At 61.5% G+C, this 225,915-nt stretch carries 66 protein-coding genes (1 of these 66 cut by a window edge); 22 read left to right on the top strand and 44 right to left on the bottom strand.

Annotated elements, in window-relative coordinates:
• Window positions 1-675 precede the first annotated feature (675 nt).
• From J3U88_RS12955 to J3U88_RS12945, 3 genes are read right to left on the bottom strand one after another with little or no spacing between them, the layout of a single operon-like run.
• Window positions 676-1,122 carry a response regulator gene (locus tag J3U88_RS12955; protein ID WP_207859192.1) on the bottom strand — a complete coding sequence of 149 codons (447 nt, stop codon included), beginning with the start codon at window positions 1,120-1,122 and terminating at the stop codon, window positions 676-678.
• Window positions 1,103-2,998 (bottom strand): sensor histidine kinase, encoded by a 1,896-nt coding sequence (locus J3U88_RS12950; protein WP_207859191.1) that lies wholly within the window; start codon window positions 2,996-2,998, stop codon window positions 1,103-1,105. Before J3U88_RS12950 ends, J3U88_RS12955 begins: the two co-directional genes overlap by 20 nt.
• Window positions 2,995-4,248 (bottom strand): ABC transporter substrate-binding protein, encoded by a 1,254-nt coding sequence (locus J3U88_RS12945; protein WP_207859190.1) that lies wholly within the window; start codon window positions 4,246-4,248, stop codon window positions 2,995-2,997. The genes J3U88_RS12950 and J3U88_RS12945 overlap by 4 nt, the downstream gene beginning before the upstream one ends.
• A gap of 592 nt (window positions 4,249-4,840) precedes the next feature.
• On the opposite strand from J3U88_RS12945, the gene J3U88_RS12940 reads away from it, so the two are divergent.
• Window positions 4,841-7,630 (top strand): cyclic nucleotide-binding domain-containing protein, encoded by a 2,790-nt coding sequence (locus J3U88_RS12940; RefSeq protein ID WP_207859189.1) that lies wholly within the window; start codon window positions 4,841-4,843, stop codon window positions 7,628-7,630.
• A 31-nt stretch (window positions 7,631-7,661) separates the two neighbouring features.
• Window positions 7,662-10,001, top strand: coding sequence for a PhoX family protein (locus J3U88_RS12935; RefSeq protein ID WP_207859188.1), 2,340 nt, complete (start codon window positions 7,662-7,664; stop codon window positions 9,999-10,001).
• Between the two features lie 811 nt (window positions 10,002-10,812).
• Here J3U88_RS12935 and J3U88_RS12930 read toward each other — a convergent pair.
• Window positions 10,813-12,294 (bottom strand): right-handed parallel beta-helix repeat-containing protein, encoded by a 1,482-nt coding sequence (locus J3U88_RS12930; RefSeq protein WP_207859187.1) that lies wholly within the window; start codon window positions 12,292-12,294, stop codon window positions 10,813-10,815.
• 622 nt (window positions 12,295-12,916) lie between these two features.
• On the opposite strand from J3U88_RS12930, the gene J3U88_RS12925 reads away from it, so the two are divergent.
• On the top strand, window positions 12,917-14,521 hold the full coding sequence (locus J3U88_RS12925; RefSeq protein ID WP_207859186.1) for an AbgT family transporter: 1,605 nt from the start codon (window positions 12,917-12,919) through the stop codon (window positions 14,519-14,521).
• A gap of 252 nt (window positions 14,522-14,773) precedes the next feature.
• On the opposite strand, the gene J3U88_RS12920 is transcribed toward J3U88_RS12925, so the two are convergent.
• Both J3U88_RS12920 and J3U88_RS12915 read right to left on the bottom strand, forming a co-directional pair.
• A complete protein-coding gene (locus J3U88_RS12920; RefSeq protein WP_207859185.1) occupies window positions 14,774-15,229 on the bottom strand; it encodes a DCC1-like thiol-disulfide oxidoreductase family protein in 456 nt (151 codons plus the stop codon).
• Window positions 15,230-15,408: 179 nt separating this feature from the next.
• Window positions 15,409-15,726, bottom strand: coding sequence for a hypothetical protein (locus tag J3U88_RS12915; protein WP_207859184.1), 318 nt, complete (start codon window positions 15,724-15,726; stop codon window positions 15,409-15,411).
• Between the two features lie 271 nt (window positions 15,727-15,997).
• Here J3U88_RS12915 and J3U88_RS12910 point away from each other — a divergent pair, with 271 nt between their 5' ends.
• Together J3U88_RS12910 and J3U88_RS12905 are read left to right on the top strand one after the other, a co-directional pair.
• On the top strand, window positions 15,998-17,728 hold the full coding sequence (locus J3U88_RS12910) for a hypothetical protein (RefSeq protein ID WP_207859183.1): 1,731 nt from the start codon (window positions 15,998-16,000) through the stop codon (window positions 17,726-17,728).
• 123 nt (window positions 17,729-17,851) lie between these two features.
• Complete coding sequence (locus J3U88_RS12905; RefSeq protein WP_207859182.1) at window positions 17,852-18,295, top strand: RDD family protein; 444 nt, start codon at window positions 17,852-17,854, stop codon at window positions 18,293-18,295.
• A 216-nt stretch (window positions 18,296-18,511) separates the two neighbouring features.
• On the opposite strand, the gene J3U88_RS12900 is transcribed toward J3U88_RS12905, so the two are convergent.
• The 13 genes from J3U88_RS12900 to yghU form a co-directional block, all read right to left on the bottom strand.
• Entirely contained in the window at window positions 18,512-28,999 is a 10,488-nt protein-coding gene (locus J3U88_RS12900; RefSeq protein ID WP_207859181.1) for an SDR family NAD(P)-dependent oxidoreductase, read from the bottom strand.
• Between the two features lie 16 nt (window positions 29,000-29,015).
• Entirely contained in the window at window positions 29,016-29,750 is a 735-nt protein-coding gene (locus J3U88_RS12895) for an SDR family NAD(P)-dependent oxidoreductase (protein ID WP_207859180.1), read from the bottom strand.
• A 4-nt stretch (window positions 29,751-29,754) separates the two neighbouring features.
• On the bottom strand, window positions 29,755-31,203 hold the full coding sequence (locus tag J3U88_RS12890) for an ANL family adenylate-forming protein (protein WP_207859179.1): 1,449 nt from the start codon (window positions 31,201-31,203) through the stop codon (window positions 29,755-29,757).
• Window positions 31,200-31,487, bottom strand: a complete 288-nt coding sequence (locus J3U88_RS12885; protein WP_207859178.1) for a hypothetical protein — start codon at window positions 31,485-31,487, stop codon at window positions 31,200-31,202. Before J3U88_RS12885 ends, J3U88_RS12890 begins: the two co-directional genes overlap by 4 nt.
• A 15-nt stretch (window positions 31,488-31,502) precedes the next feature.
• Window positions 31,503-32,465, bottom strand: a complete 963-nt coding sequence (locus J3U88_RS12880) for an LnmK family bifunctional acyltransferase/decarboxylase (protein ID WP_207859177.1) — start codon at window positions 32,463-32,465, stop codon at window positions 31,503-31,505.
• Window positions 32,462-33,907, bottom strand: coding sequence for a CurL C-terminal domain-containing protein (locus J3U88_RS12875; RefSeq protein WP_207859176.1), 1,446 nt, complete (start codon window positions 33,905-33,907; stop codon window positions 32,462-32,464). The genes J3U88_RS12880 and J3U88_RS12875 overlap by 4 nt, the downstream gene beginning before the upstream one ends.
• A 282-nt stretch (window positions 33,908-34,189) precedes the next feature.
• Complete coding sequence (locus tag J3U88_RS12870) at window positions 34,190-35,809, bottom strand: alpha/beta fold hydrolase (protein ID WP_207859175.1); 1,620 nt, start codon at window positions 35,807-35,809, stop codon at window positions 34,190-34,192.
• Window positions 35,799-37,247: a patatin-like phospholipase family protein gene (locus J3U88_RS12865; protein ID WP_207859174.1), complete on the bottom strand. Its 1,449-nt coding sequence runs from the start codon at window positions 37,245-37,247 to the stop codon at window positions 35,799-35,801. Before J3U88_RS12865 ends, J3U88_RS12870 begins: the two co-directional genes overlap by 11 nt.
• Window positions 37,248-37,294: 47 nt before the next feature.
• A complete protein-coding gene (locus tag J3U88_RS12860; RefSeq protein ID WP_207859173.1) occupies window positions 37,295-38,920 on the bottom strand; it encodes a patatin-like phospholipase family protein in 1,626 nt (541 codons plus the stop codon).
• Window positions 38,917-44,421: an AAA family ATPase gene (locus tag J3U88_RS12855; RefSeq protein WP_207859172.1), complete on the bottom strand. Its 5,505-nt coding sequence runs from the start codon at window positions 44,419-44,421 to the stop codon at window positions 38,917-38,919. Before J3U88_RS12855 ends, J3U88_RS12860 begins: the two co-directional genes overlap by 4 nt.
• A gap of 158 nt (window positions 44,422-44,579) precedes the next feature.
• The gene (locus J3U88_RS12850; protein ID WP_207859171.1) at window positions 44,580-45,083 is read right to left on the bottom strand and encodes a hypothetical protein; all 504 of its coding nucleotides are present in this window, start codon (window positions 45,081-45,083) and stop codon (window positions 44,580-44,582) included.
• 254 nt (window positions 45,084-45,337) lie between these two features.
• Window positions 45,338-47,098, bottom strand: coding sequence for a SpoIIE family protein phosphatase (locus J3U88_RS12845; RefSeq protein WP_207859170.1), 1,761 nt, complete (start codon window positions 47,096-47,098; stop codon window positions 45,338-45,340).
• Between the two features lie 467 nt (window positions 47,099-47,565).
• Complete coding sequence (yghU, locus tag J3U88_RS12840; protein ID WP_207859169.1) at window positions 47,566-48,423, bottom strand: glutathione-dependent disulfide-bond oxidoreductase; 858 nt, start codon at window positions 48,421-48,423, stop codon at window positions 47,566-47,568.
• Between the two features lie 639 nt (window positions 48,424-49,062).
• Between yghU and J3U88_RS12835 the strand changes: the two genes are divergently transcribed.
• The gene (locus J3U88_RS12835) at window positions 49,063-50,337 is read left to right on the top strand and encodes an FAD-dependent oxidoreductase (protein ID WP_207859168.1); all 1,275 of its coding nucleotides are present in this window, start codon (window positions 49,063-49,065) and stop codon (window positions 50,335-50,337) included.
• Window positions 50,338-50,649: 312 nt separating this feature from the next.
• Here J3U88_RS12835 and J3U88_RS12830 read toward each other — a convergent pair whose 3' ends face one another.
• Window positions 50,650-50,964, bottom strand: a complete 315-nt coding sequence (locus tag J3U88_RS12830; RefSeq protein WP_207859167.1) for a hypothetical protein — start codon at window positions 50,962-50,964, stop codon at window positions 50,650-50,652.
• A gap of 827 nt (window positions 50,965-51,791) precedes the next feature.
• On the opposite strand from J3U88_RS12830, the gene J3U88_RS12825 reads away from it, so the two are divergent.
• From J3U88_RS12825 to J3U88_RS12805, 5 genes are all read left to right on the top strand, one after another.
• Window positions 51,792-55,730, top strand: a complete 3,939-nt coding sequence (locus J3U88_RS12825) for an AMP-binding protein (protein WP_207859166.1) — start codon at window positions 51,792-51,794, stop codon at window positions 55,728-55,730.
• A gap of 721 nt (window positions 55,731-56,451) precedes the next feature.
• Entirely contained in the window at window positions 56,452-57,015 is a 564-nt protein-coding gene (locus tag J3U88_RS12820) for a hypothetical protein (RefSeq protein ID WP_207859165.1), read from the top strand.
• A 19-nt stretch (window positions 57,016-57,034) separates the two neighbouring features.
• Entirely contained in the window at window positions 57,035-58,729 is a 1,695-nt protein-coding gene (locus J3U88_RS12815) for an OmpA family protein (RefSeq protein WP_207859164.1), read from the top strand.
• A 7-nt stretch (window positions 58,730-58,736) separates the two neighbouring features.
• Entirely contained in the window at window positions 58,737-59,231 is a 495-nt protein-coding gene (locus J3U88_RS12810; protein ID WP_207859163.1) for a Rab family GTPase, read from the top strand.
• Between the two features lie 3 nt (window positions 59,232-59,234).
• Window positions 59,235-60,701, top strand: a complete 1,467-nt coding sequence (locus J3U88_RS12805) for a sensor histidine kinase (protein WP_207859162.1) — start codon at window positions 59,235-59,237, stop codon at window positions 60,699-60,701.
• 87 nt (window positions 60,702-60,788) lie between these two features.
• Here the strand turns inward: J3U88_RS12805 and J3U88_RS12800 are convergent, their stop codons facing one another.
• Window positions 60,789-63,560, bottom strand: coding sequence for a lipoxygenase family protein (locus J3U88_RS12800; protein WP_207859161.1), 2,772 nt, complete (start codon window positions 63,558-63,560; stop codon window positions 60,789-60,791).
• Window positions 63,561-64,407: 847 nt separating this feature from the next.
• Here J3U88_RS12800 and J3U88_RS34990 point away from each other — a divergent pair.
• Window positions 64,408-65,949, top strand: a complete 1,542-nt coding sequence (locus tag J3U88_RS34990) for an ATP-binding protein (RefSeq protein ID WP_207859160.1) — start codon at window positions 64,408-64,410, stop codon at window positions 65,947-65,949.
• Window positions 65,950-65,981: 32 nt separating this feature from the next.
• Complete coding sequence (locus tag J3U88_RS34985; RefSeq protein ID WP_207859159.1) at window positions 65,982-66,689, top strand: response regulator; 708 nt, start codon at window positions 65,982-65,984, stop codon at window positions 66,687-66,689.
• A gap of 90 nt (window positions 66,690-66,779) precedes the next feature.
• Here the strand turns inward: J3U88_RS34985 and J3U88_RS12785 are convergent, their stop codons facing one another.
• The 3 genes from J3U88_RS12785 to J3U88_RS12775 all read right to left on the bottom strand — a co-directional run bounded on the left by J3U88_RS12785 (window position 66,780) and on the right by J3U88_RS12775 (window position 72,806).
• On the bottom strand, window positions 66,780-68,963 hold the full coding sequence (locus J3U88_RS12785; protein WP_207859158.1) for a lactonase family protein: 2,184 nt from the start codon (window positions 68,961-68,963) through the stop codon (window positions 66,780-66,782).
• A gap of 514 nt (window positions 68,964-69,477) precedes the next feature.
• Window positions 69,478-70,191: a hypothetical protein gene (locus J3U88_RS12780; RefSeq protein ID WP_207859157.1), complete on the bottom strand. Its 714-nt coding sequence runs from the start codon at window positions 70,189-70,191 to the stop codon at window positions 69,478-69,480.
• 482 nt (window positions 70,192-70,673) lie between these two features.
• Entirely contained in the window at window positions 70,674-72,806 is a 2,133-nt protein-coding gene (locus tag J3U88_RS12775) for a TonB-dependent receptor plug domain-containing protein (protein WP_207859156.1), read from the bottom strand.
• Window positions 72,807-73,141: 335 nt separating this feature from the next.
• Between J3U88_RS12775 and J3U88_RS12770 the strand changes: the two genes are divergently transcribed.
• Entirely contained in the window at window positions 73,142-74,008 is an 867-nt protein-coding gene (locus tag J3U88_RS12770) for a hypothetical protein (RefSeq protein ID WP_207859155.1), read from the top strand.
• Window positions 74,009-74,083: 75 nt separating this feature from the next.
• Here J3U88_RS12770 and J3U88_RS12765 read toward each other — a convergent pair whose 3' ends face one another.
• Complete coding sequence (locus J3U88_RS12765; RefSeq protein ID WP_207859154.1) at window positions 74,084-74,704, bottom strand: NAD(P)-dependent oxidoreductase; 621 nt, start codon at window positions 74,702-74,704, stop codon at window positions 74,084-74,086.
• Between the two features lie 372 nt (window positions 74,705-75,076).
• On the opposite strand from J3U88_RS12765, the gene J3U88_RS12760 reads away from it, so the two are divergent.
• On the top strand, window positions 75,077-76,108 hold the full coding sequence (locus tag J3U88_RS12760; protein WP_207859153.1) for a LysR family transcriptional regulator: 1,032 nt from the start codon (window positions 75,077-75,079) through the stop codon (window positions 76,106-76,108).
• Between the two features lie 289 nt (window positions 76,109-76,397).
• Here J3U88_RS12760 and J3U88_RS12755 read toward each other — a convergent pair whose 3' ends face one another.
• Complete coding sequence (locus J3U88_RS12755) at window positions 76,398-77,684, bottom strand: MltA domain-containing protein (RefSeq protein ID WP_207859152.1); 1,287 nt, start codon at window positions 77,682-77,684, stop codon at window positions 76,398-76,400.
• Between the two features lie 381 nt (window positions 77,685-78,065).
• On the opposite strand from J3U88_RS12755, the gene J3U88_RS12750 reads away from it, so the two are divergent.
• Window positions 78,066-79,004, top strand: a complete 939-nt coding sequence (locus J3U88_RS12750; protein WP_207859151.1) for a hypothetical protein — start codon at window positions 78,066-78,068, stop codon at window positions 79,002-79,004.
• Window positions 79,005-79,362: 358 nt separating this feature from the next.
• Window positions 79,363-81,456 (top strand): choice-of-anchor I family protein, encoded by a 2,094-nt coding sequence (locus J3U88_RS12745; protein ID WP_207859150.1) that lies wholly within the window; start codon window positions 79,363-79,365, stop codon window positions 81,454-81,456.
• Between the two features lie 688 nt (window positions 81,457-82,144).
• Here the strand turns inward: J3U88_RS12745 and J3U88_RS12740 are convergent.
• A complete protein-coding gene (locus J3U88_RS12740; RefSeq protein WP_207859149.1) occupies window positions 82,145-84,463 on the bottom strand; it encodes a glycosyl hydrolase family 18 protein in 2,319 nt (772 codons plus the stop codon).
• Between the two features lie 1,021 nt (window positions 84,464-85,484).
• On the opposite strand from J3U88_RS12740, the gene J3U88_RS12735 reads away from it, so the two are divergent.
• Both J3U88_RS12735 and J3U88_RS12730 read left to right on the top strand, forming a co-directional pair.
• The gene (locus J3U88_RS12735) at window positions 85,485-86,744 is read left to right on the top strand and encodes a trans-sulfuration enzyme family protein (RefSeq protein ID WP_207859148.1); all 1,260 of its coding nucleotides are present in this window, start codon (window positions 85,485-85,487) and stop codon (window positions 86,742-86,744) included.
• Window positions 86,719-88,209 carry a PLP-dependent transferase gene (locus J3U88_RS12730; protein ID WP_207859147.1) on the top strand — a complete coding sequence of 497 codons (1,491 nt, stop codon included), beginning with the start codon at window positions 86,719-86,721 and terminating at the stop codon, window positions 88,207-88,209. The genes J3U88_RS12735 and J3U88_RS12730 overlap by 26 nt, the downstream gene beginning before the upstream one ends.
• Before the next feature lie 71 nt (window positions 88,210-88,280).
• Here the strand turns inward: J3U88_RS12730 and J3U88_RS12725 are convergent, their stop codons facing one another.
• Window positions 88,281-89,024, bottom strand: a complete 744-nt coding sequence (locus J3U88_RS12725) for an SDR family oxidoreductase (RefSeq protein WP_207859146.1) — start codon at window positions 89,022-89,024, stop codon at window positions 88,281-88,283.
• A 447-nt stretch (window positions 89,025-89,471) separates the two neighbouring features.
• On the opposite strand from J3U88_RS12725, the gene J3U88_RS12720 reads away from it, so the two are divergent.
• A complete protein-coding gene (locus J3U88_RS12720) occupies window positions 89,472-90,161 on the top strand; it encodes an NUDIX hydrolase (protein ID WP_207859145.1) in 690 nt (229 codons plus the stop codon).
• Window positions 90,162-90,185: 24 nt separating this feature from the next.
• On the opposite strand, the gene J3U88_RS12715 is transcribed toward J3U88_RS12720, so the two are convergent.
• The gene (locus tag J3U88_RS12715; RefSeq protein WP_207859144.1) at window positions 90,186-90,890 is read right to left on the bottom strand and encodes an HAD family hydrolase; all 705 of its coding nucleotides are present in this window, start codon (window positions 90,888-90,890) and stop codon (window positions 90,186-90,188) included.
• Window positions 90,891-91,195: 305 nt separating this feature from the next.
• Here J3U88_RS12715 and J3U88_RS12710 point away from each other — a divergent pair, with 305 nt between their 5' ends.
• Entirely contained in the window at window positions 91,196-91,357 is a 162-nt protein-coding gene (locus J3U88_RS12710) for a hypothetical protein (protein WP_207859143.1), read from the top strand.
• Between the two features lie 93 nt (window positions 91,358-91,450).
• Here the strand turns inward: J3U88_RS12710 and J3U88_RS12705 are convergent, their stop codons facing one another.
• The 3 genes from J3U88_RS12705 to J3U88_RS12695 form a co-directional block, all read right to left on the bottom strand.
• On the bottom strand, window positions 91,451-93,646 hold the full coding sequence (locus tag J3U88_RS12705; RefSeq protein WP_207859142.1) for an ATP-binding protein: 2,196 nt from the start codon (window positions 93,644-93,646) through the stop codon (window positions 91,451-91,453).
• Window positions 93,647-93,695: 49 nt separating this feature from the next.
• Window positions 93,696-94,571: a response regulator gene (locus tag J3U88_RS12700; RefSeq protein ID WP_207859141.1), complete on the bottom strand. Its 876-nt coding sequence runs from the start codon at window positions 94,569-94,571 to the stop codon at window positions 93,696-93,698.
• A gap of 349 nt (window positions 94,572-94,920) precedes the next feature.
• Window positions 94,921-96,327, bottom strand: a complete 1,407-nt coding sequence (locus tag J3U88_RS12695) for a hypothetical protein (protein WP_207859140.1) — start codon at window positions 96,325-96,327, stop codon at window positions 94,921-94,923.
• A 634-nt stretch (window positions 96,328-96,961) separates the two neighbouring features.
• On the opposite strand from J3U88_RS12695, the gene J3U88_RS12690 reads away from it, so the two are divergent.
• Window positions 96,962-97,999 carry a DUF2169 family type VI secretion system accessory protein gene (locus tag J3U88_RS12690; protein ID WP_207859139.1) on the top strand — a complete coding sequence of 346 codons (1,038 nt, stop codon included), beginning with the start codon at window positions 96,962-96,964 and terminating at the stop codon, window positions 97,997-97,999.
• Window positions 98,000-98,067: 68 nt separating this feature from the next.
• Here J3U88_RS12690 and J3U88_RS12685 read toward each other — a convergent pair whose 3' ends face one another.
• From J3U88_RS12685 to J3U88_RS12630, 12 genes are all read right to left on the bottom strand, one after another.
• Window positions 98,068-100,023 (bottom strand): vWA domain-containing protein, encoded by a 1,956-nt coding sequence (locus J3U88_RS12685; RefSeq protein WP_207859138.1) that lies wholly within the window; start codon window positions 100,021-100,023, stop codon window positions 98,068-98,070.
• An 835-nt stretch (window positions 100,024-100,858) separates the two neighbouring features.
• Entirely contained in the window at window positions 100,859-101,821 is a 963-nt protein-coding gene (locus tag J3U88_RS12680) for a transposase (RefSeq protein WP_207859137.1), read from the bottom strand.
• 860 nt (window positions 101,822-102,681) lie between these two features.
• Window positions 102,682-103,860, bottom strand: coding sequence for an acetate and sugar kinases/Hsc70/actin family protein (locus tag J3U88_RS12675; protein WP_207859136.1), 1,179 nt, complete (start codon window positions 103,858-103,860; stop codon window positions 102,682-102,684).
• A 63-nt stretch (window positions 103,861-103,923) separates the two neighbouring features.
• Window positions 103,924-111,828, bottom strand: coding sequence for a non-ribosomal peptide synthetase (locus tag J3U88_RS12670; protein WP_207859135.1), 7,905 nt, complete (start codon window positions 111,826-111,828; stop codon window positions 103,924-103,926).
• Window positions 111,825-126,062: a non-ribosomal peptide synthetase gene (locus tag J3U88_RS12665; RefSeq protein WP_207859134.1), complete on the bottom strand. Its 14,238-nt coding sequence runs from the start codon at window positions 126,060-126,062 to the stop codon at window positions 111,825-111,827. Before J3U88_RS12665 ends, J3U88_RS12670 begins: the two co-directional genes overlap by 4 nt.
• 3 nt (window positions 126,063-126,065) lie before the next feature.
• Window positions 126,066-142,964, bottom strand: a complete 16,899-nt coding sequence (locus tag J3U88_RS12660; RefSeq protein ID WP_207859133.1) for an SDR family NAD(P)-dependent oxidoreductase — start codon at window positions 142,962-142,964, stop codon at window positions 126,066-126,068.
• 1 nt (window position 142,965) lies between these two features.
• Window positions 142,966-160,371 (bottom strand): SDR family NAD(P)-dependent oxidoreductase, encoded by a 17,406-nt coding sequence (locus J3U88_RS12655; protein WP_207859132.1) that lies wholly within the window; start codon window positions 160,369-160,371, stop codon window positions 142,966-142,968.
• Entirely contained in the window at window positions 160,368-184,880 is a 24,513-nt protein-coding gene (locus tag J3U88_RS12650; RefSeq protein WP_207859131.1) for an SDR family NAD(P)-dependent oxidoreductase, read from the bottom strand. The genes J3U88_RS12655 and J3U88_RS12650 overlap by 4 nt, the downstream gene beginning before the upstream one ends.
• Window positions 184,881-184,958: 78 nt before the next feature.
• Entirely contained in the window at window positions 184,959-186,113 is a 1,155-nt protein-coding gene (locus J3U88_RS12645; RefSeq protein ID WP_207859130.1) for a MupA/Atu3671 family FMN-dependent luciferase-like monooxygenase, read from the bottom strand.
• Window positions 186,114-186,123: 10 nt separating this feature from the next.
• On the bottom strand, window positions 186,124-199,824 hold the full coding sequence (locus J3U88_RS12640) for an amino acid adenylation domain-containing protein (RefSeq protein WP_207859129.1): 13,701 nt from the start codon (window positions 199,822-199,824) through the stop codon (window positions 186,124-186,126).
• Window positions 199,821-219,302 carry a non-ribosomal peptide synthetase gene (locus J3U88_RS12635; protein WP_207859128.1) on the bottom strand — a complete coding sequence of 6,494 codons (19,482 nt, stop codon included), beginning with the start codon at window positions 219,300-219,302 and terminating at the stop codon, window positions 199,821-199,823. Before J3U88_RS12635 ends, J3U88_RS12640 begins: the two co-directional genes overlap by 4 nt.
• A gap of 172 nt (window positions 219,303-219,474) precedes the next feature.
• On the bottom strand, window positions 219,475-225,915 hold the 3' portion of the coding sequence (locus tag J3U88_RS12630) for an amino acid adenylation domain-containing protein (RefSeq protein WP_207859127.1). The gene runs 5,268 nt beyond the window's last position; 6,441 of the gene's 11,709 nt are visible here — the last part of the coding sequence; its start codon lies beyond the right edge, outside the window; it ends in the stop codon at window positions 219,475-219,477.

Below are 225,915 nucleotides of genomic sequence, written 5' to 3'. Positions count from 1 at the left end.
AGCAAGGAACTCCCCGCGGCAAGTTAACCTCAGTCTCTAGTAGACCTCAATCCCAACAGCATTTTTTCTCCTCAAAAGCCTTTCACAAAAAGAAGGTTTTTGAGGAGAAAAAATGCCCCCGCTGAACACGGCCGCTTCATCGGCCGCTAGGCCGGGGTATGCCTGGCTCTAACAAAAACGGTGGAACCTGAGATTTCCCCTTGCACTCAAACCCACAACACACTATCTGGGCTACAACGTCCTGTGAGAATGCTCACCGCACCCATTGGGTGCGGTCGTGCGCGACCCCGGCCCGCCTTTTCCAAGCCATTTCGCTCCAGATCTTTAGCGAATATCCCACGCTCTTATCGCGCTTCTTAGGTGAAAATTTCCCAACGGATATTCTGGTGCATGCTTACGCCTAGTGTTCCCGACACAACGGCGGCGCCGTGGGAAAACGAGGACGGCGGAAGCGCAGAGGCGCCGTCGTAGCGTCCCCCGGGGTGGTACCGTCTCACCATTGTCGTCGAACCGTCCTTTTCGTCGTGCAACAGGTTGCTCGGTGTGGCTCGGTTTCCAGGTAACCTGGTGGTTCCACCGGCTTGATGCCGACCCATCGATGTGCGGCTACCCGCGGTCGGCGCCCAACCGGGTCACCCTGCCTTTTGGCGTCGTGTTTTGGGTTTCCAAAAGCGTTTATTCGGCCACGCTTAAGGGGTTGTTGAGACGGCCCCAGTAATTACAAACATCTTGGGCGAGTTTCATGAAATCGCCAAAATCCATCGGCTTGACCAGGTAGCTGTTCACATGGGATTCGTAGGCTTTGATTTTGTCTTTTTGGCTGGCCGAGGTGGTCAGCATCACCACGGGGATGGTTTTCAGGTTTTCCGAATTTTTGATGTAATCCAGCACTTCCAGGCCGTCCATTTTCGGGAGCTTGAGATCGAGCAAGATTAAGCTCGGTCGCTCCGCGTCTTCAAACGGCGCGCGCCGTTCGAGAAAAGCGACCGCCTCCTCACCGTCGGCGGCACGCCAGACCCGGGGTTTCTGGGCGGTTTCACACAAGGTGAACTGAATGAGTTCGGCGTGTTGGTCGTCGTCCTCAACAATCAAAATTTTAAATTTATTGCGTTGATCCTTCATGTGTCGCCCCGTCGTTACGTTGTGTTGCTGTTTCCCCATGACGTGGGAATTCGAGATGGAAGGTACAACCGTTGCCCTCGGATTCAATCCAGACTTTGCCATGGTGGGTTTTCATGATTTTTTTGACAATGGCCAAGCCAATACCGGTGCCTTCAACCGAAACATCCAAGCGTTGGAACAAACCGAAGACCCGGTCGTGGTGGCGCTTGGGAATGCCGTTTCCGTTGTCTTTCACATAATAGTGAACCGAGTCGGCATCCTGCTCGCCGCCCACCTCGATGATGGGGTTGGTGATCAGGGACGTGTACTTAAGGGCATTGCTCATTAGATTATCAAAAACTTGAGAAACGCGTATTTCGTTTCCACGGATTTCCGGTAAGTTTTTTTGGATAACGATCTCGGCCGGGTACATTTCGATCAAGCCCACTAAATTGGTTTGCACGTTTTGCAGCACCTCGTTCATGTCCAGGCGCTCCATGTCCGTCTCCGCGCGGCCCACGCGGCTTAAATCCAGCAGGTCGTTGATGAGCTCGCTCATGCGGCGGTTGGCTTTCTCAAGCGTTGGTAATTTTTGCAGTGCCTCTTCCGCTTTCCCTTGCGCCGCAAACACCTTCATCATGCCGATGAAACCCATGCTGGTGACCACCGGACTTTTCAGGTCGTGGGAAACGGTGTAAACGAACTGTTCCATTTCGTTGTTGGAACGCTCTAGTTCGCGTTTGTGTTGGTCCAGTTCCTGGGTAAGTTCTTGGGAGCGCGCCAACAGGTGTTCGGTTTCTTCGTTGCGTTTGGCAAAGACGCCCGCGGCCCGCGCCATGATGCCGATCTCATCCTTGCGATCCACGCCGGGGATGCTGGTTTTTTCGCCGCGGGACAGCTTGAGCAGGGTTACCGAAACCGCGCGAATCGGTTGGGTGATGCTTAGGCCGATAAACACCGAGAAGAACAAACCCAAGATCATGCAAGCCACCGAAAAAATCAGGTTAAACGACTGGGTTCGGTTGGTGTTGTTTTGAATTCTACTGATGACGGGGTTCATTTCATCCAAAATACTGTCGCGCAGGCCGGCGGAGACGTAGCTGAACTCCAATGCTTCACCGGCCATCACCACCCCGGTCAGGTACAAAAAGGAACGGGTTGCTTGCATGATGCGCAGGGAGAGGTTGGTGAGCCCGGAAATGGCCTGGCGCAAAAATACCGCATCTTGCCCCGGTTCCTTCGCCAGTTCGCGGTCCAGGGCTTCGATGGTGACGAGGCTTTGTTCAAGGGGATAGGCTTCAAGCTGGAGCAGGTAGTTGAACAGGTTTTCCTCGAGGGATTTGATTTCAAAGAACAGGCGCCGACCCAGGTCGCGGTTGTGGTTCTTGCCCGCGCGGTAGTTTTTCAACGCTTGTTCCAACTGGCGATGGGCCAGGGCAAGTTCTTCGTCCTCAAGCCTTTTGCGCAACCGCCGTTGTTCGACCGCATCGAGGAAGGTACCGCGGTATACCTTGAGGTGGCCTTCCATGCGTTTGAGCAATGCCAAGCTGTTGTTGTCGCGGTTCAGGCGTTTCAAGTCGGTCAGGCGCCCTTCGATTTCACCCACCACCACCAGCGTGCGGTCGGCAACGCTGTCGTGACCGGTATAACTGAAGACTTGCACGTAGCGCTGGACCTCGGAAACCTCGCGGTTCAATTCCAGCACCATGGTGGCGCGTTCGTTGAGGTTGCGGAAGGTGTTGAATTCGTTTTTAACCAAGTTAAAGCCGCTGTAGGAAACCCCGCTAATCAGCCCGATACCAAGGATTAGCAGAAGAAAGCCAAGCATGATCCGGGCGCGAATGCTGCCCCAAAAGGAGCCTGTTTCGGGAGCGGCGGTGATGGCGCGTTCGTTCATGAAAGCAAGAACTCCTTCCATTTAATCAAGCTGTACTCGTATTGCTGCATGACCGTGTTCCAGACGGCCACGTTGCTGAAGCGCTTGAGGTAGGAGCCGCCGCGGCGCGTTTCACCGGGTTGGACGGCGGGTTCTCCATGCGTGTTGTTGAGCACGGTGCCGGTGGGTTTTCCCGCGTACCAATAATTCCATTCGTCCTCGCTGAGGAAGGATTTTGAGAGGTGTGGGGTGGAAATATAGTAACCCTGGCGGGCGATAAAGGCGCCGGGCCAACCGGACAACCACCAGTTCATGTAGGCGTAGGCGGCGTCGGCCCGGGCGCCGGTGGTGGCACTGGAAAGGCACATCACCCCGTGCCACGCGCGGTAACCCTCGCGCGGTGCCGCGTACAAACAGGGAATGCCGCGACCACGTAGCGCGGCCACGCCGGGCGAGAACATGCTCTCCACCAAGACGCCGTCCCGGGCCATAAAGTCGACCGATTGGGGAACCGAGGTCCATACGCCGCGGAAGTGGCCTTTCATTTTGTAGTCGTTGAGGATGCTGAAGAGCTCGTCCAACTCGTTTCGGGTCATATTGGCGATGTCGGTGAAGGTCATTAAGCCCTTGGCGCTCGCGGCCAGGGCGAGATCGAACAGGCCGATCGTCGGTGCGTTGACGATGGCTACCTTGCCGCGAAAGCGATCATCCAACAACCATGCCCAACTTTCCTCGTCGTATTCGCTGCCCGGTGGAATTTCCGCCGAGTTATACCCAATGGAATCCACGTTGTGAACGTAGGGGAGGAACGAGATTTCCTCCGTGTTGTTTTCCGAAAGTGCGCCGTCGGGTTGGACGTGCAGCAAACGGTAGGGCGCATCGCCCGCGCCGAAACGTGCCTCGGGGGTGAGCTTGCCGGTTTTGGTTAAATCGTTGACCTCGTCCCATTTTTCGATGCGTTTCTTGTCGATGGGTTGGATCGCCCCCGCGCGCCACAATATATTGATGCTGTTGGACCATTGCTCGTAAAGGTCAAAGGATTCGGGGCGCGTCGATGCTTTGTGGAGTACCTGGGCGCTGCCGCCGGGTTCGAACTGGATGTCGATGCCGAGGTCGCGCATCGCCTGGGTGCGCAACTCTTCTTGCAGCGTGACGTGGGTGCCCAAAACCCGAATGGCAAACTTTTTGGGTACCCAGACCGCGGGAAAGGCGCTGTAGGTGCTCGCGACGGCGGCGCAGATTCCGGTTTTGAGGAACGAACGGCGTTTCATGCTGAGGTACCTTTTAGAAGCGACCCCAGGGGTCGACAGAATGCCTGAGCGCGGTTCAGCCCGTGAAAAAGCTAGGGTCCGCGAGGTTTTCGAAAGGCGATGATTTTTGACCTATCGTCAGACCCCGAGTTTTTCTTAAAATTCTAGCGGTATTTCAAGGAAAGTCTTGTACTGGTGCGGGGTTGTCGCTGCTCGCGTGCGAGAAACCGTGCTCTGTGCTTTAACCTAAGCGGCGCTGAAGCGAGGGGGGTTTAGCTAAAGATCTGGAGCGAAAGGGCCTGGAAAAAGCGGACCGGGGTCGCGCACGACCTGCACCCACCGGGTGCAGTGAGCCTTTTCACTGGCCGTTGCAGCCCAGAGGTTTAGCTATAACCACCGCGATTTATCGCGCTTCTTAGGTTTTACCATGCAAGTGATTGCGATATGCTAGCCTTATCGTTTTTTGTCGCCTTTCGTCGTGGGAAGCGGTTGGTGCGCCTGCCGGCTCGGACGGTTTCCGCCGGCCCGGTATTTCCTGCATAGCAAAGGGTGGACGGCTTCGAGGTAATAACCGTTCTTTCTGGTATTTTATTGATGCTGAAGGGCTTTCCCCATGAACGTTGATGATCAACTTGCGTTTTTTCAAAAAAATGTCGCTTTTTTCGACCGTTCCTCCGACCAGGTTTTATCTTCCGTCGTTCCTCACTTCAAGCCACGCGTGGTTGAAGCCGGCGAATATTTGCTGCGCCAAGGCGATTCCGGCCGCGAAGTTTTTGTGGTCAAGCAGGGCTTGTTCGAAATTTTATTGGAGGACCATCGCGGTCGCTCCCAGCGCATCGGCTGGGCCGAGTCCGGTGATTGGATTGGCGAAAGTGCCGTGCTTACCGACCGCCCGCGAACCTACACCGTGGTGGCCCGACGCGATTCGGTCGTTTACTTCACCGACGCCGATTCCTTTCGCAAGGCGTTTCGTCCCAACTGGTCGCTGCTGCGCCAAATCGCCGGCTTTTTGATGGAACAACGCGCCAAGTTGCGCAAACCCCGGCCCGGCTCGATTCTGATCGCGGCCAGTTGTTCGCGCGGCGGTGAATTAGGTGAGCTGGTCCGCAACAGTTTGCGCAAGGCGCTGGAGATTCGCGACGACGGAGCCTATCTCGAAAGTGAGCAATTTAAAGAGCAATTCCAAGTAGAGGATTTGAAACGACCCTCTCATGATCCGCGTCGCATTGCCGCCACCGAATGGCTTAACCTGGAGCAAAACGACCACCGGTTTGTGGTTTTGATGACCGACATGAAAAATTCGCCGTGGAATGCGTTTGTGTTGCGGCAGGCCGATTTGGTGTGCAGTTTTAACTCCGTCAAACGCGACCCCCAGCCCGTTTCCCGCGAAATGCAGATTTTTACCACCCGCATGAGTCGGCCCGCCGAACTCGTGCTGGTTAACCCGCTGGACAACCTGCGCGATGTCGACCCCGAGGCCTGGTCCGCGCCGCGCCACCTCGGCCGCGTGCATATTTTGTCCGCACCGCACGATGTCCAGGCCAGCCGCTTGCTCGATCAGTTGGTCGACAACATGGCTTGGCCGGAACGTTTGTCCGAGTTCGCGTTGTTCCAGGGTATTTCCCCGGAGCAGCGCGCGCTGATTTACGAGGAACTGCGGTGGACCTCTGTCGACGGCGGCCAAACCCTGATTAGTGCCGACGATCCTGCCCGCTACATCCATTTTGTCAGTACCGGGCGTTTTGTGGTGGAACCGGCCGAGGATCAGCCGGAACGTCGGCGCCGCTATTTGGGCCACGGCGAATCCTTCGGCTTGCGCGAGTTGATGGCCGGTGCCGGCCACCGCGAAACCGTGCGTGCCCTGCGTGACGGCAGCGTGGCGCGCATTCGCCGCGAACGTTTTTTGACCCTGATGGAAGATTTACCCAGTTTGAGCCGCAACGTCGCCACAAAAATGGCCGAATCCTCGTTGCGTGCCGGTGCCAGCGAACGCCAGCACGTCAGCAACATTGTGTTGTTGCCGATTACGCCGCACATGGATGTGAGCCCCATCGCCGACATGCTCGCGCAAGCCTCGCGCGCCTTCGGGCCGTCGAAACATTTGGAGTCGGCCATCGTCGAGGGTTACCTCGGCGCCGGCATGTCGCGCATTGGCCGCGGCGAGGCCGGCGACTCCAACCTCTTGGAATACTTCCACCGTTTGGAAGCCAATTACACCACCCTGGTTTACGCTTGTGATTCCGGCGACACGCCCTGGACCATGCGCTGCTTGCGCCAGGCCGACCGCCTCGTGTTGGTCGCCGAGGCCGACGGTAGCCCCGAGATCGCCGCGCTGGAACGGAAGATTATGGAAGTGCTCAAACGAACCGGCCACGCCCCGTGTCATCTGGTGCTGATCCAGCGCCCGGAGGCGATTGAAGGCAAAAACACCATCGCCTGGCTCAAACCCCGCGATTACCTCGCGGGCCACCACCACATTCGCAAGGGCAACCGGTCCGACCTCGAGGCGCTGGCGCGCAAGTTGACCAACCGCGCCGTGGGCGTGGCCTTTAGCGGGGCCACCATCGGCGGTGTCGCCCACCTTGGCGTTTTCCGCGCCTTGGTCGATCAGAACCTGCCGATGGATGTGGTGGCCGGCAGCAGTTCCGGTGCCGTCGCCGCCGGTTTGGTCGCCATGGGCTTGTCGCCCAGCGACGCTTTCAAACGGGGTAGCGGTGCCCAAGCGAGCCGCCACACCTTGTTTCCGCGCCAACCGCCCTACGTGTCCTTGACCACCGGTGAGGAGATGAACCGGCTTTACAAACAAACCTTTGGCGAAAGTCGGCTCGAGGACCAACTCATCAATTGCCTCTTTACCGCCGTGGATATCAACCGTCACCGCCTCGTTCGCCTGCGAACCGGACCCATCTGGCTGCTGGTACGGGCCTCGTCCTCGTTACCCGTTTTGTGGCCCCCCGTGTGGATCGATGATAACCTACTCGTCGATGGCGGCATGGTGTCCTACCTGCCGCTCGACGAGATTCGCGAGGATTGTGCCGAGGGGCTGGCCGTGGCGTCCGATTTGGATACCGGCACCGGCCAAGAACAATCCGCGTTTGGGAACTGCAAGCGATATCCCCAATCCATTTCCGGCTGGCGCGTCCTGCTGGAGCGCATGCTTTCGTTTCGTAAAGGCTTGCGTTATCCCAAGATGGGCGATATTTTGTTCCACTCGTTGTGTTACTCCAGTTTGCAGGCGCGTCGCAACGCCGCCGAATCCGAATCGCTGCTGGTCGTGCGGCCCGAATTGGGCGCCTTCGACCGCTTTCAGGCCGACGCCGCCGCCTTGATCGAACTGGAACGGTTAACCTACGAAACAACCAAAGCCAAGTTGGCCGGCAAGCGGTTCTCCTTCCTGGGGTAAGCGCCCGCCGCCTCCCCCAGGAGACACTGTCATGACCGAGTCGCGTTCTTCCGGTGAGATCAGTCGCCGTTCTTTTTTTCGATACATGGGTGCCGGCGCCGTGGCCGGCGGGTTACCGTTTTTTAACTGTACCTCGAGCAAGGTCGGCGAAACACCCGCCGGAAAAGCCGCCCAAACCGGCTGGGTCGCCGCCGACGGCAAACCCAACTGGACCGAACCCGCGCGACCCGTGCCCTCCGCCGCCGCGCCCAAGCAGGCGCCGCCCTCTGTTTTCACCGTCAGCGACGGGCTCGAACTGGCCGAGGGATTTTCCTACCGTATCATCGCCGGCTGGGGTGATCTGCTCGGCGCCGACGGCCACCAAATCCGCTTCGGCTACAACAATGATTACACCGGTTTGTTGCCCGTGCCCGGCTCGAAAACCGATTATTTCCTGTTCGTGAACCACGAGGACATTTCGGCGCGTCCGTGGTTGCAGGGCATGGCCAAGTTCCGCGAAACCGCCGCCTTCGATGTGGGGCTGGCGCCCGACCCCGCCGACCCCAAAAAACCGGTGACGCGCGTGGCCGGCACCACGGTTCCCGGCAATGCCATACCCCTGGCCCAAATAGCCGCCTTGCCGGAGCCGGCCAGAGCCGAGATCCACCGTCTGTGCGAAACGGCCCTCGACGATTTGGGGATTTCCATCGTGCGCGTGCGCCGTGACGATTCAGGCAGCTTCAGCGTGGTGCGCGATGCGACCGATCACCGCCGTTTCAGCGGGATTGCCCCCCACAATGTCAAAACCATGGCCGGCGAGGACGCATCCTCCTTCGACGGACCGGCCGCCTTCTTGTTCAACAGCGCGCCGCGTGGCACCTTCGGCAATTGCAGCGGCGCCACCACCCCCTGGGGCACCTTCCTCACCTGCGAGGAGAACATTCAGAACCACCTCAACCCCGGCGTGACGCCCGCCGGTGCCGAGCTGGAGACCGACCGCAAGGGCGTGATGTTCCAGGTGAGCCGCAAAGGGGACGGCACCGTCGACGGTTCGATTCCGGCCCCCAACTTCATCTATGGTTTCGGGTTCGGTTTGGAAAAGCCGCTCGATGGTCGCGAGTACGGCTGGGTCTGCGAGTTCGATCCGGCCACGGGCCAAATGAAGAAACACACCTGGCTGGGCCGCTTCCGCCACGAGAACCTGGCCCCGCGCGTGGTGGCGGGCAAGCAGATGGCGGCCTACATGGGCGACGACCGCCGCGGCGGCCACGTCTGGAAATTCGTGAGCAAACAAAAAGCCAAAGACGCGCGCGGCGAAACCAACCTGCTCAGCGACGGCACCTTGTATGCCGCCCGCTTCGAACCGGGTTTCAGTGGCGAATGGTTGCCCCTGGTGCCCGAGCAAAAGCTGGTCCGCCCGCAACCGGAACACTGTAGCCGCGGCCGCTTGACCCTACCGCGCCGACCCAGCGGCGGCGAGGTTCTGGTCGGCACCGAACCAGGCGAGGGCGTTTTGTCCGTCGACGCCTGGGTCGCCGAAATCGAAAACTATACCAACAAAGCGTTTGACGCATGCACCCTGGGCGACCTGGTGGAAGGCGCGGACCGCGACCAAAAGCAGGGTTTGCTGGTGCTGGATGCCTTCGTGATGGCCAACGCAATCGGCGCCACCCCGTCCTCGCGCCCGGAAGATCTCGAGGTGCACCCTGGCGACGGCAGCGTGTATATCGCCTTCACCGATCACACCGGCAGCGGTTCGGGTTCCCCGGACCAGCGCATTTTCGAGGACGCCGTCGGCGACGTCTCGCGTCGATACGGCGGCATCTACCGCTTGATCGAAGCGGAGGACGACCCCGCGGCGACACGGTTTAGCTGGGGCAAGTTCGTCAGTTCCGGCGACGTCTGCGACGCGGGCGGCGGTTTCGCCTGTCCCGACAACCTGGCTTTCGACCCACAAGGCAACCTGTGGCTGGTGACCGACGTTTCCTCGGGCACCCTCAACCGCGGCAACGCCTCGGATAAAAAAGCCTTCCAACCGGGCGGCAAACGCTATCCCGGCGTGTTTGGCAACAACGCCATGTACATGGTCCCGGCGGACGGCCCGTCACGGGGCGTGCCCCATTGCTTCGCGGTGGGTCCCTGCGAGTGCGAGCTAACCGGCCCCACCTTCGCGGCCGACGGCCGAACCTTGATTCTTTCGGTGCAGCATCCGGGCGAAATCTACGGCACCCGTACGAGGGCCGAGCCGGCGGGCAAAGAACGCTTCCGAATCCGCAACGGGGAAGGGCAGATCGTCGCCCAGGAGCGCGAGGTCCCCCGCGGCAGCAACTGGCCCTCAGACCAATTGGACACGCCACCCCGCCCCTGCGTCGTCGCCATCATCAAAGGGTAAAACTTAAAAAGCGCGAGGTATCGTGTTTTTTAGGTGAAATACAGAAATGGGGCCTCAAACGAGACCCCCCTTCGTTTAACGCGGTTTCACGGCGTTGCCCTGCGACCGGAAAGCATGCGAATGTCACGCCCTCGTCAAGGCGGTCATTGTGGGGTGGACAGTAGGCTACCTAGAAACAACGGGGCAAAACCGAAAATCTTAACCGGTTACCGCCCCGCACAAAGGGAACGCCGGCACCGATACCGTTGGCAAGGTAAATCCTTGCTGGATACCAACTCTGGGTTGGGTACGGGCGCGAAGCAGCCCACGACCAACCCAGGGTATCCCCCAGGTCTCCAGAGTGTTGCCGTGTCCATCAGTAAGCACGCGGATGTCCCTCCCTCGTCAGGGCAATCATTGTGAGGACGGTAAATAGCTACCCAGAATGGACCGGGGCATAACCGCCGATCTAAATCGGTTACCGCCTCGCAGAAGGGGGACGCCGGCACCGATACCGTTGGCAAGGTGAAGCCTTGCCGGATTTCAGCCCTGGGTTGGGTGCGGGTGCAAAGCAGCCCGCGACCAACCCAGGGTCACCAATTAGTTTTCACAATGTGCTCTGGAAGAGCACCGGTAGAAACTCAACAATCACAATATGTTGCGCAAAACCATCTCCGCGTATTTTGTTACTGATGCAAGAAAGCGGCACGCAACTGGGGCAATCCCTGTTGCGTACCGCGCTATTTAAACGGAGCCTTTGATTTTAGCGGGTGTGCTCGAAAACCGAACCCGTCTCCTCGAATCGATCAGGTTTCTGTTTTTTGTTTCCCGTTTACCAATGACAGGTACCGAACTTGAACGTCGAACCGTTTACCCCTGAAATGGTGCTGCCCGCGTCCAGTTTGTAACCCGGTACATTAATTTCTTGGAAATTCGTGCTTTCCAGCTCAATTGAGGTCGTTCCGAAAAACACAAAACCACCCTTGGTGCGGTTGATACAATCCGGGGCTACCAGGCTGTTGCCCGTCATTTTCGGGGCGGTGCAATTGGTGAGTGTTACATGGCCGTAGTTGCCCGAGCCGGCTTCGCCGAGGATTTGGTTATGGGAGATGACCGGCGCCTGCTGGGATTGGATGTTCATGGCTGAAAAACCAAAGGGGCGGCCGCCCTGATTGGAAAGTCGGTTGTAGATAAATTGGTTATTCGAGGTTGGACTCGCCGACCAGGCGACAATCGCCCAATCGCGACTGTCGTTGATTCGGTTGCTCATGACACGCACGTCGCGGTAGGTGCCGCCTTTTGTGTTTAAGATGATGCCGCTGCCGGTTTTGGTGATGGTGTTCCCGAGAACAAGGACACCTTCAATACCATGTCCCGCCGCGGGGTAGGCCACCAGTTCAATGCCACCCCCGTTCTCTGGGAAAATTTGGTTCCCTGAAATGCGGCTATCGCGTAAATAGTGCGATTTGATCGCGGCCGTTCCGTCACCATAAAACTCGTTGCCGGTAAGGACATGGTTACTGCCATTCACGCGGATACCGTTAATGGAATAACCGCTAAAGGAACTGTTGGTGACGGTCACGTTCCGCGTGTTGTTCAGCACGGAGGCATGATCGCCTTCCATGTAAATGCCGCCGCCGTATTCGATATTTTCAACATGCATGTTATCCACGAAGAGTCGCTGGGTATCGTTTTCATTGAGCCACAGGCCGATCCCCCAAATATTGGTGAAATGGCAATTCACCAGCTCGCCGCCGGTTCCAGAGGCAATACCCAAGGCGGTCCCGCTTGGTTTGTGTTTCTTTAGAATTGGGTTCCAACGCATGCGGCGTGCTAAACCGGAATTCAGGAAGTTGGTATTGCGAAATTCATAGGTGCCGTGGATATTAAGACCCATCAGTCCTTCTTGTGCGTCTCGAATGACACAGTTCTCGAGCTTCACCCGGGCGGCTCCGCGAAATACCACCAAGGTAGGGACTTCCTCGGCGGTTGTTGCGCCCTGAACCTCAATGCCGGTGAGTTCGATATCACCCGTTGCATGGATCACGAGACCGTTGGTTTCGATTATGGGTGCCGTTCCCGGCGCCGCGGCCAAACGCACGGAAGTTGTAGTGGTTTCCCAGGAATGGATGAAGATGGTTCGATCCAACAGGACGGTACCGGTTGGGCCGGCATCGCTGAGCGCGACATCAAGTGCGGCCCCCCAATCGCCATCGCCGGCAACATAGCCGTCATAGTCTTTTAAATGCACATCTTGAGCAAATGAGAAATAGCAAAAACCAATGAGCGCAAAAACACTCGCAACGTATTTCATAAAAAATCCTCAATTTAAAAAATAAAATCGGCTGCTTTCAGCCGACTACGAGGTAATTCCCCTTAGGAGGGAGAATCCGCCATTTTTCACAAAATAACTCAGCTAGATTTCTGTGGGGGGTCCCAAGCACAAGGGAATTGGTTTCTTCGTCGGCCGGCGATCAACGGAATCGGAGAGAAGGGCGGCCAAACGCGCGAACAGGTTTGTGCAACGGTTAGGCTTTATTTTGGATGGGCGGTTGTTCGACTTGAGTTCGGTTGTGGATGGTGGCAACGCGAGGATCGCTATCTGAAACAACGGTTGCGGAAACCGGTCCCCGCACGTTCCCGCGCTTTGCTGAATGCTGAAGGGGTGCTTTGATTGAATCGCGGACGTTTGTCTCTTGGTTCATCTTGGCGGCGCGTCGGTGAAAGGTGAACAATAACAATAGTTTGCGTGATCCTTTTTTCGGAGATTCAGAGATATCCGGGTCCATTTATAGGGCTTCGGTGATAAGCTTACGGTTTATTCATGAGGGCGACGCCGCAAGCTGTATGTGTATCCACTTCCCGTGCGGAACGAAAAGCCGTCAGGCTGGAATGCCCTCGCAACACCCTAAATTTCCAAAAGTGAGTACCTTATCATGTCTGATACCCCTTCATCTCAATCCAACGCCCCAGAGCACAAAGAGCAAGGCTGGTTCGGAAAGTTCCTGAACCTTGTTGAATGGCTCGGTAATTTATTGCCGCATCCCGTGATTCTTTTTGCCATGTTCGCTCTTGGTGTCATTTTGGTTAGCGGCATTGCCGGCTTGTTCGATCTTTCCGTTGTCGATCCTCGGCCCGAAGGCGCAAAGGGGCGAAGTGCAGACGGCATGATTTACGCCGTCTCCTTGATGAACGGGGAAGGCTTGCGGCTCATCGTCTCTGGTTTGGTTACCAATTTCACCAACTTTGTGCCCTTGGGAACGGTGCTTGTCGCCATGTTGGGGGTCGGCGTCGCCGAGCGTTCGGGGTTACTCACGGTCGCCATTCGGCTGCTGGTTCTCAAAGCGCCGCCTCGTTTCATCACGGCGGCTTTGGTTCTCGGCGGCGTGCTTTCCAACACGGCTTCAGAAATGGGTTATGTGGTTTTGGTGCCGATGGCGGGGTACATTTATCTTTCGCTCGGACGCCATCCTATTGCCGGCATGGCGGCGGCTTTTGCCGGCGTATCGGGTGGTTATAGCGCCAACTTATTGATTGGCACGGTCGATCCCTTGCTTTCGGGTATCACCCAGGAAGCAGCTCAGTTGATCGATCCCGCTTACCAGGTTCACGCCGCGGTGAATTATTACTTTATGGCGGGTTCTACCTTCCTGATTACCATCGTTGGGACCTTTGTGAGCCTTGTGATTGTCGAACCGCGCTTGGGTACCTATGACCCCAGTCTCGCCAGTGAAAAACTGGATACGTCCGATACGCTCAAGCCCGTCTCCGGTCTCGAAATTCGCGGCCTATGGATGGCGGCCTTTTCCGTATTGGTTTTAATGGGGATCGTTGGTTTTATGTTGCAATCAGGCGGCGCCTTGCGGAACCCCGAAACCGATGAAATCTTAAACTCACCCTTCCTAAAGGGCATCGTGGCCTTCATCTTCATCTTCTTCCTGGTCCCGTCCGTGGTTTACGGCAAAGTCGTCGGTACCATTAAAAAGGGCGACGACGTGGTCGATGGTATGGCGAAAGCGATGAGTACGCTTGGTCTTTACATTGTGCTGGTCTTCTTTGCCGCGCAGTTCGTCGCCTTTTTCAAATTGACCAACCTCGGTTCGATTTTAGCGGTGACGGGCGCTGATTTCCTCAAGGATATCGGCTTAACCAACGCACTGGTGTTCATCCCGTTTATTCTGATGTGCTGCTTTGTCAACCTCATGCTCGGTTCGGCCTCGGCGCAATGGGCTGTGACGGCGCCTATTTTTGTACCCATGTTGATGCTGGTGGGTTTCAGCCCGGAGGTGATTCAAGCCGCCTACCGCATTGGTGATTCCACCACCAATGTGATCACGCCGATGATGTCTTATTTCGGACTGATTCTGGCGTTCGCGATGCGTTTCGACAAAAAAATCGGAATCGGCACCATCGTTTCCACCATGCTGCCCTATTCGATGCTTTTCCTTTTTTGCTGGATCATTTTCTTTTACCTCTGGGTGTTTGGGTTGGGCCTTCCCATTGGCCCGGCAACCACGATTTATTACGCCCCAGGAGGCTAAAACAAGAAAAGGCCGTTCCCACACGGCCTTTTTCCTTACAGCTATTGCCCGCAAACCTGGGTGCGATCAGCTTGGACGCTACCCTTTGCCTAGTGCAAGGTGTTCGTGGCACTAACCGGTTTATCGTTCATGGGTGGTGCGACTACCCGGAGGAATGGCAACCCTTGCGTGATTGGGTTGGGCAAACCACTGCCTTGTTTGAAACCTTGCTGCCGGCGTGGACCCATGAAGATGTGGCGGGTCGCTAAATCCTTAGCTTGCTTCTGGTTTGGCGGGGTTTTGGTCGAGGATTTGGTCGTTTTCTCGGGCGCGGGTCGGCATGACCGCGCAGGCTTCATTGCAGCCGAACACCCGGCTGAGTAGGTGGCGGTTGCGGCTGACCCACATGTAGACCCGCTCGGCGATCCAAATGACGCCGGGGATCCATAGGAACAAGGCCACCGGGATGGTGGGTAACATGCGCATGCCGACAAAACGCAGGGCGCGGGCGCCGCGATGGATGCGGCCGGTGCGGGTGACGCAGTGGATCGCTTCCAGCAAATCGGCGCGTTCGATGTTTGGCGCCATTTCGCGGGCCTTGGGGTTGCTGACCGGTAGCAGCGATAGCACATTAAACCAATCCAGCCAGGTGAGGACTTTCATTTGGAAGCGGCACAGGGGGCAGTGATCGTCGTAAAGCAAAATGTGGGTGTCGGTGGTGGAAGACACGGGCGCTCCTCGCGATGGTTGATCGGATCGGTCAGGTCAAAACCTAAGAAACCCGATAAATCGCGGCGATTTTGGTTAAACCTCTGGGCTGCAACGGCCTGTAAAAATGCTCAGGGCCACTTTGTGCGCGTCGTGCGCGACCCCGGTCTGCTTTTTCCATACCATTTCGCTCCAGATTTTTAGCCAAAATCCTCGCGTTTATCGCGCTCCTTAGGTTCAAACGTTATTTCAGCACGGTTGTTGCGTCGCGGCAAGCGATGGTCGTTGCGATGGTTCGCGAATGCGCGTTCTGGGACCGGCGGCGCGGTGGCGGCGTGTGAAACCTTGGCTGAAAGTGGGGATTTCAGCCAGGATCGGGCACGGTTGAACGTAGGATGGGCGTCATCAAGCTCAATAAGGATAAACAGGTTGCCGGGGTGTGCTCGGTCCTGTTCCATGACGCCGGCGGTGCTCGATTTGGCTGCTTGAATCGCGCGGGGCGAACGCCTTGCCGGCATCTTGTCGGTGCTCCGTTCTGTTTAGCCAATGCTTCCTTGCGCACCCGACCCCCAGGGGTCGCTTCTTCCTCTGAACGGCCCGCGCCTAAAGGGAAAATTCGCGAATGAAGGCGCTTCTTTGCCCGCGCTCGGTCCATTTCGCTTGCAACCGGCACGCTCGCGGCCTTCCTGGTCGAGTGTGTTCGCGGTCGGAAGGTCCGCTCTCCGTGGCGAACCTGAGATTGATGCTTGGTTCACGCTGTTCTCGATTCATTTAGTAAGGACATTCATTATGAACCCCTTTGTAACGACCCGATTCGGGTTTCGTGCGACCCAGGTTGTCGCGCTCCTTTTTTTGCTCTTTGGTGCTTTTGACCTTACCGCCCAATCCTCAACCGACTTCGAGGCACGCAAAGCGGCCTTTCGCCAAACGGCCCTAGCCAATCTCAACAACAACGCATTACCCATTCAAGCCTTTGAAGGCCTGCCGCTGTCCGAAACCCATTTGGACGATTTGTTAAGCGGTTTGTTGGACCGCGAAACCTCGGACTTTGTCCTGGTCGTTCTGATGCGGGTCCTGTGCCTGACCGACGCCTACGACGAGCGCATCCTGCCCATCATTACCCAGCTTCCGTTTTGGTTGCGCGAAAACGAAGACCTGCGCGTGTATTGGTCGGAAAACCACATGATCATGTGGATGTCCTCCGATTGGCTGATGATGGAACGCTTCGACTGGTCCGTCGATGACGCTTTGCGCAAGCGTTTGATTCATTACCTCAACCTGAAAATTGAATATGGTTACTACGAATTCTTCTCTTCGACGTACTATCCCTATACGCTGAGCGGGCTGCTTAACCTCGCCGACTTTTCCCAAGACATGGAAATCGCGGCATTGGCGGCAAGCGCCGCGCAACGCCTGATGGCCGACGTGTTGCTCCTGGTGAATGAGCAAGGCGCCTTTTTCCCCGCGGCGGGCCGCAACTACGTGAGCAAATACCTCTCGGCGCTCAACCACAACCACGACAAGGTGAATTACCTGTTCACCGGTTTGGGGCCGGTGCCGACGGACGCCTCCCACGCGAGCGCTTTTGTGGCGACCTCCTCGGTGGACTTTGGTGCAGTGATCGATTCCTGGCGACCCCAGCTCAACCAATCGCTGACCCTGGGGCATCCGCTTTCCCAGGGCGATGTGCTCCACGCCGGTCAAAGCGACATCGACAGGATTATTTTCCAGTGGAGCGCGGGTGGTTACTTCCATCCCGACCTCGCCGAGGATACCTTGTGGTTGCTCGACGAACTCGATCTGTGGGAACACCACGATTTCAACGATTTCGCGGGTTTCGAAGGTTTTCCCGCCTGGGTGGCCTCAACCGGTTCCATCATCCTGGCCTCGATCACGCGGAGTTCGGTGTTAACCGGTGTAAATATTGCTATTTACAAGGACGGTCCGGTATCCTTGACGGCGACCCAAGGCTACTGGAGCGGCCGTTTGGGCTACCAACTATTTCCCTGGGTGGCCTCAACCGGGACCATCGCGGTTTGGACCCAATCCGGCGAGGTCAAAACCGAATGGCGTGACCGCGGCAGCATGAACGCTAACACCCATTTGCCCCACGTGACCCAAAACGACAACGTCGCCCTGGTCATGTATCAACCCAATGTGGATCTGCCGATCTTCGGCATCGACGACCTGGATGTGGCGCTTTATTGGCCGGAAGACCGCTTCGATGAGACCCGGGCCTTTGGGAACTGGGTCCTTGGTCGGGAAGGGGACGGTTATGTCGCGGTGTACAAACACTGTAACGCGGTGATTAACGGCCATTTCGCCTGCGATGACGAACGCGGCCAAACCTGGGCGGTGGTGGTCGGCAACAACCAAAGCCACGGTGATTTCGATGCCTTCGAAACGGTCATCCGCGCCGGTTCGGTACGCGAGCAATGGCGCTGGGACTGGCGCAAATTCACATTCAACTACGTGGCTCGGGTCCAGGTCGACGGCAAAACCATTGAAAAAACCTGGTAGCGGGGTGACGGCGACGCCTCATCGCGCGGTGAGGCGTCGCGTTTTTCTTGGCCCTTTCTTGTATTAACTTGCGCCTATTTGGGCCGATTCACAGGAATGCGCACCAGGAAAGGAACTCAGGAAATGGATTTGGAACTTTCGCCTATACAAGATGCGACACGGTCAAGTCGTGCCGTTGCCGCGTTTATTGATTTGATGATACTTTTCATCGTAACCCTCTCGGTCGTCGGGCTCTTCGAGCCGATGTGGCGAATGATGATGGACCCCGAGTTAAAGTGGCTTAACCGAATGATGGGTTTTGGTACCTGGAGCTTGCTCCATATCTATCTACTGGCCACCAAGGGGCAGACCATTGGTAAACACCTTTGCGATATTAAGGTCGTGCGTGCTGATGGCGAGAAAGCAAGTTTGGGCGCGTTGTTTTGGCGGCATGGTGTGGTGGCTCTGGTAGTGGGTATTCCCCTGATCGGACACTGGTTGGTGATCATCGATATGCTTTCAATTTTTCATGAAAACCAACGGATGTTGCACGATCATGCGGCGGGTACGCGGGTTGTCGTGGCCTAGCCCACCTTTCTCACAAAGAATTCTGCTACGAAGCCGAAGGTCTTGCGATTACGAGGGGGCGGCCTTCCGCGTTACTCGGTCGAGCCGCCTTCGCCTCAGCTGCTACGCCGATAGGTCGGACCCCTGTGCCGTCTCTCGGTCCTAATCTTTGTACTCACAAAGCTTTCTGCTTCTCGCGACGAATTCTTGTGAGAAAAGCGGGCTAGCCGTGACGCCTTAAGACGGCGCCTCGACGACGACGTGGCAGTTGGTGCCGTTGAAGCCGAAATTGTTGACGGCCGCGCGTTTGGGGCGTCCGGCGTGGGTTGGCCAGGGGGTGGCTTCGGTGGGAAAACGGAAGCCGGTTTCGCGTAGCGCGGGATTGACGGTTTGCACGCCGATGTTGGGCGGGATGAGGTTCCGTTCCATCGCCAGCAAGACCTTGGTGAGGGCGGCCAACCCCGATGCGGCTACGCCGTGGCCGATGTTGGGTTTCAAACAGCCCAAGGCCGGCGCGGTTCCGGTGTGGAAGTGCGTGGCCAGCGCGCCTACTTCCAGCGAATCGCCGAGCACGGTGCTGGGCCCCTGGACCTCGATGTAATCGAGATCGTGGGGATCGACGCCCGCCCGTTGGTAGACACGGCGTTGCAGCGCTGCTTGGGCCTCGGGTTTGAGGGCGAGCAGGCCGTTGCCGGTGCCGTTGCTGTTGGTGCCGGTCGCTTTGATGACGCCGCGAATGGTATCGCCGTCGGCGCGGGCACGGTCCAAGCGTTTGAGCAGCAATGCGCCGACACCTTCGCCCAAGACGACGCCGTCGGCGGCGGCGTCGAAGGTGCCGCACACGCCGCGGGCGGAGAGCAGGCCGAGCTCCGCGAGCATGATGTGGTTGTCGGCGGAGGCGGAGACATGAACGCCCGCGGCTAGGGCCGTGTCGCATTCGCCGTCGATGAGGGCGCGACAGGCGAGGTCGAGCGCGACCAGGGACGAGGCGCAGGCATTGTCGACGGCGATACAGGGTCCTTTGAGGTTGAGGTAGTAGGCGATGCGGGCGGCGGCTAACGAATGGGTGTTGCCGGTGAGGCGGCGCGCGCTCAGATCGCGGATGCGGTGGTGGTAATCACCGCCGACGACGCCTGCGAAAACGCCGCACCGCCCTTTGGCCAATTCGCGGGCGGCATACCCGGCGTTCTCCACGGCGCGCCAGGATTCCTCCAGCAGCAGACGGTGTTGGGGATCCATGAGCAGGGCCTCGGCCGGGGAAATGGAGAAGAACCGATGGTCGAAATATTCGGCGTTGGCCAGGTTGGCGCTCCAGCGTGCGCAGCGGGCGCCGTTTTCATCCACGCCCTTTTTTTGGAGGCTGTCGGGCGACCATTTGAAGGCAGGAACGGTTTCGATGAAGGCGCGACCGGCGATGAGGTTGTCGATGAAGCTGTCGGCGTCGGGTGAACCGGGATAGCGGGCGGCGATGCCGATCACGGCGACGTCGTGGCAGGGTTGCGGTGTGCGTCGGCCGGGCGGTGTGGGTTTGGGTTGGCTTGTCGCGGGTTGGGCTCGCGGGATCAGGACGATTTTGCCGGTGGTTTTGCGGGCGGCGAGCCGGTCGAGCGCGGTCGCGGCGTGGCTCACGGGAAACGTGGTTACGGCTGGGAAGTCGGGGGCGCCGGCGGCGAGGTATGCGCGCAAGGCGGCGAAAGAGGGGGCGACGGCGGGTGCGTTTTGGTCCAAAAGGCGGCGCACATCGAGCACGTGGAGCGACTGGTTGGCGACCAGGCGGGAGAGATCCAACCCGTGGGCTGCCCGCCAGGCGGTTAGCGCCAATTCCACGTAACGCCCGTTGGGAGCGAGGCAATCGAGGCCTGCCTGGATCATGGTTTCGCCGAGGCTGTTGACGACCAGATCGACACCGCGACCCGCGCGGGCGGCGCGCACCTGGTCGACAAAATCGGGGATTTGGGTTGGTATCACGGCGTCGACGCCCAGTTGCCGCAGGAAGGGTTCTTTTTCAGGTGAACCGGTGGTGCCGATGACGCGGGCGCCGGCGGCTTTGGCAAGCACGGCGGCGGTGGCGCCGACCCCGCCGGCGGCTGATTGGATCAAAACGGTTTCTCCCGCTTGAAGCTTGCCGAGCTGGAACAGGGCTTGGTGGGCGGTCAGGAAGGCGACGGGTACGGCGGCGGCGGTTGCGAACGCCAGGTGGTCGGGGATGGGGACGCTTTGCCTGGCGGGAACGTTGACGTGATCGGCGTGGCCGCCGAGTTGTGCGCCGGTTACGGCGGCGACGCGATCACCCACGGCGAATCCGGTGACGGAAGCGCCGACGGCGGTCACGGTCCCGGCGACCTCAGCGCCGGGGACGAAGGGGTAGGCGGGCATGTTGGGGTAAAGCCCCTGGAGGCACAGAAGGTCTTGGAAATTTACGCCCGAGGCGTGAACGGCCAAGCTGAGTTCATCCGGGGCGGGTTCCGCGATGGGGTGGTCTTGCCATTGGGCTTGTTCGGTGGGGATGACGCCTTGAAGCACCAAAGCCCGGGTTGTGCCGACGGCGGGTGGCGTCGTGCCGACGGCGGGTGGCGTTGCCCCGACGGCGGGTGGCGTTGCCCCGACAGGGGGTGGCGCCGTTTCTTCTGATGCTCGCACGGCTGCCTGGCGTGGTGCGGTTTTTAGGAAGACACACAGATCGGCCAAACAGGGGTGGTTGTAAACATCAATGGGGCGCAAGGACAAACCCAGTTGGGAACCGACGTCCGCGGCAAAAGCGCTGATGCGTTGGCTGGCCATGCCCATTTCAGCAAAGGGGGTTCGTTCGTTGATGTCCTCTGGCTGGAAGCCGAGCAGACGGCACAAAGCGGCGATGAGGACGGGACGCGGGTCCGGGTTTGTCGCGATAACGGGAAGCGCTTGGGCCGGATTTGGATGGGGTTTCGTGACAGCGCTTTCCGGTTGGTGCACCAATTCTTCCGGGTGGAACCAGCAGCGGCGAGGGTGGAGCACTACGCCGGGGATGGGCAGCGGTCGCGGCGGTGTCGGGTACAGGGCCTGCCAGTCGATGGGTTCGCCCGCGAGCCAGCGTGCGGCAAGGTCGTGGCGCGGTTGGTGCGCGTCGGTTGGCGGCACGGCGGGGCGCATGGCGCTAGGTGTTGGGTTCGCCAGGTAGGCCTTTAGTTGTCCGTGCAAAAGGTCTCGGTTTTCGGCGATGATCGCCACGCGCGCCGATTGGGGATCGCGGCCGACCTGGGCGGTGTAACAAAGCCGGGTCAGATCCAGGTCCGGCTGCTTTTCGAGCAACGCGCACCATCGGCGCACGGTGGTTTCCAAATCGGTGCTGTCGCGCGCGGACAGCACCAAAATGCGGTCGGCGATCACGCGCTCACTCGGGGTCGGCCGTGTCTCGCGCCACCCGTCCACGATGAGGTGGGCGTTGGAACCGCCCGCGCCGAAGGACGAAACGGCACCGCGACGGGGCCGCCCGTCGGCGGGTTCCGGCCAGGATGTGGTTTGGTTTTGAAGCCGGAAGGGGGAATCTTCCCAGTTGATGTCGGGATTGGGGGGATCGGCGTGGAGGGTCGGCCACAGGCGTTCGGACTCAAGTTGTAGCAGCATTTTGGTGAGTTGGGAGATGCCGGAAGCGGCCTCAAGATGGCCGATATTGGATTTCACGCTGCCGACGGAACAGAAGCCGCTTTTGTTGGTGAAGCGGCGGAAGGCGTCGCCGAGGGCGTCGAACTCGACGGCGTCGCCCAGCAGCGAACCGTTGGCGGCAAGGTCGACGGTGTCGATGGTTTCGGGGTTGATGTGGGCGCGGGTCAGCACATCGGCAATGAGCGCGCTTTGGCCGGCGCCGGAGGGCGTGTGAAAGCCATTGGTGCGACCGCCGTGGTTGACCCCGCTTGCCTTGATGACGCCAAAAATGCGGTCCCCGTCGGCCAAGGCGCGCGACAGGGGTTTGAGCAACACGGCGCCGACCCCTTCGCCGGGCAACATGCCGTCGCCCTGTCCCAAGCTGCGCGACCTGGGTCCCGAGCCGAGAAAGGCCAACTCGGTGAGGCCCGCGAACTTGGCGGCGTGGAGGCTGAGGTTCACGCCGCCGGCGAAGGCCATGGCACAGCGACCTTGTTGCAGGGCGTCACAGGCCAAATGGACGGCGGTGAGGGATGCGGAACAGGCGGTATCCACGGCGATACTGGGTCCGCGCAGGTCGAAGAAATGCGAGACGTGGTTGGCGACGGCGTTAAAGGCGTTGAGCGAGGCGGCGGCAAAAGCGGGTGATTCGGGGCGGGCGAGCTGGGCGTAATGGAGGTACATAGAACCGACAAAAACGCCGACGGGGCCGGCTTCCCGTTGAAACCGTTTGAGGCGGCCGGCGGGGTAAGCGGCTGATTCCGCGGTGCGCAGCACGATCTCCAAAAAGAGCCGGGCCTGTGGGTCGAGGGTACGCGCGTCCTTGGGGGCGATGCGGAAATACAGCGGATCGAACTGGTCGACCCCGTCGAGAAAGCCGCCCCAGGCGGCGGCGGGCAGGTTGCGGTCCGCGGGTGGCCGGGTAATGCAGTTGCGGCCTTGGGCCAAATTGTCGCGAAACTGTTCGAGATCGGCGGCCAAGGGATAACGACCGGCAAGGCCGATGACGGCAATGGGGTCGCGCTCCGCGGCGGACCGGCCGTGCGGTTTGAAGCCGGCCGGTTCGGCGGGGGATTGCAACGGTGGTTGGTCCGTTGCCGCGACGGATGGTGTCGGCCGGTTTGTTTGGAACCAGGCCGCCAGTTGGTTGAGCGTGCGATGGCGGAAAAGCAGCGTGGCCGGGAGTTCGCCGTAATCGGCGCGCAGGGATTCGACAATCTCCAGGGAAATCAACGAATCAATCCCGAACTCTTCAAAGTCGGCGTCGGGGTCAAGGTCGGTTTCACTGCAATTGAGCGCGGCAGCGAACACCTTGAGCAACAGCGGGCGCGGTTGCTCGGTGTCGGCTTGGGCCAAGGCGCTTGCTTCGATGGCTTCCGCCTGCGCCGAGGCGCTGCCGTCCTCCTCGCGGAGGTGGTTGTCCACGGCCTCGCCACGGTGTTCCAGCAACCAGTCGGTCACTTCGTTTATGGATCGGTTGCGGAACAGCAAGGTGGTGGGAAGTTCTCCGAACACCTGGCTGAGGCGGTCGACGACGTCTAGGGAGATCAGCGAATCAATCCCAAAGGCTTCAAAATCGGTTTCGGGATCGAGTTCGCCGGGCTGGGCGTCGACGGCGGCGGCAAAGGTCTGGATCAAAATGCTTTGACAGCGGGCACGGCGACCTTGGCCGGCCGCTGATTTGGGTCGTGTGACGGGTGCCGGCGGCGCTTGAGTGATAGGGGCACGCGGGGTAACCTGATTCGGTGATTCGTTGCTTGGTCGGGACACGGCGGTGCCCCGAACGATGCCGTCGCTGGTGCCGGTAATCAAACTATGTCCGGCGAACCCGCCGCCTTGGTCGCACAGATCGCGGCTATGAATGTCGGCAAACCCGCACCGCGTCAAAACCCCGGCCCAGCCGGCGGCATCCAACAGCGGCGAATCGGGCAAACGCAGGGCGCCGTCACGGAAGGCCCACCAACCGCTGGTTAAGCCGAAGGTCAGCGAATGGTAGAACTCGGTATGGGTCAGTTCGTTGAGGAGCACGGCGCCGCCCGGTTTAAGCAGGGACTTGATGTGCAGGAGGGCGCGTTCGACCTCGGCGGTGGCGTGGACGACGTTGGTGGCCAGCACCAAATCAAACGCGCCGGCTGTGAAACCCTGATCGCTTGGTGCTTTTTCCACGTTGAGGATTTGGGTGCGGACAAAAGGGTAATCGCCGGCAAAGCGCTGTTCGGCGCGGTGCAGAAAATGCGGTGAGATGTCGGTAAAGACGTAGGTGAGCGCGACTTGGGGCAACAGCGGCAACACGGCGGCGGCGGTGGCCCCGGTGCCGGCTCCCACTTCCAAAATGCGGAAGGGGCCGGCGGGGTGTTCCGCGACCAGGTCGGCGACGGCGCGGGCCACGATCTGATTGGCGGCCTGGGTGACGGGGTGGTCGCGGTAGACGGGCGCGACCAAATCGAACGAGCCGCCGGGAAACAACACGGCGCGATGATCGCGGCGGCCGGTTAGCACGGGTACAAAATCGGCGAGGCACGCGTCGCGCAAGGGCAGCAAGAACGCGATCTCGGCTAGGGTTTCGGGCGCGGATCGATGCGGCTGTTCGGCCCGTTGCCGCGCGGCCTGGATGTGGGGGAACAAGGCGCGGAAAAGTTTTTGGTAGGCGGGAACCACGCCGAGGGTGCGCGCGGCCGCCTCGGGATCGTCGGGGAGCGCGGCGATTTCCGGGAGGGCGGCGATGCGCGCCAAGGTCTGTTGATCGAGGGCCCGCGCGGCCTGGATAAAAGGAGCGATCCCGGCGTGCAAGCGGCCGTCACCGAAGCGGAGTTGCCGCGGCGGCAGGGTTTCGTCGCCGGCCGCGGTGAACTGCACGGGTTGGTTTTGGACGCCGAGTCGTTCGGTCAGGGGTGGACGCCCGCCGAACACAAAAACCTGTTGGATCGGCAGGGAACAGACGCGTTCGAGGGCGGCCATGCCGGTATGGCGATTAAGCGGTTGGTGGCCCTCGCGGCTCAAGCGCGCGGCGTTTTCCTCGCCGGCGACTGAACCGACGTCGCCCCAGTAACCCCAATTGATGATCCGTTTCACGGCGTCGCTGAAATAGGGCAGGGCGCGCACGTAGGCGTCCTGGTAGGCGCAGCCGGCGCTGTAATTGGCCTGGCCGGGGGGCGCGAGGCGGGCGTTAATCGAACTGTAAAAGAGGAGGTGACGCAGCGGTTGTTGTTGCAAGACGTCGCAGAAGACGCGGGTGCCCAGCGTTTTTACGCGGAAGGCGCGTGTAAATTGTTCGGGGGTCTGGTTGGCGAGCACGGCGTCGGCAAGGGTTAGCGCTGAAAAAATCGCGCCTTCAATGGGACCGAAACGGGCGACGGTTGCGGCGACGGCGGCGCTCATGGATTCGGAATCACACAGGTCGGCCTGCAGGTAAAACACCTGGCCGCCGCGGGTGCGGACGCGTTCCATTTGGTCGCGAATGGCCGCGTCCTCGGCGCGACGGCCGATCCAGGCGAGCCGGGCCTCGGCGCGTTCGGCCAAAAACACACTGGTTTCGAAGCCCAAGCCACCGGTGCCGCCCGCGATCAGCCAAACGCCGCCGCGGCTGAACGGTTGGGGCCGCGGCGTGCCACCCTCCAGCGGGTAGAGAGCGCGTTGCCAAGCGGCGCCGCGGCGCAGGTAAAGCGGTTCCGCGTCGGTGGGTTCGGCGTCGCGAAGGGTGGTGAGCAGGCTAGGGTCGGGATCTTCGCCGTTGATATCGAAACATTGGATCCGATGGCGCGGTTGCTCGCGGTGCAGCGAACGGGCCAAGGCGAAAAGCGCGGCGCCGTCGGGATGGACTTGGTCTTCGCCGAGGAGGTGTTCGGTTCGGTTGGTAACCAGGGTGAGCAGCACGGGCCGGGTGCGTGCGGCCAGGGCGCGAAACAGCGGCAACCCAATCAGTTCGCCGTTGTCCGGGATCAGGTCGCCGGCGGCGCCCAAGGCGAGGCACACAATGCGGTCCGCGCTTTGGACGCTCGGGTGGGCGGCGTCCTCGGTGGTGGTGACCGCGTCTCGGGGGAAGGTGGCGGCCAGGGCGGTGCAGAAGCGGGCGGCGCCCGCCGCGTCGGGGTTCAGGTTGACGAGGAGCACCTGCTCCGCGACGGGGTTCGCCCGCAACTTGACTTGGCGGCGTTCCCAGCGCGGTACGTGGAACAGGGTGGCCAAGGGGTCTCGGCCCGGCCGTCCCACATAATGGCGGATGGCGACGCAAACCTGCCCGGCGGGATCGGTGATGGTGACCGCGAACTGATGGTCGTTTAGGCGCCGGACCTGGGCGTAACATTCGGGCGGCGGTGGCGCGAAAAAGACGGCGTCTTCAAGGGAAAGCGGGAAAAAGGGGCGGCCCTCGGTTTGGCTGAGAAAAACACAGACTTGAAAGGCGGCGTCCAAAATACCGGGCGAGCAGGGTGACCAGTCGGCACACTGGTAGGCGGGCACGGAGATGCGGCCGAGCGCGCGCGCATCGTCCAGCCCCACGGCTTGCAGGCCTTGGAAGGTGGGGCCGTAGTTGAGACCGATGTCGTTGAGGTGCCGTTGGATCGCGGCTGCGTCGAGAATTTTGGGGTAATCTTCTAGGCGTGGCACGGCGGTGGACGGCGCGGCTTGCGCCCAGTCGGTTGTGAGCCGACCCGCGACGCTGCGACCGCCGCCGTCGTCCTCGAGGGCAAATGACCAGCCGTTTTCGGTCGGTGTGAGGATTAGAGCGATGTCGCGGTCGCCGGAATCACAGAACAGTGGACTGTGCCACTGGAGGTGACTGACGGCGAAGGGGCGGCGGTAACCCAAGTGTTGCAGGGCGGCGGCACAGGCGGAAAGATGAACGGCGCCGGCGACACAGGCGCGACCGCCGACGCGGTGGTCGTCGAGCCAAGCGTTTGTCGGGGAAAGGGTTGTGTGGAAAATCCGTTGTTCCCCGGTGTTTGGTGCCGGTTTGCCGAGCAGTGGATGGGCGGTGGCTGATGTCGGTTGCAGCAGCGGAAAGCGTTTGCCGCCAAAGCGGTAACTAGGCAGGGAAACGCGCCGCGGCGGGGTTGCGTACAGCCGCCGCCAATCCAGGTTCACGCCTTGACACCATTGGCCGGCGAGCGTCTGCAAATCGCGTTGCTCGAGTAATGTTTCGATCTCGGTGGTGAATTCGTTCGAGACGTTGTTGTCCGTGCCGGGCTCGGCAAGGGCGTCACGGAGTTCTGCGAGCGTGTGGGCGATCCAACAGCGGCGGTGGGCAAGCGGGGCGCGCCCGGTTTGCAGGGTGAAAGCGACCTCGGCCGGGTCAAGCGTTGGATGGTCGCCGAGGTAGGCGGCCAAGCTTTGAATCGCCCGCTCGAGGGCGGGTGCGTCGGCGGCCGAAAGCGGGAACACAAAAGGTCCCGCCGGTGGGGGGCCGGCGGGCGTGATGTGCTCTTCCAGGATGAAATGGGTGTTGCTACCGCCGGCACCGAAGGCGCTGAGCCCGGCGCGGCGCGGCGTCGCGCCTGATTCGTCTGGGGCGGGCCAAGGTTGGCAATCTTGCTGCACCCGGAAGGGGACTTGGTCGAATGGGATCTTGGGATTGAGGGTTTCGGCAAAAAGCGACGGTACCAAGGTGCGGTGTTTCATCTGCAACAGCACCTTGATTAAGCCGGGCAAGGCGGCGGCCGATTCCAAATGACCGATGTTGCCTTTGACGGAACCGAGGGCGACGGTGCCGGGTAGGCGATCCGATCCGGCGCGGGTGTAGGCCATATCGAGCCCGCGGATTTCAATGGGGTCACCCAGCGGGGTGCCGGTGCCGTGGGCTTCGACGTAGGAAATCGCGCTGGGCGGCACACCGGCGCGCTTGAGGGCTTCTTCGACCAAGTCGGCTTGAGCCAGCGGGTTGGGCGCGGTGAAACCGTTGGTTTTACCGTCCGAGTTGAGTGCCCAGCCGCGGATGATCCCGTAAATGGGGTCGCCGTCCGCGCGCGCTTGGGCCAGCGGTTTGAGCAGCACGGCGGCCACACCTTCGCTGAACAGGGTGCCGTCGGCGTCGGCACTGAACGGGCGGCAACGTCCGCTCGGCGACAGCATGCGCATGCCCGCGTACTGCACGAAGCGGCTGGGGTGCAGGAACAAATTCACGCCGCCGACGACCGCCGTGCCGCAGGTCCCGGCACGCAACATGTCACAGGCGAGGGCCAGGCAGGTGCCCGCCGAGGAACAGGCGCTGTCGAGGGCCAGGGACGGGCCGTTTAAGTTGAAGAAGTAACTGACGCGGTTGGCGACTTGGTAATAGTCCGCGTTGCGGTAGGCGCCGCGGCCTTGGAGCGCGGCCTGGTTGGCGAACATGCCGTAGTCGGCGGCGTTGAGTCCGACCAAAACGGCGGTGTCGCGCGGTACCTCGCGCGGGTTGATGCCGGCGTCCTCGAACAGGCCCCAAACGGTTTCCAAAAAAAGCCGCTGCTGGGGATCGGTGAGGGCCACTTCCTTGGGTGACATCTTAAAAAACGCGGCGTCGAAGCGGTCGAAGCCTTCGATGAAGCCACCGTGACGGCAATAGCCTTTGCCGTCGGCGCCGTCGGGGTCGAAGTAACGGGCCACGTCCCAGCGGTTGGGGGGAATGGTGGAAATGCTGCACACGCCGTCGCGCAGGTTGCGCCAAAACGTATCCAGGTCGCGGGCGCCCGGTAAATCGGCTTTGATGCCGATGACGGCCACGGCGTGGTCGGGTGGCTCGGTCGTGCTTGTGCCGACCGCGACGGTTGGGGCCGGTGTCGGTTCGGGCGATGGTTTGGCCGTTGTGGGTTCAGCTTCCCGCGTTGGCTCAGGGTTTATTTCGGCAGGTTCGGTTGGTTGCGGTTCTGTCGCGGCATCGCGCTGAAACACATCGGGATAGGTTTCGGCGAGGTACCGCGCCAACCCGCTCAGGTTGGGGTATTCAAACAGGAGCGACGGCGGCAGCGGGCCGAAGGACGCTTCCAAACCCAACACGATCTCTTGGTTGATCATGGAGTTGACGCCCATCAGGAAAAACGGCGTGTCGGGATCCAGGCTGTTCCCGTCCATGCCCAGCTTTGTGCCGATCAGTGTGCGCAACAGCGCCTCGGCCGATTGAAGCCAATCTGTCATCCCAGGACCCCTTTGTTCAGCAGGTAAGGCCGCCGTCGACGACCAAGACTTGACCGGTCATGAAGGCGGCGTCCTCCGACAACAAAAACCGCAGCAGGCCGAGCACGTCCTCGACCCGGCCGAGGCGGCCGAGCGGCGTGCGCCGTTCGATTTGGCGCCGTTGCTTTGGATCCAAACCCTCGGTCATATCGGTTTCGATGAAACCGGGGGCAATGCAGTTGACGCGAATGCCGCGGCTGCCGAGTTCGCGGGCCAAGGAGCGGGTAAACCCCTCCAGCGCGGCCTTGGTGGCGCTGTAAACGGCGGTGCCTTTGTAACCGCGCGAGCCGAGAATGGAACCAATATTAATAATGTTACCGGCGGAATGGGCCAGCATGTTGCGCGAAACCAACTGGGTGAGCACCATGCAGGCGGTGAGGTTGATGGTCAGGGTGCGTTCGACCGCCTCGGGTGAGGTGAGCGGGAACAGCTGCTCCAAGCTGACGGCCGCGTTGTTGACCAGGGCGTCGATGCGCCCGTGATCCGCGATCATGCGTTTGACAAAATGGGTGACGGCATCGGTATCGGTCGCGTCCAGCGCTTCCCATACGAGGCGTTCGCCGAACGCGTCGCCGAGGCGCTTGAGGTCGTCGGACGCGCGGCGGGAGAAGGTGATCACGCGGTGGCCGTGTTCCAGGCTGTCCGCCACCATGGCGGCACCCAGGCCGCGGCTGCCCCCGCTGATTAAGATGGTTTTCTGGTTTGCGAACATGGCGTTACCTCGCGACACTGCCGGTTTTTTTTAAGCGATCCCCCATCAAGCCCTCGCGGGCGATGTGAATCAGTAGGGGGACTTTGTAGGGTTCGAGGCGGTGACGGCAAAATTCGGCCACGCGCTGTTGGAGTTCGCGCCGGTCTTCCTGCTGTTGCAGTTCCAGGGTGGCGGCGACGATCCAACCGGTCACCGCGCTTTTTTTGCCCCAGACCAGGGCGTCGGAAACGTTGGGGATTTCGCGCAGGACCGACTCCACCTCAAACGGGTTCACCTTCTCGCCGGCCACGTTGATAATGCGGTTGCTGCGCCCTTTGATGCGCAACAACCCGTCGCGGCGCTCGACCAAGTCGCCGGTGTTGTACCAGCCGTCGGCGTCGAAGGGGTTGGGCGCGTTCAAATAACCGAGCATGGTGTCGTTGCGTTTGAGCCACAGGACGCCGTCCACGATTTTGAATTGGGTGCGACCGGTGATTTGGAACCAGGTTGAATCCGTGTCACCCGGCCGCGTTTCGAGCACGCCCAGTTCGGTCAAGCCGTATTTTTGGAGAAACCGCACGTTCGGCAAACGGCGGCGCGCCTGTTCCAGCAGGGCGGGCGGCATGGGTTCCGAGCCGTAGGCGATCAACCGCAGGCTGGAGAGATCGTGGTTGCGGTCGGCGCGGCTGATGAGGATCATGTTCAGAAAGGTCGCGGTGGTCGGCAGCAGTGTGACGCGGTGGGTTTCAATCAGCCGGCACACCGCCTCGGGGGTGCGCGGACAGCCCAAGATCAAGGTGCCGCCGCCGTGGAGCAGCCGAAACAAGGTATCCAAACCGCCGATGTGGTCCAGTTTGAGAAAGGCGGGTGTGCGCAAGCCGGGCCGTTGGTTGGTTCTGTCGCCGATAAGTTTGTCGCCGATGGGCTTGTCGCCGATGGGCTTATCGCCGATGGGCTTATCGCCGATGGGCTTATCGCCGATGGGCTTATCGCCGATGGGCTTATCGCCGTAACGATCCACCAAACGATCAAAACGGTGCAGCGCGGCTTTGACCTTACCGCCGGTTCCCGACGAAAATACGATTAATCCGGCCTGTCCCGTTTCCTGCAAATCTTTGATTAAGCTGGGTTTGTCACGGGGCGTAAGGCGCTGCAAACCCGCTTCGTCAGCACGGGTAAACAGCCAATCGGCACAGGCTTCGGTCAACCGTTCGGCCCGGGTTTCGCGGCCGTCGGCGGGTAAGGGCACGGCGATGTTGCCCCGCCGCAGCAAGGCCAACAGGAGCATCAAGGTGGCGGTGGTCTCCTCGCAAACCAAAGCAACCACGGCGTCGGGCGCAACGGCGCAACGCAGTAACAGCGCTTCCATCGCATCGACCCGCGCGCGTAGGTCGGCGTAGCCGGTTGTGCGCGCGGCTTCAATCAGACAATCGCCGCGCTCCAGGGCAAAGAGGCGTTGGAAAAAAGCGCTCATGGCGCCTGGCCCGCGGCCTTGTTACATGCATCTTGGTAAACGCGGTAGAGTTCGCCGACGGTGTGGACCTCTTGAAGGGACACACCGGCGGCGAAGGGATCGACGCCCAACTCGATTTCCAGGAGCGCGATGAGTTGGGCCACATCCAGCGAGGCAAAACCCAAATCGGCCATGACCTGGTGCCCTTCCTCAAGAGGAACCGGCGGTAAACCCCGTTGCTGCTGAATGCTTTGCAACACGGAATCGATGCGTTCACGGGTTTTGGAGGCGACGGACAGGCTCATGGTTTTCTCCTTGGTTCAGGGCAATGCGGCGGCGAGCAGGCGCCGACAATCATTGGCCAAATCGCGATGTGAGATGGGGAATGACCACAGTTTGCGGGTCTTGGCCAGCGCCAGCAAGGCGTGGTCGCTCACGCGCACCATTTCGAACTGGGTTTCCAGGCAGCAGACGGGGATTTGGGTCGTGGGCAAACCCTCGCCGGGGGGATCGGTGCGCCGGACTTTGAGCACCACGCGCAGTTGATCACCGGCGAAACAGTTGGCGTAATAGAAAATTTGCCGTTCCTGCAGTTTCAAATGGGCAAATGCGGCGGTTGGTATCCCTTGCCGCGGGATGCGCGCGAACAGGGTGCGTTCGGCGCGGTTCATCATTTCACCGAACTTGGCGAACATCATCGCTTGACCGGGCGCGGCGTCCACGTCGGGAATGACGGCGAGTTCCACCATTTCCTCGCGTTCCCGGCCCCCGTATTCGCCAAATCCTTCTAAACGAACCTGTTGGGCGCGGTTGATCGCCTCGGGTGGGCGCACGACCTTGGGCAGGGCGACGATGGTTTCCGGGTTGGGTGCTGAAACCGTGCCCTTGGCGGCGTCCACGACCATTAAATTGTTGCCCGCCATGCTCGGTAAGGCGCTCGTGTCCCAGTCGGCGGGATCGTCGGGGATTTGGCCCGGCGGGGCCAGCAGGTAACGGGATTCGAGCAGGGTTTCGCCGAAGCGCTGGATGTCGACGGCGACCTCGACCTTGTCCCACAGCTCGAAATCACTGAGATCGCATCCCGGCGGCACCACCAGATGGGTATGAAAATAGGCGGGGTACAGAATACGGCCTTGGCGATCCAGAATGGCGCTGGGTTTGTTGGCCAAACCCTCCGTGAGGGCCGTGCTGTGGGCGCTGCCGAAGAGCACCATCAGCGCGTATTCGTTGAGGGTGCCCAGGCCGACGTGGCTCATGGTGAGTTGCAGGGTTTGACGGTTCACGGCGCACCCCCGCTTGGCGCGGCGACACCCATGCGGGTCAGCTTGCGCGCCAAACTGTTCACGGTCGGTTCCTCAAACAGATGGTGGGGCGAAATGCCGGTGTCAAAGCGCTCGTACACTTCTTTGCTCAGTTGCAGCATGAACAGCGAGTCCGCGCCCAGGCGGGTGATGTTGTCGTGGGGATCGAGTTGGTCCAGCTTGAGCAAACGGCTGCAGATGGCGACGAGTCGGCGCTCCAGGTTTTCGAGGTCGGGGTCGTTGCCGCGGGCGGGCTGTGCTGCCGGCGTCGGCGTTGGTTCCTGTGCGGCCGGCGCGGTGACTTCCGGTGGCGGCTTTTGCTGCATGAGGGATAACAAAAATGCCGCCTCTGCTTCCGTCAGTTTGGCGAGGATGTTGTCCAGCATGGCGGTAGCCGTGGGTGCGCGCGGTGGCGGGGTTTCGGCCTCGGCGGGCGTTTGCCGCGCGGGCGGTTCGTCCTCAATCCAAAAGCGGTCGCCTTGAAAGGGATAAGCCGGCAGCGGCACGCGCCGGCGCGGTTGATCGTGCAAGCGGCGCCAATCCGGTTCAATGCCCGCGAGGTAGAGCTTGCCGAGCAGGGTGATCAGATGGTGGTCGATGTCGGTTACGGTGCCGGGGGTTGAGAAACAGGCAAGCGAGGTTGGTTTCACCGCGGTGCCGTTAAGCCGAGCGCGCGGCGCGGGATCGCCGAACACACAGCGAATCGCCGGGGTGTGAAAAAGGGGACCGGTCACCGTTTGTTCGCTGCTTTCGCGGGCCAGGTGCTGCCAAAAAGCCGGGTTACGGGCTTGGTCGGCTTCGACACGTTGGCCTTGGTAGCCCAGGTAAAGTGGTCGTTCCGGGGCATCCAACTGCAGGTCGACGGTTTGGCCCGCGGCCAGTTTGCCCGCGGTTTCTATGGAAAAGACGCCGCTCAAAATCCCCGCCGCCCAAACGCCTTCGCCATAACCCATCACCGCATCGGGTTCGAGACCCCAGTTGCGAAAACGGCGCGCGGTCACAATCGCCGCCCAGAGTTCGCGTCGATCAGGTTCGCGTGCTTCGGGTTCATCGGTCTCGGCCTGGATTAGTCGTCGCCAATCGGCGTCCGAGAGGGTCAGGGTCGGCGGGCAAACCCAATGCAGTTGCGGTCGTTGCGCGGGGGTCTCGGCAGTCAGCCAATTCGGTTCCGCTTTTTGCCGGTCGGAGGCGGTGGGATCGGCCGGCACCACGCGGAAGGCGCGGTGGTCAAAATGCTCACGGCCGACCTGAAGGGTAAAAGCTATATCGGCGGCTGCCTGGTTCGGATGGTTTTGACGATGCCGCCTCAGGTTGTGCTGCATGCGTTGCAATGCATCGCCGTCGGCCGCGGAAAGCACCCATAACTGGGGCGCTTCACGATTGGGGGGAGGTGGTTTGGGAGACGCGGTTTTCGGTTCGGTCATAGGTTCTTCCGCCATGGTGCCATAAAGGTTCGAGGGCCGGTTTCGGTTTTTAAGGAATCTTGTGAAAAACCATTAAAAAAAACACGGGAGGAATCGATTTATTTTTGATGCGATCGGGTGTCGGCAATCGTGTTGAATAACAGTGTAAGTTGTAAGCGTGGAATGGTTTGTATGCTATCAAAAGGGAGGGTGGGCGTCAACGCGTCCGGTCGCGGCGTGCGCCCCGGTCGCTGTTCGGCGCGGTGGTTTGGGGCCGCTTCCGGCGGCGCTGCTTGGTTTGGGTTACAGGGCCTCCAGTTGTTGCCGAACAACCGCGGCAACTTCATCAATATGGGGTGTTTCCATCATGCTCAGGTGATTCCCGGAGATGGGGTAGAACGCAACGGGTTCGGTGAAAATTTCGCGCCAGCCGTTGGGATTGACCCATTGATCGATCCATTGCTGGTCCGGCGTGGCCAGGACCGCGACGCGGCCGCCGCGAAAGGGTTGTGGCCGGTAACTTAGGATTGCGCTGATGTGGGCCAGGTAGACTTGTTGGGTCGGGTTGAAACCCTGTGTTTTTATCCTGATTCGTTCTTCGTAGGGTAGAAAGGATGTGATAAAGGTCTCGCGGTAGTCGACCAGGTACTTTTGTAAGTATTCCGGGCTCCAGACCTGACCGGCGAAATGCATCGAAATGGGGAGGGTGCCGCCGATCATCAACAGCATTTCGGTTTGTTCGCCCATGCCTTGTAACAGGCGGGCGATTTCCAGCGAGATCCAGGCGCCCAACGAATAACCCACCAGGCGATACGGGCCGCGGGCTTGTTTGGCTCGAATGTGTTTGAGGTAGAGGGCGGCGAGCGCCTCGATGTTGTCCAGCGGTTTTTCGCCGGTATCGAGGCCGCGCGCTTGGAGGGCGAAACAGGGTTGGTCCTCGGGCAACAGATTCGCCAGTTTATGGAATTGAAAGGCGGAACCGAGCAGCGCATGCACACAAAAAAGCGGGGGCCGGTTGCCCTCGGCGCGAAGGGTGATCAGTGGGGAATGGGGGGAATCGGGTCCGGGTTGAGGTTGTTGCCACGCGCCGCCGCCCGGGGTTTGGTTGCCCTCGGTGGGGTTCGCCCACGGCATGCCCGCCGCAAAGCCGGTTTGTTGGAAACGGTTGAGCAGTTGTTGCCAGTAGGCCAAAAAGGCGGCCGGCGCACCGGTGAAGGGCAAGCCGCCCATATCCGGGGTGGGCGGTGGTTGAAAACCGGGTGATCCAAACCAAGCGGAAAAGGGGTTGGCTTGCCCACCGGGAACATTTGGGAAAAACGGCATAGGAAAGGGGAAGGGTCCGTTTTGACCCTGCCAGGGTGTTGCACCAGGTGGTTGGAAACCCTGCATCCATTGGAAGGGATTAAAGCCGGACGGCGGCTGAACGCCTTGGGCGAAGGGATTGCCCTGGCTGATCCAGGATTGGAAGAGGTTGGGGTTGGTAAAAAACGACCAAGGCGGCGGTGGTTGGGAACCGTGGGGTGGCCGGCCTTGGTGTGGGTCGTGGCCGTGGGACCCGCCTTGGTGACCCTGGGAATTGCCTTGGTGGGTATGGGGTCCGGCTCCCTGGGTGGTGCGCCCGCTTTGGGCCCCGGGAGGCTCGGCCTGTTGTTGGGCCGAGGCGCGAGCATGTCCCGAGACCGGCTCGTTTGGCGGCGGGTTTTCCGACTTTTGTGTCGGTTCATCGGTTTTGGCGCCGGTCGCCGCCGGGCCGCCGAAAAACGAAGGGTCCTCGGTCGCATCCAAAAAAGCGCCCAAATCGCGGATGAGGGCGTCGCCCGGATTCTCCGCGCCGGAACCCGACAGAGACGCCTTGAGCCGTTTGCGCAACGCCTGGGCTAACTGATCCTTGGCTGATTTTTCGCGGTTGTCGTTATGACTCATGGGGCGCCTCGTTGTTGGCTTGTTGGTTTTGCGCGGTATGCATTAACTGGGCATCGTTCCAACCCCGTTCCAAGAGCCAGGTGACCGCGTTTTCGTAAACCTCGGGTGGGATCAGGCTGGATTGTTCCTCGATGGCGCGCAGGTAGAGTCGGCGACAAGAAGGGATGCGGGCCAAATAGGTGGCGGGAATCACCGGGGGTACGGGGAACCCGATGACCTCGGGATCCAGGCGGAAAAAGCGGTCGGCGTCGCCCAGCAGCCTGCCGGCGGTGGTGCTGATGTATTTGGTATTGGGATCGTACATGAGTTGCATGAACGGCGGGGTGAAAAAGGCTTGCAAGATGTTGGTGGGCAGCAGCGAAAAAGGGACGATGCCGTAGTTGTAATCGGCCGCGTGGTAGCCGGGTACCCGAGAGCCGACGCCGACGGAAAACAGCTCGATTTTGCGCAGCAAGTTCAAGCGGTCGTAGCGGTAGCGGGTGGTTTCGGCGATTTGGCTGATCAGGTGGAGGGTCTCATCGGAGGCGCTGCCCATGGTGTCGCTGTCGTCCTCGCTTCCGGGCGAATCGACCTTTTCGAGGAGTTGGCTCAGTTTGAGCAGCAGGTTCTGGTAATCGGTTGGGTCGTAGCCGGATTCGTAACCGGCTTCAAGCAGGTGTTGCCAACCTTTTAGCAGGGCCGGTACCTCCTTAATCACCTCATCCAAGGAGATCGTGCCCTCGTAATAATCTTTTAAAAGCGTGCGGGTCCGGTTGCGCAGCTTTTTGGCGGCGTCTTCCAGAGACACCAACTCCGGGGGCTTGTCCACAATTTCGGCCAAGGCGCTAATCGCGGGCGACATGGCGGTCATGCCGCCGTCGGTCAGGAATCCGCGAATCGGGCGCAGGGTCGAGGGGCTGACCGCGCCGTAGGCGACGTCGCGCACCAATTTATTCTCGTCGACAATCGTTATCTTATCCGACGGGAAGTTGCGCCAAATACGGGTTTCCCAGGTGTTGGGGCCCTTGTGCGCGCCCATCGCAAAGGTGGTGATCAGCACTCTTTGTTTGAGATCGCCCATGCGCATGTTGCCGAAATACTGGTCCATGATCTTGTCCATGTCGGCGCCGCCGGACCAGGCCGTCATGCCGTAAAGGCTCAGCATTCGGTTGAGGGGGTCCTGTTTGTTGGAATACAAATTCTCATTAAAGAAGAGGGCTTCCAGTTCACCCGACATAATGAAGCGGCGCGGCTCTTCTTCCTTGGCAAGCAGAAGTGAAATCAGCGCGCCGATGGAGGTGCCCGCGAAGATATCGGTGCAACCGCGCGCGAGAAAGTTGGGGAGGCGGTGGCATAAATTGCGCAGCATGATGGCCGTGCAGTAGCCGTAGATGCCGCCACCGTCAAAGGTCACCAGGCGGATGCGGTTGGCGGGGTTGAGTTTGATGCGTGGACTCATAAACAATCACCTGAAAAAGAAGGTCGGTCACGTGGACGGTTGTCGGTTTATGGATGGGGGAGTGGCTCGCACCAGTTGTGTGCCGTTAACCACTGAACCGCCGCTTGGATTTCCTCGGGTTTCACGCCGCTGTTGAACTGGTCCCGAATGGATTTGAGGTAATACTCTTTGAGGAAATCAAAACGCGCCATGTAGGTTGCCGGGATGACCGAGGGCACCGGGAAGCCGACCACCTGGGGATTGAGTCGGAAGTAGCGGTCGTCGGGGAGGAACAGGCTCGCCATGTAACTGATGTCGTTGGTGGTGGGGCTGTAAAGGAGGTTGAAGGTGGGCGGCGCGTAACATTTTTGGGTGATGTTGGTGGGGAGTGTCATGAAGGGCAGCCAGCCGAAATTAAAATTCTCGGTAAAGTACCCGGGGGTTTGCTGGCCGACACCCAAGGAAAACATCTCGATCCGGTTGAGGCGTTGAATGCCGGCCAACTCGGTTACTTGGCGGGCCATGTCGTTGATGTTGCCCTTGAGGGAGTGGGTTGCGTGGTGGAACAAATCGGGAATCAGGTTTTGGATGGTGGCCTCGAGATCATCCAGGGAAACCGTTTTGAGGCGTTTCAACAAATCAACCAATCGTGTCAGCCCTTGTTCCAGGCCGGTCATGGCGGTCTCTAGTTGTGTCAATTTCTCGGCGGGGAAATCGCGGTGCTTGGCCAAGGCGCGAATCAAGGCGAGCTCGTTTTCAAACTCCCGTTGCACCCGGGTCGCGTCGCTGCCCGACTTGCCCACGTTCTGTTCCATGACCGCCACCAACTCTTGGATTTGGACTAGGTCGGTTTTTTCGACCAGGTTTGCTTGATGGAGCTCCTCCAGGTGTTGGTTGTTGAGCTTGGGGGGGCTGCTGTTCACGCCTTTCATCAGATTGGCGATGGAAAAGTCCTTGGGCGGGTTGGCAAAAAGTTTGAGCAGCTCTTCCAAACGCGTGAGGCATTTTGCCACCGCCATGGTCACCTTGGCGCTGTTGCCGAGGGGGCTGTCGATGACCTGGGCCAAGGAAGAGAGGTCGGGCGACATGGCGGTCATGCCGCCGTCCGAGAGCCAATTCTGCACGGGCCGCAAGGTCGCCGGGCTGACCGCGCCGAAGGCCACATCTTTGACCAGCCAGTCGCTGTCGCCCACGTAATCGTGGGTTTCACTGGGGAAGTTGCGGAAAATGCGTTCAAACCACTGGTTTTCCCCGCTGCTGTTGCCGTAGCTAAAGGTGGTGATCAGCACGCGATTGTTGAGTTCGCCCAACTTCATGTCGCCAAAGTGCGCATCGAGGAATGCATTCATATCGGCTTGACCGGACCAGGCGGTGATGCCCCAAAAACTCAACCAGCCGTCAATGGGGTTGAGGCGGTTGCTGTAGAGCAACGAGTTATGAAAAATGTTCTCGAGTTCCCCGGACATAATCAGATCGCGGGGCGTCTCCTCTTTCGCCAAAAGAAAGGAGATCAGGGAGCCGATGGAGGTGCCCGCGAAGGCAGACACCGTTTGTTTGCCGAGAAAGCCGCTGTCTTTTTCACACAGTTGGCGCAGCATGATGGCGGTGAAGTAGCCGAGGATCCCCCCGCCGTCGAAACACATGAGTCGGATGTTCTGGTTGACCGGGAAGGGGGGCAGTTTGGTGGCGCTCATGACATACCTCGCTGAGCCGGCGCGTCCTGTGGCGTCGCGGCGGTTTGGGGTGACGCATCGTCGGGTTTCCATTGGGTCTTCACCGGCAGCAATACGCGAAACAGCGTTCTGCCCGGCTCGGATTCCAGTTCAATGCGGCCGTGGTGGTTGTTGACGATTTTGTGACAGATGGAGAGGCCGAGCCCCGTGCCGACGCCGCGTGGTTTGGTGGTGAAATAAGGCTCGAAAATGCGTTCGCGGATTTCTTGCGGGATACCGCCGCCTGAATCCTGAATTTCGACCGCAATCCAGTCCGCGTCGTGGCGGTGCAGGTTGATGGTCAGGTCGCCCTTGCCTTTCATGGCCTGCACCCCGTTGTAAATGATGTTGGTCCAAACCTGGTTGAGTTGTTCGGCATAACCGTGGGTGGTGGGAATCTCCTGATAACGGCGGTGGACCTGTACCTCGCGCATTTTGCCCTTGAGGATGACCAAGGTGTTTTCCAAATCCTCGCGGATGTTCATTTCGGAGAGGACCTCGGAGTCCAAACGGGAATAGGAGCGCAGGGCTTTGATCAGTTTGACGATGCGGTCGATGGACAGCTTGATGTCGCGCACGTGAATGTGGGTCATGCCCATCAGGAAGAAGGTGTGCACGATGCGGTCACTACTGGCGTGGCGCAGGAGCGGCAACAGGTGGGGGATGTCGCCCGTGTCCAAGCCGACCCCGGCCAGATCCTTGGCGAAGGCACGGGCGTTGTCGATTTCGTTCTTTTTTAGTTCTTTACGGATTTCGGTTGAGACCGCGCGCGTTTCCGCGGTAGCCCGTTCCTGGGTGCTGAACTTCATGACTTTGCGGCTGAGCGTAATCAGGTGCTCCTGTTCGGTTTCGTCGAGTTGCGGCAGGAACGCCATCATGTTTTCGAACCAGTCGGTGTTTTGTCGGCCGATTTCGTCGATGCCCGCGACAATGGCGCTGGCGGGCGTGTTGACCTGGTGGGCGATGCCCGCCACCAACTGACCGAGGGCCGCCATTTTCTCCGATTGAACCAATTGGACCTGGGTGTTTTTGAGGTCGGTCAGGGTGTTGCTGAGTTCGCGGTTGGCGGTTTCGAGTTCCGCCGTTCGTTCGCGCACTTTTTGTTCCATGTCCTGGTACATGGTGGCGTTCTCAAAGGAAATGGCCAGTTGGGAGGCAATGATTTTCAGGGTTTGCATGCGGTCCGGGGTGAAGGCGTCGGGAACCAGGTTGTTCTCCAGGTAAATCGCGGCCGTCAATTCGCCCAAATGGAAAACCGGGATACACAACAGTGATCGGATCTTCCGTTGCCGGATGTAGGCGTCCTTGGTGTACTCGCCGACGTTGATTGCGTCCGCCAAATTGACCAATTTCCCGGTTCTGACCACGAAGTTCACCAGGGTCTCGCAGAGTTCGTCGCCCGTGTCGATGGGCTGGGCGTCCACCATGTGGACCCCGTCTTCCACCGAACCCTTGGCCTGAATGAACATGCGTTGGCGTCGGTATACCAGGAACAGACCCCGTTGCGCGCCCGCGTTTTCCAGCACAAATTTCAAAAGGGTGGCCAGCAGTTTCTCAAGCACGATTTCCCCGCTCATGGCCTGGGAAATTTTGAGAATCGAGTGGACGTCTAAGGCGCCCGGTGAACCCGAGGAGGTCGAACCCTTGTGGTCGCCGATGCGGCCGTGCATGATGCCCGGGAAAGCTTCCTGGAGCAGGAGCGCTTTGCGGGAGGCGCCCCAGTGGAAATACCAGTTCACCGCCTCGCGGATGTAGGTGATGCTGATGGTGTCGCGTCCGTACGCACCGTGGAATCGTCCGGCCAACTCTTGGGCCAGCGCCGCGTGTTGGGGGAAGTTGTCCTTTTTGGCCGCGGCGATGGCTTTGTCGTAGCGATCCATCGCGGTGAGTTGATCGTCATTCACGCGCGCCGTTTCGGCTTCCACCAGAAACAACATCGCGCGGTAGTTGGCGGGGCTTTTTTCCGTCCAAACCCGCAACTTCTCGGTATGGTCCGCCAGTAAAGCGCGGTATTCGGCGCGGCGTTGTTCGTCCACTTGGTCGTAGTGGCCCGTGATCGCGAGCGCGTAATAAAAGCTGTGGTAGGTAATGATGAAAAACCCGGTGTTGGCGGCAAGCATGGTTTCGGAAGCCGCCGCCGTTTTGACGGCTTCCTCGTGGAACCCGTACAACAGGAGGAGTTGGGTTTTGAGGATGCAGTGCCAGCTAAGCGCGGGAATAAAGTTGGTTTCTTGGAAAAAGGCGAGTGCCTTTTTTTCGCTGTAACGCTCGTCGCTCAAGCCCGCCACCGTGAGGGTTCGCCCCTCCAGGTTGCGCAACACCTGACCTTGCATGATCAGGGTTTGCGCGATGTTTTCCATGTTGAACTTGTTCATCAGATCAATGAACTTTTTGAGGTTGCCGTCAATCGCATCAAAGGGCAACCCCAACAAATACTGGGAGAAAATCTGGTAAATCATCGCCCAGGCGCCCCAAATTAATTCACCGCTTTCGAAGTTGGCTTGAATGGCGATGTCGTAAATTTCCAGATTTCCTTTGAGCCGGTTGGTGTAGGGATTGACGATGTGCCCGAAAATGTTGTGGATTTTGCCCTGGAGCGCGCGCTGGGGGAATTGTTTGTTGAGCGCGATGGAAATGGCGCCCATTTCTTCAATTTGGCTGTAATCACCGGCCGCGCCCAAGCGCATGGCATAGGACATGTACGCGAAGCAGGTTGACGCGCAATTGCCGTGGTCAAGGGTGATTTCCATCATGATGAACAGGGTGTAATCCATCAGGGCGAAGTTGCCGGTGAGGTAACATCCCGTCCATAAATCAATCAGGAAACTGAAACAGGTTTTGAGGTTGTTGTCCTTGAGCTCCGCCGCGTTCAGAAGCTGTTCTCGGTTCGTTTCGCGGATCCGCCGCGCGATGGTCGCAAACCCGCGTTCGTTGGCTTCTGCCAATGAGGCGTCGTCGGGAACGGTGATCCCGTACAGCGCAATGGCCTGCTTGCCCAGGGCCACGCTTTGGGGATAGTTGCCGTTGGCGTAGTTGACACGTATTTGCACGGCAAAAAGAAACGCTTTCTCCGGGGTGGTGGTTACATTGCCAAACGCCTGCTGGAAGGTTTTCTCGGAGGCCTCGAACTCGCCGGTCAAGCCCTGACATTCGATGCAGCCTGCCGAGAGTTCAAACATCAGGTCGTGGTGACTGTGCCAGTGGGTATCGGACAACAGGGACAAACCCGCGACGAAGTATTCGCGGGCGGGTAGGTAGGCGGTTGCGTCCTTGGCTTTTTTGCCCGCTTCAAGGTTAAAGGTTGCCACACGGACCTTTTCCGCGTCCTCGGTGATTTGGTGGCGGCCTTGGTTGAAGTGGTTGACCAGGTCGAACAGCCGCGTGTTGTCACCGTCTGAGGCTTTGTACATCAGTCGCGCGATGCGCAGGTGAACCGCCGGTCGGGCTTCCTCCTCGATCAAGGAATAAGCGGCTTGTTGCACCCGGTCATGCAAAAACCGGTAGCGCTGTCCGATGGAAAGAATCAGGCCTTCTTCCAAGGCGGGCCACAAACGATCCAAGATCACCGGATGATCCAGTTCACAGATGACGGCCGTGAGCTCGAGGTTGATTTCGCTGTCCAAGCAGGCGGCCAGTTTTAGGGTTTCCCGGGTGGTTTCCGGCAAGCGCTTGATCTTGTCCACCATCAACTCCACCACATTGCTGGTAATGGCGACCTGGCGCAATTGGCGCGCTTCCCACAGCCAGCGGCCGGTTTCGTAGTCAAAATGGATCAGGTCGCGCTCGTGGAGGGTGCCCAATAGCTGGACCACAAAAAAGGGATTGCCGCGCGTTTTTTCCAACAAGACGTCGACCAGGGAGGCCGCATCCGCCGGGGTGCTGGAAAAACTGTCGGTAATCATGTAGGTCAAATCATGGCGTTCCAGCGGCTTGAGTTCGATTTCGCGAATTTGCGTGGTGGACACCTTTTTGATGTCGTTGAGGGTGACCACCAGGGGATGCGAGGGGCTGACCTCGTTGTCGCGATAGGTTCCGATCAGCAACAGGTGGTGGCTGGTGGGGTCGGTGGCGAAAAATTTCAGCAGTTTGAGCGTCGCCGTATCGGCCCATTGCAGGTCGTCCAGAAAAATCACCAGCGGGTGGCTTTCCTTGGGGAAAACAGCCGCGAAATTCTGAAAAACCAACTGGAAGCGGTTACCCGCCTCGGCCGGTGCCAGTTCGGCGACCTCGGGTTGTGGACCGATAATGAGTTCCAACATGGGGACCACGTCGACGATAATGCGCGCGTTGTTGCCCAGTGCCGCCAGAATTTGTTCGCGCCAGGCGTCAATGCGTTCGCGCGATTCGGTGAGGATTTGCTGAATCAATTCCTGAAAGGCGTTGATTAGCGCGGAAAAGGGGATGTCCCGCTGGAGTTGGTCGAACTTACCTTTGATGAAGTAGCCGTTTTTGAGCACGATGGGTTTGCGTACTTCGTTCACCAACACCGATTTACCGATGCCGGAGTACCCGCTGACCAGCACCAGCTCGGTACGACCCGCCGCCGCGTTTTCAAAACCCGCCAGCAGTTGGGCCGTCTCCGTTTCGCGACCGTACAGTTTTTGGGAGAGTTCGAACTTGTTGGAGACATCGCCCTCACCCAGGGTGAAATCCGGGATGGTACCCATGTCTTTGATTAAGTCGAGGCATTTTTTGAGGTCCAACCCCAGGCCAAATGCGCTGCGGTAACGGTCCTCCGCATTTTTCGCCATCAACTTGAGCACGATCTGTGACAATACCTTGGGCAAATGGGGATTGCGCTGATGGGGCGGCTCCGGTTCGTGGGCCAGGTGGCAATGGACCATGTGCGAGGGGTCGTCGGTTTCGAAGGGCAGGCGACGGGTGAACATTTCGTAGAGCGTGACCCCGAGCGAGTAAAGATCCGTGCGGTAGTCAATCATGCGGTTCATGCGGCCCGTTTGTTCCGGCGAGCAATAGGCAAGGGTGCTTTCGAGCTGGGTGGGCGCCTTGATTTCCTCGTGCTCGCGGGGCAGCTTGCTCGCCATGCCGAGATCGCAAATTTTGGTTTGACCCGTCTCGGGGTTGTGGAGCACGTTGGCGGGTTTTAGGTCCTTGTGGATGAGCCCTTTGCCGTGGATGCCCGCCAGCCCGCGCGCCATCTTGTAAGCGATTTCAAGCAGGAGCTGGAGCGGTTGGTCGTGGTTGTGGATGAACTGATCCAGCGGAACACCGCCGAAATCTTCCTTAACCAAGGCCGGCCGGTTTTCGACCTGCTCGAGGGCGTAGACTTTTTGAACGCTTTCCAGATCGAGTTCTTTTGAAAGCGCGAACTCGCGTCGGTAGCGTTCCGCTTCACTTTTATCCGGCAGCTCGGAACGGGGCATCTTCACGATCACCGGACGCCCTTCGTCTTGCCAGGCGCCCTGGTAAATCACCGTTTTCGCGCTTTCGAATACCTTCTTTTTTAATTCCAACCGCGGCACAAGATGCTCCAAAAAGAGGGATTGATCCAAAGGTGTGTGTGTTCCCTTGGTTTCGGGCCGGCGGGGTTCACCGACGGGTTTGGCACAAACCCCTCACGCCGCCCGGCCCCTGGCAAGCCAGTGGTTCCCGCGGGTGCGTTTGTTTCCGAGGTGGTCCCTTATGAGGGGGCGCACCATGCCTGGACGACCTTTTTTTGCCATGCGTTTTCGCCGTGGGTTTCACCGGATGTGTCGCTAATACGCCCGTCAAGAACCAGTTGGCGGCTGTTCCAATCGATGGTGACGGTTAAGTCGGGTGCGTACTGGACAGGTGGCGAGGGTTGTTGGGGCGCGGTAAATTTGAAGGTGGCAAGGGTTTGGCGCTGACTCAAGTGTTCCGTGGTGACCGAAAGATTTTTGCCGAGCGTCAGGGTGATGGTCGCCGTCTTTTTGGTGGGATCGATGTCCCAAGAAAGCAACGCGTCGGCGTTGCCGCCCAACAGTTGCAACTCACCGCGAAGGGTGCCCGGCCCGCGGTTCTGGTTGTAGCCCCAGGACCACTCCATGTTCATGAACCCGTAGGTGACCTTGGCCGAGTTGTTCTGAAAATTCCATTTCCAGGAGGAAAAGGGGAGGTTGATCGAACCCTGTTTGGGGGTATTTTTATTGCCGTACCACATCATCGGAAGCTCCTTCAAACGGGATGGAACAAGGCTTGATTTTTGAATAGCTGGATACTTCAGTATAGTATCTCACCGTGTGGGTTGCCACCTAAAAGCGGCGAGCTCGGGATTTACCAAACGCCGCGAAAGTGGATGATTTACGGGGTGGTTGTTGCCTGGTTTTTTCTTGGATCGCGGGTTTGTATTTTTTCTCAATGGGTCATGGAAATGCCGACAACCCATTGAGAAAAAAACGGATGAATCGCCCGAACGGGTCATAGGCGCACACCCACGACCGTGATGTCGTCTCGCTGTGGCAGTCGTTTTTGGAATTGTTTCAAGGCTTCTTCAAGCGCGGCATGCTGAGCCTCGGTGCTTAACCCGTGAATGTGTTCCAACAGCGCGCGAAATGATTTCAGACCCAATTTGCGGTAATCTTCCGCGCCGGCTTGGTCCGGGAAACCGTCGGTGAAGAGGTAAAAGGCGTCGCCTTCCATGTAGGGAATGATTTGTTCGGAAAAAGCGCGACGGCGGTTGCGTCGGCCGCCGATGGAGGTGCGGTTGCCTTGGTAGATGGTGATGGTTCCTTTGCCACACCCTTCGATGAAATAAAGCGGGCGTTTTGCGCCGCTGAAGTGGATTTTCTGGTGGCGGCGGTCAATCATGCACAGGCCCAACTCCATGTCGTCGCGAAGGGGTTTTTCCGCACCCTGGGTAAGTGCCCTGCAAAACTCGGAACGCAATCGCGAGAGGATTTGGGCCGGGGTCAGGTCGGCTTCGGTGGTCACGATTTTGTTCAGCAAGGTAATGCCGATCATCGAAATGAGTGCGCCCGGAACACCGTGCCCCGTGCAATCCACCACCGCCAAATAATCGCGATCACCGTGATGGTGAATCCAATAAAAATCACCCGAAACCAGATGCTTGGGTTGGTAAAAGACCAGCGCGCCGGGAAAGCGCTCCGCGAAATGGTCTTTTTTGGGCAGTTGTTTTCCTTGAATGACGCGCGCGTACTCAAGGCTGCTGGTGATCTGCTGGTTGTGTTGTTCCAGGGCTTTCATGATTTGCGCTTTTCCCAGTGCGCTCGTCATGTGGGTGCGGAAGCGGGCCAACTTCTCCACATCGTCTTCATCAAAGGCACGTGCTTCGCCCACGCCCAACAACAGCACCCCTTGAACACGGCCCTCGTGTTGGACCATCGCGGCCAGCAGACTGGTAACGGGGGGAAACGCCACCGCGGCCGTGGTTTCCCGGCTGGGTTCCGCAAAAAGGGTGATCTTCGGTTTGACCGCCTTGCCCCGTTCGAAAAATGTTTTTAACGCCGTGTGGGAGATGGGCGGTTTGTGCCCGGCACCGTGTTTGTCTGTTGGCAGGAACGGTAAAAAGGCGTCCCAGTCATGGTTGTGGTGAAGAAATACGGCGTGGTCGATGCGCGGGAACAGCACACGCGCTTGCTCTAACAGCGTGGTGAGCAGGTTTTCGAAATTAAAACGTTGGTTGATGGTGCGCACGATGTTGTCGAGCGATTCCAGCTCGGTGTTGCGCTCCTGAAGTTGGGCCGTGCGTTCTTCGACCATCTGTTCCAGTTCGGCGCTGTACTTTTCCAGCATGCGGTTTTTTTCATGGAGATCTTGAACCAAGAAATAGGCTTCAATCCCTTTTTCAATGGTGAGCAGTAAGTCTTCTTCTTCCCAGGGTTTGACAATGTAGCGGTACAGATCGGCGTTGTTAATGACATTGATGGCCGACTCCAAACTGGCCTGGCCGGTGAGCAGGATTTTTTTGATGTGCGGCTGTTCCTTATGGATCGCCGTTAATAATTCGTCGCCGGACATGTTTGGCATGATTTGGTCGCACAGAATCATTACCGGGATAAACCCGTCTTCTTCAAGTTCCTCTAGGAGTTCAAGGGCTTCATCGCCGCTTTCCACAAATTCGAGGTTGTAGGCGTCACCGAAACGGCGCCGAAGCTGCGTGGACAGGACATTTAAAACGCTTTGTTCATCGTCGACACAAATGATCGTGTGTTTTTTCATAAAAAGGTCTTTTGCAGCTTTGTTTCGAAAAAGTTGAACCAAGGAATTCGGATCAAAGCGGCGCATCACTCGTTTCCGTTACTTAGCGGAGGAGGTGAAAAACGAAACGTTTAACCGGCTTGCGTCGCGTTGTTCGGTAATCCGGCCTGGCGGCGGTTCTGCTCTTTCTGCTTGAACGCGGATTTTTCGGTGCTTGTGGAGTCCATCGACCAGTCTCCCATATTTATTAAGTTTGGCGGCGCATTTCGAAAAAGTTCCGTTCCCGTCCGTGGTCGTTTCAGTGAAAGAATAGGCAGAAGTTATCCTTGCTGACGATTGGCCCATGTGGCTTCCGTGGGACGGGTGCTGAATGGGGCGGGTGTCGCCGCGCGCATGGTTTTTTGTAAAAAATGAAAGCACCTGGTATGACCAAAAAATAAAAAGGGCACCCGCGGGCGTTTCCGCCCTGGTGGGCGCCCTGCCGTGGGTTAATCGGCGGTGTTCAGCCCGTCGAAGTCGCCGGCGTCGTGACGCTCGCGCAGTTGTTCGTTTTCCTCACCCCAGGAGCGGTTGACCAGGCGACCGCGCCGTACCGCGGGGCGTTCCCAGATTTCCTTCGCCCAGCGTTGCACGTGTTCGTAGCTCGCGAGGTCGAGAAACTCGGCCGCGTTGCCGTAGATCGTGCCTTGGGTCATCACGCCGTACCACGGCCAGGTTGCCATGTCGGCAATCGTGTAGGTGTCGCCGCCCAGGAAGCGGTTTTGGGCCAGTTCGCGGTCGAGCACATCAAACTGGCGTTTGGCTTCCATGGAGAAACGGTTGATCGCGTATTCAAATTTTTCGGGGGCGTAGTGGTAGAAGTGGCCGAAGCCGCCGCCCAGGTACGGGGCCGAACCCTGTAACCAGAACAGCCAGTTCATGACCTCGGTGCGGTGGGCGACGTCCTTGGGGAGGAAGTGCCCGAACTTTTCGGCGAGGTAGAGCAGAATGGAGCCGGACTCGAAGACGCGCACGCCGTTGGTGGTGTCCAACAGGGCCGGGATTTTCGAGTTGGGGTTGAGGGCGACAAAGCCGGAGGAAAACTGATCGCCCTCGCCGATGTTGATCAGGTAGGCGTCGTATTCGGCATCGCTGACACCCAGCGCCAGGAGCTCTTCCAGCATGATGGTGACCTTGACCCCGTTGGGTGTGGCCAGGGAGTGAAGTTGCAGCGGATGTTTGCCGCGCGGCAGGTCTTTTTCGTGGGTGGCACCCGCGATGGGGCGATTGAGCTTGGCGACGTCGGCGCCTGCTTTCTTTTCCCATACCCAGACCTTGGGTGGGGTGTAACCGGAAGCTTGGGTCATTTTGGTAACTCCTTGAAATAGGGTCGTTCCATGTGAATGTCATACGCAACAGCATAACACCCTGTTGCTATTCCCGGCGGGGTCAAGGTTTGTGAAAAAGGGGAGCGGGTGTGGCTGTTGTCCCGGGTGGGCATGAACCGTTGCGCTTGCTGTTAGCAAGGGTTGTTGTCGCGAATGTCGCCGACCAAATCGCGAAACCAGGGTTCCTTCATGGCGGGTTCGCGGGTGAGGGCCAGGTTAGCGCGAAGGTGGGTTCACCGGCGTCATGAATCGAGGGCGTGAACTTGGGAACGTCGCTCAATCGTTCATCGGTTTAATCGGCCCCTTGTGAGGTCTTGGTCAATGGCTTGATCCCAGTCCGAAAGTGTGATTGACTGAGCGCGCCCCTCCGTGTTTCCAACTCTTCAACCTAAGAAACGCGGTAACTCGCGGTGATTTTCGCTAAACCTCTGGGCTGCAACGGCCTGAAAAAATGCTCATCGCACCCAACGGGTGCGCCTCCGCTTTTGTCAAACCATTTCGCTCCAGATCTTTAGCGAAAATCCCTCGCTCCAGCGCTTCTTAGGTTTTAAGCCGACCGGCAACGGAACAACCGCCGCCGGCCGCGGCATCCATCCACTCCATTGAAACGAGGTTCCCGTGGCAAAAGAGAAACTGGTCCTTATTGGTAACGGCAATGCCGGTATGAAAGCGCTGCACGCGTTGTTTGACATCGCGCCCGAACAGTACGACATTCGCGTCTTCGGTGCCGAACCCCATCTTCCTTACGACCGCAACACCTTGTCTTCCGTATTGGCCGACGAGAAACAGGTCGACGATCTCCATCTCTACCAGCCCGAATGGTATGCCTCACACGGGATCCAAATGCACCTGGGCACCGAAATTACTCAGATTGATCGCGAACAACGCAAAGTGCACACCAAAACCGGTGAGGTGTTTGATTACGACCGGTTACTGATCGGTACCGGCTCCAAATCCAACGTGCTCCCGCTTCCCGGCAAAGATTTGCGCGGGGTGATGACCTTCCGGCAGATTGAAGACGTGAACAACCTGTTGGCCCGCGCCCAGGTGGCCCATCACGCGGTGGTGCTCGGCGGCGGCTTGCAAAGTCTCGAAATCGCCTGCGGCCTGCGGCGTCGCGGTTTGGATGTGACCGTGGTGTATCGGGGCGATACCCTGATGGAGGATCAACTCGACGCCGAGGGCGGGGTGATGTTGCAGCGCACCATGGAAGGACTCGGCATCAACTTCCTCGGTTCGGCCGAGGCGGTTTCACTCAACGACGACGGCCGCGGCAATGTGAACGGTGTGTCTCTCGATTACGGCCGCACCGTGGGTGCCGACCTGGTGGTGATGGCCGTCGGCATTCAGCCCAACATCGGCATTGCCCAAGCCTGCGGGCTTAAATGTGAACAGGGCGTGGTGGTCGACGACCGCCTGGTCACCTCCGACGACCATATATACGCCATTGGTGAATGCGCTCAGTATCCCAACCAAGGGGTCGGCCACATTGCGCCCATTATGGAAATCGCCCGGCTCTGGGCCCAGCACATGGCTGGTTCCGGCTGCGAACAGAAGCCGGTTTTGGCCGCCGCCCACGGTGAAACCCACTCCGAGCTGGGGGACATGGATCTGTATGCGATTGGGCACACCCACGATAATGAGGAAGTGACGCCGCTGGTCAGTCGCGACAGCGTGATGAACATATATAAAAAGTTGATGGTGCGCGACGGTTTCTTGGTGGGTGCCATCCTGTTGGGTGATACGACCGATGCAGACTGGTACCGGCATTTGGTGCGCGGCCACATCGATGTCTCGGCGATTATGGATAAATTACCGGGCGGTCAACAAGCTCTGCGCGATGCGGGTTTCGATGAATCCTCGCCTTATTTTCCCACCGCCGCGGTGAGTTAGGGCGTTTCGCCCACTCGGAATGGACGTGTCAATAAAAACAGGGTCACGCCGTGGAAGGACGGCGTGACCCTGTTTTTATGGACCGAATCGGTCAATCGCGTTCCCACTCTTTACCCTAAGAAGCGCTGACGCGGTGATTTTAGCTAAACCTCTGGGCTACAACGGCCCGTAAAAATGCTCACCGCACCCCGCGGGTGCGCGTCGTGCGCGACCCCGGCCCGCTTTTCCCAGACCATTTCGCTCCAGACCTTTAGCCAAAATCCCTCGCTCTTATCGCGCCTCTTAGGTTTAAGTACGAAAGAAATGCGAACCTTAAGCGCGGGCCGCCCCGTCTTTGACATCATGCTCGACGGGGACCTCGGCTTGGACGCGGATGCGGGCTTCTTCCGCGTGGGAGAGGATCAGCATCAAACCGCGGAACAAGGTGGCGGTCAGGAAAATGAAGATCAGTAAGGGGTTGAGTGTCTTTAAACTGTAGAAAGTCCAAATCAGGTCGCTACAAAAGCCGATCACCAAATAACCGCGGGTGGCTTCGTCCAAAGAACGACCTTTGAACAAGGGCGCGGCTTGGGGGAGGATGGTGGCTGCGCCGATTAATCCGGCAAATACGATAAGCATTTCAATCATAAGGGACCTTTCCTATTGTTCGCGGGTGCGGTGGTGACGCGGGGTCAAGTGGTTGAAGGACATGACGGCTTTATCGGTACGCCGCTTTTGATAGATGCATCATATTTTGAAAATGTGGTGGAAATGTGGAGTCGCAAATTTTCGGGGGCCGGTCGTGATCCTGATTGCCGATAAGTTGTGCTGGATCACACTATTTGCTTTGGGTCGGTCCGGTTGGATGCGCGAAGCCATGCCGCGAAAACACGGCAATTCCTGTTTGCGGCCATTGATAAGCCGGCAAAACCTGATCACAGTACCGGTACATCTTGTTTATTTTCATCCTTCTAACCCGGCGGAATTTTGGGAGGGGTGGTCGCGGGTTATCTTTGCTTGAAGCGGGTGTTTGGTGAGATTTAAGCCTGTAAATATGTGTAAATCGAGAAAATTTGGCGGATATTTCTGTTTTGTTAACTTGTGATACATATCACGGCGAAAAGTTAACTCATTTAAATCTAATTATTTGTTGTGATTGTGTGACGCCGCTGGGCGGAATTTTTGGGGACAATAGCGCACTTTTTGTTGGGCGGCGAAAATTTGAAAGTTTTCGGTTGCAATCATAGAGAACTCATCTTAAACTAGCTCCATTACATGACATATCTTTGATCTCTGCGTTTTATTACACCATTGCTTCATGGGGTCACATTTACCTGTTGGTTTGATTTTCACATCAGCCAGCCTTATTGAGTCCTGTCCTCGGGGGAAGGACGCCAATCCCGGCTTCTCTCTATTGGTGCGAAGCCCATTTCCGAATCTCGATTGTATGTGCTGCTGTGTCGAGGAGGTCGCGAATGGTGGCAGAGCTGTGGACGGAAACGTCCGCTGATGCAGGTGTGTGTTCCGATTGGTGGCGCGGTCGTTTGGCCCTGGTGCCCAATGGTTTTGACCCGGCCCGATTCATTCCGCGCGGGCGGCCGGGCTGTCGCGATTACCTTGGTCGCGGTGTGGCTTCCTGCCAGGGTGAAGTCCCGCTGCTTCAGCGCTTTTCCCGGTACGTTGCGAGTTTGGCCTTGTTGTGGTCCCGTCACAGCGGTTGCGCCGTGGTCGTGGTGCAAACCCCACCGCTGCAACAATCCCTTGCCGCGGCATGTGGTGTTTGCGCCGCTGAACCGGTGGTGCTCGTGCTTGAGATCGACAGCACCCTCACGGCCGTTGATTTTCTCGAATCCATTCAAACCCAAATTGAGACCGCCTACGGGCACAGCAACCGCGGCTTGGCCGCCCTGCTTCAAAAAGAAACCGGGCTGACGCCGCCGCGTTTGACGCCGCTCCTGGTGGTTTGTCCGCAACTCCATGGTGATCCGCGCATCGAACCCAATCTTTTGATTCAAATCGATCTCGACCACGACGACAGCATCGCGTACCACGCCAATTTACTCCAGGCCGATTACGACCTGAAGAGGCTCCACACCTATTGGTTGGCGGTGTACCGCGATCTCGTGGATGCGCATGTGCCGCCGGCCGGGCACCTCGCCCGTGCCGGCGCCGAACCGACCTGGCTGGGGTCTACCGACCCCGAAACGGCGTGCGACGATATTCGCCAGGATGGGTTGTTTACCTGGTTCCTTGATTTGGATGACCTTACCCAAGAACAACCCGGTGCACCCGCCTGTGCGCTGGACCCCAAGATCACAACCTATGCCGCCCTCAACGACGACGTCAAACGCCTCTCTTCCTACCTCCAATGTGAACTGGGTTTGGTGCCTGCCGACCCGGTTTTGATTTACATGAATCGTTCCCCCGAGGCCTTGGCCGCGATGTTGGCGGTGATTCACGCCGGCGGGGTGGTGATCCCCCTCGATCCCGCCCAGAACCAGGCGCGTGTCGCGGATGTTTTGGCCGAGGCCAAGCCGCGCTATGCGATGACCCTTGCCGGCGACGCCCTCGACCTGCGCGGTTTTCACGGCCACTACGTCCTGATGGATGTGGTGCTGCCGGAATTGCCCGAGGTGTTGACCAACGTTTTTCCCATCCTGCCCCAAGAACAGGCCGCCTTTGTGTTCTACGGCGCCGGCGAAAGTGATTACCCGCAAGGCGCGGTACTCAGTCGTGGTGCGCTTTACCAATATGTTCAATGGGCGAATGAACGGTATCGCCTCAAGGATGAAGCCTGTTCCTTTGCTTGGATCCATTCCTTTGCGACCCCTGCCGGTTTGACCGCCGTTTTCTGTACCTTGCTGCAGGGCGGCCAGTTAACCATCTTTCCCGAACATGTCACCGAAGCCGAGATGCCGGCCCAACTCCGCGGCGGGTTCTGTCCCGTGAATGCGATCAAGTTGAATCGTTGTCGTTTGGATTTGTTGCATCAACTCGAGCCGGAACCCACGCCCCTGCGGGTGGTGGTCCTCGACGCGGGCGAGGTGACCACGGCGGATGCCGCGCTCCTGCGCCGCTTTGCGCCCGACGCTCGCTACCTGCGCGAATACGGTTGTTGTGAAAGCGGCTTGGCCTTCGCCGCCTGTGACCTTGACGAGACCTCATCCGAGGGCGAGGGTTTGCCGCTTGGGCGACCGCTCCCCGGTAAACGGGTAACCATTGTCAATCAACTGGGTTTGCCGTGTCCGCAAGGTGTGGCCGGCGAAATTTGGGTGGCCGGGCACCAACTCGGCGCCGCCTATTTGGCGCGACCCGAATTAAGCAATGCCGCGTTTCACTTGGACGCGGTCGGCACACCCGTGTACCGATCCCGTGAGTGGGGTTATTGGCTGGAGGATGGTCAAGTGGTGCGTTTAGGAATGATGGGCCGACAATTTCAAATGGGGGATTTCCGCGTGCAACCGGGAGAAATCGAACGGGTTCTGGCTGACTTAGAAGGGGTGGAAGAAGCCCTGGTGGTGGTGCGGCAAATCTCCTCCCGCGAACCGCAAATGACCGCCTACGTGTTGGGTTACCATCTGGACGAAGCCGTTTTGTTCGACCAATTGGCGGAACGCTTGCCCGCGTTTCTCATTCCCAACTACATCGTTCCCATGGTGGCTTGGCCGCTGAATGCCAATGGGACCATTAGTTACGCCGATTTGCCCGAGCCGGAAATCAGTCATTCCGACCAGTACAGTCGCGCGTTTGCGCCGCAGACCTACCGTGAGGCCTTGCTGGCGGGTTTGTTCGCCAAGGCACTGGGTTTGCCCGAGGTCGGTGTGACCGACGACTTCTTCCAACTGGGCGGCGACGATCACGCCGCCATGGATTTGCTCAAAACCGCGCGCGCCCTCGACTTTTACTTCTCCTATTCCGATTTGATGCGCAGCCCCCGTGTACGCGCGTTGGCCAAGGTCCCGGACCGGGTCGGCGAGGATGTGGCGCAACAAACCGTCCACGGCGCACTGGCCTTGTTGCCGTCCCACGTGCGGTTCTTCGCGGCCAATCCCCAGGAGCCGGATGAAAATGTGGAAACCATGGTTTTGGAAGTACCCGAAGGGATTGACGCGCGCCCGCTGGAGTTGGCCGTCGAACGCTTGCTGACCATGCACGATGCCTTGCGGGCCCGTTTTGTCGGCGAGGGCGCGTCGCGTCGGGCCGAAATCATGCCGCCCGCGGAAACGCCCGCGTTCTCCGTGGAGAACCTGCACCGCTACGATGAGGATCGCCAAGAAACCCGTTTTGAAACCATCCACGAACAGGTTGCGGGCGGATTGTGCCTGGACTGGGGTTTGTTGTTCCATGTCTGCCTGTGCCGGATGGGCGGCGGCCTGTCCGACCGCTTGATTTTGGTGGTTCACCAGTTGGTCGTTGACGATGTTTCTTGGCGGGTGTTACTCAGCGATTTGGGTGAGTTGTACCGCTGTTTTTCTGCCAACCGCGATCCCTATCCCTTGGCCAAAACCGATTCACTGCGGGCTTGGTCGGCCGCGTTGCGTCAGGAGCTGCAAGAAGGGTCCTCCTTGTCGGAAAGCCGCCGTTGGTTGGAAGACAGCATGGCCGTGGAACCCGTGTTTTCGCCGCTTGAGGAACCCTACGAAATCGGCTACCGCGACGACCATCAACTGGTACTGGCCTTAGATCGGCCCACCAGTCAAACCTTGCTCATCGCCGGTCGCCGGGTTTTGGGGCAACGGCTTTATACGTTGCTCCTCGGCGGTTTGGCTTGTGCGCTGCGCGATTTTTCCGGGGGCGAGGCCGTGACCGTCCAGTTGGAGGGGCAGGGGCGCCGGGTGAACATTGGCGATTTGGATGTATCGCGCACGGTCGGTCACCTGACCAGTCATTTCCCCTTTTGTTTGGTGATGCCCCCCAAGGCCGATGAATTGGAAGTGTTGGCGTTAACCGGGCGGAACCTGCAAACCGTTGAACACGAAGGTTTGGGATACGACATGGTGCGTTACCTGGGTGAAGACGCGCCTGGTTCCGCGCTGTTCCAGCAATTACCGGAGGCCGAAATCGCCTTTTCCTACAGCGGGGTGATTGACGAGCAGCCTGTGCCGGGTTGGATGACCATGGAGCACCGCAAGTGGACCGAGGAGAACCTGCGTCGCCCGCTGATGATCGAAGGGTTCTTGCGCGAGGGTGTGTTGCAGTTCCAATTTGAGTGGGTACCGTCACGGTTGGAAGAAACGACCGTGATTAATTTGGCGATGTCCTTCCTCAAATACTTGGGCCGGCTGGGCGAAATTATTGGCGAGCGTGCCCAACCCAATACCCAAAAAAGTCCCAATTTCATGGCGGTCTCGGATCCGCACACCACCGCGGAGTTTTTCGCCGGCGGGATGAGCGACGAGGATTCGCCGATGTGACCCCTTTCGCCCGCGAGGATGCGTCGTCGCGGGCGAATTGGGTGAGGACAACAACCGAAGGGGGCCGACCCACCAGCATCGTGGTTAAGGCGAAAGCGGCCCCCGTCCGCGGTTTCCATCAAAGCGGAATTATTGAGAAATCGTCGGCTTAAAAGCGAAGGGTTGGCTTGGTATCCGTTATTTCTCAGGATCTTCGGATGGTTAGAGGATGGGCGGTAGGCAGGGAGCCGGTCCACGCGGAGGTAGCGCCTTGGATGGATGGGAAGCGTTGATGCACCTGTGCAGGATCAAGCTGAGTAGCGCCTTGTTGGAGTGCTTGGTTGTATTGGGCAATGTGGTGACAGGCATGCGTAAATGTATGCATTTATATAGGTTGTAGGGTGAGGTTGATGAGCATGTGGTGTTCAAGAAACGGAGTGACGGGCTTATCCGCATGCGTGTTCCCCCGTACAAGGGAAATCCTGCACCTCGCGATCCGCTAAACAGCGTGTGGGTCTATCCGCAAAACGCGGCGGGAGTGGTTGCCGGGACCGCCTCTTATCGATCCCATGTGCTTTCGTTTTGTAGTAGGGCGCCTTTCCCGGTATGCGGTTTCATCCTGGCTTCCCGGTCATCGATATGGCCAATACGATTTGGGGCGGATCTGCATTTTACGAGCGCTTAAGATTTTCGGTTTGGGGGCGATACGCTTAACAAACCACTACAACTTTTGGGGTGCTCCATGTCTGATCAGGATCAACCGCCGGCCGAGGGGAACATGGTGCCCGGTGGCAACTTAGACCAAATCCGGGACATTCTCTTTGGTGCCCAAACCAAGGAATTTGAACGCCGCTTTAGCGGACTTGAGAGTGCCGTGCAGACCGAACTGCGGCAAATGCGCGACGATCTCAAGAACCAAACCGACATGCTCGAGACCTTCTTTAAGGGCGAACTCAAGGAAGTGTCCGGCAAGCTTCGTAAGGAGCAGAGCAAAAGGGAAGGTGATACCGAGCGTTTGGAAACACGCCTCGCCGATCAGAAACGGGCCGTCGACCAGAAGGTCAACGCCCTGGAAGAACAGTTCGAGGAGCAGGTTGGCGAGTTACGCGAGAATTTACTGCACCAGGGACAACAACTCTCGGAATCCTTGCAAAAAGGCTTGGATGCCCTGCGTGAGGATGTTGAAGAACGGATGAGTCGGTTGGGGGCGTCCAAGGCGGACCGTCTGGCGCTTGCCGGCTTGTTTAGCGAGATGTCCATGCGCCTCAAAAATGAACTGGATCTCTCCAATCTGACCGAATCCTAATTCGGCATCGGCGGGTAGCATGGGTGATGCCGAGGAAAAGGAGGCGCTTGAGCGGCTGAGGCGCCTGTTGCTGAGCCCCGAGCAGGCGCGTCTGACCGAACTGGACGCCGATCTGAGCGAGCCGGCGCGGCTAGCCGCCCATTTGCGGAAAGCCCTGCCGCTTGCCGTCAAACAAAGCGCCGGCGCCGAGTCTCGGCTCGGCCAAGCGCTGGCGCCGATTCTTGAGGAAGTCATCCAAACCACCATTCGGCGCAACCCGCGCCTGATGGCCGAAATTCTGTACCCCGTGATCGGCCGCACGGTGCGCAAGGCGGTCTGGGAGGCATGGTCGCAATTGATCCAAACCGTGAACGGCGCCTTGGAAACGCGGATTTCGTTCAAAAGTCTGAAGTGGCGCTGGATCGCCTGGCGCACCGGCCGCACCTTTGCCGAGATTGTGTTGGCGCAAACCTTCGTGTACCGGGTGGACCAGGTGTTGCTGATTCATCGGGAGTCCGGGCTGTTGTTGGGTCATGAAACACGCGCGACCGAGGTCGCCAAGGACAAAGAACTGGTGTCGGCGATGCTTACCGCGATTCAGGATTTTGTGCGCGATTCATTTGATATTGCTGAGGAAACACCGCTCGGCGCCCTGGAAGTGGGTGGCCTCAAGGTCTGGATTGAGCAGGGACCCAAGGCTTATCTGGCCGCGGTCATCCGCGGCAATCCGCCCGCGGAACTGCACGCGGTGCTGCGCGATACCTTGGAACAGGTTCATTTCGAATTTGAGCCCGTTTTGCAGGATTACCGCGGTGAATCAGAAGATTTCGCCACGGTCGGTCAGTTCCTGTTGGGGGCCATGCGTTACGAACGCCAGGTGGGTGAAGAGGGAAGCGGGCCTTGGTATGCGTTGGCCTTGGGTTTGGTGCCTTTGTTTTTGGTGAGCTGGTTTGGGTTTTACAGCTTTCAAACGCGGCATCGCTTGGCCGTGATCCAAGGTGTATTGGACGCCACGCCCGGGTACCACATCGTGGCGGTTCGCGACCGCGGCAATTACCTGAAGTTGGAGGGCTTTCGCGATCCGTTGGCATCGCCCCCGGGCGTGGTGCTCGGGCCGCTTGCCGACCGATACCAATGGTTGGAGGCGGAACTCACCCCGTATATCGCGCTGCATCCGAGCCTGGTGCTGAAACGGGCGCGGCGGAGTTTGGCGCCGCCGTTGTCGGTTCGTTTAACCCTCAACCGACAGGGCCGCTTGAGCGCGGCCGGCGGCGCGGATGCCGCGTGGCTGGCGCGTTTCGAAGCGGGCGCCCCGCTGCTGGCGGGTGTGACCGCCGTTGACGCACGCGACGTGGTGGTCTTGAAAACCCGGAGCGAGTTGTTGGTCGCGGAGCTCACCGCTTGGGAACTCCGCTTTGAGGTGGATCAAGCCGAATTATCCGAGGAACAAACGGCCGAGATCGCGATGGTGGCCGCAAAGGTTGCGGAATTGAATAGCATCTCCCGCGCGCAAAATGAGATACTTGTGGTCGAAATCCAAGGATTTACAGATGCTTCGGGCAGCCGAACGCACAACCAAGAACTGGCGTTGCGACGGGCTGAGTCGGTGCGCGCCGCTTTTGTAACGCGCGGCATTCCCCCGGATGTTTTCCGGGTAAAAGGGTTCATCAATGCGGTCGCCGGCGGGGACCGAGACCGTCGTATCCTGTTAGCCATTCAGTTCCAACAACCTTGAGGGCCGTATGCTTCAAAAGAAAGTATGTTTATTGGGGAGCTTTTCTGTCGGGAAAACGAGCCTGATCGCCCAATTTGTCCACGGCATTTTTGGGGAAAAATACCTGACCACCATCGGGGTGAAAATCGACAAGCGGCGGGTGACGACTGAGAAAGGGGAGACCACCCTGGTGATTTGGGACCTCAATGGTCAGGACGACTTGCAAAAGGTTCGCCTCGCCAATTTACGCGGCAGTTCCGGGTTTCTATTTGTAGTCGACGGCACGCGTCCCGCGACCTTGAATGTGGTGTTGGAACTCGACGCCCTGGTCCAACGCGAAATGGGGGCGCTGCCGCGCTTGTTGCTGCTCAACAAATGTGATTTACAAGATGAATGGCTGCTCGAGGCGTCGCGCGTGGAAGAACTCCGCGCCGCCGGTTGGCACGTCAAAAGAACCAGCGCCAAAACGGGCGAACAGGTTGCCGAGGCCTTTGGCGCGTTGGCCGAGATGATGGTGAGGTGACCCATGCGCGTTGATGAGCCTTCCGAGAATCAGGGGATGATCGTCCTGCAGCAACAAATGGCGTTGTTCGACACCTGGGTTTGCGAGGTGACCGACCAAGATGCCTTGGTGTGGGACGCCGATGTGGCCCCGGCTTGGTGCGCGCGCCACCTACAACCCTCGCCCGGCACGACCGCCGACCTGATCCAGTTGTTACCCTACCTCGAATATTTTTTAACCGATGCCGCCGCATTTTGGAACGGTGCGGAAGGCGCCACCTGTCAGTCCGGCGCTTTTGTGGCGACGGATGGGCACGACCGCGCCAACGAATGGTTGTTACAGGCGACGGCCACGCGGCTGGGAAGGCGCCGCTTGTTGTATATCGGGCCTTATCGCGCGGGGACCGAGGAACACCGCGAGGTGATGCAGAAGTCGCGGGAATTAATGCTTGCGCACGAAGCGTTGCAACAGAAAGAGGCGGAACTCAGCTTGAGCGAAGCGCGTTTGCGCGGCATCTTGAAGGTTTTGCCGGACCAAGTCTTCGTGTTGCGTATGGACGGAGAAGTGTTGGCCCACGCGGGCGGACCGGACCAAGCGGATCTTACCGGCCTGGTGATTGATACGGTTGTCCCCGAGTTGGAATTTATCGGGGACACGCTCAAGCTCTGTTTGGCGGAAGGCAGCATTCACACCTTGACCTTTGAGCGTTGGATTGGTTCGGCGGCGCATTACTACGAGGCGCGTTTTGCGCCGATGAGCGTGGATCAAGTGCTGATGGTGGTGCGCGATTGTACCCGCGCCAAAACCATCGAACGGGTCAAAGAGGAATTTTTGGCCATTGCCTGTAACGAGTTGCGTGCGCCGATTTCCGGGATCGTCGGGGTTTTGGAAATGGCGCGGGAAGAAGGGCTTAGCGAGGAGAGCGCCCATTGGGTGGGTTTGGGCTTGGAAAGTGCCAATCGGGGTTTGAACCTGATTCACCGGTTGTTGGATCTCAAACGCATCGAAAGCGGCGCGCAGAAGTTTTCGCGGCATCGCATTGCCGCCGACAAGTTGGTGATGGAGGGTTTGGCCCAGTGTTGTGCCGTTGCGGAAAAGGCGGGACGCGTCATCAAGCGCGGGGTTTTCGAGAGCGGCTTGATGGTGCTGGCCGATCCCGACGCGGTGCGCCAGGTGCTGGTGATGCTTGTGACCAATGCGCTGAAGTTCACCCCGGAGGACGAACCCATCGTGGTGGAAACCCGTCGGTGGGAGGGATTCGCCCGCGTTTCCATCTGTGATCGGGGACCGGGTGTGCGCAAAAAAGATCAAGCACGCCTGTTTGAAAAGTTTGCGCAATTGGAAGACGGCCGTTCCCGCGAGGAGGGCGCGGGTTTGGGGCTGAGTATCGCGCGGGCTATTGTCGAACGCCACCAGGGCCGCATCGGCGTAGAAGCCGACCCGGACAAAGCACCGGGCTCCACCTTTTGGTTTGCGTTCCCGCTGTTGTGACATGCTGCGCAACCGCGGAGGATGAACCCCAATCTGAGGACCGCGGTGTCGGAATAGGGATCCCAACACCGCGGCGAAGAAAGCTCCTTAAATATTGATTCGCGACCGGAAGGCGTCGATGCTGTAATTCACCGCTTGGAAGGCTTCCGCCTCGTCTTCCAGCATGCGGATCAAACGCGCGGGGATGTCGCCGTCCTCATTGCGGGTGACGAACCCGTGGCGCACCGAAACCAAGCTGTGGGTGACCAACAGTTGCCGTGACGCATCGATGCCGTCGTAGTGCAGGGCCAGCCGCGCATAGTCGATCTCGCCGCCGAAGTTGACCTGGTTGTCGTTGCGCCAGCAATGCCAGAGCGTGGCGTGGAAGATGACATACACGCAGAGCTGTTTGAGGTTGTCCCAATCGGCTTCCGTGGGATTGGCCGCTGTGTTGGTGACCTGGCTCAGCGCTTTGCCGTTGTCGCCAGGGTCGCTGATCTCGCCGTCGTCGTACCAGGACTCGCCGTCCGGGAGCGGCGTCGCGCGGTAGGCCACGCCGCGCGCCACCAAGTTTTGCGAGAAGTGGTAGATCTCGTCCCAGTTGGCGGCAATCGCCGAGGCATTTTCGGCAAAAAAGTCCGCCACGTAGTCGTCCAAAAGGTCCCACCAGAGTTCGCCGACCGCACCGTAGCGGTGGAACTTACCCAAGGACGCCCGTGGTTTCCAACCCTTCCAGTTACAGGCGCCCAGGTCGTCTTCCATGTACTTGATCACCGAATCCGCGACCAGGGGTGACTGTTGGGCCAGGATGCCGGTTTTGCCGAAAATTATGCCGTTGCCTTTGTCGTTAATCGCGGTAACCCCTTTGAGGTGGGGGTGCAGTAAGGTGTAGATAGGGCTGTGTTGGATATTTCGGTAGAAGGCAATCGCGTACTGACCCACGTTCAAGTGCCCGCGACCCAAGTGCCCCAGTGCCTGGCCTTGAATAAATTCGGCGATGCGGAAATAGGCCTTGGCTGTTTCCCAATGGTCGTCGCCAGGTTTGGAAAGCACCGCCGGGGCAAACGAAAGTGCCTCGGGTTGAATTGCTTCTTTGTGGCGTAGCCGGTATTCAATGCTGAGTGGGACCAGGCCGTCCGGTCGGGCTTCCATGGTCAAGTGCACGTTGGGTGCGGTGCGTTTTCCGTCGAATTCGTAATCGTCGAAGTTGTAACGCACGTGGAGCAAACCATCGCCGTCGCGGCTGAAAAAAGCCGGGTTAAACCCGTTGAGAACCGCGTAGGCGAAGAAGTGATCGCCGCGGGAACCGCCCGGGGTTTCTTCCTCGAGACGTTCCGTTAAGTTTTTACCTAGGGCGCTGTCGTAATCCTGTTGCACTTGTGGGACGGGTGTGTCCTCGGCGTGGTCTGCCTGGATCAGCGCCAATTTGGCGGAAGCCATCATTAAAGCGTTTAATTGGGCGGGGACAAACGGCTGGGGTGAAGCGATCAGGTCATTGCGCAAAATTTGCGGCAGGGTGCTATTTACCTGATATTCCCAATAGGGGAAGGCGACAAACCCAAAATCGTAGTTGGGCGGGGCCGGCTGCTGGTGGACCGCGGCGGGATGGTCACTGGTATCGTTGCGGATCACTTTGATAAAGATCGGCGGGCGATCAGACCACATTGGATCGCTAAAGTTCACGGCGTGTTTGAAGCGACCGCTTTGGTTGGTGCGGGTCGTGGCCATCAGGCGTGGGGTCACCGGATCGGCGCGCCAAATTTCGATCAGGGTATCGCGGAGCGGGGTTTGGTCCAGGTGGAACACCATCCCGGTGACGGCGTTGTTGAGGTTGGCCAAACCCGCGGGCAACGGACGCCCCTGGCGAACAGCGGCGGAGAAGTCGTAAACAAGCGAACGCAGGTGGTTTATCGAGGCTGTTTCAAACGGGGTGCGGGCGAGGATCAGGCCAAGCGCCTCGGGGGCGTTGCCGACATTAAAGGCGATCGATGCGTCCTCGGCGGGTGAAAGCATTTGGTTGAGGCTGATGGTGCCGACTTCGAGGAACGGCGCTTCCGCCTCGGTCCAATCAACCGTGCAATCGCGGGCGATTTCGTTGTAAATTTCGTCCTCGCTTTCGGGTTTGAGCTGGACTTCCATCAGGTAGCTAACCCCGCCGTTGGTGACTTGCTCTGTGAATTCGGCGCGCAGGTAATCCTTGGGGCGGGTATCGCTTGTGGGGCGATCCACATAATCCTTGGGCAGGGTGATTTCCTCAATGGGAATTTCGCCGCTGTCGCAGGAGCCGTCGGCGTTGCGGAAGCGGTAGCGCATGTGGTAGCGCTTGCCGTCATGGTCGATGAACCGGGTGGTGGTTTCGGAGTAGTAGTAAACCTTGGTGAAGGAATCGGGGTTTTTGACGATTTTGTGGAAGATTGGCAGGATCTTGGGAAATTCGGCCACCAGCGCGGCGCGGGTTTCCATATCGCCGGCGACCCAGCGGCCGAAATCCACCGCGTTGTTCATAAAGAAGCGGGAACCGGTGCTGGAAAGTACATCGAGGACCGTGGGTTGGAGATCGAGATCTTCGCTGTCGGCATCGCCTTCGAACAGGCGCAGGGACAGGCCGCGACCGTCGCGAATCGCATCGTCGTCAAAACCTTTGATCGAGGCATGGCGCACCACGACGGGGAAGGTCCGTCCCGGGGTAAACACCGCGTGGGCGGGCAGGTTGTCGCCGCTAACGGTGAAGGTACCGCGCGCGGTGACACCGACGGTATGGGTGGCGCGCCCCTTTTTGTGTTGGGCAAGCATGCGAAAAGCACTGGCGATAGTGTAGATTAACCCGCCAAAAAGCGGGTCAACATTTAGGCGAGGGTCATTGGCCCGCGCGGATGACATGGGGGTTCCTCCTGGCTGCCCGCGGGGCGGGCGCAAAGCATGGTAGCGAAAGTCCGAAACCACCGACGTGGCGGGTAAGGAACCACGGCGGGTGAGAGAAGGCTGATCGTTGAAAAGCTGGTTGCGAAAATTCTAGCAAGAATAAGATCTCTCGAGGGAATTTACTTGGAGGCGAGGAATTTGGCGGCAGTTGGGCTGTTATTTAGGGGGAACCTATTTCTCGGCCGTCTCTTGGACCCCAATTGAATGTGATGCACCGGCCTTCGCCAGGACCCACCCGGCAAACCGGGACCGTCTCGTTGAGCACCTTACTCAGTGGGCGGCATCATTTGCCGACTGGGTTGGCGGGTATGGCGAATCTCAAAGGGCGGTGTGTAGCCGCCACCAAACCGGCCTGACTTTCCCTAGCCCGGATTTCTCACAAGGATTCGTCGCGAGAAGCTGAAAGCCTTGTGCGTACGAAGATGACGACCAAGCCGCGGCACAGGGGGCCGACCTTTCGCGGGTCCGACCTTTCGCGGGTGCAGGGCTGGGCCGAAGTCGGCTCGGCCGAGTAACGCGGATGGCCGCCCCGCGGATGGCCGCCCCGCGGAAGGCCGCCCCGCGGAAGGCCGCTCCCTCGTCATCGCATGGCTTTCGGCTTCGTAGCAGAATTCCTTGTGAGAAATACGGGCTAGCTCTTGGTTGAGAATCTTTTGGATTCACAGTATCTTGGGAGAGGTTTCACAACACCCGGGTTGATTTGGCCCGCGGCGAAAAGCTTTGGTTGTGCGGCGTTCGGCCGTTTTTTCCTGAAACCCCAGGTCCTTGCTGTTTCACAATTCCCTCTAAAAGTGAGAGCCGGCTCGTGCAAGCTAAAAAAGTGAAGTTCCGACTCAAAATGTTTACCAAGCTGTTTTTGGCGCTGATGCTGAGCAGTGGGGCGATTTTGGTGTCGATGGGGGTTTTCCTGCACTGGAGCCTCGGCCATTCCTTCTCCGAGTTTTTGGACGGAGAGGAAATCCAGGCGCGCCAGGTCCTTATCGAACGGCTGCAAAATGAATTTGCGGTCTATGGTTGGGAACGATTGCGCGACAACCCCAAGTTGTGGCACGAACTGCGCCGCGGCACGGTCGACGGCGGTCCCGCCGGCCCGCGTCCTTCCGATCCCTTCAGCAGCGAACGCGGCAGCGAAAACGAAGCCTGGCGCGCGATGGTGGACGAAAAAACGCCGCCTGAAGGGCAACCCAAAGCGCCCGACGGCCCACCGCCCGGAGGCGGTCCCCCCGGTATCGCGCGGCTGGTTGTGCTCGATGCCGACAAACGCGCGGTGATGGGACCCCCGATGATGGATCGCGAACTGATCATGGCGCCGATTCTTGCCCAGGGTCGGACCATCGGCTACCTCGGCATTAACCCGGCGCGTAATCCCCTGGACAATGCCGGTTATACCTTTGTCAGCCGCCTTTACCAACGTTTTTACCTGGCCTCGGCGGTGATGCTGGTGCTGGCGGCGGTGGTGGCCTTCTTCCTCGCCACCCACTTTTCCCGACCGATCAAAGATCTGGCCAAAGCGGTTCACGCCATCGCCTCCGGGAATTACGACCGTCGCGTTTCGGTGGCCCGCGGCGACGAGTTGGGTCAGTTGGCCCACGATTTCAACTTTCTCGCCACCACCCTCGAACAGAACCAGCGCGCCCGCGAGCGCTGGATCGCCGATATTTCCCACGAGCTGCGCACGCCGCTGGCGGTGATGCGCGGCGAATTAGAAGCGATTCAGGACGGCGTGCGGCGGCCCGACTTGGACAGTGTCAACTCGCTCCACCACGAGGTGCTGGTGCTGGCCAAAATCGTCAACGACCTGTACGAACTCTCGCTTTCCGACATGGGCGCGCTTAACTACAAAAAAGAAACCCTGCACCCCAACGAGGTGCTCGATGCGGTGGTTCATCTGTTCCAACCACGGGTGGCCCAGCGCGACCTGACCTTGGAACACGTCGACAAGTTGCCCCAGGATATCGGCATCTCGGGCGACCGCCAAAGGCTGACGCAGTTGTTCTCGAACCTGCTGGAGAACAGTTGCCGCTACACCAACGCGGGCGGGGTGGTGCGGGTTACCGCGGAGATGGGCGAGGACAAGGTGGTGATTACGCTGGAGGATTCGCCGCCCGGCGTGGCGCCCGAAATGTTGCCGCGCCTGTTTGACCGCATGTTCCGCGCGGAAATTTCGCGCTCGCGCAAACACGGCGGCGCCGGCTTGGGTCTGGCCATTTGCAAAAACATCGTCGAGGCCCACGAGGGGCATTTGGCGGCCAAAGCCTCCCAGCTCGGTGGTTTGGCGGTTGCGATTTCGTTTCCCGTCGAACAATGGACATGGACCCATCACGGAGAAAACGAAATTGTGCGATGATCTTAGGACTTGAAGTGAGTGAGGAGTAACCTGTGAGCGAAGATCAAAACAAAGGGCCGTTAATTGTGGTTGCCGAGGACGAGCCGAAAATTGCGAAATTGTTGACGGATTACCTCAGTGCCCACGGTTACGAAACCAAGTGGATTGAGAACGGCGCCGAGGTGGTGCCTTTTATCAAAAAAGAATCGCCTAGCTGTCTGTTGCTCGACATTATGTTGCCGGGCAAAGACGGGATGACGATCTGCCGTGAGTTGCGGTCTTTTACCCAGATGCCGATTTTAATGTTGACCGCGCGCGTGGAAGAAATAGACCGCGTGTTGGGTTTGGAACTGGGTGCCGACGATTATATTTGTAAGCCGTTCAGTCCGCGTGAGGTGGTTGCACGGGTGAAAACGGTGTTGCGCCGGTTTAAACCCGCCGCGGCGGGCGCGGAGGCGGCCGAGGGCGAGGACAATCCCTTTAGGGTGGATGAGGAACGCCGTGAGATTCACGTCAAGGGTAAGCTGTTGAGTTTGACGCCCAACGAATACACCATTCTGTTGGTGTTGTTAAAATCGCCGGGTCGCGTTTTTTCCCGTGATCAATTGGTCGACCAACTTTACGATGATTTCCGAGCCGTGACCGACCGCACCATCGACAGCCACGTTAAGAACTTGCGCAAAAAAATCGCGGCCTGCATGCCGGATGTGGAAGTGATCCGCTCGGTGTACGGGGTGGGTTACAAGATGCAACTGCCTTAGACGAACCATCGTTTCAGGACGGATGACGGTTTTTCGCCGGTCCCAACGAAAAAAGAACCGGCAACCCGTCCTTGGGTTGCCGGTTCTTTTTTATTCGTTTGCCGCGTCGCTCAGGACGGTATCCAGGAAAAAACTCACGGTTTGGTCTTCTTGGGCCGGAACAAAAACCGTGGGTTCCGTGGGATGCCAAGCCATGGCGGTGATGCCTTGCAAGCGAATGCCCCGACGGCGAACGTCCGTTACGCTTTGGGTGGGGGTCCAGGTACCGTCGCGGCGTTCCACCGCGGTGATGGTATTCAGCCTGCTGTTGGCGATCAGTGCGTGGTTTTCCCCGATCAGTACCGGGCCGTCGCTGCCGAAGCGGTAGGTGGCGTTGTCCGCGAGCAAGGTGTTTTCGATGAGGCTGCTTTGAGCCGAAACCCAATCGTAGAGGGCGATGCCGTCCTTGCCGCGAATCCAGAGTTGCCCGCGGCGGTCGTCGAAGGCGAGTGCCGTGGCCAAAAAGTCGGGTGCTGTTTCGAACAAAGCTTGTTGTGTCCAACGTCCAGAAGCGTCTCGGGGGAAAACGGATACGGTTCCGTCTTCAGCGAGCACGAAGAGGGTATCGTCGCGGTTGAGCGCGGCGGCATGTGCGCCGGCCAAAGGCCCGCTGCCGCTAGCGGTTCCTTGATTTTGCTCGGTGAGGGTACCGTCCTCAGCACGGGCAAAGATGCGCAAGTCGCCGTGATGGTCGATGCTGAGCAGCGCGTCCTCGTTTTGGGTTAAGAACATGGACGCGCCGGGCACGTGCGTCGCTTGGGGGTCGCCAATCATGTGGGTGGCAAGCAAGGCGAGTTCGCCGTTCGCGGGGTTACGGCTTAAGTGGCGGATGGTGGCGCTGTTTTGCACGTACATCGCGCGGCCGTCGGCGCTGATCAACAGCCGTTCAAAGATGTGGGCCGATGCGGTTTGATCGCACTGGATATTGGCGCGGAACTGGAACCAACCGCCGGCGGGATTGTGTTGAAAGTGGGTCAAGCCGTGTTCGCCGTTGCTCACGTACATATCGGTTCCGTTGGGGGCGATGGCGATGTGGCGCGGGTTCCTAAAGCCTTGCCAGCCGAAGCCGCCGCTGAAGTCGAGCAGTTGCCGCGCGGCCGTCGGCTCGTTGCGGTTGTTCCAAACCTGGAGGTTTTGTCGTTCGGGGAAGGTGACCAATTGTTGGTCCAACCACAAGAAGGAAGCGGCGTTGCCCGCGCCGGGTTCGTCGCTTTGTGCCGCGACGATTCGCGTGGGGCCGTGTGGAAAGGCGGTTTCTACCGCCGTCATGTAGGGGCCGTGGAAGGCGAAATAGCGGTCTGCATCTTCATCAAAGGCGACTTTTTGCACGAGGTTGCCCTCGAGGTCGTCGCCAACAGGCAGGCTGGTGCGACGGAAGTCGGCGACCGTTGCCCGGTCTAAATCGAGCCACAGTTCGTAAAGGGTTGGGTGTTGCTTGCCGGTTAACAGCACATGGCGTCCGTCGCGGCTGAACCGTGCAAACTGGAGGGCGTTGCCTTCCTCAATGAAGCGGCGGTCCAAGGTGATGGTTGTGGCGGTGATTGGTGCGAACTGTTCACCCAGTTGGATGATGCTCAATGCCGCGTCGTCGCGATGGTAGGCGATCAGGCGGTCCCGTTCCGGCAGCAGATGGATTTGATGGATGGTCGGCAAGGTAGGCATGCCGACGGGTTGGTCGTAGTAGTTGCGGTAACGTTGTACGGTTGTGAAACGACCGCTAATGCGCTCCCTCTTGGCGATGCCCGCCACGTCGCCGACCAAAAACAGCATGAAGTCGTCGTCAACAAAATGAATCTGGTCGTAGCCCGAATGGTACTCGTGGAAGCTTAAGCGGAGCTTGCCGGTTTCTTTATCAACCACATAAATGGTGAGACCGCCGCTTAAGCTTGTGGGCGTGCCTAAAGCGTAGAGATGGTAGCCGTCGGGGCTGAGAATCAAGTCGAACATGCGGCTGACAAAGCCGTTCCCGTCCAGCACCTGGACGAGTTCGGGTTGTTGGTCGGGGCCGTTGTATTTTAGAACGTTGAGCGCCAACCGGTTGCGTTGGGAATCTTGGCCCAGAATGTAGAGGAAGCGACCGTCGTCGCTGCCGACCGCGTCAACAACGGAACCGAGTTGGATGTCGCCTTGGCCGAAATAACGGCTGTCCCATTGGATAAGGTCGGCTTGGAGTGGCGGGAAGCAGGAAAATAACAACGCGGCGAATAGCCAGGCGGTAGAACGAAAAGAAAACATGATGAACCTCGTGGTTGGGGCCTTTGGTGAAATTCGGCAAGGATCGCGTTTGGGTTGGGTGTTACCGACCTAAATGCCGTTTAAAGCGCTGAACCACCCGAGAAAAGAATCGTTGGAGCCCGCATTGCTCATGGTTGCGCCGACGCGTGCGAACATGCCGCGCCATGCACCCATCAGCATTACGTGATCCCGCGCCCCCATTGTTCTCTCAGGGGTTTCTGCCGCGTGGCAGCCTTTGGGTGAATGCGGGCGATGGCGGGTGGGTTTTAGGATTGGTTACCGCGCTTGATACGAATGAGCTATAGAAATAGGAGCCGAATATGGCTCAAGGTATGGAACCCGTGTATGGGCGATTTGTTGTAGAGCAGGAAGGATGCCAAGCGTTTTGCGCTGCATTCCGGGTGCCGCCGGACGGCCGAAATTTCGGTATACTTGAGGTAAAGTTTGTAAATAAGCATGTTATGAAGGCTGCTGTTTTGTGATAATTACAGCGTCTCTTGCTGGGGTGACAGTCTCATGCCGTCGGCGAATCGGCTTTCTGATTGAACTGAGCCCGTTGCGAAGTGGAAATCTGTGCCTTGGGACGGTGTTCGAGGATGAAGCGGTGGGCTTCCTCGGCATGGGCAAACCAGCCCAATTCGCGAAAGGCGAGGGCGCACCAGGTGGCGCTGCGACCGTGGCCTTGGGCGCAGTGGACGAGGACTCGGGTGCCGGGTCCGATGTTGAGGCGATGCAGTTCCTGTTCGTCGGGTGGATGGGTCAGGGCGACGGCGTCCAGGTTGGGGATGGCGAAATAGTTGCCGTCGCGGACCGAGGCGCGGGGAAATTCGGCGGTGAGATCAATCAAGACATCGAACTGATCGCCGGGGTAGCGACGGCCCGGGTAACAGCCAACGGCCCAGCCGGTCGTGCCCAGATTACTAAGGGCGGGTTCGCGACTGAACCGTTGCTGTAACCACCAAATGACCCAACTAAACAAAAGCCAGGGCAGATTGACCGCGAGCAGTAGGGGGTTGATCCGACCCGCGCGGGTTTTGCCGAGGATGAGACGGGGGCGATTGAGCCAATAGGCGAGGCTCATCAAGTTGGTATTGAGACAGAGCCAGGCCCACAGGATTTGCCGCGTTTCGGATGGTGTTGCCAAGGCTTGCCAAAAACACACGGCGGTCAGCAAGCTGAAAAAACTCGCGACCATGAAACGCGATTGATGCAAACGAAACCACGCCATTGCCACCCCCTTATCGCGTGGCAAAGATGGTACCACGGGGGCGGGCGGTTCAGGCTTAACGGCTTTGTTTGCCAAAAAGCCTGAAACCACTGGGCAAGCGTTGCCCTGCCGGTCGACCGTGGGAACGGCATAACTTCGTTTAGCCCGCAGTTCTCACGAGGATTCGTCGCGAGAAGCAGAAAGCCTTGTGAGTACGAAGATTGCGACCGAGAGACGACATAGGGGTCCGACCTTTCGCGGGTCCGACCTTTCGCGGGTCCGACCTTTCGCGGGGCCGACCATTCGCGGGGCCGACCATTCGCGGGGCCGACCATTCGGCGTAGCAGCTGAGGCGAAGGCGGCTCGACCGAGAAATGCGGATGGCCGCCCCGCGGAAGGCCGCCCCGCGGAAGGCCGCCCCGCGGAAGGCCGCCCCGCGGAAGGCCGCCTCCTCGTAATCGCCTGGGTTGCCCCGTAGCAGAATTCCTTGTGAGAAATGCGGGTTAGAAGCGCAGGTTGAAACCGCCGAGGACTTGGCGACCGATGCGGTCGGTGTAGAGGAACTCGCGCGCGTCGTCGTCATTGAGGTTGCGGATGTTGAGGAAGACTTCGCCCCTTTTGCCGAAGGTGTAGGTCAGTTTGGTGTTGGCAATGATTTTGGATTCCAGATCGATCTGTTCAATCACCTGTTTCATGACGCCGCCGTCGTAGGTGTACAGGTTAAGGTTGAAGTGCCATTTGTTGAAGCGCTGATCGAAGATGATGCCGCCGTAAAATTCGGGTGTTGCGCCTTCGTTGAGATCGATCAATTCACGGGGCGGTAAACCGGGTGGCGGTGGGGGTGGGCCGCCGTCGCCGTCGGGTGGCGGGCCGTCACCACCCGGCGGTGTGTCCGGTGGTTTGATGTGGTCGTTGATGCGGGTGTCGGTGAGGGTGACGAAGGCGCGTACATAAGATGTTTCGGTGATGGAGCGGGTCAAGCTGAGGGTGGCCCCGGTCAGTTCCGGTTCGACGGGTAAGTTGTCGAAGACACCGGTGGTGCGAAAGAATTCCCCGTCGGGACCGGCGAAAATCAAATTCACGTCGCTGTAGTTCTCATTGCGCGCATAAAAGGCTTCCACCTCGAATTGCGCTTTGGCGGAGGGTTGGTAGCGCCAGCCGATCTCCAGGGATTCACTGGTGAGTGGGTCCAAATCGCGGTTGCCGCGCAATTCGAACAGCAACCCGGTAGGCGTGGTGAAGGCGGTGTCTTGGAAGGTGTCGATGATAAAGGGTGCGCGGTTGGATTTCCCGTAGGTGAAGCGCAGGTTCTGTTTTTCGTCGGGGCTGTAGCTGACCGCCAGTTGGGTGGAGACCTCGGTGGTGTCCGGCGTGTCGTATTGGTCGGCGCGCACCGCGGCAATGACGCGCATGGTTTCGCTGGGGTTCCACTCGGCGCGCAAGGAGGCGGCGACGGTGGTCATGTCCTGCTCGCCCGCGATAAAAACACCGTCGTAGGTGGCTTTGCGGTAGCTGAGTCCGGGTCGGATCGAGAATTGGTCGTTGACGCTGTGATCGTATTCAAGGACGGCGTCCAGTGTATCGAACTCCCAGGCCCAGCCGGCGACACCCAGGGCCTCTTGATCGCCTTGTAACCAAGCGACGTGGGCGCGGAAGCCGCCTTTCTCCGCTCTGAAATCGACAAAACGGGTTTCCGAGGTGGCGGTGTTTAACGGGGTCAGGCCGTTTTCAAAGTAGGCCTTTTGAACCTCGCTTTCTTCAAAACCAAAACCGAGGTCATAGCGCCATTCGTTGTTGGGGGTAAACTGGAACAGCATGGTGGCGGCTTGGTTGTCCTGGGCCAAGGCCTGATCGGGGAAACGGATCGGGGCGAGGGGAGAGGGTTGGCGGGTATCGAATTCGACCAAGTCCAGCGCGGAGGCGACGTCGCGACCTTCGACCAAGCTGTAGTAGGTGCTGTCGGTGCGTTCGCGGCCCTCGTGGCGGGCGGTGAGTTGCCATTGGAAGCGCTCAGTCCGATAGCTGCTCCGCAGGGATGCCAGCTGGGTCTGATCCTGGCCGCCTTCGACGTGGATTGAGCTGTGCCAACCGTCGGCCTCCGACTTTTTGGTGATGATGTGAATGACACCGGCGGCGGCGTTGGGACCGTAGAGCGGGGAGGCGGGCCCGCGGACGACTTCAATCGCTTTGACATCCTGGAGTCCCACGGGTAGGGTCTCCCAAAAAGTGCCCCCGGCAAAGTAGTTGTAGACAATGCGGTTATCGATCATGACCAGGGTCAGGGTGTTGGCCAAAAACGGTAATTGCGAGTCGGGGGGTACGTTGTCGAAACCGCGTACGTGCACATCAAAATTACCCGAGGCTTGCTCACGCACGATCAGACCGGGTAACAAACGCAGGGCTTCACCCCAGGAGGTGGCCCCGGCCCGCTGAATTTCATCGCCGGTTAAGGTGGAAATCGCCAAAGGTGCCTGGAGCAGGCGTTCCTCCTTCTTGGAAGCACTGACAACCGTCACTTGAAGCAAGTCTTCGAGACTCATGTCGAGAAAATCTTGATCGAGTGCGGCATCAATGGCGGCAACGGGCAGAAAAACAAAAAAGGCGGTAAGGCTGAAGACAAAGGACCGAGCGGTCATGAGATAACTCCTGAATGCGCTGACGTGCGGCACCTGAAGCGGTGTCACGGGTCGAGGAAGGTTAGATGGCGAGATGCTTTGAGTTATCCTTCGGTTGCGTGAGCTGTTGTAGTTAATTTCTTGGCTAAAGAATTAACGGTTTTGTGTGAGGTGTAGTGTTGGAGGTGTTTTCCGAATGCTTCTGAGTCGGCTCCCGGCTTAAGGTGATGGCATGTTTGGCCCGACAGGACCCTTTGGATTTGTCTTTCAACCAAAATAGCTGAATGGATTCTCCCATGTGGTCGATAGATCATCTTTAGCCGGTAGTGCGGTCATCCTAAAACAGAGGTTTTGCCATGAACGAACCAAACCCATCGCAACCACCCGCGGGGAGACGCGAGGCATCGCCCTATGAGGGACCGGAGACAGCGGCGCCGATGGAGACCGGAAAAAAACCACGGGCGCTTTTTTCTCTATTCGTCGACGGGCTCTTGGTACTAACCGCGAGTTTCTTTGTGTTTATCTACCTAGCGGGCCATTTTGTTGAGGTGATGCAAACACACCCCGGCGCTTTTGGCTACGGGTACTTTGTGGGATCGCTGATTTTGCCGGTGACGGCGTTAGTGTTTCTGCGCACGGTGAAGGGGTGCAGCGTGCGCGCCCTGTCTTTTGTGATCATTGCCTTTGTGTTTTTTTTGTTTTTAATGGAAGTGGTCAAAAACGTCCAGGAACAAGCCCAGGCGGCGGTTGGGAGGGAAAAGGGAGAGATCGAACAGGTTTATGTTTTGAATCGGGCATATCAAACGGTGGTTCCCGACGGTTGGCGTCAAGATGCTTCGATTCGGCCGAGTGCCGATGTCACCATGGTTGATCATCAATTGGGTGCGGCTTGTAGTATTTCCGGGCAGGCACGGTCCGATCTTCCCGCTGGATTAACGCTCGAGCAGCATGTTGAACGCTTGCGAAAAGCCTTTGTAGAAGATGAAGTGGAGACAAGCGTTTCCGAGGTGGACGCACGGCAGGTCGGTGGTATGCCCGCGCTGGGGTTTCGGGCAACTGAAAAAACCACGGAACACACGATCACCTACTGGGTGGTGGTGGTTGAAACCCCGGACTATTTTATTGAATTTTTTATGTGGGCTGAAATGGACATTTTTGTCATGGTTGAAGAACGGTTCAAAAACATCCTTCACTATTTTGAGCGCACCCCCGATTCGCCTTAAAGGTTGATCCTGCCGTTCAAGCGGCAAGCGGGGATTCTGGTTTTCAAGTGAAGGCGCCCCGCTTGCCGGCGCTGCTTAATAGGCAACGGAAAAAAGTTGGCGTGGATGGGCGGGTTGCTCGACCTCGTTCATCAGGGCGACGGCGTAGTCCTCGGCGCTGATGCGGCTTTGACCCTGGTCGTCGACCAAAAAGGTGCGCCCACCGGTGCGAAATTGGTTGGTACGCGTGCCGGGTGCGATTTCCGCGGCCGGTGCGAGGACGGTGTAGTTTACCGTGCTCGCCGCGATTTTTTCGAAGGCGGCGCGCATGCCTTTGGCCTCGGCGGTGTAGGGTTCGGGCACCACGTTGGCGACTGGGGTTCCGTCCGGCAGGTTCAGGGAACCCGCGCCGCCGACCAAAACCAAACGGGTGGTGCCGACCCCGGCGATGAGGGCGTCCGCGTAGGCGAGGGCTTCGGTTTCGGGGTTACCGGTGTTGCGGGGGCTGACGGCTGCAACGACCACATCGGCCCTGGCGGCCAGTTCTTGGAAGCGCGGCGCGTCGGCGAGGTCAAACGCCGTGGGCGCCACCTGTTGGTGGGGCGTGACGCGCTCGGGGTTCCGTACCGCGGCGGTGACGGCGTGACCGCGCTGTTTGGCTTCCTCCAAAATACGTGAACCAATCATACCGGTGGCACCAATTAACAAGATGTTCATCACAGACTCCTTGGGTGGCCCGCACTGCTCACGAGGAATTCAGCTTCTCGCGACGAATCCCCATGCGCAATGCGGGTCAGCCCGCAATTCTCACAAGGAATTCTGCTACGAAGCCGAAAGCCATGCGATTACTTCGCTTTCTCGGTCGAGCCGCCTTCGCCGTAGCGCTGCTACGCCTGTGCCGTCTCTCCGTCGTAATCTTCGTACTCACAAGGCTTTCAGCTTCTCGCGACGAATCCTTGTGAGAATTGCGGGCTAGTTTTTGGCGGCGGGTTCGCTGACCCGTGCCTTGCTTGACCCTCAATCTACGCTTGAATCCGTGTCAAAAAAAGAGATACATTGGAAATACACTGTCAACTAGAAGGTGACGATATGGCCCATCAACGCGCCAACCTCAACCGTTTGCCGTATTTTGCCGCGGTGGCTGAAACGGGGACGATCACCGCCGCGGCGGCGCGCTTGGCTGTTTCCAAGGCGGTGGTCAGCAAACAGATCCAGCAGCTTGAGGCCGAATTGGGCGTGACCCTGTTGGTGCGCACAACCCGGCGGTTGCATTTAACCGAGGCGGGCAGGGCCTTGGCGGGGCGGGCGCGGCTGATCCTGAACGAGGTGGCGGCGGCCTATGAGGAAGTGGCCGCCGGGGCGGAAGAACCGCGCGGCACCTTGCGGGTGACGGCGCCGTTGGGATTTGGCATGCAGGTGGTGGTGGGTGCGGTGGCGGCGTTTCGCACGCGTTACCCCAAGGTTCGCATCGCCCTCACGCTCAGCGATACCACGCTGGACGTGGTTGAAACGCAGCTGGATTTAGCGGTCCGGGTGGGTTGGTTACGTGAAAGCAGCCACAAGGCACGCAAGCTCTGCGATTTCAGGGAAATTCCCTTCGCGAGTCCGGCTTTTTTGGCGGAGCATGGACCGATTGAAACGCCGGCGGATTTGGCGGCATTGCCGTTCATCGAAAACCGCGTCCTGCCGCATCCCACCCGTTGGACCTTTTATGACAAGGCGGAACAAAGCCACCAGGTCACCTGCGAAGCGGCACTGAGTTTTGATGCGACCCCGGCGATTCGCTCGGTTGTCGCGACGGGTGTCGGCTTCGGTATTTTGCCGGACTTCGCGGTTTTGCCGGCGATAGCCGGCGGGGAATTGGTACGCCTGCTTCCCGATTACCACTTGCGTCAAGGCGGTGTGTACTTGGTGTTCCCCAATCAGCGTTTCCGGTCGGCGGCTTTGGTGAAGTTTTGCGAGCTCCTAACCACCCATGTCAACGAAACAAACGGTAGTACGCCTCGTCAAGCAGCGTACAGACCGCCAAAAGAAGCAACGGCCGAAACAATCACGGAAGCATCAAAAACAGAGGAAGCAACGGCCCAATCAACGTCGGGAATCGGCAAAAAAGGGTCGTAGACCAGGGCCGCATCCTGCCCCAGCCCAGAAGGGAGCAAAGCCGGGATACCAACAGCAGCCAACCCGAAACGACAAAGCCGTATCTTCAAACCATCCTGCAAAAAAAAAGCCGGTGGATCTGAAAACCACCGGCAAGTTAACGCGAATGCGTTAGGAGTTTACAAGCTCCCTTCAAAATGCTCTACCACTGATACACTCACCAAAAAGCCACGAACCGTCCGCAAAAAAATCAAAAAAGTTTGAAAGAAATGCTAACACGCATAAAGCAAGTGGTTTGGCGTGTTGGGGGTTATTCCGCCGAGGCGCTGATTTTGGGTTTGAGGATCAAAAAGTAGACGTGGCCTTGTTTGTCCTTCAAAAAACCGGCGTCGCGCAGGGCTTCGTCGCCCGCGCCCATAAACACATCGACATGGTTTTCGCGAATGGCGCCGCCGGTGTCCTGGTCAATGGCAAACCGGCCGAAAGGCTCGCGGTCCGCCGTGCTTCGCTCGATGGTTCCCTGCACAAATGCCAGCATGCCGCCGCCAAAGTACTTCTTGTCGAAGGCCAGCGAGCGTTTGGTGGTGACCGGGAATCCAAGTGAACCGTGGGGGAAGAGGTCCGGCTGTAAATCGGGATAGGTGCGGCCGTCGGATTGGTAAAAGACGTAGCTTGGATTTTGGAAGCACCAGCGTGCCACCTCGTCGGGGTTGGCGGCGAAATAATCGCTGAGTGCCTGCATCGACATGTTTTCGCGGGTGATGTGGCCGGCTTCAATCAGTAACTTGCCAACGGAGACGTAGGGCAGCCCGTTTTTGCCTGCGTAGTTGAGTTTGACGTATCGATCATTTTCCAAGCGTACGAAGCCGCCGCCCTGAACATGGAACGAAAATAGGTGCCAGTAATCCTTGAGGTACACCAATTCCAAACCGCGGCCGGCGAGTTTGCCCGCGCCGTCAATCGCCGCGCGGTCGTGGTAGGGCACCACGTTGCGGCCCTCCAGGCGGGCCATGACCGCGGTGCCGCGCAGGCTGGAGCCAGGCTGAAGGAAACGGGGTTCGAACTGGTCGACGCGGATTGTGAGTAAATCCTTGGGGCGTTGGTACAGGGGGAAGCGGTATTCGGTGTCCGCGCGATGTCGGCCGTCGAGGACCGGGGCGAAATATCCGGTTAACAAAATGTCGGGTGTCCCGTTGTAGGTCCATTGGTACAGGTCGAACTCGGCCTGGAGCGCGTTCTGCAGTGCCTCGGGTTGTTCCTTGTGGGCCAGCCAGATGTCGCGGAAACGGAGCAGGGTATCGCGGAGCCGATCCCGTTCGACCCGATGGGGTCCCACCGTGCAGGTCCAATCCGCGGGCTTGCGTGCCAGCCAGGCCGCTTGTCGGTCGAGGGCACGGACCATGGCGTCGTGATCCGCGTCGTCGCGCAGGAGCGGCCAGTTGTCCACCAAAACGAATTGGTGTCCTTGCGGCGGTAGCGGTGGTTCCGGTGCCTCGGGTTCAACCTTGGGTTGGGGTGGTTTGCCGCAGTGGAGGAGCAGCAAGACGGCGAGCGCCGCGAGGGTTCGGGTGATCGGAACCAGAGCACGGAGATTCATGGGGATCCTTCATATTAAATAGAGTGGCAACGCGGGTGATGGACAATGGAGCCGACCATAACACGAACTTATCAAAAACTTCTCATCCTGTGCGTACGTAGCAAATTTACGCGAAGCGTTTAATATTCTGCGATCTTTTACACTTCCTTTTGGCGGAATTTCTGTAAGAATGCGCTTTAGGTTATAAGGCCCTCCTACCTGAACTGAGCCGGCACTACGGTGAAGCCCAAAGCCCTTTGGGGGTAATACCGCGTCCTCCCCTCGCGAGATCGGACCCAGCCGAGCAGCTTAGATCAGGTTCCATAACATGCCCACCCAACACCGCCGCGCGGTGTTCGGCAGACCCAGAGCAACAACGCCGGGTGGGTTGATTGAGGCACCATGCAGCGAACCCCTTATCAACTCAGCGGTCGAATCGGCCCTTTGTATCCTGTTTGTTTGTTCTTCGCCCTGCTTGCGGCCGGCGCGGGTGGTTACCTGCACGGCTTCGCCACGGTTCATAATCCGGTGTTCGGATTGGGTTCCCTGGTGCTTGCCTTGCTGTTGGGGTACGGGGTGGGCTGGGCCACGGCGCTCGCCGGTTGGTGGGGCCGCTGTCGCAACCGCATGATTCCTTTTGTGATGGGTGGCTTTCTCGCCACCCTGGCCCTTTACATTTCATGGGCGACGGCGTTGTTGATCAGTCACAACGGGCTGAATACGGTGTCCCCTCTACCGGTTGCGGTGCTGATCCAACAACCCGAGTATTGGTTTGTGATGATGCTGGATGTTGCCCAAAACGGATGGCCCTCCCATTTCCACCACCGTCCCCAAAGTGCCTACCTCTGGTTGTTCTGGTTGGTGGAATGGGTGGCCGTTGTGTTGCCCGCGGGGATGCGGGCGGTCGGTTGCCGCCGCGTGTTCTGTGAATCATGCCGCGTTTGGTTGCCGGAACCACGGCGGTTTTATCTTGCCGCCGCCAAGGAAGACGAGGTCGATCTCGAAGCACTGGCCGAGCCGCGTTGGTCTTATTTGACCAGGCTGCATCCCGCCATCAACCGCGCCTTGCAATCCCATGTCCTGCTCACCCTTTTCCGCTGTCCCCGCTGTCGCGAACGCGGTGCGTTTGGGGTGCATTTGGGGCTGGCTTGCAACCATCCGAAAAGCGGGGTTGAAATTGATTACCGGCCGATGACCCGTCTGACCACGCTCCAGGCGGAAGATTTGGGACCGATGACCCAACTCGAAGACCAGCACAGCCCGGAACAAACTGGTGGCAAGGTTGAACCCTTGTCGTGGTTGGGGGACCGGCGCTTGGGGATACACTCTCTGTTCCATTAGCGCGGGCTAGGTGCCCTGCATGGGACCACGCTGTCGCGATCTACAGGGTTGATCACGGTACCCTCATGAAATTTTCACGGTGGGGCTGGATACTTGGCTGTTTTTTCGGGTACCCCACCAACTTCTGAGGATTGGCTTGTTTTATTGCAGGCATTCCTCGGAAAGGTTTGGGTCGCCGGCTCGGTTATTCGCCGAGCCGGATTCGTACGGGCCGTCTTCCGGCCGCGCCACCCGCTTTTATGTGGCATCACCCACCGGGGGGTCACCAACCCGGTCGTTCCTCGCCGATCAGGAATCAAGCGGGGAACCCCTAGTATTTCAAGACACCCAATCGCTTCATCCACTGGAGATTCGTTCTATGAAAAATGTCTGTCTCTTGTTGTTCAGCCTTATGGCTTTTTTGTGTTTCGTCAGTGCCGGCACGCCGATTAGCCTGTCGGTCAAGGGCACGTACGCTACCGGGATTTTTGACGATAGCGCCGCGGAAATTGTCGCCTTCGATGCCGCCACCGACCGTTTGTTTGTGGTAAACGGCGCCAGTGGCGCGGTTGACGTCCTCAATATCAGTGATCCTGCCAACCCCACCCTTGCTTTTACCATCGATATTTCCAGTTACGGGGATCAAGCCAACAGCGTCGCCGTTCACAACGGCACGGTTGCGGTTGCCGTGGCCGCGGATCCCAAAACCGACAACGGTGTGGTGGTGTTTTTTAACACCGGCGGCACCTTCCAAAGCCAAGTGACCGTGGGTGCGTTGCCCGACATGCTGACCTTCACGCCCGACGGCGGCAAGGTGTTGGTGGCCAATGAGGGGGAACCCAGTGACGACATCACCACGGATCCCGAGGGGTCTATCAGCATTATCGACCTCTCCGGCGGCGTGGCGTCCCTGACCCAGGGCAATGTGACCACCGCGGGATTTACCGCGTTTAACGGTCAAACCTTGGATGCGAGCATTCGCATTTTCACCCCCGGCGCGACCGTGGCTCAAGATTTGGAACCCGAGTACATCGCGGTTTCCGCCGATTCCGCGACCGCCTGGGTCGCGCTCCAGGAAAACAACGCGGTGGCCGTGGTTGATGTCAACGCCGGTACCGTGACCAGTCTGATCGGTCTGGGTTTTAAAGACCACAGCGTGGCCGGCAACGGTATCGACGCCTCCAACCGCGACGATGCGATTAACATCGCCAACTATCCGGTTTTCGGCATGTTCCAACCCGACGCCATGGTTGCTTTTGAGAGCGGTGGCCAAACCTATCTGTTTACCGCCAACGAAGGCGATAGCCGTGACTACGGCGGTTTTAGCGAGGAAGAACGCGTCGGCGATTTGACGTTGGACCCCACCGCGTTTCCCAACGCCGCTACCCTGCAGGAAAACGAAAACCTGGGTCGTTTGAAAATCACCACCACCTTGGGTGACACTGATAACGACATGGACTACGACGAACTTTACGCCTACGGTGCCCGTTCCTTCTCCGTTTGGAACGGCGCTACCGGTGCCTTGGTCTATGATTCCGGCGATGATTTGGAAGTTTTGACCTCGACCCAATTGGCGAACAACTTCAACAGCAACAACGACGACAACGATTCATTCGATTCGCGCTCCGACGACAAAGGTCCCGAACCCGAGGGCGTGGCCGTGGGTCAAATCGCCGGTGTCAACTACGGTTTTGTGGGCCTGGAACGGGTGGGCGGCATCGCGATGTACAACCTGGCCACGCCAACGGCGCCCGCTTTTGTTACCTACATCAACAACCGCGATTTCAGTGCCGACGCTGAAACGGCCGCGGCCGGTGATCTCGGCCCCGAGGGCTTGACCTTCATCTCCGCCGCCGACAGCCCCACCTTGATCCCGATGTTGGCGGTTGGCAACGAGGTCAGCGGTACCACCACCTTGTTCGAGGTTGGCTTGGCTTGCGCCACGCCCACGGTTGACCTGGCCCCGGTTGGTCAAAACGGCATCACCATTAACGGCAGCTACGATTGCGCCTACGACGTGTTGATCACCCAGCCGGGTGGCGCCAGTTCGATCCAACGGGTGTTGGTCGGTGCGGGCGGTACGGCCACCATCGACATGATGATCACCGACGGCCTTCAGGTTGAGGCGGGTGCGCCCGGTAGCCTGTGTGCCGAACCGCGCATTAGCAACCTGGGTGCGATCGGCACCACCGGGCTGACTGTTTCCGGCACCGCCGGTTGTTCCTACGATGTACGCATTACCAACGCGGACGGTACCGTGACCGTTGAGCGCGTGACCATCGGCGATAACGGCACGGCTGAATTAAATGTGTTGATTCAACCCGATGCTTTGTACGAGGTTGGTCAAGCCGGTGCCGGTAACTTCGGCGGCGCGGTGCAAACGGTGCCTACCTTGGGCGAATGGGCGTTGATCGCAATGGTCCTGTTGATGATGGGAAGTGTGATCTACTTTCGTCGCCGTCACGCTGCTTAAGACCAAACCAAAACCGTAAACAAGGAAGGCCGCGTAGGGACGCGGCCTTTTTTAATGAAAGAAGGGCAAAGAAGTGAGGCCGCGTAGGGACGCGGCCTTTTTTAATGAAAGAAGGGCAAAGAAGTGAGGCCGCGTCGGACCGCGGCCTTTTTTAATGAAAGAAGGGCAAAGAAGTGAGGCCGCGTCGGACCGCGGCCTTTTTTAATGAAAGCAGGGCAAAGAAGTGAGGCCGCGTAAGACCGCGGCCTATTTTAATGAAAGAAAGGCAAAAAAGTGAGGCCGCGTCGGACCGCGGCCTTTCATATATTATGTGGTGCGACCACGCGGGGAGGCGGCCGCACCAGGTTCGTTCACCGGCAGCGGCTGATGGTGCCGATTTGGGTGGCAAACGCACCAACCGTCTGGCGGCTGGGTCCGCGGAAGGCGGCCTGGTCGGGTCCTTGAAACGCGGGGTCGTCGTCCAAGATGTTTGTCCCTATCGGTTAGGGCGGCACTGATCAGGGAGCGCAGCAGGCCGGCGCTATCGGTTTTGTCGAAAAGGGCGTTGATCTCCAGCAGTACCTGGCAAAGTCTCGCGACCGCGGGGGACACCCCAAAAAGAAAAAAGGGTTACCGAGCTTGCGTTCGGTAACCCTTTTGGTTTGTGGCTTAGCCCTGGCTACCCGTGGCGGCGGGTAGCAGCGCGGTTTTAGGGATTCAACCCTTTGTGGATGGTATCGGTCAGGGAGTCGGGGCCGAAGCTACGGTCGTCCGCCGAGATTTCCCAGAACATGATGCCGCCCAAGCCGCGACGTTTCAGGTAGTCCAGCTTGAGGTTGAGGGATTCCTTGTCCTCGTAGCTGATGAAGTGACCGCCGTGTTGGCTGGGGCTGTACAGGTAAGGCGCCTTGGCGACGTCGTCCCAGTAGCGGGTGTAGTTGCCGCTTGCCGCGAATTCCGCGATTTGCCAGTAGTCGTTGACGCCGGTGGCGCCGGAGGCCCAGTCGTCCCAGGTGCCCGGCGGTACGCCGTCGCCTTCCTGGAACAAGCCGCCGTCCGTGGCCGGCACACCTTTCCAGGCGCGACCGTAGAAGGGGATACCGATCACGAGTTTGTCGGCGGGTGCGCCGCCGCGCAGGTACTCGTTAATCGCCGCGTGGGTGTTGTACTTGGCGCGGATTTCGGGGTTGGGGTTGGGATCGTTGGGGTTGGCGTACAGCGGGGAATGGTGGTTGGCCGTGTTTTCCCAGGCGCCGTGGAAGTCGTAGGTCATCACGTTGATGAAATCGAGGATGTCGGCCATGGCGGCCACTTCCAGGTTGGCGACTTTGTCGTAACCGGCGCCGACCGCTACCGTCAGCAAGTAGTCTTTGCCGGTTTCGGCTTCCAGACCGTCGAGTTGGCGGCGCAGTTCGGCCAGCAACAAGGTGTAGTTACGCTTGTCTTCCGGGCGGTAGACGTTGCTGGGTAAACCGCCGCCGACTGGATATTCCCAGTCGAGGTCGACACCGTCGAATTGGTAGGTGCGGATGAAGTCAATGCAGGAGGCCGCGAATTTGGCGCGCGAGGCGTCGGTCAGGGCCGCATCGGAAAAACGTCCCGACCAGGTCCAACCGCCGACCGAGATCAGCGTTTTGAGGTGGGGGTAGCGTTCCTTGAGTTTGATGAGCTGGTTGAAGTTGCCGCGGATCGGTTGATCCCAGGTGTCGCCGGGATAGGATTTTTCCACGTCGGCCCAACTGTCGCCGATTTGGATGACGTTGTCGCTGGAGATGTTGGCGAAGGCATAGTTGATGTGGGTGATTTTGTCGCCGGGGATGTCGGCTACTTGGAAGTTGCGGCCGTAGATGCTCCAGGCGGTGTAGTACGCAACCACACGTCGTCCGTAATCGCCGCCGCCGTCGCCGCCATCGGAACCGTCGCCGCCGTCGCCGCCGTCGGAACCGTCGCCGCCGTCGGTGCCGTCGGAACCGTCACCACCATCGGTACCGTCAGAGCCGTCGCCACCATCGGAGCCGTCGCCACCGTCACCACCATCGGTGCCGTCGGAACCGTCACCACCATCGGTGCCGTCAGAGCCGTCGCCACCGTCACCACCATCGGTGCCGTCAGAGCCGTCGCCACCATCGGAGCCGTCGCCACCGTCGCCGCCGTCAGAACCGTCGCAGCCGGTTTGGCCGACCAACCGCATCGCGCGGGGTTGGGGAACCTCACGGCCTGTATAGGTGCCGTTGAAACCGACCGTGGCCGTGGCGCCTGGGGCCAGGGTGTTGTTCCAGGAAGTGGGACGTACCTCATAACCCTCGGGGCCCATGGTCACCGTGCCGTTCCAGTGAGAACCAATCTGGACATCATGGTCGACGACCAGGGTCCAGTCGGTCAAGGTTTGGTTGGAGTCGTTGACAACCACATATTCGCCGCCGAATCCGCCGCTCCATGAGGAGGAGACATTAAAGCGTGTGGTCACGCAGGAACCACCGTCGCCGCCGTCGGAACCATCGCCGCCGTCGCCACCGTCGGAACCGTCGGAACCATCGGAACCGTCGGAACCATCGGAACCATCGGAACCGTCGGAACCATCGGAACCGTCGGAGCCGTCGCCGCCGTCACCACCATCACCGCCGTCACCACCACCGGGGGCTTGGCCGTTGAGACGGTAGTTGGTGGGTGTGCCGCGTACATCGCCGGGGCTGCCGTTCCAGCCTACGCTGACCGAGGCACCGGGTGCGATGGTGGAACCCCAGCTGGGTCCGGTTAGGGTGTAGCTATTGGCGCCGTCACTGCTGAGTGACGCGTTCCATGCACTGTCGATCCGGTAATCGAAATCAAAACTGAGTTCCCAGTTGTTGATGGCGTCCCGGCCGGTGTTGGTGATGGTCAATTGACCGGTATGGCCGCTACCCCAGTCCGAGGCAACGTTAAAATCTACTTTATATTCGATGCTTTGAGCATTTAAGGAAGCCGTGACCAACAGCAGGCACAGCAATCCCGTCAGCCGACCGTGAAGGCGGCGAAAAGGAACCAACATGTTTCTCTCCTCAAAGAAAGGCAATTGGAGACCGCGTCGAAGCGCGGTCGGCGGTGCGTTGTTCTCCCAAAGAAACCCAGGGGGTGGGTGTTCCTAGGAACATTGTGAAACGAAAGGCACCGCGGAGATGTTTTTTGTTAAGCAACAGAACGAAAGGACAACCCCGTGAGATGGTCGGCTGAAAGCGAAGGACCAAGCGAGAAAGGGCGGCATTCGGCAGTTGTTGCTACCGCTTTACAATCGCTTTTTTAGGGCGGGAAATCTGTGATTGCGGCCACGTTCGGCCTGACCTGGCGAGAGTTTGTTTAATTAAATAACAAAAAAGACAAAGGTCAAGCGTAAATTTCACCTTGAGGTAGGGATAACTCGGGCAAGGAACCGATTTTGGGGTCATTATCAAAGCCCATTTTGGTCGATTCTTTGGTGTTAAATGTCATATAAGCCAGAGTTTATGTGTGGGTTTGTGATTTCTGCTGTTTGTTCCTTAGCTTTACAAAAAAAAGTTTTTGCGTTTGCCGCTTCCCATTCCCGTGGGCCGCTTTTTTTGTTCAGCCACGAAAAACCGAGATGTTCGGCGACTTGGGGTTGTTCCCTCGCGTTCCTTTCGTTATACTGCGAGCCATTATGTTAAGGAGTCGGGCCGTGGTACAGGTTGTTCTCATTCGCCAATCCCTATTTTTTCCCACCTGCTACCCATCTTTTGTGATGTGATGCCCGCGTTTGCCGGCCTCTTCCCGCTTTACCCACCCCGACCCTCACCCTAACCTTCGAAACACCGCATCCTTCCCCCAATCGATGGGGTGTTTCATCCGAGAACCATTCCCCAATGCGTGTGTCTGTTTCCAGGACCAAACCCTGACCCGTCGCCGACACCCCGCCGGTGACCGTACCCGATACATCCATCGTTGTTTGCCGTCTGTTCCCCCAAGCGTTCGGCATGAAAGACGTTCCCTGTGACCCGTTCCGCCGACGGGGCCACCTGCGAGCGGCGGCCTTCGTTGTATCCCTGTCGAGGACGAACATGAGCACTGAATTCGACGCCCTTTTCCCCGAGAGCGACGTACCCTTTCCGTATCGCTGCAGCAACATCGACCCCAACCGCAAGCGCGAACCCGAAGGTTTTGCGACCCGGTCCATTCACAACGGCGGCGATTACCGCGACCAAACCGGCGCCGTGACCCCACCCATCTACGCCACGTCCACTTTTGAATACGGCAACGCCGGCGGTTTTGACTACACCCGCAGCGGCAATCCCAACTTCCGCAACCTTGAAAGTGTGCTGCAGTCCCTGGAGAAAGCCGAATATGCGACCGTCTTTTCCAGCGGCGTGGCCGCGATTACCGCGGTGGTTTCCACGCTTCAGTCCGGCGATACCGTGCTTGCCGAGGAAAACGTTTACGGCTGTACCTTCCGCCTGTTTGACCGTGTCTTTAAAAAATTCGGCGTTGACGTAACTTATATGGATTTCACCGACGAGGCCAATTTTGAGGCGATTGAACGGCTGCGTCCGCGCCTGGTTTGGTTGGAATCACCCACCAATCCCTTGCTTAAAATTATCGATATCGAACGCGCCGCCGTTCATTGTCATCGCGCCGGCGCCACCCTGTTGGTCGACAACACCTTTGCCAGCGGTTTCACGCAGCAGCCGCTTCAGCTTGGTGCGCACCTGTCGCTTTCCAGCACCACCAAATACATCAATGGGCACTCCGACTGCCTGGGCGGTGTGGTTTGTACCAACGATCCCAAGTGGGCGGAGGAGTTGGTGTTCGCCCAAAAAGCACTGGGCCTCAATCCTTCACCCTTCGACACCTGGCTGATTGCCCGCGGCGTGAAAACCCTGGCGCTGCGGATGAAACAGCACCAGGCAAACGCGCGCGGTTTGGCGGAATGGCTCGAGAAGAAGCCGGGGGTGAAGTGGGTGCGTTATCCCGGCATTCCTTCGCACCCTGACTATATGCTGGCGTGTCGCCAGATGCGCGGTGGCGGCTCGGGTGTGGTTGTCGCGGATTTGGGCTTGCCCCTGGAGCAGACCCGCGCCTTTTTGCAGCAGTTGCGATTCTTTAAAATGGCCGAAAGTCTCGGCGGCGTCGAGTCGCTGATTTGCCACCCGGCCTCCATGACCCATGCCTCGGTACCGCGCGAGGTGCGTGAAAAGGTCGGCATCACCGACGCCGTTGTGCGTTTTAGTGTCGGTATTGAAGAATTGGATGATTTGTTAGCGGACCTTGAAGCTGGATTTGAAAGGGTAGGAGCTTATGCGCGATCTTATCACCTCACCTAATTGGCGAGATTCCGACCTGGGGCTGCCGTTGCCGGATTCCGGTCACGCGGTTTCGGTTGCCATGCCGCGCTGGCGCGATGTGGTTGATTACGAGGAAGGCGAGGCGCGTGTTTTAAGCGCGCTGAGTTGCGGTTACCCGCGATTCGTGATTCACCCTTTGGTTGCGCGCCTCAATCACCACATCGCTCAAGAGCAGGCGACCTCGACCGAGGTCGTTTTCTCCTTTCCCTCGGCCGGCGTGGCCCGGCGGGCACGCCTGTATTTGAAACGCCGTGACGGGGCTGAATCCCGTGTGGTTGAAACCGGGTTCGGGGAAATCCACGCCTTGATTTGTGAGGCCGATCATTTTGACACTGTCAAAAGTTACTGGCAGCACAGCGGTGAAATTGTTAGCTCGCGCTGCGCCGAGCAGGCCTTGACCGATGAACCCGTGCCCCGTGCCGCGGGTTTGCAGGCCAAAAACGCCCTGCGCACCCAGATCGCCGCGTTGGCCGGGGTTGACGCCGGTGATGTGTTGTTGTTTCCCACCGGCATGGCCGCGATCACCTTCGCGCACCGCGTAACCGGCGCGCTTTTGCCGGGGGTTGCATCCTGTCAACTCGGTTTCCCCTACGTGGATACCCTGAAGGTCCAGGAGAAGCTCGGGCAAGGTGTGGTTTTTCTTCCCCGTGGTGATGCGTCCGATATGCAGGCCTTGGCTGATGCGCTTGGGAAAGGTGAGGTTGCTTCTGTTTTTACCGAATGCCCGGCCAATCCTTTGTTGACCACCGTTGATTTAGAGCGGGTCGCCGTCATGTGCCGCACGCGGCGCGCGCCCTTGGTGGTTGACGTGACCTTGGATTGTTTTGCCAACCTCAATCCATTCCCCCACGCGGACATCGCCGTGGTGAGTTTGACCAAATACTTTAGCGGTGTCGGTGATGTGATGGGCGGTGCGCTGGTACTCAATCCGCAAAGTGACCTGTACCGCGTGTTGCGCGGTCATTGTGACCATTTCTTTGAAGATTTGCTTTATGCCGGTGATGCGGTCGTGCTCCAGCAGTACGGGGCGGATTTTTCCGAACGTTTTGCCCGGGTTAATGAAACCGCCGCGCGGTTGTGCGCGCGCTTGGTCGCTCATGAAAAAGTGGCTGCCGTTCATTATCCCGCGCTGACCTGTCGTGAAACCTACACGCGTTTTTGTCGCCGTCCCAATCCGGGTTACGGTGGTTTGTTTTCGATTGAACTGGTCGACGGCGCGGAAAATGCCCCGCTGTTTTACGACCGCCTCGAGGTTTGCAAGGGGCCGAGTTTGGGCACCAACTTCACCTTGGCTTGTCCTTATACCTTGTTGGCCCATTACCACGAGCTCGATTGGGCCGCGACCTGTGGGGTGAATGCCCACCTGATTCGGGTTTCGGTGGGTTTGGAGTCCTTTGATGCATTGTGGGCTCGGTTCGAGGCGGCGCTGGCCACGCTCCCGTAAAAAAACGGCGCCGGTTGTGGAGACCGGCGCCTGAAATACGGAGGCAGGGTTGAGGATGGTTTTTGGGGGAATTATTCGCCGGAGAAGTCGGCGTCGATGACGTTTTCGGCGAAACTTTGGTAGGCCGCGCCCACCTGTTTGGCCATGGTGTCGGGGAATACGTGGAAGTCGCCGTTTTTGAACGCTTGTAGGGTCGCCTCGGTAACCAGGGTGGGCGGCTCGGCGACCTCGGTAAAGCCGGCGCTGCTCGCCATGTCGGTGGCGATGGGGCCGGGGTGAACGCTTACCACGATCGTGCCTTGTTCTTTAAGGGTGTCGCGCAGGCCTTGGGTGATGGAATAGGCCGCCGATTTGGATGCCGCGTAAGTGGCAAAGGCCGCGAAATTTTTCAGGGAAGCAACCGAGTTGAGGTTGGCCAAGGCGCCGCCGCCGTTTTTGGCGAGGATGGGGGCAAAGGCTTGAGCGACACGCAGCAGGCCCGCCACGTTGACGTTGATTTCCTCGCTCAGGGTGTCCAGCGCTTTTTCTTCCAGCGGGTTGGCGGTGCGCAGGATGCCGGCATTGTTGATGACGACGTCCACGTCGCTTGCCTCTTGTGCGGCGGCTTTTACGGTGGCGTTGTCGGCAACATCAAGGCGGACGGGAACCACCCTGTCACCGTATTTGGCAACCAGGGGTTGCGCGCTGTCCAGATTGCGGACTGCGGCGTAAACTTTGGCCGCGCCGTGCTCCAGGAAGGTTTCTACGTATTGTTTGCCGATGCCGCGGTTGGCGCCGGTGACCAGTGCTACTTTGCCTTGAATGTCAAAACTCATGTTGGGGCTCCTTGTGGGTGGGTTCCGTTTGACCGATTGGTCTAATTTAGATTTTATTAACGGTCAGCGCAAGCAAAAGTTTTCACTTTTTTAGACCATATTCTTCGCAGAATCATCAGCAACCAGGATGTGACTTTGATTCTCTTTAGATCACTCGCTTGTTTGAACAACAAAAAATGAATCACAAATAGTTGAAAAAGAGTTGTTTAAGTTGGGTTTAATGAGTGAGGGACGGTTGCATGAAAGCAAATTGAGGTTGAGTAGACCGGTTGGTTTAATATTTTCTTGAAATTGTCACTGGAATAGTTCCATCTGAGAAGTAAGACGATTCCTGGTTTTTAACATGAGAACCTTCCTTAAGGTCGCGACGCTTTTCCGGTTGGTCCTTTGTTCGCGTTACTGTAGGATTTACACTCAGAAGGAAAACAAGCAACGAAACGAGGACCCATGACCTATACCTATGAATTCCCCCGTCCATCCGTCACCGTCGATTGCGTGGTGTTTGGCTTTGATGAAGGCGACCTAAAGATCTTGTTGGTGAAAAGGCTGCTGCCCCCGTTTCAAGGTCAGTGGGCCCTGCCGGGTGGATTTGTACGCATGGATGAATCCCTGGAGGAAGCGGCGCGACGCGAGTTGGAGGAGGAGACCGGCCTCTCCGATCTTTTTTTAGAGCAACTGTACACCTTTGGCGCGGTGGAACGGGATCCGCGTACCCGGGTTATCTCGGTTGCTTATTTCGCGCTGGTCAAGTTGCAGGGCAAAAATTTGCGTGCCTCCGGTGATGCCGAGGCCACCGATTGGTTTTCCTTACGCGACCATCCCGAATTGGCTTTTGACCACCGCGACATCCTGGATACCGCCATCACCCGTTTGAAAGGCAAAGTCCGCTACCAGCCGATTGGTTTCGAGTTACTGCCTACCCGCTTTAAGCTCTCGCAACTGCAACACCTATACGAGGTGGTATTGGAAAAGCAGTTGGATAAACGGAACTTCCGCAAAAAAATCCAGAGCATGGGTTTGCTCATCGACACCGGTGAAACCGAAAAGCAGGTTGCCCACCGCGCGGCCAAACTCTATGAGTTTGACCGCGGCAAATACGAGGCCCTGGTGGAGCGCGGTTTCAACTTCGAGTTATAAGACCGACCATCGCCAAAAGTCCCCTTAACCGGCCCACTCGGTGATGAGGCCGGGCAGGTTGCGAATGTCGTCGAGCACCGGGAAGCGGTATTTTTTGAGGGTTTCCTCGTCGGCTTGTTCGTGAGCCCAGGTGCTTTGGTAGGGGACGTGGACCGCGTGCGCCCCGCAATCAAGCACCGGTAAAATATCGGAACGCACCGAGTTACCCACCATCAATACGCGCGATGCTTCAAGATCGTAGCGGGCAAATACCGCGCGGTAGGTGGAGACGTCTTTTTGGCTGACCACCTCGACCATCTGAAAATGCGGGCCAAGCCCGCTGCGCGCCAATTTGGATTCCTGGTCGAAGAGGTCGCCCTTGGTGATTAACATCAGTGGGTAATCGGCCGCGAGCGAACTAACAACCGGTTCGACGTTGGGGAGTGGTTCGACCGGCGCCGAAAGCATGCGTTTCGCTTCATCCAACAGATTTTTGAGTTCACCACCGCTGATGCGCCCTTCCGTAAGCTCAATCGCCGTTTCGATCATGGAAAGGGTGAAACCCTTGACGCCGTAGCCGTAGTAGGCCAAGTTGCGGATCTCGGTTTCGTAGAGCTTTCGGCGGATCCAGGCCTCGTCGTGGTAGGGTGCCAGCAGTTGGGCGAACTTGTCTTGGGTCATGGTGAACAGGGTCTCGTTGTGCCAGAGGGTATCGTCGGCGTCGAAGGCGATCACATCGAAAGCAGGCATGGCGTCTCCAAAAAAGGTCGGTATTTTTTTGATGAAGGTTGAGGAAGGCCGACGCACATCCTAGCGAAACGGGGTGCGAAGGACAAGCGGGTCGTGATCTGGATGGTTCGCACCGGAAATTTTGGGTTATGCGGAATCAACTAATTCACTGGGCTTATCGTCTATTGTTTGTCAAATCTGGAGTATTTGCGGTTGCCGTTGGTTCATCTTGTGACATGCCATGGTAAGCAACGTACGCATCACTCGCCGGATAAACGAACATTGCCTGACGCCCGATGGGGAAAGCATCGCGGAGGAGGGTTAAGATGTGTCTCAGCCTTGATCGCGCGATTTTGCCGCGTTTTGTTCTAGGATGTCATTTTGGCAAGCGTCTGCCCAACGCCGATTTTATGGTGCCCACGGCCCTGATGCATCGCGGCGAGCTTAGCCCGGATACCGCCTTAGTTCGCCGTGTCGCCGGCTTATAACCTGGGTGACCGATCACGGGGACCTTTCTCTCACGCGGGCGCCGTGTTTCCCGAGGCGCTCCGCTGAGCGGTTTGTTTGAAAGGTCGCGCTGTTCAGTTAGCAATTGGCTGTCCCTCGCGCAAGTCCCTGCCGTGGTTGGCGTGAATAAAGCGCAAATCGTCGACCAGCCGATGGGCGGCCTGCAACACCGAGGGCAAGGGGGCGTGGGTTTTGAGATGGTTCTCCAGGGTTTTGGCGTCTTCGCTGACCACCGGATAACCAAAGCTGGCGCCGTTACCGTGGTAGCGATGCGATAAGTCCAGCAACCTGCCGCGGTCTTTTTCCCGAATGGCGGTATCCAGTTGGTTGGCCGCGCCCGCCATCGCGTTCACGTAATCGGCAATTATGTATTTCAGTTTCGGGTGCTCCCACAGGGGTGAGGGATCGATTTTGAGGTTTTCGGACATTTCGGGTTCCGCCACCGCGGTTTCCTGCAACCGCTGTACCTTGGCCACGCAATAGTCGTGCACCGTTTTGACCAATCGTTCCGGTGCGACCGGTTTGGCCAGGTAGTCGTCGCAGCCCGCATCCAGGCACTTGGCGCGATCATCGACCATCGCCTGCGCGGTCAGCGCCACAATCGGGGTGGAAATTCCTTGGGTGCGCAGCGTTCGGGTTGCCGCGTATCCGTCCATTCCCGGCATCAACATATCCATTAAAATCAGATCAAAAGGCGTCGCCGCGGTTCTGACCTGTTTCACCGCGCGGCGGCCGTTTTCGGCGCAGCACACCTCCGCGCCGGCTTCTTTGAGGAAGTAGGTTAAGATGCGGCGGTTGTCCTCGCCGTCGTCCACCAGCAGCACGCGTTTGCCCGCCAAGGCACGGGCCGGTACCGGGCCCGGGGTATGGGTTGGCGCGCTTTTGGGTTGTTCCTTGCACGCCGCCAAGTTCCCCACGCACAGCGGCAAACGGATTGAAAAAACGCTGCCCCGGCCTGGCCGACTGCGTACGGCGATGTCGCCTTCCATTAACCCGAGCAATTGTTTGACGATGCTGAGGCCCAGGCCGGTGCCCTCGCGGTAGCCGCGTCCGTCTGCTTGTGAGAACGGGGAAAAAATTCGGGGAAGGTCGGAGTGAACAATGCCAATGCCGGTATCGGCCACGGAAATCGTGAGTTGATCGGGATGGCTCAAATCGCGGCGAATGGAAACCGTCACGTGGCCGCGGTCCGTGTACTTCACCGCGTTGCCGATTAAGTTGATCAGGATTTGCCGTAGCCGCAATTCGTCGGTATGCATGGATTCGGGCACGTCCTCCTCGATAATGCAAAACAAGTCGAGCAGTTTCTCATTGGCCTGCACCCGCATCAGGTCGATCACTTCGCCCACCAGCGCACGGATGTTGTGGGTGCTTTGTTTTAATTGGATGTGGCCCGCTTCGATTTTGGAGAGGTCGAGGATATCGTTGATCAGTGACAAAAGATGTTGGGCGTTGCGGCTGATGTTGGCGCCGATATCTTCTACTTCTTGCTCGTCCAAATTACCGCGCGTCAGCATTTGCGTGTAGCCGACAATCGCGCTCATCGGGCTGCGAATTTCGTGGCTCATGCGCGCCAGAAAATCACTTTTGGAGCGGTTGGCGCGCTCTGCCAAGGCCGCCGCTTCCATCAAACGGCGCGCCGCGACTTGGCGTTCTTGATCCCGTGCCACCCGTTCCAGCGCACGCGCGTACTGTTCCCCCAGTTGGCGCACCAAGGAACTGTCGGTGTTGCACCAGGGCGAAAGCCCCTGGCGGTGCTCGAAACCAAGAATGCCGTGGATCTCACCAAAAATCGAAATGGGAAACAGCAGCAGTGGTTCGAGGCCGTGCGCACGCAAATCGGCGGCGATTACCGGGTTCGTTTGAAGGATGTCTTGAGACGCTTCAACCCTTTCGCGTTTCAGGAAATTGGTGATCGCTGTTTGGAAATGGCGTTGTTGGTTGCGTCGATCACTGTTCGGATCCTCGTCCTGGTGCCACCACACCGCCCGACGCACCCAATCGCTATTCCGTTTGAGCGGCAGGACAAACCCGGTTTCGGCATTCAAAAAATCCCCGACGCATTTCAGCTTCTCGCGAATACCGATCTCCGGCTCCTCGCGACCACTAAAGAAGGTGGCGATCTGACCCAATAATTCGTGCATGTTGCTCAGCCGTAACAATCGCTGTTGGTCTGCGCGGCGGCCGGCAAGCTCTTGTTTCAGACTGCCGAGCTCAATTTGCGCGCGGGCCAGGTCGGCGGGGCAGGTGTTTGGGCTTTGTTCCGTCAAGGGGGTGCTCCTCTTCATTACTCGCTCTGGGTTTCAGGTTGGTGATGCGTTAAACAGCTTGGCTGGTGAAGCGTTCCACCGCGGTGACCACCCCGCGTTCCTCGCGTTGCGCGGATTGCTGTACCGTGTTTTCGAGGTATCGGGTCAGCGTGGGCAAGCTCGGTTTCGCGGCAAGGCGGGTTAAGGCCTCTAAGCTAATGCCGCCATAGCGGCTGAGGCGGCCCGCTTTGAGTTCGACCGCGATACAGTGTTGGAGCATGTCGAGCCGCTTGAGGACGCGCTGGGCGCGGGCGTTGACTTGGGCCGCACCGCCGTTGTTCTCCACATAAAGTAATAAGGCGGACCGTTTATCGGTTTTTTTGATGGAACAGCGCGGCCCGTATTCTTCCCGTAAGATCTGGCAGGTGTTTTCCAGGGCGATGGCCAGGTTAGCCTCATGTTTGGGGCCTTCCAAGGCCCGCGGCAACTTGAAAAGCATCGCCATGGCCATGCCGTGCGCTACCACCGGCTTTTCCTGGTGGACGCTTTTGGCGGCAAGCTGTTCGGGATCGCGGGAAAGAAGGCGCTGCAGCATCACGTGGAGGTTTTGCGGCGTAATCGGTTTGGAAAGGACCATGTCGGCGCCGACCCGTCGGGCAAGTGGCGCGTATTTGTCGCGGTCGGCGGCGGAAAGAATGGCAATTTTGGGCGGGGTCTTATTAATAAAGGTGTCGGTCTTAAAGGTGCGACAGGTGGAAAGGCCGTCGTTGTGCATGCGGATGTCGAGTACGACCAGCGAGGGTTTGATACGCGATTTGCGAAAGGTTTTTAAGGCTTCCGTCCCGTTGGAAGCCTCGGCGACGTGCCAGCCCAAGCTCCGCAGAAACAGGGCGAACACGCCGCGCAGGTGTGTGTCGTCATCGGCAAGTAAAACAGATTGGTTCATGGCCGCCTCCTGGTGTGTTGTGACACCCAGCAGCCTGGAGCAATCGCGATACCAACTTGGTAGTATGTGTAAGTGTGTGTAAATGTTTGGGTTATGTTGTTTGCTTTTGTGTCACACCATGTGTCACGTCTCATGTGAGACAGGTGTGACACAGCGCGAAACAAAAAATGAAACAGGTTGTGTCGCATTCACCGTTTTTGTTTTGGCAAAATCTCGATTGGGTGATGGGTCTTTTTTGCCTAAGAAGGGCTGAAGCGGGGGCTTTTGGCTAAAGATCTGGAGCGAAATGGTTTGGAACAGCGGGCCGGGGTCGCTCCAGACGCGTGCGACCTATTGCGCTGCTTCGGTTTTATGCCTCGGGATCCGACGCGCCATTGAGGCGCTCTTTGAGGATCGCGAGGTAATGGTATTGGTGTTGGCTCCACCAATCCGGTTCAAATGCCATGCCCGGCCCAAAACCTTTGCAGCGCGCCAGTTCCCATAGGGCGCGGCGGCGCTCGCGCAAGCAGCCGTGTTCCGAACCCAACTGGCTCAGCAGCACGTCGGCATGAAGTGGGCGACCAAAGCGATAACGGGTCTCCGAATCAAACCGGTCTTGGTGATCCAGCCACCAATGGTGCCAGCGCATCGGGTCGATGCTGGGTTGCGGCGGCTCCTCCGCCGTATGCATTTCAAGGGAATCCTCGCCGTCGAGGCTTTCCATGTCCAAACTGTCGAGGGATTCCTCGTCGAACGCTTCCGCGTCTTCCAGATCTTCGGTGATAACCTCGGCATCGGCAAGGGCCGTGTCGTCCCGGTGCCACAGTGGCGCGGCGGTAATTTGATACAGTGCATCGGCCACGGCCGCGCTTTTGTCGGGATGTTCCGACAGCGCGTCGATCAGCATCGGCACCGCTTGTGGGAAACCCCAGGCAGCCAAGATGTGGCGACAGAATTTGGGCTGTTCCGGGTTGGCCGCCATTTGGTGAAAAAACACCTCGTCCTCCATGCGGCCGTCAATCGCCATCAACATCGCCAGCCGGTTGGAGATCGGTTCCTGGGCTTGCAGACAGGCGCGGGCGTGAAGCCCGGGAAGGGGCGAGCCGAGCAGGTGCAGGGCCAAGGCGAGATGGTCGCGACCGGCTAGGTCGCCGGTGCGGTAACGTTCGCGCATGCTGTTTTCCAGGCGGGGGCGTAGTTCAATCACGCCCAGTTTGCCCGCGGTGATGGCGGCCTCCGCGGCGACCGCTTCGTCGTCATCCTCAATTAGGGTTAGCAGCAGCATGGGAATGTTGAGGCGACGGTAACCCAGGTAGGCGGCTGCAAAGGTGCGGCGTACCGGGTCTTTAGCGCGGGCTAAAATGTAAATGAGCGGCAGGGTTTTTTCCCCCGCCACGCTTTCCAAGCCGCGGCCAAGGGCTTTGAGAAAGGCCGCTGTTTCGGGTTCGTCCAAATCATCCGTGTTCTCAAGTACGGTGCCGATCTGTTCGATGCCTTGGTCCATGAGGGCTGACAACCAAATGCCCGCGCGCACCAGGCGTGTGTCTCGTGAGGACGTCATTTCACGAATGAAATCAGCATAGATTTCGGGTTGGGCCAAAATCTCGCCACCGCATTCCCAGATGCGTTGTTCCATCGCGGCGAGTGGGGACCAAGCGGCGAAGGGGTCGTTTAAAAAGTCCTCGCGGCGGTCAAGGGCCGAAATGAAACGGTCCATCGCGTGTTGTGCCTCGACGGGGAGGGAACCCTGTAAAGAATCATTTTGGATGTCAAACATAACGAACCTCAACAAAAAAACAATCCGTGACCTTGCCTTCAAGGCGGACGATGAATCGGGGCGACCCGCTTTCACTAAGTTTGGTGGCCTGTCAGGGAGGGAAGGTGCTCTGTAGGAATGACGCAACCGTGGGAAAACACGGGCGGGGTAGGTGAAAAGGAGAGTCGGCGTTACGATGGCTGTCTGCCAATAAGGTCCACCATCCTACGGTTTTAGACCCTGCTCCATCGGCCGGGGCAGCCTACCGATTCACTAAACCCTATCATTACCCGCGCAAACTCGGGCCTGAAGCGGTGATCGGAGCGAGCCTTTTGTGATACCAGATACACAGTCCCCGCTGTTTTACCGGTCTTTTGCATTGACCTCGGTGCATTAGCTGTATAACAGTTTTGGAATTAACCCGCCGTGTTGAAATCTCTCGGCGTTTCCCATTCTTATGATTCATTTTTTGACGGAAAACGACGCTTCCTGGGGATGTTTTCTGAACGGCGCGTCGTTGGCTTACTTTCTTGTACCGTCCTTGCCGCCCTTTTTTGAGGTTTCGCGTCATCATCTCCGTTGGTTCTTCTGATGTGACCGCCTCTTTTCGATCTGCTCCCCGCCGGTCGGCATTTCTTTTGAGGGAAAATCATCCATGAAGTTCGTTCACAATCCGACCCCCTTTTCGCTGGACTACTTTGTTACCGGCGACGCCCGCGGCGGCCAACACCTGACCGCCGTGCTCAGTGCTACTTTTTTACTTCCAGCCGCCGGCGCTTATCCCCACGGGCCGCTTCAGCCCGCGGCGCGCCAAAAATCGGTCTCGCGCGGTGAACGGTTCACCGCTGGTCCCGAGTCGAGTTTGTTGGCCGATCAGCAAGCCGTCCTTTTTCGTCCCGGCTGCGATATCGCCCTTTATGGCAAGGCACGCACACCCGGTGCTGTGCCGCTGACCGAAATGGAAACCCATCTCAAGGTGGGCAGTGTCGAGAAACGGGTGCGTGTTTACGGGGATCGTGTTTGGAAACGCCGTTTGGTGGGGTTAACCCCGTCCGCGCCCGAGGCTTTTGCGGAAATGCCGTTGGTTTACGAACGTGCATACGGCGGACGCAGCCGTTACCCGCGCGGGCAAAGTGGCGGGCTTGACACACGCAACCCCGTGGGGATCGGCTATTACGAAAGCAAACGCGCCGCCGCGGGACAACCCTTGCCAAATTTGGAAAACCCCGGTGCCCTGATTCAGCGTTATACGGATCGACCCTTCGCCGCCGGTTATGGGTTGATTTCACCCTCGTGGCCCTCACGCGCGCGATATGCAGGCACTTTTGATTCATTTTGGTTGGCCGAACGCGCACCGCGATACCCGCGTGACATTCAGCCCCGTTTTTTCCAGGCCGCCCATCCCGATTTACAAACCCTGAACCCCTTGCGCGGTGACGAAAAAGTTTGTTTAACCGGCTTTTCACACGAGGGCACCATTCAGTTTAATCTCCCCGGTCTTGAGTTTTTGTGCCGGTGTGTGTTCCGTTCACGCCGAGATGCGGGCGCCATGGCTTTAGACGGATTGTATTTCGATACTGAAGCGGGGACCGTTGAACTCGTGTACCGTGCCTCATTCGCCACCCAAGGCAACACCCAAGAATTTTTAGGGTTGCATGTCGTTCATTCGGCCGACGCCGAGTCGGTCGCCTAACGCAGGGCGTAACACAAAAACCCGCGATGTTTGAGGACGCCGCGGGTTTTTTAATGTGCGACCGGGTATTACTCGACCGTGATCGCCTTTTTGGCAAGGACGGCCCCTGCGCGTTCGTTGTTGTAACGGATTTCGTAGGTGCCCGCTTCATTCGGTGCGGTCAAAGTCGCCGGTGAGCCATCGCGCGTGTAGCGGTAGTCGCCGTAAGACGCCGCGGCAGCGCCGACTTTGACGATTGTAATGTAATCGGAGGCACCGTCGGGACCTTGCCATTTGATCTCAATGGGCGCGCCGGTTTTGACTTTATCCGGTGCATCCAGCGTGATTTTGGCCGGCGTCAAGGTAAGCGGCCGACGTGCCAACAGTTTGTCCCCTGAGCCCACCATGTATCGCAGCTCATAGGCGCCGGGTTTGACCGGCAGGTCGATTGCGAGTGCTTTGCCGTCTTTGGTGTAGGCGTAACCGCTGTAGGCCGTATCGTTGCTACCCGCCTCGGCTACCGAAATATAATCGCCCGGCCCGTTGGGGCCTTGCCAGGAGACCGTGACTTTTCCGCCTGCCATGGCGCTTTGCGGGGCTTCGAGGTCGGCCGTGGCACCTTGGATCACAACCCTGGTGCTTGCCAGGACTTTGTTCTCACCACTGACGTAACGCACCTCGTAATCGCCTGCCTCAGGCTTCGCAAGTAATTGTGACGGCGAACCCTTTTTTGTGTATTGGTAGCTTTCATAAGCGCCGGGCGCACTGCCCGCCGGCACAATGGTGATGAAGTCACCTGGATTGTCCGGCCCGGTCCAGAATGCCTCAAAGTAATTACCGCCTGGCAAGTTCGCTGCGACGTCGAGGCTGATTTCGGGTTTGGTGGCGGTCACCTCGGCGCGCGCCAGTACGATTTCGCCGCCCATCGGTTGCGTGGCGACCAGACGTGCTTCCATGGGCCCAACTTCCCCTGGCAAGTAAATGGTTACTTGGCCTTTGCCGTCGGGCGCGTATTTCCAGTCGCGGTAAGCACCGTCGCTTTGCTCGGGGGTGACAATGGTGATCCAGGGTTCTCCGCCCGTGGGTGCGCCCTCGTAGAAAACGGTAACCGCTGAACCTGCTACCGCTTCTTTGACCGAGACACGGAGGGAGGCATCGCTTTCGGGTGCCAGTTCGAAGCTGAATTCGTTTTTTTGGTCGGCGTTGACGGCAATACCGCTGAACACTTTGGGGCCGCTGTGGACGTCGTCTACCGCGATATCGAAGGAGCCGGGGGGCGTGCTCAGTTGGTAGCGGCCTTGACTAAGGGAGAAGGTGTCTTGGGTGGCTTTGACCGGATCTACCAGCATGACTTTGGCATCGGTGACCGCTTTGCCCTTGCGGGTGAGTCGTACCGTAACCGGTAGTTGCTTGCGTTCCAGGGTAACCTGTTCCTCAACCGCGGCGGAAAGTACCTTGCTGAGCGAGGCCGCGTCGGCGACATTTTCTAGGGTTGCGTAGCGGGAAAAAACCGCAACCGCTTGGTCGTCTAGGTCCAGGCCGATGATGCGCAGATCAACATCGACGCCGGCTTCTTTGAGTTTGGCGACGGCGGCTTCCACATCGCCACCGCAAGATTCGAGCCCGTCGGTAACCAGGATGATCGACTTTTTGCCCTGGATGCCGCTGAAATCCGCGGCCGCGGCCGTTAGGGATTTTGCGATGGGTGTTGCACCTAAGGCGCGTGCCTTGCGAATGGTTTTGAGGAGTTGGTCCCGATCCACGCCGGACATGGGAACGAATAGGGCCGTGTCGTCACAGGCGCCGTTTTCCTTATGGCTGACGCGTGAGCCGTAGATGCGAAGACCGACTTGCAGACCGGCGTTTTCAGCGGGGAGGCTGTTGACTACTTGTTGAAGCACGTCTTTGGCGGTGGTTATGCGATAGCGCCCGTCTTCGAACTTGTTCCACATTGAGCCGGAGGCATCCAAGATGAGCTGAATATGGGTGTCTGCTGCGAGTAGGGGCGTCAGGCAAAGCAACCATAAACCAAACCAGGTTTTCATAGGGTAATTCCTTCCAAGGAGGGTTGTTGGTGTAAGAGATGGTATCCCTATAGCATAGTGCGTTTCGGCGGAGGAAGGTTGCGGAAATTCTCGGCAGGGGACAGGCAAGCGAAAGTCCTCGGCAGGGGACAGGCAAGCGAAAGTAATTGGTTTAAATAGGGATAAAACGTACAGCGGTAGAAACCTTGTCATCAGAAGCAGTGAGGTGGATTGTCCGGAAGGTGACTGCTGAGTGCCTGTAAGTTTCGGAAGGTAATTGGAAAATTGTCTCGGGTTGTGACAGGCGGGGGAAAGTTTCGGAGTCCCCCCGAAAGGGGGTCAGGCAAGTGAAAGTGATTGGTTTAAATGGGGATAAGGCGAAAGGCCGAAAGGGGGTCAGGCAAGTGAAAGTGATTGGTTTAAATGGGGATAAGGCGTAATTAGGTAGAGGCCTTGTCACAGGGGGGTAATGACTTGGAGAGTTTGTGGGGGAAGGAGAGGTTCATTTATGCGAAAGAGCGGGGACTCAGCAGCCCGTTTTTCAAGAATCTCCTCGCTAACCTGCAATTCTCACGAGGAATTCTGCCACGGGGCACCCATGCGATTGCGAGTGGCGGCCTTGCGCATTACTCGGTCGAGCCGCCTTTGCCTCAGCTGCTACGCCGATAGGTCGGACCCCGAATGGTCGGCCCCGCGAAAAGTCGAACCCCTGTGGCGTCTCTCGGTCGCAATCTTCGTACTCAACAAGACTTTCAGCTTCTTGCGCCGAATCTTTGTGAGAAATGCGGGCTAACTGCCTGCGAGTTGACACACCTTTGGCGTTAATACAAGATAGCTTTCTTTTAAGTATTTGTATTTATTTGCCTTGTGGTTTTGTGCTGTTATTTTGTGTGGGCCGTTCCTCAGAACGGAAGCGCCTTCGCTTAACCCCCTCTTGGCGGACTTTTGTCATCTTTTGCCCCTTGGTTTGTTCCTTCAGGGCTATCTGGTGGTGGAATTCTTCTGATCCAAATGCTTGGTTTGACCAATCCTCAGGTGCTCTGGTTGCAAACGCATTCCGCCACTCATCGAGCTCGGCATCGGTTAGGGGTAATTCGAATGATTCATCGCCCATTTCGCGTTTTGAGTGCGGGCCGTAGAGTCTCAGCGCTAATTCGTCAACGAACTGGACATAGGTACGAGCGCGACATTTGCGGGGTATCCTTCTTAGAAAATCGATTGCGGGGAAATCAATCTTTTTCCTTTGAGCAAGCTCAAGCTTCAGACGGCCTGCAGAGCACCAAGGGTAAGCCGATGATTTTCTGCATATACCTGCCTTTACTGGATTATGCTCGATATAGCACATGACTTTTAGGAGACCAGATTCATCCTCAATGACCTTGCTGTTGTATCTGGCGCCCCACAAATGACCTTTTGTTTTTCGGGCGTGATTGAACGCAATCGCTGTCCGCATATTAATGGATTTCATGAATTCGGATAGATCGGTGAAGCGCTTATAGCAGGCATGTGCCAGTTCTGGTTGCCATCGCCTTTTGCTTTCATTGATTTCCTGGAGACGTTCAAATCGAATTCTGAGATCTTCGGGATCCTTTGGCGGTTTCTGAACCTCAAGGCAAAGATGATAATGGTTGTCCATAATCACCCATGCGAGAATGTTCACGTAAAAAACGGATGCTACCTCTTGGAATTTGTCCAGCATAACTTGCTTGAAGCCTGGGACATGGCCATCGCCAAAGTAAAATTCCTGTTGCGCAGTTCGGTTCATCACGTGATAGTAGGCAATGGGTTTTTCGAGTTTGATTCGGGGGCGGCGACTCATGTTGTGCCTCCCCCGATTGGTCGACCAACCGGATTGCCGTTGTGTTTGCGAAACCCTCGGACGCTACCTGTCTTTTGGCAAATAAAAATCCTTCCGGCGATTAAAACCTCATCAAACTGACAGGTGGGGACCGTCGTTTCACAGGTTCGCAGGTTGGTAGTGCCAAGAAGCCGGTTGACGTGTTCTTGAGCTAAATTAGGTCGGGCGTTCTGAACAAATCCCTTTATCGAATCTTTCCAGAGGAACCCGTGTCGGTGGTGCGTATTTTTACGCATGAAGTTGTTTTTCATGAATCTCCATGCGAGGTTTGGCAAATGTGATTCTAGCAGCAGTCGGCAAAGTTGAGCGTTAGAAAATTACAAGGCGAAAAAGATTTAATCAGTGGTTTATTTGAAATGTTGAATGGTTTCTAGTCGGTTGATCTTGTTGGTATGTGGGTGCTGTTTGGGGGCAATGGAAAAAAAGAATGCAAGTGGCAGGTGTTTTGGCTTGCCCGTCCCCGTGCGGAACCGCCGGTGTGCACCCAAAGAAAAATAGAAATCCAAATATAAGAGGAGTTTAGACTTGCCTGTCCCCATGCAGTGCGGCGTCCCACTTAACGATGAGGCGTTGCGACGCCGTGGTCCTGTTAAGGATTGGTCTAAATGAAGGCTGGAAGTGGTTTTGGTTGGTGTGGACCTGTTTGCGGTTAAAGGCTAAAGCCTTTCTGTTACCACGCGATGCGCTGGTTGAACTGAAAAAAGGGGGAACCCTGTGACTAGGTGTAGAGGGGGAGCATAAAGCAAATAAATCAAAATAGTTAAGGGGGTCTGTCCCCCTTCGGAGGGAAAAACCGGGGCAGCGTCGTGCCCCGGGCTGGGTTAGGATTTTGGCTTTTTGCCTGCCTTGTATTCGGCCGGTTCGTTGCCCAGGTTGGTGTCGATCACCGCACCTAAGGTCCAGCTACCGTCGTTGGGCAGGATCTTTGCCCCGCGATCTTCAAAGCCGTAACCCTCTTTAATCAAGGTGTGGAAGTAGGCCGCGTTGTAGCAGAAGGTTTTGAGGAAAAACGGGTGAATTCCTGAGTATTGCTCCTTGAGCGCGTCCCAATCCATCGCACAGTATTCACGGCCTTTTTCGGCCAACGTGTTTAGATCCACGTCCGGGGTCAGACCAAAGAATTCAAAGGTCTCCTTGAAGGCCGGCACGGCAAAATAAGAGATGTTCGCTCGGGATTTAACCGGATTCATGAAGATGCAGTGGGGACCGCGGCTGTGCTCCATATTCTCGCAGATGGAATTAAATCGCTCCATAATCTCGTTGGAACAATCGTCGAAATCACCGGTACCGAAACCGAAATCCATGGGATACTTTTTCGGGTAACACGGTGAATCAACCGACAGCTTCATGGCTTCCACCTGGCCCATAAACAAGTAACTACGGGCGTAAACATTGTACTCCTTGCCGCGGAAGGTCCGGCCGATGTGGTGCCGTTTGAAGGCTTTTTTGCGGTGGAAAGCGATTTGTGTGGATGCGCCGCCCATCTCCAAAATGCCCTCGCGCGCTTGGGCCGGGTCGAATTGGTCGTTGCTATAATTGAGCGCGATCCAACTATACAGCGCTTCGTAAGAACCGGCCAAAATCACCCCGCCTTTGTAGGCGAAGGACCCGTCCGCGCTGAAGAACCCGTTGACATCGTTCATAATTTGGTCGCGCTCTTTTTTGATGGGCATGCGCATGCCGGCGGTGGCCATCAGGCGCAACGGGGTCGTTTTCTGTGCGTCGGCGGGTACCTTCTCTTTCGCGAAGTCGACGAGGGTCTGTAGGTTGGCTTTGGCCGCCGCGGGATCTTCGTTCCAATCGGAAATGCCGGGATTGACGGAAGAACTATCGACATAAGTTACCGCCGGCAGCTCGTCGTGTTGGTTGGGCTGGACTTTGTAAATGTAGATGCGTGAACCGCTGCTGCCCGCATCAATCACGAGCGAATACTGGTCGGCGGCGGTTAATGGAGCGATCAAACATAGGGCAATCAAACAAAAGGCCGTAAAACGTTTCATTCTTTTTCTCCAAGTTGGTTTGTAGACGGCGCCGTTTGATGACGGCACCGAGGTGTGAAGGGGCTAGCGAGGATCGGTCAACTGAGCCGTGCCTCGGATCGCGGCGGCGATCTCGCACACAACAGGCTCCTGCATGACGCCCTCATGGTTACTTTCGAGCAGGACAAATTGGGTAGTTTCAGGGTTGAGGTACCGGCACCAGAGACGACGCGTTTCGTCTTGGATCAGGTCGCGCAACGCGGCGTCGGCAACGGCACCCTGTGCTTCGCCGTGTCCCAAGTTGCGGTGCGCGGCCTGGAAATAATAGGTTCCGCCGTTAAATACCTGATCGGGTCGGTGACGGCGCAGGGCCTCGTGGTTGGCACAGCGAACCGCGAGTAAACGGCGGATCGCTTCTGGTTCCATGCCGATCACCCGACGCGGGTCCTCACGACCGATCATTTCATCCACGCTTTCCCCGTCATTTACCGGCAAACCGAATTCACAGAGCATGTTGCGACATAACGCCGCCTCGTCGGTGCAATCCATGTTCGGAAGATGTGCGGTAGGCAAATCCCGTTCTTCCAAGAGTTGGGTATAGCGGTCGAAATGTTCGGCCAAATAGCTATCCACCAGGAAAAGCCGGGTCACTTGCCGACCTTTATCTGTCAACTTACAGGCGACGGCTTGGGCGATCACGCCGCCCAGACTCCAGCCGCCAAGCTGAATCGGGCCGGCTGGATGATGGGCTTGGATGGTTTTCACATAGGTTTCGGCCAAGGCGTCGACCGTGAAACACGGTTCCTCGCCGCGCGCCAAACCCGGCGGTTCGAAGCCGTAAAGCGGCTGTCTGTCGCGAAGCGCGCGGCTGAGCGGTAGGTAGTTGAGGCTTTGCCCGCTCAAGCCGTGAACGAAGTAAAGCGGCGGCGCGTCACCCTTGGTTTGCAATGGGATCAGTCTGGCACCCGCTGAAATCTCGGCCTGTTCCTGATCGATCAGGGCGGCCAGAAGCATGGGTTGTCGTGTTTGGAACAGCGCGCTCATGGTTAGGCGAACGCCGGTTGTTGCCTCAATACGCGAGAGCAGCCGGATCGCGGTCATGGAGTGGCCGCCCAGTTCGAAAAAGTCATCGTTGATGCCGATAGGTTCCACGCCAAGCACCTCACCAAAGAGCGCGACCAGTTGGTGTTCGCGGGTGTTACGTGGGGCATGGTAAGCCCGTGTCGACTGAAGCGTAACGGGGACGGCCTCAAGCGCGCGGCGGTCGATTTTGCCGTTGGGCGAAAGCGGCATGTCGGGCAAAGCACAAAATACGGTAGGAACCATGAACGAGGGTAAATCGCCCAACAGCGCCTCGCGCAAGGCGTTCGGGTCCTGTTCTGTATTGCCCTGCGCCACATAAAACGCGACCAGTTGTTGCTCACCCTTGATGGATCGCACCTGGACCACGGCGTGGTGAATCCCTTCCCGGCGCAGCAAGGCGGCTTCGATTTCACCCAATTCGATGCGCATGCCGCGAATTTTGACCTGGTGGTCGATGCGACCCAGGTATTCAATCGCACCGTCGTCACGGCGTCGTACAAGATCGCCGGTGCGGTAAAAGCGTTTGCCCGTTGCGGCGGCGGTGAACCGTTCGGCGGTGAGTTCCGGCCGATTCAGGTAGCCGCGTGCCAAGCCGACACCACCGAGCCACAGCTCACCCGGCACACCGCGCGGCACCGGCAAGCCGGCCCGGTTACACACGACCAGTTCACTATTCGCGATGGGTTTGCCGATAGGCACGCTGGTTTCCTCGGCGCGGCATGCGTGAAAGCTGACATCGATGGCGGCCTCGGTAGGGCCGTAAAGATTGTGGAGTTCTTGGCCTGGCAAACGTTCGAAAAAACGGTTTTTGAGACCAACTTCCAAGGCCTCGCCGCTGCAAAAAACCTTGCGCAAACCTGTACAGTCGCCGACCTCCTCCGCCTCCAAAAAGGCCTTGAGCATGGAGGGCACAAAGTGCATCACCGTAATCTTCCGATCGCGAACGGCGTTGCATAACCAAACAGGATCCTTGTGTTTTTCCGGCGGCGCGATGACCAGGGAAGCCCCCACCATAAGCGGCCAGTGGAATTCCCAACCGGAAACGTCGAAACTAAAGGGCGTTTTTTGCAGAATGCGATCCTCGTGGCCTAAACCATAGGTTTCCTGCATCCAAAGAATGCGGTTGACCAGCGCGCGGTGTTCCAGCATCACGCCTTTCGGCCGGCCGGTGCTACCCGAGGTGTAGAGTACGTAAACCAAGTTGTCGGGCCTCACCGAACAGACAAGAGACCGTGCATCCGCGTTGCCCGCTGTGTCGCGGACCTGGTCGAGAAACAACAGCGGGGCGGTGTGTTCCGGCAGGCGCGCGGCGAGTTCGGAAACGGTGAGGATCAAAGCGGGTGCGGCGTCCTCGACCAAATAAGTGAGTCGGTTGCGCGGGTAATCGGGATCCAGCGGCACGTAGGCCCCACCCGCGCGCAGGATGCCCAGCAAGGCGACCACCATTTCGAAAGAGCGTTCCAGACAGACGCCGACGCGCACCTCGGGGCCAACCCCGCGTTCCTGAAGGTGTCCGGCTAAGTCGCGGCTGCGCTGTTCCAACTCGGCATAAGTCATGGTGCGCGCTTCAAAAACCAACGCGGTCGCTTCCGGTGTGGCCGCGGCTTGGCGTTCGAACAAGGTATGCATGCATTGGTCGCCGTCCGTGTATGGGCGGGCGGTGTCGTTCCACGTTCGGTTCAGCAAACGGGTTTCCGCTTCTGAAAGCAGGTTGATGCGCGCAATCGGCTGTTCTGGATTGTCAAGCACCGCGTGTAACATGGTCCGCAGGTGGCCGAGTAAGCGGACGATGGTTTCCTCGGCAAATCGGGCGGCGTTGTAGTTGAGGTCCCATGCGAAACCGTCGCGATGGTCGTAAACCTGCATGTCCAGATCATAGCCGCCTTGCTGGTGAAGCCCTTCCACCAAGGTCCATGGTGCATCACCCTTCGCTGTCCCCGCGCGGTTCCCAGTCGCAAAGTTCTGATAGGCATAAGCTACCTGAAAAATGGGCGGCTGATCGGCGGCCTTGACTTCCAGCGCACGCACGAGCGTCGGGAACGGCAAACTGCCAGCCATGCTGTCGACCAAGGTTACCTGGCAACGTTTTAAAATCTCGGAAAAACGAAGCTGTCCCAGCGCCCGACTTCGGATGGGAACCATATTAATGTAGTACCCGATGTTGCCCTGATCCTCGGGGCCCCGTTCGTTCACGGGCATGCCCACGATGATGTCGTTCTGACCGCTGTACACGTGCAACAGGGCCTTGAACAGGCTCAGGAAGAACGAGGAAAGGTAAACGGCTTGGCTTTCGGCAAAGACGCGGATCCGGCGGCTTTCTGCCTCGGAAAGCCGCAACGTGCGGGTGGCCCCGACAGGCGCGCGATTTTTTGAGCGTGGCCGATCCGCGGGCAATTCAAGATGCGGCGGCATGGCCTCCAGCTGCCGTTGCCACCAAACCCGTCGCCGCTGCCCAACCGCGCCATTCAACTGCTGCTGCTGCGCCAGTACGTAATCCGCGTAGGTCCGTTGCGGCGGCGTGACGGCGACAGGCCGCCCCGCCGCGGGCTCGATGTAAAACTGTCTTAAGCTGTTTAACAGCAGGGCGAAGGAACTGCCGTCAAAGATCAGATGATGGATGTTGATGAGAACGACCGTTTCATCGCCAACCGGAAACAGGGTCACGCGGAACAGGTTCTGCGCCATGTCAAAGGGTTGGGCGATCTGTTCGCGCAACTTCGCAATCAGGTCCGCTTCGGAGACGGGCGGCGCGTGGTGCAAGGCGAGGGGGGCGTTCGGCCGTTCTGTTTGATACGGCCTCCCGTCTTGATCCTCACCACAGACGGTGGTGAGGATTGGGAAACGTTGCAACACAAGCCGGCAGGCGGTCTCCAATTGGCTGGGGTCGATGGTCCCCCGGAAGCACAGGGTGCAGTTATAGGCGCTTAGACCGGGGTCGGCCTTTTGCAGGAACCACAGACCGCTTTGACCCTCGGAGAGCGGTAGCCCTGCCGGGTTTGGATCGAGGTTTGACGGTGATTCGACCGCGTTCGGCGCGGCTGACGCGGGTCCGGCGCGGCGGACCTGAAGCGCGCGCAGCCGTGTTTCGTGTTGGTCGACGAGCCAATCGGCAAAGGCCGCAAGGGTGGCGTATTCAAACACCAGGCCCGGCGATAGGTCGGTGGCCAACAGGTGCGAAACGGCTTGCACCAAGGCCACGAGCGCGCGTGAACCCAGGCCTGCTTCCAAAAAGCCCGATTCAATGGGGATCTCATCAAAAGACAGCCCGGTATGTTGCGAAACCAACTGCCGCAAAAGCTGCCGCGCTTTCTGCTTCGGTTCGGGACCGCCCGCGTCGGCCACCCTCGGATCGACGGGTTCGAAACACCAATCGGTTTCTGCCGAGGTCGCGACGGGTGGCGCAGCACGCGGTTTTTCTGCTTTTACCGGCGGCAACGGTGAAGGTGCGGGTTTGTTGGCCAGGGCGGGATGGAGATAGGGATCGGTGCGGAAGGGATAGGTAGGCAAGCTGATGCGGCGCGGCGCGGCGGCGCCGTGGAAACGCGACCAGTCCAGCGCAAAACCGCGCACCCACAGGCCGAGCAAGTGTTGGTAGCGGCCCCGTTGGTACCAACCCGCGACGAGCGCATCCATTTCTTCATCGTCCGCGAACAGGGCCAATGTTTCTTGATGGCGTTCCGTGTGTTCGTGGAACAAGTTGGGATGGTTCGTTCCGGCGAGGTAATCGTCGAGCCGTTGGCAGACCGCGTCCAAGGAGTCGGCGACCAAGGCGAGGCGTTGCGGCAGTTCGAGGCGTCCGACTTGGAGCGTGTAGGCCAAATCGTGTAAGTCCAAACCATTTGGCGTTGATTCCCTCGGCGTTTCGGCCCGGTCCGCGAGTTGGGCGGCAATGCGGGCCGGGGTGTTTTGCTCGAGAAAGGTGCCCGGTTTAAGCGTTACCCCAAAGCCGGACAGGCGTTCCGCGAGCACCGGGAAGGCTACGGGTTCGAGGCCCAGCTCGGCCAAACCGACGTCGCTATCGATATCGCTTATGTCTACCTGCAAAAGTTCGCCAAGGACGCGCATTACCTTAGCTTCCCACGTTTTATGGTTTGCCTGGTTCGGCTCGGTTGGGACGGCGGCCTGCGCATTCATCCGAATGAAGTCGTGTAACCGCTTGGCCGAAACCCGCAACGCCGCTTCGTCCGCGGCGGAAAGCACCACCAGCGCGGGCACCTCGGCTTGAGGAACCGGCTTCGTCTCGGCCGGCGGGGTGTATTCTTCCAACACCACGTGGGCGTATGCACCAGAGTAACCGAAGGCCGAGACGCCGGCACGGCGCGGGCCGTTTTCGGTGTGCCAAGGTTGACGCGTGTCACCGAGGACCACCGGCGCATCGTCGAGGCGCAGGTAACTGCTCGTTTGACGCAGCGAAGCCATTCCCAGTAAACGGCGGTGTTTCATTTGCAGGATGACCTTGAGCATCCCGGCCATGCCGGAAGCGCCCTCGGTGTGGCCTAGGTGGGTTTTCACGGTGCCGACGCGGCAGAACCCCCGTTGGTTCGTATGGCGGCCGAATGCTTTTTTGAGCGCGGCGATTTCGATGGAATCGCCCAGCTTGGTGCCGGTCCCATGGGCTTCGATGTAACTGAGCGTGGCGGGGTCGATGCCCGCATCCGCCCAGGCCTGAAGCAATACCTGTTCCTGTCCGCTGACGCTTGGGGCGGTGAAGGAAGGGGTGTAACCCGCGTGCAATGCGGCCGAACCTTTAATCACGGCGTGAATGCGGTCGCGGTCGGCAATGGCTTGGGCCAGCGGTTTGAGCAACAAGGTACCCACGCATTCGCCCGGTACATAACCGTCGGCGGCTTCGTCGAAGCTCAGGCAACGCCCTTGTTTAGAGAGCGATCCCAGCGCGGAAAAGGCGCGGTAATGCTGCGAACTCAATACCAGGTTGGCGCCGGCCACAAAGGCCATGCCGCATTCGCCGTTTTTCAGCGCTTGTCGGGCGGCATGGAGCGCGAACAAGGCGGAAGAACAGGCGGTGTTAAACAGGATGCTCGGCCCCTTGAGATCGAAATGGAAGGACACGCGGTTGGCGGCGGCCTCGGGGCCGGCGGTGCGGGAATAAGGCGAAATGGGCAAGCCGGCCGCGGCCAGTTCATCGGCATAATCTGAAAAACAAATCCCCGCGAACACACCGGTATTGGAACCGCGCAGGTTTTTGACCACACCCGCGTCCTCGGCGGCGGCGTGCACGTTTTGTAACAGCAGCCGCACCTGGGGATCCATCCACCGCGCCTCGCGCTCGGAGAGGTTGAAAAAGGCGCGGTCAAAACCGTGAACGTTGCTGATAAAACTGCCGGTGCGGCAATAAGTGCGGTCCTCGACGCCCGGTTCGGGATGGTACCAAGGGTCGATGTCCCAATGATCGGTGGGCACCTCCGTGATCACATCGCGATCCTCATTGAGGTTGTGCCAGAAGGCGTCGAGGTTGTCGGCGCCCCCGACCCTACCGGCCATGCCGATCACGGCGATGTCGTCGACGCGAACCGGTGTCGGTTCCGTCTCACCTTCTGTCGAGATGGATGCGACGGTAAGGAGGGGTTCGGGTTGCGGATCCGGTGGGGGTAAGGGTGCGACGGGTGCCGCCGAAGCGGATTTCGAGGAGGAAGCCGGTTCGGATTTGGTGCGCGGATCCGCGTCCGTTTCCAAGAACCGTGTGAAGGCGGCGCGGTGTTGCGTGGCGAAGTAGTCGGTTAATTCGCGCAAGTTGGGGTATTCAAAAAACAAGGTGGGGTCTAGCTCGATCCCCAATTCCCGTTCGAGCGTCGCGGCCAAATCGACGAGCTGGACCGAGGCCAAACCGCCGTCCATCAGGTTGGCGTCAAACGAGATCGAACGCGGGGACGCGCCCACGGCGGCGGCCAGCTTTGCGCGGATGTGCGCGCCAATCCGCGTTGCCAGGTCGCCCTTGGCCTGAACCGGTGGCGGCGCGGGCCGCGACGCGGGTCGCGGGGGAGCCGGCACGGCCGGCCGCGTTCCCGGCAGACGCAGCCGTTTAATCGAACAGCCCGCGTAGCGCGCCACCAGGCGTTGTTGTGCGTCGATGAGGTCCACGTCAAACAGGATCATTTCACCGGAGTTTTTCACGAGCCGAACCAACAGATAACAGGTCTGCAAGGGTTCGGTTCGAACCAACTGCAGCGATTTTATTCCGAACGGCAGAAAGGCGCCGCCCAGCCCTTTTTGCAGGAGCGGAATCAACGCGGTGAAGGCACTGTAGGTGATCAAGGGGTCGAGCACGTAAGAGTGATCGCCCGGTGCCAATGCCAAGGTGGCCAAGGCGGTTGTTTCCCCAACGGCCAATTCCCGAATCACGCGGAAGCTGGGACCGACGCCGAACACCGGTTCGCCCGCCTCGTAAAGCCGCGTGACTTCGGGATAGCGCGAGAGACCGGCGCGCAACGCGGCCACATCCACCGCCTCAGCCGTGAAGGAACTCGCTTCCAGGCGACCTTGGGCGGTGCGTCGCCACGGCGCATCGGCGCGGGTGCGGTAGCGGGCGCTCATCGCCAAACCCGCGTCGGCCGCTTGGGTTTCAATTCGCACCTCGGCGCGTTGACCCGGCCCGACCTCAATCGGTTCGGTGAAACTCAGCCGTTGCAGATGGACCGCGGACGATTCCGGGTTTTGCTGGAACCAGGCGTTAATCGCCAGCGCGGCGTGGGTCACACCCACAAGAATCTGTTTGCCGTCGATGGTGTGGTCCCGCAAAAAGGGTTCGTTGTAGACGTAGGTTTCCGTCAGCGCGACAGGCACGCGCGTCGCCGGTTGTTGGTTTTTCAGCCGTTTCATGTGGCGTGCGAAATCGTGGGGTTCCATTTTTCCGTCTTGAACCAGTTGGTACAGCGCGTTTAATTTCATGGGTTCATCTCCGCCACGAGTTGGTCGAATTGTTCAGGGGACAGTTCGCCACTGGTGATTTTTTCCGCGATCTCCAGGAAAAAGTCCAAATCGGGATCCACGGCGCTATGGCGAAACACCTGGCCGTGATCGAGGAGGGTGGCGGGTAGCATCGGCAGGCCGTGTTTGGGGATGCCCCGGTACAAGGGGCTCAGGTCTTGGCTTTCACCGGCGACGAAGGCGGCGGCGACGGCATGGAGTTCAGAAGCGTCCATGCCCTCGTGAACCGCGGGCAGTGCTGTCACCGGCGCCGCTTGGCCCGACACAAAAACGGCCGCATCTGGGTGATGGGTCCCCCGCGCGGCGAGGTCGAGCTTGCCGCGCAGATCGGCGACGGTGTCCGCCACAACCGCGAGCCGGTGTGGGTGGCCGTGGTCCCGTTGGGCCAGCGCCGCGGCCAAGGCGGCTGCATCGATTTCGGGCCGAATCGCCAAAAAGTCACTGAACCGGTCTAGCCAGGCCGCCAAACCCGCTTCCGTGGCCGCGCTGAACAGGAACAGCCGCGCGCGCTGCGCGGGGTGCAGCATCACCGGTTTGGGTTGGTATTCTTCGATGACCAAATTGTTGTAACTGCCGCCCGCGCCAAAGGAGTTGATCATGGCACGGCGGGGCAGGGTTTGCCCGGTCTGGGGATCGGTTTCGGGGTGCCAGGCACGCGTATCTTGTTGTAAATAAAAGGCTGAATCGTTGAAGGAGATTTTGGGGTTCAAGGGTTCCGCGTTAATCGTGGGTACCAGCGTTTGGTGACGTAGCTGCAAAAGGACCTTGGCCAGTTGGGACATACCGGAGGCGGCTTCCAAATGGCCGAGGTTGGATTTAACCGTGCCCAAGGCGCAGAAGCCGCGGCGGTCGGTGGCCGCCGCGAAGGCTTTTTTGAGCGCCAACACCTCAAGGGGATCGCCCAGATCGGAGCCGTTGGCGGCCGACTCAACGTAACCGATGGTGGATGGATCGATGCCGGAGCGCTGCAGCGCGGTGGTGATCAGGCGGGTTTGCTGTTTGGGATCGGGCGCGGTGTACATTTGCCGCCCGCCGCCGTGGTTGGCGAAACTCGCGCGAATCACGGCGTGGATGCGGTCCCCGTCGGCCACGGCTTGGGCGAGCGGTTTCAGCAGCACCGTGCCCACGCCTTCGCCGGGGATGTAGCCGGAACCGGTGCCGAAACCGCGGCTGCGGTCGCCGCGATCCAACATCCGCGATTTTTCCAGCAAATCGTATTTGGAGGGATCGAGGGTGAGGTTGACCCCGCCCGCAATCGCCATGGAACAGTTGCCCTGGCGCAGGCTGTCGCAGGCGGTGTGGATGGCGCTGAGCGAGCTGGAGCAGGCCGAGTTAATCGCCATGCTGGGTCCGGTCAGATTGAAGAAGTGCGAGGTGCGGTTGGGAATGTGCCATTCGCTGACATTGGCGCTGAGCAGCGCGGTGCGTGGGTTGGGAATGGTCCAAGCGTATTGGTGGTACATAATGCCGGCAAAAACGCCGACCCCGGTTTCGTGGTTTTGTTGGAACCGATGGAGGGCGGCACGGGAATAACCCGCGTCCTCAAACGTCAGCCAGGTAGTTTCCAGGAACAACCGCAACTCGGGGGAGAGGTTGAGCACCTGTTCCTCCGGGATGCCGAACAGGTGGTGGTCGAAGCGGTCGGTGTCGTCCAGGAACCCGCCGTAGCGGGGCGTGGTGTCCTCGGGTTCGCCCAGGTAGGTGCTGAGCGAGGGATGACGGCGGGTTGCGTCGGCGCGGGTGATGCAGTTGTCGCCGGCGAGTAGGTGTTGCCAGAGGGCGTCCAAATCGGGTGATTGCGGGAACCGGCCGCTGATACCAATGATGGCGATGCCGTCGTCCGCCTTCGGTTGGGGCGCGGCTTCATGGGGCGTGGCGCTCGGCTGCACGCGGAACGGACGCAACGCTGTCGGCGCGCTCGGCGCCGGTGAATCGGCGACGGGTTCGGCGGGGCCCGGCGCGTCGGGTTGCGGTTCGGGTTCGCGCGCCGCACCAAAGGATTGGTGCAGGCTTTGGCCGTATTCGGCGAGCAGATGGTCGACCAGTTCGCCCACATCGGGGTACTCGAACAACAAGGTTTTGGGCAATTCGCCGGTGGTTTTTTCCAAAGCCTCGATGACGCTCATTTGCATGATGGAATCGACGCCCAATTGTTCAAACGCGGTATCGCGGCGAATTTTGGCGGGATCGTCGCGGGTGATGTCGGCCAGAATGCCGCGCACCCAAGCGAGCGTCGCCGCGCGAACAACGTCGTTTGGCGCGGCGGTTGCCGGCTCAGCCGGGACCGGTTGCTTGGTTTCTTCACGAACCAGGGTTCGCGGTTTCATAAAGGCGCGAATGCGCTCGGCGACGCCGTCCAACACCATCACTTGCGCGCTCGGCATCGCGACCGCCGCGTAAAAAGCGGCGAGCCCGTCCTTCAGCGACATGGGCTGTAAGCCGACATTTTCTTCCATGGCGCGTTGGCGCGCTTCGGTTACCTGCATACCGCCGTCACGCCAGAGGGGCCAGGCCACCGAAAGCGTGGTTCGTTGCGGGCGTTGGGTTCTCCGTTCTTCCGCGAAGGCGTTCAGGAAGGCGTTGGCGGCGGCATAATCGGCCTGGCCGGGACCGCCCAAGACGCCGACCCCGGAGGAGAACAGCACGAACAGGCCGGGATCCAGCGCGCGGGTGGCCTTGTCCAGCAGCAGGGTGCCGGCGACCTTGGGCGCCAGCACGGCACGAAAGGATTCGGCCGATTTTTTCAGGATAAATCCGTCGTCCAAAACGCCGGCGGCGTGGAGCACCCCGTCGAGGCGGCCCTGTTCGGCGGCGATCGCGTCGACCAGGGTTTGAACCTCGGCGGCTTGGCACACATCCGCCGCGCGGTAGATCACCGAGGCGCCCAGTTCTTCAATTCGAGCGAGGCGTGCCCGCGTTTCGTCGGAAAGGCTGGAGCGACCCATTAAATAAAGAACCGCCTGTTCCGTTTGTTCGGCGATTTCCTCGGCGAACAACAAACCCACCCCGCCGGCACCACCGGTGATCAGGTAAACGCCGCCGTCGACCCAAACCGGTTTGATCGCTTCGGGGCGGTCTTGCTCCTGCCAATCAAGCACCTCGCGGCTGCCGTCGCGGTACCGTACGACGGTGTCTTCCGGGCGCAAACCGTTGTCGGCCAAATAACCGGCCAGTTGTTCCGGCGTTTCATCACCCTCCAACAGCAAAAGCTGGCCGATGAACTTGGGTTGTTCCGCGTGGGCCGATTTAAGCACCGCGGCGAGACCGGCGGCGACGGGCGTGGGGACCAGGAGTTGCACGAAGGTATACCCCTCGCGACGGCTCGCCAACAAGCTGCGGATCTCCTCAAACAGGCGCACGGCTAAATCGCTGTAGCGGGTTTCAACGCGTCCGCTGCGCAGGGTCATCACCAAGGCTTCGGCGTGGTTGCGCAGGGCTTCCTGTTCGTGGGTGGGATCGCAGTGGAGCACAATATGGCGTGTGCCCGCGGGGAAAGGGGAGGTGGTTTCGGCGAGCGCGCGCGCGGCCCATCGCGGGCTGAACAACAAGGGGCGTTGCTTGGGTTCGGTCGCCTGGGGCGTGCGCAAGGGTTCGCCGCCGTCCACCACCCGCGTGGAGAAACCGCGCATGGCCAGGGCGACACGGCCCTCGCCGTCGCACAGGTCGATGTCCAATTTGCGCATGCGGTCGTCGGCGCTGCTTCCCTCGGCGTGGCGGATCCAGACGTACGCCGCGTCTGGGAGTGGGGCGTGGACCCTCAATTCCTGGAGCGCAAAAGGTAACGAAAACCGAATCGGTGCGCCTTCCGCCGCGGCTTGATCGCCGCCGGGTTTGAGTTTGAGGCCGATGCATGCCTGCAAGGCGGCGTCCAGCATGCCGGGCTCGAGAAGGAAATCCGCTTCCGCCGCCGCGTCACCCTGTAATTGGGCCAAGACTTCACGGTCACCGCCGTGTAACGCCTGAATCAAACGGAAGGCGGGGCCGTAGTGGACGCCCACGGCACGGAAGGTGGCGTAGCAACGGTCACCGTCGATTTGGTGGCGGTTGCAGCGGTCGCGAATCGGCGCTAAATCGAGGGGTTCGCGCGGGCCGGACGGGGCGATTTCGGCGATGCCGCGACAGTGGACCGGGGGCTCGCCGGTTTCGCTTTCGCCGCGAATCTCAAAACGAATGCCGTCCCCTTGTTCGGTGGGTTCCAGCGCAATGTGGATTGGGTTCTCGTCCGAAGCGGCGGCAAAGGGCCTGAGCCAGACGATGTTGCGCAGGCGCACGTCGGTTTCGGCCAGATCGCCATAGGCGCGCACCGCGGCGGCGCGCGCCATCTCCAGATAGGCGACCCCGGGCAGCAACTTCTCGCCGCGCACCACGTGCTCGGCAAGGAAAAATTCGCCGCCGTCAAAACGCGAACGATAGGCCTGTTGGTGCAGGGTCGAGACATTTTCATGCACCAGCGGGTGCAGTTGGTGCAGCGCCTTTTTGACCGGCCGTTTCGCCATAAAGCGTTCGCGGGCGAAGGGATAGGTCGGCAGGCTGATGCGCCGGGGCCTTTGGCTGGTGAGCCGGGACCAAGCGACGGCCCCGCCTTGCAACCACAAAGCGACCAGCTTGTCCCATTGCTTGGTGCGCACCCATTTTTCCTGCATTTCGGCCAGATCTTCCGCGGAAAAAACCGAGCTGCCGGCGCCGACCGTTCCCCGTTGCCAGGGGCCGGGTTCATCGGCGAGGAAGGCCTCAAGCCCGAGCAGCATTTCGCGACGGTCGGCTACCACCAGGGCCAAACGTTCCTGCATGGCGACGCGGCCGACTTGCAGGGTATAGGCGACATCCGCCATGGGACATTGGTCGGGGACCAGGGCGAAGCGGTGTAGGTTGGCCGCCGCCTCGCGCAGGCGTTCCTCGTTGCGCGCCGAAAGCACGATCAGGTAAGGTGCATCGCTCGCGGGCGTTGTTTGTTCCGCCGGCCGCAACCTGGGTTCTTCAAACAAAGCGTGGACGTTGGTGCCGCCGATGCCAAAGGAACTGAGCCCGGCACGGCGCGGTGTCTCGCCCCGTTGCCATGGCGTGAGTTCGTCGACCACGTAAAACGGCGAGGTGGCGAAATCCACGGCGGGGTTGGGGTTGCGGTAATGCAGTGAGGGCGGCAATTCGCCGTGGTAGAGTGAAAGCGCGACCTTAATGCATCCGGCCAGCCCGGAAGCGGTATCCAAATGGCCGATGTTGGTTTTGACCGAACCCAAACCGCAAAACTGGTTTTTGTCGGTGGTGCGCCGGTAGACCTCGCCCAAGGCGGCGACTTCAATCGGATCGCCTAACTTGGTTCCGGTCCCATGCGCCTCGATGTAACCGACGCTTTCGGGATCGATCCCGGTGGTTTGCAGCACCTTGTCAATTACGGCGGCTTGCCCGCGCACGGAAGGCGCGTAGTAACCGGCCTTGTCGGCGCCGTCGTTGTTGACGGCAATCCCGCGCAGCACGGCGTAAATGGTATCGCCGTCGGCGACGGCGGCGCGCGCCTGTTTCAGCAGGACCACCGCCACGCCTTCGCCACCCACCATGCCGTCGGCCTTCTCATCAAAGGTTTTACAACGGCCGTCACCGGAGAAATTCAAGCCTGGCTGGTACATGTAACCGGGCGCGGCCACGGGCGGCACGGTCGCCCCGCCGACCAGCGCATAGGTGGCGTCGCCGTTGCGGATGCTCTGGAAGGCGGCGTGTAAACCGGTCAGGGAAGACGAGCAATTGGTATGCACGAACATGCTCGGCCCGGTCAGCCCCAGGTAGTGGGAGATGCGCGTGGGAATGGTGCCGCCCTGGGCCAAAATCCAGGAAACATAACGGTCCTGCATACCGACCTCGCCGGCGTTGTGCAGCATGGTTTGGTACAGCGTGGTGCTGGCCGACATGTACACGGCGGTATCGCGAATGGCGTCGGGCACATAACCCGCGTCCTCCACCGCCTGCCACGAATGCTGCAACAACAGGCGGAATTGCGGATCCATCAGCAGCGCGTCCCGTGAGGACAGGTTAAAAAACTCGGGATCGAACAGGTCGCGATCCTCAATCGCCATTTGCAGCGGGACGAAGTTGGGATGGTTGATCAGCGCCTCGGGGACGCGTTTTTCGCGCAAGGCGTTTTGGTTGTGAAAAACGCCGGCGTCGCTTCCCAAACGCAGGTTGGTCCAAAATTCGTGATGGTTGCGGGCGCCGGGGAACAGGCAGGAGATGCCGATAATCGCCACGCCGTCGTCCTCGGGAAGCGCCGGCTTTTGGTTTTGGGGTTGGGGCGGGGTTTCCATCCGCGTTGGCGGTTCAGAGGTGGTGGTAACCGATGGGGCCGGTTCCGCTGCCGCGGGTGGCGCCGGTTCCGCTGCCGCCTGCTCGCTTTGTTCGGGCGGCGCGGGCGCTTCCTCGGCACCGACGCGCTTCGCCAGCACCGTCGCCATGTCGTCCACGGTGGGGAAATGCATCACGTCGGTTGTGGTGAAGGCACAGCCCAGCACCTTTTGGATGCGTTCCGCGAGCAACACGGCGTTGAGGGAATCACCGCCGGCCTCGAAGAAGGCGTCTCCCGGCGCGATGTTTTGAACCTGCAGCACCGCGCGCCAGATGTCCAGCACCGTTGATGCGATTTGGTCGCGGGTTTTGGGCGTCGCTGTCGGTTTTGCCTTGGGCTTGGGAGGTTCGCGACGGTCCAGCACGATTTCGCGCGCGGCCAAATCCTTGCGGTTAACCTTGCCGCTGGAAGAAAGCGGAATCTCATCCAAGGCCACAAAAAATGCGGGAACCATGTAATCCGGCAGCACGGCGCCGAGATGGTCGCGCAGCGTTTGGGCGTCGGGTACCTGTTGCCGGTCGTTGGGCAGGAAATACGCGACCAGTTGGCCGGTTTCTCGGCGGGCCACCACGACGCTTTCACCCACCAACGCGTGGCGATCCAGTTGGGTTTCGATTTCGCCCAGTTCAACGCGGAACCCGCGCACCTTGACCTGGTGGTCGATGCGGCCCATGTACTCGACGTTACCGTCCGCCAGCCGGCGCGTCAAGTCGCCGGTGCGGTAGAGACGGCGGTAATCCGGGTCGTCCTCGAAGGGATTGATCACGAACTTTTCCCGCGTTAAGGCGGGCCGGTTCAGGTAACCCCGCGCGATGCCTTTGCCGGCCAAACACAATTCGCCGGGTACGCCGATGGGCACGGGCTGCATCTGTTCATCGACGATGATCAGGTGGGTGTTGGCAACGGGTCGCCCGATGGGCAGGTTGGCGCTGTGGATGCGGGCGCCGGAACAGGAGAAATACGAACCGTAAATGGCGGCCTCGGTGGGGCCGTAAATGTTTTCCACACGGGCGCGCGGGAAGGCGGCCACGCTTTCGGCAACCAAATCCTTGGGAAAGGCTTCACCCGCCACCATCAACACCTTGAGGGCGTTGGTCGCCAAAAAGTCGGGACGGTTTTGTGCGGCGCGCAGGAAGGCGTTGAGCGCCGAAGGCGCGAAGTTGAGGTGGGTGATCGCGTGGCGTGCCAGAACCTTGATCAGGCGTTGCGGGTCTTTTTCAGCGCCCGGCGGCAGGATTACCAAACGTCCGCGACCGAAGACCCAGCCGAACAACTCGGAAAGCGAGACATCAAAGGTGGTGTTGGTCTTGAGTAGGTAGGCGTCGTTTTCGGCGAGTGGGTAACGCGCGGCGAGGAACTGCAGCGTGTTGCGGATCTGGCGGTGTTCGATCATCACGCCCTTGGGTTTGCCGGTACTGCCGGAGGTGTAGATGACGTAGGCCAAATTTTCGGGGGTGACCGTGCCGCGTTGCGCGGGTCCGGCGGCCTGGATTGCCTCCTGATCACGGTCCAGGGCGATGGTTGTCACGCCCGCCGCGGCGACGCGCTCAACCAGTTCGGCCGAGGTCAGCACCAAGCGGGCATCGGTATCCTCGACCAGGAAACGCAGCCTTTCGGCCGGGTGATCCGGGTCCATCGGCACGAAGGCGCCGCCCGCGCGCAACACGCCGAGCATGGCGACCACCATGTCAAAGGAACGGCGGAAACAGATGGGTACCAATTGTTCGGGGCCGATGCCGCGACTTTGCAGAAAGCCGGCGAGGGCCTCGACGCGCCGGTCCAACGCGGCAAAGGTCAGCGTTTCCGACCCTTGGTCGTGCACCCTTTCCAGCGCGATCTGTTGTGGGCGTTGCCGGACTTCCCGCGCAAAACGATCGTGCAGGCACAGGTCGGGTCCGAAATCCTCACGGCTGTTGTTCCAGGCGACCAACACCTTCTCTTTTTCAGCCGGCCCCAGGAAAGCGTAAGCCCCGATGGGTTGGTTGGGGTCGTCCGAGACCGCGTCGACCAGGTGGTTGAAGTGTTCCGCGAAACGTTCGATGGTTTCGGCATCAAACAGTTCCGGGTTGTAACCAAAACTCAGGGCGAACCCGTCGCGGCCCTCCAGCACGTGCAGCGACAGATCGTCCTCGCCTTCCTGCTTGACCCCATGCACGGATGACCAGCCGGGGAATTGAGCGGCAAAGGCGTCTTGTTCCTTCACGGAGAAGAAGTTTTGCAGCAGGAAGGTGGTTTGGTAGACGGGCGCGTGGGCGCCGGGTTTGACGCCGAGCGCGGCAACCAAACGTGGGAAGGGCAGGGATGCGTGATCCAAGGCGTCGGCCACCTGCCACTTGAGCCTGTTCAACAGCTCGCGAAACGGCCACGCGGCGTTGAGCCGGCTACGTACCGCGATGGTGTTGATGAAGTAACCGATGGTCTGTTCGAAGCGGGGTTGCGGCCGGCCCGAGGTCGGTGTGCCGACCACGATGTCTTGCTGATGGGTGTGGCGGAACAACAGCACCTTGTAAATCGCCAGCATGGCCACGAAGGTACTGACCCCGTGCTGCTTGGCAAGGGCGCGCACCCGGTCGCCGCGCGCTTGGGAAAGGTGAGAAAACAGCGAAGCGCCCTCGAAGGTGCGCTGCCGGGTGCGGGGCCGGTCGGTATTGAGCGCGAGCACCGGCAGGGGGCCGGCCAAATGGTCGCGCCACCAAGCGCTGAGCTGATCGCCCTGTTCGGCCAGGTGGTTTTGTTCCCAGGCCACAAAATCCGCGTAACCACCGTCCGCTTGGGGCGCCGTTTGCGGTTCGCGCCCGTCGCACAAGGCCGTGTAGGTGGTGAGCAAGTCCGCGATGAAGGTTTTCATCGAGGTCCCGTCGAAAATAATGTGGTGCAGGGTGACCAGCAAAACGTGGTCGTGTTCGCCCGCGCTGAACAGATGGACCCGCATCAAGGGATCGCCGTCGAGTCGGAACGGTTGTTTGAAGGTGGTTTTTAACAGGGCGATGCGTTCTGGTTCGCCGGCGGGCAACACGCCTTGTTCGAAGAACAGGGGTTTGTCCACGTCGTGCACCTGGCGCGGTTTGCCGGTATCGCTGCTCAGGAAGCTGGTTTGCAAAACCGGGTGTTTGACCAACAGCAGGCGGCAAGCCTCGCGCAGCTTGGGCACGTCGACCGCTTGCCGAGTGGCCAGCGTGATCGGCACGTTGTAGGCGGTCATGCGAGGGTCGGCTTTTTGCAGCAACCACAGGCCGAGTTGGCCCTCGGCAAGGGGGAAGGGTTCTGTCGCCGGGCCTGGGTTGGCCTGCTGCCGGCTCGGGGTCGGCACCGGTACCGGCTCGGCCCCTTTTCGCGTGAGCAGGTCCACCAACTTGACCACGGTATCCTGTTCCAAGAGTTCGCGGTTTCCGAGCGCGACGCCGAATCCTTCTTGCAAGCGGCGACCCATTTCCAGGGTTAGCACCGAATCCCAGCCCAGGTAATGCAACGGCCGGTCCCGTTCGATACGTTCCGGGTCCAAATCCACCAACTCGGCGATGATGGCCGTCACCCGCGTTTCGAGGGAAAGGTCGGTGGTCGGCGCGACCGGGGCGACGGGTTCTGTTTTTTGGGTTGGGGTCGCCGCGGGTGCGGCCGGTTGTGGCCCATCCACCCAATACCGAGCCAAATCAAAGTAATGACCTGGCAACGGAATGCGGCGAACGGCCCTGTCGCGGTAGGCGGCGGCCCACGGCAGCGCGATGCCGCCGATCCACAGCTGCGCGAGCGCGTCCCAGTCGCGGCGCGCGAAGGATGCTTCGATTTGTTGCGGGCCGACCATGTTGCGGATGTGGCGCGGTAACCGGTCGGCGCCTTTGGGACCGGCGTCGCCCAGGTAGATGCGCTGTTGTCGGCGGTTGTCCGCGTCGGCCACGCCGGCCAACTTGGTGACCGCGTCCGCGCGGGAATCCGCCACCAAAGCCAGGCGGTGGTCTCTTGCCTCGCGACCGAGTTGCAGGGTGTAACACAGGTTGGTCATGTCGACCTGGTGGTGTTCCAGGTGCTCGCGCAGCTTTGCGGCGAGGGTGAATAATTGGGCTTGGCTCGGCGCGGAAAGCACCAGCAGGAAGGGCCCCTCCGAGCCGTCCCGTTGTGGGTGCGGTTGTTCACCTGCTTCCAAAAGCACGTGGGCGTTGACGCCGCCAAAACCGTAACTGTTGAGGCCGGCGCGGCGCGGGACCGGTTTACCTGAAGCGTCGAAGCGGTTGGGCCAGGGCCGGTTGTCTTTTTCAATGAGGAAGGGACTGCCTTCCAGGGAAACGTGTTCATGGCGCTCGCCCAAATGCGGCAATCCTGGCAGCACCCCGTGGTTCATGGCTTGGATGACCTTGATCAGCGCCGCCATGCCGGACACGATTTCGCTGTGCCCGATAATGGGTTTTAGGCTGCTGATGCGGCAGGGGGGTGGGATCGTCGCGCCGGCTTCGAAATCACCGGCGATTTCACGGTAACCCGCTTTGAGCGCTTCGATTTCGATGCCGTCGCCCAGCGGGGTGGCGGTGCCGTGGGCTTCGATCAAGGCGACCTCGCGCGGATCCACGCCCGCCGCGCGCCAAGCCTGCATCATGGCCGTTTTCATGCCGGTCTCGCTGGGGGCCGTGAGTGAAAGACCGCGACCGCCGTGGGCCACGCCGGTGCCGCGGACCCAGGCGTGAATGCTGTTGTCGTCGCGCGCTTTTTCGCCGGCGCGCAGGATCAAGACGCCGACACCCTCGGCCCGGGCAAAACCGGCCGCGTCTTTTTGGAAGGGTCGCGAACGGCCGTCGGGGGAGAGGTAACCCATAGCGGCCACGCTGTTGAACTGCATTGGCGACAACAGCAAGTGGACGCCGCCGACAATCGCCTGTTCGCATTCGCCCCGTTCAATGGATTGCACCGCGTGGTGGAGCGCGGTAAACACCGAGGCGCAAACGGTTTCGGTGCATTCGCTCGGGCCTTTGAGGTTGAAGGTGTAGGAAATGCGGTTGGGAATGACGGAAGGTGCCATCGCGGTCAGGCCGAGCGGGCCTGCCGCGGCGGAGGCGGCGATACGCGCGTAATCGCCGGGTGCGGCGGCGATAAAAACCCCGGTGCGGTCCTGTTGTAGGTCGGCCGCGGTTAAGCCGGCGTGGTCGAGCGCTTTTTGGGTGTAAAGCAGGAGCAGCCGTTGCTGCGGATCCATGAAACGCGCTTCCTTGGGGGCGATGCCGAAGAAGAGCGGATCGAAGAGGGCGATGTCCTCGATGAACCCGCCGTAGCGAATGCCGCGTGTTTCCTCGCGACCGTCGTCGTAATCGCGCCAGTCCCAGCGGTCGGCGGGGATTTCGGTGATGCAATCGCGGCCGTCGCGGATGTTCTGCCAAAATTGGTCGATGTTTTCGGCCATGGGGAAACGCCCGGCCATGCCGACCACGGCCACGCCGCGTTGGCCGCGGGGTTCGCGGCAGGATGGCGCGGGTTGCGATGCAACGGTGGGTTTGGGGACGGTCGTTTGCTGCTTTGGAACTTGGCTTTTGGGTTCGGCGGCCACCGCCTTGGGAGCGGGTTTCGGTTGGGTGATCGCTTGGGCCGGCGCGGGTGTGGGCGCCGCCGGTGCCGGGGTGGTTCCGGCCACCTCGCCCGCCACATAAGCCGCGAAGTCAACCAGGGTGGCGTGGTCGTAGATTTTGGTGGCCGAGAGATCCAGCGCGTAGTGCGCGTTGATGCGGCGAATCCAGGTAACCCCGGTGATCGAATCCAAACCCATGTCGGTGAGCAGCGCGTGATCCTCGACCAGATCGTCGTCCATGCACAGTTCCTCGGCGAGCATCGACCGCAAGGTGTCGCGCACGCTTTCCGAAAGGTTGGGGTCGGCGGATACCGCTACCGGTGGGGACGCGGTTTCTGGAGCAGACGCGGGTTGGTCGGCCTGAATGGCTGTTTTGGGTTGATGGGGGATTTCGGCCGCCACGGCTTCCGCGAAGGTTTTGAGGTTGGCGAAATCGTAGATGCGCGTGGCGGGGATGTCCAGGTCGAAGTGGGCGTTAATGCGGCGGACCCAGGTGACCCCGGTAATCGAGTCCAGCCCCAATTCCGTGAGCAACATGTACTCGTCGACCAGGTCGGTCTCCATGCACAGTTCCTCGGCCAACATGGACCGCAGCGTTTCCAGCACATCCTCGCCCAGGGCTTCGGCGGCTTGTTGCGCGGGTTGGGGTGCGGGTGGAACGGGAACCTTGGCCGCCGGTCCAGCCGCGTATTCGTTTTCAATACGGCGCAGGGTCTCCGCGCTGCCGACAAAGGTTTGCTCGTGCATCACCAGCTCGCGTTCGACCACCGCGTCGAGCCGGCTGAGCAGGATCTGAGCGCGCTTCGCTTTTTCGCGGACCCGTTCGGCGCGGGTTGCCGTCGCCATCTGAGCGGCCAGTGCCAAGGCCTGCGCCAACACCGCCCGGCGCGGAACCACGTTGAGGAAGGGGGCGCGGCGTTTGAGTTGGTGGCCTTTGATGTCCGCCGCGGTGAACAGCAACTCACGGCCCAAGTCGTGGCCGAAACGGTGCGGGAAAATCAGCGTGGAGCCAAAGCCGGGTGTGAACCCGTAACGCATGAAGCGGCTGGAATACACGCTTTCCTCGGCGTAAACCTGAACATCACAGTACAATCCCATCGCCAAACCCGCGCCCACCGCGTGGCCCTGCATGGCCGCGATCACGGGCACCGGACACGCCAACAACATGTGGTAAATAGGGGCGTCGGCGTAACGGGTTGCGCCCTGCTGGATGGCGATCAGACCGTCGCGGGTGCCGCCCGAGGCGAACAGGTGGTCGTACCCGGTCAGCACCATGACCTTGTAGGCGTCCGATGCGCGCAGCTTGTCGAACACCTCGAACAAACCGGCGGCGATGCCTGGCGAAAAGGCGTTTTTGCTGTCGCGATCACACAGGGTGACCAGCACCACGCCGTTGGGGTAAACCGCCATCTCAACCACGTCCGCGGCGAGTGCCACCTTTTCCGGGGCGCCCGGCGTGGCAACCGCCGCCGTGGTTAATGGGTACCCTGTGCGTTCCGGCTCCGGGAACAGATCGGTTTGGGCCAGGTGCTTTTTGAGCAGGTTTGCGGCTTTGGGTGAAGCGACCTTAAAGGCGTGGGCCAATTGCAGCGCTTGGTGTTCGACATCCGCCGCGGGGAACACCGCGCCGTCGCACCCGGCCTGTTGGAGGGCGTCGCCGGTCACGGCTCGGTCGCCGCACAACAGGTTGGCGATGGTCGAACCGAAGCGAAAAGCCAAAAAGGCGCGTTCCTCGGCGGAGCAACTTCCCGCGTGGTAACGCCCTTCCGCGGACCACAGCACCAAATCACAGCGTGCCGCCCGGCACAAAGCCGCGCCCTGGACATCGCCGTTGAATACCGCGATCACGGGAACGGGAATCTCCGCGGTCGGGATGGCCCAGCCCGCGCCCATCTGAACCAAAACACGGGGTTCGGCCGCGGCGCGAAGCGTGGCCACGACCGCGCGTGCATCGAGGCCGTCCGCGGCGGCAGCCCGCAACACCCAAACGCCGTCGCCCAAATAGTGCAGGCTGTAGCTTGCTTGGACCGCCGCTGGCGTGACCGGATCGAGCGGGGCGAGGGTGTAAACCGGACGGGCCGGGCCGGCCGGATAACGGGTCGGCAGCGAGGCCGGGTCGCTCAGGGCGATGCCGCTTGGTTTGGGCAAAACGGGGGGCGGCGAGACCGCGGCGGGCGACGACACGGGTGTCGCGGTCGGGTCCGTCGCGGGATCGGTGCCCGCCTGGATCCGGCGCAACAGGGTCATGGCCTCGGCCTTGGTCAATTCTTTGGCGGCGACTTTGCGGTAAATCTGTTCAATGGCTTTGTTCATGGCTTATTCCCCTCTCACGTTTGCAAGGGCGGTTTCCAGGTCGATCTCTTCGTTGATGAGGCGGTCGAGCAAGGCGTCGTGGAACGGTTCAAATGCATCCGCTTCTTTTTGCGGGGTGGCGGACGGTTCCGACGCCGTGGTTTGGTTGGGTTGATCCACCCACAAGCGCCGACCCGCGAAGGGATAGGTCGGTAGGCTGATGCGGTAGGGTTGTTCCCGCCATAGCGCGGCCCAATCCACATCCATGCCGCGACACCATCGCGCGAGCAGATCCTCGAAACGGCCCGCTTCAATGGCGGCGCGTTGCTGGGCGTCAAGGTCTTCCCAGGCCGGCGCCTCGCGATCACGGCGGTAGGCGCCGCGAACCAGACCTTCGACCTGACCGGACAGGAACGCGCGTAGCTTTGCCGCCACCTCGTCCAAACCGGCGGCGGTAAAGGCCAGCCGTTCCGTCAGTGCCTCGCGGCCTACCTGAAGCGTGAAGGCCACGTCGGCCGCTTCTTGATCCGGGTGTTCTTCCAGGAACCGCAGCAGGTTGGCCGCCGAAGCCTGGAGCCGGTCCGTGTTTTTAGCCGAAAGCACATATGCATAAGGTCCGGCCTGGCGGGCGACCTTGGCGCCCTGGTATTCCTCGACCAGCAGGTGGGCGTTGGCCCCGCCCGCGCCGAAGGAGGAAAGCCCGGCCAAACGCGGCAGAGTGTGACCGTCGATCACCGGCCGTTCCCAGGCACAGATCTCTTGGTTCACCGTGAACGGCGTTTCACCGAAGTTGATGTTGGGGTTGAGCACCCGCGCGTGCAGCGACGGTACCAGTTCACCGTTTTTGAGCTGCAACAGCACCTTGGTGAGACCCGCGATGCCCGCCGCCGCCTCGCAATGGCCGATGTTCGATTTGACCGAACCGATGCGGCAAAACCCCGTGTCGGCGGTGTGTTCGCGGAAGGCACGGGTGAGGCCGGTGATTTCGATGGGATCGCCCAGGCGGGTGCCGGTGCCGTGGGCCTCGATGTAACTGACATGGCGCGGATTGACGCCCGCGTTGTTGAGCGCGGCACTGACCGCCCGTTGCTGCGCCCGCGGGTTGGGCACGCTGTAGCCGTTGGTGCGTCCGCCGTGGTTGATCGCGCTGCCGCGAATCACGCCGTAGATATGGTCGCGGTCCCGTTCGGCGTCGGCCAAGCGTTTCAGGATCGCCACGCCCACGCCTTCGCCGGGAATGTAGCCGTCGCCGCCTTCGCCAAAGGCCTCACAACGGCCGCGGCTGGAAATGAACTGGCCGCTGCTGAGCATAAGGTACTTGTTGGGATGCACGCTCAAGTTCACCCCGCCCGCGACAGCCATGTCCGTGACACCCAGACGCAAGTCCTGACAGGCAAGATGGATAGCGGTTAAGGAACTGGAGCACATGGTTTCCACCGTCATGCTGGGACCGTGGAGGTCAAACAGATAGGAAACGCGGTTGGCGATGCCGGCGAGCGTGCCCGCGAAACCCATGCGCGCGCCGCGCATGCTGGCCTCAACGCCGAAAAACTGATATTCGCTGTACATCACGCCCGCGTACACGCCCACCTGGGCCCCACGCAGGGTTTTGCGGTTGTAGCCCGCGTCTTCCAACGCCGACCAGGTTTGTTCTAGGAACAGCCGCTCTTGCGGATCCAGGAAGCGCGCTTCCTTTGGCGAGATGTTGAAGAACAGCGAATCGAAGGTAGCGGCGTCCTCAATAAAGCCGCCGTATCGGCTGTAATGGGCGCCTGGCACCTCGCGGTTTTCGCTGTAGTATTCGCGCCAGTCCCAGCGGTCCTTGGGCACCTCGACGATGCAGTCGCGCCCGTCGCGTAGGTTGGCCCAAAAAGCATCGAGATCGCGGGCGAGCGGATAGCGACCGGCCAAGCCGACCACGGCAATCGCCGCGTCGCTTTCGCGGGGGTTGGGATGCGCGGTCGGCACGGTTTGTTCGAACCGCAATCGGTCGGCTTTCGGCGCGGTTGGTTGCGGGGCCTGAGCTGGTGGGTGGAGCACCCGCGCCACTTCCCCCGCGTGGTGTTCCAACAAGTAGTCAGTGATTTCGTTTAAGTTACCGCACTCGAAAAACAGCGTTTTGGGCAGGGAACCCACCTCGTTTTCCAGCAGGGTAGTCAGTTTGACCGCCTGAATCGAGTCGATGCCGAAGTGTTCAAAGGGTTCATCGCTTAACAAACGGGTGGCGGGGATTTTGAGACCCGCGGCGAGTGTGTCGCGCAACCAATCGCGCGCCGCCACGCGGGAAACGGCTTCGCTTGATGGCGCGGATGCGGTTGGTTCCGCCGCCGGCCCGAGCACGCGGCGCAGCCGTTGGTTATCGCCCGCGAGCACCATGACCTGGGTTTCGTCGGTCATCAGGGCGCGTTCCAAGGCGCGAATCCCCGTTGCCGAGGCCATCGCGGCCATGCCGGTCTCGCGCCACAGCCGTTGCTCCGTTTGTGGATCGGGGCGCATGCCGCCCGCTTCCCACAACGGCCAATTCACCGAAAGCGTGCGACCCACGCGCTGTTCCCGGTGCAAACGGGCGTTGCGCGAAGCCGCGTAGCGATCCATAAACCCATTGGCCGCGGCGTAATCGGCTTGGCCGATGCTGCCCGCCGCGCCGGCGCTTGAGGAAAACAACACAAAAAGTTCGGGGTTGAGGTGGCGGGTGGCCGTGTCCAGGTTCACCGTGCCTTGCACCTTGGGTGCGAAGACGGCGTCAAACTCGGCCGCGGTTTTGTGGATCAGGAATTGGTCGCGGGTTAACCCGGCGCTGTGCAACACCCCGTCGAGGCGACCCTGGTCCCGTTCGATTTCGCCCACAAGCGCGACCACCGCATCTTTTTGCGAAACATCCACCTGCCTGTAGATCACACGGGCGCCCTGTTGCTCCAGACGCGCGAGTTTGCTTGGATCGGCGGGCGAACGGCCGATCAAAACAAGGGTTGATGTTTGGGTTTGGGTGGCGATGTGGTTCGCGAAAAGTAAACCGAGCCCACCGAGGCCACCGGTGATCAGGTACACACCGCCCTCCCGCCAGGGTGCCGGCGCCGGTTCGGCCGGGATTTCCTCCCAAAAGCCAAGCGCGCGGGAACCGTCGCCGTAACGGATGTCGGTTTCCTCTGGAACGCGGCTGCACGCGTGCACTTTTTGGGCAAGATTCGTCGTGTCCGCGGGTACCTCGATGATTTGAACGCACAAACGGGGTTGTTCGAGCCGCGCCGTCTTCAGCATGGCGCCGAGCCCGCCGAGCTGTTGCCCCGCCTCCGTCGCCGGGTGAATCAGTTGCACCAGGAGCCTGCCGGTTTTTTGTTCGCTAAGGAAGGCGCGCAAGCTTGCGAACACCTGGTCGGCCGCGGCACGGTACGCCGTCGCCGGGTCCTCATTCGCCGAGATCAAGGCCACGAACCGATAAGCGGGATCGGGTTCAAGCTGCAAGGGTGCGGCAAGCAAGACCAGATGGGCTGCAAAAGGTTGAGGGTGGCCCTCTGTCGCCGGTCGGGTTTGCCAGGCGCGGCGGCAGATCAGGGCCTCCGCATCAGCCTTTTTGGGCGGTGGCTTGGGTGCACTGGGCTTGGAAGCATAACCCTTCAAACACACACAGGGCTTGCCGTCCGCGTCCAGCAGGTCCACATCCAGGCGATTCAGGCCGCCCTGTTGCGACGCGAGCCGCACATAGGCTTGGGTGGGTTTGGTTTTGGACCAAATGCGAACTTCGTCCAAGGCGAACGGCAGACCGGCACGCGCGTCGGGCTCACCGCTTTCGCCCAGGTACAAACCGACGGCGGCCTGTAAGGCGGCATCGAGCAAGCTGGGATGCAGGGTGTACGCGGCCGCGTCGCCGGCGACCACCGCCGGCAAGGCCAGGTCCGCCCAAACCCCACGCGCATCACCGGTGAGCCGGGTAAGGGCGCGGCAGGCGGGACCGTAATGGACCCCGAGTGTGGCAAACAGTTGGTAACAAGCGGACCCCGCGGTGGTGGTCAGGCCGGCCGCCATGGGCCGTTGCGGCACCGCGCCGACCCCGGCGTCGCCGCGGCCGAGCACCACGCGGCCTTGGCTGTAAACAACGGGTTCGCCGTTCTGTTCCGCAAAAATTTCGAAGCCCAGATCGGGCCCGGTATCGCGTGGGAACAAGCGCGTTTTTACGTCATGGGGTTCGTTGACGATCAGGGGCCGTAACCACAGGATGTTGGCCAGGTGGAAGGCGTCGTGGCCGAGCGTTTGTTCCGCCGCCGCGCGCGCCATCTCCAGGTGGGCCGCTCCTGGCAAGACCCGTGCCTCGGGTGCGCCCTCAAAACGAAGGACGTGATCGGTCAGCAGCCATTCGCGCCCGGTGAAATGCGTGGTGAACCATGGTTCTCCCTGGTTCGTGGTTTGTTCGTGAAGCAGCGGGTGCAGGACACCGGCCCGGCTAGGTTGCGCGGCCGGCGTGGCTGGGACGGGTGCGGCGGTTTCTTCAGCACCGGCCCAGTAGCGTTCGCGGGCGAATGGATAGGTGGGCAGGCTCAGCGGACGGGATCGCGGTCCCGTGGTCAAGCGGTTCCAATCGAAACCCGCGCCGCGGGCCCAGTAGCCGGCCAAGCGCGCCAAATCACGACGTGCCAGGCGAAGTTCGATCATGTCCTGCAGGTCGTCCGGCGAATCAAGACCCGCGCTAAGCGCGCCGTAATCGCGAACCGAACCCCGCCAAGTCCGCTGCCGCGCATCCGTGGTGCCGCCGCGGGCGATAAAGGCCTCGAGCTGCAACGCCAATTCCTCGGTGGAGCCGGCCACAAAGGCGACCCGTTCTTCCATGGCGTCGCGGCCGAATTGCAGGGTATGGGCTAAGTCGGTGAGTGGCAAGGATTGCGGGCGCCGTGGCGGCAAGGCACCTGACGCCGTCGCCGGTTGCGCCTTCGAGCGCGTCACCGCGGCCGGCAACAGCGCGGCGACAATGGCGCGCACGCTGTCCTGTTGCATGAAAACGCGGCCGTCCAGCTCAAGCCCGAGGGTTTGTTCCAGCATCTCGCGCAGGCGCGCCTGGTGCAGCGGCTCAACCCCGTATTCGATGAAGTCCTGCTCGCTGTCGATGTCGGCGGCGTTCAGGTTGAGGATGTCCGCGAGCAGGGCCACGACCCGCGCGGTAAGTTCGCCGGCGTCGGCTTGCGGGGGTTGGGGAGCCGCCGCGCCGTCGCCCTCGGCGCGCAGGTAGTGCAGCAGCCGTTGCGCGCACTCCAGCAGGCGTTCGCCGTCTTTGGCGGAAAGTGGGATCAGCGTCTCGCCCTCGGGCGCGGTCACTCGGGCCGGTTGGCGGTATTCCTCCACCACCAAGTGGGCGTTGGTGCCGCTGAAGCCAAAGGAACTGACCGCCGCGCGACGCGGGTTTTTCCCCTGTTCCCAGCTTTTGGTTTCGGTGTTGACGTAAAACGGCGAGCGCGCCAGGTTGAGGTGGCTGTTGGCCTCGCGGAAATGCAGGCTGGGCACCAGGGTTCGTTGCTGCAAGCAGTGAACCACCTTGTGCAGCGAGGCCACGCCCGCCGCGGCCGAGGTGTGGCCCAGGTTGGATTTGACCGATCCGACGGCGCAGGGGCCGGTCGCGCCATGTTCGCGGAACACGGTGGTCAGCGCCTCGATTTCGATGGGATCGCCCAGTTTGGTGCCGGTCCCGTGGGTTTCCACGTAGCCGATACTGTCGGCGGCGATGCCGTTGCGGCGGTAAACCTCGCGTTCCAAGGCCGCCTGACTCGTCGAACTCGGCGCGGTGATGCCGTTGGTTTTGCCGTCCTGGTTGATGCCCGAGCCGATGATGACGGCCTCAATGCGGTCGCCGTCCGCCTCGGCGTCGGCCAGCCGTTTGAGCACGACCGCGCCGACCCCTTCGCCGGGAACAAAGCCGTCGGCGCGGTTGTCAAAGGTTTTGCAGCGACCGTCGGCGGAAAGCATGCCGGAGGCGCACAGGCCCAGGTAGGGTTCGGGGCCGAGGTACAGGCTGACGCCGCCGACGAGCGCGGTATCAATTTCGCGGTTGTTCAGCGCCTGGCAAGCCAAATGGGCGGCGACCAGCGAGGAGGAGCAGGCGGTATCAATGGGGATCGCCGGACCTTTCAGGTTCAGGTAATAAGCGATGCGGGCCGCCGCGATGGCGAAACTGTTGCCGCTGACCGATACCTCGTCCGGGTTTTTGGAAACCAGGTAGGCGTATTCATTGCTCATGATGCCCAGATAGACGCCGCAACGGGTGTTGCTGAGCGTGTCGCGGTTGAGGCCCGCGTCTTCAAAGGCCCGCCAAGCTTCCTCCAAGAACAGGCGGTGCTGGGGGTCGATGCCCTCGGCCTCGGCCGGCGAGATCATGAAAAACAATGGATCAAAACAGGCGACATCATCGAGCAATCCCAACCACTTACAGTTGATCTTTCCCGGTGCGCCGGGGTTTGCGTCGTAGTAATCGGCGGCGTTCCAGCGCGATCTGGGAATTTCCACCACCGAGTCGACGCCCTCGGTCAGGTTCTGCCAATACTGGTCGAGATCGGCGGCGCCGGGATAACGGCCGGACATGCCGATGATGGCGATGGGTTCCTGGGGGCCGGCTTCGCGGTTTGCCGCGCCGGTTGCCGAGGCGACGGCTCGGACGGGTTGCTCGGGTTCTCGTGGTTTGGGTTGTGGTGTTGTTTCGGCCGCGACGGTCGCTTCTGCCGGCGCGGGTACCGTAACCGGCGGCTCAGGTTGGGCAGCCGCGGCAACGGGCGGTTGCACTTTGACCGGCGATCCTGACGGCTTCAACGGCGTGGGAGGCGCGGCGGGCAAAGGTGCTTCCTTCTGAAGGAAGGTCGCGAATTCGCGCACGGTGGGGTGATCGTATATTTTGGTGGCTTGTAGGTCCAAACCGTAGCGTTCGTTTAGGGTTTGAATCCATTCGACGCCGATAATGGAATCCAGGCCCATGGCGATAAAGGGTCGGTCCAAATCGACCTCGTCCGGCTGCATGAACAGGGCGTCGGCAAGGGTGGCGCGGACTTCGGCGCGCAGTGTCTCCAGCGAACGCAATCGCGGCGCGACGGGTGGCGCGGCTTCAACCACCGGCGCTGCCGGGGTCGGCGCGGGTTGTGGCGCGACCGCACCTTCCGCGACGCTGTTGGTTGCCACTGCCGCCTTAGGTGCCGCCGAGGCGACCGGTTCCATCGCCGGCAAGCTGATGCTTGGCTTGGGTAGAACATCCGGTTTTGTCGTCGATCCCGTGGTGGCGGGCATGGCCCGGCCGGTCAGGGTTTGGTGCAGGAAGGCGGTGAATTCGCGAATGTTGGGGGTCTCGTACAGTTGGGTTGCCTGCAGGTCGAGCCCGTAGCTTTGGTTGACGGCCTGAATCCACTCAACCCCGATGATCGAGTCCAAACCCATGTCGGTGAACGCTTTGTCCGGGTTGATGTCGGCGACCTGCATAAACAAGGCCTCGGCCAAGCCCTGCATCAGCGCCTGGTGCAGCGTTTCCCGCGAGGGTCCCGATGTGGGTGCGGTTTGGGCCGGCGCCGCGGTCGGGGTGCCGATGGGTAAAATCTCTTCCAAGGGCGTCAACCGCACCAGGCCGTCCGGTTTGGCAGCGGGCGCGGTGTATCGCGGTGCCGCGATTGGGCCAGGTTTGGTGCGAACGGGTTCGGGCACCGGTTGGGGCGCCGCTACCGTCGTTTCAGTTTGCGCCGCCGCCGGGGCTGAAGGCGCCGCTGTCTTGTTCTGCCAAACACCCAGGTTCACCCCGCGCGGACCCATGCTAGAACCTTCTTCTTCGATGGCCGGCACCCAGGCGTCTCCCTCCATCCAGTAACGATCGCGGGCGAAGGGATAGGTGGGCAGGTGGATGCGCCGGGGCCGGGGTTGGTCGTCGCGGTAGAGCCGGCGCCAATCAAAGGCAAGCCCCTGCACCCACACATCCAGCAGGCGCGCAAATTTCCCCCGTTCAATCCACTTATCAACGGCCTCTTGCAATTCCTCGTCGGCGGCGAACACGGACAGGGCGTTCACCGCCGGACCTTGCGCACCCGATGCGACCGTGCCGCGGAACAGGTCCTCGACTTCTTCAGGCTCGCCGGCGGCCCATTGATCCAGCAAGGTTTTGAGTTTGTTTTCCAGCTCTGGCGCGGTGCGGGCGATCAGCGCCAGCCGTTCTTCCATCGCCTCGCGGCCGACCTGAAGCGTGTAGGCCAGATTCGTCATCGAAACCGCTTCGTCCGCGGCCGCGGCCTCGGCGAGGAAGCGATGGAGGTTGGCGACCATCTGTTCGAGTTGGGCCGGTTTGCGCGCCGACAACATTATTAAATGATCGCGATCCAATTCATGGTCAGCCGCAAGCGCCGGGGCCTCTTCCAAAATGAGATGGGCGTTGGCACCGCCCGCGCCGAAGGAGGACAAGCCGGCGCGACGGGGCACGGGTTGCGGCTTGCCGTTCACGGTGACTTTTGGACGCCATTCCGTCGCCTCGTGGGGCACGCTGAACGGGGTGCTGTCGAAATCGATGTGGGGATTGGGCGGGTCGGCGTGCAGCGACGGTGCCAGCTTGCCGTGTTTCATTTGCAGCAGGATTTTGGTCAAACCCGCGATGCCGGCCGCGCTTTCGCAGTGGCCCACGTTGGCTTTCACCGAACCCACCGCGCAGGTTTTCTCGCCGGCTCGGTAGTTGGGGCTTTCTTTGAAGGCGCGGGTCAGCGCCGAGATTTCAATCGGATCACCCAAGGAGGTTCCGGTGCCGTGGGCCTCTACATAACTAATCGTGCGCGGGTCGACCTCGCCGCGTGCGACCGCGTCGGCAATCAAACGGTATTGCGCGTTGGGGTTGGGCACGGTGTAGCCGTTGGTTTTGCCACCCGCGTTGATCATGCTGCCGCGAATGATACCGTAAATCGGGTCTTTATCGGCCAAAGCCTGAGCCAGTGGTTTTAGCAGCACCGCGCCGGTGCCTTCGCCGGGAACGAAGCCGTCCGCGCCTTCGCCAAAGGTTTTACAGCGCCCGTCCGGGCTCAGCATGCGCACCTCGCACAGGCCTTGGTAGTGGATCGGGTGCAGGTTGAGGTGGACGCCGCCGGCAATGGCCGCGTCGCAGGTGCCCGCGTTGATGCTTTCCACCGCTAGGTGGATCGCTGTCAGCGAGGAGGAACAGGCCGTGTCCAGCGTCATGCTCGGCCCGTGGAAATCAAACACGTAGGAGATGCGGTTGGAGATGGTGGCGAAGTTGGGTTGCGGCGCATAGGTACTGTTCATTACGCCGGCGTAAACACCGACGCGGCGCCGGTCGTCGGCCAGCGTGGCCGGCGTGTAACCCGCGTCTTCGATACAGGCGTGGGCCGTTTCCAAGAAAATGCGCTCCTGCGGATCCATCAACCGCGCCTCGCGTGGCGAGATCTGGAAAAACAGCGGATCGAAGCGGTCGTGATGGTCGATAAACCCGCCCCAGCGGCTGTAAATTTTGCCGTGAACGCCGGGTTTGTCACTGTGGTAGCGTTTCCAGTCCCAGCGGTCGGCGGGCACCTCGCTGATGCAGTTGGCGCCCTGAATCAGGCGCTGCCAAAATTCGGCGACGTCGGCGGCCATGGGATAACGCCCGCTCAAACCAATCATCGCCACCTGACCCGCGTGGGCGGCGGGTTTGGTTTCTGCTGGGCGCGCCGTGACGGCCGGGCGTTCCGGTTCAGCTGGTTTGGCGGCAAAACGACGGCGCGCTTGGGTCGTGCTTTTGGCGAGGGGTTGGGACGGTGCCGGCTGCTTGTTGGGTGCCGCTGCTTTGGCCGGTTTTGCCTTCGCCTTTGGACCAACCTGCTTGGCCAGCGTTTCTTCCTGGGTTTCCAGCAGGTGATCGACCAAGGCGTCGATGGTTTGTACCTCGAAAAACAGGGTGCTGGTGATGCCGTCGAAGTGTTGGCGCATGGCGTTGGTGAGATGCACCACCAGGATCGAATCCAGGCCGTACATTTCCAAGGGCTGCGCCGTGTCCAGTTGGCGGCTGGACATGCGCAGGGTGGCCGCCACGATGCGTTTGATGTACGCCGCGGCCCGTTCCCGCAAGGAATCGCCCGTGTGTTCCAACGCGTCCGCGTCGGCCTCGGTCGCGCCGGTCACCGCCGCCGCAACCGGTACCTCGGCCTCGGCGCGATCCTGGCGGACAAATCCGTCGGAGGGCGCCACCATGACCTGTTGACCCAGTTCGCGCACGGCTTCGGCCGGGAACAAAACCGGCGCAAATCCCTCGCTTTCCAACAGCGCGCCCCAGGTTTCCGGGTACAGACCGGGACAGCCGGGAATGCGCAGCTCGCTGTCCTCGTACAACCACCAACCCTCCAACAGGCCGAAGGTCAGGTGGGCGAAAAGTGAATTGCTGCACAGTTCGTTGAGGATCAGCAGGCCGTTGCGGTGCAGCGCGGCCTTGGCGTTGCGCAGGGTTTGGCGGATGTCCGCGGTGGCGTGCAACACGTTGGTGGCAATCACCAAATCGTAGCGGTCCGGCGCGATGTTCTGACCCGCCAAAGGCAAGCCCACGTCAAACATGGCCGTGGTCAGGAACGGGTTTTCGGCCGCGTAGTTGGTTTCGGCGTGGAGCAGGAACGCCCGCGAAATGTCGGTAAAACAATACTCGTGAATGTGGCTGTGGAACGGTTTCAGCCGCGGCAAGAGGCCCGCGGTGGTGCCGCCGGTGCCGGCGCCGATCTCCAAAATTCGGATTTCGGCGTTGGGGTCCAAGCAGCGTTCTTCCAGGTAGGCGACCACCGTTTCTTCCAACACCTCGTTAAACAGATCGGCGGCGACATTGCCCTTGTGAATGCCCTCCACCAATTCCATCGAGGCGTTGGGGAACAACACATCGGTGGCCTGGCGTCGGCCGCGCAGGATGTCGGGTAGGGCGCGCAGGCAGGCTTCCACCAGGATGATTTGTGCCTTTTGGTTTTCCGCCTGCATCCAGGAGGGGCGGCCGCGTTCCCATTCCGCCCAGCGCTCCGTCAGGTTGAGACGTTCGGAGACGCGCCAGGCGCCGGCTTCGCCGCAGAGGTGGCCGTGCTGTTGCAGCAGGTTGATGCTTTCGGCGAACCAGCGTTCGTACAGCTTGGGGAGCGCCGGCGGGTTGGCGCCGAACAGGTCCAGCGAGGCCAAGGTCGCCCCCAAAAGTTCCAGGTACAGCCGGTTCATCGCTTCCAGGTCGGGACCCATGGCCGCGTGAATCGCCTGAATGTCGTCGTTGCGTTGCGGCAGGCGTTTGGGGAATGCCGCGAAACAGTCGGGAATGCTGGGCGGGTAAAGCTGCACCCGTTCCGGGACGCACATCGCGTTGACCACATCGGGTACCAGGGTTTTGAGCAGAATCAATTGTTCCGCCTCGCCGCGCAGCAGGTGATCGACCGCGGCCATGCCCTCGGCCGGTTCAATCGAACCCAGCCCGCCCTCGGCCATGCGTTTTTGGTAGGCCGCGTCGGTGACAATGCCGACCGTGCCCCAGTAACCCCAGTTCATTACGCGAATGCGCGGGCTGTTTTCCCCCGGCCAAGCGTCGGCGAGGGCCAGGGCGTAGGCGTCTTTGAAGGTGCAGCCGGCGGCGTAGTTGGCTTGGCCGGCGCCGCGGGTGAAGGATTGCAGCGAGGAGAAAAAGAGCACGAAATCCAGTTGTTCGTCGCCGAAGACCTGAGCCAGCCGCACGCTGACGTCGACCTTGGCGCTCAAGCCTGCGCGGAACCGGGTCTCGTCCATGCGCGCCAGACTCTTGTCCAGCAGGACAATGGCCGAGTGCACCACGCCGTGGATGCGCGGGTGTTTTTGTTTGATGCGGGCCGCGGCCTGTTCCAGCGCGGCTCGGTCGCCCGCGTCGGCCTGGATGTATTCGGTGTTGCGGCAGGCGGCCAGCCGTTCGCGGATACGCGCGTCTTCGGAGCGGCGACCCAGCCAGTAAACATGGGCGTCGTGGTCGTTGACGACCTGCTGGGTCCACACTTCGCCGATCCCGCCCGCGCCGCCGATCACGACGTAAACGCCGCCCTTGCGATAGCCGGGGGTGTCCGAGGTCCAGGCGGCGGTAACGGGCGCCAAGCCGCGCGTGTAACAACTCTCGGCGCGCAGGACCTGGGCGTCGCCCTCGGGGTGGGCGGGCAGTTGGAAGATGCGTTGCGCCGACGGACTTTGCGCGGCGGCCACATCTACCAGGCGCACCTGCCAGTGGGGGTACTCTTTGGCCAGCGAGCCGACCAGGCCGTGCACCGCGGCGTGGGTTGGGTCCACCGCTTCGTTGGCCGTCACCGCCAGGGTTTGCCGGGTGATCAGCGTCCAGTGGAGATCCCGTTCGCCGTAACCCGCGGCCAGCAACGCTTTAACCAGGCGGAAGACCTGAATCACTCCGCCGTTTTGATCGGCAATCAACCGCTCGGCGGCCAGGTCGTCGGCTTGAGGCGCTGGGGCCGTCCAAACCAAATGATCCAAATCGCCGAAGGTGCGCAGTTCGCTTGTTAAAGCTTCGACCGATTCACCACCGGCAAGCGAAAGCAGGCGGGCCTTGGGGTAAAGGTCGCGGATTGCTTGGGTTAGGGCTGTTTCGCCGCCGATCACCAACATCCGCTGGTCCGTATCAAGCGGCGCGGGTTCGGGGCGGGTCAGGTTCCACACCGGGCTCATCGTGATCAAGCCGACGCGGTCATCCTGGGTCGCGCCCGCGGCGGGGATGGCGCCTTCCAGGGTTCGTGAGGAAAAGCGTTTCATGCGCACGCACACCTTGCCGTCCCCATCGCACACATCAATGTCCAGCTTTTGCACACGGTCGTAGAAGGAAGCGTTCTCGGAAGGCCGCGTCCACACCCAGCTTTGGTCCGGGATCGGCGCGAAAACCTCCAGCGCTTCCAGGGCAAAGGGAAGACTGGGTTTCATGGCGTTCTCACCGCGGCCGCTGTCCAACATAAACCCAATCGAGGCCTGCAAGGCCGCGTCCATCAAACCGGGGTGCAAGGTGTAGGGGTGGTCCTCGAACCCGGCGGGTAGGTCGAGCCGCGCCACGATCTGGGGTTCGGTGGTGTCGCCGCGCCCGAAGGTGTCAAAGCGCAGTTCGGACAATCCGCGATGGCCCGGCCCGTAATCAATGCCCATTTGGTGGAAGGCGTCGTAAAGGGTTTCGGCGTCCATGGTTTCGCGGTTCACCGCGGCGCGTAAGGCGTCCAAATCGTGGACGATGGTTTGCGCGGGCTCCTGAACCGCCAAACCCTCGGCGTGGACCACGTCGGTTTGGATCTGGAACCGAATCTCCTCGTTGCCGTGACGGTCTTGGCTCGGCTCCAGCTGGATGTGCACATCCAAGGCCGCGTCGTCGATGCGAATCGGCCGCGTCCAAACGACATCTTTGAGGGTGATGCGGGCGTCGCCCAAATCCTCACCCAGCGCATCCACCACGGCGGTTCGCGCCAGTTCCAAATAAGCGACCCCCGGCAACACCCGCGCGCCGTGCACGCGGTGGTCGGCGAAGAAAAATTCGTCGCCGCTAAAGGTGGCGCTGTATCGCTGGACCTTCAAGGTCGAGGTGTTGCGCTGACACAGTGGGTGCAACAGGGCGGAACCCGGCGCGCGCTTCAAATCGGCGGTGCTCGTTTTGTGGGGCGCGTCAAAATGTTCGCGGGCGAAGGGATAGCCGGGCAGGCTGATGCGGCGCGCGTCGCCGTTGGGGATCAAATCCCAGTCCACGACCACCCCTTGCACCCAAAGGTCGGCCAGTTTGTCCAATTTCCCTTTCGCGGTCCAGGCGGCGATCAGCGCGCGGCTGTCCTCGTCGCCGCCGGCCAACAGTTGCGAGTGCTTGCCTTTGCCGCTCACCCGTCCCTGGCGGCCTGTCACCTTGCCGGTGGCGACGAAACTTTTGAGGTGTGTTTTGAGCTCGGCCAGCTCACGCACCTGGAAGATGATCCGTTCGGCCATGGCCTCGCGGCCCACTTGCAGCGTGTACGCCAAATCGCACAAACGCGGCGCCGCGGCGGCACGCTCCAGGAAGGCGAGCAAGTTCGCGGCGACTTCGTTTAAGCGATCCCGGTCAAACGCGGAAAGCGGTACCAGCTGGGGTTGGCCCGGGTCCGGCGTCGCGGCCGGTTGCCTGGGTTCGGCCACCACCAGGTGGACGTTGGTGCCGCTGTGCCCGAAGGAATTGAGCGCGGCGGTCAACGGCGCCCCGTCAGCGACCCACTCGGCCGGTTGCGCATCGATGAAAAAGGGCGAATCCGCAAAGTCGATCTGGGGATTTAGTTGATTAAAGTGTAACAATCCTGGCAACTTACGGTGTTTGAGGGACAACAGGATTTTGATCAGGCCGATCACGCCGGCCGCGGCGGAGGTGTGGCCGATGTGGGCCTTGGCGCTGCCGACCCGGCAGAAATGGGTGCGCGCCGTTTTGCCGCGGAACGCCCGCACCAGGGCGTTACCCTCGACCGGATCGCCCAGGTTGGTGCCGGTCCCGTGGGCTTCCATGTAGCTGATGTGGTCGGCGTTGATGTGGAAGCGATCCTGAACATCGCGAATCAGCGATTCCTGGGCCAGACCGTTGGGGGCGGTGATGCCGTTGCTGGTACCGTCTTGGTTCATGCCGGAACCGAGGATCACGCCGTAAATGGGATCGCCGTCAGCGACGGCCTCGGCGTGCCGTTTCAAGACCACCATGCCGACACCCTCGGACAGAACCGTGCCGTTGCCGGTGGCGTCGAAGGTGTGGCAGGCCCCGGTAGGCGACAACATGCCCGCCTCGGCGAGGGTGTTGAGCCCGCTTTGTTTCATCACCGCGGAAACGCCGCCGGCGAGGGCGAGGGCGGATTCGCCGGAACGCAGGCTTTCACAGGCGAGGTGGATCGCCACCGCCGAGGAGGAACAGCCGGTGTTGACGACCAGGGCCGGGCCGCGCAGGTTGAGATGGTACGACAGCCGCGAGGCGACGATGGCTTCCGAGGCGCCGGTGAAGGATTCATAAAAGTATTCGGTGGGTTCGGCGCCCACGAAGATGCCGACCTGGGAACCGTCCAGCGCGCGTGGGTTGCGGCCCGCGTCTTCCAGCGCTTTCCAGCTCTCTTGCAGGATCAAACGCTGGTGGGGGTTCATGGATTCGGCTTCGCGGGGGGCGATGTTGAAAAAGAGCGGGTCGAAATGGTTGCGGTGTTCGAGCACGCCGCCCCATTGGTAATAGAGGTTGCCCTCGGCGTCGCGGCCGACGAGTCGGTCCAGGTCGCGGTAGGCCTCGGGCAATGGTTGGATGCCGTCGCGGCCTTCGATCAGGTTGCGCCAAAAGGTCTCCGGGTCGGGTGCGCTCGGGAACTGCCCGGACAAACCGATGACCGCAATCACGTCGGGTTGCGCGGCGGGGCCGGCTTGCGGGGCCGATGCGACGATGGGTTGGACGCTTGGTATCGGGGTTGGTGCAACGGGGGGCGCGGGTGCCGTTTGCGCCGGCATGGTTGGGGCCGGGTTGGCTTGCTGCGCGGCCGTTTCGGGGCGGCGGATGCGGTCGGCATAGGTTTCGCTGAGGTAATCGGCGAGGCGTTCGACGGTGGTGTAGTCGAACAAGATGGCGGTGTGCAGCGAGAGGCCCAGCGATGCGTTGATGTGGTCGACAAAACCCACGCCGAGAATGGAATCGATCCCGTAATCCGAGAAGGGAATGTCGCACTGCACCGCTTCGTCCAGCTTCAGCGAATCGGTTAAGGCGCGGCTGACGGCTTCGCCGACGTGGGTGCGCACATCGACGGTGGGTACGGCGGCCGGTGTCGGCGCGGTTGCCTCGGTTGGTTTGGCGGCGGTGACGGCCGGTGCCGGCTGGGTGTGTGCTTCGGCCTCGACCGTGGGCAAAGCCTTGGTGTGGCGCACCATGCCGTCGCTTTCACCGACCACGATTTGCTGGCCCAAGCCGGCGGTGGTTTCCGGCGGGAGCGGGCGGTAACGGTAGCCTTCCCAGGCCAGGACCCGGCGCCAGGTGCGGGTTTCCAGGAGCGGGGAGCCGGGAATGCGTAACTTGGGATCCTCGAATCGCCACCATCCGTCCAGCAACCCGAAGGTCAGGCTGTTGAGCGTGGTTTTTTGGACGCCCTCGTTGAGGATCAAGCGGCCGCCCGATTTGAGCGCGGTCTTGACGTGGCGCAGGCTCTCGCGAATGTTGCGGGTGGCGTGGAGCACGTTGGTGGCAATCGCCAGATCAAAGGAACCGGCCTCGATGTGCGCGGGCAGGGGTTGCTCGACATTCCAAAGCATGGGTTGGACAAAAGGGAACTCGGGCAAGAAATGGGTTTTGGCGTGGATCAGGAAGGCTTGCGAAATGTCGGTGTAAACATAGCCGTCGATGTGGTCTTGGAAGGGACGGAGCGCGGGCAGGACCACCGCGCTGGTGCCGCCGGTGCCGGCGCCGATTTCGATCAGGCGTAGGCGGGCGTTGGGATCGGTGGCCAAGCGTTGTTGGAGGTGGTCGACCGCCGCGTCGGCCACCAGGCCGTTGAGGTAATCGGCCAAGGTGTTGCGCCGGTAAATGTTTTCCACGCGGGACATGGCGGCGCGGGGGAACAAGACGTCCGTGGCGGCCAGGGTACCCCGCAGGATGTCGGGCAGACGGCGCAGGCAGGCGTCGACCAGTTGCACCGCGGCGCCCATTTCCGGTTCCTGCAAAAAGGCTTGCAGGCGCGGTTCCCAAGCGGCCCACACCGCGGCGGGTTCGTCCGCGGCGGGCGGGGGCAGCTGCCCGTTGCGTTGCAAAATCTCCAGCGCGCAGGTGCACCACCAAGGTGCGTATTTCTCCTGCACGCCGAGCGCGCGCCAGGCCTCGGCCGGCGCTTGGTCGCCCTTGAAGGCACCCATGCACCGCAGTTGCGCGCCCAGCAGGCGGCTCATCCAAGATTCGAGTTCGTCCCAAAGAGGGTTCTGGACCAGACGGTCGATGGCTTCTCGCTTCATGTTATATCCCGATTGAGTTGGAAGATTCGTAGATGGAAATGATTTCGTCGTCGTTGCAGTGCATGAGTCGACGCACGGCGTCGTGCGGACCCAGACACAGGAATTGCTTCACGCCTTGGCTGAGCAGGGCGGTGGCTTTTTCGAAGTAGCGGAACCCGGTTTCGTCCTCGATGAAGGCGAAGTGGGCGGCAAGCTGCGCCTCCAGCGGGGTGCCGCGCACCGAGGCGGCCCAGTAACCCCAGTTAACGATGCCGATGGGGAAAGGCGCGTCGTCGAGGGAGCGGGCGAAGGTGTCGGCGAAGGTGATGCCGGTGGCATAGGCCGAGCTGTCGCGGGCGGCGAGGAACGAAAAGGCTTGGATCGAGGAGAACCAAAGCATGAAGTCCAGGCGCAGATCGCGGAAGGCGTTGTAGAAGTTGAGACTGCCCTGGGTTTTCACATCGAGCACGGCGCGGAAGGCGGTTTCGTCAGTTTGGGTGACGGAATTTTCGCGGTCAAACACCAAACCGGAAAACACGGCGCCGTGGATTGCGCCGAACTGGGCGTGGACGGCGTTGACCGCGACCTGCACCGCCTCGGCGTCGGTGACGTCGGCCTGCACGTAGTGCGGCGTGGCCATGCCGAAGGCGGCCAAACGTTCGCGCAGGGCCGGTGACGCGGCTGGTTTTCGCCCGATCCAAACCACCTTGGCCGCGTATTCCGCGATCAGGTAACGGGTGATGATGCGCCCGACCACGCCGCTCCCGCCGAGGATCACGTAGACCCCGCCTTGGCGCAGCGCCGAGCCGGTACCCTGGGTGTCGAGGCGCACGAAGTGGCGTCGGCGGCGCAGGCCGTATTGCAGGCGGACCACGTCGCCGCGGTCGGCCGCCGGTTCGGCCAGGATGAGCGCCGGTAATTCGGCGCGGTCCGCGTCGTCCGCCATTTCCTCGCGGGTCAGGTCCAGGTTGCGCACGCGCATGCGGAAATCGCCCTGGGCGACGGCGCAGGCCAAACCGGAAAGGCCGGCGCCGTGGGGGTTGGGCGGTTCCAGGTCGGCATGGTTGTCGACGGTGAGCAGGTAACAGTCGAGCGTGTCGCTTGGCTGCAAACGGGTTTGCAGGTATTTCACGAACCGCAGTACTTGGATTTCGTTACCGCAAATACTTTGTTCCAAGGCCGCCGCTTCCAAAATCGCGCCGCGTTCCTGGAAGGGCGCGATGAAAAACAGCGCGTCGGGAACGGGTATGGCGTCGAGACACAATGCAGGCCCGTCTGGATCGCTCACATCGCAAAGCCAAGAATCCGTGTCAACCTGGCGCGTTTGATCGGCCAAACGGATGCGGATCACGCGGGTACCCGGATGGTTGCGTTCATAGTAAGCCGCCAGATCGTTTTCGAAGCGGAAAGATTCGCCGTTAAACACCAGCACCACCCGTTGGTGCGAGGCCGTTTCCGGCGGGTCGAGCGGCCGCGCGGCGACTTCTTCCCAGCGAGGCAGGTAACCAAAGTGATCGTCCGCGACGGCTTCCAAGTTTGATGTGGTCGGCGCCGTTTCCGCCGCAAGCGAGGTTGCGGCGGGGCGTGCCGGGGCCGCCTCGGGCCGGCGCGGCGTGTAGCGGTTGCGCGCAAACGGATAGGGCGGCAGGTTGATGCGGCGGGGTTGGGGACCGGTTTCGTAGAGGCGTTCCCAGTCGAGCGGCAGGCCGCGCACCCAGAGTTCCAACAGGCGTTGGTAGGATCGCCGTGCGATCCAGGCGTCGAGGGTGGGCGTCATGTCGGCATCGCCGGTGAAGAGGCTGATCATCTCGCGGTTGGGCCGAACTTGGCCGCGCAGCCACGCGTCCGTTTTCCCCTTGGCGCCGGCGAGGAAGGCGTCGATTCGTTCGGTTAATTCGCGGTGGCTGTGCACCAAAAACGCCAGCCGTTCCTCCATGGCGTCGCGGCCGACTTGCAGCGTGTAAGCCAGATCGGCGAGCTTGGGTTCTTCCTCGCGCACGAAGGCCGCCAGCCGTTCGGCCGCTTCCCGCAGCCGCGGTTCATCACGCGCGGACAGCACCACCAAGAAAGGTCCGGTCGGGTTGCTCGCGATGACGGGCGCGATGGGTTCGCGCACCACCAGGTGGGCGTTGGTGCCGCTGTGGCCGAAGGAATTGAGCGCGGCCGTGCGCGCTTGGCCGGGGCGCGCCTGCCACGACGTGGTTTGCGCGGGGATGCTGAAGGGCGAACCGTCGAATTCAATCAGCGGGTTCAGTTCCTTGAAATGGAGCATGGCGGGCAGTTGCCGGTGTTTCATGGAAAGCAGGATTTTGATCAACCCGATCACACCCGCCGCGGCCGAGGTGTGGCCGATGAAGGACTTGGCGCTGCCCAGCACACAGCCCGGGTGGTGTTTGGCGAATTGTTCGAAGGCGCGTTTTACCGCGTTGGCTTCTACCGGATCGCCGAGGCGGGTGCCGGTCCCGTGGGCTTCGAAGTAACTGATATCGGCGGGGTTGATGTTGAAGCGTTGGTAGACCTCGGTCATCAACCGTTCCTGGGCCGCGCCGTTGGGGGCGGTGATGCCGTTGCTGGCGCCGTCTTGGTTGACGCCGGACCCGGTGATTACGCCGTGGATCGGGTCGCCGTCGGCGCGGGCGTCGGCCAGACGTTTGAGGGCGACCATGCCGACACCCTCGGAGAGCACCGTGCCGTTGGCGCTGCTGTCGAAGGTGTGGCACTCGCCGGTGGGCGAAAGCATTTCGATTTCGGCCAAGGTACCGAGTCCGTCGGCGACCATGGCGGCAAACACCCCGCCGGCGAGGGCCAGGTCGCTTTCGCCGCTTCTCAGGCTTTCGCAGGCAAGGTGCAGCGCGACGCCGGAGGAAGAACAGCCGGTGTTGACCACCATCGCCGGGCCTTTGAGGTTGAGATGGTAGGCGAGGCGGGCGGCGATGATGGCGTCGGAGGAGCCGGTCAGCGAGGCGTTGATTTGGCCGCTGGGTTCGGCGCCGATGTAAATGCCGGTGCGGGAATCGGCCAGGACGCGCGGGTTGATGCCCGCATCTTCGAGGGCTTTCCAGCTTTCCTCCAGCACCAAGCGCTGGTGGACGTTCATCACCTCGGCTTCCTTGGGCGCGATGTGGAAGAAGAGGGGATCGAAGCAGTGGCGATCCTCGAGCATGCCGCCCCAGCGGTAGGAACCGTCGCGGCTGTATTCGGGGGTGAGTTCGCCGATGCCGCTCCGGCCCGCGGCTAGGTTCGCCCAGAATTCGGCCGGGTTTTTGGCGCCGGGGAATTGGCCCGCCATGCCGATCACCGCGATCTCGGCCGCGTGCTCCGCGTGCCGCGTGCCGCGTTCACACGGTTCGGTTTGCGTTGCCTGTGGTTCTTCGCCGACATCTTCTTCTACCTCTTCTTCTACCGTGATGGTTTCGCTGCCGTCCGGGGTGTGGATTTGATTGCCGTGGTTCTTGAGGATGTGGGCGCTCAGCGCGTCGACCGTGGTTTGATCGAACAGAATGGTGGTGTTCATGGTGATGCCCAGAGCCTCGTTGATCTGGTCGATGAAGGTCACGCCGAGGATGGAGTCGATGCCGTAGTCGGAGAAGGGCACGCGGCCTTCGATGTCGGCCGCGGCCAAGTTCAGCGTGTGGGAGAGGGCGGCGCGCACGCTTGCGTTAATGCGCTGATCCAGGTCGCGGGCCGGTGCCGCGACGGTTTTCACCACCTTGCGGGTGCGTTTGCGCTTGGGCTTTGGCTTTGGCGCGGCGACCGCGGTTTTGGCGTGTTCCGCCGTGACCACGACCAAACCATTGCTTTGCGCGGCAATGATCTGCTGCCCGAGGGCGTCGGCGGCGTCGCGGGCGGGCAACACCGCGGACCAACCTAATTCCGTGAGCACCTGTTGCCAGCCCTCGGGGCTCAGCAGCGGACAACCGGGGATGCGCAGCTCGGCGTCCTCGTAAAGCCACCAGCCGTCGAGCAGGCCGAAGGTTAAGGTGCCCAGCGTGGTTTTGGTGATGTTTTCGTTGAGCACCAACAGGCCTTGGTGATTCAGCACGGCGGCGACGTTTTGCAGGGTGGCGCGGATGTCGCGGGTGGCGTGGAGCACGTTGGTGGCAATGGCAATGTCAAAAACCCGATCAACCCCTTGCGCGGCCGCGGGCTGTTCCACGTTCCAAAGCTGTTGGCTCAGGAAAGGCGCGTCCACCGCGTAGTTTTTGGCGGCATGCATCAGGAAGGCCTTGGAGACGTCGGTGTAACAGTATTCCTCGATGTGGGCGGCCCAGGGTTGCAGGGCGGGCAGGACCAGCGCGGTGGTGCCGCCGGTGCCCGCGCCGATCTCGATGATGCGCAGGCGCGCCTCGGGATCGGCGGCGACGCGGGCCTGTACCGTGCGCACCACCAAATCGGCGACCATGCTGTTGAAGAAGTCGGAGAGCACGTTGCGCTGGTACATGTCCGCGACGTTTTCCATGGAGGCACGGGGGAAGATGACCTCGGTTGCCGGCCGTTGGCCGCGCAAGATCTCGGGCAAGGCGCGCAGGCAGGTTTCCACCAGCGCCACGGCGCTTTTCAAGTCGGGGTTGTCGCGATAGTTTTTGCGGTATTCGGCCCATTCCGCCCAAAGCCCGTCGTTTAAGGCCAGACCGGCGGCGGTGGCGGTGATCTGTTCGCCGTCGTGGCGCAACAAGCCGGCCGTTTCCAAAATGCCGAGACAGCATTCGTTCCACCAGCGTGTGTAGGTGTCGATCACGCCGGCCTGGGCGCGCAGATCGTTGTTGTGGTGGGGCGTGGCGTCGCCGAAGATGCCGAGCGTGCGCAACTGCACGAAGAGCAGGCGCGCCATCCAGGCGTTGAGTTCCGGCCAGGGATCGTTTTTGAGGAAGTGGGTGAAGGGTCGGTCGTTTTGGTAATGGCGCAGCTCCTCGATCACCGCCGGACCCGCGGCGGGGGCGAGTTGGATGTGTTGCGTTTCGGGGCAGGCCATCAGGTGGCGCACCGCCGGCGAGGTGCCGACGTACAGCGCACGGTGCAGGCGTCCGGCGCGCAGGGCGCCGCAGAAACGCGCGAAGAAGGCGAAGCCGTCCCCATCGCTAATGGTTTCAAAATGGTGCTGAATGCGCTCGGCGAGCGGCGTGCCCGCCACCGAGGTGTGCCAGTAACCCCAGTTGATGGAACCCATGGGGAAGCGGGCTTCGGCGCGCAGGCACCGCACCAAGGCGTCGGCGGCGGTGATGCCCGCCGCGTAACCCGCGCTGTCGGCTGCTGACAGGAAAGAAAAAGCCTGAACCGAGGAGAACCAGCACATGAAATCGAGGGGTTCGGCGGCCAAGGCGCGGTAAAAATTGCGGCTACCTTGGATTTTAACCTGGATCATTTCGCCGAATGCGGCGGGATCCATGGCGATGCTGTTGTCGGCATGGTAAACCAGCCCGGCGAAAACGGCGCCGTGCAGGTCGGGGTAGCTTTGTTTGATCTGTTGCACCGCGCGGATCATCGCGTCAGGATCGGTGACGTCGGCTTGCAGGTACAACGCCGGTTGGACGCCGCCCGTTGCCGCCACCGCCCGCGCGTCGCGGCGGCCGAGCCAGATCACGGTCGCGTCGTATTGCTTTTGCAATTGTGCGGTGATCACGCGGCCGAGGGCGCCGCTTCCGCCCGCGATCACATAGACCCCGTTGCGGCGCAGGCCGGATTCGGGCAGGTGGGTCGTTGCCAATTTAAGGAAACGGCGGCGGGTGCGGCGGCCGTTGTGAAGGCGGAAGACCTCGCCCCGTTCGGAAGCGGGTTCGCGCATGATGTGTTCGACCAGGGTCGCATCGACCGGCCCCGCGATGTCGAGATTGCGCACGCGCAGGCGGCTGCCTTGGGCCGCGGCACATGCCAGGCCGGTCAGGCCCGCGCCGCGGGTGACGCCGCCGTCGGGGGCCGTGGTGAATAGGTCGGGTGTGAGCACAAACAGGTCCAGGTCGTCGCCGTTGCGGCGCAGGTGTTGGATGAGGTGCAGCAGCGCGCGCTCATCCTGACCCAAACCCGATTCAGCCCCGCCGCGCACCGCGAAAAACACGGTATCAAACAGCCTATTGCCGAGACATTCCGCGAGGGCCTCGGGTTCGGCCGTGCACAGCCATTCGTGTTCGGCGAGGCGGCGCGTGCTTTGGCCAAGCCGAACGCGGTGCACCTCGGTGTCGGCTTGTTCGCGGTTGGTCCGCACCAAGGCGGCGACCAGATCGGCGCAATCGCCCGCGGTGACGATGAGCACCGAACGGCCGCGGTGTGCCGTCGCCGCGGCGGGCAGCGGCTGTTCGGACCATTGCGGCAGGAACGTGAAACCGTCCCAATTCGCGGCCGTCTGCTCGGATTTTTCCGGCAGATCGGCTGCCGCGGCTTCTACGCTTCCGCCACCCAGCGGGATGCGTTCCCGTTTGAAGGGATAGGTCGGCAGACTGATCAGACGCGATTCGCCGGTGGTCAGGCGCAGCCAGTCGATGGCGAGCCCTTGCGTCCACAGGCGCAGTAACCGGTCCAATTTGCCCCGTTGAATCCACTTCTCGGTTGCCTCGCACAGTTCCTCGTCCGAGTCGAACAGGGCGAGCGCGTCGTTGCGCTGGACGTGATCGCGGAACAGGGTGTTGGTGGTTTGGTTGTCGGCCAACCAGGCGGTGAGCTGGTTGACCGCATCGCGGTGGTCGGCCGCGATCAAAGCCAGCCGTTCGGCCATGGCGTCGCGCCCCACTTGCAGCGTAAAGGCCACATCCGCCAAATCGGCCTCGGGATGGGTTTTGAGCCAAGCAACCAGGTTTTGGGCCTGCTCGCGCAGACGATCCTCGGCGCGGGCCGACAGCACCAACAGGTGGTTGCCGCCGTGTTTCGCCGAAGGCGTGGTTGGCTCGGGATCGGAAAGCAGCATGTGCGCGTTGGTGCCGCTGTAGCCGAAGGAACTGACCACGCCGAGCCGGTGCCCCGTGGCGCCGGGTTGCCAGGTTTTCAGTTCGGTATTGACGTAAACCGGGCTGTTCTTGAAATCGATGTGTTCGTTTTCGCGGGTGAAGTTAATCGAAGGTGGCATTTGGCGGTGTTTGAGGCTCAGCAGCAATTTAATCGCGCTGAGCACCCCGGCCGCCGCCGCGGTGTGGCCGATGTTGGCCTTCAGCGAACCGATGGCGCAGAACTGTTTCTTCGGGGTGAATTGCGCGAAGCTGTGGGTCAGGCCGTGGACCTCGATGGGATCGCCCAACTTGGTCGCGGTGCCGTGGGCCTCGACGTATTGAATGTCGCCGGCGCTGATGCCGGCACCGCGGTAAACCGAGGCTTCCAATTCGCTTTGCGCCAAAAAGCCGGGTACGGTGATGCCGGAGGTGCGCCCGTCTTGGTTGGTGCCGCTGCCGCGAATCACCCCGTAGCCATCGCGACGGCGATTCAGGGCGTCGCTTTGCCGTTGCAGGATGACGATGCCGACGCCGTCGCCGACGACAATGCCGTCGGCGTCGTTGTCGAATGGCCGACAGGTCCCGGTGGGTGAAATCATGCCCGCGTTGTTCATGGAGGCGTAGGTACCGACCTGACCGGAAATGGTGATGCCGCCGGCAATGGCCAGATCGATTTCACCTTGTTGCAAGGCGCGGTAAGCCAAATCCATGGCAACCAGGGAAGAGGAACAGGCCGTGTTCACGGCGAGGGCCGGACCTTTGAGGTCGAGGAAAAAGGCGATGCGCGCGGCGAGGATGCTCGCGTCCGCGCCGAGGATGGCCAGGTGCGAGTTTTGCGACACCGCCCGTTGCTCGCCCGTCACGCCGATGTAGGTGCCCACCCGTTGTTTCTTTAGCGAGCCGGGCGCAATCCCCGCGTCTTCCAACGCCTTGTAACATTCTTCCAGCAGAATGCGCTGCGCGTAGTCCATCATCTCCGCTTCCTTGGGGGAGATATGGAAAAACAGCGGATCGAAGTGGTCGGGGTTGCGCATCATGCCGTAGCGCAGCACCGCGTGTTGGTCGGAACCCGCTTCAAAATCATGGACGCAATGGGGATCGATAACCCGTTGCAGTTGGTCGCGGCCTTCGCTAATCAGTTGCCAGAAGGCCTGTTGGTCGTCGGCGCCCGCGCAGCGGCAGGCCAGACCGACCACCGCGATGTCTTCGATTTCACGGAAGCGGGGTCGAGCGAACGGTGAGGCGACCGCGGCCGGCATTGGTTCAGGCTGTACGACGCGCGGCGCGGTTTCGGGTTTGGGTTGCGGCGCGGGCCGATGCGGTTCTGCTTGTGGCGCGGCTTGTTCGGGCAGGGAATCGCGGACAAACCGGCCAAAGCTGTCCAGGTCGTTGCATTCGAAAACGATGCTGGTGGGCAGGACCAGGTCGTAGTGGGTGTTAATCGCTTCCAACAGTTCCACCGCGTTGATGGAACTGATACCCAGCGCTTCAAAGGAATCGTTTTCTTCGATTTCCCGTTGGGTGAAACCCAACACCTTGGCGAAGATGCGGGTGACCGCGGCGCGAATGGTGCCCAGGTCGGGTTTGACCCCGCGCGGCGCGTCCGCGGCCGGCGGCGCCGGTGTCGCGGCTGCAACCCGCGCGACGGGGACCTGTTCATCGGCCGGGGTGACCGGGTAGGGGATGTGCCCGCTTCGGTGCATGGCGCGCACCGCCTCGGGGTAGGGTGTTTGGTTGTCGATCATCCGTTGGTTGTGCTGGTAAAGGGCGGCCTCGTCCAGGTGTTCCTCTTTTTCGAACTTCATTAAACAGTAGGTAATCCAACCGCGCTCCAACGCCGTGGCTTGGTTGGCGTGGTTGAGCCACAGGTTTTGCGTGACTTGCGGCTGACCTTTGATGTTTTCGCGACATTCCGGGTCGTAGAGGAAGTTGGCGACCTGGGGCGAGACATCGATGATTTCACTGACGCGCAAGCCGTGACGGGCCAACAGATCGAGCCAGTTTTGCCGGGTTAGGATGGTCACTTCGACATCGTGGTCGACGATGGGCCCGCGCAGGTTGGCGATGTAGTCCATCAGCAACACGCGCCCGCCGGATTTGAGCCCGGCGGCGATTTTGCGGAACAAGGCTTCTTTGTCGCGGATGTGGAAGCTGACCTCGATGCCGATGATCAAGTCGTACAAGCCGGGGAAGGGGTCCACCGCGCTGTCCTTGTGGAAGATGCGCGCGCGCGGCGCCAAGTTGCGACTGGCGATGCGGCGGTTGCCCAGCTCGGCCTGAACCTTGGTGATGGTGAAGCCGTGGGTGGTGATGTGGGGGAAGTGTTCGGCCACCTGAATGACGTCGGTGCCGCGACCGCAACCGAAATCGAGCATGTGCTCGATGCGCTGGAAATCTTCGCGACAAAACAAAACTTGGCGCATCTCGCGCTGCTTGCTTTTCATCAGCGCGTAATCCTCGGGGTTTCCTAGTGGATCGAGCCAAATACGCGAGGAGGAGAATCCGGGAATTTTTTCCTCGAAGGGGGCGAAGGTGAGGTATTCCTCCTGGAAATTTTCATCGGCGCCCCGCGTGGCGTGGGCGTAGAATTCGGCGGCTGGGTTTTCGTATTCGTCTTGGATGGGATGCTCCTTCTCGGCGGGAAGCGACGGGGTGGAGGAGGGCGGATCGCTTGCTTCGGTAATAGAATCGATGTGGCCGTCGTGGCCTTCGATGCGGCCGTCGTGGCCTTTGATGCGGCCGTCGTGGCCTTTGATGCGGCCGTCGTGGCCGCCGATACGGCCGTCGTGGCCGCCGAGTCGGCCGCCGAGTCGGCCGTCGTGGCCTTCGATGCGGCAAATTTTGCGGGCAAAGGGATAGCAGGGCAGGCCGGAGACGCGGGGCAACCCGCTTTGGTATTCGCCCCAAGGAACCCCGTGGCCGGCCACCCAAAGTTGGGCGAGTTGTTCCAGGTCGTTGTGCGCCATCGCCTGTTTGACCGCGGTGTGGTCGGTGCGTTGGCCTTTGGCGACCTGACCCGCAAAGCGGGGCTGTGCCAACCCACGCGCGAAGCCGGCCAAATCGTCCGCGATGACCGCGACGCGATGAGCCATGGGTTCGCGGCCGACGCGCAGCGTGTGGGCGACCGCCGCCGCATCCAGCTCGGGTTGGCCCGCCAAGAACGCCAGCCAGTCGGCGATGATGCATTCCAGCCGTTCGCGGTTGCGCGCGGAGAGGATGAACAGGAAGGGTCCCGCAACCCCGGTTGCGGCCGCAATCGCCGGGGCTTCCTCCACGATCAGGTGCGCGTTGACGCCGCCCGCGCTGCTGTTGGTAATGCCGGCGCGACGGGGTAGGGTCACGCCGTTTAGCTGGAGCGCTTGCCACGGCGTGGTTTCGCGGACCAGCTGGAACGGCAGTTTTTCGAACGGGATATCGCGGTTCAAACTGCCGTGAATCAGGGTTGGCGGCAGGGTTTTGCGGCGCAGCGCGACCAGCACGCGGCTGAGCTGGGAGATGCCCGAGGCCGATTCTCCGTGACCGATGCTCGGTTTAATCGAACCCAGGTGGTATCCGGGACGGGGACCGCCCTTGCCAAACACGTCCAGCAGCGCCGTCATTTCGATGGCGTCGCCCATGGCCGACCCGTTGGCGGCGGCTTCAATGTAGCTGATCGTGTCGGCTTCGACGCCGCCGGCGGCCAAGGCGTCGCGGATCGCCGCCGCCTGCTGGTTGGGGTTGGGGATGGTGAAGCCGTTGGTGCGCCCGCCGTGGTTGACGGCGCTGCCGCGAATCACGCCGAGGATGCTGTCGCGATCCGCCACGGCCTGCCGATAAGGTTTCAGCACCACGGCGCCCACCGCCTCACCTGGCACAAAACCGTCGCCCTCGGCGCAGAAGGCGGCGCAGTGGGGGCCGCGCGCCAGGATTTGCCCGATGGTGAGCGCCTGGTAGGTGGCGGGGTGCAGGTAGAGGTTGACCCCACCCGCGACAGCCATGGCGCCCTCGCCGCGGCGCAGGTAGGCGCAGGCCGCGTGCAACGCGGTCAGCGAGGAGGCGCACATGGTGTCGACGGGCATGCTGGGTCCCTGTAGGTTGAGTTGGTAGGAAACGCGGTTGACCATCGCGGCCAAGGAGGTGGTGGGGAAGGCGTCGGCGATGGTGTCGCCGGTGCGGTCAAACCCCTGTTTGGTCATGCCGGCAAAGACCCCGAAGCGCTGCCGCAAGGCCGGCGGCATGTGGGCCGGTGCATAACCCGCGTCTTCCAGCGCGTGCCAGGCCGTTTGCAGGAACAGCCGTTCCTGTGGGTCGATGTTGGCCGCCTCGCGCGGGGTCATTTTGAAGAACAGCGGATCGAAGGCGTAGGCGTCCTCGAGGAAGGCGCCGAAACGGGAGGAGGCCCCGGCTTGTTGCGCGGCGTCGGCGTCCCAGCGGTCGGCGGGGATCTCGCCCACGGCTTCGCGACCCTTGAGCAGGTTTTGCCAAAAGGTTTCCAGGTCCTCGGCGCCGGGATGGCGCGCGCTGAGGCCGATGATCGCCACCGCGTCGCGGTAAGGATCTTCTGGTTCGGCTTGGGGTTGCTCGGGTGAGGGGGCGGTTGGCCGCGGCGCCTCGGTTACCCTTGCCGCGGCCTGTGTTTGGGCGGTTGCCGGGGATGAGGCTGTTGGTTCGATCCAATTCCGGCAGGTCGCAGCGTGGTTTTCCAGCAGAAAATCACCCAAATCGGCGAGGTTCAAATATTGGTAAAACAAGGTTTTGGACAAAGCCCCGAAGACCCGTTCCAAGGCGTCGGTGAGTTCCATGGTCAGCACCGAATCGATGCCGTAACTGTCGAGCGCCTCGTCGGGATCGATCTCGGCGGGGTCCATTCCGATGGTTTGGCCCAGCAACGCGCACAGCCGATCCTGTAAGGGTTCGCGCAAGGCCGCGGGGTCGACCCGGTCGACCCGGTCGACTCGGTCGACTCGGTCGACTCGGTCGACTCTGGCAACCCTGGCGACTGAGTCGCCGGTGGCTTGGTTTTGGGATTTTGGCGACGTCGTTTGGGTCAGGTTCTCGCGAATCACCGCGGCGTCGCCCTCCACGACCATCAGCCGCTGCATCCCCTGTGCGAGGCTGTGGCGCAGGGCAAACACGCCGTTTTCTGTTTGTAGCGGCGCCGCACCGGTGCGGCGTCGCATCAACCGTTCCGAGGCGGCGTCCATGCGCATGCCACCCTCGCGCCACAACGGCCAATTAATGGCGATGAACCGACCGCCCTCGCGCGCGGCAAGCGCGTCCATAAACCCATTGGCGGCGGCGTAATCGGCCTGGCCGACGTTGCCGAAGGCGCCCGCGCCCGACGAGAACAGCGCAATAAAGTCGAGGTCCCAATCGCGGGTAAGCCGCGCCAGGTGGGCGGTGCCCGCGACCTTGGGGGCGAGCACGGCGCGAAAATCCTCGGTGGTTTTGTTCAAAATAAACCCATCGCGAATCAGACCCGCGCAATGCACCATCCCATTCAAACGCCCTTTCCAGGGGTGAAGCAAGGCGGCGACCGCTTCCGCACGGGCCATGTCAACCCGGTGGTAGCTGACCCGAGCGCCCAGGGCTTCCAGGGCCTGCATCTGGGCACGGCGTTTTTGGCTCAACCGCGAACGGCCGGTCAGGATCAAGGTGACGGCTTGGGTGGTTGTCGCGATGTCGCGCGCAACCGTCAAACCGAGCGCGCCCAAGCCGCCGGTGATCAGGTAGGCGCCGCCGGTTTTCCACGGTGGGGCGGCGGCTTCAGCGTCCGCGGCAAACCCGGCCTGTTCGCGCCAAACCGGACGTTCCAGGCGACCCTCGCGCAAGCGAACATGGGCTTCGGTCATATGGAGGCTTGCCGCGTCAAGGAATTCCGCACATGTTTTCGGCGTCGCTTCAATCAACTGGCACAGAAGGTCCGGGTTCTCCTGGCGCGCGGTGCGCAGCAGCCCGCTTAATCCGGCGTAGCAGGCCGCGCTTCCAAGGGGAACCACCACCTGGACCCGTGTTTTCCCGACCCGCGCTTCAAACAAACGGCGAAGCTGTTCAAACAGCGCAACGGCGATTTCGGCATAAGCTTCTTCCGGCGTCGCTCCTTCGGGTTTCGACAGGTGAACCACGCCCTCCCTTTCCCAGGTGGGCAGGTCACAGGCAAAGATGACGCGTTTGAGATCGTCTCGTGCCACGCCTTTTTCTTCGATTGCTTCCCAAACCGGTGCCCAGGCTAACATCTCGGTCGCCTGGGGTTCCGCGCGCTCGCTTTGGGCAGGCGCCGACACAACCCGGTCCGGTTTGGCCTCGGTTTGGGTCGTTTGCATGCGGTAGACGTCCCCGGCGAACGGGTAACCCGGCAGGCTCACCCGGCGCCGGCCGCGACCGGCGTGTCGCTCGCGCCAATTGACCGCGCCACCGGCAACCCAAAAGGCCGTAAGCTGTTCAAGTGATTCGCCGCATGACTGATTGGGCGGTTCCCCGTCGACCTGACCGCGCAACCTTGTTTTGCCGTCGAACGGACCGTTCGGGGCTGCCACCAAAGCGCGCAGGTGATCCGCCAATTCGGCAAAATCCGCGGCGATGCAGGCAAAACGATGCTTCATCGCGCGGCGGCCGACCTGAAGCGTGTAGGCCAAATCAGCCAGCGCTGTTTGTCCTAAGCAGGGACAAGTCTCGTGGTTTGCGCGTGCCACTGCTTCGGCTAGTTCGGCGAGGTCGCGGAAGGCGCCAAGGTCGGACCAGTCCAAGTGAGGGAACGCCGCGTTCACTCGGGCACGCAGAGCTTCCCGTTGCATTGGCGGGACCCGGTCATCATCGCAGGGTTCGCCGGCTTGGATTTCTTCCGGGGCGGCGTCCATCACCTCCGCGAGCATGGCGCGCAACTGACCCAAACAGGCCTGACGTTGTTCGCAAGCCGTCGGCGCCGCCACGGAAAACCGCGCTTCAACATGGGCCAAAAGCTGTTCGGCCTGTTGCTGCAGACCTTCAGCATCTCGCGCTGAAAGCAGGACGGCGACCGCTTCCTTCGCCACGCTGGGATTCTCCGCCGGCGCCGCGTACGCTTCCAACACCACATGGGCGTTGCCGCCGCCGGCGCCGAAGGACGAAACACAGGCGATGCGGTTGATCGGGTTGCCCTCCGCGTCGCTTGGGTTCCAAGGTTCCAGATCCTGCTGCACGTAAAACGGGGTGCTCGGAAAATCGATTTGGCGGTTGCGGGTGGCCGCGTGCAGCGAAGGCACCAAGGTGCCGTGTTTCATTTGCAGCAATATCTTGCAAATGCCGGAGATGCCCGCCGCGGCTTCAAGATGGCCGATGTTGCTTTTAACCGAGCCGAGGCTGCAAAAGGCGGTGTCGCCCGTGTCGGGCGCAAATGCGCGGGTCAGGCCGCGCACCTCAATCGGATCGCCCAGCGCCGTGCCCGTCCCGTGGGCTTCCACGTAACTGACCTCGCGCGCGGAAACCCCGGCGCGGTCCAAGGCCTCGCGGATCAGCGCGCGGTGGGCCTCGGGGTTGGGCACGGTGAAGCCGTTGGTGCGGCCGCCGTGGTTGATGGCCGATCCGCGGATCACGGCCACAATCGCGTCGCCGTCGGCCTCCGCGCGGGACAACGGCTTGAGCAGCAGCGTGCCCACGCCTTCACCTGGCACCATGCCGTTGGCGCCGTCGCCGAAGGAACGGCAGCGGCCGTCCGGTGACAGGAACTGACCGGCCGCCAGCACCGCGAAGTGCGAGGGATCCACATAGGCGTTGACGCCGCCGGCCAGAGCCACGCTGCACTCGCCGTCGCGCAGATGGCGGCAGGCCTCGTGGACCGCGACCAGCGAGGACGAGCACATGGTGTCGATGGGGAAGCTGGGGCCGTTGAAATCAAAGCTGTAGGAAATGCGGTTGGCCATGGATGCGAAGGTGCCGGGGTAGGGATCGTAGCCGGCTTTGGTTACGCCGATAAAGACGCCGACCCTTTCGTCGGCGAGGCTTTCGGGTGTGTAACCCGCGTCTTCCATCGCGTGCCACGCGTTTTGGAGCAGGATGCGTTCCTTCGGATTCATCAACACCGCTTCGCGCGGCGCGATGCCGAAAAAGCGCGCGTCGAAACGGTACAAATCTTTGATGAAGCCGCCCCAGCGGCCGTAGCTGCGCCCTGACGCAACCGCGGCCTTGGGATCGGGCTCGAAAAATTCGTCGGACCAACGTTCGGCCGGAACCTCGTCGATGCAATCGCGGCCGGCGCGTAGGTTTTCCCAAAAACCGTCCAGGTCGGGGGCGTGGGGGAAGGACCCGGCCACGCCGATGACGGCGATGGGTTCATCGACCCGCGAAGGTTGAATCCTTTTTGTCCGGCTCGGTTTGTCCGCCGCGACGCCGCCCTGTTGTTGCGCCAAAAAGGCGACCAGTTTGCGCGGTGTGGTGAACTCAAAGAACTGTGAAGGTTCGACCTGGAGCCCGTGGCGGCGGTTCAGGGTTTCCGCGAGCTGCATCACCAGCAGCGAGTCAAAACCCAGATCGCCGAAAGCCGTGTCGAGGTTGATCGCGGCCGCTTCGATTTTCAACTGGGCCGCCAGCAGACCGCGCACCAGGTGTTCGGCTTGCTCGCGCGTTTGGGCTGCGGCCGAGGACGAGACCTCGGCTTGATGCGTCTCGGCGTCGAACCAACAATCGATGCGTTGGAAGGGGTGTCCCGGCAGGTGCAGGCGAGGCGCATCAGATTGAGGCCATTGAACTTGCTCCCCGTTGACCCAGGCTTGGGCCAGGACCGAGGGATCGTTTGGATTCGTGGTGGAAGCGGGTTCTGGCTGTTTTACAAAAACGCCGTCGGGAACCTTGCCGTTACACCAAGCCGCCGCCCGTTCGCGCCAGGCCGCAAAGGTGCGCGCCGTGAAGGCGACGCGGTGGGCCATGGCGTCGCGGCCGAATTGCAGGGTGCGCGCCACCGAGGCGAGCGGTTGCTGTTCCGCCGCGGCCAGAATGCGCTCCAGCTTGGCGCGACAGCCCGCGGCTGAATCGGCCGAAATCGGCAGGACCAGCGTGGTTTCCGCCGCCGGCATCGGTGTTTTGCCCCGGTATTCCTCAATCAAGAGGTGGGCGTTGCTGCCGCCGGCGCCGTAGCTGTGCAGGCCGGCCAAACGGGGTCGTGTGCCCGCGGGCCAGGCGCTTTGTCCCTGCGCGGCGCGGCAGGGTTGACCCGCATCTTCCAAATCCGCGCTGAGCCCTTCAAACCCAAGGATGCCGGGAATCTGTTCGCCGCGCAGGGCGCCGATGATTTTGAAGAGCGCGCCCAAGGCCGAGGCCGCGTGCATGTGCCCGCAAAAGGGTTTTAAGGTGCTGATCCGGCAGTTTCCGGGTGCGAGGGTGACGCCGCGTTCCTCGGCCAAGATGCGCAAGGCTTGGTTACAGGCTTCCCATTCGGCGATATCCGCCACCGGGTTGCCCATGCCTTGCGCCTCGATGTAACCCAGCTCGCGTGGGTCGATGCCGGCGCGGCGGTAACAATCCGCGATCAGCGCGGCGTGGGTGGCGATGTTCGGCGCGGCAATCGAAACCCCGCCGCGGCCGTTGTAGTTGACCGCGCTGCCGCGAATCAAGGCGTACACCGCGTCGCCGTCGCGTTCGGCACGGGACAGGGGTTTGAGTAGCACGCTGCCGACCCCTTCCGCGCGCAGAAACCCTTTGGCCGCTGGGCCGAAGGAACGCACCGTGGGTTCCGGGCTCATTTGGCCCGAGCGCGAGAGCGCGATAAAAGGTTCGGGCCGCAGGATCAGGTTGGCGGCGCCGACCACGGCCTGTTCCGCCTCACCGGCGCGCAGCGCTTGCACCGCGCGGTGGAGGGCCGCCGCGCCGCTGGAACACAGCGTGTTGATCCATTCGCTCGGCCCGTGGAAATCGAAATGGTGCGAGAGCGTGTTGGCCAAAAACGCCGTTGGGGTGTAGGTTACGTCGTCGGGGAGGCCGTGCGCCAACAAACAGCCGTGGTATTCGTCGTTTTCCAGGCCGAGGAACAGGCCCACTTTGCGGCCCTTCAGCGCGGCCGGCGCGTGGCCCGCGTCTTCGAGCGTGTGGTAGATCGACATCAACAGCAGGCGTGTGCGGGGATCCAGGAAATCGGCATGGCGCGGTAAGGTCTCAAAAAATGCCGGATCGTAACCGCGCACGTTGGGAATGAAACCACCCCAGCGGGTGGCCGAGCGGTCGGGATCTTTTCCGCTGGGATCGTAAAAATTGCTTTGGTCAAAACGGTCCGCCGGGATTTCGCGAATCAGCGAATGGCCCGCCGCCAAGGCGCGCCAAAAGGCCTGCACCGAATCGCAGCTTGGCAACATGCCGGACAACCCGACGATGGCGATGGGTTCGAGCCGCGTGTCGGCCTCGGGTTGGCCGGGCGTCTGCTTGTCCGCCGCGGCTTTCATGGCGCGCAGTTTGGCGGCCAGTTTTTGGCCCGCCGTTTGGTCGCATGCCGCTTCTCCCGTTTTGGAAGCCGACCCTTTTCCGAGCTCGCGCAAGCGGGCGGCGATGCGGTTGCGTTGTTCCTGACTCATGACGTCACACTCCGTCCGGTTTGGGCGCCGACCTGCTCAACCAGGAAGGTGGCGAAGGCGTCTACCGTGGGATGGTCGATTAACCATTGGGGTTGGATTTCCCGTTTGAGGCGTTTTTGGAGCCGGGTGGCCAACTGCATCGCCCCGACCGAGTCCATGCCGTAGATGGAAAAGTTGGTGGTGGGGTCGATCTCGGCAACGCGCATCACTTGGGAAAAGGTTTCGCGCACCAGGTCGACCATCTGTTGTTGGGCGTCGGCCGTTTGGCTCGGTCCGGCCGTGGCGCCGATATCGCCGGCGTCGGCAAACAGCAGCGCCTCAATGCGGTTCACCCATGTGGCGGGCAGGTTCTCCAAATCCTCCGGGGCCAACGCCTCGGCAATGTCACTGCTCACGTCTTCACCGGCCGCTTGGCGGTGTTCCCAGCGTTTGATTTTGGCGAGGAGTGGGTCGACCGGGGCCGGCGCGGCTGAAGGCGCGGGACCTTCTTCCTCCGGGAAGGCATTGAGGCAAATGCCGAATTCGCGCGCCACCCGTTCGCGGTCCTGCACGCCCATCAGGCCGATGACCGGATCGGCTTCGGTCGCGCGGCGTGAGGCCAGCCCCGATTCAATCGCGGCGAAGCCGGCGTCGACGCCGATCAAGCTGTACCCCGCGTCTTGTAGTTGGGCACGGGTTTCGGGAAACAGCCTGTCTTGCAGCCAGGGTCCCCAGGCTTGGGTCAGCGAAACCCCGGAGCGGCGGCCCAGCGCCACCAGCTTTTGCCGGTAGCGGGCGAAGGCGTTTTGGAAGGCGGTGGCGTAGGCGTAATCGGCGGAGCCGGCGACGCCGAAGGCGCCCAGCGAGGAAAACGACAGGAAAAAGTCGAGCGGTTCGTCGCGGGTCAGTTCATCGAGGAGCAGGGTGCCTTGGACCTTGGTTTGGATGACCCGTGCGAAGGAGGCCCAGTCCTTCATGGCGATCATGCGGTCCTCGTGGGTGCGGGCCAGGTTGGCCACGCCGTGGATCGGGCCCAGTTGTTGGATGGTGGACCAAGCGGTGGAGAGGGCCGCGCGGTCGGTGATGTCGACGGAGATCGGGTGGACCTCGGCGCCCAGGGTTTCCAGTTCACGGTGGAAATCGGCCGATTCGGCGACGGGTCGGCGCGAGAGCAGAATCAAACGCGCCTGGTAGCGGCGTGCCAGCTCGCGGCAGAAGCGGCCACCGATGTAGCCGGCGGCCCCGGCCACGACATAGGTCGCCTTGGGTTTGAACACCGACGTTTTCGCGGGCGGCGGGGCGGTGGCTTCGCTCAGGCGGCGCACCGCGCGGTGTTCGCCTTGGTAACGGATCTCCAGGTTTTGGCGGGACCCGGTCAGCACCGCCTCGCTGAGCAGCCATTCGCGCAGGAGGACCTGGGCCGCGGTGAGCGTGGGTTCCCCGTCGTAATAACGAATCAGTTTCCAGGTGTGGCCCGCGTTTTCCAGCATGGCGGCGCGCAGGAAGCCGGACAAGGCTTCACAATCCAGGCGTGGGTTTAAACTGTTGCCCTGGTAGAGGAAATAGATTTGGACCTTGTCTTCCCAGCCCTGTTGCATGAGGGTGCGCGCGAGGTTGAACAGTTGGTTGACGTCGCGGGCGGCCGGGTCGGTGATCCGCGTGGTTTTTGGGAGGGCGGTCGGGAAAAGGACCACGTCGGGGACCACGGCGAAAAGATGGGTGGTCAGTTGGTCGACGTGCAGGGTTTGCAGCGGCAAGGAGGGAATGCCAACCGCGTGCGCGACCTTGTTGAGCAACGCGGTGAAGGCGGTGCGTTCGCCGTCGTCGGAGTACACCAACAGGATGTTTTGGTCCTGGTACCGCTTGAGCGCGCTGCCCCAGTCGAAATGGTTGGGCATCGGACGGGGGACCCATTCCTCTTTGAAATACAACCATTCCTTGGGGGCGGCGATTTCGGTGTTCGCCGCGGGCAAGGTCGCCGGCACCGCGGTCTCGGGAGCGGCGATGGTTTTTTGTTCGGCTGCATCCGGCCAATAGCGTTCTTTGGCGAAAGGATAAACCGGCAGCGATAGGCGACCGTGGCCCGCCGCGAACAAGGTTTCATAAGCCAGGCGGTAGCCCTGCAAGTACAGTTCCCCGATCGCTTCCAGGTGTTCCACATAGGTGGCGGCGTCGCCCGCGCGGCACTGTTCCAGACAATGGTTGCCGTAGTCGCGCAGCGTGGCTTTTTCGCGGTGGCCGGTGGCCGGCAGGGTCGCCGTTTGTACCCGAGCCGCCGCGCCTTGTTCCTGCCAGGTGCTGAGTTGGCCGACCAGTTCCGCGCCTGTTGTCACCGTGCAGACCAGGCGATGGGCCTGGTGTTTGCGGCCGACGAACAAGGTGAAACTCAGGTTGCCCAGATCAAATCCCGCGTGCTCGCGGCACCAGGTGACTTGGTTGGCAACCAGTTCGCGAAGTTGCGCCTCGGTGCGGGCGCTAAACACCACCAGGTAGGCCGGGTTGACGGGGTGGACCCGCTGGAGCGGCGGTGCCTCGCGCAGGACCAGGTGCGCGTTGGTGCCGCTGAACCCGAAGCCGCTGATCGCCGCGCGTCGCGGTATATTTGGCGCGGTGGTCCAGGGTCGCGTTTCGGTATTGACGTAAAAAGGGGTTCCGTCAAAGTGAATGTTGGGGTTGCCCTCTTGGAAGTGGAGCGAAGGCGGGATGTGGCGATGGCGCATCGCCAGCAGGATTTTGAGGATTCCGGCCATGCCCGCGCCGGTGGCCACGTGGCCGATGTTGGTTTTGACCGAACCCAGCGCGCAAAAAGCCGTGTCGTCGGTAAAGCGACGGAAGGCGTTGGTCAGTGCTTCGTATTCGATGGGGTCGCCGAGGATGGTGCCGGTCCCGTGGGCTTCGACCATGTGGATATCGCGTGGGTCGATGCCGAACCGTTGGTAGACCATGGTTTCCAGGCGTTCCTGCGACAGCGCGCTCGGCGCGGTAATGCCGTTGGAGGTGCCGTCTTGGTTGACGCCGCTGCCGTCGATGACGCCGTGGATGGGATCGCCGTCCGCGATAGCGTCCGCCAAACGTTTCAGCACGATCACCCCGCAACCCTCGCCCGGAACAAATCCGTCGGCGCGGCTGTCGAAGGTGTGGCAGCGGCCGGTGGGCGAGAGCATGCCCGCGCGGGTTGCCATCAATTGGAATTCGGGGGTGCTCTGCACAAAAACGCCGCCGGCAAGGGCCATGTCCGTTTCACCCAACCACAAGCCCTGACAGGCGAGGTGGGTCGCCACCAGCGAACTGGAACAGGCGGTGTCGACCGTGATCGCCGGGCCTTGTAGGTCGAGGTGGTAGGCGATGCGCGCCGGGGTAATCGAGTTGGCGTTGCCCCAGAAACCCTGCGCCGGGATGTCACCCTTGAACAGGTCGAGGTAATCGGATTCGCCGCAGGCCATGTAGACCCCGCAGGCCGAACCGGCCAGGCCCGAACCGGCGTAACCCGCGTCTTCCAGCGCCTTCCAAGCTTCTTCTAGGAAGAGGCGTTGCTGGGGATCGGTGTACAGGGCTTCCGTGCCGGAGATTTTGAAAAAGAGCGGATCAAACGAGGCCACGTCCTCCAAAAAGCCGCCGTGCAAGCAGACCGGGTGGCCTTCCTGATCCGGGGTTTTGGAAAGATCCCAGCGCGTGATTTTTGAAACCAGGTCGTCGCCGTTTTTGAGGTGTTCCCAAAAGGCGTCGAGGTTGGGTGATTGGGCGAACCGCCCGCTCATGCCGATGATCGCGATGGGTTGGCGCGTGCCCGCTTCGCTTGGCGCCGTGATGCCGGCCGCGGCCGGGGTTGTGGCTGCCGGCGAGGGGGTTGAAGCGACGGGAGGCCGTGGCACGGGTGGTGTCTTTTGGGGGACGCTGATCTGGTTGCCGAAGCGGGCGACAATGTGATCGGCCATCAACTGCACCGAGTTGTAGTCGAACAAACGGGTGGTGCTGAGCGCGATGCCCAGGTCGTCGTTGATGTCGGCAATCAGGTTGGAACCAGTGATGGAATCGACGCCGTAATCGGCGAACGAATCCTCGTGGTTGATGCGCGTTGGTTCCATGCCCAGCGCTTCGCCGAGACGATCCAGGAGCACGGCCAACACGCGATCTGCTACCGCGCCGGGACGCGGGGCGGCCGGTTGCGCCGATGCGCTTGGTTCGGCCGGTTGCATCCGTGCCGCGAAACGCTTGAGAATAAAGGCCGTCATTCTCGCGACCGAGTTGTGGTCGAACAGGCTGGTGGTGTTGAGGTCGATGCCCAGATCCGCGTTGATATCCGCGATCAGGTTGGCGCCGGTGATGGAGTCGACGCCGTAATCCGCAAAAGAAGCTTCCTCATCAATGCGCGCCGCGGCCAAGTCCAATGCCGCGCTAAGGTGTTTTTTCAGGGTCTCGCGAACCCGTGCCTCGGCGCCGGCCACCACGGCGGAGGTGACCTGGTTTTCGGGAGTCGTAAGCCGGCTTTCGGCGCCGGCGACCTCGGCGTTTGCCCGCTGAAGCGGTGGCGGGCCGCCGCGGGTCGGGCGCGGCACGGTGCAGCGTTCCGCCACAATAATCTGCTGGCCGGTGATCTCCGCGGAAGGTACGGGGAACAACACCGGCCCCACTTCCTCACCCAGCACCTGTTGCCAACGTTCCGTCGGCAGCAACGGCGAGCCTGGCAGCCGCAGGTCGGCGTCCTCGTAGTACGACCAGCCGTCAAACAGGCCGAAAACCAATGTGTTAAAGATGGTTTTTTCAATACCCTCGTTGAGAATCACAATGCCGCCCCGTTTCAGTGCCGCGGCGGTGTGGCGCAAGGTGCGGCGAATGTCCTGGGTGGCGTGCAACACGTTGGCGGCGATGGCGATGTCGTAGGTGCCCGTTTCAAAACCCTGTTCCGCCAACGGCTTTTCGATGTTGCAAATGCGGTATTCCAGGTACGGCGCATCCGGGCCATAGTGCTTTTCCGCGTGTTTCAAAAACGCCTTGGACAGATCCGTATAGCAGTAGCTTGCGATGTGCTCGGCCACCGGTTTCAGGTGCGGCAATACAATGGCGGTGGTGCCGCCGGTGCCCGCGCCGATCTCGATGATGCGAATCCGCGCGTTGGGGTCCTGGCGCCGTTTTTCCTCGATGAAGGTTTTGGCGGCCTCGGCCGCGATGCGGTTGAGCGTGTCCGGCACCTCGTTGTTTTTGTACAGCCCCTCCATCTTTTCCATCGAGGCCTTGGGGAACAAGACGTCGGTGACCAGAACCGCGCCGGTCAGGATCTCGGGCAAACGGCGCATGCAATCACCGGTCAAAACCACCGCGGTTTGGAGCTCGGGCACGCGGTTAAAGGTTTGGGCCAAATCGGACCAGCGTTGCCACAGCACCGCATCCGCTTCCAGCGCCTCGGCCTGGGCCGTGGGGCGAATCCCGGCGGCGTCGCCTTCCAGGTAACCGGTTTCCGTCAATACGCCCACCGCCTCTTGCCACCAGCGGTCGAACTTGTCCAGAATCCCCGCCTCCCGGCGCATGGCCGTGGGGTCCATCGCGACAGCAGAGCGGAAGGCGCCGCGCGCGCGCAGTTGCACGAACAACAGCTTGACCAGCCATTGGTTAAAGGTCTCGATGATTTCGGGATCGCGGGTTTGTAACACGGCTTCGAGTTTGGCCTCGTAGGGACCCATGTTGCGCGTCAAACGCGCGAGCATCAGGCCGTTGGTAGGCGCGACGGGTTCCACCGCCGGCTGGGCCGCGTCCGGTTGGGGCGCCGGCGGGCCGTCAAACCAGGCCACCGGGCAGGGTTCCTTCGCAAAGGGATAGCCGGGCAGCGCGAGCCGTTGGGGTTGTCGACCGCGAACCAGAAGTTGCCAATCGAAATCGGCGCCCTGTACCCAGAGTTCGGCCAAGGTTTGGCGACGTCCCTCGGCCAACCAGCGGTCAACGAGTTCGGGTGCCTGCTGCAGATCGAGCGTTTGGCGGTTTTTACCGGCGCGGCCCGAGAACAGGCCGGGATGGTGTTCATCTCGGCCGAAGGCTGCCAGAGCGGCCAAAAGTTCCTCGCAGGTTTCGGCAACCACGGCCAGCCGTTGGTCCATGGCTTCACGGCCGACTTGGAGCGTGTACGCCAAATCCCGCGGCGAAAGCGCGTGTGCAACGACCGGCGTTGCGGCGGTGTCGCCAAGGCCCGCTTCGGCCAACAGCCCCGCCGCGGCGGCCAGGGTTTCCGCCGCCAGGAAATCGCGCGTTGAGAGCGACAGGGCGAAGTGGTCCTGTACACGTTCCATCAACACAATGCGGTGGATCGGTTCAATCCCGGCCTCTTGAAAGCGCTGGTCATCGCCAAAGCCCTCGGGCAACCCACAAATGAGGTCGAGTTGTTCGCGGAGTTGTTGGACCAACGCCGGATCGGCGAGGGTCCGCGGCGCGGTTGGCGCGGCTTGGGTGAGCCGAGCGGCCACAAAGTCGTGCAAATTGGCCGCGGCGGCTTTGAGCCGGCTTTGGTCGCGGGCCGACACCACAAAGACGTGTGGTTCGGGGTGGTCGGCGGCGGATACCGGCTGATTGTAGCCTTCCAACAGCAGGTGGGCGTTGGTGCCGCTGTACCCGAAGGAACTGACCGCGGCGAGGCGGGTCCCGCGGCGGTTGGCCGGCCAATCCTGCAGCACGGTGTTCACGTAAACCGGGCTTTTGTCGAAGTCGATGTGTTGGTTTTCGCGGTCAAAATGAATCGTTGGCGGCAGTTGGCGGTGTTTCAGCGCCTGCAACACCTTGATCACACTCAAGACCCCGGCCGCCGCTGCCGTGTGGCCGATGTTGCCTTTCACCGAGCCAATGGCGCAGAAGCGTTTTTGTTCGGTGACCGAAAAACTGTCGGTCAGGCCGTGGATCTCCACCGGATCGCCCAGGCGGGTGCCGGTCCCGTGGGCTTCGATCAAACCGATCTCTTCCACGTTGATGCCGGCCTGTTGGTAAACGTCGCGTTGCAAGCGGCTTTGGGCCAAATAACCCGGAACCGTGATGCCGGAGGTGAGCCCGTCTTGGTTGGTGTCCGAGGCGCGAATGATCGCGTGGATCGGGTTGCCGTCCCGTTGTGCGTCGGACAACCGTTTGAGCACGACCACGCCGACCCCGTCGCCGACGACGATGCCGTCGGCGCCGTCGTCGAAGGGGCGACAGCGGCCGCTGGGTGAGAGCATGCCGGCATTGCGCATCGAGAGGAAAATGTTGGGATCGCCCCAAATGCTGATGCCGCCCGCCAACGCCAAATCCACCTCGCCGTGGCGCAACGCCTTATACGCGAGGTCGATGGCGGTGAGTGAGGAGGAACAGGCGGTGTTGATCGCCAGCGCCGGGCCCTTGAGATCGAGGAAAAAGGAGAGGCGCGCGGCCAAAATGCTGTCGTCCGTGCCGAGCATGGCGAAATGGCTAAAATCCTCGTGGACCGGGGCGCTTTCGCCGCAGGTGCCGATGTAAACGCCGACCTTTTTGCCCGCGAGGGCCGCGGGGTTTTCGGCCGCGTTTTCCAGCGCGTGGTAACTCTCCTCTAACAAAATGCGCTGGGTGCAGTCCATCGCCGCCGCCTCCTTGGGCGAGATGCGGAAAAACAACGAATCGAAGTGGTTGGGATGGTCGATGGCGCCGTAATGGAAGGGGAAATCGCCCGCGCCCTGATCGCGGAAGAACTGTTGCCAGGCCGGGTTGGTGACGGCGCCGACGCAATCGCGGCCGTCGCGGATCAGTTCCCAGAAAGCCTCGCTGTTGTCCGCGCCCGCGCTGCGGCAGGCCATGCCGACAATCGCGATGGGGTCGTGTTGGTCGCGGTGGGGTGTGGGTGGCGGCGTTGCTTCGCGGCCTGCTTCGCGGTCTGCTGCGACGATGGGGGTGCGGGGCTGGTTCGACCGCGGCGTCGCGACCTTTTGCGCGGGGACCAGGGGCGCGAGGTGCTTGGTCAGCGCTTTGATGCTGGGACAGTCAAACACCAGGCTGGTGGGTAACGCGAGATCGTAGCGGGTATTCAGGGCTTCCAGCAGTTCGACCGCGTTCACCGAGTTCAGGCCCATTTGGTGGAAGTTCCCGATTTCGCGGATCTCGGTTGCCGGGATGCCGAGGATGCGGGCGAAGATCCCGACCACCTCGTTTTCTATGGTGGCGGCGGGCGCACCAACCGCCGTGGTTGATGCGTTCGGCCGCGCCGGATAGGCTTGGGGATTGCGGCGTAGCATGTCGGCAAGGGCCTCGGCGTAGGGCGTTTGCCGCGCGATTTTTTCGCGGTTGATGCGGTCCCGTTCTTCCGCCGCCATCCCCGTGTCCTTGCGCAGGCGGATTAGGTTGTAGCTGATCCACCCTTTTTCCAGGGCCGTGGATTGGTTGACGTGGTTGCGGAAGGTATCGACCACGACCGGGGCGTACCCGGCCAAGTTGGCCTCAAAGCCGGGATCGTGCAGGTAGTTGGCGATTTCGGGCGAGACATCCACCAGCGAATCGATGACCAGATGGTGATCGCCAAGCAGTTGGAGCCACTGCTTTTGGGTGGGAATGCTGATTTCCACCTTGGCGTCGACAATCGGGCCGCGCAGGTTGGCGATGAAGTCCATTAGCAGGATGTGCCCGCTCTCGGTTAAGGCGGACGTGAGGTTGCGGAACAGGGCCTGTTTGTCGCGGATGTGGAAGCTGACCTCAATACCGATAGCCAGCTCGTAGCGGGCCGGGAAGGCGTCGACCGCGCTGTTGCGGTGGTAGATGCGGGCGCGGTCGCCCAGGTTCATGTGGTTGATGCGGCGGTTGCCCAACTCGGCCTGGGCGCGGGTGATGGTGTAGCCGTGGGTTTCCAGGTGAGGATGGGCGGCGGCCAGTTGGATTACGTCGGTGCCGTGGCCGCAGCCGAAATCAAGCACGCGTCGCACGGCGCCGAAGTCCTCGCGGTAAAACAAAACCTGGCGCAGTTCGATCTGTTTTTGTTTTAACAGTTGGAAATGCTCGGGATGGGCCTCGGGGTTCAGCCAGGTGCGCGTCATGGAAAAGCCCGGTACTTTGGCGGGGAAGGGCGCAAAAGTGAGGTATTCCTCGCGGAAGGTGCCGTCGGTACCCTCGGTGCCGTGGCTGTAAAATTCGGCGGCTTTGTTTTCGTGAACCATGTTTTCTCCAGGGTTGCCGTTGAGGCGGATCGATTGGGCGGCAAAAGGATAAGGAGGGAGGCCGGCGCGGCGAGGTTTGCCGGGAAGGGACCAGTTCGCGCTTTTGCCGGCGACCCAGGCACGGGCCAGGGCGTAGGGATCGCGGGCGGTTTCGCTGCCGGTGGGGACCGTGGTTTCGAGGTGGCCTTCGAAGCAATCGGCGACCGTTTCGCCGCGTCGCCAAGCGCGCAGGCGGTTGATCAGGCCGGCGCGGTCCGGGCAAACCACGGCGAGGCGATGGGCCATGGGTTCGCGGCCGCTTTGCAGGCTGTACAGCAAGGCGTCGAAATCGCCCGCGTCCTTTTCCAGAAACCGCAACCAGAGATCGACATAGGTTTCCAGGCGTCCGCGGCGATGCGCGCTGAGCAAGAACACGGCCGGCGCGGGCGAGACGGTTTGGGGGTCGGCCGCTTGCGGTGCCGCCTCGACGACGAGGTGGGCGTTGACGCCGCCGGCGCCGATGCTGGTCACCCCGGCGCGCAAGGGCATTGTTTCGCCGTCGACCAGGACCGCTTCCCACGGGGCCGGTGTGTCGTGAAGTTGGAAGGGCAGGTCCTCAAAATTGATGTCGGGGTTGCGCTCGCCGCGCGGCGGGGTCGGCGGCAGCACCCGGTGTTGCAGGGCCAGGATGGTGCGGGTGAGTTGGGCGATGCCCGAAACTGCTTCGCCGTGGCCGATCACCGGTTTCAGGCTGCCGATGCGGTAAGCGCCCGCGGTGCCCGAGCGGTTGCCGAAGACCCGCGTGAGGGCGCTCATTTCGAGGGCGTCGCCCATTTGCGAGCCGTTGGCGGCCGATTCGATGAAGCTGATCGAACGGGGATCCACGCCCGCCGCGTCGAGCGCGGCGCGGATGACCTCGGCCTGTTGGTTGGGATTGGGCACGGTGTAGCCGCGGGTACGGCCGCCGTGGTTGACCGCGCTGCCGCGAATGACCGCGTAGATCGGGTCGCCGTCGCGACGGGCCTCGTCGAGCGGTTTGAGCACCAGCGCGCCAACCCCTTCGCCGGGAACGAAGCCGCGGCCGCCGTTCTCAAAGGCGGGGCAGTGGGCCGAATCGGCGATGATCATGCCGGCGGAGAGTGCGGCGTAGTTGGCGGGATGCAGGTAGAGGTTCACGCCGCCGGCGAGGGCCAGTCGGCCGCGTCCGCCGCGCAGGTATGCGCAGGCTTCATGGACCGCGACCAGCCCGGAGGAACACATGGTATCGACGGGAAGGCTCGGTCCTTTGAGGTTCAGCGCGTAGGAAACGCGGTTGGCGAGGGAGGCAAAGGAGGTGAGCGGCAGGGCGTCGGGGTCCTGGTCGTAGTAGAGTTGGAACCCTTGCTTGGTGATGCCCGCGAAGACGCCGGTGGCGCGGCGTTGTTCCTCCGTGAGCTTGGACGGGGCGTAACCCGCGTCCTCCATCGCGTGCCAAGCCGCTTGCAGGAACAGCCGTTCCTGGGGATCGATGCTCGCCGCCTCGCGCGGGGCCAGGTTGAAAAAGAGGGGATCGAAGGCGTAGGGATCGTCGAGGAAGGCGCCCCAGCGGCTGTAACTTTTTTTGAGCGCGCCGGCGCGGCCGGGGTCGGCACAAAAATGCTCGTCGGCGTTCCAGCGGTCGCCGGGGATGGTGCTGATCACCGGTTCCGCTTTGAGCAGGGTTTGCCAAAAACCGTCCAAATCCTCGCTGCCTGGATACCGGCCGCTCAAGCCGATGACGGCAATCGCTTGGCCGCGGTCGTTGTGGACGCGCGATGGGGAAGTTGGGTTCTTGTTGGCGACGGGGGGCGGCCCATCGGCCGGGATGTCGGCGGTGGCACCGGTCCAGGCCGCGCAGGCGGCCGGGTGCTTGCTTGCCAAATGGGTGGCTAGCGCGTCCAGGGTACCGTGTTCGTAAAACAGGGTTCTGGAAACCGGACCCACGGCTTTTTCCAGGGCTTGGTTCAGCCAAGTGATCACGAGCGAATCGATGCCGTAGTGTTCCAAGGGTTCGCGGGCGTTGATGCGGTCCGTGTCGAGGCGGGTCACCTCGGCGAACAATTGGGTTAGCCTGGCCAACGTGGCCGCCTGCAGCGCGGCGGGTTCGGTTTCGGTTCCGGTTTCGGTTTCGGCGCGATCCTTGGTGTTCCGGGATTGGCGTTGATCGGTGAGGTAATCGCGCGCGAATCGGGCGGGATCGCCGTGGAGCAGGAGCAGGCGCGGTGTTTGACGCTGCAAGGCACCGCCCAGTGCGGCCAGGGCGTCGGGGGTTTCGAGGGGAACCAGGCCGGTGAATGCGCGCAGTGCTTCCAGCGCGGTGTTGTCCAGCCGCATGCCGCCCTCGCGCAGGTAGGGCAGGTTCAGCGAAAGGATGCGTCGGCCCGCGGCGGCGCGCCACGCGGCGTAGTGGTCCATAAACCCATTGGCGGCGGCGTAATCGCTTTGACCGGGGTTGCCGACCACCGCGGCGGTGGAGGAAAGCAACACCAGTTTGCTGCCGTGGGCCGCGGTGGCCTGATCCAGGTTGAGGGTGCCGCGAACCTTGGCGGCGAGCACCGCCGCGTCGGCGCGGTTTTTGTTGCGAATCAGCGCGTCGCGCAGGATGCCGGCCCCGTGGAACACCGCGTCGAGGCGACCGTGTTCCGCGATGATTTGTGCGATTAGGCTTTGGACCGCCGCGCGGTCGCCGACGTCCAGTGTTCTGTGGGTCCAGGTCGCTTGCGCCCCTTGCGGTGCCGGCGAGCGGCCGGCCAGGATCACGCGTGCCCGCGGCGCCCGTGCGCTGATCTCACGGGCCAGCAGGGTGCCGATGCCGCCGCGACCGCCGCTGATTAGGTAGACCCCGTCTTCCCGCCAGGTGTCGGGCGTGGTTTCGGTATGGGTTGATACCGGCGCCGGCTGGAGTACCTCGCGGCGTCCCGCGACGTAGCGAACCAGGGTGTCCCAGGGGCGGCGCGCGTTTTCGCCATGGCGCGCTAAATCCGCGGCCGTCGTTAAGATGATTTGCGCGTACAGTTCCGGTTGTTCCAATTGGGCCGTTTGCAACAGGCCGGTCAAGCCCAGGAACGGATGCTCGGGGTTGTCACTCACCAGTAGCACCTGCATTAAGGTGGCACCTTGACCGGGTTGGGTTAGGGCGTCGCGAACCTGGTCGAAGACTTGGCCCACCAAACCCTCGTAATCGGCGGCGAGATCTTGGCCGCCGACTTCCAAGCGAACCGCGCCCTCGATCTGGTGGCGGTTACCGCCGTCGGTTTCGCACAACAACAGCATGCGACGGGTAAACGCCGGCGTGTTGGCTTCCGGCACGGCAGGTTGCGGGCGCCATTGCGGTTCAAAGTACTGGACCACGGAAAGGGAATTTTGGTGAACCGGCGCGTCTTGTTCCTCAGGGGGATGTTGCGGTTCAACGGTTTGGACTACGGCACGGGGATTATGGTGAACCGAAGCTTCTTGTTCCTCCGGCCGCCAGTACCGTTCCCGTGCAAAAGCATAGCCTGGCAAATGGATGCGGCGTGGGCTCGGCTCTTCCCCGTGCAGGTCTTGCCAAGCAATCTCACCACCCGCAACCCAGGCGGCGGCCAAGCGATCCAGGTCGCCGCTTACCGGTACGGCATCGGCGCCGGCTTCGGCGCGGCCGAACCAGGTCGCGGGTGGTCGCTCGCCGCGGCAAAAGGCGGTTAATCGGGTTTTTAGGGTGGCGATGTCGGGCACCACCATGGCCAGTCGTTGGTTCATGGCGGTGCGGCCGGTCTGGAGCGTGTAGGCCACATCGCCGAGGCTGAGACCGTCGTGCAGGGCGTCCCGCAATGTGGCGGCGGTTTCGCGCAGGCGCGCGGCGTCCATCGCCGAAACCACGATTAAATGGGGTTTTTCCGAAACGACCGCGCGGGGGACCGGATCGGCTTCCCGAACGACCAGGTGGACGTTGGTGCCGCTGTGCCCGAAGGAATTCATGGCCGCGGTCAGGCGCGCGCCGTGCCAAGGGGTGGTTTCGCTTTGGACCTTAAAGGCGCTGCCCGCGAAATCAATCAACGGATTCAGCTCCTTAAAACCCGCCATCCCCGGCAACAGGCGGTGTTTCATGGAGAGCAGAATTTTGACCAGGCCGAGCGCACCCGCCGCGGCGGAAGTGTGGCCGATGTGGGCCTTGGCGCTGCCCACCGTGCAGAAACCTTGTTTGTCGGTAAAACGGCGGAAGGCGCGCACCAGGGCGTTGGCCTCGACCGGATCGCCCAGGCGGGTGCCCGTGCCGTGGGCTTCCACGTAACTGATGGTTTCTGGATCGATGCCGTTGCGCTGGTACAGGTCGGCGATCAGGCGTTCCTGGGCCGGACCCGACGGGGCGGTGAGCCCGTTGCCGGCGCCGTCCTGGTTCATCGCCGAGGCCGTAATCACGCCGTGGATCGGATCGCTGTCGGCAACCGCGTCCGCCAGTCGTTTGAGGGCGACCAGGGCCACGCCCTCGGAAAACACCGTGCCGTCCGCCGCGGCGTCGAAAGTGTGGCAACGGCCGCTGGGCGAGAGCATGCCGAGCGCGTCGAGGGTGGCGAGCAGGCGCCGGTCCAACACGGCAAACACGCCGCCGGCCAAGGCCATCTCGCATGCGCCGGAGCGCAGGCTCTCACAAGCGAGGTGAATTGCCGAGGCGCCGGAAGAACAGCCCGTGTTGACCACCAGCGCCGGACCGTGCAGGTTGAGGAAGTAGGCGAGGCGCGAGGCGGCGAGCGAGTCGGAGGAACCGGTAAAGGTTTCGTGGAAGTAGGCGCTGGGTTCGGCGCCGATGAACAAGCCGACCTGGGATCCGGCCAGGCTTTTGGGGTTGTAACCCGCATTTTCCAGGCATTTCCAGCCTTCCTGCATCACCAGGCGTTGGTGGGGGTTCATGGATTCCGCCTCGCGCGGTGCGATACGGAAAAAGACCGGGTCAAAGCAGGCGCGGTCTTCCAACAACCCGTCGTGGTGGGTGCCGTCCGCCGGATTGCCGGCAAAGCCGACAGAGTCGCCACTGGCGACGCCGTTTACCAAGTTGTGCCAAAAGGTATCGAGATCGCGGGCACCTGGGCATTGGCCCGACATGCCGATTACGGCGATTTCCTCCTCGGCCGGAATTGGAGAGGCTTGGCGCGCGGGGCGTGCGACGGTGAGCGGACCTTCAATGCTTAGGGTTTCAGGTGTTTGGGGAGGTGTCGGTTCGCTGGGTGCCGTGGGCGCGAAACGGTCCGCGTGTTGTTCGGCCAAATGAGCGGCGAGCGTATCGGTGTTGGCGTAGTCGAACAGGATCGCCGTGTTGAGCTGGATGTCGAGCGTTTCCGCGATGCGGTTGACAAAACCCACGCCGAGGATTGAGTCGACCCCGTACTCGGAAAAAGCGATGTCGCCCTCGATTTCGGCAGGTTCCAGTTTCATGGTTTCCGCGAGGCTGTCGCGGATCAGGGCCGCCGCGGCCCCCTGGGCTTGCTTCGCGTTGGCGCCGGTTCCGGTCTGTTTGCACGCGGGTCGCGCGGCTCGGGTGTGCGCGGCTTTGGTCGTTGAAGGCACCTGGGTTTTGGCGGTCACCCTCGTTTCGGCCGCCGGCGGGGTTTCGGGGTGGGTTTGAAACAGGCCGTTGCTCCGGGCGACCACCACCTGCAGGCCACGGTCATGGAGAACCTCGCCCGGAAAGCTAACACCATTAAATCCAGACTCATGAAGTACGCGTAGCCAGGATTTGGGGGCGAGTCCCGGACTGCCGGGAATGCGCAGGTTTGTGTCTTGGTAGCGCCACCAACCTTCCAACAGACCAAAGGTAAGATGGGCGAACAGGGAATGGCCGCTGATTTCATTGAGGAACAGCATCCCGTTGGGACGGAGCAAGGCTTTGACGTGGGCAAGGGTGGTGCGCATGGCGCGGGTGGCGTGGAGCACGTTGGCCGCAATGACGATATCGTAGCCGCCGGCTTGGAAACCTTGTTGTTCGGGTGGTTGTTCGATGTTGAGGATGCCGCCTTTGACAAAGGGGTAATCCGGGGTGAAGTGGGTGTCCGCGTGCATCAGAAAGGCTTGGGACAGGTCGGTGTAGCGGTATTCGTCGATGTGGGCGGCAAAAGGTTGCAGTTTTGGCAGGATCGCCGCCGTGGTGCCGCCCGTGCCCGCGCCGATTTCGATGAGGTTGAAGCGGGCCCGCGGTTCGGTTTGCAGGCGTTGGTCCAGGTAGGTCGCGACCTGGTCCGCGAGCAAGCGGTTGATGGTTTTGGAGAGCGCATCCGCCGCGTAAATCGCTTCGACCTTGGCCGGCGACCCCTTGGGGAACAGCACATCGGTGGCGGGAACGGCGCCGGTCAATACGTCTGGCAACGCCTCCAGGCATTCGCCCGCCAATGCTGCTTGGGCGTGCAACCGCGCGGGGAATGGGGTGTGCTCCGCTTGGTGCGCGGCTGTGTCTGCCGCGTTGGGTGCCGTGATCTGACCGTCAACCACCTGAATCAGGCCGTGGTGTTTGAGGAACAACAGGCTCTCCCGCCACCAGCGCCGGTGTTCGTCGCGAATGCCGGCGCGTTGGCGCAGGGTTTCGGCCGCGGCCGCTGGTTGGTTGGGTTTTAGGATGTCCAGCTTGCGCAATTGATGAAGCAGCTTCTCCGCCATCCAGGTTTCGAAATCCTCGCCATTAACCGGGGCGGCGACCTGGATGGCTTTGGTGGGAGGCAGTACCACGGACGGGGCCGCTTTGCCGAGGCGGGCCGTTTCATCGAGCACACCCATCAACCGCCGCACTGGTTCGGTTGTGCGCAGGCACAGGATTCGCCAAGTGGTGCCCTGTTGCAACAAGTGGGTGAAGTGGGCGAAGGTGGCGGCGCCTTCGCCGTGCGTCAGCGCGCCGGCGCTACTTCCAAATCCGCCGGATCCAGTGCTTCCGTCGGAAACACCAGAGGCGCCATGATCCGCTTCGGCCTGCCAGAAACCCCAGTTGATGCAGCCGACGGGGAAGGGGGCTTTGCCCTGAAGTGAGGCGACATAGGTGTCGGCGAAGGTGATGCCGGCGGCGTAGGCCGAGAGATGGGCGGCGCCGGAGAAGGCAAAGTTTTGCGCGGAGGAAAAGAAACACAGGAAATCGAGCTGATGCCCGCGCAGGGCTTGGTAAAAGTTGATCGTACCTTGGGTTTTAACCTCGAGAATGCGGCGGAAGTCGGCCTCGGTGGTGGTGGCGACCGGGTTGTTGTGATCGAACACAATGCTGGAAAACACCGCGCCGTGCAGGACGGGCACATCGGAGCGGACGGCATCGAGCGCGGTTTGGAGCGCGGCCGGATCGGTGACGTCGGCCTGGTGGTAGGACAGGCGCCCGTCGAAGCCGGCCATGTGACGCCGCAGTTCGGGATCGTCGGCGGGACGGCGGCCGAACCAAATCACCCGCGCGTCCACCTCGCGATGCAGCCAACGGGTGACCGCGCTTCCCACGGTGCCGGCGCCACCGGCGATCAGGTACGCGCCGCCGCGGCGTAGGCCGGATAGCGCGGGCAGGTCAAAGGACACGAAGCGTTGGCGGAAACGCGCGCCGTCCTGAAGACGGGTGACCGCGCCGCGATCACAGGGCGGTTCGGTCAGGATCGCCGCGATCAAGGCCGCGTGTCGCTTGGTGTCGGTTAATTCCTCCCCGCACAAATCGACATGACGGAGTTGCAAGCGGTGATCGCCCTGAGCCGCCGCGTGGCACAGGCCGGTTAATCCGCCCGCGACCGGCTCGGCGGCAGGGTCGTACAGGGGATGGTTGTCCTGGGTGACCACGTGCAGGTGGAGCGCGCCGGGGTTGTGGGTGCGCAGGGCGCGCAGCAGCCGCAACAATGGGACGGCTTGCGGTTGCTGCTGATCGGATGCATGGTTCGGCGCCAGGAACACCAGGCGCTGGATGGGACCGAGGTCGGCAAGACAGGTGGCAAAACCGTTGGGGTCCGCGCTCCCGAAGGTGCGGATTTTGCCGTCGCCGATGGTTGTTTGCGGTCCGGGTTGCAGGCGTACCAAGCGATCACCGAACCGTTGTGCCAGGCCGTCGGCCAAACCATGGTCGGGCGCGGAAACCAGGACCACCGTTTCATCGGCATCCGGCAAGGCGGCGGGTTTTTGGGGTTGTTCGCGCCAAACTGGTAACCAGACCAGGTTGTCATCGCTTGGGCTTGCCGGCGATGCGCTGACGGCGGCCGGGCCGGCCCAGTATTTTTTGCTGTCGAACACACGCGGCGGCAGGCTGACGCGACGCCGTGGGGTTCCAGCGTGGAGGACCGACCAATCGGGATCGAGCCCGCGCACCCAATAACGCAGCAGGCGTTCCCCGTCTTTTTGTGCGAGCCAGGTGGGCAAGGCGTCGCGGAGGTCGTCAAGGGCGGGATCTTTGCCGGCGCGGCCGCGGTACAGCTCGGTTTCGCCCGCGAGCCAGTTCTCCAGTTGGGCCGCGGCATCTTCGGGCGTTTCGGCGATCAGGGCGAGGCGTTCGATCATGGCGTCGCGGCCGGTTTGCAGTGTGTACGCCACATCGCCCAAATCCAAACCATTACCCTGGCCGCGCAAGAAGGCCGCGAGGTTGGCGGCTTGGCCACGTAAGGCCCGTTCTTTTTTGGCAGAAATGAGTAGGTAGTGGTGTTTTTCTGCCGGCTTTTGCACTTTAGCTACTCGCGTTTCCGGCAGCGGCGTGCGGTACTCTTCCAGCACCAGGTGGGCGTTGACCCCGCCGAACCCGAAGGAACTCACCCCGGCGCGGCGCGGGATCTCCCGCCCGTCAGCGTTTTTCAAACGGGTCCAGGCGCGGTTCTGGTCGAGCAGGTAGAAGGGGCTGCTGTCCAAATCAATGTAGGGGTTCACCCTGTCGCGGTGGAGGTCGCCGACCAGGGTGCCGTGCTCCATTTGCAGCAGCACCTTGAGTAGCCCGGCGATGCCGGCCGCCATTTCCAGGTGGCCGATGTGGGTTTTGACCGCGCCCAAACCACAGTGGGGTTCGGACTGGGTGGCGGAACCGCCGTCGCGGTACAGCGTGGCAAAGGCTTTTTTCAAACCTTTGATTTCAATGGGATCACCCAATTTGGTGCCGGTGCCGTGGGTTTCCAGGTAGGTCACCGTGCGCGGATCCACCCCGGCGCGGCGGTAGGCGTCGACGAGCAGGTCGGCCTGGGCCTTGGGGTTGGGCGCGGTGAGGGAACTCGCGCGACCGCCGTGGTTTTCGGCGCTGCCGCGGATCACCGCGTAAATGGTGTCGCCGTCCGCCTCGGCCGCGGCCAGGGGTTTGAGGAACACCATGCCGACGCCTTCGCCGCGGCTGTAGCCGTCCGCTTGATCCGAGAAAGTTTTGCAACGGCCGTCTTTGCTCAACATACCCGCGCGGCTGAAACCGATGTGGTGCTCCGGGGTGAGGATGGTGTTGATCCCGCCGGCCACGGCCGCGTCACAATCGCCGGCGGCAATGGCGGTCGCGGCGCGGTGGATCGCCACCAGTGAGGAGGAACAAGAGGTTTCAATGGGTTCGCTCGGGCCGTGGATGTCGAGGAACCAGCTCATGCGGTTGGGACCGAGGGAGGGAATCGAGCCGGTGGCGCCAAAACCCTCGATGGCGGTGTCGCCGGCCATGATCAGGTTGTAGTAACCGCTGTCGGCCGTGCCGGCGAAGATGCCGGTTTTGCTGCCGGCCAGGGTTGCGCTGCTGTAACCCGCGTCTTCCATCGCCAGCCAAACGTAGGTCATTAACAGCCGTTGTTGCGGGTCCATTAATTCGGCTTCGCGCGGCGAAATGCCGAAAAATAGCGGGTCGAAGTCGGCGACGCCGTCGATAAAACCGCCCCAGCGCACGTCCGTTTTGTTGTCTTCTTTTTGGGGATCGCCGTAAATGGCGCGCCAGTCCCAGCGGTCGGCGGGAATTTCCACGATGCCGTCGCGGCCGGTCGTCAAGTTGTGCCAGAACGCGCTCAAATCCGCGGCGCCTGGCAGACGACCGGCGCGGCCGATGATCGCCACGGGAACCGTGCCACGCGACGTTTCGGTCTGCGCCGGGCGCGCGGCGCCGGTGGGTGCGGGTTCGCGTGGTGTTTCGGTTTGCGCCGGGCGCGCTGTGCCGGCGGGTGTGGGTTCTGAACCCGTGACCGGTTTGGTCGCTTGGAACGCTTTGAAGGGTGGGACGTCTTTGAGGACGGGTGGCGGGGTCATGGTTTGCGCCGCAAGTGCGCGCGGGTCGGCTTTCGCGCGGATGAAGGCGGCGAGTTCGGCCGGGGTGGCGAAATCAAACATATCGGGGGGATGGGTTTTGAGCCCGAAACGCGCGTTGATTGCATCCGACAAAGCGACGATTTTCAGCGAATCAAAGCCGAATTCACTGACGCCGGTTTCCAAATCGATCTCCGTGATCGGGACCGCCAGCAGTTCGGCGAAGATGCGGCGCAAGCCCTGGTCCAGGTCGCTGTCGGTCCCTGCCGGCTCGGCTGAATCCGCGCCGGCCGTGACCGGGGCAAAAGTCGCTTGGGCCGGGGCAAACGTCGCTCGGGCCGAGGCGAGGGCCGCGGGCGTTACCGAGGCGGGCGCCTCGGTGAAGGTGGCTTGCGGCGCCGCTTTGCGACCCGGTTGGGTGCCGTCGCCGCCGGGGAAGTAGGAGACCTCGTGTTCAAAGGGGTAGGTCGGCAGCGGTACCTTGACCAGGCCGAAGGGATCGAGGATCGCGCCCCAGTCGAAACGGGGATTGTGCAGCCATTGGTCAATGAGTTCGGCGATGGTGTCGTCACCCAAGGCGGGCGGTTGGACGCGCGCCGCCTTTTTGGGGGCCCGTCCGTAACGTAGGCCCGCGCCGTCAACCGGTTGCGCGGGTAAGGCGCGCAGTTGCGCGACCAAATCCGCGCGCGAGCTTACTTCCAAGCCGAGCCGTACCGACAAACCGGAACGGGAGCGGTTGAGCGTGGCGACCACCCGGTCAAAACAGGTGTCGAAGTCGGGCCGGTCGGCCAAGAAATCGGCCAGTTCGCGACAGCGTTGCATCAACGCGGCCGGGGTGCGCGCGGAGAGGCAAACCGGGTAACGGGTTAGCGGTAAAGCCCGGTTGAGATCGCGGGTTTCCAGGTGCTCCGACAACAGGACGTGAACCGTGGCGCCGGAGAAGTTAAAGGAATGCACGCCCGCGTAGCGCGCTTGGCCCGGAACCCGAGCGGGCGGCAAATCCCGCCGTTCGCGGTTCAAGTACAGTGGGCCGCGACGGTTGAGGTTCTCGTTGACGCGGTTGATGTGCAGCGAGGCGGGGATTTCCTTGTGGTGCAGGACCATCAACGCCTTCAGCAAACCGGCAATGCCCGCGGCGGCCTCGGTGTGGCCGATGTTGGATTTAATCGAACCCACGCCACAGTGTTTTTCAAGGGGATCAAGTCCGGCCTCGCGGGTCAGTTCCTTGAGCGCGCGGGCCATGCCGTTGTATTCCAGGGCGTCGCCCATTTTGGTGCCCGAGCCGTGGGCTTCGATGTAGGCCAGATCGCGCGGGTCGATGTCGGCCTCGCGGTAGACCTGTTTGATCAGGGCCACGTGTTTGCTGTTGTTGGGTTGGGTGTAGAAAAAGGCGCGACCACCGTGGTTGGTGCCGCCGCCGCGGATCACGCCGTACACCGAATCGCCGTCGCGCAGGGCGTCGGCGTAGGGTTTGAGGTAGACCGCCGCCACCATTTCGCCTTTGGCCCAGCCGTCGCCCTCGTCGGAGAAGGTTTTGCAGCGCCAATCTTTGGAGAGGTAATCCATGGCGTTGTACATGTGGTAACCGGTCGCGGTGCAAATGAAACTGACGCCGCCGGCGACGGCCGCGCTACAGCGCCCGTCCTGAATCGCCTTGGCGGCCATGTCGACCGCATAGAGCGAACTGCAACAGGCGGTGTCGACGATTTGACTGGGGCCGTTGAGGTTATAGAAATACGAGGTGCGGTTGGCGATGCCCGCCAGCGAGGCGCCGGTCCCCTCGTGGACCATGGAAATGGGGTATGCGCAATCTTCCAGGAACGCGCGGTAATCGTTGCCCAAGGCACCGACGTAGACGCCGATGTTCTGCTCGGCAAAACCGAGGGGATCGTAACCGGCGTCCTCGAACATGGACCAGGTCGCCTCCAGGAACAGGCGTTGCTGCGGGTCCATCGCCATCACTTCTTCACGACCGTATTGGAAGAAATCGGCGTCGAAGCGGTCGGCGTTGTTGATGAAACCGCCGTACAACCCGCCCAGGTCGCCGACCTCACGGGCATAGGTCGCGTACACGGAGGATCGGCGAGGTTCGGGATATTCGCCGATCAGATCTTTGCCGGCGAGGATTTTTTGCCAGAAATCGTGGAATCCGGCGGCGCCGGGGAAGGAACCACCCATGCCGACGACGGCCACGTCGCCGGGGGCCGCTTTTGCCTGGCTTTTTTGACGGACCGGCGCGGTGGCGGTACCGGGCGTTGGTGCCTTCTTCGGTTCAGGTGTGGGTTTGACCAAACCCGCGGCGGCCAGAGCCTCGGGGAATTCGTCGACCAGAAAGGCCGCCACCTCGTTAATGTTGGTGTACTCGAACATGGTGGTGGGCGGCATGTCGATCTTCAATCGTCGACTAAATTGGTCGGTCAGTTCATTGACGGCGAGGGAGTCCAGACCCAGCGGTTCCAGGCTTTCGTCCAGCGGCACCTCGGTTAGGTCGCATTTCAGGAAAGCGGCAATCGCGCGGCGCAGTTCGGCGATGAGCGCGGAACCTAAATTGGGGGCGTTGGCGGCAGGTGGCATAACGGGCTCCGGGGCGGGTGCGGATGGTTGCGGGGACGTCGCCAAGCTCTCAAAGGTTTTGACAAACAGGCCCTCGAAGACGGCGAACAGGGTGCCTTCCCCGTCTTCCAACGAAAGGTCGTAGCGGTTCAGGCGGCCGGGGCGTTCGCGCACGGCAAGGAACAGCGCTTTGTTCGGGTCGATTTCGCGCAAATGGTGGAAGCTGTCAATCGAGAAAGGAATCGCGGGTGCGGCCTGGTCGTTCATGGCGAAACCGACGCAACCAAGCAGCGCGCTGTCGAGAAAGGGAACCTCGGCCAAATGGGGTACCTGGCGATCCTGGGGGGCGAGGCGGTTGATCATCAGCTCGCTGACACGGTATAGCGCTTGGGTGCGGCGGAAATCGGGGCCGTGTTGTTGGCGCGTGGCTGGATCATTGGCGCGTCGCCAAAAAGCCTCGCCCGAGATGTGGACGGGTCCGCCGGGTTTGCCGTGAATCTGGGCCGGAACATCGATGCCTTGTGGGCTGCGTTCCCGCGCCAGCCGTCCTTTGCAGAACAAGGTGGTTTCTCCGCGACGGGTTACCCGGAAACGGCCGTCCGCGTCAAAGGCAAACACCAGCACCGCACGGGGTTCCTCCAGCGCGAAGGGGCGCAGCCAGGCCAGGTTGTGCAGCGAACAGGTGGTTTGACCAAACACCACGCGGTTGATGCGGGTCAGCAACGCGAGCACGGCCGCCCCTGGCAGGATCGGGGTGTCGTCGACCCGGTGTTGCGCGATGAAATAATCGTCCTGGTACAGGGTCACGGCCACGGTGGCGGTATCGCCCTCGCGCGTGATTTCAAAACGATCCTCGATGGTTGCGGCCGGCGGCGTAACCGGTGCATTTTTTCGTTTCAAGCGTTGCACCGGTCCCATGAAGGGAATCGGCGGCAGCGGCAGGGTTTGGAACGGCGCCGTGGGAAGCCGGGCCTCCCCACCTTCCAACCAGGTCGCCGCATCGCCTTCGACCGACGCGAGCGGCTCGCCCGCCAGAAAAGAATCGCAGCAGGCCAGGAACTCGCCCATCGTACGAACCGCGAAGGCGACCCGCGTCTTTTGGTTTCGTTCCCGCGCGGCAAGGGTTTGTGAAAGGGCGTGCAGGATGCTGTTTTCGTCGCCGAGCAACGCCGCGTAGCGATTTTGGTGGGAGGCCTCCGCCATATGGTCACGCAAGCGTTGCACCGCGGCGCGCAGGGTCGCGTCATTGCCCGCGCTCAGCAGCATGGTAAAAGGCGCGCCGCCGGTCGCCCGGATCAACGCGGTGCGCGGCGGGCGGGCGAGGGCCACATGGGCGTTGGTGCCGCCCAGCCCGTAGGCCAGCATGCTTATATATAATGTAGGAGCCTCGCTCAAGGCGCGGTTTTCCGAGAGCACCTCAAGGTGGGATGTTTGCTGATCAAAAACCGGATCGGTCCGTTCAAAATGCAGGGTGGCGGGTACCGTGCCGTGGTGGAGCGCCAAGGCGCATTTGGTCAGTTGGGCCATGCCGCCGGAACCCTCGCCAAAACCGATGTTGGCCTTCACCGAACCAATCGGAACGGTGTCGCCGGGTTGCAAACGGTGTTTCAAGCTGTCCTGACAGGCGTGCAGTTCGACGACGTCGGCCTCGCTGCCGGCACCGTGTCCCTCGATGTAGGCCAATTGGCCGGGCTGCAGGTCGAGCCGCGACCAGGTGGTGTCCAGCAGTTCGCTCAAGGCGCGCGCGGCGGGCATGGTCAGGTGCCCGGAGCGGTTGCCGTGGTGGTTGACGTCGCTACCCGCGACCAGGGCGTAGATGTAATCGCCCGCGGCCAAGGCGGCGGAAAGCGGTTTGATCATCAACGCACCGACGCCCTCGCCGATGTTTTCCCCGTTGGCGGGATAAGAAAAGGGATTGCAGCGGTTGCTCCGATTGAGAATGCCCAGCTTGGACAAGTCGATCACGCGCGCGGGCGTGAGCAGCAGGCTGACCCCGCCGATAATCGCCTGTTCGCAGTCGCCGGAACGAATCGCTTGCACGGCGCGGTGCAGCGCCACCAGCACGGTGGAACAGGCGGTATCGTAGACCTCGCTCGGGCCGTTTAAGCCAAGAATGTAGGAAATGCGGTTGGCGAACAACGCCCCGACCGTGCCGGTACCCAGGTAGATCTCGCTCGCCTTCTCAACCTCCAGTTCCCGCAGCAAATCGCCGTATTCGTGGTTGTAGAAGGAAACAAACACGCCGGTTTTGGCGTTGACCCAGCGCGGCCGGTAGCCCGCGTTTTCGATGCAGGACCACACGGTTTCCAACAACAGCCGCATGTGGGGATCCATGACCTCGGCCTCGCGGTTGGAAATCCCGAAAAAACGCGCGTCGAAGCGGTAGATGTCGTCGAGCAAACCGAAGTGGCGGATATCGGTTTTGCCGACCTCGGTTTTGGGGTCACCCGCGACCGCGGCGGCGTCGTAGCGGTCGTTGCCGATGTCCCGCAAGCTGTTGCGGTTTTCAATCAGGTTGCGCCAAAACTGATCGAGGTCGGCCGCGCCGGGATAACGTCCCGCCAAACCCACCATGGCCATGGGTTCGCTTGGGTTTTCCCGCGCTTGCGCGCCGGCCCCGTTTTGGGGGGCCTCGTTCGGCGTCTCGCGAAACAAAGCCGCGAGCTGTCGGCGTTTGGCGTCAATGTTCATCGATGATCCCCGCGCGTCTGGACGTTGGTTCGTGGGTTGGCGGTTGGGCTGGGCTGGGTCATGAGTGGGCTCCGGGGCTTAAGGGTTGCGTTTGATGTAGGGCGCGATTAATTCTTTGAGGTAGGGCAGCGACTGGTGGACGACGTCGTAGTCGACCCCGAAATCCACCAGGCAGGCGATGTCGTCGACACCGACGTCGATGGCTTCTTCGATGATGGTGCGGCCGTGCTCAATGCCGCCGAAGATGCCGCTGGTTTTGAAGTAACGCTGGTAGGCGTAGGCCAGGATTTTTTGTTTCTCTTCTTCCGTGACCGTTTCGCCGGGCACCACCGCCGCTTTGACGTGGGCGTCCAAGGCGCTTTTGATGTAGGCCTTAAAGGGTTCCTCCACCTCGCGCTGCACCAGGTCCATGTCGGGGTGGACGAGGGTGTGCAGCATCAACGACACCACGCCCGCCTGGGGATCGTGGCCGGCCTCTTTACGTGCCTGGCGGTAAAGCTGAATGGGTTTGCGCATCGCTTCCAAATTGTTGCCGTAGAGCATGGTGAAGATGTTGTAACCTTGGCGGCCGGCGTGGATGAAGGCGTCGTGGTTTTTGGCAACCAACAACCACACATTCAGTTCCTTTTGGACGGGGCGCGGGAACACCTTGATCGGGAAATCCTCGCCGCCCGGACCGGGATAGGTCAGCTCCTCGCCACGCCACAGGCGGCGCACCTGTTCGATCCGTTCCGAACAGATCTCGCGGCGGTTTTCGTAGTTGTCCGGCGCCAGGATGAAGTCGGGTTTGTTCCAGCCGGAGCCGAAACCCAGGTCGACCCGGCCGCCGGAAAGGATGTCGTTCATGGCCCACCATTCGACGACCTCGGTGGGATGGTGCAGCGGCAGCGACACACCGGCGGTGCGGAAGCGGATGTTTTTGGTTTGCGGAATCAGGTAGGCCGCCATCACCGCCGAGTTGGCGTAGATCGAACCAAACTCGTAAAAGTGCCGTTCCGGCAGGTAGATCGAACAAAAACCTTCGCGGTCGGCGAACAGGGTAACGTCGCGCATGAAGTTGTATTTTTGCTCGTCGGAGACGTCCTTGCGCACATCCGAAAAGAACAGAAAACTGAAGGCGATTTTCTGATCGACCGGGGTGTGGCGGGTCGGCGCGGGTTGGTGGGCCCGCGTGGGTTCCGGCCGGCTCGTCCGGGGTTTGATGCCTAAAAGTTCTTCAACTGTTGCGCCCATGGTGTTCCTCTCAATTCATGACGGGCCGCGTTTGGGCGGCCAAATGTTGGGATAAGCTGCGAATGGTCGGGAAATCAATCAGCCATTGGGCGTCGATTTCCCGCGCGAGTTTTTTCTCCAGCATCACGGTGAGCCGCATGCCGGAAATGGAGTCCAGACCGTAGTCCGGGAAGCTATGGGTGTCGCTGACGTCCTCGATTTCGAGAACCGCGACCAGCGCGTCACGGATGGCGGCGGCGATGGGTTTGGCGGCCGAGGAGGACGGTGCCGGGTCGGGTTGTGGTGCCGGATCAAGTTCAGGCCCAGATTCCGGCGCAACACTTGCCGCCGCGGCTTCCGTTGGAAAAAGGAGCTTGTGCAGGCGCGCGACCAGGTCGCCGGCCAGCCCGGCGATTTCCCGTTCGTGAATGAACGCGCGCATGGTGTCGATGGTGAGTGGGTAGCCGCGACCTTGTTGCGCTTCCCAGCGTGCGATTTGCGTGGCAATGACGGCGGCGCGGGTGGTTGGTTGGCTTTCGCGTAGACCCAAGCCTTGCAACACTTTGTCGCGATCAGCCACGCCCATTAATCCCAAGGCGGCCGACGCGTGCAGGCAACCACTTGTGATGATTGGGAAGGCCGCGGTCATGTCGATGGGATCGTAACCGGATTCGCGGATCACCTTTTCGCGATTGGCGGGCAGGTAGCGGTCGACGGTCCAAAAGCCCCAGCACAAGGCACCGGTGTGGCCCGCGCGGCGGCCCGCCTGCTGTTCGGCGCGGCGCCAAACGGCAAAGGCGTTTTGGAAGGCGGCGGAATAACCGTAATCGGCCGAGCCGCGAATGCCGAAAGCGCCCATCGAGGAGAACAACACGAAGAAGTCGAGCGGTTCGGCGGCGGTGAGTTCGTCCAGGTACAGGGTGCCCGCGACCTTGGCGCGTTTGACGCGGCGGAAACTGTCCCAGGTTTTGGTAAGGATGGGCGCGTCTTCCACCAGGCGGGCCAGGTGGATCACGCCGTGAAGGGGGCCGACCTCGCTTTTGATGCGGGTGAGGGTTTGTTTTAAGGCGGCGCGATCACCGATATCCACCGCGTGGTAGGCGACCGCGGCGCCCAGCTTCTCGAGTTCGCGGCAGGTGGCGCGGCGTTGTTCATCCAGCGCCCCGCGCGAGAGAATCACCAGGCGCGCACGATAGCGTTGCGCCAACTCGCGGCAAAGCAATTCGCCGACGGGCCCGAGTCCGCCGGTTAACAGGTAGGTCGCACCTTCGCGGAAAAGGGACGTGTCGGTTTGCGGCATCGCGGTTTCTTCAAGCTTGGCGACAAGCCGTTGATCGCCGCGGTAACGCACCGACTGGAAGGGTTCCGCGTTGTCGTCGGATCCAGCCAGCCATTCCTGGAGCACGATCTGGGCGGGCGTGACCGATAAGAATGGGTCGGCCTCAATGCAGGTCCAGCGATGGCGCGCGTTTTCCAACACGGCCGATTTCAAGAAACCGTCCAGCGCTTGCAGGTCCAAACGGGGAATGGCCGTTTGATGGAAATGAACCATTTGCAGCGGTTTGTTCCAAGCCGTTTGCATGAAAACGTGGCTGAGGTGGAAGACCGTCGCCACCTCGTCTTCGGCGGGTTGCGGCGTTGTCGACACGGGGCGTTGCGGTTGGAGCAAAAACACCACATCGGGTCGCGCGGCAAAGGAGAAATCGGCGTTGATCCGGTTGGGGGTGACCGTGTCGACTTGGAAACCTTGGGTCAGGGATTGGCTCAGTTGCGTGAGCAGGTCGCGCAACGGGGCGGTGTCCTCGCTTTCGCCGATGAGGGCAATGCGCCGGCCGTCTTGCTTGCGGAGCGCGGCCTGCCAGTCGCGGTTCTCGGGAAGGTTTTGGGCCGACCAGGTTTCCGCGACGGCCAGCCATTCCATGTCGGGTTCGGCGGCGGGTGCGACCGCCGGGGAAGCAACCATCGCCGGGATGGTCACCGGCGGCTGTTTCTCCGGTAGCCAGTAGCGTTTGCGGGCAAAGGGATAGCTTGGCAGGTTGACGCGGAAGGGGCGTTGCGCGGGGTTCGGCCAGAGTTGCGCCCAATCGGGATCGGCGCCTTCGACCCAGGCCTTCAGCAGTTGGTCGAAACGGCGCGCCGCCAACCAGGCCGCGAGGGTTTCCCGCGGCGCCGCGGTCGCGTCCTCGGCGACGGTACCGAGGAAAAGGGTGCTGTGCTGCTCTCCGTTGAGGAAGCGCTGTAAGCCCGTGCGCAAGCCGTCGTAATCGGCGACGAGCAGGCCGAGCCGCGCCGGCATGGCCTCGCGACCGACCATTAAGGTGTAGGCGGTGTCGACCAAAGGTGGCCGCGTCTCCTGGGTGGGGCGTGCCCATTGGCGACAGATTTCGGCGATGGTGGCGCCGGTGGGGATCTGTTGCGACACGGCGACTTTTCCGGCCAGGCGTTCCAACAACGCGGTGCGGTGTACCGGTTCAATGCCGACTTCTTCCAGGGGCTCGTCTCGATCCAGTTCCGCGGCGTCGACCTGGAGCAGCGCGGCCAGCTCGTCGCGCACCAAGGTTTCCAACTCGGTGTCGGCCACACCGTCAAAGCGCTCCAGCCAGGCCAGCAGTTGCGTCGCTTGGGCACGCAAACGGTCCTCGTTGATCGCCGAAAGCAGGATCGGCTGATTGCCGCCCGCGTCGCGGCGTTCGGGGCGCTGGGCCTCGCGGATGACCAAGTGGGCGTTGGCGCCGCCCGCGCCGAACGAGGAGATCCCCGCCACACGGGGCGCGCCGCTCGCCGGTTGCGGCCAGGGGCGCAAGCTTTGGTTGACCACGAAGGGCGTGGCCTCGAAATCGATGTTGGGGTTGAGCGTGGCCGAGTGGAGCGACGGCGCCACCTGACCGTGTTTCATTTGCAGCAGGACTTTGGTGACCCCGGCGATGCCCGCCGCCGATTCGCAATGGCCGATGTTGGACTTGGCGGAACCCAAAAGGCAGAAACCGGTGTGGTCGGTATCGCGGCCGAAGGCACGGGTTAAGCCGTTGATTTCGATGGGGTCGCCCAATTTGGTGCCGGTACCGTGGGCTTCGATATAGGAAAGGTCCGCGGCCGACACACCGGCCTCGGCAAGTGCCTCGGCGATGACCGCCTCCTGGGCGCGGGGGTTGGGCACGGTGTAACCGTTGGTTTTGCCGTCGTGGTTGACCGCGCTGCCGAGGATCACCCCGTAAATGGGGTCGTGGTCCCGTTGGGCGTCGTCCAGGCGTTTGAGCAGGGCCACGCCCACGCCTTCACCAGGGATATAGCCGTCGCCGCCTTGGCCGAAACTCTCGCAGTAGCCGCGGTTGGAAATGAAGCGGCTGTCGCTGAGGATGGTGTACTTGTTGGGGTGCAGGTTGAGGTTGACACCGCCCGCGAAGGCCATGTCGGTGCGGCCCTGCCGCAAATCGCGCATGGCGAGGTCGAGGCAGGTCAGCGAGCTGGAGCACATGGTGTCGACGGTCATGCTGGGCCCGCGCAGGTTAAGGGTGTAGGACACGCGGTTGGCAATGCTGGCGTACAGGTTGGAGGTAGCGGTTTTGCGGCCCTCGCGGCTGGCTTGCAGGCCGATCAGTTGGTATTCGCCATACATCACCCCGGCATACACGCCGACCCGTTCCGGTAAGGCGTCGCGGCGGTAACCCGCGTCTTCCATCGCCTGCCAACAGCTTTCCAGGAACAGGCGCTCTTGGGGATCCATGAAACGGGCGTCCCGTGGGGCGATGTTAAAGAAGCGGGGATCGAAACCGGCGACGTCGTCGAGGAAACCGCCCCAGCGCGACAGGTGGACGCCGGTTTGGCTGGAGTCCTCGCTGAACCAGTGACGCCAGTCCCAACGGTCGGCGGGCACCTCGGTGATGCTGTTGCGGCCCGCGGCCAGGTTTTGCCAAAAGGTTTCTAGATCGGGGGCTTGAGGATAACGCCCGGCCAGGCCGACCACCGCGATTTGGGCGTTGGGTTTGCGCTTGGGTGTGGCCGCGCTGATACGTGCTTTTGATGGGGCTCGGTGTTTCCGAGGTGCCTTTGCTTGGTCGCCGGCCGCGACCGCTTGCCGCGGCGCGGTTTGGTGCAGCAGTTCCTGCAAGCGCGTGCCGTGATGTTTTTGGAAATATTCGGCCAGTTCGGCCAAGGTCTGGTATTCGAAAAACAGCGTTTTGGAAAGCGAGCCGAACACGGTCTCCAAGGTGTTGGTCATCTGCATCACCAAAATGGAATCAATCCCGTAGCGTTCCAGGGGTTCTTCCACGCGGATGCGGTGTGGCGGCAGTTTGAGGGTTTCGGAGAGCAGGTTTTTGAAGTAGTCCTGGACTTGTGCCGCGTCCGTTGGGGCCGCATTGGTTGGAACGGCGTTTTCCGTCGGCGTCGGTTCCTCCCCGGTCACCACCGGTGCGGCCTCGACGGCCTGGCGCAGGCGCACGGGATCACCGTGGAGTACCAACAGGCGCGTCGCCCCGCTCGCCAAGCCGCCGTGAAGCGCGGCCAAACCCTGCTCGGTTGGGAGCGGTTGTTCGCCGCCGGCCCGGGCCAGGTGTTGGATGACGCTGGCGTCCGGGCGCATCCCGCCGTCGCGCCACAACGGCCAGTTCACCGAAAGTACGCGTAAGTCCGTGTGTGAGGCGGCGAAGGCGTCGAGGAACCCGTTGGCGGCGGCGTAGTCCGCTTGGCCGACGTTGCCAAACACGCCGCTGGTCGAGGAGAACAGCGCCAGGAAATCGACGGCGCCGGCGGCCTCGGCAAGGTGCAGGGTGCCTGCGACCTTGGGGGCGAGCACCGCGCGCAAGGCATCGGTTGATTTGTGCAGGATCAAGGCATCGTCCAACACCGCGGCGGCGTGGAAGATGCCGTGAAGCGCACCCTGCTCGCGGCGGATGGCACGGATGAGGTCGGTGACGGCGGCGCGGTCGGTGACGTCGCAGGTTCGGTAAAGAAAGCCGGCGGCGGCCGGTTCTTGGCTGGTCTGGGGGCGACGTCCCACCAAATAAACCACCGCCTCGGCCGCGTGGTTTCGGATGTCTTCCGCGAGCAGGTTGCCCAAAGCGCCTGAGCCGGTGATCAGGTAAACGCCCTTGTCGCGCAGCGCGTGCTTTGATGGTAACGGGGTCTCGCTTTCGACCCAGCCGGGGATCTCGCGCTCCTGACCGCGGTAGCGAACGTGGTCCTGTTCGGGTAACGCCGCCGAGGTCGCCAAAATATGTTGCAACGAGGTGGTTTGATCCCATTCGATGAGTTGCGTGATCAGACGCGGGTTCTCCTGGTGGGCGCCGCGCAACAGGCCGATCAGCCCGGCAAAGACACCGGCCGGCGCGGGTAACACGACTTGAAGCAGCATGGTGCCGGCGTCCTGGCGCCGCAGCATGTGTTGCACCGTTTCAAAAACCGCCGCGGCGGTTTCGGTATAGGCTTGTTCCGTCGGGCCGTCCACGGGCAGGCGTTCGGCGTCGGGGATGTCCGTCGGCAACGCGTGTAACACACGACGTTCGCTGTAAACGAGTGTGTTCAAATGGGCGGGTACGGTGACCGCCTGCCAAGTGGGTCGGTAACACAAGGTTTGTGGGCCGGCGGCCGTTTCCAGCAACCGCGAGGAAAAACCAAACAGCTTGACACGAAGGTTTCCTGCTTCGTCGCGCAGGTCGATGTCGCATTTGCGGATGCGGTTTTGGTTGGTGGCCCCGTTGGGACGCACCGTGGCCGTCATGGTTTGGGTGCAGGGGCCGAGGATATCGACGCGGTCCAGCGCAAAAGGCAGGGCGGGCGCGTTTTCCGCGTCGGGGACCAAGGCGGCCGATGCTTGGAGTGCGGCGTCCATCATTACGGGATGGAGCACAAAGGCGAGCGCCGGCGCGGCGGCGGGACGCTGGATTTCGGCGAGGAAGGTGCCGTCGGCCGCGGGGCGGCAGGCCCGCAAGGCGCGGTAGGCGGGGCCGTGGTGTAAACCGGATTCGCGGAAGGCCTGGTAAAACGCATCGGGATCGATGCTGTCGGCGTGGTCCTGCTGGGTTACCGGATTCGGTTCGTGCGCCGGTGTTTCGGTTATCCGGGCCGTGCCTTGGCAATGGACCACCCGTTCCCCGGGTTCGGTGCTGATTTCGAAATGGATCGGGCCGAGCGCCTCGTTTTGATCCGCATCTTCCAGACGCAGGCGGATGGTTACGGTTTGGCCTGCCTCACCAACGGCCAGCGGCGCGGCCCAAATCACATGTTCCAGGCGCATTGGGCGTTCGCGCTCGGCGTCGCCGGTTGCTTGCTGAATCGCCGCGCGGGCCATTTCAAGATAGGCGACGGCGGGCAGCACGGGCACGGGGCGATCCGCCAAAACGACGCGGTGATCGGCCAGAAAGAACTCTTGGCCGGTGAACCGCGTGGTGAACCGTTGTTCCCAAAAATCGGAGGTGTTGCGGTGGACGAGTGGGTGGATCAGGACGCTGTCCGAACCGTCGCCCGCCGACGGTGGCACAGGCGGCCCGTAGGTTTCGCGCGCGAAGGGGTAGCCTGGCAGCGGGATGCATTGGGCCGAGGGCAGGGGGGGCCAAGCGACCGCGACACCGTTGGCCCACAGACCGATGATTTTGTCCAAACGGCCCGCGGCGACCCACTTCGTCAACAGTTCGCGGGCGTCCGCGTCGTCGTTGAGCAGCGCGATGCCGGTTGCGCCCGCGCCGATCCGGCCCCGCAAAACCTTGCTTCGGTCGCCCGCTTCAAACGCGGCCAATGTCGCCCGAACCGAGCCCGTATGTTCGGCCACAAAAGCCAGGCGTTCTTCCATCGCTTGGCGACCGATTTGCAGCGTGTGGGCCAAGTTGTGGAGGTTGACGTCGGGGTGGTGGTCGAGGAAACGGCGCAGGTTGGCGACCACCCGGCGCAACGCGTCCTCATCGCGCGCGGAGAGCAGGATGGCGGCGGGTCCGAGGTCCATCGAATCGATGGGCTTCCTGTCGGGTGCTTCTTCCAGCACCGCGTGGGCGTTGGCGCCGCCCGCGCCAAACGAGGAGATACAGGCCAAACGCGACCGTTCGCGGCCGTCCACGACCGGCCGCGGCCAAGCCGTTGTTTCCTGTTGTAGGAAGAAGGGGCCGGCGGCGAAGTTGATGTCGGGATTGGGTTCGGCCGCGTGTAAGGTGGGCACCAGGGTGGCGTGCTGCATTTGGAGCAGCACCTTGGTGAGCCCGGCGATGCCGGCGGCGGCCTCGGTGTGACCGATGTTGGATTTCAGCGTACCCAAGGCGCAGGTGTTGGTTTGCTCGGTCGCAAACGCTTGGGTGAGCCCGGCGACCTCGATGGGATCACCGAGCGGCGTGCCGGTGCCGTGGGCTTCCACATAGGAAATCCACGCGGCGGGGATGGCCGCGCGGTCGAGGGCGTCGCGGATCATGGCGGCCTGGGCGTTGGGGTTGGGGACGGTGAAGCCGTGGGTGTGGCCGTCGTGGTTGACCGCGGTGGCGCGAATCACCCCGATGATGCGGTCACCGTCGCGTTGGGCGGCGGACAGGGGACGCAGCAGCACGGCGCCGACCCCTTCGCCGGGAACCATTCCGGTCGCGCCGGCGCCGAATCCGCGGCAACGGCCGTCCGCCGCGGTCATGTTGAGTTCGTTCAAAAGCTGGTACTTGTTGGCGTGGAGCGAGAGGTTGACGCCGCCGACCAAAGCGGCCTCGCATTCGCCGCGCGCTAAACTTGCCGCGGCAAGGTGCAGCGCGGTCAGGGAAGAGGAGCACAAGCTGTCGACCGCCATGCTGGGGCCGTGCAGGTCCAACACATGGGAAACGCGGTTGGCGATGGAACCGAGCGAGCTGTTGAGGGTCAGCCCGTCCGGGTGCGATGGATTGCTGAACAAGGCGTATTCGCCGTACATCACGCCGGTGAACACGCCGACGCGGCGCTGGAAGGTTTCGGTCAGGCGTTCCGGGGAATAACCCGCGTTTTCCAGGGTGTGCCACACGGTTTGCAGGAACAGCCGTTCCTGCGGGTCCATGCGTTCGGCCTCGCGCGGGTTGATGCTAAAAAACAGCGGATCAAAGGCGTAGACGTCGTCGAGGAACCCGCCCTGGGGGGCCGGGCCGGCGGGTGGGTTCAGGTTGTTCCAGCGATCCGCGGGCAGCGGGCCGACCGCATCGACACCTTGCTTCAAATTCTCCCAAAACGCGTCAAGATTCGGCGCGCCGGGGTAGCGGCCGCTAACCCCAATAACGGCAACAGGTTCGTTCTGAAGGTGGCGCGGCAGCGTCGCTGTTGCGCGTGGTTTTGCAACAGATTCGTTGCCTGAATCGAGGTAGGCGGCCAATTCAGCCAAGGTTTGGACTTCGAAAAACAGAGTTTTGGGCAGTTCGCCCCGTTCCGCCTCCAGGCGGGCGGTGAGGCGGGTGATCATGGCCGAGGTGAGGCCGTAGGCATCGAAGCGGGCTTGCTCATCGAGCCGCACGCGCGGGATTTCGGTGACCTCGGCGAACAGCGTTTTGAGTCGTTCTAGCAACGCGGAATGGGCGGGGTCGTTGTTGTCGCGCGCGGCGCCGGCAAACACGGCTTGCCCGGGGCGCGGCGCGGCGATGTGGTGGCGCTCCCCGGCGAAGGGATAGGTCGGCAAGGAGACACGGCGCGCATCGGCGGGGTAGCGCACCGTCACCGCGGTACCCGCGACCCATTGGCGCGCGGCGCCGTGCAGATCGTCGGCTTGAACCGCCGCGGTTTCGTTTGCGGTCGCGCTACCGAGGAAGGCGCCGTCCCCGTTTTCAAGGAATTGGGCCAGTGCTTTTTGCAGGGACGGGACGCTGTCGACAACCCAGGCGACCCGTTCGCGCCGGTGCTCGCGGCCGATATCGAGCGTGTAGGCGATATCGACGAGCCGCGGTTTGGGTTCGGTGCTCAGGAAGTCAAGCAGGTTGCGCGCCTGGCGTGTCCGTTGTTCGGGTGTTTGCGCGGAAAGGCGAATCAGGACCGGGCCGGAATGGGGCGCGCGGGGCGCGGCGGGCGCTTCTTCCAAGACCAGGTGCGCCGAGGCGCCGGTTGCGCCGAAGGCGTTGATCAGCGCGCGTCGGGGTTGCGCGCTACCGTCCGGGTTAAATTTGGGCTGCCAAGGTTCAAGTTCGGTGACCAGTTCGGGCCCGTTTTCGCCCCGCTCGATCATGGGGTTCCAGTTCGCGACCGCGGCGCTGGGGAAGCGTTGTCCGTGGCGAAGCTGCAACAGCACCCGCGCGATTTGCGACATCGCCGCGGCGGATTCCAAGTGACCGACCGAGGGTTTGACGGTGCCGACCCGCGGTGCGTGGCCCGCAAAAACCGCGTTCAGCGCGTTGAATTCGGCGGCGTCGGCCAAGGCCGCACCCGGCGCGGCGGCTTCGACGGTGTCGATGGAAGCGGCCGCAATTTGGTGCCGGTCCAGGGTTTCTTGAATGGAACGGCGGAAGGAATCCGCGGCCGGTGCACCAAAGCGGAAGGTGCGCCCGGTGTGGCCGATGCCGGTGGCGCGAATTAAGGCGTGGATGGTATCGCCGTCCCGCTCCGCCGCGGCCCGGGTTTTCACCAGCACCGCGCCCACGCCTTCCCCGGCGACCCAGCCGTCGGCCTCGCGGTCAAAGGCGCGGCACTGATCGCGCGGCGAGAGCATGTCGAGGTGGCGCAACAATCCCTGGTGGTAGCTATGGGTCATCAGGTTCACCCCGCCCACCAAGGCGGCATCCACCGCGCCGTCGCGCAGCGCGACACAGGCGTGGTGCAGCGCGGTTAAGGCGGAAGAGCAGGAGGTGTTGACGGCGACGCTGGGACCTTGCAAGTCAAAACAGTAGGAAATGCGGTTGGCGAGGGCGGCGTGATCGGCGGCGGCCTGTTCCGCCTCGGGTCGGCCCGCGGCGTCCGAGGAGAAATGTTGGTAGTCGTCCCACATCGCGCCCACGTAAACGCCGGTGCGGCCGGAAGCGCGCAACACCTGGGGCGGGAGGCCCGCGTCTTCCAAACAGGCGTAGGCGGTTTCCAGCAACAGCCGTTCCTGCGGGTCCATGGTGCGTGCTTCAACCGGGGTGATGCCGAAAAACAGGCAGTCGAAGCGTTCGATGTCGTCGAGAAAGCCGCCGAAATGTTCGCCGCCGCCCTGGTTGTGGTAACGCCCGTCGGCGTCGTAGCGGCGGGTGCTGAAGGCGGTTTTCCCGCTTTTGAGGTTTTTGCCAAAGGTGGTCAAATCGGGGGCGCCGGGGAAACGGCCCGCCGCGCCGACAATGGCGAGGTCCAGCATCGCGGTTGCGCTTTCGGGTTGTCGGTTCCCCGCCGGCTTTTGCGTGGCCGGGGGGCACGCCACAAAACGGCCGCCGACGAAGCTGTGAACCAGGCTTTCGTTTTCCGCCAAACCAAAATCGCCGCGAATCTTGTCGAACAACATGCCGCCGATGGGACAGATCCCGATGGAATGGCGCGCCTGCTGTTCCATTAAATACTGACCGAGGCGGCCCGCTTCCAGCAGCGCCGCGTAGGTGCTGTTCTCGCCAAACAGCGGTCGGAGCCGGCGTTCGTCGGCGAACAGGAACAGGGCGAAGCGGGCGCGGGCGGCGTGTTTGCGGTTGAACGGGGTGTAGCAATGTTTGAGGGGATGCGACAAGGCCGGCTTAACCCGCGTCAGCTCACCCAAGGCCGCGTCGTAGCGGTAAACACCCGCGTCGATGCCGACCACGCCGTTGGCGGGCACATAAACGCCGATCTTAAGCGCGGGCGTGAACCCCTGGCGTTCGTGGGTCGGGTTGGGTCGCAACAGGTTGAGGAAGGCGGCGAAATCAGCAAAAGGTACCGGTTCTTCCAAAAACGCGCGGCGGCTGGCCCGCAATGCGAATAGCCGGGGGTCAACCGGGGCCGTTTCCAAGCTCAGCGCTTCCAGCCCGGTGTCAAAACGGCGCAGGGCCGGTTTTTCCCGATGCAGCCGTTCGCTGATTTCCGGGGTGGGAAAGGTGCCGGTTTCGCGGGTGAGGAAGGTGGTGAAATCCAGGCTGGGTTGCTTGTCGGTATGACGCGCCGCGGTCCAGGGGTTGATCGCGGCTTGCATGTCGGCTGTCCCGCCCAACAGGCAGAGGAGAAACTGCTCGCTGGGTTCAGGTTGGAACAAAGTCGCGATTTCTTGGAAAGCTAGGTCACGTACCGCCGCGACGCTGAGGTCGAAGTCGCAGGCGTGGGCGGTCAACAGGTGCGCGATGTAACCGGCCTCAAGGACGGTGAGGCTGGGGGCGGCGTCTTGGTAGACAGGTTCAATCGCATCCATGTGGGCGACGAGGAACACGGCAAACGCCGCGTCGGCAAAGCGTTGTCGGTCGGGTTCGCCAAACAACTCGGCCGAGATCCGCGCGGGTCGCGTGACGGGCACCAATCTATGATCCACCGGATGGTGGTAATAGATTCCTGGTTGCATGCCCACGACCGCGCGAACGAGGACATAGGCGCGGATGGGGTTGAGGCCGCCGGCGGAAGCGTGGCGGTACTTGCCGTTGTGGCTTTTGAGCAAGGAAAGGAAACGACCGAGCCGACCGCGGTCGACGGGAAACGCCTCGCTTGGCGGCGTGGGCGTTTGATCCGAGGTGACCGGAAGGTTCGGGAGGGTGATCGTCCGAGGTGAATCCGGCCGCGATGGGGACGACGGCGCGGCGGCAGTGCCGGGTCGGCCGTGATCGAGGCGTTTGGCGATGCCGGCCAGGGTGGGTTGGTCCAGAAACACATCGATGGCCAAGGTGATGCCCAACTGTTCTTGGACGCGCTCCACGATGCGCACCATGGTGAAGGAGGTGGCGCCCAAATCGAAGAGGTCGTCCTCGGGTTGCACCTCGGTTTGAAGGATTTCGGCGACCAGCGTGGTGAGTTGCGCGAGCAGGCTGGGCGGCTCGGGATCGGCTGATCGCGCTGGGAGGGTGGCGGCCGGGGCGCGGTGTTCCGGCACCACCGGGGTCGAAGCGGGCGTGTCCTTGGCAATTGCCGCGGCGATGCCGGCCGCGGTGGGCGCGTCGAGAAACACATCCATTGGCACGCTGAGCCCGTGCTCCAGCTGCAGGGTTTCCACGATGCGCACCATGGTGAAGGAGGTGGCGCCGCGGTCGAAGAGATCGTCGTCTGCGCCTAAATCGGCCACATTTAGGGCCTCGCCGAACATATCTAACAGGACGGCGACCCATTCCGGTGCCGGCTCCCGCGGCGCGTCTTGCGCGGTGGGGGTAGGTTCGCCGGTGTTGCTTTGGGTTTTCGTGATCGGCCATGGCAAGGCGGCGCGGTCGACCTTGCCGTGACGGGTTACCGGCAGCTTGTCCTGAGTAACCACCTGATTCGGCACCATGTACTCGGGTAATTTGGTTTTGGCGAAGGCGCGCAGATTGTGGGTGGTTACCGCTTGGTTGGTTTCGAGGTAGGCCACCAGGCGTGGATCGTCGCTGTCGGCCTCGCGCACCAGGACGACCGCCTCGCGCACGGCCGGATGACGGCGCAGAACCGCTTCGATTTCGCCCAATTCAATGCGCAAACCGCGTACCTTGACCTGAAAATCGAAGCGACCGAGGAAGGCGATGTTGCCGTCGTCCAACAGGCGCACCTTGTCGCCGGTTTTGTAGAGGCGTGCGCGTGGATCGGGATCAAAGGGATCGCGGATAAATTTCTGTCGCGTCAGTTGCGGTCGGTTCAGGTAACCCAGCGCCAAGCCGACACCGCCGATGTGTAACTCGCCCGTTTCACCCGTCGCCACCGGTTTGCCCTCGGGATCGAGGATGTGCAGGTGGATGTTGTCGATGGCTTTGCCGATGGGCACGATGTGGTCGGCTCGCGGCACACAGGGCCAAAAGCTGACGTCGACCGCGGCCTCGGTTGGGCCGTAGAGGTTGTGTAATTCGGCGCGCAAAAGCGCGCGGAACCGAACCACGCTTTCGTGGCTGAGCGCTTCCCCGCTGGTGAACACCCGCGTCAGGGAACGGCAGCCTTCAACCCCGTTTTGGTTGAGGAAAAAACGCAGCATCGACGGTACAAAGTGGCAGATGGTGACGCCCTCGGCGCAAATGGTTTGGATCAGCCGCGCATTGTCCTTGTGGCCGCCCGGCCGTTCGATGACCATCCGCGCGCCGCTCAACATAGGGAGGAACAGTTCCCACACCGAGACGTCAAAGGTGAAGGGGGTTTTCTGCAGGATGCGGTCTTGCTCGCTCACCTTGTATTGGTTTTTCATCCAAACCAGGCGGTTGACGATGGCGCGGTGGGGGATGATGCAACCCTTGGGTTTGCCGGTAGATCCAGAGGTGTAGATCACATAAGCCGCGTCGTCGGGGGTGGCGAACGGCGGCGGATCCGCCGCCTGTTCTTCCGCCAAAGCCGGCGTGGGCCCGTCCAGTTCCAGGACGGTACCATCGTAATCGGCGACCCGGGCGGCGTGGTTGGCCGCGGTGAGCACCACCGGCACATCGGCGTCCTCAAGGATCATGGTCAGGCGTTCTTGCGGATGATCGGGATCCAGCGGCAGATAGGCGCCGCCCGCTTTGAGGACACCCAGGAAGGCAACCATCGCCTCAAGGCCGCGGTCCATCAGGATCGCCACGAACACATTGGGGCCGACCCCCAGCCCGCGCAGGTACCAAGCCAACCGGTTGGCGCGGCGGTTCAATTCGCCGGCGGTCAGGGTGGCGCCGTCGCCGCTGTAAACCAAGGCGAGCGCATCCGGGGTGGCGGCGAGCTGTTGTTCGATGAGTTCGTGAAGGCAAGAGGAAAGGTTCATTCCGCCGACTCCAGTTTGACGCCCACGACGGCTGAATCGTCGCGGGGTTGGGATGGGTGGATCTCGCGGCGCGAGGCGGCGGGATCGCGGACGAGGTCGGTGAGCAGTTCGTGGTAGGCGGCAAACAAACGCGTGGCCGTCTCGAGGGGGAGCGCGGCGGGTTGCACGTCCCAGGCGAGGTCCAAGCGGTCGCCGTGTTCGGAACTGATGTTGTCGAGGTGGACATTCGGGGTGCGGCTCAGCGAGGGACCGGCGCGGAAACCCTCGGGCAATTCAGGGTTGGGGTGAATGCTGAGGTCGGTAAACACCACCGGGAAGGCCAAGTCGCGCTTGGCCGTAACCCGGCGCAGCGCACTCAAGCCACTGACACGGCCATGGTTGAGGTCCTGCTGGACAGCGGCATGGTTGTGGCGCACCCGCGCTTCGAATGAGCCGCGCGGCTGATCCACTACCAACCAGCTCATGGCGGTGAAGTCGCCGACCACCTCGTCAATCGCGGGGTGCAGCGGTGGCCGCTGCCAGCAAGGGATCACCAGGGTGAAGGGGAGATGCACCGCGTGGGCGGCCAGCACATCGGCAAAGGCGGTGAGCAGAATCATGCCCGGCCTTACCGAAAGCCGTTCGGCAAATTCGCGCGCCACGGACCAGCCATCAAGGGTTGCGGTCAAACGTTGGGTCGTTTGGGGCGCGCCTTCGGTTTTTCCCGCGAACACGGGACCTGACGGCATGTTGCGGAAGCGTTCGCGCCAGTAGGCCTGGCCGGCAAGGAACTGTTCACTGCCGCGGTACGCACTTTGCGCGGCCATGTAATCACGGAACCGGTAGGCGGGTGCCGGCACAAACAAATCGGGGCGACGGTAAAACGCGAACAGGTCGTTGAGCAGCAGGTCGATGCTGGGACCGTCGGCGATGATCATGTCGACGGCGAGGTGAATGCGCCATCCCTCCGGCAAGCGCGATACGCGAATTTCGAAATAGGGCCAACTGTCCAGCGGGCAAATGCGCGCCATCATGTCGGTTTCGATCTGAGCCAGTTGCGCCCGACGCGCCGATGCGTCCCCTTCGCGCAGGTCGGTCACCGCGATTCGATACTCGGCGTGCGCCATCGGTTGGGCCGTGCCGTTGCCGAGGATGCGGGTGGTTAACATGTCGTGGGCGGCCATTACCCGCGCCCAGGCCCGTTCCAATCGGGGTACGTCCAGCACCTCGGCGTCGTAGCTCGTGTAAACCTGGGTGTTGGTGCCGGCCCCAAATTGCGAGCGGCCGAAGGCGTAGGCCTGTTGTTGGTCGGTCAGCGGGAAGGTCGTGGTGTCGCGCGCCGGGGTTTCGGGCGTTTCGGCTCGTGGGCGTGAGGGAGGGGGCGCGGCGACGGCGGCGTCCCAGTTGGCTTCGGCGGCCAGACGACCCAAAACGGTTAGGTATTGTTCAAACAGGGCGTCAACCACGCCCGGCTCAAAATATTCTTTGATGACGTCGAAGCGCAACACCAGGGCTTCATCCTGTTCGCGGATTTGGTGGTCCAGGTAAACCTGGGGGGTTTGCGTCTGGAAATACGACAGGTGCCGGCTAAAGCCGGTGTCGCCGTCCACGGGTGCGTGGCCCAGCAGTGATGTGAACACCACCGGCAGGAAGTGGCGTTTGTCGATAAGCCGGCGGCGGCGCAATTCGCGCAAGAGGCGAATGCCGCTGACACTGCCGTGGTCCAAATCCTCAATCAACCGCGTCTGTGTTTCGCGGATGACCTGTCCGAGCGGGCCTTGCGCCGGCGTGACATGGATGCCCGTTGAAATGAACGGACCGACGAGGCGCGACACATCGGGATGCAGGCCCTCGCGGTTGGCGCGGGTCAAAATCAGCGAGAAGGGATGGGGACCGCACCAGGCGTGCAACACGGCGGTGAACACGCCGAGCACCAGGGCGCTGGGCGAAACCGAGGCCCGCGCGGCCTGTTGTTTGAGCGCGTGCCACGCGTGTGGGGCAAGCTGCTCGGTGACATGGCTAAACCGGTTGCCGCTTTGGGCCAGGTGGGTGCGCAGCGGGAGGGCCGGCCCGTAAGGCAAGGGGTGTTGTTTGCGCTTTGCCAGGTGGAAGGCTAGGTCTTCGCGGTAGCGCGGCGTTTGTTCAAAGCGTTTTAAGGCGAGCACCACGTCGCGGAAGCTGATTTCCGTTGGCGGCAGTTCGGTCTCAGGATCGCGGTACAGTGCTTGCCATTGCCCGAACAACAGGTCGATGCCGGCGGCGTCCACCACCAATTCGTCCATGCTGAAATGCACGATTTGCCGGTCGGGACACAGGCAGACGCGAATTTCGTACAACGGGTGACGGCCGACCTCGTAAACCTGGTGGGCCATGCGATCACGCACGGTCTTTAATTGTGTCTGACGGTCCGACTCGGTTTTGCGGCGCAAATCAGCGGCGCGGAACCGATAGCTTGCCGTTGGTTGCACTTGCTGGGTGCCGTCGTTGCCGATGACCACCCGCAACATGTCGTGATGATCGATCAATTTTTGCCACGCTTGGTTGAGGCGGTAGATGTTGAGATCGGTGAAGGTGAGTTCGAGGTAGATGTGGCAGCCGACCCGGTCTTCTTTGAGGCCGAGGTTGCGCCCGAGCAGGAAAGATTCCTGAATGTCGTTGAGCGGGAAAGGTTCAAAACGGGCTGCTGGGTCGGGTACGATTTCGGGGACCACCGCGGCGTGCGCGGCTGCTACCGCGTTTGTGGGTAGGTTGAGCTGTTTGCTCAAGCGTTCGAGCGATGCGTAGATATCGATTTCGGCAAGGGAACAGGTTTGGCCGCTGTGCTGTTCCAGGGCGGCTTTGAGGGAGAGGGCGCCCAAGGACGTGAAACCCAGCTCAAACAGCGGTTTGCGGTGGGGCAATTGATCCGCCGGAATGTCGAGAAGGGCGGCGATGGTGTGGCGCAACCAATCGATGCCGCTCCAGGGCGTTCTTGTCGGGGTAGGGCTGGGGGCCGGCGGTTGTGGCCGCGATCCGCAAATGGGAAAGGTTTCCTTGCGGAAGGGATACCCGGGCGCGGCGATGCGCCGGGCCGGGCGTTGTTCGTTGTGCCAATCGACCGCGCCGCCTTGGACCCAGTGCCGCGCGATCCGGGCGGGCTCCTGTTCCGTTGCTAAGCCCAAAACCGAGCTGGGTGCGGTCTCTGTTTCGGTATCGCCCTGGTAACAGTCGGCGGCGGTTTTGCCGGTCGACCATTGTTCCAAGGCCGCCGTCAGGGCCGCGGTGTTCGTTACCACCAGCGCGAGCCGATGCGCCATGGGCTCGCGGCCGATTTGCAACGTGTAGGCTAGGTCGGCGAGGAAGCAGACTGTTTCCCCGTGGGAAAGGTTTTGGGCAAGTTCGTTGTGGTCGGCCAAGGCGGCGACCAAGTCGGCGCCGGTTTCGGCACGCGTGAAGGGGTCAAGTGGCAGATGGTGGTCCAGCGCTTCACACAGGTTGTGGTGGAGCATAAAGCGTTGCGGCGCGTCGAGACCGAGCTCGCCCAGGGGTTGGTTTGGATCGAATAAATCGGGGTCCACTTCCAAAAGCGCGGCCGTTTCCCGACGCAGGGTCTCGCTGAAAACGGTTTGGGAATGGGTTTCGCAACGCTCGCGTACAAAGCCGGCAAGTTGTTCGGCGGCCACCCTGAGCCGTTCTTCACTCGGCGCCGAGAGGACGATGATGTGGGGCGGCGATGGGGCTTGGCGCCTGACCGGCCGCGGCGGTGGTTCTTCGAGAACCAGGTGGGCGTTCACACCTGAAACGCCGTAGCTGTTGATGCCGGCGCGGCGTGGTTGCGGTTGACCCGATGCGTCGGTGCGTTGTGGCCAGGCTTGGTGTTTTGCCGTGATACAAAAGGGCGGCGTCAGGTTGATTTGTGGGTGGGGTTGGGTGAAACCCGGAATGCCCGGCAGCATCTTGTGGCGCAAAGCGAGAACCACTTTGAGGAACTCGGCCATACCGGAGGCGATTTCGCTGTTGCCGATCAAGGGTTTGACACAGCCGATGTGGATCGGCTGCTCGGGGTTAAGTGGTCCTTGTTGCCCATAGGCGGTTTGAAGCGCTTCGCCTTCAATGCTGTCACCGAGCAAGGTGCCGGTACCGTGGGCTTCGATGTAGTCGAGGTCGGCGGGTTGGATCGGACCGGCCAAGGCATTGGCGACCGCGCGGCGCATGCCCTTGGCGTTGGGCGCGGTGAGCGACATGGCGCGGCCGCCGTGGGCCACACCCGTGCCCCGGATGACGGCGTGGATGCGGTCGCCGTCCGCTTCCGCCAGGTCCAGGCGTTTGAGGACCACCGCGCCGACACCTTCGCCGCGCACGTAACCGTCGCCCTCGGCTTGGAAGGAACGGACGCGGCCATGGGTGCTGAGGTTACCCATGTGTTCGTCCTCGAGGTAACCCTCGGGCGAGAGGATCAAATGGACGCCGCCGACCAGAGCTTGGTCGCAGGTCCCGCTTTGGACGGCCTGCACGGCGAGGTGGAGCGCCAGCAAGGAAGAACTACAGGTGCTTTCCACGTTGCTGCTCGGGCCGCATAGATCCAGGAACTGGGAAATTCGGTTGGGCAGGGCGGCGGCGCCGGGTACCGACAAGGTATGGGCGTCGGGGTCGTTGCGGCGCGCTTGGCGTTCGTAACCCGCGTCGGCGGTCAAGGCCGTGAACACCCCGGTGGGGCGGCGGCGCAGCCGGTCCGGTGGGATGGCCGCGTCTTCCAATGCCTGCCACAGGTGGCGCAGCAGCAGCCGTTGTTGCGGGTCCATGAGTTTGGCTTCGCGCGGGGAGATGCCGAAGAAAAGCGGATCGAAGTGGTGGATGTCGGCTAAAAAGCCGCCGACCCAGGCGGGGTCGGGTTCGCTTGCTTCGCCGAAGCGGCCCGCGGGTACGGGGGTGATGCAATCGGCACCGGCGAGGATGTTTTGCCAAAAGGCGTCGAGGTCGGCGGCGTTCGGGAAGGCACCGGACATGCCGACGACGGCGATGCCGGTGTGGGCGTGGTTGGCCGCGGTGGCCTGCCGTTTTGCGTGTGTTTGCCGGTTCGGTTTGGGTGTTGGACGGGTTGGTGCGGTTTGGTTGGGTCCGGTCTGGGACGCAAAGTGGCAGTCGGGATGGTGTTCGGCCAGGTAATTGGCCAAATCGGCGATGGAGACGTATTCGAAAAGCAGGGTGGTGGAAAAACGACCGACACGTTGCTGGAGTTCGCCGGCCAAGGCATGGAGTTGGACCGAGTCGAGCCCCATTTGAAAGAAACTGAGGTTGGTCGCGATGCGTTCAAGGGGTTGCTGCAGGGCGGCGGCGATCCAGGTACGCAACCAGAGGACCCGCGGTTCGTCCGTGTCGGTATCCGGGCAAGCCAGGTTCGTGTCTGCCGCGGGGGTTGGGATTTGATCCGAGCTTGGTTGGGTGTCGGGCAGATAGCGCTTGCGTTCAAACGGGTAGGTCGGCAGCGGTACTTTGCTAAAACCCGCGGCGAACAAATCGGCGTACGCCAAACGGAAGCCCTGCACGTAGCGATCCCGTACCTCGCGCAGAAGCGACTCGGTTTCCACCGTGGTGCGACAGGTTTTGATGCATTGGTCGCCCCGTTCATCGCGGCGACCGGCGCGGCCTTCCGGCAACTCGCCGACCGCGACGCGGGCCGCATCGCCCGTTTCCAGCCAGGCCGTGAGGGTTTGAAGGCAATCATCGATTGAGCGCACCACGCAGGCGAGGCGGTGATGGTGATGGGTGCGGCCGGTCAGCAGCGTATAACTGATGTTGCCCAGGTCGTGATCCGTTTCTTGTTCGAGGTGACCCACCAGGTCGGCGACACGGTGGCGCAACGCCGCTTGACTCCGTGCCGAAAGCGCGATCAGCCAAGCTGATTTGTGCGCGTGACGCCGGTTCACGCGGGGCGCCTCGCCAAGGACCACATGGGCGTTGGTCCCACTAAAACCAAAGGAACTGACGGCGCCGATGCGCGTTTGGCCCGCGGGGACCTTCCAATCGCGAAGGGTGGTGTTGATGAAAAAGGGGCTGTTATCGATGGGAAGCGCGGAGGATTGGAAGTTCAGGGACGGCGGGATTTGTTGGTGGCGCAGCGCGGAAAGCACTTTGATGAGCCCGGACAACCCGGATGCGGTCGAGGCGTGCCCGATGTTGGTTTTGACCGAACCCAGTGCACAAAAACCGGTTTTGTTGCTGTCGAAGGCGCGGGTCAGCGCTTCGAATTCGATGGCGTCGCCGAGGCGGGTGCCGGTGCCGTGGGCATCCACCAGGGTGATCTGTTCGGGATCGATGCCAAACCGTTGGTACACCGCGCGCAGCAGCCGTTCCTGGGAACGCGCGCCGGGCGCGGTTAATCCGTTGGTGGCGCCGTCCTGGTTGACGCCGCTGCCGTGGATGACGCCGTGGATGTGGTCGCCGTCGGCGAGGGCTTTGCTCAAAGGTTTGAGCACCAAAGCACCCACCCCTTCGCCTGGCACGAACCCGTCGGCGCGTTCGTCGAAACTGTAGCAACGCCCGCTGGGCGACAACATGTCGGCGTCGTTTGAGGCGCGGTAAAACTCGGGCGTGGGTTGGATGAACACGCCGCCCGCGACCGCGGTTTCGGCTTGGCCGGTCCACAAATCGGTGCAGGCGTAATGCACCGCGCTCAGTGAACTGGAGCAGGCGGTGTCGACGGCGGCGGCCGGGCCGTGCAGGTCGAGCAGGTAGGCGATGCGGGCGGGGATCACCGAGGCCTCGTTGCCCCAGAAGGCATGGGCCGGCGGCGTTTCGCGGAAGAGTTGTGGGTAGTCGCCGCGAATGGCGCCCACGTAAACGCTGCAGCGGCTGCCGCGCACGGCCTCGCCGCAGTGGCCCGCGTTTTCCAAGGCCTTCCAGGTTTCCTCCAAGAACAGGCGCTGTTGCGGATCCATGTACAGCGCTTCTTCCTCGCTGATGTTGAAGAAACCCGCGTCGAATTGGTCGTAATCTTCCAAAAAGCTGCCGTGACGACAGCGCGGCCGCGCCGGGTTCTCGGGACCCAGGTCCCAACGGGTCACTTTTTCGACCAGGTTGTCACCCGCGGCAAGGTGCCGCCAGAAGGCGTCCACATCCGGGGATTGGGCAAAACGCGCGCTGACGCCGATAATCGCGATGGGTTCCAGACTGGGTGCCGATTCGCGGCGGGCCCGGCTGTTGGCGCTGTTGGTGCTGTGGTTGGTGTGGTTGTCCGTGGGTGCGGTGGTCGCGGGGACTTGGACCACGATTTTACCGATGTTTTCGCGGTTATCCAGCGCGCGGTAGGCCTCCCGCCAGTGTTCAAAGGGAAGGGTGCGGCCGATGGTGGGGCGGAGCACTCCTCGTGCCACCAGGTCGTCCATTTCGGCCCAGGTGCGGCGAATGCGCTCGGGCCGTTCGCCGCGCAGCAAACCCAGGTCGATGCTGAAAAAGGCCTGGTTGCGGTTGAGCACGGAGAGGTCCACTGAACGGGCCGACTTGAGCGCGGCCATGGCGATTTCAATGTAACGCCCGCCGGAACCCAGGCAGTTCAAACCTTTTTGGACCGCATCGCCGGCGAGGGTGTTGATCACCACATCGACGCCTTCGCCGCCGGTCAGGCGTTGGATTTCCCGTTCGAAATCGGTTTCGCGGTAGTTGATGCCGTGGTGAACGCCCAGCTCGCGCAGATAATCGAGCTTGGTTTGGGACCCGGCGGTGGCGAAGATTTCGGCGCCGGCCTGTTGTGCCAATTGCACCGCGATCAGGCCGATCCCGCCCGCCGCGGTTTGGATCAGGATGCGTTCGCCGGGTTGCAGGTCGGCCTTGCGGAAGGCTTGGAGCATGGTCAGGGCAACCATCGGCAGCGCGCAGGCTTCGTCAAAAGACAAGGCGGCCGGTTTGGGATAAACCCGGTCTTGCGGGCAGGTGACGCGTTCGGCGTGGCACCCGGGCGTCAAACACACCACCGCGTCGCCGGGTTGGAAACGGGTGACGGCGTCGCCGACGGCTTCAACCAGGCCCGCGGCCTCGTCGCCCGGGGTGAAGGGATACGGCGGCATGTTGGGATACAAACCGCGCACGCAGAGCAAGTCGGCAAAATTCAGCGAAAAACTTTTGACGGCGATGCGCACCTCATCGGGCCCCAAGGCAGGGCACGGCGCGGTGGTGCACACGAGGTCGTCAACCGCACCGGGCCCGCGCACCTGTAAATGGCGGAAGTGACCGGGTTCGGTTGGTGCTGTTGCCGGTGGGGCTCCCGGGTTCGTGATCGGCGGGGCTCCCGCGGTCGTTTTCCGGTGGGGCATCGCGGTTGGGGCCGGCGTGGGTAAGCCGGGTTGCAGGCTTGCGAGATGGTCGTTCAAACGGTCGACGCTGTTGTGGTCGAACAACACCGTGGTTTGCAGCAGCGTGTTGAAGGCGTCGTTAATGCGGTTGACCAGTTCGACGGCGACGATGGAGTCGACCCCGTATTCGGAGAAGGGGCGGTCGTCGCGAATGCTGCTCGCGGGCATCTCCAGGGACGCGGCGATACAGTCGCGAATCCGCGCGCGCCGGTCCGGTTCCGGTTCTGCCGGCAGGATTGAGTCGGTTGGGGTGTTTTCTGCCACAAGGATCGGTTGGTGCCGGCTCCCAATGAATTCGGCCAACTGGTTCACGTTGGGGTAATCAAACAAAACCGTGGTTGGGAGCAGCAAGCCACAGGTTTCATTGATGTGGTTCACAATACCCACCGCGGTGATGGAGTCGACGCCGATGTCGGCAAAACCGCGCTGATCTTGAATACGGGCGACCGGCATGTCCAGTGCTTCGGCCAGACTTGCCCGAATGATGTCGGCCACGCGTTCCGCCGAATCCGGTGCGGCTGCCGCGGTGGTTTGCAGCGACCGCGGCGAAACGGTGGCTTGCGGCGACCGCGGCGAAACGGTGGCTTGTGGAAGCTGTTCCGAAACAGTGCTTTGCGGAAGCTGAGGCGAAACAGTGGTTTGCGGGTGTTGTGCCGAAACGGTCGGTTGTGGGTCGGCAAGCGGTTGGCGCACGATGCCGTTGCTTTCCGCCACCACAAGCTGTTGGCCCAGGTGATGGGCTGATTCGGCCGGGAAGCCAATGTGGTTAAATCCTTCCTGCGCCAAAACCCTCGCCCACATCTCCGGCGCCAAGCCCGGACAGCCCTGCAACCGCAGTTCCGCATCTTTGACGAGCCACCAGCCGTCCAAAAGCCCAAAGGTCAGGTGGTCGAAAAGAACCTGGCTGCTGATTTCGTTGAGGAACAAAACCCCGTTTTTCTTGAGGGCGGCCTTGGTGTTGCGCAGGGTTTGGCGAATATCGGCGGTGGCGTGTAGCACGTTGGTGGCGACCACCACATCGTAGCTTCCTGGCTCAATGTTTTGTAGTTCTAGTGGTTTACTCGCGTCGAACAAATGGGTTTTTAGCCAAGGCCGACCCGGCGCGTAATGTTCCCGCGCGTGTTTGAGGAACGCGTGGGAAAGGTCGGTATAGGCGTATTCTTCAATAAATCCCGCGTAGGCTTGCAAGCGGGGCAGCAGGCCCGCGCTTGTCCCGCCGGTGCCCGCGCCGATTTCCAAAATGCGGATCGGGGTCACCCTGTCGCAGGTGGTCCTGGTCTCGCGGACACAGTCGGTGCAGGTCTCGTGGATCAGCCGTTGTTTGAACCAGGCGATCAGGGCGTCGCCGAGCAGATTGTTAAAGGTGTCCGCGACCGGGTTGTTTTTGTAAACGCCTTCGACCCGTTCCATGGCGGCCTTGGGAAACAGCACCTCGTGGGCGCGGCGGCGGCCCGCAAGCATGTCGGGCAGGGCTTCGAGGACAAAGGAAACCAAGGTGACCTGGGGCGCGATGGTTGGATCGGCCGCGAAGGTGTTTTTCCGGTTGTTCCAGGTCTGCCAAGCGTCCGCGGCGGGAAGGCGGACGACGCGGTAGCCGCTTGTTGTGGCTTCAAGTACACCTTGTTGCGCCAGTAATCGGCAGCTTTCCGCGCACCAGCGTTGCAAGGTGGCGTCTTCGCGTGCAACCAAGGCGCTCGGCTGGAAGCTTGTCGCGGGGCAAAGTGGGTGGAGCACGGCCCACAACAATTCAAGCATCGCGGTGTCAAAGGCCTGAATAGGCGGGCTCGGCAACCTGGCCGGCTTGGGCGGGGTACCTTTCGCCAAGAGCGACGGAATGGTTTCGGGGTAGGCCTGGACAAACCCTTGTGTTTTGCGCGTTTCGGCATTTGTCGTTTTGTGAACGGCCAATTGCGGCAGGGTGCCGCGCAGGAGGTGTTCCATCAGGGTCAGCCCCTCGTCCGGTTCGATGGAACCGATGCCGGCCTGGTGCATGCGCGCGCGGTATTCCGGCGTGGCCACCGCGCCGATGCTACCCCAATAACCCCAGTTCACGACGCGGACCCGGCAGGTTTCGGGCAGGGCGTCCTCGTTTTGGGCCAAAAATTGGGCGTAGGCGTCCATGAAGGTGCAGCCGGCCGCGTAGTTGCTTTGCCCGGCGTCGCGGTCAAAAGAGGTCATGGACGACAGGAACAGCAGGAAGTCACGGGGTTGCAGGACGCTGGCGGCATGGACGGCCACGTGGACGCGGGCGCGCAGCACCCGGGTGAAGCGTTGTTCGTCGAGTTTGGTCAGGCTCCCGTCGTCGAGAACCAAGGCGGCGTGGATGGTGCCGTCGATGCGTGGGTGTTGTTTGAGGATGGTGGCCCGTGCACGTTCAAGCGCGCGTGGATCGGCGGCGTCGGCTTGGATGTAGGTGGGCGCGTTGTCGCCGACGGTGGCGTCGCGGCGTGCCTGGGCGGTTGCCTCGGCGGGGCGACGGCCCAGCCAATAGACATGGGCCTTGTGGCTTGCGATGATGCGGCGGCTCCACGCGGCGCCAATCCCACCGGCACCGCCGACGACGACATAGACGCCGCCCTCGCGGTAGGGATCACTCTCGGTTTGACCCAGATCGCGTACGGGTTCCAAGCGTGGGGCGAACCATTGGCCGGCGCGGTAGGCGAGGGTGGCGCCGCGCGGCGCCGGTTGGATTTGGGTCAGTGTTTCCGGCAAAGGCGTGTCGGCCGCAACATCCAAAAGGCGCACGTGCCAGTGGCGGAACTCCCGCGCCAAGGCGCCGCCGAAGCCGTGAACGGTGGCGAAGGTTGGGTCGACCGCTTCGCCGGGAAAAACGGAGACGGCGGCGCTGGTGACCAGGGTTAGGGTTAACTTGCGCGCGCCGTAACCCTTGGACAAAAGGGTTTTAACCAAACGGAACAGGCGTAAAATGCCGGCTTCCGCCGTTTCAGCCGGGGTTTGACCGGCCGCGGGCGCCTCGTCGGCCGCGATCCATACCAGGTGGGCGACGGGCGTGTTGCTTTCGCTCAGAACCGCAACGAGTTCATCGGCGGCGATCAAACGCAGGTCGGGGAATTTGCCCAAAAGTTCGCGCTGCTGCCGGGTGCTGCCGCCCACGAGTAAGGTCGGGGCGGGAGACGGCACCGAGATCTCGGGTTTCACCACATCCCAAACCGGGGTTTCCAGGTGAAGCTGTTCGCCCAAGCCGGTGTTTTCTTGGTTTGCCGCGACGGGGCGGTTGACCAAAGCCTTCATCACCACGCAGACGCGGCCGTGGTCATCGAGCAGTTCGATGTCCATGGGTGCCTCGGGTGTTGGGTCGCGGCGCTGGAGGACGGCCCACATGCTGTTGGTGCAGGGACGGAACCGGTCGACTTCCGCCAAAGCGTAGGGCAGGGTTAGCACGGGGTTCGGCGTGTCGCGGTCGAACGCGATGGAGGCTTGAACCGCGGCGTCCAGCAAGCCGGGATGAAGCACATAAGCCGGGTCGCCCAGCTCGGTCAGGTGCAGTTTTGCCAACAGCCGGGTGGGTTCGGCCGCGTCGGCGGCGACCCATACCAAGCCGCGGTGGCTCGGCCCGTAGTGGATGCCGTGCTCGGCAAAGGCGGCGTAACAGGTTTGGGCGGAAAAACGCCGGTGGTTGATTTCGCGCTGCAAGCGGGTCAGATCGCGGGGCGGCGGCGCCGCATCGGGTTGGCCGGGTTCGATCAGGCCTTGACCGTGGGTTACCGATTCGCCGTCGGCCCGCGTGGCTTCGATGACGTAACGCAACCGGTCGCCCTCGGGGATGAGCCGCAGGCGCACGGCTTGTGGGTCGGTCGCCACGGTCAGCGGTTGCATCCAAACCACATTGCGCAGTTTCGGGTTTGAGAACGCCTGCCGGTGGTTGGCGGCGAAACGCGCCATTTCCAGGTAGGCGACGCCGGGGAGCACGGGTTGCCCGTTTACCCGGTGGTCGGTCAGAAAAGGCTCGCAACCGTGAAACGAGGCGCAGTAGTGAGCCCCGTTTTTGTGGTTTTCCCGGTGCAGCAGCGGATGGAGACGCGGGGCGGGTGGTGCCGTTGTTTTGGGGGCGAGATCAAAAAATTCGCCGGCAAAGGGATAGGTCGGCAGGCTTACCCGGCGCGGACGTGGTTCCGGGTAGGGGTCGGCCCAAGCGACGGGCATGCCGGTGACCCATTGTTTCGCCAGCGCTTTCAAATTGCGATTGTTTTTGGCGCCTTTGGGGATCGGCGCGTTTTCCATGGTTGCGGTACCGAGGAACAGGTCGCCCGTGTCGCCGTCCGCCAAAAACGCGTCCAGTTTTTGGCGTAACGCGGTTGCGTCGTCCACCACCAACGCGAGCCGCGACGCCATGGCCTTGCGGCCGACTTGGAGCGTGTAGGCGACGGCGCCCAAATCCAGGTCGGTTTGGTGTGCGATGAAATCGCGGAACAGGGCGACGCGGGTGCGCAAGCGATCGTCATCGGCGGCGGAAAAGACGAGGAGGAAGGGCCCGTCGAGCGGTTTTGGTGTGGGGTTTGGCGGGGCGGCCTCCAGCACGGCGTGGGTATTGGTGCCGCCGAGGCCGAAGGAACTGAGCGCGGCGCGGCGGGGACCCGTGGTTTTTGGCCAGGGGCGTGCGCTGTCGACCACATAAAAAGGCGTTGCCGCGAAATCGATGGCCGGGTTGGGTTGGGTGACGTGCAGGGTCGGCGCCAGTTCGCCGTGGTACAAACTCATGGCCACCTTGACCAGCCCGGCCAGCCCGGCGGCGGTGTCCAGGTGACCGATGTTGGATTTGACCGAACCGATGCCGCAGGTTTGGCGTTGCTCCAGGTTCCAAGCCTCGGTGAGTGCCGCGATTTCGATGGGATCACCCAGGCGGGTGCCGGTGCCGTGGGCTTCGACGTACCCGATGGTGGCCGGGTCGATGTGGTCGCCAAGGGCCTTGCGGATGACCTCGGCTTGGCCCTGAATGCTCGGCGCGTAAAAGCCGGCCTTGTCGCGGCCGTCGTTGTTCAAGGCGATGCCGCGCAGGAGCGCGTAGATGTGGTCGCCGTCGGCCAGCGCGTCGGCGGTGCGTTTGAGCAGTACCACGGCCACGCCTTCACCGCCGACCATGCCGTCGGCGGCGGCGTCAAAGGCTTTGCAGCGGCCGTCGGCGGCGAAGTTGAGGCCGGCGCGGTGGCGGTAACCGGTTTTGTTGGCGGGCATCAGGCTGGCGGCGCCGACCAGGGCTTGGCGGGTTTCGCCCAGTTGCAGACTTTGCCAGGCCGCGTGCAGCCCGACCAGAGAGGAGGAGCAGTTGGCGTGGACCGCGTAAGCAGGCCCGTGCAGGTTCAGTTGGTAGGCGATCATGGTGGCGGCGGCGCCGGGTTGTGCCAGCACCCAGGCCACGTAGGCATCGGGATCGTAGAGGTCGACGGCGCCTTGGTAGAGCGGCGCCTGGTAAAAACTGTTGCTGGTGGCGATGTAGACCCCGGTTTCGGGGACGGCCTCGGGCGTGTACCCGGCATCTTCCAGCGTGGCCCAGGCGTGCTGAAGCAGATGGCGCATTTGCGGATCCATGGCGCGGGCGTTTTTGTGGGAAATTCGGAAAAAGTCGTTGTCGAAGCGGTATTTGTCGGTGATGGTTTGCTGCAGGGGCACAAAATCGGGGCTGTTAATCAGTGCTTCGTCCACGCCGGCGGCGCGCAGCTCGGCGGGGTTGAGGAAGCGGGCGCTGTCGTGGCCGGCGCGGAGGTTCTGCCAGAACTGGTGGTGGTCGGCGGCGTCGGGGAAGTGACAGGAGATCCCGATCACGGCCAGGCTGTCGTTTTCCCGGTTGGGGCGGTGGGGCTTCACGTTTTCAACGGCAACCACGGGCGGGGCGGGCGCTGTCGGCACGGCGGGTCGGCACGCGGCGATGTGTTTGGCCATGGCGCGCACGCTGGTGTGGCGGAACAGGTCGGTGGTGGTGAAGTGGATGGCGAAGGTTTCGCTGATGCGTTCGGCCAACAGCACCGCGCGGTAGGAGTCGCCGCCCATTTCAAAGAACCCCTCGTCGGTGCTGTTCACCGGGACGGGCAGGACCGCGCGCCAGATCGCGAGCACGGCTTGTTCCAAGGGTTCGGTTTGCGGCGAGGTGCTTTCTTCGACCGCAACAAGCGGGCATTCCATCAAGGCCTTGCGGTCGGTTTTCCCGTTGTTGGTGCGGGGCAAGCGCGCGCGCGGCAGGAACAGGGCGGGAATCATGTAGGCCGGTAGGTCGGCGGCGAGATGGGCGGCGAGGGCGCGGCTGTCGGGCGCGGTCTCCGCGGGCTGGTACCAGGCAACCAGGTGGCTGCTTCCCTGGTCCTCACGGGCGACCACCACACATTCACGCACCCCAGGATGCTGGGCGAGGCGCGCTTCGATTTCGGCCGGTTCAATGCGGTAGCCGCGTACCTTGACCTGAAAATCCATGCGGCCCAGGTGTTCCAGGCTGCCGTCCGGCAGGCGACGGGCGAGATCGCCGGTACGGTAGAGGCGTTGGCCCGCGCGGAAGGGGTGTGGGACAAAACGGTCGGCGGTGAGGTCGGGCCGGTTGTGGTAGCCGTCGGCGAGGCCGTCGCCCGCGATGCACAACTCACCGGCGGCGCCGGCCGGCATTTCCGCCAAATGATGGCCGAGAATAAAAATCTCTGTGTTGGCAAGCGGGGTGCCGATGTGGATCGGTCCCTCCTCACGCAGCCGCGCCAAGGACGACCAAATGGTGGTTTCGGTGGGGCCGTACACATTCCAAACCTCGCTGTCGGCGGCGAGGAACCGGCGGCGCAAGGATTCCGGCAGGGGTTCGCCGCCACACAACAGGCGCACCCGCTCGGCATTGCGCCAACCCGCGTGGAACAACATGGACCAGGTGGTCGGGGTCGCTTGCATCAGGGTGGGTTTGCTACGGGCGATTTCGTTTTTGAGTTGTTCGGCGTCGGCCGCGATCCCCTCGGGGCAGAGCAGGCAAACCGCGCCGCGAATCAGCGGCAGGAACAGTTCCAAACCGGCGATATCGAAACTCACGGTGGTGACGGCCAGCAGTCGGTCGCCCGCGGTGATGCCCGGCGTTTCGGCCATGGAACACAGGAAGTTGGTCAGGGCGCGATGGGGAATGATCACGCCCTTGGGTTGCCCGGAACTCCCGGACGTGTAAATCACATAAGCGGGGTGATCGGCGCCGGACAGCACGGGCGCGGGCGGCCGGTTTGCGGCGGTGATCAGCGGCCATTCGGTGTCCAGTGCCAGCACGGGAATTTGGGTTTGCAGGAGTTCGGTCACCTTGGCGCGGTGACGGGCCTCGGTGAGGACCATCAGCGCATCGCTGTCTTCCAACATGTATGTCAGGCGGTTTTCCGGGAAGTTGGGGTCGAGGGGGACGTAGGCGCCGCCGGCCTTGAGCACGGCCAACATCGCGACCACAACCTGTTCGGAGCGGCCGATACACACGGCGACGCGGGTGCCGGCTTTCACGCCCAGGGTTTGCAGGTAACCGGCAAGTTGGTCGGTGCGCCGGTTCAGTGTCGCGTAACTCAGTTCGGTTTCACCGCATTGCAGCGCCGGCGCGTCCGGGCGGCGCGCGGCCTGGTCCGCGAACAATTCGTGGACGCCGCGGCGGGGATAGGCTGTTTCGGCGGGGTTCCACGCGGCGCGTTCCTGGCGTTCCGCCGCGGAAAAGAGGGGCAGCGCTTCCAAGGGTTGGCCGGGGTCGGCCACGACCGCCTCGGCGACAGCGCGGTAATGCTCGGCGAATCGCTGGATGCGTGCCTCGGAAAAAAGCGCGGGATCGTATTTGAAATTCAACAAAAAGCCGGCTGTCCCGCGCACGACCTCCAAGGTCAGTGGGGCCTCGCCTTCCTGGTGGAGGTCGGTCAGAAATTCGGGTTTCATTTCGGGATAACGTGCCTGGAGTTGGTCCAGGTCGTCTTCGCTGAAGAAGTTTTGGTATTCAAAAAGCACTTGGAAAATCGGGCCGAGGTCGTGGCGTTCCACGGCCAAACCGCGCACGATTTCGGGGAAGGGCAAGGCCTCGTGGTCGAGCGCGTCCAGTACGGCGAGTTGGGTCTGCTGCAACAGGTTGCTGAAGGAACGACCGGCAAAGCCGTGGGCGCGGATCGGCAACAGGTTGGTGAAATAACCGATGGTGTTTTCAAAACCCTCGGGGCGCGAGCGGGCGGGCATGCCGACGACCAGGTCCTTTTGTCCGCTGGTGCGGTAGAGCAGCGTTTGCAACAGCGCCAGGAACAGCGGGGCCGGGTTGACACGGGCCGCGCGGGCGAAGAGGGTCAAAGCGCGTGCTGATTCGGGGCCGAGGGTCACTTGATGAACGGCGCCGCGCGTGGCGGCGCTGTCGGGGTGGGGTTGCTCGCTCGCTAGGTTCAGCCTTGGCCAACGACCCGCGAGCTGTTGGTGCCACCAGTCACGCAGCAGGGTGCCCGCGTTCCCCGCGAGCAAGGTTTCTTCTCTAGCTACGTAAGCTTGGAAGGTCTGGTCGGCCGAGCGCACGGGATCGGGGGTGTCGCCGCGCAATAAGCTTTGGTAGGCGTCCAGCAGGGTGGCGTAGAGCGTGGGGATCGAGAAACCGTCGGTCACGATATGGTGCAGGACGAGCAAGACGATCCATTCCGAATCGCGTTGAAACAAGAAGCAGCGAATGGGCAGGTCCTCGGCAAGATCAAACGGAATCCGCGCCCGTTCGCGCAGCAGCGCCTGAACCTGGTCGGCGTTCAAGTGGGAAAGGTCTTCCTGTTGCAAGGGGACCGGGGCAGCGGGATTGGCGCGCTGAACGAGGGTGCCGTCCTGTTCGGTAAAGGTATGACTGAGGATGGGATGTTGCGCGAGCAGAAAGGCACAGGCTTGGCGGAAGCGGGCGACCTCGATGCGGTGGCACAGGCGCAGGCCGAGGGGAAAGTTGTAGGCGGTTTGGTGGGGATCCTGTTTTTGCAACAACCACAAACCCCGTTGGTTGGCCGAAAGAGGAAAGGCGCGGGGTTCCTCGGCAGCAGCCGGCGCGGCTTCCAGCAGTGACGCCGGCGCGACGCTAGCTTGGCCGGCGACGAAGGCGGCGAGGTCGTTGACGGCCGGATGGGCCAGCAGATCGCGGCCCTGAATGCGGCAGCCGAAGGTTTTTTCCAGGCCGCGAATCAGATCGGTGCCCTTGAGCGAATCGATGCCGTAGTCGTGGAGGTGTTTGTCGGTTTTGATGTGTTCCGGCGGAAGGCGCAGGAGTTCGGCCAGCTTGGCGACCAGGTAATCGCGGACCCGAATCTCGCCGCCACCCTGGTGCGTGGTTTGGCTCGCGGTGGACGGGGTTTTTTGGTCGAACCAATAGTCTTGGGTTTCGAAGCCGTACACCGGCAGCGGCAGGCGGCGCACCGATTCAGCGCGTTGCGCGGCCGTGGGGGGAACCGCTTGTCGCCAGGCCTGGTGGGAGGCCGCCTCGGCACGGACCGTGGGATCGCCCGCGAGGTAGGCGTCCATGGTTGCGATCAGGGCCGCGCGCGACGGCGCGATGAAGGCGGCGCGGTATTCCATGTGGGTCCGCCCGTGTTGCAGGGTAAAGGCCAGGTCGGCCGGGTTGACGCCCTTCTCCTCCGTGAGGAAGTGTTTGAGGTCGGCGACCCGTTGGTCCAACGCGCCTTCACCGGCGGCCGAAAGCGGCGCGACCCAGGTAGCGACCTTGGCCGCCGCGCGTTGTGGTGCGCGGTATTCTTCCACCAGGATGTGGGCGTTGTTGCCGCCGGTGCCGTAGGCGTGGAGGCCGGCGAGGCGCGGTTGTTCCTGTTCCGGCCAACTTTCGGTTTCTTGGAGCAGGCGACAGGGCGTGCCGTCGCAATCCAAATCGGGGTGGGGCGTGACCAGGTCGCGGATTTGGTGGGCCGTATCGGTGTGGAAGGTGCGGATGATTTTGAGCAAGGCGCCGAGCGCGGAGGCGGCTTCCATGTGACCGGTCATGGGTTTGAGGGTGCCGACCCGGCAGTTCCCCGCGGGCAAGGTCACCCCTTGCTCGGCGGCGAGGTCGCGCAAGGCGCGGTTGGTGGCGCGCCATTCGGCCAGATCGGCGACGGGATTCCCCATGCCCTGGGCTTCGATGTAGCCGATGCGGCGCACATCGACGGCGGCGCCGCGGTAACAATCTCGGATGACGTCGGCATGGGCGGATGGGTTGGGTGCGGCCATGGAGGTTCCGCCGCGGCCGTTGTAATTGACGGCGGTGTTGCGAATCAGCGCGTAGATGTGGTCGCCGTCGGCCTCGGCGCGGGACAGCGGTTTCAGCAACAGGCTGATCGCGGCCTCGGCGCGAACATGGCCGCGCGCGTCGGCGCCAAAGGAACGCACGGTGGGTTCGGGACTCATATGGCCCAAGCGCGACAGCGTGATAAAGGGTTCGGGGCGCAGGATCACATTGGCGGCGGCGACCACGGCCGTGTCCATCTGGCCGAGGCGCAAGCCGCAAACGGCGCGGTGCAAGGCGACGGCGGCGCCGGAACACATGGTGTCGACCACCTCGCTGGGACCGCGCCAGTCAAAATGGTAGGAGAGGCGGTTGGGCAACAGGCAGGCGCTTTGGTCCGGGCCTTGGCCGTGCAAACCCTGTTCGGCGAGCAGATGGGCGTAGTCGTTGTCTTCCAGCGCGACAAACACCCCGGTTCGGCTTTGCTTGAGTTGGGTCGGTGCATAACCGGCGTCTTCCAGGGTTTGGTAGACCGCGGTAAACAAAAGCCGTTGGCGCGGGTCCATGAGCTCGGCGTCGGCGGGCAGGATGCCGAAGAAGTGTGGATCGAAGGCGCGCGGGTTGGGCACAAAACCACCCCAGCGGCTGTCGCTCTTTTCGCCCGGCGCGAACATGGTCCGCCAGTCGAAGCGCGTGGCGGGAATGGTTTCGATCAGGGCGCGGTCCGCGTCGAGTGCCTGCCAAAAAGCCCGTACCGAGGCCGATTGCGGCAAAAACCCGGCACAGCCGATGATCGCGATCAGTTCGGGACCGGTACGCGCGGGTTTTTGGGCCGGTTGTGCCACCGCACGCGGGGTTCCCGCCGCCGGGGCGCACGAAGGGCCTTGCCCGCGCGGGGTCGTATTTTTTAGATCACGGCTGATCCGTTCGAGTTGTTGTTGGGTACAGGTCCCGACGTTGCCGGCGCGCATGGCTTGCTGGATTCGCGCCAATTGTTCTGCTGGGTTCATCTCATTCTCATGTCTTGTGGTGGAGGGCCGCCCATGAACCCACGGCACCGAGACGAGGTTGTTGCTCGGTTCCGCCGCACCTTTCCCGTGAAGTGGAGGTTGCGGAATGGGGTCTTTATTTTGGGATCAGCGTTCGTTTCAAAGGTTCAAAAACGACCTCCGTGGTTGCCGCTCAGACGAGACGGCGGTTTTTTAAGTGTTCCGACAGCGTTTGGATGTTGGGGAAATCAATGAGGCATTGCGGAGGAATCTCCATATCCAGCCGTTTCTCCAAACGGGTCGAAAAGACCATGGCCGAGATGGAATCCAAGCCGTAGTCAGCAAAGTCTTCGTGCGCTTCGATATGATCGATTTTGAGCACGTCGAGCAGGGTCTCGTAGACCAAACGCGAGAGGGGTTCAGGTTCCGAGGGGGACGTGTCCGTTACGTCCGGGGAAGGGCTCGCTTCGTCGGGATACAACAACTGGTACACGCGTTGGATCAGGACGGGATCCTGCTGTTTCAGTTGGTCGAAGGTGACGTAGCGAGTAAGGGTTTCAACCGCCAGTGGTTTGCCGGCTTGTTCCCAGCGGGAAATGCGATCCTCCAGGCTGCCCACGGGTGCCGCGGCGGGGACGGGATCGGCCGACCTGGCCGGCGGTGCGGGGCTGACGACTTTGGCTGCCGGCAAAGAGGGGGTGCCTTGGGGGCGCGCGGCTTTTTGCAGATCGCGGCTGACGCCGTAGAACCAGGCGGGCGCGGCGGCGTTGAGGTGGGGCGCATCGATAAACGCGGGCAGCACGTGGTGTTTGTCGGGCACCAGCATGGCCTGTTCGAAGAACTGCCGTCCCTCCTCGTTGGTGAACGAGGAAAGGCCGACCTGGGCCAGGTTCTTCTCTACCAAGGCGAACTCTTCCGCGCTCATGCGTTTGGCCACCCCGGTTTCGTTCCAGTCGACCCAGGTAATCGCGCGGAACCAAGGCCGCTTGTGGTGATGGTGCCAAGCGCTGTAGAAATCGAGGAAGGCGTTGGCCATGGCGTACTCACTGATGCCGCGCGCCAGCAAGGGCACGAAGCTGGTCAGCGAGGAGAAGGAAACGAAGAAATCGAGTTCGCCCGCGAATTGTTGGGCCAGGGCGACCATGCCGTCGACCTTGGGTTGGAAAATGCGGTTCATGTCTTCAATATCGCGGGTGACAAACGCTGAGTTGGTGAGGTCGGCGTAAACACCGGCGCTGTGAACCACGCCTTTGACCGGTCCGTGTTGGCGGGTTACCCGCTGGAAAAAGCGCGCCATTTCGTCCGTCGCGGTAAGCGGGCCGGTGTAGATTTCCAAATGGTCGAGCTGTTGCGCCAAATCCTGTAACGGCGCAAGCCGCGCGTGTTGGGCGTGCTGCTCGCGAATCAGGGCCGGCCAATGGGCCCGCTCCGGCAGCGGGGTGACACCCATCAGCACCAGGCGACGCGCACCGCGTGCCACCAGGTAACGGGCGATTTCCAAACCAATCCCGCTGGTGCCGCCGCTGACGACGTAGAGGCCGTCACGGGAGATGGGGAACTGTTGCGCGACCTCGGCGCGTTCCACGCGCGGGGGTTCGCTGAGGACCAAGGTCGGCACGTAGCGAATGCCGCGCCGGTAACAAATTTCGGTTTCTTCCAGCGGTACGCGACATTCGCGCAGGATCATGTTCTCAAAGGCGCGTGGGTCGGCGAACAAGGCGTTGTCGATGTCGATGCAGCGGGCGTTGATGTGGCGGTACTCGGCCGAAAGCATTTTGACCAAACCCGCGAACCGGGCGCCGGCCAGACTCATGCGCGCCGCGCGGAAGTGTTGGAGGCCGTTGGTGACGTACGCGATTTGGGTCGGGGTAAAGGCGCCGACCAGCACTTGGTAGAAGGCGATTTTGCCCAAGCCGGCCGGCGCGGTGTCGCGCGGTTCGGCGGTAAGGTCGCTCAGATCGAGCACCAGTTCGATGGGTTGCTGTTCGGAAAGCAGGCGTTCGGCGGCGGCGCGACCCGATGCGCTGTTCTCGGTATCGAAGGGGTAGGCCGCCGAATCGCTGCCGTCGCGGCCCGCGAAGACGACGCCGGAAGCGCGCTGGAACAGGCGTTTGGCGAGACGGTAGGAATCGGGATTGACGATGATGAGGATCCCGCCGCCGATGTGCGCCTGTTCTTCGGGGACCTGTTTGACCTTCCAAACTTTTTCCAACATTTTGGGCTCGCGAGTGGCCACGCGTTGGTAAACGGCGGCTTGACCGCGGCGGGCGACGTGCTCGGCGAGGGCGAGGCGGAAGGCGGTCGCGTAACCGCCCGGGATCCCGCCGTTCAATGCGGCCGGGGCGGTGAGGAAGGAGAAAAAGGCGAGCGGCGCGTCGGCGGTCAAACGTTGCAGGTCCATCAAGAGGTTGCATGCGGCCCGTTCGGCACGTCGTCTTCCCGTGGAGGGCAAGGCGCCTTGGTCGTCGGTCGCCGCCAAGTCCAGCACGCCGTGGATGGGGCCGACCTCTTGTTTAATGCGGGTGTAGGTGTCGCGCAACGGGGTAGCGCCGTCGGCGGCGTAGCGGTGAACGGTCGCCCCACAGGTTTTCAGCGCCGTATAGCAGCGTTCGCGGGCGGGTTGCCACGCGCCGCGGAATAAAAAGACCAGGGTCGGCTGGTAGCGTGTCGCCAGTTGCTGCAGCAGCGCCTTGTCTTCCTCGAAGCGGCCCGTGATCAGCCAGGTAGCGCCTTGCTTGAAGGGAAGCTCCGTCGCCGTGACCGGGGTCGTTTGGGTACGGCGCACCAGACGTTGGCCCGCTTGGTGGCGGATGATCCGGGGTTCGCCGGGCCGTTGCGAGGCGCCCGCGACCCATTCGGCCAGCAAGCGTTGCCCGGCCGTGACCTCGCCCCCGTCGGCCAAGCCGATCAGGGTCCACTGATGGCGCGGGTTCTCTTGCATGGCGGCTTGCATGATGCCGGCGAGCGCTTCGCAATCGGGCGAGGGCGCGCCTTCGTAGAGGTAAAAAACCTGAACCTCGCGGTACCAGGCACGTTCCTGAAGCTGTTCGATTAACGTGCTGACATGGGTTGCCGCGGCGGGGCAGAAGGTTTCGCGATCCGTCGGGGGCGGACCCAAAAACAGAATCACATCGGATTGGCCGATGCCGTTGGCCACGTGGCGCACCGACAGGGTCTCCAACAGCAGGGGTCGGTCCAAGTCGGCGGCTTCTTCCAAATTGTAAAGCAGGGCGACCAGTTCATCGCGGCGGGGTTCTTCGTCGTAAATCACGGTCACGGCGCTGCCGGCCTGCTCCTGGAGCCTGGCCCGCCACGGGATATCCTCGGGCAGGGGTTCGTCCTGCCAATGGGTGGTCACCCGTTGGTGGCACATGCCGTTAGCGGCACCGGCCGGAAGCGACGTTGGGCCGGATTGGCCGCGCGGTTTCGTTGGTTTGGCCGGTTGCGGTGGCTGGGGTGCCGTGCGTGGTTCCGGCAGCCGCGCCGCCGGCGTTTCACGACGCGTGGCCGGCTTGGGTGACGTCGCTGCCACGATCTGCCCGCTTTCGCGATCCGCGCCAATCCAGTAGCGCTCCCGTGCAAAGGGATAACCTGGCAAACTGATGCGCCGCGGCAGCCGGCTTTGGTCGGCGTAGAGCCGGTTCCAGTCGAACGGCAAGCCACGTACCCAGAGCTGGATCAGTTGGGCAAACTTCTTCTTGGTGATCCAGGCGTCAATCGCACCACGCATGTCTTCGTCCGACATAAAAATGCTCAGCGCGTCGCGAAACGCTTTGATGCGAGCGTGGAACAGGCCGCCCGGTTGTTTGGCCAAAAAGCCCGCCAAGCGGTCGCGCAGGTCTTCCAGCGAGGTCGCCGTGAACGCCAGCCGCTCTTCCATCGGCTCGCGGCCCACTTGGAGGGTGTAGGCGATGTTGGCAAGCAGGCCGGGATCGCGGTCCTTCAGCGCCAAGGCCGACAGCGTGAAGCGGTGCAGGTTTTCGGCGGATTCCCGCAGCCGCGTTTCGTTTTTGGCCGACAGCACGATCAGGACCTGGTCCGAGGTCGGCGCCGGCGCGGCTGGTTTGGCCACGTATTCTTCCAACACCACGTGGGCGTTCACGCCGCCGATGCCGAAGGAACTGACGCCCGCGACCCGCGGCAAGTGTCGGCCGGTCTCGTCCCGGCGAGCGGGCCATTCGCGTGTTTCCTGCACAATAAAAAACGGGCTGTTTTCCAATTCGATGTAGGGGTTGATCGCCTCGCAGTGCAGGCTTTTGGCCAGGGTGCGGTGTTTGAGCTGAAGGATGGTTTTGACCAGGCCCGCGATACCCGCGGCCATCTCTGAATGACCGATGTTGGACTTCACCGCGCCGAGCCCGCAATAGGGCTGAACGGATTCGGCCGCGCCCAAGTCGCGAAACGCGGTTTTCAGGCCTTCGATTTCGATGGGATCACCGAGATGGGTGCCGGTGCCGTGGGTTTCGATGTAACCAACGCGCGAAGGCGCCATGCCCGCCCGCGCGTAGGCCTGGGTCAGCAAGGCCGCCTGTGCCTTGGGGTTGGGGGCGGTGAAGGAATTGGCGCGACCGCCGTGGTTCTCGGCGCTGCCGCGGATGACCGCGTAAATCGGGTTGCCGTCGCGTTCGGCATCGGCCAGCGGTTTGAGCAGCAGCATTGCGGCGCCTTCGCCGCGAACAAAACCGTTGGCATTGGCGGAAAAGGCCTTGCAGCGACCGTCCTCACACAACATGCCCGCGCGGCTGAAGCTGATGTGGCCGTCGGGGGTGGGCACGGTGTTGACCCCGCCCGCGAACGCCATGCGGCAGCGACCCTCGCGAATGGCGGTCACGGCTTTGTGGACCGCGACCAGCGAGGAGGAACAGCCGGTGTTTATCGGTTCACTCGGGCCGTGCAGGTCCATGAAAAAACTCATGCGGTTTGGGCCGCCGAAGGGGAACAGACCCAGGAAGGCGTAGTCTTCCACGTCCGCGGTGCCGCGCATCAAACTTGCGTAACCGGTATCGCCGGTGCCGACGAAAATACCGGTATCGCTGCCCGCGAGGCTTTGGGCGTTGTGACCCGCGTCTTCCATCGCCAGCCAGACATGGGTCATCAACAAGCGGTTTTGGGGATCCATCGATTCGGCTTCGCGCGGTGAGATCCCGAAGAAGAGCGGGTCAAATTCGGCCACGCCGTCGAGGAAACCACCCCAGTGCACGCGGGTTTTGGTTCGGTCCTCGCGCGGGTCGCCGTCAATGGCGCGCCAGTCCCAGCGGTCGGCCGGAATTTCGCTGATGCAGTCCACGCCGTCGCGCAGGTTCTCCCAGAAGGCATCGAGATCGCGGGCACCGGGAAAACTGCCGCTCATGCCGACGACGGCGATGGGCGTGTCGGCCGCGATTGGGCCGGAAATCGCCGCCGGCGCGGGCTTGGCTTGGCTTGTAACCACGCGCGGTGGGGCGGGGCTTGCGACGACCGGTTCCGGTGAAAGCTTTAAGGCTTTGCCGAGCGCGTCGGCGTATTGGCTGACGAGGTAGTTGGTAAAGCGTTCGATGCTGGGGTTTTGGAACAGGGCCGTGGGTTTGAGGTCCAGCCCATAATCCGCGTTCAGCCTGTTCGTGAACTGGATCAGGGTGACCGAATCAAAACCAAAATCGTTGAATTCGCTGACCGGGTCCAGGTCCGCGACGTCCACCATCAATAAATTGGAGATGATGGTTTTGAGCAGCTCGGCGACCGGCTCCTTCAAAGGGGTGCCGGTTAGGATGGGTGCCGGTTGCGGTTCGGGTTGGGACCGCGGCGCGGGACGCTGTTCCACCACTGTGCCCGGTTGTTGCGCCGGCGCGGTTTCCGGGATCCAAAAGCGCTTGCGTGCAAAAGCGTATCCCGGCGCATGGATGCGTCGTGGTTGGGCGTCGCCGTAAAGCAGAGCCCATTCCATCGCCACGCCTTTGAGCCAGAGCTCGGCAATTTTGGGGAGGCGCCCTTTTTGGAGCCAGCCTTGCAGCAAGGCGCGGGCGTCTTCATCGTTGTCAAACAGGCGTTGTTCCTTGCGTTGCACACTGCCGGTCATGATTTTTTTGTTTGCGCGACCTTCGAGGAAATCCTGCAACAGCTTGCTGAGTTCCGTCGTGTTTCGCGCGAGGAACACGGCGCGTTGGTGCATGGCGACACGGCCGACCTGCAGGGTGAAGGCCAGGTTGCGCGCTGCCGTGGTCGGCTCGCGTTGGAGGAACGCCGCCAGATGGGCAACCATGTCGCGCAGGCGTTCCGGGTCGCGGGCGGAGAGCGGGAACAGCAGCGGTTCGTCGCCGCGGGCCTCGGTCGCGGGTGGGTCGACCGCCTCGAACAAGGCATGGACGTTGGTGCCGCCCAGCGAATAATGGTTTTGGGCCGCGCGGCGGCGGCCGTGGTTTTCGGGCCAGGCGGTTGGCTTGGTTGCGATGAAGAAGGGCGAATCGGCCAGGGCCACATCCGGCGCCGCTTGGTTGTAATTGATTTGCGGCGGCAAGGTGCCCTGGTGCAGGGCCAACACCACCTTGATCATGCCCGCGAGGCCGCCCGCGGTGTCGAGGTTGCCGATGTTGGGTTTCACCGAACCCAAGGCACAGCGCTTTTTCCCCGCGGCCGCGTAGGCCTCGTTGAGCGCGGC

This window comes from Acanthopleuribacter pedis (assembly GCF_017377855.1).
In the GTDB taxonomy this organism is placed as follows: domain Bacteria; phylum Acidobacteriota; class Holophagae; order Acanthopleuribacterales; family Acanthopleuribacteraceae; genus Acanthopleuribacter; species Acanthopleuribacter pedis.
The sequence above is the reverse complement of the archived record's forward strand: the minus strand, read 5'-3'. Positions and strand labels throughout refer to the sequence as shown.

What these genes read in the sequence shown, in the direction of transcription:
- J3U88_RS12915 (WP_207859184.1), bottom strand. Translation starts at nt 15,726, where the DNA reads ATGCCGGCAAGGCGTTCGCCCCGCGCGATTCAAGCAGCCAAATCGAGC.
- J3U88_RS12950 (WP_207859191.1), bottom strand. Translation starts at nt 2,998, where the DNA reads ATGAACGAACGCGCCATCACCGCCGCTCCCGAAACAGGCTCCTTTTGG.
- J3U88_RS12700 (WP_207859141.1), bottom strand. Translation starts at nt 94,571, where the DNA reads ATGAACCAATCTGTTTTACTTGCCGATGACGACACACACCTGCGCGGC.
- J3U88_RS12805 (WP_207859162.1), top strand. Translation starts at nt 59,235, where the DNA reads ATGCGCGTTGATGAGCCTTCCGAGAATCAGGGGATGATCGTCCTGCAG.
- J3U88_RS12930 (WP_207859187.1), bottom strand. Translation starts at nt 12,294, where the DNA reads ATGAAATACGTTGCGAGTGTTTTTGCGCTCATTGGTTTTTGCTATTTC.
- J3U88_RS12685 (WP_207859138.1), bottom strand. Translation starts at nt 100,023, where the DNA reads ATGAAAACCTGGTTTGGTTTATGGTTGCTTTGCCTGACGCCCCTACTC.
- J3U88_RS12760 (WP_207859153.1), top strand. Translation starts at nt 75,077, where the DNA reads ATGGCCCATCAACGCGCCAACCTCAACCGTTTGCCGTATTTTGCCGCG.
- J3U88_RS12845 (WP_207859170.1), bottom strand. Translation starts at nt 47,098, where the DNA reads ATGAAAAAACACACGATCATTTGTGTCGACGATGAACAAAGCGTTTTA.
- J3U88_RS12680 (WP_207859137.1), bottom strand. Translation starts at nt 101,821, where the DNA reads ATGAGTCGCCGCCCCCGAATCAAACTCGAAAAACCCATTGCCTACTAT.
- J3U88_RS12750 (WP_207859151.1), top strand. Translation starts at nt 78,066, where the DNA reads ATGCAGCGAACCCCTTATCAACTCAGCGGTCGAATCGGCCCTTTGTAT.
- J3U88_RS12710 (WP_207859143.1), top strand. Translation starts at nt 91,196, where the DNA reads ATGTGTCTCAGCCTTGATCGCGCGATTTTGCCGCGTTTTGTTCTAGGA.
- J3U88_RS12910 (WP_207859183.1), top strand. Translation starts at nt 15,998, where the DNA reads ATGAACCCCTTTGTAACGACCCGATTCGGGTTTCGTGCGACCCAGGTT.
- J3U88_RS12730 (WP_207859147.1), top strand. Translation starts at nt 86,719, where the DNA reads ATGCGCGATCTTATCACCTCACCTAATTGGCGAGATTCCGACCTGGGG.
- J3U88_RS12785 (WP_207859158.1), bottom strand. Translation starts at nt 68,963, where the DNA reads ATGTTTTCTTTTCGTTCTACCGCCTGGCTATTCGCCGCGTTGTTATTT.
- J3U88_RS12830 (WP_207859167.1), bottom strand. Translation starts at nt 50,964, where the DNA reads ATGATTGAAATGCTTATCGTATTTGCCGGATTAATCGGCGCAGCCACC.
- J3U88_RS12825 (WP_207859166.1), top strand. Translation starts at nt 51,792, where the DNA reads ATGGTGGCAGAGCTGTGGACGGAAACGTCCGCTGATGCAGGTGTGTGT.
- J3U88_RS12650 (WP_207859131.1), bottom strand. Translation starts at nt 184,880, where the DNA reads ATGAACATTGACGCCAAACGCCGACAGCTCGCGGCTTTGTTTCGCGAG.
- J3U88_RS12725 (WP_207859146.1), bottom strand. Translation starts at nt 89,024, where the DNA reads ATGAGTTTTGACATTCAAGGCAAAGTAGCACTGGTCACCGGCGCCAAC.
- J3U88_RS12720 (WP_207859145.1), top strand. Translation starts at nt 89,472, where the DNA reads ATGACCTATACCTATGAATTCCCCCGTCCATCCGTCACCGTCGATTGC.
- J3U88_RS12900 (WP_207859181.1), bottom strand. Translation starts at nt 28,999, where the DNA reads ATGACAGATTGGCTTCAATCGGCCGAGGCGCTGTTGCGCACACTGATC.
- J3U88_RS12935 (WP_207859188.1), top strand. Translation starts at nt 7,662, where the DNA reads ATGACCGAGTCGCGTTCTTCCGGTGAGATCAGTCGCCGTTCTTTTTTT.
- yghU (WP_207859169.1), bottom strand. Translation starts at nt 48,423, where the DNA reads ATGACCCAAGCTTCCGGTTACACCCCACCCAAGGTCTGGGTATGGGAA.
- J3U88_RS12745 (WP_207859150.1), top strand. Translation starts at nt 79,363, where the DNA reads ATGAAAAATGTCTGTCTCTTGTTGTTCAGCCTTATGGCTTTTTTGTGT.
- J3U88_RS12695 (WP_207859140.1), bottom strand. Translation starts at nt 96,327, where the DNA reads ATGTTTGACATCCAAAATGATTCTTTACAGGGTTCCCTCCCCGTCGAG.
- J3U88_RS12870 (WP_207859175.1), bottom strand. Translation starts at nt 35,809, where the DNA reads ATGAGTCATAACGACAACCGCGAAAAATCAGCCAAGGATCAGTTAGCC.
- J3U88_RS12770 (WP_207859155.1), top strand. Translation starts at nt 73,142, where the DNA reads ATGAACGAACCAAACCCATCGCAACCACCCGCGGGGAGACGCGAGGCA.
- J3U88_RS12740 (WP_207859149.1), bottom strand. Translation starts at nt 84,463, where the DNA reads ATGTTGGTTCCTTTTCGCCGCCTTCACGGTCGGCTGACGGGATTGCTG.
- J3U88_RS12865 (WP_207859174.1), bottom strand. Translation starts at nt 37,247, where the DNA reads ATGAGTCCACGCATCAAACTCAACCCCGCCAACCGCATCCGCCTGGTG.
- J3U88_RS12670 (WP_207859135.1), bottom strand. Translation starts at nt 111,828, where the DNA reads ATGAAATTAAACGCGCTGTACCAACTGGTTCAAGACGGAAAAATGGAA.
- J3U88_RS12890 (WP_207859179.1), bottom strand. Translation starts at nt 31,203, where the DNA reads ATGAGCGCTTTTTTCCAACGCCTCTTTGCCCTGGAGCGCGGCGATTGT.
- J3U88_RS12945 (WP_207859190.1), bottom strand. Translation starts at nt 4,248, where the DNA reads ATGAAACGCCGTTCGTTCCTCAAAACCGGAATCTGCGCCGCCGTCGCG.
- J3U88_RS12850 (WP_207859171.1), bottom strand. Translation starts at nt 45,083, where the DNA reads ATGATGTGGTACGGCAATAAAAATACCCCCAAACAGGGTTCGATCAAC.
- J3U88_RS12715 (WP_207859144.1), bottom strand. Translation starts at nt 90,890, where the DNA reads ATGCCTGCTTTCGATGTGATCGCCTTCGACGCCGACGATACCCTCTGG.
- J3U88_RS12655 (WP_207859132.1), bottom strand. Translation starts at nt 160,371, where the DNA reads ATGAGTCAGGAACAACGCAACCGCATCGCCGCCCGCTTGCGCGAGCTC.
- J3U88_RS12675 (WP_207859136.1), bottom strand. Translation starts at nt 103,860, where the DNA reads ATGAAACGTTTTACGGCCTTTTGTTTGATTGCCCTATGTTTGATCGCT.
- J3U88_RS12780 (WP_207859157.1), bottom strand. Translation starts at nt 70,191, where the DNA reads ATGGCGTGGTTTCGTTTGCATCAATCGCGTTTCATGGTCGCGAGTTTT.
- J3U88_RS12815 (WP_207859164.1), top strand. Translation starts at nt 57,035, where the DNA reads ATGGGTGATGCCGAGGAAAAGGAGGCGCTTGAGCGGCTGAGGCGCCTG.
- J3U88_RS12660 (WP_207859133.1), bottom strand. Translation starts at nt 142,964, where the DNA reads ATGAAGCGAGAAGCCATCGACCGTCTGGTCCAGAACCCTCTTTGGGAC.
- J3U88_RS12925 (WP_207859186.1), top strand. Translation starts at nt 12,917, where the DNA reads ATGTCTGATACCCCTTCATCTCAATCCAACGCCCCAGAGCACAAAGAG.
- J3U88_RS12820 (WP_207859165.1), top strand. Translation starts at nt 56,452, where the DNA reads ATGTCTGATCAGGATCAACCGCCGGCCGAGGGGAACATGGTGCCCGGT.
- J3U88_RS12665 (WP_207859134.1), bottom strand. Translation starts at nt 126,062, where the DNA reads ATGAACAAAGCCATTGAACAGATTTACCGCAAAGTCGCCGCCAAAGAA.
- J3U88_RS12895 (WP_207859180.1), bottom strand. Translation starts at nt 29,750, where the DNA reads ATGTTCGCAAACCAGAAAACCATCTTAATCAGCGGGGGCAGCCGCGGC.
- J3U88_RS12735 (WP_207859148.1), top strand. Translation starts at nt 85,485, where the DNA reads ATGAGCACTGAATTCGACGCCCTTTTCCCCGAGAGCGACGTACCCTTT.
- J3U88_RS12860 (WP_207859173.1), bottom strand. Translation starts at nt 38,920, where the DNA reads ATGAGCGCCACCAAACTGCCCCCCTTCCCGGTCAACCAGAACATCCGA.
- J3U88_RS12905 (WP_207859182.1), top strand. Translation starts at nt 17,852, where the DNA reads ATGGATTTGGAACTTTCGCCTATACAAGATGCGACACGGTCAAGTCGT.
- J3U88_RS12775 (WP_207859156.1), bottom strand. Translation starts at nt 72,806, where the DNA reads ATGACCGCTCGGTCCTTTGTCTTCAGCCTTACCGCCTTTTTTGTTTTT.
- J3U88_RS12885 (WP_207859178.1), bottom strand. Translation starts at nt 31,487, where the DNA reads ATGAGCCTGTCCGTCGCCTCCAAAACCCGTGAACGCATCGATTCCGTG.
- J3U88_RS12800 (WP_207859161.1), bottom strand. Translation starts at nt 63,560, where the DNA reads ATGTCATCCGCGCGGGCCAATGACCCTCGCCTAAATGTTGACCCGCTT.
- J3U88_RS12955 (WP_207859192.1), bottom strand. Translation starts at nt 1,122, where the DNA reads ATGAAGGATCAACGCAATAAATTTAAAATTTTGATTGTTGAGGACGAC.
- J3U88_RS12875 (WP_207859176.1), bottom strand. Translation starts at nt 33,907, where the DNA reads ATGACCGAACCGAAAACCGCGTCTCCCAAACCACCTCCCCCCAATCGT.
- J3U88_RS12810 (WP_207859163.1), top strand. Translation starts at nt 58,737, where the DNA reads ATGCTTCAAAAGAAAGTATGTTTATTGGGGAGCTTTTCTGTCGGGAAA.
- J3U88_RS12635 (WP_207859128.1), bottom strand. Translation starts at nt 219,302, where the DNA reads ATGAACCCAGCAGAACAATTGGCGCGAATCCAGCAAGCCATGCGCGCC.
- J3U88_RS12640 (WP_207859129.1), bottom strand. Translation starts at nt 199,824, where the DNA reads ATGAACCTTTCCTCTTGCCTTCACGAACTCATCGAACAACAGCTCGCC.
- J3U88_RS12765 (WP_207859154.1), bottom strand. Translation starts at nt 74,704, where the DNA reads ATGAACATCTTGTTAATTGGTGCCACCGGTATGATTGGTTCACGTATT.
- J3U88_RS12755 (WP_207859152.1), bottom strand. Translation starts at nt 77,684, where the DNA reads ATGAATCTCCGTGCTCTGGTTCCGATCACCCGAACCCTCGCGGCGCTC.
- J3U88_RS12690 (WP_207859139.1), top strand. Translation starts at nt 96,962, where the DNA reads ATGAAGTTCGTTCACAATCCGACCCCCTTTTCGCTGGACTACTTTGTT.
- J3U88_RS12940 (WP_207859189.1), top strand. Translation starts at nt 4,841, where the DNA reads ATGAACGTTGATGATCAACTTGCGTTTTTTCAAAAAAATGTCGCTTTT.
- J3U88_RS12645 (WP_207859130.1), bottom strand. Translation starts at nt 186,113, where the DNA reads ATGGGCGCAACAGTTGAAGAACTTTTAGGCATCAAACCCCGGACGAGC.